170 protein-coding genes and 2 pseudogenes are annotated in these 183496 nt (G+C 68.2%); 95 read left to right on the top strand and 77 right to left on the bottom strand.

Features of this window, described 5'->3' with window-relative positions; translation table 11 throughout:
• Nucleotides 1-277: 277 nt before the first annotated feature.
• The 7 genes from QTI17_RS27010 to QTI17_RS26980 all read right to left on the bottom strand — a co-directional run bounded on the left by QTI17_RS27010 (nt 278) and on the right by QTI17_RS26980 (nt 6554).
• On the bottom strand, nt 278-874 hold the full coding sequence (locus tag QTI17_RS27010; RefSeq protein ID WP_286369234.1) for a LuxR C-terminal-related transcriptional regulator: 597 nt from the start codon (nt 872-874) through the stop codon (nt 278-280).
• Nucleotides 875-934: 60 nt separating this feature from the next.
• On the bottom strand, nt 935-2260 hold the full coding sequence (locus tag QTI17_RS27005) for a tryptophan--tRNA ligase (protein ID WP_286536750.1): 1326 nt from the start codon (nt 2258-2260) through the stop codon (nt 935-937).
• Nucleotides 2261-2267: 7 nt separating this feature from the next.
• Nucleotides 2268-2939, bottom strand: coding sequence for a site-2 protease family protein (locus tag QTI17_RS27000; RefSeq protein ID WP_286523281.1), 672 nt, complete (start codon nt 2937-2939; stop codon nt 2268-2270).
• A 41-nt stretch (nt 2940-2980) separates the two neighbouring features.
• Entirely contained in the window at nt 2981-3616 is a 636-nt protein-coding gene (locus QTI17_RS26995) for an L-threonylcarbamoyladenylate synthase (RefSeq protein ID WP_286536749.1), read from the bottom strand.
• A gap of 88 nt (nt 3617-3704) precedes the next feature.
• Nucleotides 3705-4640 carry a DMT family transporter gene (locus QTI17_RS26990; RefSeq protein ID WP_286536748.1) on the bottom strand — a complete coding sequence of 312 codons (936 nt, stop codon included), beginning with the start codon at nt 4638-4640 and terminating at the stop codon, nt 3705-3707.
• A complete protein-coding gene (locus QTI17_RS26985; protein WP_286536747.1) occupies nt 4640-5494 on the bottom strand; it encodes a 3',5'-nucleoside bisphosphate phosphatase in 855 nt (284 codons plus the stop codon). The genes QTI17_RS26990 and QTI17_RS26985 overlap by 1 nt, the downstream gene beginning before the upstream one ends.
• Before the next feature lie 46 nt (nt 5495-5540).
• Entirely contained in the window at nt 5541-6554 is a 1014-nt protein-coding gene (locus QTI17_RS26980) for a transporter (RefSeq protein WP_286536746.1), read from the bottom strand.
• Between the two features lie 152 nt (nt 6555-6706).
• Here QTI17_RS26980 and ppk2 point away from each other — a divergent pair, with 152 nt between their 5' ends.
• The 10 genes from ppk2 to urtE all read left to right on the top strand — a co-directional run bounded on the left by ppk2 (nt 6707) and on the right by urtE (nt 16503).
• A complete protein-coding gene (gene ppk2 / locus QTI17_RS26975; RefSeq protein WP_286536745.1) occupies nt 6707-7624 on the top strand; it encodes a polyphosphate kinase 2 in 918 nt (305 codons plus the stop codon).
• 60 nt (nt 7625-7684) lie between these two features.
• Entirely contained in the window at nt 7685-8728 is a 1044-nt protein-coding gene (locus tag QTI17_RS26970; RefSeq protein ID WP_286536744.1) for an extracellular catalytic domain type 1 short-chain-length polyhydroxyalkanoate depolymerase, read from the top strand.
• 24 nt (nt 8729-8752) lie between these two features.
• The gene (locus QTI17_RS26965) at nt 8753-9604 is read left to right on the top strand and encodes a lipase family protein (RefSeq protein ID WP_286536743.1); all 852 of its coding nucleotides are present in this window, start codon (nt 8753-8755) and stop codon (nt 9602-9604) included.
• A gap of 35 nt (nt 9605-9639) precedes the next feature.
• Nucleotides 9640-10278 (top strand): MarR family transcriptional regulator, encoded by a 639-nt coding sequence (locus QTI17_RS26960; RefSeq protein WP_286536742.1) that lies wholly within the window; start codon nt 9640-9642, stop codon nt 10276-10278.
• A gap of 13 nt (nt 10279-10291) precedes the next feature.
• Nucleotides 10292-10663: a DNA-binding protein gene (locus QTI17_RS26955; protein WP_286536741.1), complete on the top strand. Its 372-nt coding sequence runs from the start codon at nt 10292-10294 to the stop codon at nt 10661-10663.
• A 92-nt stretch (nt 10664-10755) separates the two neighbouring features.
• Nucleotides 10756-12024 carry an urea ABC transporter substrate-binding protein gene (urtA, locus tag QTI17_RS26950; protein ID WP_286504981.1) on the top strand — a complete coding sequence of 423 codons (1269 nt, stop codon included), beginning with the start codon at nt 10756-10758 and terminating at the stop codon, nt 12022-12024.
• 85 nt (nt 12025-12109) lie between these two features.
• Nucleotides 12110-13693, top strand: a complete 1584-nt coding sequence (gene urtB, locus QTI17_RS26945; RefSeq protein ID WP_286536740.1) for an urea ABC transporter permease subunit UrtB — start codon at nt 12110-12112, stop codon at nt 13691-13693.
• On the top strand, nt 13690-14919 hold the full coding sequence (gene urtC, locus QTI17_RS26940; protein WP_286536739.1) for an urea ABC transporter permease subunit UrtC: 1230 nt from the start codon (nt 13690-13692) through the stop codon (nt 14917-14919). Before urtB ends, urtC begins: the two co-directional genes overlap by 4 nt.
• Complete coding sequence (gene urtD / locus QTI17_RS26935; protein ID WP_286523266.1) at nt 14916-15791, top strand: urea ABC transporter ATP-binding protein UrtD; 876 nt, start codon at nt 14916-14918, stop codon at nt 15789-15791. Before urtC ends, urtD begins: the two co-directional genes overlap by 4 nt.
• A gap of 19 nt (nt 15792-15810) precedes the next feature.
• Entirely contained in the window at nt 15811-16503 is a 693-nt protein-coding gene (urtE, locus tag QTI17_RS26930) for an urea ABC transporter ATP-binding subunit UrtE (protein WP_286536738.1), read from the top strand.
• A 9-nt stretch (nt 16504-16512) separates the two neighbouring features.
• On the opposite strand, the gene QTI17_RS26925 is transcribed toward urtE, so the two are convergent.
• Together QTI17_RS26925 and QTI17_RS26920 are read right to left on the bottom strand one after the other, a co-directional pair.
• Nucleotides 16513-17187, bottom strand: a complete 675-nt coding sequence (locus tag QTI17_RS26925; RefSeq protein ID WP_286536737.1) for an anti-sigma factor family protein — start codon at nt 17185-17187, stop codon at nt 16513-16515.
• The gene (locus tag QTI17_RS26920) at nt 17174-17728 is read right to left on the bottom strand and encodes a sigma-70 family RNA polymerase sigma factor (RefSeq protein WP_286536736.1); all 555 of its coding nucleotides are present in this window, start codon (nt 17726-17728) and stop codon (nt 17174-17176) included. The genes QTI17_RS26925 and QTI17_RS26920 overlap by 14 nt, the downstream gene beginning before the upstream one ends.
• Nucleotides 17729-17857: 129 nt before the next feature.
• Here QTI17_RS26920 and QTI17_RS26915 point away from each other — a divergent pair, with 129 nt between their 5' ends.
• Nucleotides 17858-19066, top strand: coding sequence for a YVTN family beta-propeller repeat protein (locus tag QTI17_RS26915; RefSeq protein WP_286536735.1), 1209 nt, complete (start codon nt 17858-17860; stop codon nt 19064-19066).
• Between the two features lies 1 nt (nt 19067).
• On the opposite strand, the gene QTI17_RS26910 is transcribed toward QTI17_RS26915, so the two are convergent.
• Genes QTI17_RS26910 through QTI17_RS26900 form a run of 3 tightly spaced genes read right to left on the bottom strand, consistent with a single transcriptional unit; the run spans nt 19068 to nt 24012 of the window.
• The gene (locus QTI17_RS26910) at nt 19068-19802 is read right to left on the bottom strand and encodes an amino acid ABC transporter ATP-binding protein (protein WP_286536734.1); all 735 of its coding nucleotides are present in this window, start codon (nt 19800-19802) and stop codon (nt 19068-19070) included.
• The gene (locus QTI17_RS26905; protein WP_286536733.1) at nt 19799-21061 is read right to left on the bottom strand and encodes a M20/M25/M40 family metallo-hydrolase; all 1263 of its coding nucleotides are present in this window, start codon (nt 21059-21061) and stop codon (nt 19799-19801) included. Before QTI17_RS26905 ends, QTI17_RS26910 begins: the two co-directional genes overlap by 4 nt.
• Nucleotides 21062-21066: 5 nt before the next feature.
• Nucleotides 21067-24012 carry an FAD-dependent oxidoreductase gene (locus QTI17_RS26900; protein ID WP_286536732.1) on the bottom strand — a complete coding sequence of 982 codons (2946 nt, stop codon included), beginning with the start codon at nt 24010-24012 and terminating at the stop codon, nt 21067-21069.
• A gap of 104 nt (nt 24013-24116) precedes the next feature.
• On the opposite strand from QTI17_RS26900, the gene QTI17_RS26895 reads away from it, so the two are divergent.
• The 5 genes from QTI17_RS26895 to QTI17_RS26875 all read left to right on the top strand — a co-directional run bounded on the left by QTI17_RS26895 (nt 24117) and on the right by QTI17_RS26875 (nt 29000).
• On the top strand, nt 24117-25013 hold the full coding sequence (locus QTI17_RS26895; RefSeq protein ID WP_286536731.1) for a dihydrodipicolinate synthase family protein: 897 nt from the start codon (nt 24117-24119) through the stop codon (nt 25011-25013).
• 163 nt (nt 25014-25176) lie between these two features.
• Complete coding sequence (locus QTI17_RS26890; protein WP_286536730.1) at nt 25177-26007, top strand: ABC transporter substrate-binding protein; 831 nt, start codon at nt 25177-25179, stop codon at nt 26005-26007.
• A gap of 41 nt (nt 26008-26048) precedes the next feature.
• A complete protein-coding gene (locus QTI17_RS26885; RefSeq protein WP_286536729.1) occupies nt 26049-26774 on the top strand; it encodes an amino acid ABC transporter permease in 726 nt (241 codons plus the stop codon).
• Nucleotides 26775-26787: 13 nt separating this feature from the next.
• A complete protein-coding gene (hydA, locus tag QTI17_RS26880) occupies nt 26788-28242 on the top strand; it encodes a dihydropyrimidinase (RefSeq protein WP_286536728.1) in 1455 nt (484 codons plus the stop codon).
• A gap of 71 nt (nt 28243-28313) precedes the next feature.
• Nucleotides 28314-29000: a GntR family transcriptional regulator gene (locus QTI17_RS26875; protein ID WP_286536727.1), complete on the top strand. Its 687-nt coding sequence runs from the start codon at nt 28314-28316 to the stop codon at nt 28998-29000.
• Here QTI17_RS26875 and QTI17_RS26870 read toward each other — a convergent pair.
• From QTI17_RS26870 to QTI17_RS26830, 9 genes are all read right to left on the bottom strand, one after another.
• Nucleotides 28990-30411: an MFS transporter gene (locus QTI17_RS26870; protein WP_286536726.1), complete on the bottom strand. Its 1422-nt coding sequence runs from the start codon at nt 30409-30411 to the stop codon at nt 28990-28992. The two genes, QTI17_RS26875 and QTI17_RS26870, sit on opposite strands and share 11 nt — an antisense overlap.
• A gap of 49 nt (nt 30412-30460) precedes the next feature.
• Nucleotides 30461-31291, bottom strand: a complete 831-nt coding sequence (locus QTI17_RS26865) for an urease accessory protein UreD (RefSeq protein ID WP_286536725.1) — start codon at nt 31289-31291, stop codon at nt 30461-30463.
• A gap of 19 nt (nt 31292-31310) precedes the next feature.
• A complete protein-coding gene (locus tag QTI17_RS26860) occupies nt 31311-34046 on the bottom strand; it encodes a winged helix-turn-helix domain-containing protein (RefSeq protein ID WP_286536724.1) in 2736 nt (911 codons plus the stop codon).
• A 38-nt stretch (nt 34047-34084) separates the two neighbouring features.
• Nucleotides 34085-35965, bottom strand: coding sequence for an acyl-CoA synthetase (locus QTI17_RS26855; RefSeq protein WP_286536723.1), 1881 nt, complete (start codon nt 35963-35965; stop codon nt 34085-34087).
• Nucleotides 35966-35979: 14 nt separating this feature from the next.
• A complete protein-coding gene (locus QTI17_RS26850) occupies nt 35980-37113 on the bottom strand; it encodes a DUF5938 domain-containing protein (protein WP_286536722.1) in 1134 nt (377 codons plus the stop codon).
• A gap of 32 nt (nt 37114-37145) precedes the next feature.
• Nucleotides 37146-37913: an SDR family NAD(P)-dependent oxidoreductase gene (locus QTI17_RS26845; RefSeq protein WP_286536721.1), complete on the bottom strand. Its 768-nt coding sequence runs from the start codon at nt 37911-37913 to the stop codon at nt 37146-37148.
• Nucleotides 37910-38671, bottom strand: a complete 762-nt coding sequence (locus tag QTI17_RS26840; protein ID WP_286536720.1) for an SDR family NAD(P)-dependent oxidoreductase — start codon at nt 38669-38671, stop codon at nt 37910-37912. Before QTI17_RS26840 ends, QTI17_RS26845 begins: the two co-directional genes overlap by 4 nt.
• 337 nt (nt 38672-39008) lie before the next feature.
• The gene (locus QTI17_RS26835) at nt 39009-39530 is read right to left on the bottom strand and encodes a nucleoside deaminase (protein WP_286536719.1); all 522 of its coding nucleotides are present in this window, start codon (nt 39528-39530) and stop codon (nt 39009-39011) included.
• Complete coding sequence (locus QTI17_RS26830) at nt 39527-40555, bottom strand: ABC transporter substrate-binding protein (RefSeq protein WP_286536718.1); 1029 nt, start codon at nt 40553-40555, stop codon at nt 39527-39529. The genes QTI17_RS26835 and QTI17_RS26830 overlap by 4 nt, the downstream gene beginning before the upstream one ends.
• Nucleotides 40556-40826: 271 nt before the next feature.
• Here QTI17_RS26830 and QTI17_RS26825 point away from each other — a divergent pair, with 271 nt between their 5' ends.
• The 4 genes from QTI17_RS26825 to QTI17_RS26810 are packed head-to-tail and all read left to right on the top strand — an operon-like array spanning nt 40827 to nt 43705.
• The gene (locus QTI17_RS26825) at nt 40827-41903 is read left to right on the top strand and encodes an aromatic ring-hydroxylating dioxygenase subunit alpha (protein WP_286536717.1); all 1077 of its coding nucleotides are present in this window, start codon (nt 40827-40829) and stop codon (nt 41901-41903) included.
• 38 nt (nt 41904-41941) lie between these two features.
• Nucleotides 41942-42550, top strand: coding sequence for a sulfite oxidase-like oxidoreductase (locus QTI17_RS26820; RefSeq protein ID WP_286536716.1), 609 nt, complete (start codon nt 41942-41944; stop codon nt 42548-42550).
• Nucleotides 42547-43284: an FAD-binding oxidoreductase gene (locus QTI17_RS26815; RefSeq protein WP_286536715.1), complete on the top strand. Its 738-nt coding sequence runs from the start codon at nt 42547-42549 to the stop codon at nt 43282-43284. Before QTI17_RS26820 ends, QTI17_RS26815 begins: the two co-directional genes overlap by 4 nt.
• 22 nt (nt 43285-43306) lie before the next feature.
• Nucleotides 43307-43705 (top strand): OsmC family protein, encoded by a 399-nt coding sequence (locus QTI17_RS26810; protein ID WP_286536714.1) that lies wholly within the window; start codon nt 43307-43309, stop codon nt 43703-43705.
• 6 nt (nt 43706-43711) lie between these two features.
• On the opposite strand, the gene QTI17_RS26805 is transcribed toward QTI17_RS26810, so the two are convergent.
• The 8 genes from QTI17_RS26805 to gcl all read right to left on the bottom strand — a co-directional run bounded on the left by QTI17_RS26805 (nt 43712) and on the right by gcl (nt 53169).
• Complete coding sequence (locus QTI17_RS26805; protein ID WP_286369268.1) at nt 43712-44026, bottom strand: EthD family reductase; 315 nt, start codon at nt 44024-44026, stop codon at nt 43712-43714.
• 43 nt (nt 44027-44069) lie between these two features.
• Entirely contained in the window at nt 44070-44840 is a 771-nt protein-coding gene (locus QTI17_RS26800; RefSeq protein ID WP_286369269.1) for an ABC transporter permease, read from the bottom strand.
• A gap of 7 nt (nt 44841-44847) precedes the next feature.
• Nucleotides 44848-45684, bottom strand: a complete 837-nt coding sequence (locus QTI17_RS26795) for an ABC transporter ATP-binding protein (RefSeq protein ID WP_286536713.1) — start codon at nt 45682-45684, stop codon at nt 44848-44850.
• On the bottom strand, nt 45684-46712 hold the full coding sequence (locus tag QTI17_RS26790; RefSeq protein ID WP_286536712.1) for an ABC transporter substrate-binding protein: 1029 nt from the start codon (nt 46710-46712) through the stop codon (nt 45684-45686). The genes QTI17_RS26795 and QTI17_RS26790 overlap by 1 nt, the downstream gene beginning before the upstream one ends.
• 193 nt (nt 46713-46905) lie before the next feature.
• Nucleotides 46906-49206 carry an NADP-dependent malic enzyme gene (locus QTI17_RS26785; protein WP_286536711.1) on the bottom strand — a complete coding sequence of 767 codons (2301 nt, stop codon included), beginning with the start codon at nt 49204-49206 and terminating at the stop codon, nt 46906-46908.
• A gap of 414 nt (nt 49207-49620) precedes the next feature.
• Entirely contained in the window at nt 49621-50526 is a 906-nt protein-coding gene (locus QTI17_RS26780; RefSeq protein WP_286536710.1) for a 2-hydroxy-3-oxopropionate reductase, read from the bottom strand.
• Nucleotides 50527-50557: 31 nt separating this feature from the next.
• Complete coding sequence (gene hyi, locus QTI17_RS26775) at nt 50558-51337, bottom strand: hydroxypyruvate isomerase (protein ID WP_286523232.1); 780 nt, start codon at nt 51335-51337, stop codon at nt 50558-50560.
• A 38-nt stretch (nt 51338-51375) separates the two neighbouring features.
• Entirely contained in the window at nt 51376-53169 is a 1794-nt protein-coding gene (gene gcl / locus QTI17_RS26770; RefSeq protein ID WP_286536709.1) for a glyoxylate carboligase, read from the bottom strand.
• Between the two features lie 110 nt (nt 53170-53279).
• On the opposite strand from gcl, the gene QTI17_RS26765 reads away from it, so the two are divergent.
• Nucleotides 53280-54218 (top strand): LysR family transcriptional regulator, encoded by a 939-nt coding sequence (locus tag QTI17_RS26765; RefSeq protein ID WP_286536708.1) that lies wholly within the window; start codon nt 53280-53282, stop codon nt 54216-54218.
• Here the strand turns inward: QTI17_RS26765 and QTI17_RS26760 are convergent.
• The 5 genes from QTI17_RS26760 to QTI17_RS26740 form a co-directional block, all read right to left on the bottom strand.
• Complete coding sequence (locus QTI17_RS26760; RefSeq protein WP_286536707.1) at nt 54175-55902, bottom strand: peptidoglycan D,D-transpeptidase FtsI family protein; 1728 nt, start codon at nt 55900-55902, stop codon at nt 54175-54177. The two genes, QTI17_RS26765 and QTI17_RS26760, sit on opposite strands and share 44 nt — an antisense overlap.
• A gap of 15 nt (nt 55903-55917) precedes the next feature.
• A complete protein-coding gene (locus QTI17_RS26755) occupies nt 55918-56994 on the bottom strand; it encodes an AI-2E family transporter (RefSeq protein WP_286536706.1) in 1077 nt (358 codons plus the stop codon).
• A 50-nt stretch (nt 56995-57044) separates the two neighbouring features.
• Entirely contained in the window at nt 57045-57743 is a 699-nt protein-coding gene (locus QTI17_RS26750; protein ID WP_286536705.1) for a GntR family transcriptional regulator, read from the bottom strand.
• Nucleotides 57744-57750: 7 nt separating this feature from the next.
• Entirely contained in the window at nt 57751-59073 is a 1323-nt protein-coding gene (locus QTI17_RS26745; RefSeq protein ID WP_286536704.1) for a C4-dicarboxylate transporter DctA, read from the bottom strand.
• Nucleotides 59074-59248: 175 nt separating this feature from the next.
• Nucleotides 59249-59734, bottom strand: a complete 486-nt coding sequence (locus QTI17_RS26740; protein ID WP_286536703.1) for an Lrp/AsnC family transcriptional regulator — start codon at nt 59732-59734, stop codon at nt 59249-59251.
• Nucleotides 59735-60001: 267 nt separating this feature from the next.
• Between QTI17_RS26740 and QTI17_RS26735 the strand changes: the two genes are divergently transcribed.
• From QTI17_RS26735 to QTI17_RS26720, 4 genes are all read left to right on the top strand, one after another.
• Nucleotides 60002-61207 carry a diaminopropionate ammonia-lyase gene (locus QTI17_RS26735; protein ID WP_286536702.1) on the top strand — a complete coding sequence of 402 codons (1206 nt, stop codon included), beginning with the start codon at nt 60002-60004 and terminating at the stop codon, nt 61205-61207.
• 33 nt (nt 61208-61240) lie between these two features.
• On the top strand, nt 61241-62425 hold the full coding sequence (locus QTI17_RS26730; protein ID WP_286536701.1) for a M20 aminoacylase family protein: 1185 nt from the start codon (nt 61241-61243) through the stop codon (nt 62423-62425).
• Nucleotides 62426-62432: 7 nt separating this feature from the next.
• On the top strand, nt 62433-62636 hold the full coding sequence (locus tag QTI17_RS26725) for a hypothetical protein (RefSeq protein ID WP_286536700.1): 204 nt from the start codon (nt 62433-62435) through the stop codon (nt 62634-62636).
• Between the two features lie 65 nt (nt 62637-62701).
• On the top strand, nt 62702-62980 hold the full coding sequence (locus QTI17_RS26720) for a hypothetical protein (protein ID WP_286536699.1): 279 nt from the start codon (nt 62702-62704) through the stop codon (nt 62978-62980).
• Between the two features lie 7 nt (nt 62981-62987).
• Here QTI17_RS26720 and QTI17_RS26715 read toward each other — a convergent pair whose 3' ends face one another.
• A complete protein-coding gene (locus QTI17_RS26715; RefSeq protein ID WP_286536698.1) occupies nt 62988-64478 on the bottom strand; it encodes an alpha-amylase family glycosyl hydrolase in 1491 nt (496 codons plus the stop codon).
• A 381-nt stretch (nt 64479-64859) separates the two neighbouring features.
• On the opposite strand from QTI17_RS26715, the gene QTI17_RS26710 reads away from it, so the two are divergent.
• Complete coding sequence (locus QTI17_RS26710; protein WP_286536697.1) at nt 64860-65471, top strand: YdeI/OmpD-associated family protein; 612 nt, start codon at nt 64860-64862, stop codon at nt 65469-65471.
• 289 nt (nt 65472-65760) lie between these two features.
• Here the strand turns inward: QTI17_RS26710 and QTI17_RS26705 are convergent, their stop codons facing one another.
• Nucleotides 65761-66189, bottom strand: coding sequence for a hypothetical protein (locus QTI17_RS26705; protein ID WP_286536696.1), 429 nt, complete (start codon nt 66187-66189; stop codon nt 65761-65763).
• Between the two features lie 62 nt (nt 66190-66251).
• Entirely contained in the window at nt 66252-66890 is a 639-nt protein-coding gene (locus tag QTI17_RS26700) for an eCIS core domain-containing protein (RefSeq protein WP_286536695.1), read from the bottom strand.
• A 227-nt stretch (nt 66891-67117) separates the two neighbouring features.
• On the opposite strand from QTI17_RS26700, the gene QTI17_RS26695 reads away from it, so the two are divergent.
• Nucleotides 67118-67942: an SMP-30/gluconolactonase/LRE family protein gene (locus QTI17_RS26695; RefSeq protein WP_286536694.1), complete on the top strand. Its 825-nt coding sequence runs from the start codon at nt 67118-67120 to the stop codon at nt 67940-67942.
• 221 nt (nt 67943-68163) lie between these two features.
• On the opposite strand, the gene QTI17_RS26690 is transcribed toward QTI17_RS26695, so the two are convergent.
• Nucleotides 68164-68496 carry a hypothetical protein gene (locus QTI17_RS26690; protein WP_286536693.1) on the bottom strand — a complete coding sequence of 111 codons (333 nt, stop codon included), beginning with the start codon at nt 68494-68496 and terminating at the stop codon, nt 68164-68166.
• A gap of 388 nt (nt 68497-68884) precedes the next feature.
• Between QTI17_RS26690 and QTI17_RS26685 the strand changes: the two are divergent.
• Nucleotides 68885-69046, top strand: a pseudogene (locus QTI17_RS26685) (phosphate ABC transporter substrate-binding protein PstS); the annotation flags it as partial.
• A gap of 30 nt (nt 69047-69076) precedes the next feature.
• Here QTI17_RS26685 and trhA read toward each other — a convergent pair.
• The 7 genes from trhA to QTI17_RS26650 form a co-directional block, all read right to left on the bottom strand.
• Entirely contained in the window at nt 69077-69691 is a 615-nt protein-coding gene (gene trhA, locus QTI17_RS26680) for a PAQR family membrane homeostasis protein TrhA (protein WP_286536755.1), read from the bottom strand.
• Between the two features lie 132 nt (nt 69692-69823).
• Nucleotides 69824-71299: a DUF1254 domain-containing protein gene (locus tag QTI17_RS26675; protein WP_286536692.1), complete on the bottom strand. Its 1476-nt coding sequence runs from the start codon at nt 71297-71299 to the stop codon at nt 69824-69826.
• Between the two features lie 126 nt (nt 71300-71425).
• Nucleotides 71426-72970 (bottom strand): L-piperidine-6-carboxylate dehydrogenase, encoded by a 1545-nt coding sequence (amaB, locus tag QTI17_RS26670; RefSeq protein ID WP_286536691.1) that lies wholly within the window; start codon nt 72968-72970, stop codon nt 71426-71428.
• A 103-nt stretch (nt 72971-73073) separates the two neighbouring features.
• Entirely contained in the window at nt 73074-73295 is a 222-nt protein-coding gene (locus QTI17_RS26665) for a DUF7661 family protein (protein ID WP_286536690.1), read from the bottom strand.
• The gene (locus QTI17_RS26660) at nt 73292-73960 is read right to left on the bottom strand and encodes a glutathione S-transferase family protein (protein ID WP_286536689.1); all 669 of its coding nucleotides are present in this window, start codon (nt 73958-73960) and stop codon (nt 73292-73294) included. Before QTI17_RS26660 ends, QTI17_RS26665 begins: the two co-directional genes overlap by 4 nt.
• Nucleotides 73935-74558, bottom strand: coding sequence for a GNAT family N-acetyltransferase (locus tag QTI17_RS26655; protein WP_503011110.1), 624 nt, complete (start codon nt 74556-74558; stop codon nt 73935-73937). Before QTI17_RS26655 ends, QTI17_RS26660 begins: the two co-directional genes overlap by 26 nt.
• Nucleotides 74555-75142 carry a helix-turn-helix domain-containing protein gene (locus QTI17_RS26650; RefSeq protein ID WP_286536687.1) on the bottom strand — a complete coding sequence of 196 codons (588 nt, stop codon included), beginning with the start codon at nt 75140-75142 and terminating at the stop codon, nt 74555-74557. The genes QTI17_RS26655 and QTI17_RS26650 overlap by 4 nt, the downstream gene beginning before the upstream one ends.
• A 112-nt stretch (nt 75143-75254) precedes the next feature.
• Between QTI17_RS26650 and QTI17_RS26645 the strand changes: the two genes are divergently transcribed.
• Nucleotides 75255-76103: an aldo/keto reductase gene (locus QTI17_RS26645; protein ID WP_286536686.1), complete on the top strand. Its 849-nt coding sequence runs from the start codon at nt 75255-75257 to the stop codon at nt 76101-76103.
• Between the two features lie 7 nt (nt 76104-76110).
• On the opposite strand, the gene QTI17_RS26640 is transcribed toward QTI17_RS26645, so the two are convergent.
• From QTI17_RS26640 to QTI17_RS26625, 4 genes are all read right to left on the bottom strand, one after another.
• Nucleotides 76111-77595: a nucleobase:cation symporter-2 family protein gene (locus QTI17_RS26640; protein WP_286536685.1), complete on the bottom strand. Its 1485-nt coding sequence runs from the start codon at nt 77593-77595 to the stop codon at nt 76111-76113.
• Nucleotides 77596-77761: 166 nt separating this feature from the next.
• Complete coding sequence (locus tag QTI17_RS26635; RefSeq protein ID WP_286536684.1) at nt 77762-78514, bottom strand: GntR family transcriptional regulator; 753 nt, start codon at nt 78512-78514, stop codon at nt 77762-77764.
• A 24-nt stretch (nt 78515-78538) separates the two neighbouring features.
• The gene (locus QTI17_RS26630; RefSeq protein ID WP_286536683.1) at nt 78539-79303 is read right to left on the bottom strand and encodes an aspartate/glutamate racemase family protein; all 765 of its coding nucleotides are present in this window, start codon (nt 79301-79303) and stop codon (nt 78539-78541) included.
• Nucleotides 79304-79333: 30 nt separating this feature from the next.
• Nucleotides 79334-80794, bottom strand: a complete 1461-nt coding sequence (locus QTI17_RS26625; protein ID WP_286536754.1) for an NCS1 family nucleobase:cation symporter-1 — start codon at nt 80792-80794, stop codon at nt 79334-79336.
• Between the two features lie 325 nt (nt 80795-81119).
• On the opposite strand from QTI17_RS26625, the gene QTI17_RS26620 reads away from it, so the two are divergent.
• The 4 genes from QTI17_RS26620 (at nt 81120) to QTI17_RS26605 (ending at nt 84699) form a co-directional block, all read left to right on the top strand.
• Nucleotides 81120-81368, top strand: coding sequence for a hypothetical protein (locus QTI17_RS26620; RefSeq protein WP_286536682.1), 249 nt, complete (start codon nt 81120-81122; stop codon nt 81366-81368).
• Nucleotides 81369-81402: 34 nt separating this feature from the next.
• Nucleotides 81403-81597, top strand: a complete 195-nt coding sequence (locus tag QTI17_RS26615) for a hypothetical protein (RefSeq protein ID WP_286529691.1) — start codon at nt 81403-81405, stop codon at nt 81595-81597.
• Nucleotides 81598-81792: 195 nt separating this feature from the next.
• Nucleotides 81793-82569 (top strand): response regulator transcription factor, encoded by a 777-nt coding sequence (locus QTI17_RS26610; protein ID WP_286536681.1) that lies wholly within the window; start codon nt 81793-81795, stop codon nt 82567-82569.
• Nucleotides 82570-82689: 120 nt separating this feature from the next.
• Nucleotides 82690-84699, top strand: coding sequence for a PAS domain-containing sensor histidine kinase (locus tag QTI17_RS26605; RefSeq protein ID WP_286536680.1), 2010 nt, complete (start codon nt 82690-82692; stop codon nt 84697-84699).
• Between the two features lie 5 nt (nt 84700-84704).
• Here QTI17_RS26605 and QTI17_RS26600 read toward each other — a convergent pair whose 3' ends face one another.
• The 6 genes from QTI17_RS26600 to QTI17_RS26575 form a co-directional block, all read right to left on the bottom strand.
• On the bottom strand, nt 84705-85613 hold the full coding sequence (locus tag QTI17_RS26600; RefSeq protein WP_286536679.1) for a universal stress protein: 909 nt from the start codon (nt 85611-85613) through the stop codon (nt 84705-84707).
• Nucleotides 85614-85702: 89 nt separating this feature from the next.
• Entirely contained in the window at nt 85703-86104 is a 402-nt protein-coding gene (locus QTI17_RS26595; protein ID WP_286536678.1) for a GreA/GreB family elongation factor, read from the bottom strand.
• A gap of 354 nt (nt 86105-86458) precedes the next feature.
• The gene (locus QTI17_RS26590; protein WP_286536677.1) at nt 86459-87685 is read right to left on the bottom strand and encodes a M20 family metallopeptidase; all 1227 of its coding nucleotides are present in this window, start codon (nt 87683-87685) and stop codon (nt 86459-86461) included.
• Nucleotide 87686: 1 nt separating this feature from the next.
• Nucleotides 87687-89465, bottom strand: coding sequence for a 2-oxo-4-hydroxy-4-carboxy-5-ureidoimidazoline decarboxylase (gene uraD, locus QTI17_RS26585; RefSeq protein ID WP_286536676.1), 1779 nt, complete (start codon nt 89463-89465; stop codon nt 87687-87689).
• A gap of 1 nt (nt 89466) precedes the next feature.
• Nucleotides 89467-90417, bottom strand: coding sequence for an allantoinase PuuE (gene puuE, locus QTI17_RS26580; protein ID WP_286536675.1), 951 nt, complete (start codon nt 90415-90417; stop codon nt 89467-89469).
• A gap of 4 nt (nt 90418-90421) precedes the next feature.
• The gene (locus tag QTI17_RS26575) at nt 90422-91087 is read right to left on the bottom strand and encodes a GntR family transcriptional regulator (protein WP_286536674.1); all 666 of its coding nucleotides are present in this window, start codon (nt 91085-91087) and stop codon (nt 90422-90424) included.
• Between the two features lie 83 nt (nt 91088-91170).
• On the opposite strand from QTI17_RS26575, the gene uraH reads away from it, so the two are divergent.
• A complete protein-coding gene (uraH, locus tag QTI17_RS26570; RefSeq protein ID WP_286536673.1) occupies nt 91171-91533 on the top strand; it encodes a hydroxyisourate hydrolase in 363 nt (120 codons plus the stop codon).
• A gap of 1 nt (nt 91534) precedes the next feature.
• Here uraH and QTI17_RS26565 read toward each other — a convergent pair whose 3' ends face one another.
• Entirely contained in the window at nt 91535-92035 is a 501-nt protein-coding gene (locus QTI17_RS26565) for a hypothetical protein (protein ID WP_286536672.1), read from the bottom strand.
• 53 nt (nt 92036-92088) lie between these two features.
• Between QTI17_RS26565 and xdhC the strand changes: the two genes are divergently transcribed.
• The 7 genes from xdhC to QTI17_RS26530 all read left to right on the top strand — a co-directional run bounded on the left by xdhC (nt 92089) and on the right by QTI17_RS26530 (nt 98595).
• A complete protein-coding gene (gene xdhC / locus QTI17_RS26560) occupies nt 92089-92901 on the top strand; it encodes a xanthine dehydrogenase accessory protein XdhC (protein ID WP_286536671.1) in 813 nt (270 codons plus the stop codon).
• 211 nt (nt 92902-93112) lie between these two features.
• The gene (locus QTI17_RS26555) at nt 93113-94318 is read left to right on the top strand and encodes a urate hydroxylase PuuD (protein WP_286536670.1); all 1206 of its coding nucleotides are present in this window, start codon (nt 93113-93115) and stop codon (nt 94316-94318) included.
• A gap of 27 nt (nt 94319-94345) precedes the next feature.
• The gene (locus QTI17_RS26550; RefSeq protein WP_286536669.1) at nt 94346-95680 is read left to right on the top strand and encodes a glycerate kinase type-2 family protein; all 1335 of its coding nucleotides are present in this window, start codon (nt 94346-94348) and stop codon (nt 95678-95680) included.
• A 61-nt stretch (nt 95681-95741) separates the two neighbouring features.
• Complete coding sequence (locus tag QTI17_RS26545) at nt 95742-96503, top strand: phosphatase PAP2 family protein (RefSeq protein ID WP_286536668.1); 762 nt, start codon at nt 95742-95744, stop codon at nt 96501-96503.
• Nucleotides 96504-96576: 73 nt separating this feature from the next.
• A complete protein-coding gene (locus QTI17_RS26540; RefSeq protein ID WP_286505053.1) occupies nt 96577-96816 on the top strand; it encodes an acyl carrier protein in 240 nt (79 codons plus the stop codon).
• Nucleotides 96813-98015: a beta-ketoacyl-[acyl-carrier-protein] synthase family protein gene (locus QTI17_RS26535; RefSeq protein WP_286536667.1), complete on the top strand. Its 1203-nt coding sequence runs from the start codon at nt 96813-96815 to the stop codon at nt 98013-98015. Before QTI17_RS26540 ends, QTI17_RS26535 begins: the two co-directional genes overlap by 4 nt.
• A gap of 40 nt (nt 98016-98055) precedes the next feature.
• Nucleotides 98056-98595 carry a DUF4136 domain-containing protein gene (locus QTI17_RS26530; RefSeq protein ID WP_286536666.1) on the top strand — a complete coding sequence of 180 codons (540 nt, stop codon included), beginning with the start codon at nt 98056-98058 and terminating at the stop codon, nt 98593-98595.
• Nucleotides 98596-98706: 111 nt separating this feature from the next.
• On the opposite strand, the gene QTI17_RS26525 is transcribed toward QTI17_RS26530, so the two are convergent.
• Genes QTI17_RS26525 through QTI17_RS26515 form a run of 3 tightly spaced genes read right to left on the bottom strand, consistent with a single transcriptional unit; the run spans nt 98707 to nt 102364 of the window.
• Nucleotides 98707-100530, bottom strand: coding sequence for an IlvD/Edd family dehydratase (locus QTI17_RS26525; protein WP_286536665.1), 1824 nt, complete (start codon nt 100528-100530; stop codon nt 98707-98709).
• On the bottom strand, nt 100530-101546 hold the full coding sequence (gene denD / locus QTI17_RS26520; protein WP_286536664.1) for a D-erythronate dehydrogenase: 1017 nt from the start codon (nt 101544-101546) through the stop codon (nt 100530-100532). The genes QTI17_RS26525 and denD overlap by 1 nt, the downstream gene beginning before the upstream one ends.
• A gap of 11 nt (nt 101547-101557) precedes the next feature.
• Entirely contained in the window at nt 101558-102364 is an 807-nt protein-coding gene (locus tag QTI17_RS26515) for a FadR/GntR family transcriptional regulator (RefSeq protein WP_286536663.1), read from the bottom strand.
• Nucleotides 102365-102536: 172 nt separating this feature from the next.
• Here QTI17_RS26515 and QTI17_RS26510 point away from each other — a divergent pair, with 172 nt between their 5' ends.
• The 4 genes from QTI17_RS26510 to QTI17_RS26495 are packed head-to-tail and all read left to right on the top strand — an operon-like array spanning nt 102537 to nt 106755.
• A complete protein-coding gene (locus QTI17_RS26510; protein ID WP_286536662.1) occupies nt 102537-103610 on the top strand; it encodes an ABC transporter ATP-binding protein in 1074 nt (357 codons plus the stop codon).
• Between the two features lie 36 nt (nt 103611-103646).
• Nucleotides 103647-104975: an ABC transporter substrate-binding protein gene (locus QTI17_RS26505; protein ID WP_286536661.1), complete on the top strand. Its 1329-nt coding sequence runs from the start codon at nt 103647-103649 to the stop codon at nt 104973-104975.
• 11 nt (nt 104976-104986) lie between these two features.
• The gene (locus QTI17_RS26500) at nt 104987-105883 is read left to right on the top strand and encodes a carbohydrate ABC transporter permease (RefSeq protein WP_286529669.1); all 897 of its coding nucleotides are present in this window, start codon (nt 104987-104989) and stop codon (nt 105881-105883) included.
• On the top strand, nt 105880-106755 hold the full coding sequence (locus QTI17_RS26495; protein ID WP_478142516.1) for a carbohydrate ABC transporter permease: 876 nt from the start codon (nt 105880-105882) through the stop codon (nt 106753-106755). Before QTI17_RS26500 ends, QTI17_RS26495 begins: the two co-directional genes overlap by 4 nt.
• A 310-nt stretch (nt 106756-107065) precedes the next feature.
• Here QTI17_RS26495 and QTI17_RS26490 read toward each other — a convergent pair whose 3' ends face one another.
• Together QTI17_RS26490 and QTI17_RS26485 are read right to left on the bottom strand one after the other, a co-directional pair.
• Nucleotides 107066-108400: a ComEC/Rec2 family competence protein gene (locus QTI17_RS26490; RefSeq protein ID WP_286536660.1), complete on the bottom strand. Its 1335-nt coding sequence runs from the start codon at nt 108398-108400 to the stop codon at nt 107066-107068.
• Nucleotides 108401-108413: 13 nt separating this feature from the next.
• A complete protein-coding gene (locus QTI17_RS26485; RefSeq protein ID WP_286536659.1) occupies nt 108414-111971 on the bottom strand; it encodes a S8 family serine peptidase in 3558 nt (1185 codons plus the stop codon).
• Nucleotides 111972-112123: 152 nt separating this feature from the next.
• On the opposite strand from QTI17_RS26485, the gene QTI17_RS26480 reads away from it, so the two are divergent.
• Both QTI17_RS26480 and QTI17_RS26475 read left to right on the top strand, forming a co-directional pair.
• The gene (locus QTI17_RS26480; RefSeq protein WP_286527791.1) at nt 112124-112639 is read left to right on the top strand and encodes a nucleoside deaminase; all 516 of its coding nucleotides are present in this window, start codon (nt 112124-112126) and stop codon (nt 112637-112639) included.
• A 66-nt stretch (nt 112640-112705) separates the two neighbouring features.
• Entirely contained in the window at nt 112706-113227 is a 522-nt protein-coding gene (locus tag QTI17_RS26475; RefSeq protein ID WP_286536658.1) for a DUF3016 domain-containing protein, read from the top strand.
• Between the two features lie 7 nt (nt 113228-113234).
• On the opposite strand, the gene QTI17_RS26470 is transcribed toward QTI17_RS26475, so the two are convergent.
• The gene (locus QTI17_RS26470) at nt 113235-113648 is read right to left on the bottom strand and encodes an acyl-CoA thioesterase (protein ID WP_286527789.1); all 414 of its coding nucleotides are present in this window, start codon (nt 113646-113648) and stop codon (nt 113235-113237) included.
• A 32-nt stretch (nt 113649-113680) separates the two neighbouring features.
• Nucleotides 113681-114865 (bottom strand): M20 aminoacylase family protein, encoded by a 1185-nt coding sequence (locus tag QTI17_RS26465; RefSeq protein WP_286536657.1) that lies wholly within the window; start codon nt 114863-114865, stop codon nt 113681-113683.
• 87 nt (nt 114866-114952) lie between these two features.
• Between QTI17_RS26465 and QTI17_RS26460 the strand changes: the two genes are divergently transcribed.
• The 6 genes from QTI17_RS26460 to QTI17_RS26435 are packed head-to-tail and all read left to right on the top strand — an operon-like array spanning nt 114953 to nt 120970.
• Nucleotides 114953-116557: an ABC transporter substrate-binding protein gene (locus QTI17_RS26460; RefSeq protein WP_286536656.1), complete on the top strand. Its 1605-nt coding sequence runs from the start codon at nt 114953-114955 to the stop codon at nt 116555-116557.
• 10 nt (nt 116558-116567) lie between these two features.
• Entirely contained in the window at nt 116568-117545 is a 978-nt protein-coding gene (locus tag QTI17_RS26455) for an ABC transporter permease (RefSeq protein WP_286536655.1), read from the top strand.
• Nucleotides 117542-118426 (top strand): ABC transporter permease, encoded by an 885-nt coding sequence (locus QTI17_RS26450; RefSeq protein WP_286536654.1) that lies wholly within the window; start codon nt 117542-117544, stop codon nt 118424-118426. Before QTI17_RS26455 ends, QTI17_RS26450 begins: the two co-directional genes overlap by 4 nt.
• The gene (locus QTI17_RS26445; protein ID WP_286536653.1) at nt 118423-119439 is read left to right on the top strand and encodes an ABC transporter ATP-binding protein; all 1017 of its coding nucleotides are present in this window, start codon (nt 118423-118425) and stop codon (nt 119437-119439) included. Before QTI17_RS26450 ends, QTI17_RS26445 begins: the two co-directional genes overlap by 4 nt.
• Complete coding sequence (locus QTI17_RS26440; protein WP_286536652.1) at nt 119436-120272, top strand: ATP-binding cassette domain-containing protein; 837 nt, start codon at nt 119436-119438, stop codon at nt 120270-120272. The genes QTI17_RS26445 and QTI17_RS26440 overlap by 4 nt, the downstream gene beginning before the upstream one ends.
• Nucleotides 120273-120274: 2 nt before the next feature.
• The gene (locus QTI17_RS26435) at nt 120275-120970 is read left to right on the top strand and encodes a phosphoribosyltransferase (protein ID WP_286536651.1); all 696 of its coding nucleotides are present in this window, start codon (nt 120275-120277) and stop codon (nt 120968-120970) included.
• Nucleotides 120971-120977: 7 nt separating this feature from the next.
• Here QTI17_RS26435 and QTI17_RS26430 read toward each other — a convergent pair whose 3' ends face one another.
• The 6 genes from QTI17_RS26430 to QTI17_RS26405 all read right to left on the bottom strand — a co-directional run bounded on the left by QTI17_RS26430 (nt 120978) and on the right by QTI17_RS26405 (nt 128746).
• On the bottom strand, nt 120978-121928 hold the full coding sequence (locus tag QTI17_RS26430; protein WP_286536650.1) for a nucleoside hydrolase: 951 nt from the start codon (nt 121926-121928) through the stop codon (nt 120978-120980).
• 42 nt (nt 121929-121970) lie between these two features.
• Nucleotides 121971-123272: a TRAP transporter large permease gene (locus QTI17_RS26425; protein ID WP_286536649.1), complete on the bottom strand. Its 1302-nt coding sequence runs from the start codon at nt 123270-123272 to the stop codon at nt 121971-121973.
• Entirely contained in the window at nt 123269-123811 is a 543-nt protein-coding gene (locus QTI17_RS26420) for a TRAP transporter small permease (RefSeq protein WP_286536648.1), read from the bottom strand. Before QTI17_RS26420 ends, QTI17_RS26425 begins: the two co-directional genes overlap by 4 nt.
• A gap of 16 nt (nt 123812-123827) precedes the next feature.
• A complete protein-coding gene (locus QTI17_RS26415; protein WP_286536647.1) occupies nt 123828-124874 on the bottom strand; it encodes a TRAP transporter substrate-binding protein in 1047 nt (348 codons plus the stop codon).
• Between the two features lie 96 nt (nt 124875-124970).
• A complete protein-coding gene (locus QTI17_RS26410; protein ID WP_286536646.1) occupies nt 124971-126593 on the bottom strand; it encodes an indolepyruvate oxidoreductase subunit beta family protein in 1623 nt (540 codons plus the stop codon).
• Nucleotides 126593-128746, bottom strand: a complete 2154-nt coding sequence (locus QTI17_RS26405) for a thiamine pyrophosphate-dependent enzyme (protein WP_286536645.1) — start codon at nt 128744-128746, stop codon at nt 126593-126595. Before QTI17_RS26405 ends, QTI17_RS26410 begins: the two co-directional genes overlap by 1 nt.
• A gap of 129 nt (nt 128747-128875) precedes the next feature.
• On the opposite strand from QTI17_RS26405, the gene QTI17_RS26400 reads away from it, so the two are divergent.
• The 13 genes from QTI17_RS26400 (at nt 128876) to QTI17_RS26340 (ending at nt 145889) form a co-directional block, all read left to right on the top strand.
• Nucleotides 128876-129790, top strand: coding sequence for a LysR family transcriptional regulator (locus QTI17_RS26400; RefSeq protein WP_286536644.1), 915 nt, complete (start codon nt 128876-128878; stop codon nt 129788-129790).
• A gap of 135 nt (nt 129791-129925) precedes the next feature.
• On the top strand, nt 129926-130702 hold the full coding sequence (locus QTI17_RS26395; protein ID WP_286527758.1) for a methyltransferase, TIGR04325 family: 777 nt from the start codon (nt 129926-129928) through the stop codon (nt 130700-130702).
• A gap of 166 nt (nt 130703-130868) precedes the next feature.
• A complete protein-coding gene (xdhA, locus tag QTI17_RS26390; RefSeq protein ID WP_286536752.1) occupies nt 130869-132470 on the top strand; it encodes a xanthine dehydrogenase small subunit in 1602 nt (533 codons plus the stop codon).
• A 1-nt stretch (nt 132471) separates the two neighbouring features.
• Nucleotides 132472-134895: a xanthine dehydrogenase molybdopterin binding subunit gene (gene xdhB, locus QTI17_RS26385; protein WP_286536643.1), complete on the top strand. Its 2424-nt coding sequence runs from the start codon at nt 132472-132474 to the stop codon at nt 134893-134895.
• A 65-nt stretch (nt 134896-134960) separates the two neighbouring features.
• Nucleotides 134961-135914 carry a LysR family transcriptional regulator gene (locus QTI17_RS26380; protein ID WP_286536642.1) on the top strand — a complete coding sequence of 318 codons (954 nt, stop codon included), beginning with the start codon at nt 134961-134963 and terminating at the stop codon, nt 135912-135914.
• A gap of 81 nt (nt 135915-135995) precedes the next feature.
• A complete protein-coding gene (locus QTI17_RS26375; protein WP_286527753.1) occupies nt 135996-137354 on the top strand; it encodes an NCS2 family permease in 1359 nt (452 codons plus the stop codon).
• A 39-nt stretch (nt 137355-137393) separates the two neighbouring features.
• Complete coding sequence (locus QTI17_RS26370; RefSeq protein WP_286536641.1) at nt 137394-138935, top strand: ABC transporter ATP-binding protein; 1542 nt, start codon at nt 137394-137396, stop codon at nt 138933-138935.
• Nucleotides 138928-140079 (top strand): ABC transporter permease, encoded by a 1152-nt coding sequence (locus QTI17_RS26365; RefSeq protein WP_286536640.1) that lies wholly within the window; start codon nt 138928-138930, stop codon nt 140077-140079. The genes QTI17_RS26370 and QTI17_RS26365 overlap by 8 nt, the downstream gene beginning before the upstream one ends.
• Nucleotides 140079-140999: an ABC transporter permease gene (locus tag QTI17_RS26360; protein ID WP_286536639.1), complete on the top strand. Its 921-nt coding sequence runs from the start codon at nt 140079-140081 to the stop codon at nt 140997-140999. Before QTI17_RS26365 ends, QTI17_RS26360 begins: the two co-directional genes overlap by 1 nt.
• Before the next feature lie 51 nt (nt 141000-141050).
• Nucleotides 141051-142220 carry a BMP family ABC transporter substrate-binding protein gene (locus QTI17_RS26355; protein WP_286536638.1) on the top strand — a complete coding sequence of 390 codons (1170 nt, stop codon included), beginning with the start codon at nt 141051-141053 and terminating at the stop codon, nt 142218-142220.
• A gap of 78 nt (nt 142221-142298) precedes the next feature.
• Entirely contained in the window at nt 142299-143765 is a 1467-nt protein-coding gene (locus QTI17_RS26350) for an RNA/DNA-binding domain-containing protein (RefSeq protein WP_286536637.1), read from the top strand.
• A 70-nt stretch (nt 143766-143835) separates the two neighbouring features.
• Nucleotides 143836-144834, top strand: coding sequence for an aromatic ring-hydroxylating dioxygenase subunit alpha (locus QTI17_RS26345; protein WP_286536636.1), 999 nt, complete (start codon nt 143836-143838; stop codon nt 144832-144834).
• A complete protein-coding gene (locus QTI17_RS26340) occupies nt 144834-145889 on the top strand; it encodes an adenosine deaminase (protein ID WP_286536635.1) in 1056 nt (351 codons plus the stop codon). Before QTI17_RS26345 ends, QTI17_RS26340 begins: the two co-directional genes overlap by 1 nt.
• Here QTI17_RS26340 and QTI17_RS26335 read toward each other — a convergent pair.
• Entirely contained in the window at nt 145847-147142 is a 1296-nt protein-coding gene (locus QTI17_RS26335; protein ID WP_286536634.1) for an MFS transporter, read from the bottom strand. The genes QTI17_RS26340 and QTI17_RS26335 overlap by 43 nt on opposite strands.
• Before the next feature lie 82 nt (nt 147143-147224).
• Here QTI17_RS26335 and QTI17_RS26330 point away from each other — a divergent pair, with 82 nt between their 5' ends.
• Together QTI17_RS26330 and QTI17_RS26325 are read left to right on the top strand one after the other, a co-directional pair.
• On the top strand, nt 147225-148154 hold the full coding sequence (locus QTI17_RS26330; RefSeq protein WP_286536633.1) for a LysR substrate-binding domain-containing protein: 930 nt from the start codon (nt 147225-147227) through the stop codon (nt 148152-148154).
• Between the two features lie 82 nt (nt 148155-148236).
• Nucleotides 148237-149334, top strand: coding sequence for a BMP family ABC transporter substrate-binding protein (locus QTI17_RS26325; RefSeq protein WP_286536632.1), 1098 nt, complete (start codon nt 148237-148239; stop codon nt 149332-149334).
• A 6-nt stretch (nt 149335-149340) separates the two neighbouring features.
• Here the strand turns inward: QTI17_RS26325 and QTI17_RS26320 are convergent, their stop codons facing one another.
• Nucleotides 149341-150204: a LysR family transcriptional regulator gene (locus tag QTI17_RS26320; RefSeq protein WP_286536631.1), complete on the bottom strand. Its 864-nt coding sequence runs from the start codon at nt 150202-150204 to the stop codon at nt 149341-149343.
• Between the two features lie 138 nt (nt 150205-150342).
• On the opposite strand from QTI17_RS26320, the pseudogene QTI17_RS26315 reads away from it, so the two are divergent.
• A pseudogene (locus tag QTI17_RS26315) lies at nt 150343-150774 on the top strand (short chain dehydrogenase); the annotation flags it as partial.
• The gene (locus QTI17_RS26310) at nt 150771-151760 is read left to right on the top strand and encodes an NHL repeat-containing protein (protein ID WP_286536629.1); all 990 of its coding nucleotides are present in this window, start codon (nt 150771-150773) and stop codon (nt 151758-151760) included. The pseudogene QTI17_RS26315 and the gene QTI17_RS26310, both read left to right, overlap by 4 nt.
• A 56-nt stretch (nt 151761-151816) precedes the next feature.
• Here the strand turns inward: QTI17_RS26310 and QTI17_RS26305 are convergent, their stop codons facing one another.
• Complete coding sequence (locus QTI17_RS26305) at nt 151817-152479, bottom strand: acyltransferase (RefSeq protein ID WP_286536628.1); 663 nt, start codon at nt 152477-152479, stop codon at nt 151817-151819.
• Nucleotides 152476-153621, bottom strand: coding sequence for a glycosyltransferase family 4 protein (locus QTI17_RS26300; RefSeq protein WP_286536627.1), 1146 nt, complete (start codon nt 153619-153621; stop codon nt 152476-152478). The genes QTI17_RS26305 and QTI17_RS26300 overlap by 4 nt, the downstream gene beginning before the upstream one ends.
• 133 nt (nt 153622-153754) lie before the next feature.
• Between QTI17_RS26300 and guaD the strand changes: the two genes are divergently transcribed.
• The 5 genes from guaD to QTI17_RS26275 all read left to right on the top strand — a co-directional run bounded on the left by guaD (nt 153755) and on the right by QTI17_RS26275 (nt 158595).
• Nucleotides 153755-155038, top strand: coding sequence for a guanine deaminase (gene guaD / locus QTI17_RS26295; protein WP_286536626.1), 1284 nt, complete (start codon nt 153755-153757; stop codon nt 155036-155038).
• A 45-nt stretch (nt 155039-155083) separates the two neighbouring features.
• Complete coding sequence (dcd, locus tag QTI17_RS26290) at nt 155084-155650, top strand: dCTP deaminase (RefSeq protein WP_286371529.1); 567 nt, start codon at nt 155084-155086, stop codon at nt 155648-155650.
• Nucleotides 155651-155863: 213 nt separating this feature from the next.
• Complete coding sequence (locus QTI17_RS26285; RefSeq protein WP_286536625.1) at nt 155864-156103, top strand: hypothetical protein; 240 nt, start codon at nt 155864-155866, stop codon at nt 156101-156103.
• Nucleotides 156104-156153: 50 nt separating this feature from the next.
• On the top strand, nt 156154-157026 hold the full coding sequence (gene ypfJ, locus QTI17_RS26280; RefSeq protein ID WP_286536624.1) for a KPN_02809 family neutral zinc metallopeptidase: 873 nt from the start codon (nt 156154-156156) through the stop codon (nt 157024-157026).
• Between the two features lie 99 nt (nt 157027-157125).
• Nucleotides 157126-158595, top strand: a complete 1470-nt coding sequence (locus QTI17_RS26275; protein ID WP_286526938.1) for a DEAD/DEAH box helicase — start codon at nt 157126-157128, stop codon at nt 158593-158595.
• Between the two features lie 23 nt (nt 158596-158618).
• Here QTI17_RS26275 and QTI17_RS26270 read toward each other — a convergent pair whose 3' ends face one another.
• A complete protein-coding gene (locus QTI17_RS26270; protein WP_286536623.1) occupies nt 158619-159461 on the bottom strand; it encodes a symmetrical bis(5'-nucleosyl)-tetraphosphatase in 843 nt (280 codons plus the stop codon).
• A gap of 23 nt (nt 159462-159484) precedes the next feature.
• On the opposite strand from QTI17_RS26270, the gene QTI17_RS26265 reads away from it, so the two are divergent.
• Nucleotides 159485-160798, top strand: a complete 1314-nt coding sequence (locus QTI17_RS26265; RefSeq protein ID WP_286536622.1) for a hemolysin family protein — start codon at nt 159485-159487, stop codon at nt 160796-160798.
• 56 nt (nt 160799-160854) lie between these two features.
• Nucleotides 160855-161988: a zinc-binding dehydrogenase gene (locus tag QTI17_RS26260; protein WP_286536621.1), complete on the top strand. Its 1134-nt coding sequence runs from the start codon at nt 160855-160857 to the stop codon at nt 161986-161988.
• Nucleotides 161989-162019: 31 nt separating this feature from the next.
• Here the strand turns inward: QTI17_RS26260 and QTI17_RS26255 are convergent, their stop codons facing one another.
• The 3 genes from QTI17_RS26255 to flgA all read right to left on the bottom strand — a co-directional run bounded on the left by QTI17_RS26255 (nt 162020) and on the right by flgA (nt 163587).
• Nucleotides 162020-162472 carry a flagella synthesis protein FlgN gene (locus QTI17_RS26255; RefSeq protein WP_286526942.1) on the bottom strand — a complete coding sequence of 151 codons (453 nt, stop codon included), beginning with the start codon at nt 162470-162472 and terminating at the stop codon, nt 162020-162022.
• Nucleotides 162469-162762: a flagellar biosynthesis anti-sigma factor FlgM gene (gene flgM / locus QTI17_RS26250; protein ID WP_286526943.1), complete on the bottom strand. Its 294-nt coding sequence runs from the start codon at nt 162760-162762 to the stop codon at nt 162469-162471. Before flgM ends, QTI17_RS26255 begins: the two co-directional genes overlap by 4 nt.
• A 123-nt stretch (nt 162763-162885) precedes the next feature.
• Nucleotides 162886-163587 carry a flagellar basal body P-ring formation chaperone FlgA gene (gene flgA / locus QTI17_RS26245; RefSeq protein ID WP_286536620.1) on the bottom strand — a complete coding sequence of 234 codons (702 nt, stop codon included), beginning with the start codon at nt 163585-163587 and terminating at the stop codon, nt 162886-162888.
• Between the two features lie 212 nt (nt 163588-163799).
• On the opposite strand from flgA, the gene flgB reads away from it, so the two are divergent.
• The 18 genes from flgB to QTI17_RS26155 all read left to right on the top strand — a co-directional run.
• A complete protein-coding gene (gene flgB / locus QTI17_RS26240; RefSeq protein WP_286526945.1) occupies nt 163800-164207 on the top strand; it encodes a flagellar basal body rod protein FlgB in 408 nt (135 codons plus the stop codon).
• 45 nt (nt 164208-164252) lie between these two features.
• Entirely contained in the window at nt 164253-164648 is a 396-nt protein-coding gene (flgC, locus tag QTI17_RS26235; protein ID WP_286536751.1) for a flagellar basal body rod protein FlgC, read from the top strand.
• Between the two features lie 20 nt (nt 164649-164668).
• Nucleotides 164669-165355: a flagellar hook assembly protein FlgD gene (locus tag QTI17_RS26230; RefSeq protein ID WP_286526947.1), complete on the top strand. Its 687-nt coding sequence runs from the start codon at nt 164669-164671 to the stop codon at nt 165353-165355.
• Nucleotides 165356-165404: 49 nt separating this feature from the next.
• The gene (gene flgE / locus QTI17_RS26225) at nt 165405-166631 is read left to right on the top strand and encodes a flagellar hook protein FlgE (RefSeq protein ID WP_286536619.1); all 1227 of its coding nucleotides are present in this window, start codon (nt 165405-165407) and stop codon (nt 166629-166631) included.
• A gap of 46 nt (nt 166632-166677) precedes the next feature.
• Complete coding sequence (locus tag QTI17_RS26220) at nt 166678-167421, top strand: flagellar basal body rod protein FlgF (protein ID WP_286536618.1); 744 nt, start codon at nt 166678-166680, stop codon at nt 167419-167421.
• A 28-nt stretch (nt 167422-167449) separates the two neighbouring features.
• A complete protein-coding gene (gene flgG / locus QTI17_RS26215; RefSeq protein WP_286505120.1) occupies nt 167450-168232 on the top strand; it encodes a flagellar basal-body rod protein FlgG in 783 nt (260 codons plus the stop codon).
• Nucleotides 168229-168912, top strand: coding sequence for a flagellar basal body L-ring protein FlgH (locus tag QTI17_RS26210; RefSeq protein WP_286536617.1), 684 nt, complete (start codon nt 168229-168231; stop codon nt 168910-168912). Before flgG ends, QTI17_RS26210 begins: the two co-directional genes overlap by 4 nt.
• A gap of 1 nt (nt 168913) precedes the next feature.
• Nucleotides 168914-170053, top strand: coding sequence for a flagellar basal body P-ring protein FlgI (locus QTI17_RS26205; RefSeq protein WP_286536616.1), 1140 nt, complete (start codon nt 168914-168916; stop codon nt 170051-170053).
• Between the two features lie 7 nt (nt 170054-170060).
• Nucleotides 170061-171029, top strand: a complete 969-nt coding sequence (gene flgJ / locus QTI17_RS26200) for a flagellar assembly peptidoglycan hydrolase FlgJ (protein ID WP_286536615.1) — start codon at nt 170061-170063, stop codon at nt 171027-171029.
• A gap of 49 nt (nt 171030-171078) precedes the next feature.
• Complete coding sequence (locus tag QTI17_RS26195) at nt 171079-171594, top strand: chemotaxis protein CheW (protein WP_286536614.1); 516 nt, start codon at nt 171079-171081, stop codon at nt 171592-171594.
• Between the two features lie 37 nt (nt 171595-171631).
• The gene (locus QTI17_RS26190) at nt 171632-173332 is read left to right on the top strand and encodes a methyl-accepting chemotaxis protein (protein ID WP_286536613.1); all 1701 of its coding nucleotides are present in this window, start codon (nt 171632-171634) and stop codon (nt 173330-173332) included.
• A gap of 40 nt (nt 173333-173372) precedes the next feature.
• Nucleotides 173373-174941 (top strand): methyl-accepting chemotaxis protein, encoded by a 1569-nt coding sequence (locus tag QTI17_RS26185; protein ID WP_286536612.1) that lies wholly within the window; start codon nt 173373-173375, stop codon nt 174939-174941.
• Between the two features lie 70 nt (nt 174942-175011).
• Nucleotides 175012-176565 (top strand): methyl-accepting chemotaxis protein, encoded by a 1554-nt coding sequence (locus QTI17_RS26180; RefSeq protein WP_286536611.1) that lies wholly within the window; start codon nt 175012-175014, stop codon nt 176563-176565.
• A 78-nt stretch (nt 176566-176643) separates the two neighbouring features.
• The gene (locus QTI17_RS26175; RefSeq protein WP_286536610.1) at nt 176644-178227 is read left to right on the top strand and encodes a methyl-accepting chemotaxis protein; all 1584 of its coding nucleotides are present in this window, start codon (nt 176644-176646) and stop codon (nt 178225-178227) included.
• Between the two features lie 6 nt (nt 178228-178233).
• Nucleotides 178234-179817 (top strand): methyl-accepting chemotaxis protein, encoded by a 1584-nt coding sequence (locus tag QTI17_RS26170; protein WP_286536609.1) that lies wholly within the window; start codon nt 178234-178236, stop codon nt 179815-179817.
• 15 nt (nt 179818-179832) lie between these two features.
• The gene (locus tag QTI17_RS26165) at nt 179833-180345 is read left to right on the top strand and encodes a chemotaxis protein CheW (protein ID WP_286511327.1); all 513 of its coding nucleotides are present in this window, start codon (nt 179833-179835) and stop codon (nt 180343-180345) included.
• A 30-nt stretch (nt 180346-180375) separates the two neighbouring features.
• Nucleotides 180376-182091 carry a methyl-accepting chemotaxis protein gene (locus QTI17_RS26160; protein WP_286536608.1) on the top strand — a complete coding sequence of 572 codons (1716 nt, stop codon included), beginning with the start codon at nt 180376-180378 and terminating at the stop codon, nt 182089-182091.
• A 45-nt stretch (nt 182092-182136) separates the two neighbouring features.
• A partial coding sequence (locus QTI17_RS26155; protein WP_286536607.1) for a methyl-accepting chemotaxis protein occupies nt 182137-183496 on the top strand: 1360 nt, incomplete at its 3' end.

The following is a 183496-nucleotide window of genomic DNA, read 5'->3' as shown; positions in this document are numbered from 1 at the left end:
ACACGCAGTGAGGAGCGTGGGGGCTGGGTTAGGCCGACGCCGGGCCGCCCCAAGGCGGCCTGCGCCCCCTCGGGGGGCAGCGACACACGCAGTGAGGAGCGTGGGGGCTGGTTAGGCCGACGCCGGGCCGCCCCAAGGCGGCCTGCGCCCCCTCGGGGGGCAGCGACACACGCAGTGAGGAGCGTGGGGGCTGGCTAGGCCGACGCCGGGCCGCCCCAAGGCGGCCTGCACCCCCTCGGGGGGCAGCGACACACGCAGTGAGGAGCGTGGGGGCTGGTTAACCCGACAGAAGCCCGTTGGTGCGGGCGTGGTGCAGCGCCTGGGTGCGGCTCTTCACGCCGAGGCGACGGAACAGCCGCCACAGGTGCACCTTCACCGTGTGCTCGCTGATGTCGAGCTCGGTGGCGATGTCGCGGTTGCTCATGCCCTGGTCGAGCATGGCGATCAGCTGGGTCTGGCGCTTCGACAGCTTGCTGTTGGCGGCGGCCACCGGCTCTTCGGCGTCGGTGTCGGCCATCAGCAGGCCGCGCAGCGCGGCGGTGAGTTCGGCCGAGCTGGCCGATTTCTCGATGTAGGTGTCGGCGCCGGCCTCGATGCAGGCTTCTTCCATGTCGGCCGAGGGCGAGGCGGAATAGACCGCGATCGGCACGTCCGGGTAGGCCAGCTTGACCGCCACGACGCCCGAGACGCCGGTGGTGTCCGGCAGCTTGAGGTCGAGGCAGAACAGGCCGGGTGCCCCGTGCTGCTTGACGGCCGCTGCCAGCTTGTCGAGGCGCTCGAGTTCGACGATGTTCTCGGCCGGCCGCAGGCGCCGCAGCACCATCACGATCGCGTCGCGCATCAGGGGGTGGTCGTCAATGACATAGATACTCATGATTTACTCGCAGTGTCCGCGGGTCGGGCGCTGCCCATCGCCGCGGGAAATTGACTCACTTCAACCCTCGCTCGCCGCATCGGCTGCAGCAAGCGCCTCCAGTGCGGCCGAAGCCGCACGCATACTCTCGTTGTCCAGTGGCTCAAGCTGCGCGGCGAGCTGCGCCAGGCCGTCCGCGCGCTGCTGGCGCAAGGTGCCGATGGCGCGGCCCGCCTCCTGCGGCGACGCGAACCCCCGGCTTTGTACCAGTTGGACCCCACTGGCGTCGAGCAACTTGAAATAGAAAAGGCCGTCACTGTCGCGGTATTGCTTGAAGCCAGGCCGCGCCACCTTGGCCGCCTTGCGGGCCACCGCCGGATCGTGGCTGGCCAGGTTGCGCAGGCCGACCGCGTGGCGCACGCCCTCCATGAAGGGCCGCGACAGCGCGCGCGCCTTCTCGGCGCCGGCGCGCAAGATCCGCTCGATCTGGGCCGGGTCGTTGAGCAGGGCGTCGTAGTGGGCCCGCATCGGCGCGACTTCGCGGTCGATGCGTTCGAACAGCCGCTGCTTGGCGTCGCCCCAGGCGATGCCGGCGGCGAAGGCCTGGCGCAGGCTCTCGGTCTCCTCGTCGTCGGCGAAGGCCTGGTAGATCTGGAACAGCGCCGAGCCCTCGGTGTCCTTGGGTTCGCCCGGCGCGCGCGAATCGGTCACGATGCCGTTGATCAGCTTCTGCAACTGGGCGCGCGGCGTGAAGAGCGGGATCGTGTTGTCGTAGCTCTTGCTCATCTTGCGGCCGTCGAGGCCGGGCAAGGTCGCCACCGAGTCGTCGATCTCGGCCCCGGGCAGCGTGAAGTGCTCGCCGTAGAGATGGTTGAAGTGCTGCGCCATGTCGCGCGCCATCTCGATGTGCTGGACCTGGTCGCGGCCCACCGGCACCTTGTGGGCGTTGAACATCAGGATGTCGGCGCCCATCAGCACCGGGTACATGAAGAGGCCGGCGCTGACGTCGGCGTCCGGGTCCTCGCCGCGGGCGGCGTTCTTGTCGACCTGCGCCTTGTAGGCATGGGCGCGGTTGAGCAGACCCTTGCCGGTGACGCAGGTCAGGAACCAGGTCAGCTCGGGGATTTCGGGAATGTCGGACTGGCGGTAGAAGGTGACGCGCTCCGGGTCCAGCCCGCAGGCCAGCCAGCTGGCGGCAATCTCGAGCGTCGAGCGCTGGATGCGTGCCGGCTCGTCGGTCTTGATCAGCGCGTGATAGTCGGCCAGGAAGTAGAAGCTCTGGACGTCGTCGCGCCGGCTGAAGCGCACCGAATGGCGAATCGAGCCGACGTAGTTGCCCAGGTGCGGCGTGCCGCTGGGGGTGATGCCGGTCAGGTAGCGGATGGGGGTGTCGGGAAGCAGGGCCATGGAAAGTTCAGCGGATGAGGGCGGTGAGCGGGCTCAGGAGCAGCGAGATGGCCTGGTAGCCGAAGGCCATCAGCGGGCTCAGCCACCAGGTGCTGACGACGCCGGCGATGACCAGGCCCATCACGATGAAAAAGCCGAAGGGCTCGATGCGGGCCAGGAACTCCTGGGGGCGGCCGCGCGGCAGCAGGCCGGCCAGCACGCGGCCGCCGTCGAGCGGCGGCAGCGGGAACAGGTTGAAGGCCCACATCACGAGATTGACCAGCACGCCGCCCTGGGCCATCTTGATGAAAAAGGTTTCATTGATGCCGGCGCCGACCAGGCCGACCAGGAACAGCGCCCAGAGAATCGCCTGGAAGAAGTTGGAGGCCGGCCCGGCCAGCGCGACCCAGACCATGTCTCGCTTGGGATGGCGCAGGCGGTTGAAATTGACCGGGACCGGCTTGGCGTAGCCGAACAGGAAGGCGCCCGAAGTGGCGAAATACAGCAGCAGCGGCATCAGGATGGTGCCGATGGGGTCGATGTGCTTGATCGGGTTGAGCGTGACCCGGCCCATCACGTAGGCCGTGTTGTCGCCGAAATACCTCGCCACGTAGCCATGGGCGGCTTCGTGGATGGTGATCGCGAAGACCACCGGCAAGGCGTAGATCAGGACGGTTTGGATGAGATTTGAAATATCCACCGCCGGATTGTCTCAGACGGTCCGGATGTCCCTTGCGAGACTCACAAGCCCAGCACGGCCAGCGGGCCGCGGCCCTGCCGCACCAGCAGCGGTTCGCCGCCCGCACCCATGGGCGTGAGGTCGACCACGGTGGTCGGCTCGGAAGGACAGGCGCCGGCGTCGATCACGCCGCCGATCTGTTTCTCGAAGCGCTCGCGGATCTGGGTCGGGTCGTTCATGGCCTCGGTCTCGCCGGGCGGGATCAGCGTCGTCGCCAGCAGCGGCTCGCCGTGCAAGGTCAGGAGTTCGAGCAGCACCCGATGGTCGGGCACCCGCAGGCCGATGGTCTTGCGCTGCGGATGGCTGACCCGGCGCGGCACCTCCTTGGTCGCCTCGAGCAGGAAGGTGTAGGGGCCTGGCGTGGCCGCCTTCAGCAGCCGGTACTGCTTGTTGTCGACCCGGGCGTAGTTGGACAGCTCGCTCAGGTCGCGGCAGATCAGCGTCAGGTGATGCTTGTCGTCGACCTGGCGGATCCGGCGCAGCTGGTCGACCGCGTCCTTGTCGTCGAGGTGGCAGGCCAGCGCGTAGCTGGAATCGGTGGGGACGGCGACGATCTCGCCGCGCGCCAGCAGGGCGGCGGCCTGCTTCAGCAGGCGCTGCTGGGGGTTGTCGGGGTGGACTTCGAAGAACTGGGCCATGGGGTCGATTCTGCCGCCTGGCGGCGGGGCACTGGTGAACCTTCGCGCAGCAGCGCTTCGGTATTCGCCTTGGGAGCGGCCCGGCGGCTCATGATTCGGCGGGCTCGATGGGCACCCGGCGTTCGCGGACGGTGAGCCAGGCGCCGGCCGCCCCGCAGACTGCGATCAGGCCCATGCCGATCAGCGAAATGCGGTCCGGGACATAGGAGAACATGACCCAGCCGCCCAGCATCGCGAAGGCGATCTGGGCATAGAGGTAGGGTGTCAGGGTGGAGGCGGGGGCCCGCTGGTAGGCCAGGATCAGGATGAAATGGCCGACCGTGCCCATGAAGCCCATCAGGCACAGCAGGGCCCACCAGTGCCAGGAGGGCAGCGCGGTCCAGACGAAAGGCAGTGCGAACGACGCCAGCAGCGCGCCGACCCAGCCGGTATAGAAGTGCATCGTGAGCGGGTTCTCGGTCTGCGCCAGCTTGCTGGTCAGCACCTGGAACCAGGCGTTGGTCAGCACCAGCCCGATCGGCAGGAACATGGCCCAGCTGAAGGCGTCTCCGCCCGGGCGCAGGATCACCAGCGTGCCCGCGAAGCCGCCCGCGACCAGCGTCCAGCGCAGGGGCGACACGTGCTCCTTGAGCGTGGTGGCGGCGAGCAGCGTGATCACAAGCGGCGCAATCAGCACGATCGAGGTGAACTCGGCCAGCGGCATGTAGCGCAGGCTGAAGAAGGCCAGCGTGCTCGAGGCGAGCAGCAGGGCGCCGCGCAGCAGCTGGTAGCGCGGATGGCGGGTGCGCAGCAGCGCCGTGCCGTGGCGCGGCAGCAGCACCAGCGTGGTCGCCACCGCCTGGAACATGTAGCGGACCCAGACGCCCATCAGGATCGGCACCGCCGCGGTCGACAGCTTGGTGGCGGTGTCCAGCGTGGCGAAGCAGGCGACCGCGAGCAGCACCAGCCCGATGCCGGCCAGGATCCGCTCGGACTCCAGGTCGCGCGTGCTCCTGCCGGCGGTCGCCTCGCTCGCCGACGCCATCACTGGATGCGGTGGGCCAGCAAGTCCCAGATCGGCGTCAGCTTGCCGGGCAGCGGAGGCAGCTTGCCGAGGTCGCAATGGCTTTCGTCGGGGCTGTGGAAATCGCTGCCGCGCGAGGCGGCGAAGTCGAACTCGAGCGCCTTGTCGGCGTACTCGACGTACTCGGCCGGCGTGTGGCTGCCGGTGACCACCTCGATCGCCTGGCCGCCATGAGCCTTGAACTCGACGAACAGGGCGTATTCCTCGTTGGCCGTGAACTTGTAGCGGCCGGGATGGGCGATCACGGCCATGCCCTTGGCCGCGGTGATCCACTGCACGGCATCCTTGAGCGTGGCCCAGCGGTGCGGCACGTAGCCGGGCTTGCCTTCGGTCAGGAATTTGCGGAACACCTCGGCGGTGTCGCGGCAATGGCCGGCCTCGACCAGGAAACGGGCGAAATGGGTGCGCGAGATCAGTTCGGGGTTGCCGACGAAGCGCAGCGCGCCCTCGTAGGCGCCGTGGATGCCGACCTTGGCCAGGCCTTCGGCCATTTCCTGGGCCCGCTTGCCGCGTCCGCCGCGGGTGTCGTAGAGACCCTGGCTGATGGCGGCGTCGTCGGGGTCGAAGCCCAGCCCGACGATGTGGACGGTCTCGCCGGCGAAGGTGACCGAGATCTCGGTGCCCGTGAGGTACTTCATGCCGTGTGCGCGGGCGGCGGCGGCGGCCCGGTGCTGGCCGCCGATCTCGTCGTGGTCGGTCAACGACCAGAGCTCGACCCCGTTGGCGGCGGCGCGCTCGGCCAGTGCCTCGGGCGTCAGCGTGCCGTCCGACACCACGGAGTGGCAGTGCAGGTCGGCGTTGAGGATGGAGGTCACCGCACGAGTTTATTCTTTCTCGGAATGGCTTGCGGCGAGCTCGGTTTCAGCGCTTCTTCCTGAACGCGACCCAGGCGGCGATGGCGGTGAAGGTCATCACGATGGCGACCACGATCCAGAAGCCGTGCTTGTGCTCCGCCAGCGGGATGCCGCCGACGTTCATGCCGAACAGGCCGGCCAGGATGTTGATCGGCAGGGCCAGCACGGTCACCACGGTCAGCACGAACAGGCTGCGGTTGTTGTCCTCGTTGACGTTGTCGGCGATCTCCTCCTGCAGCAGCTTGATGCGTTCCTGCAGCGCGCCCATGTCGCGCAGGACGACCGAGAACTCTTCGGTCGATCCGCGCAGCTCCTGGGCGTCGGGCTCGCTCATCCATGCGGGCGGGCTCTGCAGCAGCCGGAACAGCGCCGCCGGTTCGGGCGCCAGCAGGCGCTGCAAGCGCACCAGCACCCGCCGCAGCATCCCCAGCCGGGCCCGCTTGTGATCGAGCCGGCCGGCCAGCAGGGCGTCCTCGATGTCGTCGATGCGGGAGGTCACGCCGCGCACGATGCGCACCAGCACGTCGGCCTGCACCCGCAGCAGGTGCTCGAGCAGCTCGGTGCTGGAGCGCGGCGCGTCGCCGGCCTTCACCGCGGTGCGCAGCGCGTCGACCGAGCGCAGCGGCTGGTTGCGGGCGGTCACGACCAGCCGCGGGCCGACGCTGATCCACAGGGTCGAGATGTCCGAGGGTTCGAAGCTGAAGTCGAAGTGGACGTCGTTGATGACCGCGATCAGCGAGTCGTCGGCGCGCTCGATGCGGGTCGAGTGCAGCCCTTCCTTCAGGGTCTCGAAGAAGAGGTCGGACAGGCCGGCGTGGCGCTGCAGCCAGCGCTCGGCCTGGGCATGGCTCAGGTTGAAGTGCAGCCACATGTAGGCCTCGGGGGGCGTGCCCGCGGCCAGCCAGTCGGCGGCCTGGGCGGAATCGACCGCGCGGACCGGGGCGGCGGCGGCGGCGTCGAACAGGTAGCCGCAGATCAGGCCGGCCTCGTCGCTGCCGTAGGCGCCAGCGATCGAATTCATGGAGCGAGGGGCATGGTGGGAGTCGTGCCGATGGTGCGGACCGTGTGTGTCAGGCATGTGACGGCGCCGGATTGGCGTACTTTCTGTCACGCAATCGTCATCCGGCGGCTGCAGCATGGGGGGACTGCCCCCTGCCACCTTCAGAGAAGACCATGACCCTTCCCAGCACCCTCGGCGACCATGACGAACTGATGGCACGCATCGCCCGCGACCTGGTGGACAGCTACGACGAGGAGATCGAGCTCGAGCTCGAGGACCGCAACCTCGACGAGCTCGAGTCGGGAACCATGACCGACAAGGCGGGACGGCAGGCCTACTTCAAGGAGCTGTTCCGGCTCCAGGGCGAACTCGTCAAGCTGCAGGACTGGGTCCAGCACAGCAAGCAGAAGGTCGTGATCCTGTTCGAGGGACGCGACGCGGCCGGCAAGGGCGGCGTCATCAAGCGCATCACGCAGCGGCTCAACCCGCGGGTGGTCCGGGTGGCGGCGCTGCCGGCGCCGAACGATCGCGAGCGCACCCAGTGGTACTTCCAGCGCTACGTGGCGCACCTTCCGGCGGCCGGCGAGATGGTGCTGTTCGACCGCAGCTGGTACAACCGCGCCGGCGTCGAGCGGGTGATGGGCTTCTGCTCCGACGAAGAGTACGAGGAGTTCTTCCGCACCGTGCCCGACTTCGAGCGGATGCTGGTGCGCTCGGGCATCAAGCTGATCAAGTACTGGTTCTCGATCACCGACGAGGAGCAGCACATGCGCTTTCTAGGCCGCATCCACGACCCGCTGAAGCAGTGGAAGCTGAGCCCGATGGACCTGGAGTCGCGCCGCCGGTGGGAGGAGTACACCAAGGCCAAGGAAACGATGCTGGACCGCACCCACATTCCCGAGGCGCCGTGGTGGGTGGTGCAGGCGGTCGACAAGAAGAAGGCGCGCCTGAACTGCATCAGCCACCTGCTGGGCCAGATGCCCTACCACGATGTGCCGCATCCGCCGGTCGAGCTGCCGGCGCGGGTGCGCAACGCCGACTACCTGCGCCATCCGGTGCCAGCCAGCATGTACGTGCCGGAAAGGTACTGATCCGTTCCTTTTCGGTGGCGGTAGCTGGGCGGGGGCGAAGCTGCTACCGTGTCCGCAACGATGTCCCGCCGCTCCCTTTCCCCCCTGACGCGCGCCTACGAGCGCAACCTGAAGGCGTTGACCAAGGTTGCGCTGGGCAGCGGCAAACGCATCGCCCGGCGGGTCAGCGATGCTGCGGCGCAGCAGCTCAAGCCGCCGCCGGGGCCTGGCGACTGGATCGCGGGCGCGGCGCTGGGACCGGCCGGGGCCCGGGCATTCCACCTCTATCGGCCGCCAGCGCTCCAGCTGCAGCCCGGCGAGAAGCTGCCGCTGATGGTCATGCTGCACGGCTGCGCGCAGACCGGACGCGAATTCGCGATCGCCACCCGCATGAACCGGGTGGCGGACCGCGAGCGCTTCCTGGTCCTCTACCCGGAGCAGGATCGCCTGGCCAACGCGCAGGGCTGCTGGAACTGGTATGACCGCCGCTCGGGCAAGGCCGATGCCGAGGCCGCCACCCTGATGGCCGCGATCGACCAGGTGCTGCTGCTCTATCCGGCCGATCGCGAGCGGGTGGCGGTCGCCGGCCTGTCTGCCGGCGCGAGCATGGCGGCGCTGCTGGCCACCCGCTATCCGCTGCGATTCCGGGCGGTGGCCATGCATTCGGGCGTGGCGCCGGGTGCGGCCAAGTCGCCGGCCACGGCGCTGGGTGCCATGCGCGGGCGGCATGTGCCGCCGATGCCGGCCACCGCGGTCGGCAAGGCGATGGGTGCCGCGGCGGTGTTCGGCACGCTGCCGCCGCTCTTGATCCTGCATGGCGAGGCCGACAGCGTCGTGGCGCCCAGCAACGCCGGCAGCAGCGCCGAGGTCTGGGCCGTGGCCACCGGCGGCCGGCCCGGCGCCGTGCGGGTGCTGCAGCGAGGCAAGCGGCATCCGATGCGGGTCACCGACTTCGTGCGCGCCGGTCAGGCCGTTGTGACGCTGTGCGAGATCGCCGGGCTGGGCCATGCCTGGAGCGGCGGCGCCTCCAGCATGCGCTTCACCGACGCGGCCGGGCCCGATGCCTCGAAACTGGTGTGGGCCTTTGCGGCGCGCCAGTTCCGGCGCACCATGGCGAGCCCCTAGCGCCGATCTGCCCGGAACGTGCCGATGCCCACCATTGCCTACGACGCCAGCCGGGCCGCGCTCTACACGCCCGAGCGGCACCCGACGCTGTTCGAGACCGAGCGCGCCCACACGCCCGTTCAATGGGCGGTCGAAGCGGCGCGGCTGGCCTATTACCGCGCCGAAGAGTCGGAAGCCGAGCGGCTGCGGCTGGCCGAGGCGCTGGGAAGCGCCGGCTTCGGTGCGCCGGTCTTCTTCAGGGACCACGCCACCTTCGCCTTCGGCACCTCGAACGCAGGCGACGGCACCGCGCTGATCGCGTTCCGCGGCACGCAGCCCGACGAGATCCGTCACCTGGCGACCAACCTGCAGGCCCAGCAGACCGAATGGAACGAAAGCGGCGGCCGCGTGCATGCCGGATTCGCCAAGGCCGCGCGGTCGGTGTTGCCGCAGGTGCGCGACTGGCTGGGCGGCGAGGCGCGGCAGCACAGCCGGCTGATCCTGGCCGGCCACAGCCTGGGCGCGGCGCTCGCCACCCTGGCCGCCACCGTGCTGCAGCCGGCCCTGACCGTGACGCTCGGTTCGCCCCGGGTCGGCGATGCCGATTTCGTCGCCGCGCTGGCCGAGCTGCACGTGATGCGCATCGTCGACGGCTGCGACGTGGTCACGCAGCTGCCGCCGGCGCTGTCCTTCTATGCCCACGCCGGGGCCGTGCGCTACATCCGCTGCCTCGACGGCGTCTGCGTGGACGACCCGAGCCCGTCCGAGATCGAGGCCGACCGGCTCCAGGGCCGCGCCCGCTACGCGGCCGAACACGCCTGGCGGCCGGGGTCGGTGCTGCTGCGCGAGCTGGCGGACCACGCGCCGATCAATTACGCACGGTCGTTCTTCGTCTGACTCGTTGTTCTCAAAATCGCTTCAATTGAAGCAAAATGGAGAACATGACAGGAACCGCTGAATATCTGCTCGGCCGCACGCGCGCGCGCGTCCTGGCGACCTTGCTCTTGCATCCCGAACGGGCACTGCACGTGCGCGAACTGGCCCGCGCGGCCGGCGCTTCACCAGGTTCGTTGCATCGGGAGCTCCGCGGACTGAGCGCCGCGGGGTTGCTGCGGCGCACCGAAGTCGGGCGGCAGGTGCACTACCAGGCCAACGCCCAAAGCCCTGTGTTCCAGGAACTGGCGGGCTTGCTTCGCAAAACGGCGGGCCTGGCGGATGTTCTGAAAGGCGCGTTGGCCGCACTCGGCGATGGCGTTTCGCTGGCCTTCGTCTACGGCTCGGTCGCGTCCGGCACCGAGAGTGCTCGCAGCGACGTCGATGTGATGGTCCTCGGGCGCGCTGGCTTTGCCGATCTGGCGGTGGCGCTGGCCGATGCACAGGTCGAACTGGGAAGGGAGGTCAATCCCTCTCCGATTGGCGTGGCGGAATTTGCCGAAAAGCTGAAACAAGGGGAAGGCTTTGCCCTCAGTGTCGCCGCGGGCCCCAAGATATGGCTGAAGGGGAACGAGGATGACTTTGCACAACTTGTCGAGCATCGGAAAGCTCAAGACGCACGTAGCCACCGCGCTTGAGATCAAGCGCTTGTTGGCCGCGATCGAGCGCAATCTGTCCGATGCGGGCGTCGCGGAAATCAGTGACGAAACCCGATTCGATGCCGCCTACAAGGCGGTCATGCAATGCGCGCTGGCCGCGATGATGGCCAGTGGCTACCGCCCCTCGACCAGCGAGCCGGGCCACCATGCAACCCTGATCCAGACCTTGCCCCTGACCTTGGGCATCCCCACTGAGGCGTGGATCGTGCTCGACGCGTTGCGTCGCAAGAGAAATTCGAACGACTACACCGGCGACGTCGTCACCGGCGACATGGTGGCCGAATGTTCGGCCCAGGGCCGGAACCTGTTCTTCATTCTGCAACGTCACCTCGCGCAGAGCCATCCCCAACTCCTGCGCGCCTAAGTCCCTGTACGCCACCCGGCGTATTTCCGCCCCGGCCACCGGTGCGCAGACTCTCTCCATCGTTCCAACCAAACCAGGAGAAGGTAGCCACCATGCAACGTCGATTCACACTCAAGGCGATGACCGCCGCCGTCGCTCTCGCGAGCCTGTCCGCCGTGCCTGCCTTCGCGCAGGACACCATCAAGGTCGGCATCCTGCACTCGCTGTCGGGCACGATGGCGATCTCCGAGACCGTGCTGAAGGACACGGTGCTGATGGCCATCGACGACATCAACGCCAAGGGCGGCGTGCTGGGCAAGAAGCTCGAGCCCGTGGTGGTCGACCCGGCTTCCAACTGGCCGCTGTTCGCCGAGAAGACCAAGCAGCTGCTGGGCCAGGACAAGGTGTCGGTGATCTTCGGCTGCTGGACCTCGGTCTCGCGCAAGTCGGTGCTGCCGGTGCTGGAGGAAATGAACGGCCTGCTGTTCTACCCCGTGCAGTACGAAGGCGAAGAGCTCAGCAAGAACGTGTTCTACACCGGCGCCGCGCCCAACCAGCAGGCGATCCCCGCGGTCGACTACCTGATGAGCAAGGAAGGCGGCGGCGCCAAGCGCTGGGTGCTGCTGGGCACCGACTACGTCTATCCGCGCACCACCAACAAGATCCTGCGCGCCTACCTCAAGAGCAAGGGCGTGAAGGAAAGCGACATCGACGAGAAGTACACGCCCTTCGGCCACAGCGACTACCAGACCATCGTCGCCGACATCAAGAAGTTCTCGGCCGGCGGCAAGACGGCCGTGGTGTCGACCATCAACGGCGACTCCAACGTGCCCTTCTACAAGGAACTCGGCAACGCCGGCCTGAAGGCCAAGGACGTGCCGGTGGTGGCCTTCTCGGTCGGTGAGGAAGAACTGCGCGGCGTCGACACCAAGCCGCTGGTCGGCCACCTGGCGGCCTGGAACTACTTCATGAGCCTGAAGAACCCGACCAACACGGCCTTCATCAAGCAGTGGAGCGACTACGCCAAGGCCAAGAACATCCCGGGCCACAAGGACAAGCCGCTGACCAACGACCCGATGGAAGCCACCTGGATCGGCATCCACATGTGGAAGCAGGCGGTCGAGAAGGCCAAGAGCACCGACACCGACAAGGTGATCGCCGCGATGGCCGGCCAGACCTTCAACGCACCCTCGGGCATCGTCTCGAAGATGGACGAGAAGAACCACCACCTGCACAAGAGCGTGTTCATCGGCGAGATCAAGGCCGACGGCCAGTTCAACGTGGTGTGGAAGACGCCGGGCCCGGTGCGCGCCAAGCCGTGGAGCCCGTTCATCGAAGGCAACGACAAGAAGCCCGACTACCCGTCCGGCAAGTCGATGTAAGTTGACCTGAAAGCGGCGCGCCACGGCGCGCCGCTTCATTGCGGAGCCTGTCTTCGCCCTTTCGTTCTTCCTCACCGGCCCGCCTATGCTCCGGACTCTTCTTTCATCCGCTCTCGCTGCCAGCCTGCTGGTCACCGGCATGGCCCACGCGCTGACCGCCGACGAGGCCAAGGCCATCGCCTCGGGCGAATCCGAAGCCCGCATCGCGGCGCTCAACAAGGCGGTCGCCACCGCCGACGAGAAGACCTCGGCCTTCATCCAGGCGATGTCGGACGATGCGGTCAAGTTCACGGCCGACAAGGTGTTCGTCATCAAGGACGACAAGGCCTTCGACCCGGTCACCGGCGCCGAGCAGAAACTGCCCGACGACGCCGAGGACGTGGTCAACAACAACATGATGCGCGGCGCTCTGGATGCCGCGCAGGCCGCCCTCAAGCTCACCAGCAAGGACGACGCGGTGCGCGCCGAGGCCGCGCAGGCGCTCTTCAAGGAGCCCGACGAATCGCGCCTGCCGCTGGTCGAGAAGGCGCTGGCCGCCGAGGCCAACCCGAAGATCAAGGCGCAGCTCGAACTGGTGCGCGCCGCCAGCATGCTCAGCAGCACCGACAAGGACAAGCGCCTGGCCGCCGCCAGCGACCTCGGCGCCAGCCGCAGCCCCGAGACCAAGCTGCTGCTGAACCAGCGCCTGGCCGACGAAACCGAGGCCGACGTCAAGGCCGCCATCGCGGCCTCGATCCGCAGCATCGACGGCTCGCTGGTGTGGGGCGACCGCATCAACGCGATCTTCAGCGGCATCAGCCTCGGCTCGGTGCTGCTGCTGGCGGCGCTCGGCCTGGCGATCACCTACGGCCTGATGGGCGTGATCAACATGGCGCACGGCGAGCTGATGATGATCGGCGCCTACGCCACCTACGTGATGCAGGGCATCTTCCAGCGCTACTTCCCCGAGTCGGCCTTCGGCTGGTACCTGGTGGCGGCGATCCCGGTGGCCTTCCTGGCCTCGGCGCTGGTCGGCGCGGTGCTCGAGCGCGGCGTGATCCGCTTCCTGTACGGCCGGCCGCTCGAGACGCTGCTGGCCACCTGGGGCATCTCGCTGATGCTGCAGCAGCTGGTGCGATCACTCTTCGGGGCCCAGAACGTCGGCGTCGAGAACCCGTCCTGGATGAGTGGCGGCCTGACGATGCTGAGCAACGTCGTGCTGCCCTGGAACCGCATCTGCATCATCATCTTCGCGGGCCTGGTGCTGCTGGCGATGGGCTGGCTGATCGGCCGCACGCGGCTCGGCCTGTTCGTGCGCGGCGTCACGCAGAACCGGCCGATCGCCTCCTGCATGGGCGTCAACACGGCACGCATCGACACCTACGCCTTCGCACTCGGCTCGGGCATCGCCGGGCTGGCGGGCTGCGCCCTGTCCCAGATCGGCAATGTCGGGCCCGATCTCGGCCAGAGCTACATCGTCGACTCCTTCATGGTGGTCGTGATGGGCGGCGTCGGCCAGCTCGCGGGCACCGTCTACGCCGCGATGGGCCTGGGCATCCTGAACAAGTTCATCGAAGGCTGGGCCGGCGCGGTGCTCGCGAAGATCGCGGTGCTGGTGTTCATCATCATCTTCATCCAGAAGCGTCCGCAGGGCATCTTCGCAATGAAAGGCCGGAGCGCAGAGGCATGAGCAAAGCAGCAGTACTACCTTCGAAGGGGCCGCTGTTGAGCGGCAAGGGCTGGACCGTCTTCTTCGTCGCCCTGATCGCGGTCTGCGCGCTGGCGCCGGTGCTCAACATCATGGTGCCCGCCGGCAGCGCGCTGCACATGAGCGACTACGCGGTGGCGCTGGTCGGCAAGATCATGTGCTACGCCATCTGCGCGCTGGCGATGGACCTGATCTGGGGCTACACCGGCATCCTGTCGCTCGGCCACGGCATGTTCTTCGCGCTCGGCGGCTACATGATGGGCATGTACCTGATGCGCCAGATCGGCCGCGACGGCAACTACAAGAGCGACCTGCCGGACTTCATGGTCTTCCTCGACTGGAAGACGCTGCCCTGGCACTGGACCTTCAGCGACAGCTTCATCGCCACCCTGGTGCTGATCGTCGCGGTGCCGGGCCTGATCGCCTTCGTGTTCGGCTTCTTCGCCTTCCGCTCGCGCATCAAGGGCGTGTATTTCTCGATCATCACGCAGGCCATGACCTTCGCCGCGATGCTGCTGTTCTTCCGCAACGAGACCGGCTTCGGCGGCAACAACGGCTTCACCGACTTCAAGCGCATCCTGGGCATCCCGATCCAGACGCAAGAGATGCGCATGACGCTGTTCGCGCTCACCGGGCTGACCTTGCTGGGCTTCTTCCTGTTCTCGAAGTGGCTGATAGGCAGCAAGTTCGGCCGCGTGCTGCAGGCCATTCGCGACGCCGAGACGCGGGTCATGTTCTCGGGCTACAACCCGCTCGGCTACAAGCTCACGATCTGGGTCATCTCGGCCATCATGTGCGGCGTGGCCGGTGCCTTGTACGTGCCGCAGGTCGGCATCATCAACCCGGGCGAGATGAGCGCGGCCAACTCGATCGAGATCGCGATCTGGGCCGCGGTCGGCGGCCGGGCGACCTTGATCGGACCGATCATCGGCGCCTTCATCGTCAACGGCGCGAAGAGCTGGCTCACGGTGGCCTATCCCGAATACTGGCTCTATTTCCTCGGTGCGCTGTTCATCGCCGTCACCCTGTTCCTGCCCGACGGCATCGTCGGCCTGGTCAGGAAGTGGATGGCCCGGGCCAAGGCGCCGAGCGAAGGCCGGCGCGAGGCCCGGCGATCGATGGCGGTGGAGCAAGGCGTCGAGCCGGCGGCCGTGGCGCCGACCCCGCCGCCCCTGGCTGGCGTCGAACCGAAGGGAGCCCGCGCATGACCCCCGACCTGATGGAAGCCGGCGCCGAGCGCGTGGCGCGGCATGCCCACCACATCGACCAGGCGCTGCAGACCGAATCCGGCGGCCGCGCGGCGGGCTACGGCCGGCATGCGACCGGCGAGGTCGATGTCACGCATGGCCGCATCCTCTACCTGGAAGACGTCAGCGTGAGCTTCGACGGCTTCAAGGCGATCAACAAGCTGTCGCTCGACATCGCGCCCGGCGAGCTGCGCTGCATCATCGGCCCCAACGGCGCGGGCAAGACCACGATGATGGACATCATCACCGGCAAGACGCGGCCCGACGAAGGCACCGTGTTCTTCGGCAGCACCATCGACCTGCTGCGCCACAAGGAGGCCGAGATCGCGCAGCTCGGCATCGGCCGCAAGTTCCAGAAGCCGACCGTGTTCGAGCACCTGACGGTGTTCGAGAACCTCGAACTGGCGCTCAAGACCGACAAGGGCGTCAAGGCCTCGATGATGTTCAGGCTCGACTCGGCGCAGGCCGACCGGCTGGCCGAGGTGCTGCACACCATCCACCTCGAAGACAGCGTGCTGCGCCTGGCCGGCAACCTGAGCCACGGCCAGAAGCAGTGGCTGGAGATCGGCATGCTGCTGATGCAGGATCCGAAGCTGCTGCTGCTCGACGAGCCGGTGGCGGGCATGACCGACGAGGAGACGGCCCGCACGGCCGAGCTGTTCCTGAGCTTGAAGGGCAAGCACTCGCTGATGGTGGTGGAGCACGACATGAGCTTCATCCGGACCATCTCGGAGATCGTCACCGTGCTGTGCGACGGCGCGGTGCTGGCGCAGGGCACGTTGGACGAAGTGCAGGCGGACGAGCGGGTGATCGAGGTCTACCTCGGCCGCTGACCAGGAAGGAAAGAAGACCATGCTCAGCGTCAAGAACATCCACCAGTACTACGGCGGCTCGCACATCCTGCGCGACGTCAGCTTCGAAGCCCGGCTCGGCAAGGTCACGGTGCTGCTGGGCCGCAACGGCGTCGGCAAGACCACGCTGCTCAAGTCGCTGATGGGCCTGGTGCCGATCAAGAGCGGCAGCATCGAGTTCGACGGCGCGCCGATCCAGAAGAAGACGCCCTACGAGCGGGCCCGCGCCGGCATGGGCTTCGTGCCGCAGGGCCGCGAGATCTTCGCCCGCCTGACGGTCGAGGAGAACCTGCGCATGGGCCTGGCCTACAAGTCGGGCGGCACGCCGATCCCGCCCGAACTCTACGAGCTGTTCCCGGTGCTCAAGCAGATGCTGAACCGGCGCGGCGGCGACCTCTCGGGCGGCCAGCAGCAGCAGCTGGCGATCGCGCGTGCGCTGGCGCCCAAGCCGAAGCTGCTGATCCTCGACGAGCCCACCGAAGGAATCCAGCCGAGCATCATCAAGGACATCGGCCGCGTGATCCGCATGCTGGCCGACCGCGGCGACATGGCGATCGTGCTGTGCGAGCAGTACTACGACTTCGCACAGGAGCTGGCGGACGACTATCTCGTGATGGAGCGCGGCGAGGTGATCGCGCGCGGCCTCGGCAAGGACATGGAAGCCCAGGGCGTGCGCCAGCTGGTGGCGATCTGATCGATCTGATCAGCGGGTCGCGGTGCCCTGCGCCATCCGCTCGCGGGCCAGCGCCGCGAAGGCCTGCAGCTCGGCCGCATTGAGGTCCGACACCGCCCAGGCCTGCATCCCGGCCTCGGTCCAGTGCACCAGGTTGTAGCCGCGCTTCACCACCGACTGCGGAGCGCGGGCCCTGGCGTCGGCCGCGGGCCAGACGAACAGGTTGATCACGTGCGGGCCCGAACGGTAGACCAGCGCGGCGACCGGATGCCCGTCGACATAGTCCAGCCGGCCGCCGGTGAGCGGCAGGCCGTCGGACGCCATGTCGATCACCGGCGGCGAGAAGTCCAGCTTGCCGGCGAACCAGGGCTTGACGGTGTGGTGGTCGGAGGAGGCCACGTCGGCCAGGTGCGTGCCCATCAGCGAGCGCACATGGCTGTCGGTGAGCGCGTCACTGGTCGCGTCCGCTACCGGCGCCACGAGCAGCGCCAGCGCCAGGCCCCAGGCCGTGGCGGCGCCGGCGCCGAACAGGGCCAGGGCCTGCAGCCAGCGGGCCGGGAACGATCGGCCGGCGCCCGGCGCAGGCGCCTCCCGACCCCGCAGGTCGGCCCGGATCCGATCGGCCAGCGCCGCGGACGGCGCGTGGCGGGTGCCCTCGCGCCGGATCAGCGCCCCCAGTTCGTCGTCGTCGTCAACTGCTTGCATCACGCCTTCCTTGCTTCGATTCATGCGGCACTTCCGCCTGCAGCGCGGTGCGCAGCAGGGCCCGGGCCCGCGACAGCCGCGACATCACGGTGCCGATCGGAATGCCGGCGACGCGCGCGATGTCCTCGTACGACATCTCCTCCAGTTCGCGCAGCACGATGACCTCGCGGAACGGCGGCGCCAGGGCTTCGATGGCGGCATCGACGCGCTGGCCGCGGGCCTGCCGTTCCCAGGCCAGCGCGGGGTCGCCGAACGCCGCTGCAGCGTCGCCGCTGTCGCGCAGCTCGTCGAACTCGACCTGGTCGGCCAGGTGGCGGTGCTGGCGCATCCAGTCGTAGCAGGCGTTGCGCACGATGCCCAGCAGCCAGGGGCGGGCCGCATCGCCGCGCAGGTCGTCGAAGAAGCGGAAGGCGCGCAGATAGGCCTCCTGCACGGCGTCCTCGGCCTGCCGGTCGTCGCGCAGCAGCCAGCGCGCGAGGTTGTACGCGGCAGGCAGGTGCGGCAGGGCCGCGGCTTCGAATCGACGAGTGCGGTCGTTCAACGGGTTCCTTCCCTTGCTTGACGGACCGGGGCCGCTGCTTATTCCCGCGAATTCCGGGAATAGCCGGGACGCCGGCTGCGTCATGCCCATTGCGATTCTGATCCTTTCCCCGTTTTCAAGGAGCCCCCCATGAAGCGTCATCCGATCCTCGCCACCGCACTGGCCGCCCTGATGCTGGCCAATCCCGCCTTCGCCGCAGGTCCCAAGGCCTATGTCGGCAACTTCAAGGACAACACGGTCAGCGTGATCGACACCGGTTCGCAGCGCCTGATCGCGACCGTGCCGGTGGCCGCCGGGCCCGACGGCATCGCGGTCGGCCGCAACGATCGCCAGGTGTTCGTGAGTGGCGCCAGTGCCTCCAGCCTGAGCGTGATCGACACCGCCACCGACCGCATCGTCGACACCGTGGAAGTGGGCAAGGGGCCGCAGGGCCTGGCCCTGACGCCCGACGGCCGCTGGCTGCTGGTGGCCGTCAACGGCGAGGACCGGGTCGCGTTCGTCGACGCCGCCACCCATGCGGTCGCGGCGACCGTGCCGGTCGCCAAGCCGCACACGCTCACCGTGTCTCCGGACGGCAAGAGGGCCTACGTGTCGTCGCAGGCGCCCGGCAGCTTTGCGCTGGTGGTGATCGACCTGCCGACGCGCGCGGTGGCGGCGAGCGTGCCGCTCGAGAAGACGCCGCGCGACCTCGAACTCAGTCCCGACGGAAAGGTGCTCTATGTGACGATGGCCGGCCTCAGCGCGGTGCAGGTTTTCGACACGGCATCGAGCAAGCCGCTGATGCAGATTCCGACCGGCGTCTCCCCGCACGTGGCGCACCTCTTCGCCGGCGCGCGCTCCGGCGTGGTGGTGGTGCAGGGGCCGGGCGAGCTGATGCTGTTCGACCCGGCGACCCAGGCGCCGACCGGCAGCATCGCGGTCGGCAAGCAGCCGCACTGGGTCGACATGCTGCCGGGCGGCAAGAAGGTGCTGGTCACCAACGAGGGATCGAACGACGTCAGCCTGGTCGACCTCGCGGGCGGCCCGGTGGTCACGATCCCGGCGGGCAATGCGCCGCGCAAGGTGGCGGTGCAGCACCGCGCCGTTGGCGGCAGCGCGAAGGTCTCGATCAACAACTTCGCCTTCGGTCCGGCGCAACTCGCCATCAACGCCGGCGACAGCGTGACCTGGACCAACGACGACGGCGCCCCGCACGGCCTGGCCTTCAACGACGGCGCGCCGGGCACCACGGAAATGCTGCCGTGGCAGAGCTTCAGCCGCGTGTTCGCCCAGGCCGGCGTGTTCGACTACGTTTGCTCGGTGCACCCGTACATGATGGCGCGGGTGACGGTGCAGTAGCTCAGTGCTGGAGGATCTTCGACAGGAACTGCTGTGCCCGGTCCGAGCGCGCGGCCGGGTTGCCGAAGAACTCCTCCTTGGCGCAGTCTTCGACGATGCTGCCGCGGTCCATGAAGATCACGCGGTGGGCCACCTTGCGCGCGAAGCCCATCTCGTGGGTGACGCACATCATGGTCATGCCCTCGCGGGCGAGTTGCACCATGACATCGAGCACTTCGTTGACCATCTCGGGGTCGAGCGCCGAGGTGGGCTCGTCGAACAGCATCGCGATCGGGTCCATCGCCAGGGCGCGCGCGATCGCCACGCGCTGCTGCTGCCCACCCGAGAGCTGCGACGGATACTTGTGCGAATGGGCCTTCATGCCGACCCGTTCGAGCAGCGCCATCGAGCGGGTGCGGGCTTCGCTGGCCGAGCGCTTGAGCACCTTGACCTGGGCGATCGACAGGTTCTGCTCGATCGACAGGTGGGGGAACAGCTCGAAGTGCTGGAACACCATGCCGACGCGCGAGCGCAGCCGGTTGAGGTTGATCTTCGGGTCGCCGACCGACACGCCATCGACCTCGATCTTGCCCTGCTGGAACGGCTCCAGTGCGTTCACGCACTTGATCAGCGTCGACTTGCCGGAGCCCGAGGGGCCGCAGACCACCACCACCTCGCCCTTCTGGATGCGGGTCGTGCAGTCGGTCAGCACCTGGAAGGCGCCGTACCACTTGCTCACCTGGTTGATTTCGATCATCGGGTTTCCTCTGGCTGGGTCAGGAGTTGCAGGAGCGTGTTGGCGACCACGACCGTTGCGCGCCGCAGTTCGTCGAGCGGTACGCGCTCGTCGGCGCGATGGCCGTTGGCCTCGAGCAGCGACTCGGGCCCGGCGCCGTACATGACGGTCGGGATGCCGGCTTCGCTGTAGAGGCGGGCATCGGTGTAGAGCGGCACGCCGATCGGCGTCACGGGCTTGCCCATCACGGCGCTCGCTTCGCGGCACATCAGATCGGCGAATTCTTTGGCGCCGGGCGCGGGCGCGAACGGGCGTGCCAGCAGGATCTGCCGGATCTCGACCGCGATCCCCGGCAACGCACGGCAGGTGTCTTCGATCACCTGGCGCAGCTCGGCTTCGACCGCTTCGGGCACTTCCTCCGGCACGATGCGGCGGTCGATTCGCAACGTCAGGGTGTCGGCCACCACGTTGGTGTTGATGCCGCCCTCGATCAGGCCGACGACCAGCGTCGGGTGCGTGATGCCGGGGATCTGCGAAGGCCGCTCGGCCAGCCGGTCGCGATGGCGGTACAGCGCGGGCAGCAAGGTGGCCGCGGCCTCGATCGCGTCGGTGCCGGTGTCGGGCCGCGCCGCGTGCGCCGACTTGCCGCGCAGCGTCACTTCCAGATGCAGGCAGCCGTTGTGGGCCACCACCACGTGGTGCGAGAAGGCGGCCGAGATCACGTAGTCCGGCCGGCTCAGGCCCTGCGACAGGATCCATCCGGGGCCGGTCATGCCGCCGGTCTCCTCGTCGTAGGTCAGGTGCAGCTCGACCGTGCCGGCGAGCGCGGTGCCCGACGCGCGCAGCGCCTTGAGCGCTCGCAGGGCGAAGGCGTAGGTGGTGAAGTCCGACTTCGACACCGCCGCGCCCCGGCCATACAGCCAGCCGTCGCGCACCTCGCCGCCGTAGGGTGAGCCGGTCCAGCCCGCGCCGGGCGGCACCACGTCGCCGTGGGCGTTGAGCGCCACCACCGGCCCGTCGCCGAAGCGCTGGCGGACGATCAGGTTGGTCACGCTGCGCATGCCGTGCTGCTGCGCGAATCCGGCCGGCACCGGGTGGCGCTCGACCTCGAAATCCATGGCTTCGAGCAGCCGCGCCGTGAGTTCGGCGTGCGGCGCGCAGTCGCCGGGCGGGTTGTCGGAGGGGCATTGCACCAGCCGCGCCAGGGTCTCGACCTGCTGGTCGAAATGGGTGTCGATGTATTGGCGCAGCACGGCGCGCGCGGATGAACGGTCGGTCATGGGGGTCAAAGGAAGCGGTCGATGCAAAAAGGGGTGATGTCGATGTCGGTGCGCCCGTGCACGATCAGGTCGGCGACCAGGCGGGCGGTGACCGGCGCCAGCGTGTAGCCGTTCGAGGTCACCGCGTTGTAGAAGCCGGGCAGGCCAGGCACGCCGCCGATGATCGGCGCGCCGTCGATGTTGACGTTCATGCCAGCCCAGCAGCGCACCATGTGCAGGCCGCTGACGGCCGGCAGAACCTGCCGGGCCACCCACAGGCCGCCCTCGATGCTGGCGCGCTCGGCGCGGTTCAATCGCATTCCTTCGTGGAAGGCGGCGGTCCAGCCGCCGCCGATGATCAGGCCGCCGGTGGCCGCCTGCTTGAGGCTCAGGTGGCGGTCGGCGTGGGCGATCAGGTGGTTGACCAGCGGCGGGGCCGGCTCGGTCACGATCATCTGCAGCGGCGCGCCCTTGACCGGAATCTTCACGCCGAGCATGTCGCCGACCGTGCTCGACCATGCGCCGCTGGCGTTCACCACGCGGCCCGCGTGGATCGTGCCGCGCGAGGTGTGGACCACGAAGCCGGCGCCGTCGCCGGGCAGCCGCTCGATGTCGCGCACGTCGCAGCCGCGCAGGAAGCGAGCGCCTTGCGCTTGGGCGCGTGTCGCCACGGCGTAGGTCGCGCGCAGCGGATTGATCTTGCCCTCCATGGGGCACAGTTCGGCGCCCAGCAGCTGGTCCGACAGGGCGGGCGAGAGCCGGCGCAGTTCGCTGCCGTCGATCACCTGGGCATCGATGCCGTGGCTGCGTTCGAGCGCGGCCTTGGCCTCGATGAAGCGCATGCCGGCCTCGCTGTCGGCCACCATCAGGCCACCGGTGATCTTGATCTCGAGGTCTTCGCCGCAGTCGGCCTCGATGGCCTGCCACAGCCGCACCGACATCGGCCCGAGCGGCAGGGTGGCCGCGGCCGGGCCGCCGCCTTGCTGCGCCTTGGCACCGAAGTCGAAGGACAGCAGCTGCACGTGCAGACTGCCCGCGTTGGCGCCCGAGGCCTGCAGGTTGACGTCGTCGCGATCGACCACGGTGACGTCCTGGCCGGCCTTCGACAGGTAGTAGCCCAGGCAGGAGCCGAGCACGCCGGCGCCGATCACGAGCACGTCGGTGCGGACCGTGCCGAAGGGGGCGTGCTCGACCGGCCGAGCGAGGTTCGGCGTGATCGCGGGCTTGTGTCCGCCCCATTCGGGCTTCTCGAAGCCGAGCGCGCCGGCCGGCACCGGCTTGGCCGGCGGCCGGGGCGCGAAGTACTGCTCGACCTCGAGCGGCCGGCCCGTCATCTCGCTGACCAGCTTCGCCGCCGTGACCGCGCAATAGCGGCCCTGGCAGCGTCCCATGCCGAGCCGCGTGTTGCGCTTCAGCGCGGCGAGCGTGTCGCGGCCGGCGCGGATCTGTTCGCGCACCGAGCCGAAGCTGATCTCCTCGCAGCGGCACAGCAGCGTGTCGTCGCTGACCGCGGCCAGCGCGACGGGCGGCGCTTCGTAGAGCGACCACAGCGCCTGCTGGAAGCATTCGGCCTGGCGCAGCCGGCCCTGCGCCTTCAACGGGTCGGACGCCCGCAGGCCGAGGTTGCGCGCCGCCGCCACGCCGGCCAGCGTGCCGCGCGCCAGGGCCACGCGCGAGCCGCCCATGTCGGCACCGTCGCCGACCACGAACACACCCGGCAGGCTGGTCGCCCCGTCGTCGCCTGTGACTGTCGCGAGGTAGCCGAGGTGCCGCTCGGCAACGCGGTGCTCGCAGCCCAGCATGCGCGCCAGTTCGGTCGAGGGGATGAAGCCGTAGCCCAGGCACAGCGTGTCGGCCTCGAAACGCAGCGCCGGGGAGGGCGTGGCTGCGCCGTAGGCGTCGAGCCGAGCGGCCTGCACGGCCTGCAGTTCATCCGTGCCTTCGGCTGCGACCACCGCATGGCCCCACAGCAGCGGCACGTTGCGGGCGCGCAGCTGGCGCATATAGCTCCAGCCCCGGCGCAACAGATCGGGCGCGGTGCGCGCGGCAGCGAGCAGCTGCCGCCAGTCGCGCATGCTCGGGCGGCTGGCCGATTCGAGCACCGCCACGACCTCGGCGCCGCCGGCCAGCAGTTCGGCTGCGAGCTGCAGGTTCAGCGGTCCGTTGCCGGCGATCACCACGCGGCGGCCTGGCGCGACCCGGTAGGCGCGTGCCAGGGTCTGGGCGGCGCCCGTCGTCATCACGCCCGGCAAGGTCCAGCCGGGGAAGGGCACCGGCCGCTCGTAGGCGCCGGGCGCGATCACCAGTTGCCGGCAGCGGATGTGGGTGGCCCGGCCGTCGATCAGGGCGCTGACTTCGTTCGGCGAGAAAGCCGCCCAGACCTGGGCGCCCTGATGGATTGCCACGCCGGAGGCGAGCACCTCGCGCTCGAGCGCGAGGCCGTCCGCGAACTGCCGGTCGGGCGGGCTGGCGGCCCGGTGCGACGGCGCCAGCGGCTTGTAGAACTGGCCGCCGGACTGCAGCCGTTCGTCGAGCACCAGCACGCGGGCCCCGGCGCGCCGGGCCGCGAGGGCCGCCGACAGGCCAGCCGGGCCGGCCCCGACCACCAGCACGTCGACCTCGCGCTGCGCCGGCTCGGCCCCCGCATCGGGTGCCAGGGGCATCAGCGGATCTTCCGGCATCCCGGCCGGCATCGTCGAGCGGATCTGCTGGCCGTGCGCCACTTTGGTCAGGCAGGCACGCTGGCTGGCCTGGCCGTCGATCGTCACCAGGCAGTCGAAGCAGGCGCCCATGCCGCAGTAGAGGCCGCGCCTACCGCCGTCGCGCGTGGGCCGCAGCTGCCGCAGGTGGCTGGCCGCAAGCGCGGCGGCGACGGTCTCTCCTTCGAGTCCGTCGACGGGCTGGCCGTCGTACCAGAAGCGGATCGGGCGTCCGCCGGTTGCGATGGAGGAATGGGTCAGTCTGGCGCTCATGAATTCGGTGCGAAGCAAAAAAACCACTTTGACATGGTTCAATGTATACGTATACTAACCGTATACAAATACTTCGTCACCCGATTTTTCACCGAGGACTGGCAATGACAGCGTTCCGAGGCACCTATACGGTGCTGATCACCCCCATGACCGCCGACGGAAAGCACGTGGACGTGCCGGCCCTGAAGAAGCTGGTCGACTGGCAGATCGAGGAGGGCATCCACGGGCTGATCCCCCTGGGAAGCACCGGCGAATTCCTGTCGTTGACGCCGGACGAGCGGCAGCTGGTGATCGAAACCTGTGTGCAGACCGCTGCAAAACGCGTGCCCGTGCTGATCGGCACCGGCGCCGAATGGACCGACGAGTGCGTGCGGCTGAGCCGCGAGGCCGAGACCATGGGCGCCGACGGCGTCATGATCATTCCGCCGTTCTACAGCACCCCCACCGACGACGAGCTGTTCGAGCACTACCGCAAGGTGGGCGAGGCGATCAGCGTGCCGATCATGGTCTACAACAATCCGGCCACGGCCAATGTCGACCTCAAGCCCGAGCTGGTGGCGCGCCTCTCGCGCATCGAAAACTGCAAGTACATCAAGGAGTCGACGCTCGAGGTCACCCGGGTGCGCGACATCATCGAGTTGTGCGGCGACCGCATGACGGTGTTCGCCGGCATCCTGGGCTACGAGTCGTTCTGGCTCGGCGCCCAGGGCTGGGTCGCGGTCTGCTCGAACCTGATCCCGAAGATGTCGGCCCGCCTGTTCGAACTCGTGGCCGACGAGCAGGACATGCCCGCGGCGCTGGCGCTCTACAAGGAGATGCTGCCGATCGTGCGCTGGGTCGGCGGCCACCGCTACGTCGCCGCGTCGAAGGACGGCCTCACGATGATGGGCCTGCAGGTCGGCAAGCCGCGGGCGCCGCGCCTGCCGCTGCCAGAGGCCGATGCGGTCGACCTGCGGCGTGAACTCGACCGGCTGGGGCTGCTGGGCTCCATCAAAGCCTGAGACCTTGCGGGACAGACCAAGAAACTGCGCAGCAGTTCTTGCTCTGTCCTCGACCTATTGAAACCTTGCGGGACAGACCAAGAAACTGCGCAGCGGTTTTTGCTCTGTCCTCACTGACTAGATCCCGCTTCCCGCTTCGTTCCATCTCCACCAGGAAACCACCATGAAACTGCTTCCCGCTCTCACATCGGCCACGGCTCTTTTCATCCTCGGCACGGGGCTGGCGAACGCCCAGGCTTGCAAACCGGCGGTGCCCGACTCGGCCCTGGTCAAGAAGGGCACCCTGACCATGTCGGTCAACCCGACCCTGCCGCCGATGCAGTTCGTCGACCAGACCGGCGCCCTCAAGGGCATGCGCGTGGAGCTCGGCGAGGCGATCGCCAAGCGCCTGTGCCTGACGCCCGAGTACGTGCGCATCGAGTTCTCGGCCATGATCCCGGGCCTGCAGGCCGGGCGCTGGGACGTCATCAATACGGGCATCTTCTACACCGACGAGCGCGCCAAGCTGATGCAGATGCTGCCCTACGAAGACCAGGCGATCAGCATCAGCACCGCCAAGGGCAACCCGCTCAAGATCACCAAGCCCGAGGACCTGTCGGGCAAGAGCATCGGCGTCGAGATCGGCGGCTTCGAAGAGCGCAAGGCGCGCGAGCTCGACAAGCAGCTGACCGACAAGGGCATGAAGGGCATGACCATCCGCACCTTCGAGAACTTCGCGATGGCCTTCCAGGCCCTGCGCGCAGGCCAGGTCGAGGTGGCGCTGTCGATCGACTCGACCGGCGCCGAATACCAGAAGCGCGGCGACTTCGACCGCGTGCTGAACGGCCTGTTCCCGACCCCGGTCGCGCTGGCCGCCAAGAACAAGGAACTGTCGGTCGCCATGGCCAAGGCCCTCAACGACATGAAGGCCGACGGCAGCTTCCAGAAGCTGTTCGACCAGTACGGCGTGAAGGCCATCGACGGCGCCGTGGTCGTCAAGGGCCCGGCGAGCTGATCGGTCCGCACCCACACCATCGAGTCAGAAAAGGGAAGTCCATGGGACAAGGCTGGAGCTGGTCGGGGTTTGCCGACTATCTGTTCAATCCGTACATCCTGAGCGGCGCGCTGACCACGCTCTGGCTCACCCTCGCGTCGATCGCGGGCGGCCTGGTCGTGGGGTGTGCGCTGGCCTTGGCCCGACTGTCGCGCCACCCGTGGCTGGCGGCGCCGGCCCACTTCTACATCTGGGTCTTCCGCGGCACGCCGCTGCTGGTGCAGCTGATCATCATCTACACCGGGCTGCCGCAGCTCGGGCTCAAGCTGTCGGTGGTCGAGTCGGCGCTGCTGGGCCTGATCCTGAACGAAGCCGCCTACCTGGCGGAGGTGGTGCGCGGCGGCATCCAGTCGGTGCCCGCCGGCCAGACCAACGCCGCGCGGGCGGTCGGCTTCAGCAGCGCCCAGGCGATGCGCTACATCGTGATGCCGCAGGCGATGCGGCTGATCATCCCGACCTTGGGCAACAGCATCAACGGCCTGCTCAAGACCACCTCGATCACCTCGGTGATATCGATGGAAGAACTGCTGCGCCGCACCCAGGTGCTGATCCAGGAGAAGTTCATGGTGCTGGAGCTGTTCGTGGTGGCCGCCATCTACTACTTGCTGATGACCACGGTGTGGGACTTCATCCAGCGCCGGATCGAGCGCCACTACGGACGCGCCTACGGCAACGCCAGCACCGGCGCGCCGGTGGTGCCAGACGCCGCGGTGCTCGAACAACGCTAGCCGGAACCGCGCCATGAACACCTACGACCTGATCCTTCGAAACGCCGACATCGCGACCGTGGGCGACCGCTACCGCGCCGACATCGGCGTGCGCGACGGCCGCATCTGCGCCATCGCGCAGCAGCTCGACGGCAGCGCCGCGCGCGAGATCGATGCCGCGGGCCGGCTGGTCACGCCCGGCGGCGTCGACGGCCACTGCCATTTCGACCAGCCGACCAGCGACGGCTCGCGCTTTGCCGACGACTTCTTCACCGGCACCCGCTCGGCGGCCTGCGGCGGCACCACCACGGTGCTGCCGTTCGCGGCGCAGCAGAAGGGCCACAGCATCCAGGAGGCGGTCGACGACTACCACCGCCGCGCCGAAGGCAAGGCGGTGATCGACTACGCCTTCCACCTGATCGTCGCCGATGCCACCAAGGACGTGACGCAGCGCGAGCTGCCGGCCCTGATCGAGAAGGGCTACACCTCCTTCAAGATCTACATGACCTACGACGACCTGAAGCTGGCCGACCGGCAGATCATCGAGGTGCTGGCGGTGGCGCGCAAACATGGCGCGATGACCATGATCCACGCCGAGAACAGCGACTGCATCGCCTGGCTGACCGAGCAGCTGCTCGATGCCGGCCTGACGGCGCCGCGCTACCACTCGAGTTCGCGGCCGATGGCGGTCGAGCGCGAGGCCACCCACCGCGCGATCGCGCTGGCCGAGCTGATCGACACCCCGATCCTGATCGTCCATGTCTCGGGCCGGGAGGCGGTCGAGCAGATCCACTGGGCGCGCGGGCGCGGGCTGCCGATCCATGCCGAGACCTGCCCGCAGTACCTGTTCCTGAGCGCGGAAGACCTGGGGATCGATCCCGACGACCCGATGCATGGCGCGCGCTGCATCTGCAGCCCGCCGCCGCGCGACAAGGGCAACCAGCAGTTCATCTGGAACGGCCTGTCGAGCGGGCTGTTCACGATCTTCTCGTCCGACCACGCGCCGTTCAACATGCAAGGCAGCGACGGCAAGCGGGTGGCCGGCGACGACGCCTCGTTCGACCGCATCCCGAACGGCATTCCGGGCGTCGAGACCCGGCTGCCGCTCTTGATGAGCGAAGGCGTGATGGCCGGGCGCATCGACATCCACCGCTTCGTCGAGCTCACGGCCACCAACCCGGCGCGGCTCTACGGGCTCTATCCGAAAAAGGGCACGATCGCGGTCGGCGGCGATGCCGACTTCGTGGTCTGGGACGTCTTCGCCGAAGGCAACGAGAAAGTCATCGCCAACGACATGCTCCACCATGCGGCCGACTACACGCCCTACGAAGGCATGAAGCTGCGGGCCTGGCCCGGCGTCACGGTGTCGCGCGGCCGGGTGGTCTGGCAGGACGGCGTGTTCTCGGCGGCGGCCGGCTCGGGCCAGTTCCAGCCCTGCCTGCGGCCGCGCGCGCCCAATGCGACCAACCCGCTCGACAAGTGGCTTTGAAGTTTTCGCGTCGCACCGCATCGGCCTGCTAAGCTTTTCCCCGTCCCTTCGTGGAAACCGTCCATCTCCGCATGCCAAGCCTCCCCAGCCCCGCGCAACCCGCCACCATCACGATCGCACCGCTCGAGGTGCGCTCCGCCAGCCTGGCCGAGCAGGCCTATGCGAGCCTGCGCACGCTGATCCTCGACCGCAAGATATCGCCCGGCAGTCCGCTGCAGGAGGGGCGTCTGGCGGAAGACCTGCGCATCTCGCGCACGCCGATGCGCGAGGCGCTGGTGCGGCTGGCCGGCGAGGGCCTGCTGGTGCGGCGCGACGCGCGCTCCTATGCGGTGCGGGCCCTGGGCACCAAGGAGTACTTCGACTGCATGCGCGCGCGCGAGGTGATCGAGTGCGAGGCGATCGTGCTGGCGGTCGGCAAGATCACCGATGCCGAGATCGACGCGCTCGAAGCCGACCTCAAGGCGCTCGACAGCGGCGACCACGACGAGACCGACCATTGGCATTTCGACGACCGCTTCCACCAGCTCATCTCGACGGCCAGCGGCAACGTGGTGTTTCCGCGGCTGGTCGAGGAGCTGCGGGTCAATGCGCGGCTGTTCCGCCTGCACAGTCCGCTGCATCGCCAACGCGAGAACCACGACGAGCACGGCGAGATCATCCAGGCCTTGCGTGCGCGCGACCCCGAGCGCGCACGGGCCGCGATGCGCGAACACCTGCGCAGCCTTCAGGAAGACGTCAAGCGCGCGATCATCGAGTGAGGTCCGAGCCGAGCGGCGGCGCCACCTCCTCCAGCGGCTTGCGCTCGGCATCGACGGCGTAGCGCAAGGCCAGCAGGCCCGCGAAGATCACCAGCGCAGCGCCGATCGCGTAGCCGACGGCGACCGCGCCCCGGCTGCCGGTGTCGATCAGCGCGCCGAACAGCACCGGCGCGACGAAGCCGCCGGCGCCGGTGCCCACCGCATAGAAGATCGAGATCGCGACCGCGCGCATCTCGAGCGGAAACACCTCGCTGACCGTGAGGTAGGCCGAACTGGCGGCCGCCGATGCGAGAAAGAACACGGCCGACCAGCACAGCGCCTGGCTGCGGGCGTCGAGCCATCCCTGCATGAAGGCCCAGCCGGTCAGCGCCAGGCCGACCCCCGACAGCACATAGGTCAGCGCGATCATCCGGCGCCGGCCGACGCGGTCGAACAGCGGGCCCAGCAGCAGCGGGCCGAGCACGTTGCCGAGCGCGAAGGGGAAGATATAGAGCGCGACCCTTTCGGCCGGCACGCCGTGGAAGCGGGTCAGCACCAGCGCGTAGGTGAAGAAAATCGCGTTGTAGAAGAAGGCCTGCGAAATCATCAATGCCAGCGCCACCGCGCTGCGCCGCGGGTAGCGCCGCAGCAGCACCTGGGCCACCTCGCGCCAGGCGGGGCTGGCGCGGCCGCCCAAGCTCAGGTGGCCGACCGCCGGCGCGAGCGGCCCGTGCTGCGCGCTCACCTGCGCCTCGATCCGCTGCACGATGCGCTCGGCTTCCTCGGCGCGGCCGTGCGCGATCAGCCAGCGCGGGCTCTCGGGCACGTCGCGCCGCACCAGCAGGATGGCCACGGCCAGCAGCGCGCCGAGCCCGAAGGCGGCGCGCCAGCCCCACACCGGGCCGAGCACCTGCGGATCGAGCAGCCACAGGCTCAGCCCGGCGCCGAGCGCGGCGCCGATCCAGAAGCTGCCGTTGATCGCCAGGTTGACGCGGCCGCGCACCCGCGCCGGGATCAGCTCGTCGATGGCCGAATTGATGGCCGCGTACTCGCCGCCGATGCCCAGGCCGGTGGCGAAACGGCACAGCGCGAAGAAGACGAAGTTGGGCGAGAAGGCGGTGGCCAGCGTGGCCGCGGCATAGACCGCCAAGGTGATGAGGAACAGCTTCTTGCGACCCAGACGATCGGCCAGGCGACCGAACACCAGTGCACCGATCACGGCGCCGCCGATGTAGAGCGAGCCGGTCCAGCCGATCTGCGCCCCGCTCAAGCCCAAGGTGTCGGGCCGTTCGAGTACGCCGCCGATCGATCCGACCAGGGTCACCTCCAACCCGTCGAGCACCCAGGCCACGCCGAGCGCGACCACCACGCGCCAGTGCCAGCGCGACCAGGGCAGGCGGTCGAGACGGGCCGGGATGTCGGTGCGGGTCATCGCGGCCAGTCTAGAGAGTGTCGCTGCGCGCCCCCGTCGGACGGGAACCCTACATCGACCAGATGCGCGGCGGCTCGCCGGTCATGTGCCAGAGCTCGGCCCGCCACGCCTTCCAGACCTGGCGCAGCAGCTGCATCGCCGGCTCGACCACCGGGGCCAGCACGCGCAGCACGATGATCTCCGGATGCGGGCTGGTGGCGCCGGCACGCGCGTTCAGCTCATGTGCTTCGATCAGTGCGCGGGCGGCGTCGAGCGCCGCATCGCGCCGCGTGCGCGACAGGGGCGTGCCGGCAACGAAGAAGATCGACGCCAGGCAGCGCTGGCCCGCCAGCCCGAGCGGGCTCTGCAGCAGGCGTCCGTCGGCGGCGTCGAGGCGCCCGCGCTCCAGCCATCGGCCCGGCGCCTCGATGTGCTGCTGCAGCGTGCCGCGTTCGAAGGGCTTGCCCGCGTTCGGCAGCCCGAGCGCCGTGACGTCCCAGCCGATCAGCTCGGCGCCTTCGGCGACGCGCAGGGTCAGCCGGTTCTCGGCCCGGCAGCCGCTGAAGCAGATCGCCTCCAGCGGCAGCCATTCGAGTCGGGCACCAGTCTCGAGGTGCAGGTCGGTGCGCTGCAGCGCCAGCTCGCCGTCCGAGCGGTAGAAGCGCGAGGCGCCGGGCGTGGTGATCAGCCCGTGGCTGCCGGCCGCGGCCCGCACCCGGATGTCCAGCGTGTCGCCGCCGACCAGCCCGCCCGGCGGGTGCACCAGCACGTTGTGGCAGACCGCATCGCCCTCGGGGTAGAGGCTCTGCAGGATGCGCAGCGGGCCTTCGTGGCGAAAGCGGGCCACGCTGCGGGCGTGTTCAAGTTGGTAGTCGAGGTCGAGTCGCGCGTGCCAGGGCATGGGCACCGAGTGTAGGGACTCAGAGCAGCGACTTCTCTTGCGCCCGGGCCAGCGCGCCGATCCGGTTCTTGACGCCCAGCTTGGCGAAGATGTTGTGGAGGTGCCATTTCACGGTGGCCTCCGAGAGGAACAGGCTCTGTGCCAGCTCGCGGTTGCCGAGGCCGGCCTTGAGAAGCCGCAGGATCTTGATCTCGCGCTCGGTCAGTTCCTCGGCCTCGCTGCGCTCGTGCGGCGGCTCCGGCGCCGCGGCGGCGACCGGCGTGCGGCCCGCCGCTGCGAGCAGGCGGCGCAGGTAGTCGTCGGCGCCGGGCGGCGCCAGCGGCCGCCGGGCGGCGATCGACTCGACCAGGTCGAGCAGCTGCGGCTCGGCATCGACCAGGCTGCGCAGCAGGCCGCAGCGGGCCGCCAGGGCCAGCGCATCGTCGAGCGTGCGCAGGGCCAGGGCCTGGTCGTGCGAGCGCTGCTGGTGCAGGGCCCGCAGCAGCAGCAGGCGCGCCTGCTGCGCCTGGTGGCCATCGCGCTGGGCGCGCCGCAGCGCATCGTTGAGGGCGCCGGCCACGGGCGCGCCGCCGCCTTGGGCCAGCCGCAGCCGCAGGATGGCCAGGCCGACGCTGTCTTCCTCGGCCGCCACGGCACCGGCCGGGGCCGCGCCGCCGTGGCCGATGAAGCCGTAGGACTGCGCGAGTTTGAGCGCATCGTCGAGCGAGGCCACCGAAAGGCGCAGCACGCAGCGCTCGGCGGCCAGGATGCGCGCCAGCCGCGGCAGCCTGAGCCGGTGGCCGAGCGATTCGCCTTCGAGCAGGCAGCTGTCGGCGCCCGCCAGGTCGCCGCGCTGGCGCAGCAGCCGGGCCCGCGTGAGGTAGCCGGCGGCGCTCATCTCGACCAGCCCGTGCTCGTCGATGAAAGGCAGGCCGAGGTCCAGGTAGCGCTGGGCCTGCGCGAGCTCGCCCTGCTCGTAGCAGACCTCGGCCGCGAGCAAGGTCAGCATCGACCCCGCGTAGGAAGCGACGCCCAGGCTGGGCTCGACAGTCGCCAGGCCGAGGCGGGCCTGGGCCATTGCCTCGGCAAAGTCGCCGCGCCGCATCGCGATCACCATCGCCAGCGCGCTGGCCCAGGCCAGGCCGTAGTGGGCGCCGCATTCCTCGAAGGCGCGGCGCGCGATCGCGAGCGCCTGCAGGCCCTGCTCGAAGGCGTCGGTGGCCGAGCAGCCGGCCGCCAGCACGTTCGCCACCACGCCGGTGCGGAAGGCTTCGGCCCGGGGCCAGGACTTGAGCCAGGCCTCGCTCGCGGATTTGGCCAGCAGCGGCTGGTCGGACAGTGCGAAGTACACGCACCGGATCATCTCGACCACGCAGCGCACGCCGTCGTCGCCATCGTCGGCGCAGGCGCTTTCGAGCGCGCGCAGTTCCTGGTCGGCCTCGGCATGGCGTCGGGTCAGCACCAGCGACCAGGCATGGCCGGTGCGGATCTTGGGCCGCGCATGAACCAGCGCCTGCGGCAGCCGCGTGAGCCAGCCGAGCAGCGTCGCGTGCTCGCCGCGGTACTGCACCAGCTCGCCCGAGAATTCCGCCACCAGGTCGGCGGCGCGTTCGATGTCCTGGCCGTCGAAGGCATAGCGCACCGCCTCGTGCGGCAGCCGATGCCGGTTGAACCAGTCGCTGGCGCGAAGGCAGATCGCCCGCGCCGCCTCGCCCGGGCGCTCCTTGCCGCGCCCGCGCAGGTAGTCGGCGAACAGGTGGTGGTAGCGGAACCAGGTGCGCGAGCGGTCGAGCCCCGAGAGAAACAGGTTGCGGGCCTGGATCTCGGCCAGCATCGCATGGCTGTCGTCGCGCCGCAGCACTTCGTCGCAGAGCTCGGCGCAGAAGCGGTCGAGCCCCGCCGTGTCGAGCAGGAAATCGCGCAGCGCGGGCCGCAGGCTGTCGAGCACCTGCTCGCCGAGGTAGTCCGTGATGTCGCGGTCGGTGCCCGAGAACGCCGCCAGGAACGCGCCCCGGTCGCCGCTCTCGCGCAAGGCCAGCGAGGCCAGCTGAAGGCCGGCGATCCAGCCTTCGGTGCGCTCGTGCAGCGTCTGGAGCTGGCTGCGCTCCAGCGGCGCGCCGCTGACGCGGCCGACGAAGTCGGCGGCCTCGTCGAGACCGAGCCCGAAATGCGAGGCGTCCAGCTCGAGCAACTCGCCGCGCAGCCGCAGCTGGCTCAGCGACAGCGGCAGCCGGGTGCGGCTGGCGATGACCAGGCCGATGGTCGGGGGCAGGTGGCCGATCAGCCATTCCAGCTTGCGGTGCACACCGTCGTCGTGCACCAGGTGGAAGTCGTCGAGCACCAGCAGCAGCCGATGGTCGTGGCCCATGAGGTCGTGCAGCAGCGAGGCGACCACCGCATCGGGCGAGGCCATCGTGCCGCCGTCGGTCTGTGCGAGCGCGCTGCGGCCGAGCCGGGCATCCGCGTGGTGCAGGGCGGCGGCGACATAGCGCACGAAATGCAGCGGATCGTTGTCCTCGGCGTCGAGGCTGAGCCAGGCGCAGGTGATGCCGTGCGGCTCCAGCTGTGCGACGAACTGGGCCAGTGCCGTGGTCTTGCCGTAGCCGGCCGGCGCGGTCGCGCTGATCACGCGCTGCATCAGGCCCGCGTGCAGCCGCGTCGAGAGCGCGGAACGCGCGAGCAGGCGCAGCGACAGCTGCGGCGGCGCGAGCTTCGATTCGACCAGCACGGCCGCCGATGCGGGTCTGTCTCCGGACTTGCCTGTCGCCCGCGCCATGGGGGTTCCTTGCTGCAACGAGGGGCGATAAGTGTGCCTCATCCGGCGCGCCAGGCAATCGTCCAGTGCACCGGCAGGGCGGCCAGCCCGGCCTCCGCCGCCCGCATGCGCGCTTCGGCTCCCGGCCCGGCGGGCCGTACGGCGGTGACGCGGGCTTCCAGCCCGTGCTTCGGATGCGGCTCGACCGCGGCCTGCACCTCGACCTCGCCGCAGGCGGCGCGCACCGCCTCGGCCAGCGCCCGCGCGATCGCCTGCTGGCGCAGCGCGGGCTTGAAGATCTTGTTGACCGCGGTCAGCGGCATCGCGTCGAGCACCACCACCTCGACCGGCACCGCCGCCCGCTCGGTGATCGTGCTGCGCGAATGCGCGAGCAACTCGGCCGGATCGCACCGGGCGCCCTTGCGCAGGGTCACGTAGGCCATCGGCAGTTCGCCGGCGTGCCCATCGGGCTTGCCCACGGCGGCCGCGATATCGACCGCCGGATGGCGCATCAGGCCTTCCTCGATCATGGCCGGGTCGATGTTGTGGCCGCCGCGGATGATCAGGTCCTTGGCCCGGCCGGTCAGCCAGAAGTAGCCCTTGGCATCCTGCCGGCCGAGGTCGCCGGTGTTGAGCCAGCCGTCGGCCAGGCAGACGCCGCGGTTGTCGCTGTCCTTCACGTAGCCCGCGAAGACGAAGGGGCCGCGCAGCAGGATCGTGCCGATCTCGTCGACCGCGGCCTCGCGCTCGACCTCGCCGTCGGCGCCCAGTTGCGCCACTTTCATCTGCTGGTAGGGCAGGCGCAGGCCGATGGAGCCGATCGCGCGTTCGCCGTCGCGCGGGTTGATCGAGCTGACGCAGGTCGCCTCGGTCATGCCGTAGCCCTCGAGCAGCTTGAGGCCCGTGGCCTGTTCGAAGCGCTGGAACAACTCGGGCGCGAGCGGCGCGGCGCCGCAGATCGCGAAGCGCAGCGAGCCGATGTCGGCGCCGTCGCGCGGCACGTTGAGCAGGGCGGACAGCACCGTCGGCACCGCACTGAAGAAGGTCGCCCGATAGCGCTCGACCGACCGCCAGAAGGCCGCGAAGGTGCGCGGGTCGCGATAGCCCGAGGGCGACAGCAGCACCACGTGCGCGCCGACGCCGAAGGGCGCGAGCCCGGTGATCAACATCGCGTTCGAGTGGAACAGCGGCAGGCCGCACAGCAGCGTGTCGCCGCTGCCGATGTCGGCGACGGTGGTCAGCGACCAGGCATTGGCGGCTTCGTTGAAATGCGTGCGGCGCGCCAGCTTGGGCGTGCCGGTGGTGCCGCCGGTGTGGAAGTACGAGGCCACGTCCTCGCCCCCGGGCGGCGTGCCCAGCAGCCTGTCGCCCGGCTGCTGGGCCAGCAGGGCGTCGAAGTCCAGCGCCCAGGGCGGGCACAGGCCGAGACCGCCGATGCGCAGGACGGCGCGCAGCGTCGGCACGCGCTCGCGCAGGGCCTCGACCTTCTCCCAGATGCCGGGCTGCGCCTGCCGCCCCAGCGCCACCAGAACCACGGTGCCCGCGGCGTTGAGGATGCCGGCCATGTGCTCGACTTCGAGGAACGGGTTGACCGGGTTCACGATGCCCGCGGCCTCCGCGCCCCAGAGCGTGAAGTGCGTCTCGGGCAGGTTCGGCAGCAAGTACGAAACGACGTCGCCGCGCCCCACGCCCAGGCCCGCGAAGACGTTGGCCGCCTGCGTGATGCGCTGCAGCAGCGTGGCGTAGTCGAAGCGTGTTTCGCCGTCCGCCGGATCGCCGGTCGGCACGAAGGTCAGGGCCGGTGCGCCGGGCGTGGCCGCGGCCTGCCGCGCGATGGCGGCGTAGCTCGACACCGGCCGCTCGAGGCGGGCCTCGATCGGCACTGCCTCCAGCGCCTCGACGTCGGCCAGATTGCGCAGGGGCGTCCGAAGGCTCGTCATCTGCGGCGGCCGCTTCAGCTCTGGACCGTGAGTTCGGGCTTGGCCACCAGTCCGAAGCTGCGCAGCACCCCAAGCAGTTCATGGTGTCCGAAGGCCTGGCAGCCCGATGCGAAGCCGACCCGCTTCGGCGGCTGCTGCAGCAGCGAGTAGGCGGCGTGGGCCTGCAGCAGGCCGGTCTGCTTGTAGTTGCAGTTGCCGAAGATGACGCAATGCGCGCGGCCCAGAGGCCCGGTGGCGTGCACCGAGTCGACCGACTTGTTCAGGCGCGGGTTCTCGCGCGGGGGCATGCTGTTCATCACGCCGGTGGCAGTCTGCGCCAGTGCGGCGTAGCGCTCGTCCGGCTTCATGCCTTCGGTGGCTTTCAGCGCGGCCGCGACGATCTGCGGCACGCCCAGCATCAACGGCTTGTTGAACACGCCGCCCAGCACCTTGACGTTGGCCACCCGCGGGTCCTTGCGGAACCACACCGGATGCGAGGTTCCGCCCCAGGGCAGCGCCAGCGCCATTTCGTGCTGGCCGGGAATGGCCAGGCTGTAGAGGCCGGCGTCGGGCTGCCACTCGACCATCTTGTTCTGGTGCAGGAAGAAGGCCTTCGACGTCGCGGCATTGACCAGGATGGTCTGCGTCGACGCGATCGTCGGGCTGCCGCCCCAGAACACCGCGATGTCCAGGGTGTCCAGGCCCGGTGTCTCCAGGCAGAGCTGCGCCGCGATTTCGCCGGTGGTGTACATCTGCGCCAGCCCGGGCGACAGCAGCAGCCCGGCCTGCGCGAACCTGGCGCCGAACTCTTCCTCGAGCGTGATCAGCCAGTCCTGCTCGCCGGTGGTGTCGGTGTAGTGGCACTTGGCGGCCAGGCAGGCCTTGACCACTTCGGGGCCGAAGCGGGCGAACGGGCCGACGGTGTTCAGCACCACCGAGGCGCCGGTGAAGAGCTTTGTCAGCGCCTCGGTGGTGTGCGCCACCTCGACGACTTCATAGTCCGCGGTCTCGATGCCGGCCACATTCGCCTTCATGGCCGCGTCCAGCTTCTCCGCACTGCGGCCGGCCGCAATGAAGGGCACGCCGTACTCGCGCAGGTATTCGCAGATCAGCCGGCCGGTGTAGCCGCTGGCGCCGTAGACGACGACGGGCTTCTTGTTGCTGCTCATGGTGTGGGTTCCCCGGGGTCCGTTGGATGGGTTCAGAGAAGGGACGAGCTCACGCCGCCGTCCAGCACGAAGGGGCTGCCGTTCGAGAAGCTGGCCCGCTCCGAGGCCAGGAAGACGGCCAGGTTGGCCACCTCCTGCGGCGCGCCGTAGCGCCCCTGGCGCTGTGCAATGACCGCGTCGAAGTCCGGGATGCCGAGCATCTGCTCGAACTCCTTCTTGCGCGGCTTGACCATGTCGGTCTCGATGAAGGCCGGCAGGATCGCGTTGACCCGGATGTTGTGCGCGCGCAGCTCGGTGGCGGCGGTCTGGGTGAGCGACACGACGCCGGCCTTGGCCGCCGCATAGCTGCCGATCAGCGGGCAAGCCGCCTTCGCCGTGACCGAGGCCATCGTGACGATCGCGCCGCCGCCCGCCGCGATCAGCGCCGGCGCTGCATAGCGGATGCAGAGGAACACGCCGTCGAGGTTGACCGATGTCACCTCGCGCCATTGCTCGTAGCTCGTGGCGACCAGCGGCGAGAGCATGGCGACGCCGGCGTTGGCGACCATGATGTCGAGCCGGCCGTGTTGCCGGGTGGCCGCGGCGACCAGCGCCTCGACCTGCGCCGGCACCCGCACGTCGCAGGCCACCGCGCTGGCGCCCCGCAGCGATGCCGCGACCTTCCGCGCCGCCTCGGCGTCGATGTCCGACACGATGACCTTGGCGCCCTCCGCGGCGTAGGCGCGCGCGATGGCCTCGCCGAGCCCGCGCCCGGCGCCGGTGACGATCGCGACCTTGTCTTGAAGCAGCAACTTGCTCATAGCAATCCGGCAGACAGGCCGCCGTCCAGGATGTAGTGGGAGCCGGTGGTCCAGCTGGCGGCGTCGGAGGCGAGGAAGGCGGTCATCTCGGCCACTTCGAGCGGCGTGCCGAGCCGCAGCTGCTTGGCCGCGACCAGCGCGCTGAACGGCACGCCGACGATGGCTTCGACGGTGGGGATCAGCCGGTCGACCATCGCCGTCCCGACGAAGCCCGGGCACACCGCGTTGACCCGGATGCCGGTCGGCTTCAGTTCGGCCGCGGCGGTGCGCGTGAGCTGGATCACCGCCGACTTCGACGCCGCATAGGAGCCGAACAGCGGCACGCCGTTGGTGCCCGCCAGCGACGAGATGTTGACCACCGAGCCCTTGCCCGACGCGACCAACGGCCCCAGCGCGCTCTTCATGCCGAGGAAGACGCCCATCACGTTGATGTTCATGAGCCGGCCGACTTCTTCCTCGGTCTGCTCGAACAGCGGCTTGACGATCTCGATGCCGGCATTGTTGACCAGCGTGTCGAGGCCGCCGAAAGCGGCGGTGGCGGCTTCGACGGCGCGGGCCCAGTCGGCCGCCTTCGTGACGTCGCACCGCACCGACCGGGCCATCGGCCCGAGTTCGTCGGCGGCTTTGGCGGCACCCGCCTCGTCGATGTCGGCGAGCATCACCTGCGCGCCGCGTTCGACGAAGAGCCCGGCGATGGCGCGCCCGAGCCCCTGCGCCGCCCCTGAGATGAGGGCCTTTCGGCCCTGCAGTTCGATCATGCGTTTGTCTCCTGGGTTCAAAAGTCCGGCCCGCCGGCCGCGCTCGTGCGGCGCGGCGTCTGGGGCTGGCGCTATTCGAAACCTCGGAGCGCGGCCTGCCGCCCACCTAAAGGTTGGTTTTTCGTGCTGCGGCGCAGCACTCGCGCGTCAGGGCGTGCTCAGGGTCAGGCCGGCGCCGGGCCGCCCCAAGGCGGCCTGCGGCCCCCTCGGGGGGCAGCGACCCACACGCAGTGGGGGAGCGTGGGGGCGATTCAGGCCGGCGCCGGGCCGCCCCAAGGCGGCCTGCGGCCCCCTCGGGGGGCAGCGACCCACACGCAGTGGGGGAGCGTGGGGGCCTTCAAGCCTTCCAGGCGCCGACGTGGGCGGCGCCGGCTTCGTCGACCAGCGCCGGGCCGATGCATTCGATCGGATGCGGCGAGGCCCGGAACACGTCGCGGCAGGACAGCTCGGCATCGCGCTGGTCGCCGCGCTCGCCGCGAAAAACGCGCAGCCGCTCGGCGTCGATGCCGAACACCACGCGGCCGATGTTGGCCCAGAAGATCGCGCCCGCGCACATCACGCAGGGCTCGCCCGACGAATAGATCGTGGCCCCGGCGAGCTCCTCGCGCGACAGCTTGCGCTCGCCGAGCATGCGCACCGCGTTGACCTCGGCATGGCCCGTGACGTCGCCGGTCTCGGCGGTGTTGCAGTAGGCCTCGGCCAGCACTTCGCCGGCGGCCGAGACCACCACCGCGCCGAAGGGCCGGTTGCCGCGCCGGCGGCCGGCGTGCGACCAGACGATGGCCTTGCGCAGGTAGCGGCCGTCGCGCTCGTCGAGCTGCCGCTCGGCCGGAAAGTTATCTGAAAGAAGTGAGCTCATGCCTGAATGCTACGTTCATTGCGCGCCGGCAGCATCGAGCTGTTGAAGATGGCGTCGGCCGACGGCCTGGTCTTGAGCCCGAACACCTCCGCCACTTCGTCGACCTGCTGCTCGAGCAGCAGCTTGCGGATGTCGCCGAGGCCGTGGCCGCGCGTGTCCGGCGCGCCGACGTACTGTGCCGTGATGGCCCAGCGATCGAGCTCGATCTTCGGGTCGAGGATCGGCTCGCGCTGTCGCATCGCCGCGATGCTGGGCGCCGGCTGGGCGAAGGTCTCGACGATCGCGCGGTTGGTGGCGCGCAGGAAGGCCGCCACCGCCTTCGGGTTCTGGGCGATCAGGTTGCTGCTGGCGAGGATCGCGTTGCCGTACAGGTTGACGCCGGCGTCCGCGTACTTGAGCACCGAGAGCTCATCGGCCTTCATGCGCGCGAACAGCGAGATCGCGGAGTCGTGGAAGTAGGTGGCGGCATCGACGTCGCCGCGCACCATCACGTTGTCGCGGGCGCTGAAGTCGGTGGTCTGCCACTGGAAGGCGTCGGGCTTCATGCCCTGCTTGCGCGCCACCATCGGCCAGGCGCGGCGCGTCGATTCGACCGCCGCGGCGGCGACCTTCTTGCCCTGCAGGCTCCTGAAGTCGCCGCTGATGCCGCGGTCCTTGCGCCCGATGATCACGAACGGTGCGCGGTTGTAGTACTGGTAGACCGCCTGCACCATCGGGGTGCCCGGGTTCTGCGCATTGAATTCGACCAGCGAGCTGATGTCGCCGAGCCCGAGCTGGTAGACGCCGCTCGCGATCCGGGTGATGGAGGCCACCGAGCCGGCCCCGGTGTCGATCGTGACGTCGAGTCCTTCGTCCTTGTAGTAGCCCTTGCTCTCGGCCAGGAAGAAGGGCGCGGTCTGGCCATTGATGCGGAAGTCGAGCGTGAACTTGAGCGGCGTCGGCTTGCCGCCCTGCGCGAGGACGGCAGGGGCGGCGAGGGCAGCGGCGCAGGCGGCGCCCGAGGTAAGGAAGTGGCGGCGTTGCATGAAGTGATCTCCGGATTTCGTGGGTCTTGAACACCCCGCCGGGCCGGCGAGGCACTTCAAGAGCAATTTCCGGGCGGCGCACGGTGGGTGCGTGCGCTGCTGAACGCTTCTACTCTTGGTCGCAGACATGCAGGACGCATGCCAGCGCCGCGGGCCCGCAATTTGCATGAGAATCGGCGCAGAGTAGAAGCGTTCAGCTTTGGTGCGCAAGCGCCCATGGCGGGAAATTGCTCTTTCAAGTTGGTCCTTACGCAACCGAAGGAGTCTCTTCATGCTCGTCACGCAGCAACCCGTTTTCCGCAAGTTCTGGCATGCCGTCATGCCCCTGGCCGATCTGCAGCAGGGCCCGAAGCCCTTCACGCTGCTCGGCGAGAACATCGTCCTGTTCCTCGATGCCGACGGCCAGCCGGCCGCCTTGCGCGACCGCTGCTGCCACCGCACCGCGAAGCTGTCCAAGGGCTGGTGCGTCGATGGCGAAGGCAAGGCCTGCGGGCAGGGCGCGATCCAGTGCGGCTACCACGGCTGGACCTACGACCGCAGCGGCCAGGTGATCCGCATCCCCCAGTACGAGGCCGACCGCAAGATCTCGCCCGAGTACAAGACCACCGCCTACCACTGCAGCGCGCGCTACGGCTATGCCTGGGTCGCGCTCGAGGAGCCGATCGCGGAGATCCCGGCGATCCCGGAGTTCGACGATCCCGGCTTTCGCACCATTCACCAGTTCTACGAGGAATGGCAGACCAGCCCGATGCGCGCGCTCGAGAACTCCTTCGACAACTCGCACTTCAGCTTCGTGCACCGGGCGACCTTCGGCGTCGCCGCGAGTCCGAAGCCGAGCAAGTACGAACTGGTCGAGAACGAATCGGGCTTCTACGCCGAGACCGTGATCCAGGCGGTCAACCCGGTCAAGTTCCATGCGATCAGCGGCGTGACCGACCCGATCACGACCCGCCACATGCGCAACGCCTACTTCCTGCCGTTCTCGCGCCGGCTCGACATCGAGTACCCCTCGGGCATCCGCCACATCATCATCAACTGCTTCACGCCGATCGACGACGGTCGCATGCAGCTGTGCCAATGGCTGTTCCGCAACGACACCGAGGCCGACTGCGCGGCGCAGATGCTGATCGACTTCGACGAGGAGATCACGCGCGAGGACAAGGACATCCTCGAGTCGACCGACCCCGATGCGCTGGTCGACACGCGCCGGCGCGGCGTCGAGTATTCGATGGAGTCGGACCGCCCGGGCATGCTGATCCGCAAGCACCTGATGCAGCTGCTGGCGAAACACGGCGAGGTCGAGGTGCATCGCGGCATGCGCGTCGTGCCGCTGCAGCAAGCCGCCTGAAGCGGCGCTACCATGGCGCTCCAATCGAAGGAGTGCCGATGGTCACGCGTGGATTCACAGGACGACGTCCGACCGCTGCCTTTGCCCGCCGCCTGCCGCCCGGCCAGTTCGAGACCGACGACTTTCCGGTGCTGGCCAAGGGGCCGACGCCGGAGATCGATCTCGCGGCCTGGCGCTTCACGCTGAGCCAGGGTCCGCGTCCGCTCGCGAGCTGGAACTGGGCCGAGTTCGCAGCGCTGCCGCGCACGCAGTGGCAGGGCGACATCCACTGCGTCACGACCTGGTCCAAGTTCGACACCCGGTGGGAGGGCGTGAGCATCGACGATTTGCTGGCCGCCGCGGGCGTCGCGCCGCCCAGTGCTTTCTTGCTGGCGCTCTCGCACGACGACTACGACACCAACGTGCCGGTGGCCGACCTGGTCGGCGGGCGCGCGATGGTGGCGACCCATTTCGACGGCCAGCCGCTGACGGCCGAGCACGGCGGGCCGGCCCGGCTGCTGGTGCCGCACCTGTACTTCTGGAAGAGCGCCAAGTGGCTCAAGGGCCTGCGCTTCACGGCGCGCGACGAGGCCGGCTTCTGGGAGCTGCGCGGCTACCACATGTACGGCGATCCGTGGAAGCAGCAGCGCTACTCGGACGATCCGTGAGCGCGCAGGGGCCCACGCGCTGGCAGGAGGCAGTGATCGAGCGCATCGCGCCGCTGACGCCGCGCATCGTCAGCGTGGTGCTGAAGGCGGACCTGGCGCGGCATGTGGCGGGTCAGCATCTCGATGTGCGCCTGACCGCGCCCGACGGCTACGCGGCCCAGCGCAGCTATTCGATCGCCTCGGCGCCCGGACGGCCGTTCGAGCTCATCATCGAGAAGCTCGACGATGGCGAGGTCTCGCCGTATTTCCACGACATCGCCCAAGCCGGCGACGCCATCGAGGTGCGCGGTCCGCTGGGCGGCCATTTCATCTGGCGCGCCGGGGACGGCGGGCCCGTGCTGCTGGTGGCGGGCGGCTCGGGCATCGCGCCGCTGATGGCGATGGTGCGCGACTGGGCGCGCACTGCGGCCGCCCTGCCATTGATGCTGGTCTGTTCGGCTCGCACCTGGGACGAACTGCCCTTCGGCGAAGAGCTGGAGCGACTCGAAGCGAGCCGCGCTGATTTCCGCTTCGTCGCCGCGATCACGCGCAGTCCCGGCCACCGCCCCTCCGATCGGACGCAGCGGCTCGATGCACCCGCGCTGAGGGAACTGATCGCGCGTTGGGGCCATGTGCCGCGCCACGTCTTCGTGTGCGGCTCGAACCGCTTCGTCGAGGGCGTGACCCGGGGGCTGGCCGATGCCGCGCTCGCAGCGGGCATGATCCGCACCGAGCGCTATGGTGGCGCTGAATGAATTTCAATCAGGAGCAATTCGAATGACCCTCACGGTCCGGCGCGACGGCGTCACAGGCACCCGCCACATCCTCAAGATCCGCGCCCACGAGATCCCGGTCGACGCCTCGCCCGACGGCGGCGGCGCCGATGCCGGCCCGTCGCCGCACGACCTCTACGATGCCTCGCTGGCGGCCTGCAAGGCCTTGACCGTGCTGATCTATGCGCGGCGCAAGGGCATGCCGATCGAGGAGATCGAGGTCGCGGTCGACCGCGACGACAGCGAGGAGCGCCACGGCGTCTATCGCCTCGACAGCACGCTGCGGGTCACGGGTGAACTGACCGAGGCGCAACGCGCCGAACTGCTGCGGGTGGCGGGCAAGTGCCCGGTGCACCGCCTGATGACCGAGGTCAAGACCGAGATCGAGACCCGGCTGGTGTGAACGGGCCTAACCCACCACCACTTCGCTGATCTGCATCACCGGCTGGATGTCGGTGTAGTTGGCGATGTCCGCCAGGATCTCCTTCGCATGCGGCCCGAAGGCGGCCTGGAAAGACTCCACCGAGTCGGCGAAGACATGGCACATGCCGACGTAGGTGGGCGGCTGGCCGGGCGCACCGCCGGCCAGCCCCTTGTCGATCGTGTAGGACTTGCAGGCGTCGCCCATCCGGTTCGCGAGCAGCGGCATGTGCTTGTCGCGGTAGTAGGCGTGGTCGAACCGGGCGCCGGGGGAGAAGGGATACATCACGCTGACCTTGATCATGGGTTCGTCTCTCCTGAAAAAGAACCCGCAAGGTTACGGGATTTCACTCCCCCTGCGAACCCCGATGCGCCCAGCCCGTCGTGTGCTTCTCGACCGCGCTGAACAGTTCGTACATGCCCATCGCCATCGCGCCCACCACCATCAGGCCGGCGAAGGCCAGGCCCATCTGCATCGACGAGCCGGCCGAAATCAGCAGGTAGCCGATGCCTTCGTTGGCGGCGGTCATCTCCGACACCGTGGTGCCGACGAAGGCCAGCGTGATCGCCACCTTGAGCGAGGCGAAGAAGTAGGGCATCGAGCGCGGAAAGCCGATCTTCATGAGCACGTCCCAGCGCTTGGCGCCCAGCACCCGCAGCACGTCCTCGAGTTCGGGCTCCAAGGTCGCCAGGCCGGTCGCGATGTTGACCATGATCGGGAAGAAGCTGATCAGGAAGGCCGTGAGGATCGCCGGTCCGACGCCGATGCCGAACCAGACCACCAGGATCGGCACGAAGGCCGCCTTCGGCAGTGCGTTGAAGGCGGTCATCAGCGGGTACATCGCCGCGTAGGCCAGCCGCGAACTGCCGATCACGAAGCCCAGCAGCACGCCCACCACGATCGCCAGGCCGAAGCCCGCCATCGTGACCCAGAAGGTGCGCCAGGCGTGCCCGGCGATGATTTCCTTGAACTCCCAGAACTGGGTCCAGATTCGCCAGGGGCTCGGGAAGATGAACTCCGAGACGCCGAAGCCCGAGCAGATGATCTGCCACAGCACGATGACCGCGACCAGCAGCAGCCAGGGCGACCAGCGTTCGATTTGCTTGTTGTTCTTCATGAATGGCTCATTGCGGGATCGCGGCGGTGGCGATGGCCTGGCTGCGAATGGCGCCGATGTGGCCGCGCAGTTCGTGCACGATGTCGGTGAACTCCTTGGTGTAGGTCAGTTCCAGCTCGCGCGGGCGCGGCAGGTCGATCTCGCGCTTGACTACGAAGCGGCCCGGGCTCTTGCTCATGACGTAGACCGTGTCGGCCAGGAACACCGACTCGCGCAGGTCGTGCGTCACCAGGATCACGTTGAACTGCTGCTCGGTCCAGAGGTCGCGCAGGATGCACCAGAGCTCTTCGCGCGTGAAGGCGTCGAGCGCGCCGAATGGCTCGTCGAGCAGCAGCATCTTGGGCTCGTGGATCAGCGCCCGGCAGATGCTCGCGCGCTGCTGCATGCCGCCCGAGAGCTGCCACGGGAACTTGTCCTCGTAGCCGCCCAGGCCGACCTTCTGCAGCAGCCTGCGGGCCCGCTCGACGTATTCCCTGCGCTTCGCCTTGAAGGTCGAGCGGTAGGGCTCGACGATCTCCAGCGGCAGCAGCACGTTGTCGACCGTGGTGCGCCAGGGCAGCAGCGACGGCGCCTGGAAGGCCATGCCCGAGATCTTCAGCGGCCCCGTCACCGGTTGGCCATCGATCCGGATCTTGCCCATCGAGGGCATCCGAAGCCCGGTCGTGAGCTTCATGAAGGTCGACTTGCCGCAGCCCGAGGGCCCGACGATGGCGATGAACTCGCCGCGCTGGACCTTCAGGTCGATCGCCTCGACCGCGAAGTGGTTGGCCCGCAGCAGTTCCTCGTTGTAGGCGAGCCAGACGTCCTGGAAATCGACGAAGGGCGCGTTGGCGTTCTCCGCCATCACTTGCGGAGAATGTTCAGTTCTGCGGCGGGCGGCAGCAGCGAACCATTCCACACCGCATCTGGGTTCACGCGGGTCTTGGTCCCGAAAGCGTCCGACACCTGCGACGCCATCAGCGACAGCCGGCCGGCGTTGACCTGGCCGAAGCCCTCGGCGCGGGCGTCGGGCGTGTTGACCACTGTGTCGATCGCGAGCTTGAGGCGGCGCGTCTCGAGTTCGCTGTTGACGATGCCGTCGCGCGCCTTGATCGATTCGATCGCGACCGCCGGGTTGGCGATCACGTCCTTGGCGCCCTTGGTGAAGGCCGAGAGGAAGGCCTTGACGGCCGCCGGGTTCTCCTTGATGAGCTTGGGCGAGGCGATGATCGCGTTGCCGTAGAGCTTCACGCCGAAGTCGGGGTAGGGCAGGATCACGATGTCGGCCGCCTTGGCGCCGCGCGCCTCGAGGTTGAGCAGCGACGTGAAGGTGAAGCCCGTGATGGCGTCGATGTCGCCGCGCAGCAGCATGGTCTCGCGCAGGGTCGGGTCCATCGCGGTCCAGTTCACCGCGCCGATGTTGTTGGCCTTGGCGAAGATCGGGAAGGCGCGGCGGCCGGCATCGAACACCGGGGCGCCGAGCTTCTTGCCCGTCAGGTCGGTGGGCTTCGCGATGCCGCTCTTCTTGAGCGCCATGACCGAGGCCGGCGTGTTGTTGTAGACCATCATCACCGCCACCGGCTTGTTCGGGCTGTCGGGGTTGTTGGCGTGGAACTCCATCAGCGCCGCGAGGTCGGCGAAGCCCATGTCGTAGGCGCCCGAGGCCACCCGCGTGACCGCGCCGCCCGAGCCGTTGCCGGCGTCGACCGTGACATCGAGCCCGCTGGCCTTGAAGTAGCCCTTGGCGGCCGGGTGCGTGAAGAAGGCCCCGGGTCCCTCGAAGCGCCAGTCCAGCTGGAACTTGATCGGCGTCGTCTGCGCATGCGCAGTGCCCAGCCCGAAGCTGAGGGCGGAGGCGGCGAGGAAGGTCTGGAGCAGATGGCGCTTGTTCATTCAGGAATTCCATGAAAGGGTGGATGCACGGGATTCAAGCAAAAACGGTGCCGGCACGCACTTGGTGCGAACCCTCTCGATGTCTCCATGCGGGTGCATGCGGTAACTGCGGGTTTCCACCCGCCAGAGGAGAACGCACGAAAAAACGCCCCGCCGCGTGCACCGCGGCGGGGCGTCCAAATTGGTGTGGAGATCAGCGCGTCGAGTTGGCGTCGGCCACCGCCAGCGCGGTCATGTTGACCACCCGGCGCACCGTCGACGACGGCGTCAGGATATGGGCCGAGCCCTGCGCGCCCATCAGGATCGGGCCGACGGTCACGCCGTTGCCGCCAGTCATCTTGAGCACGTTGAACAGGATGTTCGCGGCGTCGAGGTTCGGGCAGATCAGCAGGTTGGCCTCGCCCGTGAGCTGGGTCTCGGGCAGCGCCTTGCGCCGCACGTCTTCGGACAGGGCGGCGTCGCCGTGCATCTCGCCGTCGCATTCGATGTCGGGCGCCATCTTGGCGAACAGGTCGCGGGCCAGTCGCATCTTGCGCGCCGAGGCGCGTTCCGAAGAGCCGAAGTTGGAATGCGACAGGAACGCGACCTTGGGCGGCAGGCCGAAGCGGCGCACCTCGTCGGCGGCCATCATGGCGATGTTGGCCAGGGTCTCTGCGCTCGGGTCTTCATGGACGTTGGTGTCGGCGATGAAGAGGGTGTACTTCTCGAGCGTGAGCGCATTGAGCGTCGCGAAGCCCGGCGCGCCGCGCTTCAGGCCCAGCACCTGGTTCAGGATCTTCAGGTGGCTGTCGAAGCGCCCCACCAGGCCGCACAGCATCGCGTCGGCGTCGCCCAGGTGCAGCATCAGCGAGGCGATGGTGGTGTTGGAGCGCCTCACCATGGCCTTCGAGGCCTCGGGCGTGATGCCGCGCCGGCCCATGATCTGGTGGTAGGTCTCCCAGTAGGTGCGAAAGCGCGGATCGTCCTCGGGATCGACGCACTCGACCTCCTTGCCCAGGGTGATGTGCAGGCCGGCCTTCTTGATGCGGGCCTCGATGACCGCCGGGCGCCCGATCAGGATCGGCTTGGCCAGCCCCTCGTCGACCGCCAGCTGGGCGGCGCGCAGCACGCGGTCGTCCTCGCCTTCGGCGTAGGCCACGCGCTTGTGGCTCGCCACCTTGGCGGCACTGAACACCGGCCGCATGAACATGCCGGTCTGGTAGACGAAGCGGGTCAGGTGCTGGCGGTAGGTGTCGAGGTCTTCGATGGGCCGCGTCGCCACGCCCGAGGCCTGCGCCGCCTTGGCGACCGCGGGCGCGATGCGCAGGATCAGCCGCGAGTCGAAGGGCTTGGGGATGATGTAGTCGGGCCCGAACGCGAGTTCCTGGCCGGCGTAGGCGGTGGCCACTTCCTCGCTGATGTCGGCCTTGGTGAGATCGGCGATCTCGCGCACGCAGGCCAGCTTCATTTCCTCGGTGATCTTGCTGGCGCCGCAATCGAGCGCGCCGCGGAAGATGTAGGGGAAGCACAGCACGTTGTTGACCTGGTTCGGATAGTCCGAGCGGCCGGTGGCGATGATGCAGTCGGGGCGCACGGCCTTGGCCAGTTCAGGCCGGATCTCGGGCTCGGGGTTGGCCAGCGCCAGGATGATCGGCTGGCTGCCCATGCTCTTGACCATGTCCTGGTCGACCACGCCGGGCGCCGAGCAGCCGAGGAAGACGTCGGCGTTCTTCATGACATCGGCCAGGGTGCGGTCGCCGGTGTCCTTCTGGGCGTAGCGTGTCTTGGAGTCGTCGAAACCGCCGGGCCGGCCGATGTAGATCAGGCCCTTGGAGTCGACCGCGAAGATGTTGGCCGGCTTGGCGCCCAGGCCGACCATGACGTCGAGGCAGGCGATGGCGGCGGCGCCGGCACCCGAGACGGCGATCTTGACGTCCTCGATCTTCTTGCCGACGAGTTCCAGGCCGTTGAGCAGCGCGGCCGCCGAGATGATCGCGGTGCCGTGCTGGTCGTCGTGGAACACCGGGATGTTCATGCGCTCGCGCAGCTTCTTCTCGATGTAGAAGCACTCGGGTGCCTTGATGTCCTCGAGGTTGATGCCGCCCAGCGTCGGCTCGAGCGCCGCGATGATCTCGACCAGCTTGTCGGGGTCGTTCTCGGCCAGTTCGATGTCGAAGACATCGATGCCGGCGAACTTCTTGAACAGGCAGCCCTTGCCCTCCATCACCGGCTTGCTGGCCAGCGGGCCGATGTTGCCCAGGCCGAGCACGGCGGTGCCGTTGGTGACCACGCCCACCAGGTTGCCGCGCGAGGTGTACTCCGCCGCCAGCGAGGGGTCGGCCTCGATGTCCAGGCAAGGATAGGCCACGCCGGGCGAATAGGCCAACGACAGGTCGCGCTGGTTCAGCAGCGGCTTGGTCGGCGAGATCGATATCTTGCCCTTGACGGGCGATCGGTGATATTCCCGCGCGGCATCTCGCAATGCTTCTTCGGCGGGGGAGAGGGTGTTTGCCATCGGTGTCTCCTTGCTGTCTTGGCTCAGGGTAGAGGCTACCCCAAAGTTCGCTCTCGGAGGTGGTTTGGTGGGTGGGTTCGGGAAAGCGTGGGGGGTGTTGGAGGCGTGTGCGCTGGGGGAGGCCCGGCAAGCGGTGCGGGCCGGGCTTGGGGGTGTTCAAAGCACAGCGGCGTCTCCAACGCCGATGCAACCCCGACGTCTCAGCGGTGGTGGGCGGTATGCGCCGGGTCGGCCGTTGAGGCACCGCCGAGCAGCGGAGTGGCAGGCGGATCAGGGCCGCGCGTGTTTGAGCGCAACGCAGTGGAGCGAGTCTGCGCGGACCCCGCCTGTCGCGAGCAGCGCAGGGCAGCCGCGAAGCGGCCGGTGACGTCGGCCGGCCCGGCGCATACCGCCCACCACCGCCGCCCCTGTCCGTCAACCAGCGTCAGGCGCCACAGGATGCTGCGCCATCGCCTCCAGCGCCCGCACCAGTGCCGAGTGGTCCTCCTGCCCGTACCCCAGCGCAGAGCATGCGTTCATCAACTGCGCCGCACTCGCAGTCTGCGGCAGCGCCACCCCCAGCGCACGCGCCCCTTGCAGCGCCAGGTTCAGATCCTTCTGGTGCAAGGCGATGCGGAACCCCGGTGCGAAGGTGCGCTTGATCATGCGCTCGCCGTGCACCTCGAGGATGCGCGACGACGCGAAGCCGCCCATCAATGCCTGCCGCACCTTCGCCGGATCGGCGCCGGCCTTGGAGGCGAACACCAGCGCCTCGCCAACCGCCGCGATGTTGAGCGCCACGATGATCTGGTTGGCCACCTTGCAGACCTGCCCGTCGCCGACGTTGCCGACCAGCGTGATGTTCTTGCCCATCTTTTCGAGCAAGGGCCGCACGCGCCCGAACGTGCCTTCGTCGCCGCCGCACATGATCGTGAGGCTTGCTGCCTTCGCGCCCACCTCGCCGCCAGAGACCGGCGCATCGACGTAGCCGCAGCCCAGACCGATGATCCGCTGCGCGAAGTCCTTGGTCGCGATCGGATCGATCGAGCTGCAATCGACCACCACCTTGCCCTTGGACAAGCCTGCGGCCACGCCGCCTTCGCCGAACAGCACCTTCTCGACGTCCGGCGTGTCCGGCACCATGATGAAGACGATGTCCGCCTGCCGCGCCACCTCGGTGGCCGACGCGCAGACCTTGGCCCGCGAAGCGAACGGCTGCGGCACATCGCCGCGCGTGTTCACGAAGAGCGCATGGCCGGCGTCGAGCAGGTGGCCCGCCATCGGCGCACCCATGATGCCGAGGCCGATGAAGCCGATTTTTTGTGCGTTCGTTTGCGTCATGTCGCGAGATGTCCTTGTCTTCGGTCTTTGGTTATTGGGTCAGCGCCGTGCGCCATCCGAGGCCGTCGAGCGTCGTGCCGCGCGGCTTGTATTCGCAGCCGATCCACCCGGCATAGCCCAGCGAATCGATGTGCCTGAAGAGCCACGGGTAGTTGATCTCGCCCGTGCCCGGTTCGCCGCGCCCCGGGTTGTCGGCCAGCTGGATGTGGCCGATCCGGGCGATGTTCCGGGCCAGCGTGTTGCCGAGTTCGCCCTCCATGCGCTGCGCGTGGTAGATGTCGTACTGCACCCGCAGGTTGGGCGAGCCGACCTCGTCGATCAGTGCCAGCGCCTGGTCGGTGCGGTTCAGGTAGAAGCCCGGGATGTCGAAGGTGTTGATCGGCTCGATCAGCAGCCGGATGCCGGCGCCCAGCAACTCCTTCGATGCGAAGCGCAGGTTGTCGACCACCACCTTGCGCGCATCCGCATGCGTCACCCCTTCGGGCAGCTTGCCGAGCAGGCAGTTGACCTGCGGGCAGCCGAGTGCCGTGGCGTAGTCGATCGCGCGCGCCACGCCTTCGCGGAACTCGCCCACGCGGTCCGGATGGCAGCCGATGCCGCGCTCGCCCGCATCCCAGTTGCCGGCCGGCAGGTTGTGCAGCACCTGCGCCAGGCCGTTGTCGCGCAGGGCGGCGGCCAGCTCCTTCTTTTCGTAGGCGTAGGGGAACAGGTATTCGACGGCCTTGAAGCCGGCCTTGGCGGCGGCCTCGAAGCGCTGCATGAAGGGCAGCTCGGTGAACAGCATCGTGAGGTTGGCTGCGAACTTGGGCATGTGTTTGTCTCCTCTTCAGTCGTCTCTAGTGAGTCGTCTCAGTCCAACATCGCGGCCGCGATCGCCGTCGGTGCGTCCTCGGCGCTTTCGGCCAGCGCCTCGAATTCGTTGATGGCATCGATCTCGGTGCCCATCGCGATGTTGGTCACGCGCTCGAGCATCACCTCGATCACCACCGGCACGCCGAACTCGGCCATCAGCTGCTCGGCGCGCTGGATCGCCGGCGTCATCTCTTCCTGCTTGTAGACCCGGATCGCCTTGCAGCCCAGGCCCTCGACCACCTTCATGTGGTCGACGCCATAACTGCGCTCGACGCCGGCATCCTCGGCCGCGTTGATGTTGTCAAAGCCGAGCTGCACGCAGTAGTCCATCTCGAAGCCGCGCTGCGCCTGGCGGATCAGCCCGAGGTAGGAGTTGTTGACCACGATGTGGATGTAGGGCAGCTTGAACTGCGCGCCCACGGCCAGCTCCTCGATCATGAACTGGAAGTCGTAGTCGCCCGAGAGCGCGACGATCTTGCGGGTCGGGTCGGCCGCGCGAACGCCCAGCGCCGCCGGAATGGTCCAGCCCAATGGGCCGGCCTGGCCGCAATTGATCCAGTGGCGCGGGTTGTACACGTGCAGGAACTGCGCCGCCGCAATCTGCGACAGGCCGATGGTGCTCACATAGCAGGTGTCGTGGCTGAAGTTGTTGTTCATGCACTGGTACACGCGCTGCGGCTTCATCGGCACGTCGGCGAAGTTGGTCTTGCGCAGCATCGTCTTCTTGCGTCCGCGGCACTCGCCGGCCCATTCGCCGCGGTCGGGCAGCTGGCCCTTCGCCTTCATCTCCTCGGCCACCTGCACGAAGAGTTCGAGCGCCGCCCTGGCGTCCGACACGATGCCGAAGTCGGGCGTGAAGACGCGGCCGATCTGGGTCGGCTCGATGTCGACGTGCACGAAGGTGCGGCCCTTGGTGTAGACCTCGACCGAGCCGGTATGGCGGTTGGCCCAGCGGTTGCCGATGCCGAGCACGAAGTCCGACGCCAGCATGGTCGCGTTGCCGTAGCGGTGGCTGGTCTGCAGGCCGCACATGCCGGCCATCAGCGGATGGTCATCGGGGATCGCGCCCCAGGCCATCAGGGTCGGGATCACCGGCACGCCGGTGGCTTCGGCGAAGCGAACCAGCAGGTCGCTGGCGTCGGCGTTGATGACGCCGCCGCCGGCGACGATCAAGGGCCGTTCGGCGGCATTCAGCATCGCCAGCGCCTTCTCGACCTGGGCCCGCGTGGCGGCCGGCTTGTAGGGTGTAAGCGGCTCGTAGCTGTCGATGTCGAACTCGATCTGCGCCATCTGGACGTCGAAGGGCAGGTCGATCAACACCGGGCCGGGGCGGCCCGAGCGCATCAGGTGGAAGGCCTGCTGGAACACCTGCGGCACCTGGCCCGGCTCGCGCACCGTGACCGACCACTTGGTGACCGGCTTGGAGATCGACTCGATGTCGACCGCCTGGAAATCTTCCTTGTAGAGCCGGGCGCGCGGCGCCTGGCCGGTGATGCACAGGATCGGGATCGAATCGGCCCAGGCCGAGTAGAGGCCCGTGATCATGTCGGTGCCGGCCGGCCCCGAGGTGCCGATGCACACGCCGATGTTGCCGGCCACCGCGCGGGTGTAGCCCTCGGCCATGTGCGAGGCGCCCTCGACGTGGCGCGCGAGGATGTGGGCGATGCTGCCCTGCTTGCGCAAGGCGGAATACAGCGGATTGATGGCGGCGCCGGGAACGCCGAAGGCCTGGGTCACGCCTTCCTTTTCCATCACGAGCACGGCGGCCTGGGCCGCGGTCATCTTTGCCATGCGAGTCTCCTTGGGTTGGACTCGACTGTAGGAATTCGGGCCGGTTTGCAGAAGACGGCCCGCGGCCATAAAGCCTATTCCTGGGTGGAATAACTGGCTACCATCCGGGGATGGACCGATTGCTGGCGATGGAGATGTTCGTGCGCGTGGTGGAGACCGGCAGCTTCTCCAAGGCGGCGCGCGAGTTCAACACCACCCAGCCCACCGTCACCAAGCAGGTCGCGGCCACCGAGGCCCGTCTCGGGGCCCGGCTCCTGAACCGCAACACCCGCGGCGTCAGCCTCACCGAAGCGGGCGCGCTCTATTACGAGAAGTGCAAGTCGATCGTGCGCGAGGCCGAGGAGGCCGAGAGCATCGTCAAGCTGCGCCAGTCGCAGGCGCAGGGCCTGCTGCGGATCGGCACCTCGACCGCCTTCGGTCGCCGGGTGGTGGTGCCGCTGGCGCTCGAATTCATGGCCCGGCACCCGCAGGTGCAGGTCGACCTGAGCTTCGAGGATCGCTATGTCGACCTGGTGGCGCAGGGCATCGACGTGGCGATCCGCATGGGCAAGCTGGCCGATTCCTCGCTGGGCGCGCGTTTCCTCGGCATGAATCCATGGGTGATGGTGGCGGCGCCGGCCTATCTCCGGGCCCACGGAACGCCGAAGAAGGCCCAGGACCTGAGCGCCCACGTGGCGCTGATCTACAGCAGCGTGGTGGGCGACGACGTCTGGCACCTGCACACGCCCAAGGGCGAGCCGGTCACGGTGCCGGTGTCGGGCCGACTGCGCTCGAACAACGTGTCGGCCGTGCTGGCCGCCGCGCGGGCCGGCCTCGGCATCGCGCTGATGCCGCGCTACGTGGCGAGCGATTCGCTGGCGTCGGGGCAGGTGAGCGAAGTGCTGGCCGACCATGGGCTGGCCGAGCAGGAGATCCACGCCGTGTTCCCCTCGCCCAAGCTGGTGCCGGGCAAGGTGTCGAGCTTCGTCGCCTTCCTGCAGGGCCGCTTCGGCGAGCAGTGGTGGCTCAATGCGCCTGCGACGCCACCGGAAGATCGGGCAGCACGTTGAGGATCCGCAGCGTCTGCTGCACCACGGCGCTGAACACCGGCGCCGCCACCAGGCCGCCGAAGTACTTGCCGGCGCTCGGCTCGTCGATCATCACCGCGACGATGATGCGCGGCTTGTCGATCGGCGACATGCCGGTGTACCAGGCGCGATACTTGTTGCTCGCATAGCCCTTGCCGACCTGCTTGTGGGCGGTGCCGGTCTTGCCGCCGACCGAATAGCCTTCGGTCTGCGCCAGCGGCGCGGTGCCGCCGGGCGCGGCCGCCATGTGCATCATCTTGCGGACCTGGGCCGCGACCAGCTCCGAGAACACCGGCACGCCGACCGGTGGCTCATGGGTCTTGAGCATGGTGATCGGGATCACCTTGCCGCCGTTGGCGAACGCGGTGTAGGCATGGGCGATCTGGAACAGCGAGGCCGACAGGCCGTAGCCGTACGACATCGTGGCCTGCTCGATCGGGCGCCAGGACTTCCAGGGCCGCAGCCGGCCGGTCACGGCGCCCGGGAACTGGGTCTGCGGCTTCTGCCCGAAGCCGAGCGAGGTGTAGGAATCCCACATCTCCTTGGGCGTCATGCGCTGCGAGATCTTGGTGGCGCCCACGTTGCTCGACTTCTGGATCACCGTCTCGGTGGTCAGGACGCCGAAGTTCTCGTCGTCGTGGATGGTGGCGCCGGCCACCGTGATGCGGCCCGGATTGGTGTCGATCACGGTCTGCGGCGTGATCCGGCCCAACTGCAGCGCGGTCGCCACGGTGATCGGCTTCATCGTCGAGCCGGGTTCGAAGACGTCGGTCATGGCCCGGTTGCGCAGCTGCTCGCCGGTCATCTTGCGGCGGTCGTTGGGGTCGAAGCTCGGGTAGTTGGCCATCGCCAGCAGCTCGCCGGTGGCGGCATCGACCACCACCGCGCTGCCGGCCCTGGCCTTGTTGGCGACCACGGCGTCGCGCAGGGTCTCGTAGGCCACGGCCTGCACCCGGTCGTCCAGGCTCAGCTGGACATCGTGGCCGTCGACCGGCGGCACCTGCTCGCCCAGGTCCTCGACGACCGCGCCGAGCCGGTTCTTGATCACCCGGCGCGAGCCGGCCTTGCCCGACAGTTCCTTGTCGAAGGCCAGCTCGATGCCCTCCTGGCCGACGTCCTCGACGTTGGTGAAGCCGGCCACGTGCGCCGCCGCCTCGCCCTCGGGGTACTGGCGCTTGTACTCGCGGCGCTGGTAGATGCCCTTGATGTCGAGCGCCGCGATCTGCTTGGCGACGCCGTCGTCGACCTGGCGTTTGAGCCAGACGAAGCTCTTGTCCTCGCCGAGCTTGCGCGAGACCTCGGCGACCGGCATGCCGAGCAGTTCGGCGAGCTTCCGGAGCCTCGGCGCCAGCGCCGGGTCGTCCTGGTCGACGTCTTCCGGAATCGCCCAGATGCTGGGCGCCGGCACGTCGGAGGCCAGGATCAGTCCATTGCGGTCGAGGATGTGGCCGCGGCTGGCCGGCAGCTCGAGCGTGCGGGCGTAGCGCGCCTCGCCCTGGTGCTGGAAGAAGTCGTTGTCGATCACCTGCACGTCGATCGCGCGGCCGGCCAGCACGACGAAGCCCAGCGCGATGCCGGCAACGATGAACTTGCTGCGCCAGGCCGGCGTCTTGCTCGCCAGCAAGGGGCTGGTGGCGTAGCGCAGGCTGGGCCCGCTGCGATTCATGGTTCGGGTTCCCTGTCAGGACAATGGGGGCGGCGCGTTGTCGTCGGCTTCGTTCGAGGAGGCGAACAGATCCCAGGCCGCCATGAAGAGCGCCGCGATCACCGGGCCGATCACGAAGCCGTTGATGCCGAACAGCGCGATCCCGCCGATGGTCGACATCAGCACCACGTAGTCGGGCATCTGGGTGTCCTTGCCGACCAGCAGGGGCCGCAGGATGTTGTCGACCAGGCCGATCACGAACACACCGACGAAGATCAGGCCGAGGCCTTTGCCGATGGCGCCGACGGCCAGGAAGTAGATCGCCACCGGACCCCAGATCAGCGCCGCGCCGACCGCCGGCAGCAGCGACAGGAAGGCCATCAGCGCCCCCCAGAGCAGCGAGCCCTGCAGCCCCATCAGCGAGAAGGTCACGCCGCCGATGATCCCCTGCGCCGCTGCCACCGCGACGTTGCCCTTGATGGTGGCGCGGATCACGGTGGTGAACTTGTTCAGCAGGTAGTGGGTGTGCGGCTTGGCCAGCGGCAGCGAGGCGCGGATCGTCTTCGACAGCTCGGCGCCATCGCGCAGCAGGAAGAACAGCAGGTACAGCATGATGCCGAAGCTGATGAGGAATTCGAAAGTGTTCTGGCCGATCGCCACGGCGTGGGTGGCGATCGCCTGGCTGCCCCGGGCGGCCGCCTGCGAGACCTGCTTGATCAGGCCTTCGACGTTGCCGAGGCCGAAGCGGTCGAGCAGGCTCAGCGCCCATTTCGGGATCGCGTTGACCACCTGCTGGAAGTAGCTGGAGAAGCTGATGTCGCCGGAGCGGATCTTCTGCGACAGCAGCGACACTTCCTCGACCAGCGACAGGCTGACCGCGACCAGGGGGATGATCACCACCACCATCGCCATCAGCAGCGTCGTGATGGCGGCCAGGTTGCGCCGGCCGCCCATCTTCTTGAGCAGCCGCCGGTAGATCGGAGTGAACAGGATCGCGAGGGCGAGGCCCCACATCACGGCACCGAAGAAGGGGAAGAGGATCCATCCGAAGGCGATCGTGACGACCGCCAGCAGGAAGAGAAAGGTGCCGCGCTGCAGCGCTGGTGAATTCATAGCCGGATCGACTTTAGCCGAAACCGCCTTCGTTTCAGGGTCGACGCGTGTCAGCGGATGCCGCGAGGCAGTGCGACCGGCGCCAGCGTGCTGCGCAGGCGTTCGTCGGCGTCGGGCTGCGGCGGGGCCTCGACCTGCAGCGCCTGCTCGACGTTGCCGATGTGGTCGAGCATCAGCTGCCGGGCGTGGGGCGTGTCGCCGGCTTCCAGCGCGGCCACGATCGCGGCGTGCTCGGCGCAGGACTCGACCGCTTCGTGCCGCGACTGGAAGAGGGTGGCCGCCAGGGTGGTGCGTGCGGTCAGGTCGCGCAGCACGTCGCACAGCAGGCGGTGGCCCATCTGGTCGGCCAGGCAGACGTGGAAGTCAGCCAGCAGAAAGGCGCGGGTGGCGGCGTCGGCGCCGGCGATGGCGCGCTGCTCGTCGGCGATGTGCTCGCGCAGCTTGCGGATCACCTTGGCGAGCGGCCGGCCGGCTTCGGCCAGGATGCCGGCTTCGACGATGCGGCGGGCGGCGAAGGCGTCGCGTGCCTCGTCGGCCGAGGGTTCGACCACGTACCAGCCGCGCCGCGACTGGACCTCGACAAAGCCGCGCGCCTGCAATTGCATCAGCGCCTCGCGCACCATGGTCCGGCTGACGCCGAAGTTCTCGGCCAGGGCCTGCTCGCCGAGCCGCTCCCCGGGTGCCAGCTTTTGCGCCAGGATGGCTTCGACCACGCGCTCGGCGATGTGGGTGGGCGTGACGTCGGTCATCGGCGGGTCAATGGGTGGCCGGGATGGCGGCCGGCGAGCCCGGATCGGCCAAGGGCTCGTCTTCGGGCGAGTGCGTGCCGTTGAGCACCGCATGGGCCCGTTCGCGGTCGATGTCGCCCTCCCAGGCGGCGATCGCCACGGTGGCCACGCAGTTGCCGATCAGGTTGCCGAGCGCGCGGGCGATGCCCATGAACCAGTCGACCGACAGCACCAGCACCAGCCCGATGGCGGGGATCGCGGGGATCGCGTGCAAGGTGGCGGCCAGCACCACGATGGCCGAGCCCGGCACGCCGTGCGCGCCCTTGGAGGTGACCAGCGCGATCGCGAGGATGGTCAGCAGGTCGGCCATCGAGATCGGCGTATTGGTGGCCTGGGCGATGAACACCGCGGCCAGCGTGATGTAGATCGAGAAGGCGTCGAGGTTGAACGAGTAGCCGGTCGGAATCACCAGGCCCACGGTCGAGTCGCGGATGCCCATGTGGCGCAGCTTGGCCATGATCTGCGGCAGCACGCTGTCGGAGGAGGTGGTGGCGAAGACGATGGTGAGCTCTTCGCGCAGGTAGCGCAGCAGCTTGACCAGGCTGAAGCCCGACAGGCGCATCACGAGCCCGAGCACCACGAAGACGAACAGCAGCACCGCGACATAGAACAGCGCCACCAGCATGCCCAGCTGCTTGAGCGAGCCGATGCCGTACTGCCCGACCGTGAACGCGATGGCGCCCAGCACGCCCAGCGGCGCCAGCTTGATGATGATGCCCATGATCTTGAACAGCACCAGCGAGAGCGCATCGACCACCTGCGCCACCGGGCGGCCGCGTTCGCCGAGCAAGGTCAGCGCGCAGCCGAACAGCACCGCGAACAGCAGCACCTGCAGCACGTCGCCGGTTGCGAAGGCGTTGACCACCGTGGTCGGGATCAGCTTCATCAGGAACTCGACCGTGCCGCCGCTGGTGAGCTTGTCGGCGGTCGAGGCATAGGCGCTCATGGCCGCCGGGTCGAGCTTGGACGGGTCGACGTTCATGCCGACGCCGGGCTTGAAGACGAAGGCCAGCACCAGCCCGAGCGCCAGGGCGACGGTGGTCAGCACCTCGAAGTAGACCAGCGCCTTGACCCCGACGCGGCCGACGCGCCGGAGGTCGCCGGCGCCCGAGATGCCGTGCACCACGACGCAGAACACCAGCACCGGGATGATCATCTTGATCAGCTTGATGAAGCCATCGCCCAGAGGCTTGAGCTTGACGGCGAAGTCCGGGAAGAACAGGCCCGCCACGACGCCGAGCACCAGCGCGATGACCACCTGACCGAAAAGCGATTTGGCGAAACGTGGCATGAAGATTCCCCATGAAGGTTTGCATGCAAGCTGCACGTTGTCTTGCATACAAGCAATGTAGGCAAGATTCGAAGGGGAGTGTTTGAGGGTATTCCCGGGGCCTGCAGGCGGCAATGCCCTCCGTGCGAGCAGCCCGACGCCGACTTCCAGGGCGCTCCTTTCGCCCGTTATGGATTCAGAAACCAGCCTGGCTCACATCAACTGCCACCGCAGCACCGGTTTTGGCCCGATTCATGACCACCAGCGAATTGAACAACTTCACGTTGCCGGCCTTGAAGAACAGTTCGCGCGTGAGGGCCACGTATTGATCCATCGAGCGGACGAGGAAGACAAGGATGAAGTCCCATTCGCCAGCCACGTAGTAGCACTGCTGTACTTGCGGGCAAGCGACGAATCGCCGCTGCATCTCGTCGAGCAGGTCGACGCGTTCATTCTCGACCTTCACCTCAACCACGACGGTGATGTCATAGCCGAGTGCCTTGGGGCTCAGGCAAGCCGAGCACCGCTCGATCACTCCCTGGGCGCTCAACAGCTTGAGGCGGCGGTTGACCGCTGCGGTCGAGAGGTTTACCAGCTCTCCCAACTCGCTTTGGGAAATTCGCCCGTTGTCCTGAAGCGCGGCCAACAGCAGGAGGTCGTACTTGTCGAGTTTTGCGCTCATGCAGCCACCATTTGCGTCTTCGAGCAGCAGTTGAAGTTGAACATTTTTCAACGTCTATGCGGGATTTTCGAACAAATTCGCAGGCGCGGTGAATACTATTTCGTAGACGACGTAGACGACGTAGACGACGTAGACGACGTAGACGACGTAGACGACGTAGACGACGTAGACGACGTAGACGACGTAGGCGGCCCCAAGGCCGCGGCCCGCTTCAACGTTCTTTGGCTTTGTACCCGGGCGACGACTTCCCCCAACATCACCATCACCATGCTGACCTCCAACCCCCTCGCTGTCCGCGCCCCCTATCCCTCTGCCCTGCGCGCCATCATGAACATCGAATGTGCGGACGAGAGCAGGCGCTGGCTCGCAAGCTGGGACGGGCTCAACGCCGGCGCGACGCCCTTGTACGAACTTTCCGAACTCGCTGCGAGGGCCGGCGTCGCCACGTTGCACGTCAAGGATGAGTCGGTGCGCTCGCCTTTGGGCAGCTTCAAGGCGCTGGGAGCACCCATTGCGCTTGTTCGGCAGGTACTGCGTTTGCACCCGGAGATGCAGGCCAGTGATCTGTTCAACGGCCGACACGGCCATGAACTCCAGGACTACACCGTCATCTCTGCCACGGACGGCAATCACGGCCGTAGCCTGGCCGCTGCGGCGCGCAGCATCGGCTGCCGTTGTGTCATCGTTCTCCATGCGCAGGTGAGCGTCGAGCGCGAGGCCGCCATCGCAGGCTACGGTGCAGACATCGTGCGCATCGCGGGCAACTATGATGAGTCCGTTCAGGAGGCGGCGCGCCTGGCGGCGGCCCGCGGTTGGCAAGTCATCTCTGATACCTCCTACGACGGCTACGAGGAGGTTCCTCGAGATGTGATGCAGGGGTACGGCACTATTGCCGCCGAATTGGCCGAACAGACCCGGGGGAAACCTGCCTTCACCCATGTGTTCCTCCAAGGTGGCGTGGGCGGCCTGGCGGCCGGCATCGCTAGCCACTATTGGGAACGGCATGCAGGTGGTCGCCCCTTCTTTGTGGTCGTCGAGCCTGAACAGGCCGATTGCCTGTTTCAGAGTGCAGTCGCGGGGCGGCCCTCGCGCGCGACCGGCTCGGTGGATTCGGTGATGGCTGGTCTGGCCTGTGGCGAGACCTCTCCGTTGGCCTGGCGTTTTCTCGAGTCAAGCGTCGACGTCTTCATGACCATCGAGGACGCACAGGCCGTCGACGCCATGCGGGTTCTGGCCCAGGGCAGCAAGACAGACATCCCCGTGGTCGCGGGTGAGTCCGGCGCTGCCGGTTTGGCCGCACTGCTGGCCACCCGTACTGATCCCCGGCTGGCCAGTGCGTTGCGGCTGAACCCTGGTTCACACGTCCTCGTGATCAACACAGAAGGGGCGACTGCCCCGTCCGTGTACGAGGAACTCGTCGGTGAATCCGATGCAGGCGTGCTGCAGCGCCAGGCGGCTTGGCTCGATGCGTGAGCTTCCCCTCTCCTTCACATGGAGGTGCAACCGATGAGCAATCCAGAACCCAGCATCCACGAAGCCGAACTGGAGTCCGGATGGGTGCGGTGGCGACACGAATTCCACCGTTTTCCGGAGACCGGATTCAACGAGCGTCGAACGTCCGACAGGGTCGCCCAACTGCTGGAGGCCCTCGGCCTTCAAGTGCACCGAGGCATCGGGGGAACCGGCGTGGTGGCAAGCCTGACCGTCGGCACGGGCCAACGGGTGATCGGCATTCGCGCAGACATGGATGCCCTGGCCATGGGGGAGAACGCACCGGATCGCGCGTACGCATCGGCCAATCAGGGCTGCATGCATGGTTGCGGGCACGATGGTCACATGGCGATGGTGTTGGGCGCCGCGCAATTGCTGACGCACCGGCGTGATTTCGACGGCACCGTGCGCTTCATCTTCCAACCTGCCGAGGAACACGGTCGTGGCGCGGCGGCCATGCTGGCCGATGGCCTGCTCGAGCGCTTCCCTATGAACGAGATCTACGGCGCCCACAACATCCCCGGCATGCCTGCGGGCCAGATCGCGACCCGGTCGGGCGGAATCATGGCCAGCGAAGACAACTTCGTCATCCGCATCACCGGCCGAGGCGGGCATGCAGCCCGACCGCACATGGCCATAGACCCCCTCGTGATCGGCGCAGAAATCGTTCTGATGCTGCAAACCATCGTCGCGCGCACCATCGATCCTCAGCACCCCGCCGTGGTCTCTTGCACCGAGTTCCACACCGACGGCATCCGCAATGCGATTCCCACTGAGGTGGTCATCAAGGGAGACACCAGAAGCTACTCCGCCGAGGTTCAGGCCTTGCTGGAGAAGCAGATGCGGCAGCTTTGCGAGGGCATTGCTGCTGCCCATGGTGCCAATTGCACCGTCGAGTACACCCACGAGTTCGCGCCCACGGTGAACTGGCCGGAGTGCGTCGAGGTCGCGGTGCGGGCGGCTCAGGCCGTCGTAGGAGCGGATCGGGTGACGGCAAGCGTGCCACCCATGATGATCTCCGAGGACTTTGGCGGGTTCCTGCGCGTCATCCCCGGCGCCTTCGTTTTCATTGGCAATGGCGACGGCGATGGTCCTGGTGCGGTCCCGCTTCACAATGCCAAGTACGACTTCAACGACGCCATCCTGCCCGTTGGGGCACGCTACTTCGCGGAACTGGCGCGCCAGCGGCTGGCCGCCTGATTTCCCTTTGACCAACTCCGTTTCTGCAGCCGCGCTCGGCGGCGACAGCAGTCAGTCGATGGTCAAGAGCCGTGTGACCACAACCGCTGTAGCACCCATGGAAGCGGACTTCCGATTGGGCGCGGTGCGCCAATTGAATCGAAGATTGCCCGCACTGATAAAGAGGAAAAATTTCTCATTGGACGTTCCGCGTGCCGACGCGGATCATTGAAAGGCATGCGAGGGCATGGCAATGCATCCTGCTGGTATGCCCGCGCTGATTGCGGAGGCATTGAAATGAGCGAAGCCATCTACTGTTTCGACACGGCGACGGTGCGGTTCGCGATCTACCCCGAAGGCCCTGTCGGCGAGCGAGTCATCGCCGAGATCGCGGAAGACCCACTGCGCGACCTGTTCGGCGCCAGCGGCGGCGGCGACACCCTGGTGGAGGCCTACAAGGCGAACGCCGCGGTCATCGACGCCTGCGCCCTGGAACACCATCACGCGGCGCCGCATCATCCCGTGCTGCTGGAAACGCGGGATTTCGAAGCGATGGAGCACACGGCCGGCGCCTGAGTCGCGATCAGGCCACCCATTGCAGGTCGAACGCGTGTTGGCCCCAAGGCGGCATGTCCAGGAACAGGCCACGGGCCAGCAAATCGTCACCCGGCCGGTCGTAGACGGCCGGGCCAAGCAGATCCCGTAGCCGCAAGCAGCGGCCCGCCATCTGCGGGAAGGGCAAGTGCACGAAGCACTGGGATTGCTGCGGCGAACAGTTCACGGCCACGAGCACCGGTTGCTGCGCGGCGTCTGACCAACGGAAAGCAATGAAGTTGTCCGCCGTCGGGTTGCCGGCCCATGCCGGAACGCAGTCCAGGAGGGACCAGCTGCCCTCGCGCACGATCGGCAGGCGCAGCACGGCGAGCAGCCGCTCGTAAAACTGCTGGAGCGCGGCGTCCGTGGCTTCATCCGGCGCGCGAACCAGGTGCGGCGAGATCCGGATTCGGCGTCCTTCGAACTGCCCCTGGTGGAAGAAGCGCAGGCCGGGTGAGAGAAACGTCAGCACCGCGGCGGTGGCATGGACTTCCGGCGCGAAGGTCGATGCCGCGCGCGGCTCGTCATGGTTTTCCAGAAAGCGGGCCAGCCTGTCCTGATAGGCCATGTCCGCCCGGAAATGCTCGCGCACGGGGCGGGCGTGCTGCTCGCGCAGGCGGTCGTACAGGCGCTTGTCGTAGGTGTAGTCGAAGCCTTGCTGCTGCAGCGTCCATTCCATGTCCCAGTAGACCTCGGCCATGAACAGGAACGCCGGATGCGTGCGCCGCACCGCGTCGATCGCCTTCGGCCAGAAGGCTTCGGCCCCGATGCCCCAGGTGCGCTCGAACACCTCAGGCAGCACGAGCATGGCCATGTCGCAGCGCACGCCGTCGCACTGGCCGGCGATGCGTTCCAGCTCGCCGATCATCGCCGCCTGCAGCGCCGGGTTGCCGTAGTCGAGCTGCAGCGTGTCGGGCCAGCCGTCGAAGTAGGGATCCCGGCCGTAGGCGAGCAGCAGCGATCCATTTTTCGTCTCCACCCGGGCGAAGTTCTGGGGCGAACGCGCCAGGTCGTCTTCCGTGCCGTGGACGAAATAGTCAGGGTGCGCGTCCGTCCACGGATGGTCGGGCGCCATGTGGTTCGGCACGAAGTCGAGCATCAGGCGCAACCCTCGTTCGCGCATGCGCGCGCGCAGCCGCGCCAGTGCCGCGTCGCCGCCCAGGCCGTCGTGCACGCGGTAGCTGGTGATCGCGAAGCCCGAGCCCGCGATGTCCGCTTCGCGCAGGTCGGGCAGCGTTTGCTCGAACTCACGGCGCCACGCCGGATGGCTGCGCGAGATGCGTTGCGCAGCCTCCCCGGTCTGCCAGACGCTCAGCAGCCAGATCCAGTCGAAACCTGCGTCCGCCAGACGATCCAGTTCGCCGTCGACGATGTCGTCCAACGTGGCTCGACGCCCGAGCGAATGCGACAACGCGGTCAGCCAGACCCGCGTGTTGATCTGGTAGAGCGCCGGATAGCGTGGCCCGGGCACGGCAATCACCGCCGGGTCTCGAATCCGGGCCCTTGCGTGCGGTGCAACGCCCAGGCCGCCCGGTTCACCTGCGCTTCGTCGAGGCGTTGCTTCTCTGCGGCGTCGATGCACATGGGAGGGTCTCCTCGAGCCCCGTGACGGCGGGGGGATTCGACGCATCTTCGTCACTTGCTCCAGGCTTCGCAAGGGGGTCCGGCAGCTCCTTTCGCGCCGTCAGTCCGGACGGCTCACCCTGCAACTGGCCATCGCTGCGCCGATGGCCTCGTCACGCAAACGGCTCTTGGCGGCGGCCGGGACCTCACCAAGGCCGAGCTGCCCGGGCCTTCGATTCCGCGCTCGATCTGGCCGGCGCCGACGGAAAATGCGAGACCGAACCCTCGAAGCGATGACATGCCCGGCACGAAATCCGACACCGCTGCGACCCTCTTCAAGTCCGCGAAGGCCTTCGACGCATGGCTGAAAAAGCACCACGCCACGTCGGACGGGCTGTGGTTGAAGATCGCGAAGAAAGGCGCCGGCGAGCCCAGTGTTACCTACCCCGAGGCGGTCGAGATCGCGCTTTGCTGGGGCTGGATAGACGGCCAGAAGAAAGGGCTCGACGACCAGCACTTCCTGCAACGCTTCACACCGCGGCGCGCACGCAGCATCTGGTCCAAGATCAATGTGGACAAGGTCGCCGTGCTGACCGAGGCCGGACGCATCCAGCCCGCGGGGCAGGCCCAGATCGACGCCGCGAAGAATGACGGCCGCTGGGGCAAGGCCTACGACAGCGCGCGCACATCCAGCGTGCCGGGCGACCTCCAGGCCGCGCTGGAGGCAAGCCCGAAGGCGAAGGCCTTCTTCGCAACGATCAGTGCGTCCAACCGCTACGCCGTGCTTTGGCGCGTGCAGACGGCGGTCAAGCCGGAGACCCGTGCCAGGCGCATCGCCAAGCTGGTGGAGATGCTCGGGCATGGTGAGGTCGTGCACATCTTCAAGCCCAAGGGCAAGGCCTCAGACTGAAGATCGCGCGCAGTCCTGCTTGCCGTCGCACATCGGTGTGGCGCCCTGCCAGGTCATTTCAGATTTTCGCTTCGGGCCGTATACGGATGCGACGACGCGCAGCGCGTGCACACCCACCCGCAGTGAAGGAGGATTCGGCCACAAGCGGGTGTTCCCGACTGTTGACTGATCCACAAGTGAACTTCGTGCCAAGCGATGATCCGAACAGCCGAAACCAAGGACTCGGGATGGGTCCACGATTGCGGTGCCAGCCGCGTTGCCACCTGGCTGCGGGTCGATGTGCAACACCTTACTTGAAGAGGTGTTGAACTTCATACTTGAGCTTGGTCGGTGCGGGATTTGCATTCGTCGGTGCCGTGGTGCTCTGATTGGATTGAACCGCCTGCGCGTCCATCTTGTCGAAAAGCTTCTTGACAGCGTCCTTCATCGGCTTGGTCAAGCTATCGAAGCCAGGACCCTTCTTGTCGTTTCCGAGTCGAATCGCCACCACGGTGGTGTACTGCCGCGCAATGAAATCGTTGGGGTATGTCTTTCCGAACGCCTTTGCTTCTGCGTCAGAATCGTATTTCTCGTGAACCAGGAACTCCAGGTTCGAGTCCTGCGCCTTCGAGATCTCGTCCGGCGTGGACAGTCGCCCACCGCTCCCTGCAAGTCCCGCGATTTGTGACCTGACATCGTTTCGCTCCTGGTCCAATGCCTTCGAGTTCGCGATAGTCATGACATCCGTGTACCCCTGGAAGATGCTCGTATGCGAATTCGTCCAGTGCGAATTCGACTCCATCATGATCTGCGCGTGGCCAGAGTCAGAGGAGTGACCAGCTTCGCAAGGTCCGGATTCTTCGCCTTGATCAGGTCGTAGACAGATGCGATCGTCACGGTGTCCTGCTTCGTGGGCGTCTTGGGTTTCAGCTGAACAGCCTGGGGCACGAACGACTGTTGGATCACGTGCGTGAGCTCGTGCGCCTGCAGTCGTCGCTCCGCGTCGCTCCCGGTGCCTTTGTATTGGTGACGGCCGAAGACGATGTCGCTGCCCGTGGTGTAGGCGGAGGCGTCCAGCCGCTCGGCCAACACGGCGGCTTCCGAATCCGCGTGAACGCGCACTTTGCTGAAGTCATAGCCGAAACGCCGCTCCATGAAGGCGCGATCCTCCACCGGCAACGGCTGGCCTGTCGAGCGCAGCGGCGCCGCCCCTTCGGAGTCGACTTGGCGCAGCACCTTGCCCCGGACAGGCGTCTCCCCACGAACTGCAAGAAGTGATGACGGGCCCATGATCCTCGCGGCGACCGCATCCGCCTCCTGCTCATGAACCGTCGCCGCCGTTTCCACTTGCGGTCGGCCGCCAGCGCCGGTGTCGCGTCTACCCGTAAGCAAGAGACTCGTGGGCGTGGTGGCGAGCGTTCTTCTGGTGGGCTTCAGCATGAACGAACGCATAAAGCGACTCCTTTGACGCAGGACCCAACCAGGATTTTACGGAGCGGGCTGGTACCAGCTCACCGACGCGCGACTTCAACTTCAAGCTCGATGAGGCTCGACAGCTCTCCCTCACAGCCCGCCTGGCGGATGCCTTGGAGATCGCCTTTCGGTTGGTGCTTTTCCGCAGGAACGCAGCATGAGGAAGACAATGGAACGATCCGTGAGAGGCCAACATGACGCAAGCACCTTCCGAGCTCATGCATCTCGCTGGCGATCGAGGTCTGGTGGAGTCGCCCCGGTGGCACGACGGACGATGGTGGTTCGCCGACTGGACTGTCGGCGAGATCATGTCACTTGGCAATGACGACGGCGTGCCCAAAACCGTCGTATCAGCACCCGCGCCGCCACTCTCGTTCGACTTCCTGCCTGACGGGAGCTTGCTGTTCGTCTCGTCGCGCGCCGGCAAACTCGTCCGCCAGACCTCGGACGGCGCGCTGGCAACCTATGCCGACCTGGCGTCCTTCTCGAAGGGCTTGTGGAATGAGATCGTCGTGGACGGCCGTGGCAATACCTACGTGAACGGTGAGTGCCTGGTGGTCGTGACGCCCGATGGCAAGGCGCGGCCCCTCGCGGGGGGATTTGCTTTCCCGAACGGAATGGCGGTTACCCCGGACAACAGGACCTTGATCCTTGCGGAGTCGCACGGCCGACGCCTGACTGCCTTCGACATTGCGGCCGACGGCGTGTTGTCAGGACGCCGCGTTTGGGCGGACCTTGGTGAGGGAACGCCAGACGGCATTTGCGTCGATGCGCAAGGCTGTGTCTGGTACGCCGACGTGCCTCACAAATGCTGTGCGCGGGTCCGTGAAGGCGGAGCGGTCCAGCAACGCATCGAACTCGATCGCGGCGCATTCGCTTGCATGCTCGGCGGTCCTGATCGCAAGACCCTCTTGATCGCCGCCGCTCGCTGGTTCGGTATGGATTGCATGGATGACATGGCCGGTACCGGCCAGTTGCTCGCGGCGACGGTGGACATCCCAGGTGTCGGTTGGCCCTGACTGAAGCGCCATTTTCGCGCCACAGGCAATTGAAAGAATCGTTGAACCGTTGAGCCGGGCGGTCTGGTGTTGCCGCAATAGGTGGCAGCTCTGGGGCGAGAGCGGCGTCGCGACCCAGGGCACCGGCCCAGACCGCCCTCGACTCGAAACCCCAGGCAAGAGGTCGTGACAAAGGTGTGTCAAGTCGCGTGCGAGGCGCCGCGGGCAGGCCCGCGCGACGCTCAGCGCGGATTGCCGGCGAGACGCAGCCAGATCGGAAACTGACGATCGAAATCCTGCGGAGTGATTTCAGCGAGGTGCTCGCAGGCGGTATCGGGGAGCGCCACGGTCATTTCCTCGTGCCACAGCACGATGCCGAGCAGACGATGGACCTGGATGCGTTCCTCGCGCGGAACTGGAAATTCCGACACATGCGGCGGCAGCCGAAGCATCGAAACGCGTCGCCGCACCTCGATGACGATCCATCCCGAACGCTTCGCCCTGATACGCACGGCTTTGGCCAACCAGATCTGGAGGCGCAGCTCCCACGCCAGCAGGAGCAGGAGGATCAGCATCGCAGCCAACATGCAAAGTCCGATGTAAGCGGTTCGTGCGTAAAGAGATTTCGTCAACGGGCTCAGTCGCGAGACTAGGCTTCAGGACGGCGCTGCGCAATACTTCAAAGGGTCTATCGCGTCAACTTGTTCACGAAATTGAACGCTCTGTGGCTCAAGAGCAACTTCGTTCCGCCCCATGCAGATCCTTGCGACCTGAAGGGGAGTGCTCATGATCACGCTACCCAGATACGCGGCCCTTGGCCTGATCGCCGCAGCGAATCTGCTGAGTCCGGCCTTCGCCCAGGAGGCCACCGGCGACAAGATCAACTACCAGTCGGTCGGCTCGGGTGCCAGATCCCGGTGGTCAACATCCAGGGCATCAAGCCGGTTGACCTCCAGCTCAGCGGCCACCACCACGCTCAAGTTCTTCGACTGGGCCTGCAAGAACGGCGACAAGACCGCCGGCGACCTGGACTACGTGCCGATGCCCGACAAGGTGAAGGGCGCGATCGCCACCGCCTGGGGTGACATCAAGGACGCGTCGGGCAAGCCCGTACCTTGCAAGTGAAGGAATGTGGACTGCGACGTGCCTTTGTCTTCACTGCACGGCCCAGACGATCGCGCCGTAGTGACAGGCGGAGCCTGCGAGCACGAAGAGATGCCAGGTGCCGTGCGCGTGACGCCAATTCCTGCGGTTGCGGTAGAAGATGGTGCCGAAGGAATAGCAGCCCGCGCCGGCGAGGAGCCCCGCAAGGACCAGACCATCCAAGGCGGCTGCCAGAGGAAAGGTGGCCAGGACCGTCAGCCAGCCCAGGCCGAGGTAGAACAGCAGCGAGGGCGGCGCGCCGGGTCCGGCGCGCAGTTCGCGGACGATCCCCACGGCGGCGAGGCCCCAGATGGCACCTATGGCGACTGCGGCGCGTGGACCGTTCCAGGTCAGGAGACCGAACGGGGTGTAGGTCCCGGCGATCATGAGATAGATGGCGCAGTGATCGGCGCGACGCCAGATCGCCTTGGCGGCTCCCTGGGTGAAGTGGTAGAGCGTCGACGCCGCATAGAGCAGCACCGACGCCAGCGAAAAAACCGCGGCGCCCACGCTTGCTGCCGCGTCGCCCTTCATCACCGCCTCATCGACCAGGAGCGCGCCAGCGGCAAGCGACAACAGCAGGCCCAGCAGGTGACTGAACCCGTTGAATCGCTCGCCTCTGACGATGCGAAGACCGGACCGCGCGATCGTGTTGGGGGTGAGCACGCCAGGATCAGACCCGCTTGCGATGACCGACAGATGACGCTCGCGCTATCCCTGGTTGGTCGATAAGGCACAAGATGATCCGGCAATGCGGAGTCACCTGGATGCCACGATCCCGGGCGGCTTCCACGTTCCTTCACCAGCCGGCAGGATCGATGGCGGTGTGTCCTTCGGCCAATAGAGCCGCATAGCCAGGTAGATCGGGCCATCTGGCGCAGGAAGCCAGTTCGCTTCGAGCGCCTTGCCCGGTGAATCCTTCTGGATGTAGAGCGTCAGCGAGCCGTCGCGGTTTTTCTTCATCGCCGGGACCATCGGCGAGTTGATCAGATAGCGGTTGATCGGGTTCTTGATCAGGAGCTGGGTCTTGCCGTCGTACATCGTCACAGACCAGAACGCATTCACCGGCGGCGTCTGGCCGGCGGGGAAGGTGAGCGTGTAGTTGTGCTTGCTGCCGTCGAGCGGCTGGCCCTTCTCGTCGACACGCGTCAGCGGATAGGCCGCTTCGATCGCATCGTTGCCGTAGATGCCGCCCTTGGCCGCAGCGGCGCGCATCAGCCAGTCCTGCTTGTAGAAGTTGCGATCGCCGAAGAAGGAGCCGATGTTCCAGCCGTTGACGTTCTTGGTGCCGGTCGCCAGCCATTTGTCGATCTTCTCGTCGCCGGCCTTCATGCCCAGCAGCACGGCCCCCTTGTGCTCGAGCGAGAGATCCTTGAATTCGAAGGTCTTGCCGGCGCCGATGCCGATGCGGGCGATGCGGGCCCGCACGTCACGGTCTTCGGCGGAAGGTGGAACGAACTGAAGCGCAGCGTCCAGGTACTCGTAGAAGTTCTCCTTGATGCCTGCGGTGGTCGCCGGCACGAACTTGATGGCAGCCGCTGCGGGCGGCGCGGTGCGGCCCAGGAAGGCGGACAGCGGCTGGACCTTGTAGCCAGACTGCACCTTCACCACGTTCGGCATGTCCTTGGGACTGAAGAGCTGGGTCCGGTAGATGGCCAGCGCGAACGGCGTGGTCGAGGTGAAGACCTTGCGCACGCCGGGCGGTGTCTCGCCCCTCCAGTCCGGCCCGACGACCATGTAGCTGCCCGGGCCGTTGCCGGTCGCGCGGCTGCCGATGTAGCCGAAGTTGTAGGTGTTGCCGTCGTTGAGCATCACCGCGTAGTAGCGCTTGCCGTCCACCGCGGGTACCGTCAGCACCATCGGCTCGGCGCGCAGGTCCATCCATGCCAGCGAGTAAGGCGTGTCGCTGTTCGGCGTGATGACCGCCGTGTCCTGGTAGGTGTAGACGCGCGCCTCGTTCTTGATCTGGTTGAACGGCGCCTTGAACTGGGCGCCCCCCTTGTCGACAGCGTATTCGTTCATCACCGCGTAGTTCATCACGATGGGCAGGCCGTAGATGAAGGCCTCCTCTGCAATCGCCTTGGTCTCTGCGAGGCTCGGCGCCGGGACGCCTGCGGCCTGGTCCGCCTTGGCGGCCTGCGCGATCGGATCGCTTCGGCTGGCGCAGCCGGCGAGTGCGGCCATGGCGAGCGCGAGCGTGGCGCATTTCATGAGCGGTGTCGAATGCGGTGTCACGGAAATAGGCTCCTCGAACGGTTTGGGCGCAACGGGGAAGGGCGCGAGCGGGAGGCTACAGGGCTCTGGCGGCCGCCACCATTGGACCAAAGGTGGGGGGTGGGATGGCTTCGGTGGCGCTTACGCTCAGTCCCCGATGTCGAAAGTCACGCCCTGCGCCAGCGGCAGCGCGGTCGAGTAGTTGATGGTGTTGGTCGCGCGGCGCATGTAGGCCTTCCATGCGTCGGAGCCGGCTTCACGGCCGCCGCCGGTTTCCTTCTCGCCACCGAAGGCGCCGCCGATCTCCGCGCCGCTCGGGCCGATGTTGACGTTGGCGATGCCGCAGTCGGATCCGGCGCACGACATGAAGCGCTCGGCTTCGCGCATGTCGAGCGTGAAGATCGAGGACGACAGGCCGGCGCCGACCGCGTTGTGCCACTCGATGGCCTGGTCGAAGCTGCTGTAGCGCACCACGTAGAGGATCGGTGCGAAGGTCTCGCGCAAGGCCGGGCCGGCGTGCGCCGGCAGCTCGACCAGCGCGGGGCGGGCGTAGTACGCGTCATCGCCCCCGATGCCGGCCACCCGTTCGCCGCCATGGACGGTCGCGCCGGCCGCGCGGCTTTCCGCCAGCGCCTTCTGCATGCCGTCGAATGCGGCGCCATCGATCAGCGGCCCGACCAGCGTTCCGGAGGCGCGCGGGTCGCCGACCTTCACCTGGCCATAGACCTTCGCGAGCCTGGGCACCAGCGTGTCGTAGATGCTGTCATGCACGAACAGCCGGCGCAGCGTGGTGCAGCGCTGGCCGGCCGTGCCCATGGCGGCGAAGGCGATGCCGCGCAAGGCGAGGTCGAGGTCCGCCGAGGGCGTGACGATGGCCGCGTTGTTGCCGCCGAGTTCGAGGATGGCGCGCGCGAAACGGGCGGCCAGCCGGGGGCCGACCTGGCGTCCCATCGCCGTCGAGCCGGTGGCCGACAGCACCGGCACGCGCGGGTCGTCGACCAGCACTTCGCCGATATCGCGCTGCCCGACCAGCAACTCGAGCAGGCCCTCGGGCGCATCGCCGAAGCGGGCGAGCGCGCGCTGCGCGATGGCGTGCGTGGCGAGCGCGGTCAGCGGCGTCTTTTCGGAGGGCTTCCAGACCACTGAATTGCCGCACACCAGCGCCAGCGCCGCATTCCACGACCAGACCGCCACCGGGAAGTTGAAGGCGGAGATCACGCCGACCACGCCCAACGGATGCCAGGTTTCCATCATCCGGTGCTCGGGGCGCTCGGTCGCGATCGTCAGCCCGTAGAGCTGGCGCGACAGGCCGACCGCGAAGTCGCAGATGTCGATCATCTCCTGCACTTCGCCCGCGCCTTCCGACGGCACCTTGCCAACCTCGAGCGTCACGAGCAGGCCGAGGTCGGCCTTGGCCGCGCGCAGCTCTTCGCCCAGCAGGCGCACCAGTTCGCCGCGACGCGGTGCGGGCACCAGGCGCCACGCCAGGTGCGCGGCATGGGCGCGGCCGATCGCGGCCTTGGCTTCTTCGCTCGAGGTCCGTCGCGCCAGGGCGATCGTCTCGCCGCTGATCGGCGAGCGAACAGCGAGCTCGCCATCGGCGTACGCCGACTTCGGCACGCCCAGGCGTTGCAGCAGTTGATCGACCTGGGCGGCGATGGGGGCGGCGGTGGAGGCAGGCGCGTCTGGCATGAGGGGTTCTCGGGGCAATGGGTTGCTGGATGCAATGTCGGCGAATCCGCAACGTTTGCATAGCAAAAAAGCGGAAAAAGGCCCGCCGGGCGCTCGGGGTGCCTTAGCCGGGCACGATCTCGAAAACGTCGCCATTGGTTGGCGTCGCTTCCTCGTGGTAGACGTCGTAGAGATACTGCGCCAGCTCGGCGTGCGGCATGTCGGAAGGAATCGCGAGTTCCGCGGGACGACGCTTGCCGTCGTTTCCAGCCAGGTGGGCGACCCAATCGCCGCCGACGCGTTCGATGGAAATGATTCGTCCGAAGACGTTGAAGCGGTATCTCATGTGTTGTTCGTTTCGCGCGGTGGCTGGCTGCCCCTGAACACCGCCAATTGGTCGGCGAACGCGCGCTGGTAGGCCGGCCGCGCTTCACCGCGGGCGACATAGGCCGCGAGGTTCGGGTAGTCGTCCAGCAGGGTCGAGCCGCTCAGTCTGCGCAGCACTGTCACCATCAGCAGGTCGCCGGCGCTGAACGCATCGTCGAGCCAATCGGCGGCGCCGAGCCGGTGCGACAGCTCGCCAAGGCGGACCCGGACGCGGTCTTCGAGGAGGAGCAGGCGCTCATCGAACCAGGCCTTGTCGTGCTCCAGGAGTATCGCGATGCCGCGATCGAGGATCGGCGGTTCGACGGTGTTGAGGGCGGCAAACATCCATGCGATCGCGCGCGCCCGTGCGTTGGCGTCGTCCGGCAGCAGGCCTGGATGCCGCTCTGCGATATGGAACACGATGGCCCCCGACTCGAACAGGGCGAGATCGCCTTCTTCGAAAGTCGGAATCTGGCCGAAGGGATGCAGCGCGCGATGCGCCGGTTCCTTCATCTCCTTGAACGAAACCAGACGCACGGCATAGGGCTGGCCCGCTTCTTCGAGCGCCCAGCGAACGCGCATGTCGCGCGCCAGTCCTCGGCCGCGATCGGGAGATTGTTCAAAGGCGGTGATGGTGGGGGTCATCGGCATGCTCCGAGGAGTGGCAGGACGCCAGTGTCGCCGAGCAGGCGCCCTGCAGGGGCCTCAGTTCGCGATAGAAGATGGTCGTGGCGCAGAGGCCGCCTTGCGGCAGCAGCGCATAGCCGGGGATCACGCCGACGCGCTGCCAGCCCAGCCGGGCATAGAGCCGTTCGGCGCCCTCGCTGGCGGTGTCGAGCACCAGCAGCGATTTGCCGCAGTCGCGCGCCATCTGTTCGGCCGCCTGCATCAGGGCCTCGCCCCAGCCCTGGCAGCGCGCGCGCCGGAGCACGAGCATCTTCGACAGGTCGGCGCGGTGCGGCTGGTTGTCGGGCTGGGCCAGCACCAGTTGAACGGTGCCCACGATGCCGGCGTCATCCTCGGCAATCAGCAGGGCGCGCTCGCCCCGCGCGACCCCTTCGGCCACCTCGCGCCAGAACGCCGTGGCGCGGGCGGGCGGCAAGGGGTCCATGAAGCTCACCGAGGCGCCGCCTTCCACGCAATCGATCAGCAGTTCGGACAGCGCGCGCAACTGTGCTTCGGAGAGCGTCTGCAGCCGGCGGATACGCTCGGCGCAAGGTGTTCGGGTCTGCTGCATGTTCATCTCCAGGGCGAGGGCAGGGTGGCGATCACGACCGCGTAGCGCGTGAGGCGTCGCGTGGGGTTGTGGTAGCTCACCGGGCGGTCCAGCGCGTGGGCCAGGCAGTCGCCGGCGTCGAGCCGATGGCAGGCCTCGCCGACCGTCACTTCGATGGTGTTGTCGAGCACCCAGACCTGCTGGTGGATGCGCGGCTCGCGGGCGCCGGTCTCGTAGGCCACGCGCGCCTTCGGCGGAAAGGCCACCTCGACGATCTGGATCGGCGAGGCTCCGCCCGCGGGCGAGACGTTGCGCCGCACATAGCCCGAATGCGGATCGCGCCACAGGGGCTGGTCGGCCAGCCGCGCCACCGGGTCGTCGCCAGCGCGCGGCGGCTCGAACAGCGAGGCCAGCGCGACGCCGAGCCCGGTGGCGAGCTTTTCCAGCACGACAGCGGTCGGGCTGCTCTCGCCGCGCTCGATCAAAGAGATCATCGAACGACTGACGCCGCAGTGCGCCGCCAGCGCATCGAGCGACAGGCCGCGCGCGGCGCGCAGCTCGCGCACCCGCTGGGCGATGCGGTCGTTCAGGTCGCTTGCTTCATCCGTCATGCTGGAATAAGTATCCGATATATTGGATGAGACGTCCAGCCGCGGCTTGGTTAGCATCGTTGGCTGACGCGGCCGCCGCCGCGACGGCCGTTGTCGACGAGAAGGAATACCCATGCGAACCCTGGAACTGCCTGGCGGCGGAACGATCCCCGCGTTGGGACTCGGCACCTGGAAGATCGGCGAATCCGCTGGTCGCCGCGGGGCCGAAGTCGCTGCGCTGCGCGCCGCCATCGCGATGGGCTACCGGCTCATCGACAGCGCCGAGATGTACGGCGAAGGCGGCGCCGAGGAGGTGCTCGGCCAGGCCATCGCCGAGGCCTTGCGCGCGGGCGACGTGCGGCGCGAGGAGCTGTTCATCGTCAGCAAGGTCTATCCGCACAACGCCAGCCTGCGCGGGACGGCCAAGGCCTGCGCCCGCAGCCTCGCCCGCCTGGGGCTCGACCACCTCGATCTCTACCTGCTGCACTGGCGCGGCGAGCATCCGCTCGGAGACACCTGCGAAGCGATGCAGGCGCTGGTCGCCGAAGGCAAGGTACGCCACTGGGGCGTCAGCAACTTCGACACCGACGACATGGAGGAACTCGCCGCCCTGGCCGGCAGCTGCGCCGTCAACCAGGTCTACTACTCGGTCGCCGAGCGCGGCCCCGAGTTCAGCCTGCTGCCCTGGCAGCGCGAACGCGCCATTCCGCTGATGGCCTACAGCCCGATCGACCAGGGGGCGCTGGCCGCCGACGCCGGACTGCAGATGATCGCCGAGCGGCTCGACGTCAGCGCGGCGCAGCTGGCGCTGGCGTGGGTGCTGGCGCAGCCCGGCGTGGCCGCGATCCCCAAGGCGGCACGCGAGAGCCATCTGCGCGAGAACCTCGCGGCCGCCGAGCTGACGCTGGGCCCGGAGGTGCTGGCCGAGATCGATCGCCTGCACCCGGCGCCGCGGCGCAAGCGGCCGCTGGCGATGATCTGAGCCGGGGTCAGTGCGCCTCGGCCTGCTTGGCGGCGGCCACGATCGCCGCCTCGTCGTGCTTGGCGCCATTCAGGAACAGGTTGAGCAGCACGGCGCAGACCGAGGCCAGCAGAATGCCCGACTCCACCAGCGAATGGATCGCATGCGGCATCCACTGCTTGAAATTGGGTGCCAGCAGCGGGATCATGCCGACCCCGATCGACACCGCGACGATCATCGCGTTGTGCCGGTTGGTCTTGAAGTCGACGCCCGAAAGAATGCGGATGCCGGTCGCCGCGACCATTCCGAACATCACCAGGCCGGCGCCACCGAGCACCACGGTCGGCAGCGACTCGACCAGCGCCGCCATCTTCGGCAGCAGGCCCAGCACGATCAGGATCGCACCGCCGGCCACGCAGACGTAGCGGCTCTTGATGCCGGTCACGGCCACCAGGCCCACGTTCTGCGAGAAGCTGGTGTACGGGAAGGTGTTGAAGATGCCGCCGATCAGGGTGCCCAGGCCGTCGGTGCGCAGGCCGCGCGCCAGGTCCTGCTGGCTGATCTTGCGGTCGGTCATCTCGCCGAGCGCGAGGAACATGCCGGTCGACTCGATCATCACCACGACCATGATCAGCGACATCGTGAGGATCAGCACCGGGTCGAACTTTGGCATGCCGAAGTGGAACGGCAGCACGATGTCGAACCAGGCCGCGCTGCCGACCTTCTCGAAGGTCATGAAGCCGAAGATGGTCGCCACCACGGCGCCGATCACGATGCCCAGCAGCACCGAGATGTTGGCGATGAAGCCGCGGGCATACTTCACGATCAGCAGAATCGACACCAGCACCAGCGCCGCGATGGCCAGCCCGCCGAGGTCGGCGTACTTGGGGTTCGGCACCGACGGCACGATCGACAGGCCCTTCGGGACCGGCGGCACGGCCGAGCCGGGCGAGGTGACGTCGGCCAGCCACTTGGCGTACACCGGGTCGACCAGCGCCGGCGCGGTCGGACCCACCGGGTTGCCGAAGATCCAGTTGATGCCCACGCGCATCAGGCTGATGCCGATCACCGCGATGATGGTGCCGGTGACCACCGGCGGAAAGAAGCGCAGCATGCGCGAGACCATCGGCGCGATCAGTATCGAGATGATGCCGGCGCCGATGATCGCGCCGAACAGAAGTTGCGCGCCGGCCTGGCCCGGGTTGGCGTTGGCGATCGCGACCATCGGTGCGACCGACGCGAAGGTCACGCCCATCATCACCGGCAGCTTGATGCCGAACCACTGGGTGGCGCCGAGTGCCTGGATCAGCGTCGCGACACCGCAGCAGAAGAGGTCGGCCGAGATCAGCAGCGCGACCTCCTGCGGCGTGAGCTTGAGCGCGCGGCCGACGATCAGCGGCACCGCGACGGCGCCGGCATACATCACGAGCACATGCTGCAGGCCGAGGGCGGCGAGCTTGCCGGCCGGCAGGCGCTGGTCGACCGGGTGGATGGGAGGCGAGGCAGCCGTCATTTGCGAGTTTCTCCTGGGCAACGTGGAGGAAAAGGGACGAGCGAACGGCGCGGGGCCCCGGATCGTCCACTATTCTGTACGCGAAACTGTATACAGATCAGGCGACGGGCTGTATGGCGGAAAACCCGCGCCCTGCGCGCCCAAGCAAGTCGCGGGCCCGTGCTTTTCAGGCCAGCAGGGCCTTGACCAGGTCGAGCTGTCGATCCGGCACGCCGGCCGAAAGCTGAAGGTTGGCCTCGATGCGCAGCAGGTGGTCGGTCATGCATGCCACGGCGGCCTCGGCATCGCCGCTGCGGCAGACGCGCAGGAATTCGGCGTGCTCGTCGGACGAGCAATGCGGATCGTTCGACGAGTGGTACAGCATGGCGATCAGCGAGCTGCGCGCCACCAGCTCGCGGATCAGTTCGGCCAGGGTCTGATTGCCGGCCGCTTCCGCCAGCGCGACGTGGAAGTCGCCGAGCAGCTTCTCCCGGACCGTGCCGGTGGTCGTGGTGGCGCGCAGGGTGGTGCGCTCGAACTGGATGTGCTGCTCGAGCGCCTGGTAGTCGGCGGGACGTGACTTGGCGACGAACAGCCGTACCACCTCGCTTTCGAGCAGCCGCCGGACCCCGAAGACTTCACGCGCTTCCTGCACGCTGGGCTTGCTGACGAAAGCACCCTTGTCCGGGATCATCTCGATCAGCTTTTCCTTCGACAGCGTCAGCAGCGCCGCCCGGATCTTGGTGCGGCTGACCGAATAGAGCCGCCCCAGTGCTTCCTCGCGCAGCCAGGTGCCGGGCGGCAGCCGCTTCTCGACGATCGCGGTGGAGATGTCCTGCGCGATGCCTTCGATGGTGGCGGTCTTGTCGACCGCGGCCTCGGTCCCGGAGCTTGCGGGCGACGGCTGGGGGTGAGCGGAAGCTTTGGGGGCGCGTGGCATGGCGCCATTGTGAATGAGGCCGAATCAGGCCGCGCGCTTCAGCGCCGGCGGTACCGCCGGCAACGCGAAGTCGCCGAGCAGGCCGCTGATCGGCTTGGGCAGAGGGCGTGCCAGTTCGCCGCGCTTGCTGGTGGCCAGGCGCAGGCTCACCAGCGATTCGATCAGCTGCGTCCCGGCCGCCACGCCGTCGACCACCGGCACGCCGAGCACCTGTCCGATGTGCTCGCACAGGTCGGCCATGCCGGCGCAGCCGAGCACGATCGTGTCCGAGTCGTCCTCGTCGAGCGCGCGGCGGCATTCGTCGACGATGCGCTCGCGCGCGCGCGAGCCGGGCGCCTCGAGATCGAGCACAGCGATCTCGCAGGCCCGCACGTTGGCGCAGAAGCGCTTCATGCCGTAGGTCTCGGCGAGGTGCCAGGCCTGTCCCATCGTGCGGCCCAGGGTGGTCACGACGCTGAAGCGACTGCCCACCAGGCTCGCCAGATGCATCGCCGCCTCGGCGATGCCGACCACCGGGCCGCGCGCCAGTTCCCTGGCGGCCTTGAGCCCGGGGTCGCCGAAGCAGGCGATCACGTAGCCGTCGATGCCGTCGCGCTCGCCGGCAGCGATCTCCTGAAGCAGGCCGGGCACTGCCAGCGCCTCGTCGTAGTGGCTCTCGATCGAGGCCGGCCCCATGGCGGGGCTGACCGCCACGATCTCGGTGCCGGGCCGAGCGACCGAGCGCGCGCAGGCACCGATCTTCTCGGTCATGCTCCAGGTGGTGTTGGGATTGATGATCTTGATTCGCATGATGGGTCGGGGAAGGGAAATGAGCGCTCTTCAGCGCTTGCGGTTCTGCAGCATGTAGAAAACGAAGCCCAGCCCGGTGCCGATGAACCAGGCGTAATTGGCGGCGCCGCGCAGGGTCGGCACCAGCACGCACAGCACCGGCACCAGCGCGGCCGGGACCAGCGCCCAGATGGCGCGCCGGTTGTAGCCGTTGTCGTACCAGTAGGCGCCCGCCGGGCTCAGGGTGTAGAGCGCATCGACGTCGACCCGCTGCTTCTGCACCAGGTAGTAGTCGGCGATCAGGATCCCGAACAGCGGCCCGATGAAGGAGCCCAGGATGTCCAGCGTGTAGTGGATGACCTCCGGGTTGTTGTAGAGGTTCCACGGCGTGATGAAGACCGAGCCCACCGCGGCGATCATGCCGCCGGTGCGCCAGCTGATCTTCTGCGGTGCGACGTTCGAGAAGTCGAAGGCCGGCGAGACGAAGTTGGCGACGATGTTGATGCCGACGGTGGCGATCATGAAGGTCAGCGCGCCGATCACCACCGCGGTGGTGCTGTCGATCTTGGCCACCGTGTGGACCGGATCGGTGATGAGTTCGCCGAACACCGGCAAGGTCGCGGCAGAGGTGATCACGGCCAGCAGCGAGAAGAAGAGGAAGTTGACCGGCAGGCCCCAGAAGTTGCCCTTCTTGACGGCGTCGAAGCTCTTGCCATAGCGCGAGAAGTCGCCGAAGTTGAGCATCGGCCCGCTGAAGTAGCTGACCACCAGCGCGGTCGCGCTGAGCATCACCGGCAATGCGTCCCAGCCCGTGAACTTGACGCCGCCCAGGCGCATGTCGATGTTGCTCCAGCCGGCCTTCCAGACCAGCCAGCCGCACAGCGCCGCCATCACCACGTACACCGCCGGACCGGCCCAGTCGATGAAGCGCCGGATCGCTTCCATGCCGTGCCAGAACACGAAGGCCTGCAGCACCCACATGACCATGAAGGCGACCCAGCCGAGGGTCGAGAGGCCGACGAAGCCGTGCTGCGCCACATCCGCGTAGGGCGCGAGGCCGGGATGGAAGTGCAGTGCCAGCAGCATGAAGGCGCCCGAGGCCAGGTAGGTCTGGATGCCGTACCAGGCGACCGCGATCAGGCCGCGGATCACGGCCGGGATGTTGGCGCCCAGCACCCCGAACGAGGCGCGGCAGATCACCGGATAGGGCGTGCCGGTCACCTGGCTGGGCTTGGCCACCAGGTTGCAGAAGAACTGCACGATGCATATGCCCACCAGCAGCGACACCAGCACCTGCCAGCTCGACAGGCCGAGCGCGAACAGGCTGCCGGCCGTGATGTAGCCGCCGACGCTGTGGACGTCGGACATCCAGAAGGCAAAGATGTTGTACTGGCCCCAGGTCTGCCGCTTCAGCGGCGCCAGGTCCTCGTTGGTCAGGCGCGGGTCGTAGCCCGGCTTGATGCGCGCGTTCGATTCGCTCGGGTGCAGGGCGCCTGGGATCGGCAGCTCGATGCTGGCTTGGCTGGCGGTTGCGTTCACGGGTGTCTCCTCGTGGCGGATGGTCGAAGGTCCGAATGGAATGTTCGGTCTGTGGATTGCACCCTATATTTGTATACAAAAAATGGGTGCAATCAAGATCGAAGTGGGACGGACGACACCGTGATTACCCTGATTGCGCTGCGAAGGACCCGCAGGGGGTCTGCAAAAGGACGAAAAAAGTACTCACGATTCAATGAATCATCTTGTTACTTAAGAAGTAAATAGGCACAATGTATTACATCGATTCAGTGCCAACGCAGGTGCTGCCAAAGATCAACCATCTCTTTGCGAGGTCCCGATGAAGACTCAGAAACAGGCAATCAGCGAGGGCTACGACGTCGATCTGTCGGGCCCCGGACGACCGATGGGCGCCAAGGGCAAGTACCCGGACTTCGACGTGATCCCCCTGCTCACGGAAATGGAGGCAGAGCTCATCAACACGCTGGGCCTGGTTCGCCAGCTGCTGCTCGAAGGCGTGCCGTCGAAAGACGCCCGGGAGGGCGTGGTGCTCGCCATCGACGGGCTGCTGGCCGCCGCGCGCTCGTGATCATTTGCCGACCCAACGCACAAGGAGACAGGACATGAACAGCTACAAGACGGCGAGCCAGGCGACCGGCGTGGCGCGCACATTGAGCCGGAGCGCCGGCTGCACCATCCTGGTCTATCAGGCCGCCGACAACCGGTTCGTCACCGCTCGACCGTCCGACGCGGTCAGCGGGCTGGTGATCGGCATCTACCAGAACGGGTACAAGCTGCAGAGTGCCCAGCGCGCCTGATAGCGCAGGGCCAGGCCGGCGGGGGCTGCAGAAAATATCAGTAACAAATATAATTAATAAATTGATATTAAATAACTCTGAATTGCTTCTGCGATCCCCATAGGACAATTCGAAATAATCAATAAGAAAAATCTGAATATTGGAAAAAGCTGATCCAGTAATATTGTGTGATGTTTTGCGCGATCTGCTGCAGTATTGAATCTTGAGTGCCTGATTATTCCGTCATCAATTCTGAAACGCCCTAAAATCGCGTTGAATTGTGAGTGGAGTGACACTGGAAGATTAAAGCCTCCCTCGCGAGCGGCCGCCGGCCACCGAAATCAACGCAAGGGAATCAATATGCATACAGTCATCGTCGTCGACGATCATCCCGCCATTCGTCTGGCGGTCCGTTCCGCCCTCGAATCCGGAGGCGAGTTCCAGGTCGTGGGCGAGGCGGGCGATGGCCCCACCGCCCTGGCTGCGATCCGCGACCAGCGTCCCGACCTGGTCATCCTCGACCTCGACCTGCCGCGGCTCAGCGGCCTCGACCTGATCGAGAGGGTCCGAAAATCTCTGCCTTCGACCAAACTGCTGGTGCTGTCGGCCCAGCCGGAATCCATCTTTGCCGCCCGCACGGTGCAGGCGGGCGCCAATGGCTTCATGAGCAAGAGCGAAGACATGTCCGCCGTCGCGCAGGCCGCCAGGACAGTGCTCGCGGGCTACAGCATGTTCCCGTCGTCGGCGCTGTCTTCGCACGGACACGCCCATTCCGGCGCATCGCCCGATGCCCTGATGAAGTCGCTGTCCGACCGCGAATTGACGGTGCTGCAATACCTGGCCCGCGGCATGAGCAACAAGGAAATCGCCGAAACCCTGTTGATCAGCAACAAGACGATCAGCAGCTACAAGACGCGGATATTCGAGAAGCTCGGCATTTCCACGCTGGTCGAACTGGTCGATTTCACCCGCGCCCATCACCTCGTCTCTTGAAAGGGGCGAATGATGTGGGGGGAATTGTGGGGGATCGCACCCTGGGGCTATGAAGTCGCCGCCGGATTTGCGCTGTGCTTCGTCATCAGCGTGGTCTGGAACCGAAAACTGCGAAAAGAGATGCGTCGGCGACTCGCCGTCAAAGCCGAATTGCGCGATCAGCTCGCCTTCCAGCGCGCCATGCTCGAGGCCATTCCGCAGGCCATCTGCGTGCGCGACAACGAGGCCAGGCTGGTTTTCTGCAATGCCGCATTCGAAAAGATGTACGGCACCCATCGTGCCGCCCTGGAGGGTAAGACCCTCAGAGAAAGCGGACTCCAGTACCTCGAGCCGGAAAAGGCGGCGCTCCTTCACGCCCGCTACCTCGACATGCTGGCGAGCGGCCAGTCGCTGAACGAAGATGTCGACGTGGTCCTCGATGGCGAGTTGCGCCGGATGGTGCACTGGGCGGTCCCGATCGCACTGTCGGAGGGAGGGCCGGCGCGCGCCCTGGTGGCTGGCGCGATCGACGTCACCGAGCGCCACCATCTGATCGACCTCAGCCAGGTGGCGCGGGCCAAGGCCGAAGAGGCCAGCCGCGCCAAGTCCAACTTCCTCGCGACCATGAGTCACGAGATCCGCACGCCCATGAACGCCGTGCTGGGCATGCTCGAGCTGCTGACGCGCGAAGGCCGCCTGTCGGCCAAGGATCGCGAATCGGTGGACCTGGCCCGGACTTCGGCGGTTGCCCTGCTCGGGCTCATCGACGACGTCCTCGACATGTCGAAGATCGAAGCCGGCGGCCTCGAGATCGCCTTGGCGCCGGCGCGGCTGCCGGCGATCGTCGACGAAGTGGCCCGGATGTTCGGCGGCCTGGCCCGCCAGCACGGGCTGTCGATGGTGCTCGACATCGACCCCGCGGTCGGCGAATGGCACAGCGTCGACGCGGTGCGTTTCAGGCAGATTGTCAACAACCTGGTGAGCAACGCCATCAAGTACACCGATGCGGGCAGCGTCACCGTCCGGCTGCGCCGTGCGGGCCGGGAGGCCGACGTCGAGACGATCGCTCTCGAGGTCGAGGACACGGGCATCGGGATTGCCCCGGAGGATGTGGAGAACCTGTTCCGGCCGTTCTTCCAGGCAGAGGCGGCTGGCCCGCGCGCCATCGGCGGCACCGGCCTGGGCCTGCCGATCGTCCAGCGCCTGTGCCGGATGCTGGGCGGGACCATCGACGTCCGCAGCCAGCGCGGCCAGGGCACCTGCGTCCGGGTCGAAATCGCACTGCGGACCGCTTCGCCGCCAGTCGCCGCGCCGGCCGCGGCCGCAGCGCCGGAGCCTGGCGCCTTTCTGCCGCAGCGCGGCCGCAGGATCCTGGCGGTCGACGACCATCCGGCCAATCGGCTGTTGCTGCAGCGCCAGCTCGAGCACCTGGGCCTCGAGTGCGAACTGGCGGAGGACGGCGAGACAGCCCTGGCGCTCTGGCGCGACGGCGGCTTCGACCTGGTCATCACCGACTGTTCGATGCCGGTCATGGATGGCTATGCCCTGGCGGTGGCCATCAGGGAGCTGGAACGCGAGCGCGGCCTGCCGCGCTGCCCGGTGCTCGGCTGCACGGCGCACGTCCAGGAGGCCGACCGGCGCCACGCCCTCGAGGCCGGAATGGACGAGTGCCTCATGAAGCCGTTCAGCCTCGATGCCCTGTCGGCGGCGCTTCATCGCCATCTGCCCGGGGATGCGGCCGAGCCGCTGCCTGCGACACCGGTCGAACCGCCGCCGCACGAGCCGTTCGAGGCGGCCTTCGACCCGCTCGCGCTGCGCCGGCTGTCCGACGACGACGCTGGGGTCGAGTCGCGCTTTCTCGAGGCGCTGTGGCGGACCAATCGAAGCGACGTCCGGGAGCTCGCCGCCCACGTCGGGTCGGGTGAATTGTCCGAAGCGTCGTCGATGGCGCACAAGATCCTGGGCCCGGCCCGGATGGTCCGGGCCCATCGCGTGGTGCGGGCATGCGAGATGCTCCAGCGGGCCTGCCAGGGCGAGGCGGCGCTGACCCCCGGCGCCGCCCTGGCCCAGCTCGAAGCGGCCGTCGACGAACTCGACCGGGCGATCGAAGCGCAGCTGAAGGGGCTGGGGCAGCCGGCAGCCTCGGACTGAACCGGTCAGCCGCTCAAGGCGCCCTCGAGATCACCGCGTTCGGCCTCGATCCGTTGCCGGGCCGCTGCGCGGGTCGAGGCCTGGAAATCGTCCGGCACGACCAGCACGTCACTGGTGGCCCAGCACAGCACCCGTTGGGCCACGCTGCCGAACACGAAGTCCGCGATCGGCGAGTTGCGCCGCTTTCCGACCACCAGCAGATCGGCGCCCACGTGGTCCTGCTGGACCACCGCCTGACGGGCGGGATCTCCGTAGCCGATGGCGCTCAGGACGCGATTGCGGCGGGTGTCGAACGAATCGGTCAGCCAGAAGATGCGGTCGCGGGCGTGGCGCATGCATTCGTGCCGGTAGGCCTGGATCGCGCGCCGGGACGCCTCGGCCGAGCGGAGCTTGGCCTCGTTCAAGGTGCTGATGGCATGGAACAGCTCGACCTCGGCGTTGCTGTCCAGCGTCCAGGCCAACTGGACCAGCCGCTTCGATGCGGACGTGAAGTCGACGGCGACCAGGATTCGCTCGTAGTCGCGGTGCGGCGTGGTCTTGGTCACGAGCACCGGGCAGCGGCACAGGCGCGCCAGCCGCTCCGCGGGCTGCCCCTGCAGCAGCGAGGCCATCGTGCGCTCGCGCCAATGACCGAGCACCAGCAGGTCCGCGCAGCTGGCTTCCTCGGCGACGTGTGCCAGCGTGTTGGCGGTCTGGGCGACGGGCCGCACCGTGATGGCGAAACGATGGCCCAGTTTCCTGGCGGCAGTCGCGAGCCGGCTGGCGCCGTTCGCGGGCGGCACATTGCCGCTCGCCGGCAGCACCATCAGCTTGAGGACGGCGCTGTGTTCGGCCGCGAGCCGGGCCGCGCGTTCGATGGCGAGGCCGGCTGGCTGCGAGAAGTCGGTCACGGCCAGGATGGATCGGATGGTCATGGAGGTCTCCTCTTCGCGCTGGGCGCGCGCTGGCGCCGCGGTCGAGGGGCGACCGCGCGCTGCGTGGGCTGGAAAGGGCGGCGCGCCGGCTAGCGCGCGTAGTCGCCGCTGGCTTCGGGCTGGAATGCGATGGCGACGATTTCGGCCGCGCCTTCTTCGCCGCCGGGCATCTGCCAGCGCGCGACCGCGCCGACCTTCAGTCCGAGCAGGCCGCTGCCGACCGGCGACAGCACCGAGATGAAGCCGGCACTGGGCTCGGCGTCGCCGGGAAAGCAGACGGTCAGCGTCTGCCTGCGCCGCGTGTGGAGGTCGACCAGTTCGACCTGCGAATACATCGTGACGACGTCCGCGGGAACTTCGCGCGAGCGCGTCACCTCGGCCGCGCCGAGGACGTTGGCGAGTGCGGGCGGCAGATGCCCGTCGAGCAGCTTGCTCAGGCGCGAGAAGTCATGTTCGGTGAGCGTGCGCTCGCCGAGGATGGTTGCATGCATGGGGACGCACTCCAGTCGAATGCGGGCCGCCCGAAGCAACGGGCAGGCACCGCGACGCGCGAGGGGGGTGCCCGGCGGTCGATGGTTGCGCTAAATGGGGGAGGGAAGCGGCCGCCGGGCTTAGGAATGTGCGGGCGTCTGCTGCAGACCTGCCGCGCGCGCAGAAAACGACGGCCGCGCGAGCGCGGCGTGGTTCTGGAAGCGGGCGGGGGCGTGCATGGGTCGAGTGTATCGGGCAGGGACGCGAGGCTCAACCAATGGCCTCACGGTCCTTGCCAGATAGGGGACATCTGATCAGTTGAGGACAGAGCAAAAAACCGCTGACGCGGTTTTCTTGGTCTGTCCCGCAAGGTCTCATGAAAGCAGATCGCTCAGCGTGCGTGCGATGACCTTGGTGGCGCGCCGCAGGTCTTCGAGCACCACGCGTTCGTCGTTGCGCTTGGCATGCGACTCGAGCACGGTGCGCGGACCGGCGCCGTAGATCACGCCCGGGATGCCGGCTTCGCCGTACAGACGCACGTCGGTGTAGAGCGGGGTGCCCATCGCCTTGATCGGCTCGCCGAAGAGTTCCTGGCCGTGCTTCTGGATCGCGTCGACCAGCGGCTTGTTGCCGGCCAGCGGCTTCATAGAGTTGGCGAGCAGCATGCGCTTGATGTCGACCGTGATGCCGGGCATCTGCGCGGCGGCATCGGCGATGACCTTGCGGATCGTGGCCTCGACCTCGACCGGGTTCTCCTCGGGGATCATCCGGCGGTCGAGCTTGAAGACCACCTTGCCGGGAACGACGTTGGTGTTGGTGCCGCCCTCGATGCGGCCGACGTTGAGATAGGGGTGCGTGATGCCCTCGACCTTCGACGTCACCTGCTGGTAGAGCGTGTTCTGCGCATAGAGCGCGTTGAGGATGTGGACCGCGCCCTGCAGCGCATCGACACCGGTGGTCGGGATCGCCGCATGCGCCATCTTGCCGTGCACCGTGACTTCCATCTGCAGGCAGCCGTTGTGGGCCGTGACCACTTCGTAGCTGAAGCCGGCCGCGATCATCAGGTCCGGCTTGGTGAGGCCTTGTGCGAGCAGCCAGCCCGGGCCCAGGATGCCGCCGAATTCCTCGTCGTAGGTGAAGTGCAGCTCGACGCTGCCCTTGGCTGGCTTGGCGACGGCTTCGAGCGCACGCACGGCGAAGGTGAAGCTCGCGAAGTCGCTCTTGCTCACCGCCGCGGCGCGGCCGTAGAGGCTGCCGCCGTCGATCTCGCCGCCGTAGGGGTCGTGGGTCCAGCCTTCGCCGGGCGGCACGACGTCGCCGTGGGCGTTGAGGGCCACCGTCCGGCCCCCGTTGCCGTACTTGCGCCGCACGATCAGGTTGGTGATCGATTCGAGGCCGTAGTCCTTCACTTCCTGGGCGGGCACGGCGTGTTTCTCGGCCTCGAAGCCGAAGGCCTGGATCAGCTCGGCGGTGCGCTCGGCATGCGGCGCGTTATTGCCGGGCGGGGTGTCGGTCGGCACGCGCACCAGCTCCTGCAGGAAGCGCACTTCCTCGTCGAAATGGGCATCGATCCAGGCGTCGAGTTTGGTGTAGTCGGTCATGTCAGAGGGCCGGTTCGGCGGCGAGGTTGTCGAGCAGCAGCTGGAAAGCCTGCACAGCCAGCTGCATGTCGTCGTTGGTGCTCGATTCGAGCGGGTTGTGGCTGATGCCGGAGTTGATGCCACGCACGAAGAGCATGGCCTGCGGCATCACCTCGTGCAGCTTCATCGCGTCGTGGCCGGCGCCGCTGGGCATGCGAAAGAGCGGCACGCCGAGCGTGTCGACCGCCTGCTCCCAGCGCCGCTGCCATTCGGGTGCGCTGGGCGCGGCCGCGGCGCGCATGGTTTCCTCGAGCGTGTGGCGCACGCTGCGGCGCTCGCAGATGTCCTTCAGTGCCGCCACCACGTCGTTGGCCAGTGCATCGCGCTGTTCGTTGTTAGGCGCCCGCAGGTCGAGGCTGAACTTGCAGCGTCCGGGCACCACGTTGATCGAGCCGTTCGGCACTTCGAGCATGCCGACCGTGGCGACCGAGTCGCCGTCCTTGGCGGCGCGCTGCTCTGCGAACAGGATCAGCTCGGCCACGGCGGCCGCGGCGTCGCGGCGACGGTCCATCGGCGTGGTGCCGGCGTGGCTGGCCATGCCGATGACTTCGCCGACATAGCGCACGCTGCCGTTGATCGAGGTCACGATCCCGAGCGGAAGATCGAGCTCGGTCAGCACCGGCCCCTGCTCGATGTGGACTTCGACGAAGCCCAGGTACTTCGAAGGATCGCGCTGCAGCGCGGGGATGTCTTCGTCCTTCAGGCCCGCGTGGCGGCGGGCCTCGCGCATCGTGATGCCGTCGGCGTCCTTCTGGTCGAGCCAGCGGTCGTCGAAGTGGCCGATCAGCGCGCCGGAGCCCAGGAAGGTGGCCTTGTAGCGCTGGCCTTCCTCTTCGGCGAAGCCCACCACCTCGAAGGCAAAAGGCAGGCGGCGGTTCTGCCGCTTGAGCTCGCGCACGCAGGCCATCGGCACGAAGATGCCGAGCCGGCCGTCGTACTTGCCGCCATTGCGCACCGTGTCGTAGTGCGAGCCCGTGAGCAGTGCGCGGGCGCCGGGCGTGGCGCCCTCGTAGCGGCCGACCACGTTGCCGACCGCATCGATCTGCACGCTGTCGAAGCCGGCCTCGCGCATGTCGGCCGCGATCTGCGCAGCGCAGGCGCGGTGCGCGTCGGTGAGGTAGGTGACGGTGAGCTGGCCTTTCTCGGCATAGCCCGGGTCGGTGTGGACCGAGAGCTTCTCGTGCCAATCCCAGACCTCGTTGCCGAGCGAGGGCGCGGCGTCGAACTTGTCGTCCAGCCGGATCTCGGCGATGCGGTGGATGTTGCGCAGCGCCTCGCCGAGTTCGAAGTCGGGATGGTGATGCAGCCGGCGCTCGAAGGTGTCGATGATCTCGCGCTTGGCAAGACCGGTGCCGCGCGGGCCGCGCACCGCGAGGATGAACGGAAAGCCGAACTTGGCGTTGTAGTCGGCGTTGAGCTGCTGGATCTTCGCGAACTCTTCCGGCGTGCAGTCGGTCAGGCCGGCCTTGTTCTGCTCGTTGGTCGATTCCGCCGTGAGGCTCTTGCTGACCATCGCCTTGCCGGCGAGTTCCGGGTGGGCACGGATCAGGCCGAGCTGCTCTGCGCGCGAGGCATGGGTCACGGCCTGCACCAGCGCGTGCTTCAGGTGCGGCAGCGACCGGAACGGCCGCGACACCAGCGATCGCGCCGCGATCCATGGCGAATGCTCGTAGACGCCGTCGAGCAGCGCGACGGCTTCGTCGGCCGATGCCGTGTTGAGTTGGTCGATGGTGAGCGCCATGTCAGTCTCCTTGGCGAGTGGCGTAGGGATGCGTCGCCTTCCAGTGCCGCGCGATGTCGAGCCGACTACAGACCCAGACCCGGTCGTGGGTGGCGATGTGATCGAGGAAGCGCTGCAGCGCGGTGATGCGCCCGGGCCGGCCGAGCAGCCGGCAGTGCATGCCGATGCTCATCATCTTCGGCGCCTCGTCGCCTTCGGCGTAGAGGGCGTCGAAGCTGTCCTTCATGTACTGGAAGAAGGGGTCGGCGTGCGAGTAGCCCTGCGGCAGCGCGAAGCGCATGTCGTTGCAGTCGAGCGTGTAGGGCACGATGAGCTGCGGCACCACCGCGCCGTCGGTCTTCTGCACTTTCATCCAGAAGGGCAGGTCGTCGCCGTAGTAGTCGCTGTCGTATTCGAAGCCGCCGTAGTCGGCCACCAGGCGGCGCGTGCGCGGGCTGTCGCGGCCGGTGTACCAGCCGAGCGCGCGTTCGCCGGTGAGCTTCTCGATGGCTTCCATGCCGAGGCGCATGTGTTCGCGCTCGGTGGCTTCGTCGAGGTTCTGGTAGTGGATCCAGCGCCAGCCGTGGCAGGCGATCTCGTGGCCCAGTTCCTTGAAGGCCGAGGCCAGCTCGGGGTAGCGCGCGAGCGCCATGCCGACGCCGAACACGGTCAGCGGCAGGCCGCGCTTCTCGAACTCGCGCAGGATGCGCCAGACGCCGGCGCGCGAGCCGTATTCGTAGATCCCCTCCATGCTGATGTGGCGCTCGGGATAGCTCGCGGGATTGAACATCTCGGAGAGGAACTGCTCGCTGCCGGCGTCGCCGTGCAGCACGCAGTTCTCGCCGCCTTCCTCGTAGTTGAGGACGAACTGGACCGCGATGCGGGCCCGGCCGGGCCATTGGGCGTGCGGTGGATTGCGGCCGTAGCCGACCAGATCGCGGGGATAGGGCAGGGTGGTGTCGTAGACGCTCATGGTGTCATGCCAGTGCGAGTGTGATGTCGTGTGTCGGAACCTTGCGGTCGAAGGTGAGGTTGGCCTCGACGTGCTCGAGGTGCTCGGTCATGAGGCGCACGGCGCGCTCCTCGTCCTTGGCGGCCAGGGCCTTGACGATGTCGGCGTGCTCGTCGTTCGAATGCTCGGCCGCGGTGGCGCTCTGGTACATCAGCGTGATCAGCGCGCAGCGCGAGATCAGCTCGCCGAGGATCTGCGCCAGCACGGTGTTGCCCATCAGCTCGGCCATGCGCACGTGGAAGTCGCCGAGCAGCTCGGTGCGGCCCGAGATGTCCTCGCCCGACACCGCGGCCTTCTCGAGCGCCACATGCTCCTTGAGCGCCTTGATCTTGGCCGGCGTGACGCTGCGCACGAAGGCGCGCGTCATCTCGGCCTCGAGCATGCGCCGCACCGCGAACACCTGCCTGGCCTCGTCGACCGCGGGCGCCGCCACGAAGGCCCCGCGCGCGGGTTCGAGGCGGATCAGCTTGTTCTGCGACAGCTGGAACAGCGCCTGCCGCACCAGCGTGCGCGAGACGCCGAAGTGGTCGGCCAGCTTCTGTTCGGCCAGCTTGCTGCCGGGCTGCAGCCGGTGCTCCACAATGGCCTTGGTGAGTGCGTCGACGATCGCGCGGGTGGTGGTCGAGTCCATGTTTTTGATGATAGACCCAAAGCCAAGAACTGTATACACTTTTGTCGACCGTAATTTCCCCAATGCATTGAAGGAGCAGATCGATGGGCCTGAGCACTCACGTACTGGACACCATGCACGGCAGCCCCGCCGCCGGCATGGAGGTGGCGCTGTTCACGACCGACGGCACAGGCGAGGGCGCCCGCGCCACGCTGGTGCGGCGTTTCACGCTGAACGCCGACGGCCGCAGCGACGGCCCGCTGTACGACAACAGCACGCTGAAGGTCGGGACCTACCGGCTGGTGTTCGATGTCGCTGGCTACTTCAAGGCCCGCGGCGTGACCTTGCCCGAGCCGAATTTTCTCAATCGCGTGGCCCTGGACTTCGGTGTCGCGCACACCGACCAGCACTACCACGTGCCGCTCCTGGTGAGCCCGTGGAGCTACTCCACTTACCGGGGCTCGTGACCTACTGCTGGCCTTCGCTCAGGGTATCGAGTTGGAAATGACCGCCTTCGTCCCACAGCCAGGTGTCGGTCCAGGTCACCTTGCCGAGCCGCGTCGCTGCCGGGTAGGGCGCGTCCATGAGCACCGTGCGCTCGATCTCGGCGATCACCTCGGGCGCATGCGTCGGTGCCCGCATCCAGTGCATCGACAGCACCCTGCCGTCGGCATCGAGGTTGACCTGCAGCGTGCCGACCGCGTAGAGCAGCGGCGGCAGCTTGCCGCCGTAGATCCGGTCCTTGTTGATCTCGTAGACGTGGCGGGCGGCATCCTTGCGGTAGTCGCGCGCCGTGGCGGCGTTCGATGCGCGCGGCTTGCCGCGGCTGTGGTCGCCGGGCTCGGGGCGGGCGCTGCTGAGCTGGCCCGGCACGGCGCCGGTCGGCGCGGTGCTGCAGCCGGCCAGCCAGAGGCTGGCGAGGAGGGCGGCCGCCAGGGCGAGACGGCGCGAGGTGGTCTGAAATTGCATCGGCGGGTTTATACCGTGCCCGGCCGGGCGCCGCGCAACCGGAGGTATCGCACATGACCGGCGCCGTCGACGACTTGCTGCTTCGCCTGCAGCGCCAGCGCGGCGTGCTGGTGCGCGTCGCCTCGACCCAGGGCTCCGCCCCCCGCGAGGCCGGCACCTGGATGGCGGTCTGGCCCGATGGGCTGACGGCCACCATCGGCGGCGGGCAGCTCGAATTCCAGGCCACCGACGAGGCCCGCGCCTGGCTGGCCGGCGGCCCGCCGATCGAGGGTGTGCGGCGCTATCCGCTGGGCCCGAGCCTGGGCCAGTGCTGCGGCGGCGTGGTGTTCCTGTCCTACCAGCTGATCGATGCCGCCGACGCGGCTTCGCTGCAGTCCGAACTGCTGGCGCAGTTGGCGCCGGTCGCGCTGTTCGGCGGCGGCCACGTGGGCGCGGCGCTGGCGCGGCTGCTGGCGACGCTGCCGTTCGCGGTGCGCTGGATCGACAGCCGGGACGGTGTCTTCCCGGCCGAACTGCCGGCGCAGATCGAGACCGAGCATTCCGATCCGGTGCAGCAGGCGGTGGCGCAGCTGGCGCCAGGCTCGCGCGTGCTGATCATGAGCTTCAGCCATGCCGAAGACCTGGACATCGTGATCGCCTGCCTCAAGCGGCTGCGCGAGCGCGATGACCTGCCCTACATCGGCCTGATCGGCAGCAAGACCAAATGGGCGACCTTCAGGCACCGGCTCGAGGCGCGGGGCTTCACGGCCGGCGAGATGGACCGCGTGACCTGCCCGATCGGCGTGCCCGGCATCACCGGGAAGGAGCCCGAGGTGATCGCGGTGGCGGTGGCGGCACAATTGTTGCAATCGCTCCCGGCTGCATGAGGGGCGCTCAGGGTTTTCCAGCACGCCAAGCGATGCAAAATCCACGAGCCAGCCCCTAAAAGTGTATACACTTCAGTCCACAACAAGCCGCAGCGGAGCGAGATTCCACCCCGGGTCTGCGTTCGCGGCACTTTCTCTGCTTACAGCGCCCGCAGTGGTGAGCAGGTCGGAACACCTCGGTGCCCCCATGCGCCGACAAGGTTGAGAGCAAATGGAAAGCTACTACCTCGACTGGGCCAACCTGCTCCTGCGCTGGGTCCATGTCATCACGGCCGTCGCCTGGATCGGCGCGTCCTTCTACTTCGTGATGCTGGACAACAGCCTCGAGAAGCCCGAAGACCAGGAATCGCTCGACAAGGGCGTCGGCGGCGAGCAGTGGGCGGTGCACGGCGGCGGCTTCTACAACATGCAGAAGTACGCGCTGGCGCCCAAGCGCCTGCCCGATCACCTGCACTGGTCGTACTGGGAGAGCTATTCGACCTGGCTCACCGGCTTTGCGCTGTTCACGATGTCCTATCTGTGGAACGCCAGCACCTACCTGATCGACAAGTCCAGGATGGACTGGCAGCCCGGGGCCGCGATCGGCGTCGCGCTGGCCTTCTTCGTGGTCTTCTGGATGGTCTACGACAGCATCTGCCAGCTGTTCGGCCGGCGCAAGAACGGCGACACCATCGTCGGCGTGCTGGTCGCGGTCTTCATCGCCTTCGCGGCCTGGCTCGCCTGCCAGTGGTTCGCCGGCCGGGCGGCCTTCCTGCTGGTCGGCGCAATGATGGCCACCACCATGAGCGGCAACGTGTTCTTCTGGATCATCCCCGGCCAGCGCAAGAACGTGCAGGCGCTGCGCGAAGGCAAGCCGGTGGATCCGGTGCACGGCCAGCGCGGCAAGCAGCGCAGCGTGCACAACACCTACTTCACGCTGCCGGTGCTGTTCGCGATGCTGAGCAACCACTACAGCTTCACCTACACCCACAAATACAACTGGATCGTGCTGCTGCTGATCATGCTCGGCGGCGCGGCGATCCGGCAGTTCTTCGTGGTGCGGCACCGCTTCAAGCTCGGCAACGCGCGCAACCCGATCCCCTACGCGCTGTTCGGCATTGCGGTGCTGGGCCTGACCATCATCTGGATGAAGCCCGAGCCGGCGGCGGCACCGGCGCCCGGCGCGGCGGTGCAGAAGGTCAGCTTCGGCGAAGTGCAGAAGGTGCTCGAGCAACGCTGCTACATGTGCCACGGCGCGCAGGTGCAGATGAAGAACGTGCGCCTCGACACGGCCGACCAGGTCGCGGCGCATGCGCAGGCGGTGTACCAGCAGGTGGTGGTCACCAAGATCATGCCGATGAACAACGCGACCGGCATCACCGACGCCGAGCGGGCCCTGATAGGCAAGTGGTTCGAAGGCGGTGCGAACACGAAGTAGCATCTTGCGCAGGAGACAAGCAAGACCATGACCCCGACGACTCCCCGGCCGATCCCCGACGCGCATTCGGCCCCGCGTGAATTTCTCGAGCACCTCTACCGCGTGGCGGTCGAGCGGGCGCTGCCGTTGGCCAGCATGGGCGCCTACCTGCCCGCACCGCCCAAGGGGCGCACGCTGGTGCTCGGCGCCGGCAAGGCCGGTGGCTCGATGGCCCAGGCGCTCGAGGCGCTCTGGCCGGCGGACGCTCCGCTTTCCGGCCTGGTGGTCACGCGTTATGGCCACATCCCGCCGCGTCCCGCGGGGCTGGCATCGCGCATCGAACTGGTCGAGGCCGCGCACCCGGTGCCCGACCAGGCGGGGCTCGACGCCGCCCAGCGCATCCTCGCGCTGACCCAGGGGCTGACGGCCGATGACCTGGTGCTGTGCCTGATCTCGGGCGGCGGCTCCTCGCTGCTGACCCTGCCGGCCGAAGGCCTCACGCTGGCCGACAAGCAGCGCATCAACACCCAGCTGCTCGAGTCGGGCGCCCACATCGGCGAGATGAACTGCGTGCGCAAGCACCTCTCGCGCATCAAGGGCGGCCGGCTCGCGGCCGCCTGCGCACCGGCGAGGGTCGTGACCCTGACCATCAGCGACGTCCCGGGCGACGACCCGGCCGTGATCGCCAGCGGCCCCACCGTGCCCGATGCGAGCCGCTGCGCCGATGCGCTGGCGATCCTCGACCGCTACCGGATCGAGGTGCCCGCGGCGGTGCGGGCCCGGCTCGAAAGCGGTGCGCTCGAGACCCCGAAGCCGGGCGATGCCGTGTTCGACGGCCACCTGACCCACGTGATCGCGGCCCCGCAGCAATCGCTCGAGGCGGCCGCGGCGGCAGCGCGCGCGGCCGGCATCGAGGCCCATGTCCTGAGCGACGAGATCGAAGGCGAATCGCGCGAGGTCGGCAAGGTGCACGGCGCCCTGGCGCGCTCGGTGTCGCTGCGTGGCGCGCCCTTCGCCAAGCCCTGCGTGATCCTGTCGGGCGGCGAGACCACGGTCACGATCCGGCCGCGGCAACCCGGGAAGGCCAAGGGCCGCGGCGGCCGGGCGGGCGAATTCTGCATGGGTCTGGCGGGCGCGCTGGCCGGCCGCGAGGGCGTCTGGGCGCTGGCCGCCGACACCGACGGCATCGACGGCGTCGAGGACAACGCCGGCGCCGTCGTCACGCCCGACACGCTGCGCCGGGCCGAGGCGGCGGGCGTCAAGCTGGCCGACCATCTCGACCGCAACGACGCCTACGGCTACTTCGACGCCATCGGCGACCTGCTGGTGACGGGGCCGACCCATACCAACGTCAACGATTTCCGGGCCCTGCTGATCCTGTAGCGCCCGGCTGACACGCTCGGCGCGTTGGCTGATGAGAGAATCAGCGACAACGCCGAGCCTCATGAATCCACCCCACGACCTGCGCCCGGCGCCCCGCCCCTTCGAGAGCTGGAAAGTCGAGATCTGGTTGCGCATCCGCCGCCACTTCGCCTTGAAGGTGGTCGGCACCACGGCCTTCACCTGGCTGTTCTTCATCGGCTACTTCCATCTGCTGCGCCAGCCCGCCGGTCCGGTCACGGTGATGCCGCTGACCGCACTCGACCACCTGATCCCGTTCCAGCCGCAGGCGCTGGTCGCCTATTTCTCGCTCTGGCTGTACGTGGGCGTCGCGCCCGGCCTGCAGCTCACGTTCAGGGAGCTGGTGGTGTATGGGCTCTGGGTCGGAGCCCTGTGCCTGACCGGCCTTGCGGCCTTCTTCTTCTGGCCGACGCAGATCCCGCCAATGACGCTGCCGCCGACCGATTTCCCCGGCTTCGCGATCCTGCAGGGGGTCGACGCCGCCGGCAACGCCTGCCCGTCGATGCACGTGGCCATCGCGATCTACACCGCCATCTGGATCGAGCACATCCTGCGCCAGGCGGGTGCGCCGATGCTCCTGCGATTGGCCAACGGACTGTGGTTCGCCGCCATCGCCTGGTCGACCGTGGCGATCAAGCAGCATGTGGTGCTTGACGTGGTCGCGGGGGCGGTGCTCGGCATCGTGTTCGTGCTGCCGTCGCTGCGCTGGCGGCCGCGCCCGGCCGCGATTCCGGCCGTTTGGAGCGGATATCATGAGGCGACATTGCCCGCGGGCCGGTTCGGCGGACGAGCCAGGAGGAGCTGAGACTCGTGGGCCGACATCCACAACATCGCCGTCTGCCAGGGAGACGGCCAGAAATGACGACGGACACCGCACGATGAGTTCGCTGAAGGAATTGCAGGACCTGATCCACGAGAAGTACGGCATCGAGGCGTCCGCGCTGGACCCGGAGGCCTCGATGCGCGAGAAGGGTTTCGATTCGCTGGCGCTGGTCGAGTTCGTGTTCGCGATCGAGGACCATTTCGGCATCACGATGCCCGACGATGACCCGAACATCGACACGCTGGCCCAGCTCGCCGCGGTGGTCGACAAGGTCAGGGCGAAGCAGACCGCGTGAACGCAGTCGCCGTCACCGGCCTGGGGGTCGTGGCTCCCCACGGCGATGATCCCGGCCACCTTTTCGATGCCCTGCTGCGCGGCGATTCGGCGCTCGAACCGGTCTTTCCCGAACTGCCCAAGCCGGCGGTCGCGGCCCGGGCCGCCTTCGACGAATCGCGCTGGTTCACCAAGCTGCAGCTCGCCGGCGTCGACCGTGTGAGCCAGCTCGCCGTGGCCGCGGCCGACCTGGCCATGCGGGATGCCGGCGCCGTCGGCGCGCTCGATCCCGAGCGCATCGGCGTGTTCGCCGGCTGCGGCATGGGCGGTGCCGCGGCGCTCGAGGCCGCCTACCGCGGCGGCGGGCGCGTGCCGCCCTTGACCATCCCGGCCTTCATGCCCAACGCGCCGGCCTCGCACGTGGCGATGCGCCAGGGCGTGCAGGGCCCGGTGCTGACCTACTCGGTGGCTTGCGCCTCGTCCTCGGTGGCGATCGCCGAGGCGGCCAAGGCGGTGCAGCGCGGCGATGTCGACGTCGCGATCGCCGGCGGCAGCGAGGCGCTGATCGTGCCCGGCGTCGTGCTCGCCTGGCAGGCGATGCAGACCCTGGCCAGCGTCAAGCCCGGCGAAGAGGCGCGCTCGGTGCGGCCCTTCGCCAGCGATCGCAGCGGCTTCGCGCTCGGCGAGGGCGCCGCCTTCCTGGTGCTCGAATCGGCCGAGCGGGCGCGGCGGCGCGGCGCGCGGACCTATGCCCGGCTGGCGGGCTGGGGCCTCAGCTGCGACGCCACGCACCTGACCAAGCCGGACGCCCCCGGCCAGGCGCGCGCGCTGCGCCAGGCACTGCGCCTGGCCGGCCTGCAGCCCCGCGACGTCGGCTACTGCAATGCCCATGGAACCGCCACCCGCATCGGCGACGTGGTCGAGCGCGAAGCCCTGGCCGAAGTCTGGGGCGACGACCTCGACCGCCTGCGCGTGAGTTCCACCAAGGCGCTGCATGGGCACCTGCTCGGTGCCGCCGGCGCGCTGGAGGCCGCGGCCACGGTGCTGGCGCTGCATCGGCGCGCGCTGCCGCCGAACATGCACGGCGCCGCGGTCGATCCGGCCTGCGCCCTGAACCTGGTGGCGCCCGACGACACGGCGGCGCCCGACCTGCACGCCGCCATCAGCAATTCATTCGCCTTCGGCGGCACGAATTCGGTGCTCCTGTTCTGCCGCGGCTGATGGCTAAACTGCTTTTTCACATCGCTTGGGATTGGACGACATGAACAGACGCTTCGCTGCCCTGGCCGCACTGGCCCTTCCGCTGCTGATCTCGGCCTGCGCGAGCGTCGGCGGTCCGACGGTCAGGATCGACGTCGATCCGGGCGCCGATCTATCGCGCGTGCGCACCTACAGCTGGGTGGCCCGGCCCGACGGCGGAACGCCGCTGATGCAGCAGCGCATCGTCGACGGCATCGATTCGAGGCTGCAGGCCAAGGGCTGGAAGCTGGCGCCGAATGGCGACATCCATGTGTCGGCGCACGTGTCGTCGTCCGAGAAGGAAAGCCAGGGCGCCTACTACAACCGCGTGGGCTACGTGGGCTGGGGCGGCTTCGGGCCGCCGGCACCCAACACGGCAGCACCCACCGACACCTACGAAGTCGGCACGCTGGTGGTCGAGATGGTCAATGCGCAGAGCAAGCGCTCGGCGTGGCGCGGCACCGCGAGCGGCACCTTGCACGACGACCCGGCGAAGATGAATGCGCTCTTGCAGGCGGCGCTGGACAAGATGTTCACCGGATTCCCGTCCGCCTCGAAGTAAGCGGCGGGTTCCCTTCCAGGAATACCGCGGAACCGGCTTTGCCGGGCCGCTGGTATTGCCCCCGGCGAGGGGGTGGGCGCCCGACACGAAGTGCGGGCAACCTGGGGGAGGTCAATGATTGTCTCTAGGGATGCCGAACGTGGCGTGGATCTTCTGATACTTCACGGCCGGCTTCAGCACCATGCCCTGCGACAGTTCGTCGACGATGCCGCGCTGGATCTCCTGCCAGGGCGTCTGGCTCGGCGGGAAGGGGTAGCCGCCGGCGGCGGCCAGTTCGGCGCGCCGCTTGTCGAGTTCCTCGTCGGACACCAGCATGTTGGCGGTGCGCTTCTTGAGGTCGATGCGCACGCGGTCGCCGGTGCGCACCAGCGCCAGTCCGCCGCCGGTCGCGGCCTCGGGCGAGGCGTTGAGGATCGACGGCGAGCCGGAGGTGCCGGACTGCCGGCCGTCGCCGATGCAGGGCAGGGCGGTGATGCCCTTCTTGATCAGGTAGGACGGCGCCCGCATGTTGACCACCTCGGCCGCGCCCGGGTAGCCGACCGGGCCGACGCCGCGCATGAACAGCACGCTGTGCGGGCCGATCTTCATTTTCGGATCGTCGATGCGGTGGTGGTAGTCCTCCGGGCCGTCGAAGACCACGGCCGTGCCCTCGAAGGCCATCGGGTCCTTCGGGTCCTCGAGGTAGCGGTCGTGGAATTCGGGCGTGATCACGCTGGTCTTCATGATCGCCGAGTCGAACAGGTTGCCCTTGAGGTTCAGGAAGCCGGCGTTCTTCTTCATCGGCTTGGCATAGGGCCAGATCACGGCGCGGTCGCTGGTGAACTTGCCCTCGCAGTTCTCGATCAGCGTCTTGCCGTTGGCCGTGAGGGCCGGCTTGATCTTGCCCTTGGCGATCAGCTCGGCGACCACCGCGGGCACGCCGCCGGCGCGGTAGTAGTCCTCGCCGAGGTACTCGCCGGCGGGCTGCAGGTTGACGATCAGCGGGATCTTGTAGCCGATCTTCTCCCAGTCGTCGGGCGTGAGTTCAACGCCGATGTGGCGCGCGATCGCGACCAGGTGCACCGGCGCGTTGGTCGAGCCGCCGAGCGCGGAGTTGACCACGATCGCGTTCTCGAAGGCCTCGCGGGTCATGATGTCGGAGGGCTTCAGGTTCTCGCGCACCATCTCGACGATGCGCTTGCCGGTCATGTAGGCCATCTCCTGGCGGTCGCGGTAGGGCGCGGGAATCGCGGCGCTGCCGGGCAGCGTCATGCCGAGCGCCTCGGCCAGCGAGTTCATGGTCGACGCCGTGCCCATCGTGTTGCAGTGCCCGGTCGAGGGCGCCGATGACGCGACCAGCTTGAGGAACTCCTGGTAGCCGATCTCGCCGGCCGCCATCATCTCGCGCGCGCGCCAGACGATGGTGCCCGAACCGGTGCGGTCGCCCTTGTACCAGCCGTTGAGCATCGGCCCCGAGTTGAGCGCGATCGCAGGGATGTCGACCGTGGCGGCCGCCATCAGCTGGGCCGGGGTGGTCTTGTCGCAGCCGGTGGTGAGCACCACGCCATCGATCGGATAGCCGTAGAGCACCTCGACCAGCGACAGGTATTGCAGGTTGCGGTCGAGCGCCGCGGTCGGCCGTTTGCAGGTCTCCTGGATCGGGTGGATCGGGAACTCGAAGGCGATGCCGCCGGCGTCGCGGATGCCTTCGCGCGTGCGTTCGGCCAGCACGAGGTGGTGGCGGTTGCAAGGCGCGATGTCGGAGCCGGTCTGGGCGATGCCGATGATCGGCCGGCCCGACTGCAGCTCGTCGAAGCCGAGCCCGAAGTTCATGGTGCGCTCGAGATAGAGCGCCGTCATGTCGGCGTTGGCCGGGTTGTCGAACCAGGCCTGCGAGCGCAGCGCGAGGGGCTTCGGCTTGGTGGCCGGGGTCTTTTTCTTCGTGGGGCTTTTCATCAGGACATTCCCTTCAAGGTCTGGTCTGCGTTCGGCAGCGCCGCGCAGTCGTCGATGTATTGCCGGACGATATCGGCAAAGTTCTCGTGCGGCAGCAGGCCCAGGCGCGCGGCCCGTGCGGCGCTGGCGCCGCCCGGCCAGTTGGCCACGATGCCGGCGATGCGCTCGTCGCGCTCGAAGCGCACCAGCGCGCGGACCTTCGGGCCGGCCACCGCCTCGAGGGCGTCGAGCATGTCGGCCACGCGCACGTTGAGTGCCGGCAGGTTGAGCGCCGTACGGCCGCAGAAAGCCTCGCGCGTGGCTTCGTAGACCGCGATCAGGCCGTCGACGGTGCGGGTCGGCGAGGACATGGGATGCGACACCTCGGGCGAGACCGGGCAGATGGCTTCGACCCCCGCCAGCGGCTCGCGGATGATGCCGCTGAAGAACGAGGAGGCGGCGCCGTTGGGCCGGCCGGGCCGCACGGTGACGGTCATGAGGCGCGCCGCGCGGCCGTCGACGTAGCCCTTGCGGGTGTAGTCGGCCACGAGGTGCTCGCAGATCAGCTTCTGGGTGCCGTAGGAGGTCTGCGGCGCCGGCAGCGTGTCGTCGGCCACGAGCTTGGGCAGGGGCACCGCCGGGTCGGGCCCGAACACCGCCACCGAACTCGAGAACACCAGCCGCGCGACCTTGCCCCCGCCGTTGACGTGGGCCCGCAGCGCATCGAGCAGGGCCCGGGTGCTGTCCAGATTGGAGCGCAGGCCGAGGTCGAAGTCGAGCTCGCATTCGCCCGACACGGCCGAGGCCAGGTGGAAGATGCCGTCGAAGGGCTCCTCGCGCAGCGCCTCGGTGTGGGTCAGCAGCGGGCCGGTGCGGGCCTCGACCCGGGCGTCGGCGAGCAGGTCGGCAGGCGGGGGCGCGATGTCGGTCAGGACCATGCGCTCGATGCGCTGGCCGTCCAGGGTGCCGCGGGCGAGCAGGGCGCGGGCGAGCCGGGCCCCCACGAAGCCCCCGCCGCCGGTGATCATCAGTTTCATTTCGGTCTCCTTCAGTGCTTTGCTTGTCGATCGGGTGCGGGTGCGGGGCGCGCGGCGCGTGCGACCCGGGCGGCGGCCTGGCGGCGCCGGCCATCGATGATGCCGCCTTCGACCAGCCGCTGCTCGCCGCGGATCAGGTGTTCGTTGGCATGCTGCCGGGCAGCCACCGGATCGTGGGCCGCGATAGCGTCGAAGATGGCGCGGTGCTCGCTCTGGACCGCAGTCATGAAATCGGCCCGCCGGGCCTCGTTGCCGCGCGTGATGCGCATGCCTTCGCGCAGGTACTGTTCGAGGAAGCCGAGCAGCAGCCGGAATTGCGGATTGCCGGTCGATTCGCCGATCACGCGGTGGAAGGCCAGGTCTTCGGCCACGCCGTCGCGGCCCTCGGCCACCGCGGTGTCGATGGCCCCGAGGGCGCGGCGCAGCGCCGCGATCTGGCTGCGCGTGGCGCGCTCGGCGGCCAGCGCGGCGATCTCGCCTTCGAGGACGCGGCGCACCTCGACCACGTGCACCACGGCCTGCACCGAGGTCAGCACGGCCGGGTCGAAGGCCAGCGCCTGGTTCACCGGCGGCGGCGCGACGAACACGCCGGAGCCCTGGCGCGACTGCACCAGCGCCCTGGACTTGAGCTGGTGGACCGCCTCACGCACCACGGTGCGAGAGACGCCGTGGGCGGTGGCCAGCTGCTGCTCGGTCGGCAGCCGGTCGCCGGCCTTCAGCGCGCCGCTGTCGATCTGCGCGCCCAGCAGCGCCGCCAACCGGTCCGACAGCCGGTCGACGACCAGCGGCTGGGGTTGGGGAGAGGCGGAAACCCGCACGGCGGAGGATGAGGAAAAGGCGGTTATCAGGTCATCATACAAATATTGCGCGGGTTAATGCCTAACGGTTTGCCCTGATGCGCGGCCGGTTCGCGATGCCAATACTGCGCGCTTGCGGCGTGGAGTCCTCCATGGCCCGATGTCGACTCGCGACCTTTCAGGACTTCAGTGCATGGCCAGTGTCACGATCCAGTCAGTCAAGAAGAACTTCGGTGATGTCGCCATCCTGCATGGCGTGGACATCGACATCCAGGACGGCTCGTTCACCGTGCTGGTCGGCCCGTCCGGCTGCGGCAAGTCGACCTTGCTGCGCATGATCGCCGGGCTCGAGGAGATCAACGGCGGCGAGATCCGCATCGGGGACAAGCGGGTCAACGACCTGCCGCCCAAGGAGCGCGACATCGCGATGGTGTTCCAGAACTACGCGCTCTATCCGCACATGACGGTGCGCGAGAACATGGCCTTCGCGCTGGCGCTCGCCAAGATGGACAAGCCGACCATCGAGGCCAAGGTCAAGCGCGCGGCCGAGATCCTGGCGCTGGCGCCGCTGCTGGAGCGCTATCCGCGCCAGCTCTCGGGCGGGCAGCGGCAGCGGGTCGCGATGGGACGGGCCATCGTGCGCGATCCGCAGGTGTTCCTGTTCGACGAGCCGCTGTCCAACCTCGACGCCAAGCTGCGGGTGGCGATGCGCAGCGAGATCAAGGAATTGCACCAACGCCTGAAGACCACCTCGATCTACGTCACGCATGACCAGATCGAGGCCATGACCATGGGCGACAAGATCGTCGTGATGCGCGACGGCCGGATCGAACAGACCGGCAGCCCGCTCGAGCTCTACGACCATCCGGCGAACCAGTTCGTGGCCGGCTTCATCGGCTCGCCGTCGATGAACTTCCTGCCCGGCACCCTGCGCCGCGGCGCCGGCGCGGCCCGGGTCGAGCTGACCGACGGCACCCAGCTCGACGCGCCGCTGGCCGCCGGCGGCGTCGACGGCCAGCCCGTGATCTACGGCACCCGGCCCGAGCACCTGAGCTTGGCCGACGGCGGCGGCATCCCGGCGCGCGTCGCGGTGATGGAGCCGACCGGCATGGACACCTTCGTGGCCTGCCGCCATGAAGGCGTGGAACTGTCGGCGGTGTTTCGCGAGCGCCACGATTTCGCGCCGGGCACCACCATCCACCTGCAGCCCGATCTTCAGCGGGCCCATCTTTTCGATGCAGCTACCGGCCAGAGGCTGGTGGCCTGACTTCCCTTTTCGGCCGTTCAACAACAGGAGACATGAATGAGTGATTTCAATCGCCGCAAGATTCTGAAGAGTTCGGCCGGCCTCGCGGCCGCAGCCTCGCTCGGCGTCGGCACCGCGATCTTCTCGCCGCTCGCGAATGCGCAGACCCTGGCCTTCAAGCCCGAGAAGGGCGCCAAGCTGCGGGTGCTGCGCTGGAGCCGCTTCGTGCAGGGAGACATCGACGCCTACATGGCCAACGTCAAGCGCTTCAGCGAGGCCACCGGCATCGAGGTGCGGGTCGACAACGAGGGCTGGGAAGACGTGCGGCCCAAGGCTGCGGTGGCGGCCAACACCGGCGCCGGGCCGGACATCATCCTGTCGACCAACGACGACGCCAACCTCTATCCGGACAAGCTGCTCGACGTCACCGACCTGGCGGAATACCTGGGCAAGAAATACGGCGGCTGGTACCCCGCGGGCGAGCTCTTCATGCGGCCCGACGGCAAGAAGTGGATCGGGCTGCCGCTCGGGGCCTCGGGCTCGCTCATCGTCTACCGCGAGAGCATGGTCAAGGCGGCCGGCTTCGACAAGTTCCCGACCAACAACGAGGACTTCCTCAAGCTCTACAAAGCGCTGAAGGAGAAGGGCACACCGGGCGGCATGGCGCTCGGCAACGCGACCGGCGACAGCACCTGGACCAACTGGCTGATCTGGTCCTTCGGCGGCAAGCTGGTCGACAAGAACAACAAGGTGGTCCTCGACAGCCCCGAGACGCTGAAGGCGCTGGAGTACGCCAAGGAGCTCTACGCCAACTTCATTCCCGGCACTTTGTCGTGGCTCGATCCGAACAACAACAAGGCCTTTCTCGACGGCCAGATCAGCGTCACGAACAACGGCATCTCGATCTACTACGCGGCCAAGAACTCACCCGATCCGAAGGTCAAGGAGATGGCGTCGGACATCAACCACGCGGTGTTCCCGGTCGGGCCGGTGGGGGTGCCGACCGAGTCGCACCTGTTCTTCAACCAGATGATCATGAAGTACACCAAGTACCCGCAGGCCTCGAAGGAGTTCCTGCGCTTCATGATGGAGCGGCCGCAGTTCGACGACTGGCTGCAGGGCGCCGGCGGCTACGTGGCGCAGCCGCTGAAGGCCTACGAGGCCAATCCGATCTGGACCTCCGATCCGAAGAACACGCCCTACCGCGATTCGGTCAAGAACCTGCGGCCGGCCGGCTACGAGGGCAAGCTGGGCTACGCATCGGCCGGCGCGGCGGCCGACTTCATCATCCCGAACATGGTGGCCGAGGCGGCCAGCGGGTCGAAGTCGCCCAAAGAAGCGGCAGAGCGCGCCCAGAAACGCGCCGAGCGCTACTACAAGGTCTGAAGACGCTGCCCATGACCACGCGACTGGCCAGGTTCCAGAACAGCCGCAACGCCCTCGGCTTCATGTTCATGTTGCCGGCGGCGGTGCTGCTGCTGCTGTTCCTGACCTATCCGCTCGGCCTGGGCACCTGGCTCGGCTTCACCGACGCCAAGGTGGGCCGGCCGGGCGAGTGGATCGGGCTCGAGAACTACATCTTCCTGTGGGGCGATGCGGTCACCCGGCTGGCGCTCTTCAACACGCTCTTCTACACGGTGGTGGCGAGCGTGTTCAAGTTCCTGCTGGGCCTGTGGCTGGCGGTGCTGCTGAACAAGAACATCCGCTTCAAGACCTTTTTCCGGGCCGTGATCCTGCTGCCCTACATCGTGCCGACCGCGCTGTCGGCGATCGCCTTCTGGTGGATCTACGACTCGCAGTTCTCGATCATCAGCTGGGGGCTCATGAAGCTGGGGCTGATCGATCACTACATCGACTTTCTCGGCGATCCGTGGAATGCGCGCTTCGCGGTGATCGCGGCCAACGTCTGGCGCGGCGTGCCCTTCGTGGCGATCACGCTGCTGGCCGGACTGCAGACGATCTCGCCCTCGTACTACGAGGCCTCGGCGATCGACGGCGCAACACCGTGGCAGCAGTTCCGCCACGTCACGCTGCCGCTGCTGACCCCGATCATTGCGGTGGTGATGACCTTCTCGGTGCTGTTCACCTTCACCGATTTCCAGCTGATCTACGTGATCACGCGCGGCGGCCCCCTGAACGCCACGCACCTGATGGCGACGCTGTCGTTCCAGCGCGCGATCTCGGGCGGCGCGCTGGGCGAGGGCGCGGCGATCGCGATCGCGATGGTGCCCTTCCTGCTGGGCTGCATCATGTTCAGCTACTTCGGCCTTCAAAGACGGGCCTGGCAAAAATGAGCAAATCCGGCCAGATCGATGTCGTCGGCATGAGCTATCTCGATACCGTGCCGCGCAAGGCGGTCACGGTGTACCTGCCGCTGGTGGTGTTCCTGATCGTGCTGCTGTTTCCGTTCTACTGGATGGCGATCACGGCGGTGAAGCCCGAGGTCGAGCTGCTGTCGCGCGAGGGCAATCCGTTCTGGGTCATCGCGCCGACGCTCGCGCATTTCCACAAGCTGCTGTTCGAGACCGCCTATCCGCAATGGCTGTGGAACACGGTGCTGGTGTCGGTGGTGTCGACCTTCGGCTCTCTCGTGGTGTCGGTGCTGGCGGCCTACGCGATCGAGCGGCTGCGCTTCAAGGGCGCGCGCCAGACCGGGCTGGCGATCTTCCTGGCCTACCTGGTGCCGCCGTCGATCCTGTTCATTCCGCTGGCCAACGTGGTCTTCAACCTCGGGCTGTTCGACACCCGCTGGGCGCTGGTCCTGACCTACCCGACTTTCCTGATCCCGTTCTGCACATGGCTCCTGATGGGCTACTTCCGGTCGATCCCGGCCGAACTCGAGGAGTGCGCGCTGATCGACGGTGCCAATCGTTGGCAGATCCTGGTCAAGATCGTGCTGCCGCTCGCGGTGCCGGGGCTGATCTCGGCCGGCATCTTCGCCTTCACGCTGTCATGGAACGAGTTCATCTACGCGTTGACGTTCGTATCGTCGTCGGAGATCAAGACGCTGCCGGTGGGTGTCGTCACGGAACTGGTGCAGGGCGACGTCTACCAGTGGGGGCCGCTGATGGCCGGCGCGCTGCTGGGCTCGCTGCCGGTGGCCTTCATCTACTCGTTCTTCGTCGAGTACTACGTGTCGGGGTTGACCGGGTCGGTCAAGGAGTGAGGTCGGCTGCGGGGCTGAGGCGTGCGCGTCGGCGGTGGGCGGTATGCCCTGGGCCGGCCGACGTCACCGGCCGCTTCGCGGCTGCCCTGCGCTGCTCGCGGTACGCGGGGTCCGCGCAAACTCGCTTCGCTCAAACACGCGCGGCCCTTTTTCCGCGCACCGCTGCGCTGCTCGGCGGTGCCTCAACGGCCGGCCCAGGGCATACCGCCCACCACCGCTGACACGCTGGGGTTGCATCGGCGTTGGAGACGCCGAGATCGCTTGCACACCCGCACCGCTTGCCGGGCGCCCTTCGAAGCGCCGAGCCATCTCAAAAAACATCCACCTCCACATACAACCGCGTCATCCGCGCCCCGCGCCGTTTCGCAGTCGCCGAAAGCTCTTCGTCCGTGCGCACCACGTAGCCCCGCTCGGTGGTCGCCTTGCCGAGCGCCGTGACCAGCGCGTCGAGCGGGATGTCGCCCCACTTCTTCTTCAGCGCCATGGCGTGGTCGACCGGGATCACCGCGACGTCGAGGGCCGTCATGCGCTCGAGCCCGCCGGCCTTCAGGGTCGCGTTGTGGCTGCCGTGGTGGCCGACCTTGTAGTAGACGGTGCGCGCGAGCAGGTCCGGGCCGGTGACCGGCTTGCCGCCGACACGCCACTTGCAGTCGCTCCACGTGAGCCAGTTGCCGACCTGGGCGTCGGCGGCGAACAGCAGCACGCCGACATCGTCGAGGTCGATCGCCAGCACGAGGCTGGTGTTGTTGGTCATGCTGTCCAGCGCCAGCGCGAGTTCGGAAGCGTCGTCCATCCAGGCGACATCGATGCGGCGCCAGGCCTCGTCGTTCCAGTAGCGCTGCTGGAAGAAAGACGTGCTCTGCGCCACCCGGTTCGGGATCCGGAACGCATTCGAGAACGGCTGTTGCTCGGGGTTCGCCAACGCCTGGCCGATGCTCCGCTCGGCCGCCGCGAGCGCCATGCCGTAGGTCTCGGGCGCCGTGGCGCTCGGCAGCGTCTTCTTGAGCATCTTCATGTCGCGCGGCGGACCCAGCGTGTAGATGCGGCCGCGGAAACCGTCGAGCTCGACCGGCAGGTCCTTCGGGTCGCAATAGCGCGGCCGGGCCACCTTGGCGCGCACCAGTTCGAGCGCCGAGGCGGTGGTGGTCCGTGCGGCGGCGCCGAAGAAGTCGAGCAGCGACGTCAGCAGGGTCGGCTCGCCATCGCCGCCGCCAGCGAGCTGCATCCGGACGGCCGCGGCCCGCAGCAGCGCGAGGGCGTTGTCGCGCTCGCCGCGCAGCTGCTTCGCGTCGGCGTCCTTCGGGTCCTCGGTCCAGCCCAGCCAGACCGCGCCGACCTTGAGTTTGGCGAACGACTCGGCGGCCTGGGCGAAACCCGAGACATGGTCCCAGTGCTCGTGGGTCGCGACCAGCAGGTCGATGCTGCCGCCGGTGGCGGCCAGGATGTCGTCCATCACCTCGGTCATCACCGCGCCGGCGTTCGCCGTGCCGAGGATCACGCCGCAGTCGATCATGATCTGGTACTTGGCCTTCCGGGCACCGTAGAGCGTCACCAGGTGGCAGTCGCCGAGGCCGTGGCGGTAGGTCCGCACCGTGGCGCGCGGCGGCTTCTTGCTCGGCGTCGGGGTCTTCTTGGCGGCGGCCATGGTGTGTCCCGTCTCAGTGGGCGCGGTGCAGCAGCGCGAAAGGCTCGGCGTCGTGCGTGGCCAGCCCCGAATAGCTGTTGGGCTGGGCCGCCCGGCGGTCCGCCCACAGCGCCTGCTGCGCCGAGACCCGTGCCTGCTGGTCGACCCGCTTGCGCACCAGGTAGGTGATGGCGCCCTTGCCGATGTCGAACAGCAGGGTGGCGCCGGCGCGGAACACCATGCCGGTGCCGTCGTCGGCATGCAGCGACTGGGTCAGTTCGATCACCAGCTGCGACAGCAGCTGGCCGTCGGGGCCGACCCGGTGCAGCGGGCGGATCGAGTGCACCTCGATGCCGTGCAGCGTGCAGGGCACGGCGGTGCCGTCCGTGCCGGCGAGCGAGACGGGGGCCGGCGCGCTGCGGCGCAGGCCGAGCACCGCGAGCTCGTCGTCGTCGACGACCTCCGGGTCGACCAGCCATCCATGCAGCAGCGCGGCGTTGGCGCGCGCGTCCGTCCAGGCCGCTTCGCGGTCGACCTGCAGGTCCCAGTTCAGCTGCAGCCCGGCGAGCTGGCGTTCCAGGCGCGGGAAGGGCGCCGGCGGCGGCTCCCAGGCGATGGTGTCGACCGACAGCGTGCGCACGTTCTCGGGGTAGATGCCGCGCGCCGCGAAGGCCGAGACGAAGGCGACCCGGTAGCCGAGCGGATCGTGATGCACCAGGTCGCGGTCGGCCGTGACCAGCGCCCGCAGGTAGTCGCCGAAAGTGATGTCGACCGGCGGGCAGTAGTCGAGCGCGCGGATGCACATGCCGAGGATCTGGCTCGCCACCTTGCTCGCGACCTCGGTCAGCGCATCCACCAGCTGTGCCGGCAGGGCACCCTCGGGCAGCACTTCCGAGCCATGGGTGGCGAGCCGGATCGGCACCTGCGCACGCCGCGTGTAGATCTTCAGGAAGGCGTCGAAGACCGCCGACACCAGCACCGCGCCGCGCGCGTGGGCCTCGGTCGAGCGCTGGTAGTCGCCCTTGTCGGGCGGGGCCGCGGGCTGCCAGACGTTCTGGCCGGTGGCCTCGTCCCGGACCTCCTTGCCGATCGCCTGGCGCAGCGCGCCATAGTGGCCGGTGGCATTGCCGAACTGCACCGCCAGCTTGGCCAGCAGGGTCGGCTGGAACAGGTCGCCACGGGCCCGGGCGACCGCTTCGCGCAGCGAGTCGCCCATCGAGAAATGCTGGAACAGCGCGACGATGTCGGCAAAGGCTTCGTGGAAGGCCAGCACGTCGGGGTTGGTCGCCTCCCGGAAGCGCCGGTGCAGGCCGTCGAGCAGCGCATGGGTGGTCTCGTGGGCCACGATGTCGTGCGACAGGGCGGTAAAGACGTATTCCGACGGCGCCCCGCTGGTCGCCGCGCTCGACGCGAAGTAGCCGAGCAGCAAGGCCTTGCGCTCGGGGCTGTAGTAGGCGTTCTCGGCCCGCAGGGCATGCGGATGGATGCGCAACCGGCGCACGAAGCGCTCGGACTGCGGGCCGGCCCGCGGTGCCCACAGCGCCACCCGGCCCAGCGCTTTCTCGAAATGGTCGATGGTGCGCATGGCGACCGCGTAGACCATCTGCTGGTGGAACTGCGGGTTGGCCTCCGAGGGGCGCAGGCCGTCGGTCGCCAGGAGGCGCGGATCGTCGAGATCGACCGGGGCGTAGCAGCAGCCGCTGGCCGGATCGACGTCGACCACCTCGAGGTATTCGCCGACCGGGCCGGGCTGCAGCTTCGCCTCCCAGCGCACCTCGGCCACGGTCTCGTTGAGGCCGACCGTGTCGAGGTCGCGGCCCAGCGAAGGGTCGTAGGCGTAGATGCGCAGCCGCCGCGCGGCCGGTGTCGGCGGCTGCGGCGCCAGGGCGTGCTGCAGGTGCAGGGCCTCGATGCGGCTCAGCCGCTGCGGCGGGATCGGCAGGCCCGGGTCGGGCGCGGGATGCGACTGCAGGGCCGCCCGCAGCGCCTGCGAGGCCCGCGGATGGTTGCGCAGGGCTTCCAGCACGGCCATCCGTTCGGGCCCGGTGAGCGACAGCGGGTCGACCGCGGGCTCGGGCAGGATGCGCTCGATCGCCGAGCACTGGGACAGCTGCAGGGCCTCCAGCTCCAGCATCGCCTGCGCCGGTGTGGCCTGGGCCTGCAGGCCGAGCCCGGTGAGCACCTTGAACAGCGGGAAGGAGGCGTTGTCGGGCGCCTCCGCCTTCAGTGCGGCTTCGGCCTCGGGCTCGACGGCGAGCGCCTTCACGACCTGCAGGCAGCCGCGCCCGAACCTGACCGGGTCGCCGTCGCCGGCGCTGTCGAACAGCGCCCGGCGCACGGCCTCGACCCGCATCCAGGGCTGCGTGTAGCGGCCGCACGCGGCCTTGTTCTTTTGCAGCCAAGTCGCGGCGGCGGCTGCGATCTGCGGCGTGGCCGCGGAGGTGCCGGCCCCGTCGAGGTCGACCACCGTGCCGCAGCCGAGCTTGGCCCACGGCACGTTCGGCGTGTAGGCCGCCATGGCGGTGCGCATCTTGCTCGCCGGCCCGTAGTTGCCGGCCATCTTCGAGGCCGGCAGGTCGGCGTAGGGCTGGTGGTCGGCCATCACGCCGCAGGCCGCGATGACGCGGTTGAACCGCGCCGGGTAGACGACATGGTGCGTCGGCAGGTTGCCGAAGTTGTTGCCGGCCGCGGCCACCACCACCACCCCGGCCTCGTAGAGCGCGTTGACCGCATCGGCCCAGGCGCTGCTCGCGAGGCCGCCCATGCTCAGCGTCACGACATCGACGGCGGTCGCCGGTGTCGCGCACAGCGCGTGCACATGGTCGAGCGCCTGCGCGATCGCGCTGTTGCGGAACAGCACCACGCGGTCGGCGACGCGCAGCGGCACCACCCGGGCGAATGGAGCCGCGCCGAGGCGGGGCAGGCCGCCGGCCGGTGACCCGGCCAGCAGGCTCAGCGTGCCGGTGCCGTGGCCGCGGTTGTTGAACACGCCCGAGGCCGTGTCGGTGGCGTCCGTGGGCGCCTGGTCGTCGACGAAGTTGCGCTGCAGCTCGGTCTCGAGCAGGGCCGGGCGGCTCTGGTGCGCGGGATCGAAGCCGGTGTCCAGGTGGGCGATGCGCACGCGCTGGTCGGCGGGCGGCAGCGTCAGGTCCGCGAGCGCGCGGGCGAACTCCGAATGGCCGTCGTCCTGGTGCCAGAGGGGGTCGTCCGCGCCGGGATAGCCGCTGCTTCCGGTCTTCTGGGCGACGGGCTCGCACGAAGCGGTCAGCGCCAGGGCTTCGGCCTCGGGCGAGCCGGTGATCCAGGATTGGGGGAAGTCCGGCTCGGCGAACTCGGGCAGGGCGGCGCCCGCCAGGCCGAGGCCCTGGGTGACCATCGCGTGGCAGACGTCCCAGGGGTTGCCGGCGTCGAGCGCCAGCGCCGGCTCGACGATGTGCCAGCTGGCGCCGGCCGCCAGTCCCAGCCCGGTCGGGGCGCCGATGCTCTGGAACAGCGGCCGGATGTGCAGCGGCACGGCGGCGCCGGACAGCTGCACCGAGGCCTGGCCTGCGGGGGCTCGCATCTTGACGAGAAATCGCTGCGGCTGGGCCATCGGTTTTCCCGCTGGAATGAAGCGATGGTTGTACTCCCTGGCGGGCGCTGCGCCCCTCTGCCAAATGGTCGAGTGAGTCGCCGCGCCGCAACGGCGCTGCCCGTGCAAAAGTAATAGCCTCTGCCTGTCGTCATCCAGGAGTATTCAAAGCCATGTCCGGAACAACCCCGCTGCCGCCCCAAGGCCTGCGCCCGACGCACGCGCAGATGCTGCGCCACCTGCGTCGCTCCAACGAGGTGGCGCTGCGCGCCGTCGCACTCGGGCACCATCCCTTCGGTGCCGTGCTGGTCGGCCCCGACCAGGAGACCGTGCTGCTGGAGCAATGCAACATCGACACGGTCAACCACGCCGAGTCCACGCTGGCGCGGGTGGCGGCGACCAACTTCACGCCCGAATTCCTGTGGGGCTGCACGCTCTACACGGCGGTCGAGCCCTGCTGCATGTGTGCCGGAACGGCCTACTGGGCCAACATCGGGCGCGTGGTGTTCGCGATGACCGAGGCCGAGTTGCTGGCGGAGACCGGCAGCCATGCCGAGAACCCGACCATGAGCCTGTCGTCGCGCCATGTCTTCGACCACGGCCAGAAGCCGGTGGAGCTGATCGGCCCGGTCACCGAGATCGCGCAGGAGACGATCGCGATGCAGCGCGCGTTCTGGGCCAGCCGCTGACGCAGCGGCCGGGAACCGGGGGACCGCCGCGGTGTCCAACCAGGCCTGTTGTCGACAGGAGACGCCATGCCTCGACTGCTCGTTCCCACGCTCGCCGCGCTGCTCGTGGCCGGCGCCTCCGCGCAGGCCACCGCGCCAGCGTTGTCGGTCGTCTTCGTGCATCCGGAGCGCTTCACCGATGCCGCCTACTCGCATCCCAACGGCAGCGAGCCCGAGCGGCTCGAAGTCATGCGCGACGTCCAGCGCCACCTGGTGCAGCTGGCCGAGCGCGGCCTGCCGCCCGGCGACAGCCTGCGCATCGAGGTGCTGAACATCGATTTGGCCGGCTGGTTCGAGCCCTGGCGCTTCCGCCTCCAGACCGGCACCTACATCCGCATCCTGCGCGACATCACCTGGCCGCGGATGCGGCTGCACTACACGCTGACCCGCGGCGACCGCTTGCTGGCGGACGCCGACGACGAGCTGTCCAACCTCAACTACCTCATGACGGTCAATCGCTATTCGCCCACCGATCGGCTGCGTTACGAGAAGGCGATGATGGACGACTGGTTCGACCGGCGCATCGTCGCCCGGGCGTCCCAGGACTGACACCGCCCTATTCGCAGAGCCGGCGGATCTCCGGCGGGATCGGCACCGCCCGGATGCCGCCGCCTTCGCGGGCGGCGGCGAAGATGCGAACCTCCTCGCATTCGAGGATCAGGTCCTCGCCGCGCGTCACGCGGTAGGTCTGCACGAAGCTCTTCTCGCGCCACTCGCGGATCGCGGCCGCGATCTGCAGCGTGTCGCCGTAGCTGGCGCTCTTGACGAAGCGGGTGTGGGTGTCGACCAGCGGCGTGCCGATCACGCCCAGCGTGCGCGCCGTTTCCTCCCAGCGCGGCACGCCGCGCTCGGCGAAGAAGTGGCGCGATGCGGCGTCGATCCAGCGGAAGAAGTTGGGGAACCAGACGATGCCGGCGGGGTCGCAGTCGCCGAATTCGACGCGGACGGTGTAGGTGACTTCAGGGTTCATGGTGGTGAGAGTCTATGCATCCTGGACGGCGTTCAACGCAGGTAGGCCTGCACCAGTGACACCCAGTAGCTCGCGGTGCTCGGCAGGATCTCGTCGTTGAAGTCGTAGCCGGTGTTGTGCACCATGCAGCCCGGACCGCCGCCGGGCTTGCCGTCGCCGTTGCCGACGATGAAGTAGCTGCCCGGCACCGCGTCCAGCATGAAGGCGAAATCGTCGCTGGCCTGCAGCGGCGCCATGTCCGGGATCAACGCCTTCTCGCCCATCGAGGCCAGCGCCACCTGGCGCGCGAAGTCGGTGGCCGCCGTATCGTTCACGCAGGGCGGCATCTTCCATTGGTAGTCCACCACCGCGCTGGCGCCATGCACGGCCGCCTGGCCCTGGGCCATGGCGGTGATGCGCTCGCGCAGGAAGGCGCGCACCTCGGGCCTGCGCGCGCGCACCGACAGCTTGAGTTCGGCGCTGGTCGGAATCACGTTCGGCGCCTTGCCGGCGTTCATCGCGCCCACCGTGACGACCGCCATGTCGTTCGGATCGACCTCGCGCGACACCAGCGTCTGCAGCGCCAGGATCAGGTGCGCCGCGACCATGATCGGGTCGACGGTGGTGTGCGGCATCGCGCCATGGCCGCCCTTGCCCTCGATGGTGATGACGACCGTGTCCGACGAGCTGTAGATGACGCCCGGCAGGAAGCCGAACTGCCCGGCCGGAAAGCCGGGCTCGTTGTGATAGGCATAGACCGCATCGCAGGGGAAGCGTTCGAAGAGACCGTCTTCGACCATCTTCTTCGCGCCCATCAGGCCTTCCTCGGCCGGCTGGAAGATCAGGTTGAGCGTGCCGTCGAAGCCCTGCGCGGCCGCCAGCACCTGGGCCGCCGCGAGCAGGGTGGCGGTGTGGCCGTCGTGGCCGCAGGCGTGCATGGCACCCGGTTTCCGGCTGGCCCAGGACAGGCCGGTGGTCTCGGTCATCGGCAGCGCATCCATGTCGGCGCGCAGGCCCAGCCGCTTGCCGCCCTGGCCGAGCTTCAGGGTGCCGACCACGCCGGTGCCGCCCAGGCCGCGGTGCACCGCATAGCCCCAGCGCGCCAGCCGCTGGGCCACCAGGTCGCTGGTCTGGAACTCTTCGTAGCCCAGCTCGGGATTGGCATGGATCTGCCGGCGCAGGCCGACCATTTCCTCGGTCGACGCCCGGATGCCTGGGTGGATGGGAACGGAAATCATCGGAGCCGCCTTGATGCTGCAGTGGACTCGCATTTTCCACGCCAATAATGGCGGGCCCATTGGCCTCGAAATTGCTGTGCCAGAACGATGACCGATTCCACCCACGATTCCTCGCCCCTCCCGCTGACCCGCCGCCAGCTGAGCCTGGGCGCGCTGGCCCTGGCCGGCAGCCTCGCCACCTCGCGCTACGGCCGTGCGGCCACCGGCAAGGGCACGGCGGTGCTGGCCATCGACGCCGACCCGCCGACCCTGAACCTCGGCACCACCACCGACTTCGCGGCCGGAGACGTCTCGGCCAAGATCCTCGAAGGCCTGGTGTGGCTGGACCCGCAATACAACCCCAAGCCCTCGCTGGCCACCGCCTGGACGGTCTCGCCCGACGGCAAGACCTACCGCTTCACCTTGCGCCCCGGCGTCAAGTGGCATGACGGCAAGGACTTCACGAGCGCCGACGTCAAGTTCACGCTGCTCGAGGTGGTGGGCAAGCTGCATCCGCGGGCGGCGCCGGTGTTCAAGGGCCTCGGCGTCGAGGTCGACACGCCCGATGCCCTGACCGTGGTGGTGCGGCTGCAGAAGCCGTACGCGCCGCTGCTGTCGCAGATGACGGTGTTCGATGCGCCGATGCTGCCGCGCCACATCTACGAGGGCAGCAACATCGGCACCAACCCTGCGAACCAGAAGCCGGTCGGCACCGGCCCCTTCAAGTTCGGCGAATGGAAGCGCGGCGCCAGCATCAAGCTGGTGCGCAACGACCAGTACTGGGATGGCGGCAAGCCCTTCCTCGAATCGATCATCTTCCAGGTGATTCCGCAGGCGGCCAACCGGGTGCCGGCCCTGCAGACCGGCGAGATCGACGAACTGCTCGACTTCTACACGCCCAAGCCCGAAGTCCCGCGCATCCTGGCCGACAAAAACCTGGCACCGCGCCGCGGCGTGAACATTCCTGCGATCTATTTCCTGATGTTCAACACCCAGTCGCCGCTGTTCTCGAAGATCGAGGCGCGCCATGCGGCGGCGCTGGCGATCGACCGCCAGCGGCTGGTGAAGCAGGCCATGAACGGCATCGCCCGGCCGGGCGCCGGCGCCTTCGGCGACGGCTTCAAGTGGCTCTTCAACGACGAGGTGAGCTACGCGAAGAAGTACCCGCTCGACCCGGCGCGGGCCAAGGCGCTGTTCGAGAAGGCCGGCGCCAAGCCCGGCGGCACGACCTTGCGCATGCCCTTCGACGTCAGCCGCGCGCAGATGCGCGCGCAGTCGCAGATCATCCAGGACAACCTGCGCCAGATCGGCATCGAGGTGAAGCTCGAACCGCTCGAGCGTTCGGTGTACTACGACCGCGTGTTCGCCAAGCGCGACTACGACATGATGCTCGGCTCGTACTTCTCGGCCGGCGACCCGGCCATCGGCTACACCCGCCTGTACAACAGCTACACCGGGACCGCGCCCAACACCAACGCCAGCGGCTATTCGAATCCGAAGGTCGACGACCTGCTCGCCCGGGCCGCGACCGCCACCGACCGCGAGGCCCGCGCCAAGCTCTACAAGGAGCTGCAGGCGATCCTCAACGAGGACCTGCCGACCCTGGTGCTGTTCGACGAGGAGACGGTCGACACGGCGAGCAAGAAGCTCACAGGGGTCTTCCCTGCGCTCGATGCGCGCGACCAGTGGGCCGGCGTCAAGCGTCTGGACTAGTCGTCTCTCGATGTCTTCCTTCATCCTGCGGCGCCTGCTGCATGCGATCCCGCTGCTGCTCGCGGTGGTGGTGCTCAACTTCCTGCTGATCGCCTTCACGCCGGGCGACCCGATCACGCTGTTGGTGGGCGATTTCCCGGCGCCGCCCGAGTACCTCGACCAGATGCGCCGCGAGTTCGGCCTCGACCAGCCGGTGTGGGTCCAGCTGCTGCGCTACCTGGCCAAGGTGGCGCAGGGCGATTTCGGCTATTCGTTCGCCAACCAGCAGCCGGTGGCGACGCTGATCCTCGAACGCCTGGGCGCGACGCTCGAACTCACCCTGACCGCGCTCGCCTTCGCCAGCGTCATGGGCATCGTGTTCGGCGTCGTCGCGGCCCGCGCCGCCACCCGTCCTGGCCGCGGCCTGGTCGACTCGGCGATCCAGGGCGCCTCGTCTGCGGGCTACGCGATTCCCGACTTCTGGCTCGGCCAGCTGCTGATCCTGGTGTTCGCGATCTGGCTGGGATGGCTGCCGTCGCAAGGCAACAACCCGGTGCGCGGCACGCTGCCCGGCTTCGACGGCTTCGTGCAGCACCTGTCCTACCTGGTGCTGCCGGCCTTCGCGCTGTCGCTGCGCTACCTGACGCTGATCACGCGCATCACGCGGGCCGCGATGCTGGAGGTCATGAACGCCGACTTCATCCTGGCTTCGCGCTCGCGCGGCGCCTCGGAGTGGACGGTGGTGGTGGTGCACGCGCTGCGCAATGCCGCGGCGCCGGTGCTCACGGTCATCGGCTACAACGTCGGCTTCGTGCTCGCCGGCTCGGCCCTGATCGAGGCCGTGTTCGCCTGGCCCGGCATCGGGCGGCTGCTCTACGAATCGATCTCCAAGCGCGACTATCCGGTGATGCTGGCGATCCTGTTGATGGTGTCGGTCACGGTGGTGATCGCCAACCTGGTCACCGACATCGTCCACCGATGGATCGATCCCCGGATCGAACGCGCATGAGCGACCCGACCCAACTGACGATGACGCCCCCCGCGGTGGGCACGCCCTTCCAGAAGGCCGGCTTCCGGCGGCGCCTGCTGCGGCGGCCGACGACGCTGCTCGCGCTGGCCTTCCTCGCGCTGCTGTTCGGGCTGGCCGTGTTCGCGCCGCTGGCCACCGGCCACGACCCGCTCGGCGGCGGCGACAGCGCGCTGCTCGAACCGCTGTCGCCGGGCCACTGGCTCGGCACCGACGACCTGGGCCGCGACATCTGGGCCCGGGTGGTCTTCGGCAGCCGCATCTCGCTGACCGTCGGCGTTCTGAGCGCGCTGATCGCGGTGGTCGTCGGCGTCGTGGTTGGCGCGCTGGCGGGCTACTTCGGCGGCTGGCTCGACACCTTGCTGATGCGCATCGCCGAGTTCTTCCAGACGCTGCCGCGCTTCGTGGTGGCGCTGATCGTCATCGCGCTGTTCGGCACCAGCGTGCTGAAGATGATCGTGGTGATTGCGGCGCTGTCATGGCCGCAGCTGGCGCGGGTGGTGCGGGCCTCGGTGGCCGCGCTGGCGCAATCGCAGTTCGTCGACGCGGCGCGGGTGGCGGGCATGGGCCACGGCGCGATCATCGTGCGCGAGATCCTGCCCAACGTGGCGGCGCCGATCATCGTGCTGGGCTCGCTCGACATCGCGATGGCCATCCTGATCGAGGCCAGCCTGAGCTTCTTCGGCCTCGGCGATCCGAACCACGTGTCCTGGGGCGCGATGCTCAACGACGCCCAGCAGTACCTGCGCAGCGCCTGGTGGATGTCGGCCTTCCCGGGCCTCGCGATCGCGCTCACCGTGCTGTCGTTCAATGTCTTCGGCGACGCGCTCAACGACGCCCTGAATCCGCGAGGCCCGAAATGAGCGATTCGGAACTGCTGCTCGACGTGCGCGGGCTGTCGGTCGACATCGGGCAGGGCGCGGCCGCGCTGCGGGTGGTCAACGACCTGTCGGTCACGGTGCGCCGCGGCGAGGCCGTGGGCCTGGTCGGCGAATCGGGCTCGGGCAAGTCGATGACGGCCTTCGCGCTGATGAACCTCTTTCCGTCGCCGCTGGCGCGGGTGGCCGCCGGGCAGGTCCTGCTCGAAGGCCGCGACCTGGCCCGGCTGCCGGCCGCCGAACTGCGGGCGGTGCGCGGCGCCCGCGTGGGCATGGTGTTCCAGGACCCCACCAGCTACCTCGATCCGCTGATGCCGGTCGGCCGCCAGATCGCCGAGCCGCTGCGCGCGCACGGACGCACCGACGGGTTGGAGGCGCGCGTCCTCGAATTGCTCGACATGATGGAATTGCCGCACGCCGCACGGGTCGCGCGCCAGTACCCGCACGAACTCTCGGGCGGCATGCGCCAGCGGATCCTGATCGCGAGCGCGCTGGCGATGCGGCCCGCGCTGCTGATCGCCGACGAGCCGACCACGGCGCTCGACGTCACGGTCCAGGCTGAAATCCTGAAGCTGCTGATGCGGCTGCGCAAGGAACTCGACCTCGGCATCCTCCTGATCACGCACGACCTGGCGGTGGTGGCCGAAACCTGCCAGCGGGTCAACGTCATGTACGCCGGCCAGGTGGTCGAGGCCAACGAGGTCGGGTCGCTGTTCGCGGCGCCGCGCCATCCCTACACGCAGGGCCTGCTGGCCAGCATCCTGAGTCCGCAGTCGCGCGCCCATTCGCTGTTCTCGATCCCGGGCAGCGTGCCGATCGCCGGCCACTGGCCCGCAGGCTGCCGCTTTCATCCGCGCTGTCCGATCGCCCGTGCCGGCCTTTGCGACAGCGGCACGCCGGCGCTGCGAACCCGGGGCGCCGGTGCCGACCGCTGCCTGCGCAGCGACGAAGCGCTGGCCGCCGATGCCTGGCAACGCAACGAGGCCGCGGCATCATGAACGAAGCGACTCCGGTACTGCTCGAAGCCCGTGAGCTCAGCCGCCTGTTCCCGGTGCGCGCGAGCGGCGGGCTGTTCCGCGCCCGGCAGATGCAGCGCGCGGTCGACCGCGTCTCGCTGTCGATCCGCGCCGGCGAGGTGCTGGCCCTGGTCGGCGAAAGCGGCAGCGGCAAGACCACGCTCGGGCGCATGCTGCTGGGCCTCACGGCGCCGAGCGAAGGCACCATCCTCTACAAGGGCATGGACGTCGCGACCCGCTCCGGCGAGGCGGCGCGCAGCTTTCGCCGCGAGGTGCAGGTGGTGTTCCAGGACACTGGCGGTTCGCTCAATCCGCGCCGCACCATCGGCCAGAGCGTCGCCCTGCCGCTGACCTGGCACCGCGGGCTAGACGCCCGCGCGGCGGCGGTCGAGGTCGATGCGCTGCTGGAGCAGGTCGGCCTCGCGGCCGCGCACTTCCGCCACCGCCTGCCGCACGAGCTCTCGGGCGGCCAGCGCCAGCGGGTCGGCATCGCCCGCGCACTGGCATCGAATCCGGCGCTGATCGTGGCCGACGAGCCGGTCTCGGCGCTCGACGTCTCGGTGCGGGCGCAGATCCTCAAGCTGATGTTCGACCTGCAGCGGGAGCGCCAGCTGGCCTATCTCTTCATCACCCATGACCTCGGCGTGGTGCGTGCCATGGCCGACCGCGTGATGGTGATGCACCAGGGCCGGGTGGTGGAGAGCGGCGACGCCGACGCGGTGCTGAATGCGCCGCGCGACCCCTACACCCAGCGCCTGCTGGCCGCCACGCCGGTGCCCGATCCGTCGCGTCAGCTCGCGCCACAGCGGACTTGAAGATGACCGGGCATTTCACCGAAGCCACCACCGACCACTGGCAGCGCATCGTCGCGGCCGATGACGTCGAGCGGCCCGAGGCGCCCTGGCGCTTCGGCTACCCGGCCCGCCTGCCCGACGGCCGCGTGCTGATGCTGCCGATCCGGCAACTCGCGGCCGAGCCGGCGCATGCCGTGGCATCGCTGCTGGTCAACCACGCCTCGCTCGAAGTGGTCGACACGCTGGGCGCCATGCTGGCGCAGCGCCTGGCCCCGCAGGCGCCCGAACTGGTGATCGGCCTGCCCACGCTGGGGCTCACGCTGGCGCCGGTGGTCGCGCGTGCGCTGGGCCATGCACGCTACCTGCCGATGGGCTACTCGCGCAAGTTCTGGTACGACGAGGCGCTGTCCGCGCCGGTGCACTCGATCACCTCGCCGACGCCGGGCAAGCGCATCTATCTCGACCCCCACCTGCGTCCGCTGATCGAGGGCCGGCGGCTGGTACTGGTCGACGACGCGGTCAGCACCGGCACCACGCTGCTCGCGGCCTGGGAGCTGATCGAGTCGCTGGGCGGCGATGTGGTTGCCTGCGGGGTCGCGATGCTGCAGGGTCGCCGCTGGGTCGACAAGCTCGGGGCCGAGCGCGCCGCGCGGGTGGTCGGCGTGTTTGAAAGTCCGCTGCTGAAGGCGGTGCCCGACGGCTGGGTGCTGCGGGACTAGCGCGAGTTCATCGCGCGGCGCGCGCGAGGGCGTCCAGCACCACGCGCCGCAGCAAGGCCTCGTCGGCCACGCTGGCCACCTCCGCATTGGACGCCGCGCGCCTCGGCACCCGCCACTCGACGACGGTCATGCCGCGGGTGTGCTCGCCCTTGCATTCGGCCACCAGGTGCGCCGGCCTGAAGCTCATTCCGTGGGGCGCCACCAGCGCCGCGGCGGCCGTCGGGTCGTAGAGCGACATCGGCAAGGTGCCCGCCGGGCTCGCGATGCGCACATAGCCGAGCAGCAGGTCGGCCAGCAGCTCGGCCTTGTCGGTGCCGACGGCACGCAGGGCCTCGGCGTCGGCCGCATGCACGCGCACCTGCCGGCAGGCATCGAGGCCGACCATATGCAGCGCCACGCCGGCGTCGAGCACCGCATTGATCGACTCGGGGTCGACGGCCGCATTGAATTCGGCCGCCGCCGTGTGGTTGCCCGGCCCGGCGCTGCCGCCCATCCACATCAGCTGGCCGATGCGCGGCGCCAGTTCGGGGCGGCGCTGCAGCAGCCGCGCGATGTTGGTGAGCGGCCCCAGCGCGAGCAGCGTGACCGGCTGGTCCGCGGCCGAGAGATGGTCGATCAGGGCGGCCACCGCGTCGCTCGATGCCAGCGCGGTGCGCACCAGCGGCAGGCTGCGGCCGGCCGAGGCCATGGCGTCCGCGCCGAGGATGTTCTGCGCCGTGACCAGTTCGCCAACCAGCGGCCCGTCGCTGCCGGCGTGGATCGGAAAGCCCCAGCCGAAGCAGGCGGCCGCGCGCAAGGCGTTGTCGACCACCACCTCGAGCGGCGCGTTGCCCGCCACCAGCGACATGCCGTCGACCCGCCAGGGCGGCGTCTGCGTGACCGTGAGCACGGCCGCCAGATCGTCGAAGCCCATGTCGGTGTCGATCCAGGCGGAAGTCGGTGCGTTTGAAGGATGCATGCGAGATTGTGTCGCCTGCCCGGCGTTGGCCGGCTGGCGTCGTCAACCCATCTTGGTCGGCAGCCAGAGCGCGATGATCGGGAACGCGATCAAAATCACCAGCCGCAGGATGTCGGTCAGGATGAAGGGCAGCACGCCCTTGAAGATGGTCGTGAAGCTGACGTCCTTGACCACGCTCTTGATGACGAAGACGTTCATGCCCACCGGCGGATGGATCAGCCCGAGCTCCACCGTCATCACGATGATGACGCCGAACCAGATCGGATCGAAGCCCAGGTGGACGATCACCGGGAAGATGATCGGCACGGTGAGGATGATCATCGCCATGGCGTCCATCAGGCAGCCGAGCACCAGGTACATCAGCATGATCAGCGCCAGCACGCCGTAGCGGCCGATGCCCAGGCTGGTGAGGAACTCGGTGAGCTTCTGCGGGCTCTGCGTGATGGTGAGGAAATAGCCGAACAGCAGGGCGCCGATCAGCACCGTGAAGACCGCCGCCGCGGTGCGGGTGGCCGACAGCAGCGCCTCGCGGATCTTCGGGCCGTCGAGCTTGCGGCGCAGCAGGCCGAGGATGAAGGCGCCGCTGGCGCCGACGCCGCCGGCCTCGGTCGGCGTGAAGAAGCCGCCGTACAGGCCGCCGATCACGAAGATGAAGAGCACCAGCGGCGCCCAGACGTTCTTCAGGTCGGCCAGCCGCTCGGCCCAGGGCCGGAGCTGGCCGCCGGGCAGCCAGTCGGGCCGCACCCGCACGATGATCGCGATGGTCATCACGTACATCGCCATCGCCAGGATGCCCGGCACGATGCCGGCCATGAAGAGCTTGCCGATGTCCTGCTGCGTGAGGATGGCGTAGACCGCGAGCACGGTCGACGGCGGCAGGATGGCACCCAGCGTGCCGCCGGCCGCGATCACGCCGGTCGAGAACGACTGCGGGTAGTTGAAGCGCCGCATCTCCGGATAGGCCACGGCCGAGAAGGTGGCGGCGGTGGCCACCGACGAGCCGCAGATCGCCGCGAAGCCGCCGCAGGCCAGCACGGTGGCCACGCCGAGCCCGCCGCGCAGATGGCCGATCATTGAGTTCGCGGCCTTGAACAGCTCGCGGCTGACCCCCGACACCGACACCAGCGCGCCCATCAGCATGAACATCGGGATGACGCCGAAGGTGTAGTCGGTCACCGTGCGCATCGAGGTCTGGCCGACCAGCTTGAGCGCCGGGCCGGGGCCGACGATCCAGGCGTAGCCGGTGACGCCGACCAGGCCCATCGCCATGCCGACCGGCACCCGCAGCAGCATCAATGCGAAAAGAACCACGAAACCCAATACTGCTATCGCATCAGTGCTCATTCATCGGCTTTCATTTCCGGCTTCTCGTCATGGAGCAATTCAGGATGGAAGATCAATCGATAGGTGCGGATCGCGATCAGCACCACGGCCGAGACGTCGCCGAGCCAGGCCACCGCGTAGAAGGGCCAGGTCGGGATGTTCATGTCGTAGGTCAGCACGTTGTCGACATAGGTGCCGCGCACCTTGTCGAACAGCATGGCGGTCTGCACCGCGACCACGAACAGCAGCACCAGCGTCGCGAAGACGTCGATCCAGCGCTTCATGCGCGGCCCGGCGGCGGTCCAGACCAGGTCGACCGTGATGTGGCCACCGCGGTAGCTGGTGGCCGCGATGCCCCAGAAGATCAGGATGCCCAGCAGCATCCGGCCGAAGTCGTAGGAGTCGGGGATCGAGGTGTTGAAGAACTTGCGCAGCACCACCGCCAGGAAGATGTTGAGCGCGACGATCCCCACGAACATGGCGGCCAGCCACTCGATGGAATTGATCATCCGGTCCATGACCCCCACGCGGGGTCGGGTCGGCGCTGCTGCGTCGTTCATTCGAACCCCGCCCGGCTCAGAGCGCCGACTTGTTCTTGGCCAGGCTGGCCTTGAGCGCGTCCATCACGGCCTTCGGGTCCTGGCTCACCTTTTTCACGCCCTCGGCCCATTGGGCCTCGCCGGGCGCCGTGGCCTTGCGCCAGGCGTCGAGCTGCTCGGGCGTGAGCTTGTAGATCTCGTGGCCCGGCTGGCCGGCGATCTTGGCGCGGCCCGCGAACTCGAAGTCGGCCCACGGCGTGGCGACCTTCTCGGCCCATTCGCTGGTGCAGTGGTCGTCGATGACCTTCTTCTGCGCCGGCGACATGCTGTCGTACTTGCTCTGGTTCATGGCCCAGACGAAAGGCGTGACGTAGAGCGGCACGTCCATGTGGTAGCTGACCACCTTGTCGATGCCGAACAGGCCGATCGAGCCCCACGGGAAAGTGATCGCGTCGGCCACGCCGCGCTCCAGCATGTCGCGCGACTCGGGCGCCGACGCCTGCACGTTGGTGCCGCCCAGCGAGGTGACCATCTGGCCGATGGTGCTCGTGGCGGGGCGGATCTTCATGCCCTTGATGTCGGTCGGGAGCGTGATCTTCTTGCGCGCGTGGAAGGTGCCCGGGTCGTGCACGAAGGCGAAGCAGAACTTCACGTCCTTCATCTCCTTCGCCGCGTAGGAGCGGTACCACTCGTCGATGGCGGCCGAGCCGCCCTTGCCGTTGGCGAACAGGAAGGGCAGCGACGCGCCGGCCATGATCGGGAAGCGGCCCGGCTGGTAGCCCGGGTTGATGTAGGCGAAGTCGGCAATGCCGTCGCGCGCCATGTCGTAGTGGTCGAAGGCCTTGCCGAGCTGCTCCGACGGGAACAGCGTCGCGGTGATGGTGCCGTTCGAGGCCTTCTTGATGTCGTCGGCCCAGGCCTGCAGCGACGGATTGAGCGGATGCTGCGCCGGCACCCAGCTCGACATCTTGAGGTTGACCGGCTTGTCCTGTGCATGAACGGCACCGGCTGCCAGTGCCAGCGTGGCCGAAAGTGCCAGCACGGCGCGGCCGGTGGCCGAAGTCATGAAGCGGATAGGGGTCATGGGATGTGTCTCCTTGCGGGTGTTGTCGGATCGGGAAGCTCGGCGCGGTGCGAATCGGTTATTTTTTATAAGAATCGACGCACCGTGAATCGGCATTTACCTTGATTGGGCGGGCGTGGCGCCGGCCTGCGGCTTGCGCTTCATCCATCGAATCGGCTGCGCGACCACCGGCCGCGGCGGCGCGCCGTGGCGCACCAGCGCCGCGTCGAGCGCCTTGCCGGCCTCGTCCGCCAGCGCGGCTTCGCGCGCTGCCGCGATCGCCGTGGCGCGCGCGGCCGGCGAGCCGTCTGGCAGCGGCGCCGTCGCCAGGTGATCGATCACGTGCAGCAGGTTGGCCTTGCCGCGCTCGTTGGTGCTGCCGTAGCCCTTGATGAGGCGGCCGCAGAGCGCCACCTCGTGGCCCAGGCGCCAGTCGGCGCGCGTGCCTGCGACGACGGCGTCGAGCCAGCGCACGATCAGCGCTTGTTCGTCGGCGAATCGGCTGCCGCGCTTGCGCAGCCAGCGCAGCGACGCCAGCAGCCGCAGCGAGGCCATGCCGATCACCGAATGGCTGCCGACCTTCAGCGGCATCGCCCAGGGCGTCGAACGGCGCCGGTCCCAGGCGGTCACGCGATGCGCCAGCGGGGCCGGCAACAGCGCCGCGAACTCGGGTGCGCCGGGCTTGAAGTGGTCGTACACCTTGACGATGTCGTCGTCGCCGGCCTTGACCTCGCCGCGCACGCGCTGTGTCCGGCTGGCCCGGCTCTTGAGTTCGGCCACCCGAACGATGTCGTCGAAAGCCATCCACAAGGCCAGCCAGCGCGCCATTTCGCGCGTGGTCGAGTAGCCGTGGGCGGCTGCCGGATCGGCCGCGCGCTCGGCGGCCAGCACCTGGGCCAGGCGCTCGACATAGAGCGTGGCGTAGGCGGCGTCCTGGTAGTCGAGCACCCGCGCATGGCCGAGCGCGAGCAGGTCGTGCATCGGCGCCGGAAACCGGGCGGCCACGGCCGGCGGCAGCGGCGTCGGCAGCGCGCGTTCGCCGCTCGCGCTGTCCAGCAGGCGGGTCACCATGGCGGCCTGTTCCCGCGGCGCGTTGACTGCATCGAAGGCGGCGGCGAAGCCGCGCAGGCTGGCGGCGGCCATCTTGCCCGGCTTGTCGCTGCCGCCGTCGCCGCCCCGTACCGCTCGCTCGTAGGCCGCGCGCGGAAACGGGAACAGTCCGCTGCCGGCGATCGCGCCGAGCATCACGGCACTGACCACCGTGCCGGCCTCGCGCGCCGCGGCCCCCATGTCGAACACGTGGTGCTCGCGGCTGAAGGCCTTGACCACCTCGAGCAGCCGGCCGGCATCGGCGCGGCCATCGCCGGGCTGCATGCGCTCGGCGGTGGTCAGGGTGCGGGCCGAGGAGGTGATGACGAGGGTGCGCTCGGGTGCGCTCATGCCGTTGCCGATCTGGCGCGTGGTCTCGAGCAGTTCGGACGAGACGATGGCGTCCAGCGCGCCCGGCACCGGACTCAGGCTGAACACCGGCCGGCGGCCGCCGAGCTCGGCCAGCGGCACCGGGAAGACCTCGACGTAGTAGGTGGTGGCACCGGTGCGCTGCGCCACGCCGGGGATCGAGGTGCTCTGCGCCGCGTAGCCCGCATGGCGCGCGGTATCGACCAGCCATTCGGTCAGCACGCCGCCGCCTTCGCCGCCGAGGGCGCAGATGAGCAGGGTGGTGGGTTGGGTGCGGTTCATCATGCGGGCTGGAGAAGTCGGACGAATGCGCCGCGCAGTCCGTGCAGCAGGCGTTCGTGCCATTTCGGGTTCTGCACCACCTCGGCGCGGTAGAAGCTCGGGCACAGCGTGGCGGCATGGGCATTGGCGCCGCACAGGCCGCAGCCCACGCAGCCGTCGATCACGACCGCCACCGGATCGACCTTGAGCGGGTCCGGGTTGTCCTTGATCGTCAACGTCGGGCAGCCCGACAGGCGGATGCAGGCATGGTCGCCGTTGCAGACGTCCTCGTCGACGCCGTACTTCACGCGCACCACCCGCTCGCCTCTCTTGAGCAGGCTGGCGATCCACGGCTTGATGCGGCGCTGGCGCTCGAGCTGGCATTCGCCCTCGGCGACGATCACCTTCAGCCCGTTGAAGTCGCTGGTGAAGGCGTCGTTGAGCGTCTTGCGCATCTTGTCGACGTCGTAGGTGTGGACCGTGTGCAGCCACTGCACGCCGAGGCCCCTGAGCGTGGCCTCGATGGTCTGGTTCTTGTCGACCAGGCTCTGCTGCTTGTCGACCGCGCGCTCCTTGACCTCGTCGTCGGGCGTGGAGATGATGTCCTGCGTGCCGGTGGCCGAGGTGTAGCCGTTCTTGAAGATCAGCAGCACCGCATCGTCGCCGTTGAAGAGTGCACTCTGCACGCCCGTGAGAAGGCCGTTGTGCCAGAAGCCGCCGTCGCCCATGATCGACAGCGCCCGCCGCTGCATCATCGGCGACACGCCGGCGCGGCTCGCCAGGCTCATGCCGTAGCCGAGGATCGAATGCCCCATCGAGAACGGCTCGAAGGTGCCGAAGGCATGGCAGCCGATGTCGGCCGCGATGTGGACCGGGCCGCTGTCCTGCTGGGCCAGCTTGAGCGCCGCGAACACCGGCCGCTCGGGGCAACCGATGCAGAAGCTCGGCGGCCGAATGGGCAGCGGGGCGTCGAGCCGGGTCGCGACCGCGGCGCGGCGGTCGATGTTGCCCGCCAGCCAGGCGCGGCCCGAGCCGTGCGCATGGTCCGGCAGGTAGCGCTCGGCGAAGCGGCCGACGCCGGTGGCCAGCACCTCGACGCCGTATTCGCCGGCGGCCGGCAGCATGTCGCAGCCGTGCAGCGGCGTCTGGATGTCGCGCCGGCGCAGCAAGGTCGCGATCTCCTGCTCGATGTATTCGGGCTGCCCCTCTTCGACCACCAGCACCGCGCGCTTGCCGACGCAGAAATCCGCCACTTCCTCGGGCACCAGCGGATAGGCGACATTGAGCACCAGCAACGGGACATCGGTGGCGCCGAAGGCATCCGCCAGGCCGAGTTGCTGCAGGCTGCGGATGAGCGCGTTGTAGAGCCCGCCCTGCACCACGATGCCGAGGTCGGCGTGCGTGCCCGGGATCAGTTCGTTGAGCTTGTGCTCGGCGATGTAGCGGCGCGCTGCCGGCAGCCGTTCTTCGCCCTTGAGCTTCTCGTGGCGGAAGGTGACGGGCGGATGCGCGAGCCGCATGTAGTCGAAGCCGGCGGGCTCCGCCATGAGTGCACGGGTCGAGATGGCGGGCGGCAGGTTGTCCCTGCATTCGAAGCTGCCGCGCACGTGGCAGGTGCGGATGCGCAACTCCATCATGCAGGGCATGTTGGAGAACTCCGACAAGCGGAAGCCGTGCTCGACCATGTCCACCATCACGGCCAGGTCGGGCCGCGGGTCGAGCAGGCACATGCTGGACTTGAGCGCATAGGCATGCGTGCGCTCCTGGATCACCGAGGCGCCTTCGCCGTAGTCCTCGCCGACCACGATCAGCACGCCGCCCTTGACACCCGGCGACGACAGGTTGGACAGCGCGTCGGCCGCCACGTTGGTGCCGACGATGGATTTCCAGGTGACGGCGCCGCGCAGCGGATAGTGGATCGAGGCGCCGAGCATGGCCGCCGCCGAGGCTTCGTTGGAACAGGCCTCGACGTGCACGCCGAGTTCGTCCATGTAGGGCTTGGCCTGCACCATGACGTCGAGCAGGTGGGACACCGGCGCGCCCTGGTAGCCGCCGACGTAGGCCACGCCGGACTGCAGGAGTGCCTTGGTGATCGCGAGGATGCCCTCGCCGTGAAAGGTGTCGCCGGCACCGAGGCGCAGGGCCTCGATTTCCTTGCTGAATGAAACTTCCAAGAGACGGATTCCTGTTTGCCGGAGGGCTGGGGTGGCGGGGGCAGAGCGGCGCCGGGGTCGGCTCACCGGCCGGTCGCCAGTGTCGTGGGGCGGTCAGCAGTCATCAATAAAATAATCAAACTAAGCAATATGAACGCCATGCATATCGATTCGATCGACTTGAACCTGCTGCGGCTGTTCGACGCCGTCTACCGGGCCCGCAGCGTGAGCCGGGCGGCGGAGTCGCTGGGCCTGACCCAGCCGGCCGCCAGCCACGGGCTGGGCCGGCTGCGCCTGCTGCTCAAGGACGCGCTCTTCATGCGGGCGCCGGGCGGCGTCGCGCCGACGCCGCGCGCCGACCGGCTGGCGGTGGCGGTGCAGGCGGCGCTGGGCACCCTCGAGGAGGCGCTCAACGAGCCCGATCGCTTCGAGCCCTCGGCCTCGCGCAAGACCTTCCGCATCCACATGAGCGACATCGGCGAGGGCCGCTTCCTGCCGGTCCTGATGGCCCGCCTGGGCGCGCTGGCGCCCGGGGTGCGGCTGGAGACGCTGCCGCTGCCACCGGCCGAGATCGCCCCGGCGCTGGACAACGGCCGGATCGACTTCGCCTTCGGTTTCCTGCCGAAGGTGCGCGACACCCAGCGCGCGCACCTGCTGAAGGACCGCTACATCGTGCTGCTGCGCGCGGGCCATCCGTTCACGCGCGGCCGGCGCAACAGCGGGGCGCTGCTCGACGCGCTGCAGACACTCGAGTACGTGGCCGTGCGCACCCACGCCGAAACCCTGCGGATCCTGCAGCTGCTCAACCTCGAGGACCGGGTGCGGCTGACCACCGAACACTTCATGGTGCTGCCGGCGATCGTGCGGGCCACCGACCTGGCGGTGGTGATGCCGCGCAACATCGCCCGCGGCTTCGCGCAGGAGGGCGGCTACGCGATCGTCGAGCCGGCCTTTCCGCTGCGCGACTTCAGCGTCTCGCTCCACTGGAGCAAGCGCTTCGAGGGCGATGCGGCCAACCGCTGGCTGCAGCAGGTGATCCGGGAACTGTTCAGCGAGGGAGCCTGACCATCACCTGACTTGAAGTCGACAATGGTTTACGATTTCGAACATATTTTTGTAGGATGAAGGCATGCGACATCCATCAGTCATCGACGCGTCGACCCAGCCCGCACCCCTGGCGGGCGCGGGCGCCTGAACCGCATGGCCCAGAACCTTCTGCCACGGGCGTTTCGCGAGGCCGCCTATCGCCGCAAGTTCATCGACAACGTCGACGAGCACCTGTTCATGGGCTCCTACGAGAGCTTCGAAGCGGCTGCCGCGGCGGCACCGACGTCCAAGCCCATGGGGTTCGACAACGCCGCGGAGGCCCGCCGGCTGTTCAGCCAGAAGATCTTCTTCTACGACTACCCGGGGCTGTTCTGGATCGCCCGCTCGTTCGAGGACGGCTTGCGTTCCGTGTTCGACCTCGGCGGCCATGCCGGCATCAAGTACTACGCGTTCCGTCGCGTGCTCAACTACCCGTCGGGCATGCGCTGGAGGACCTGCGATGTCGCGGGCGTCATCCAGGCCGGCCGCGAGATCGCCGCCGAGCGCGGCATCGGCGAGGAACTGAGCTTCACCAGCGACTACAAGGAAGCCAGCGGCTTCGACGTGCTGTTCATTTCGGGTTGCCTGCAGTTCCTGCCCGAACGCATGCCCCAGATCCTGGCCGCGCTGCCAGTCAAGCCGAAGCGCATCATCCTGAACACCACGACGGTGCATCCCGAGCGAACGATCTTCACCGTGCACAGCCTCGGGTTCGGCTTCTGCCCCTACCGCATCCAGAAATACGACGAGCTGATGGCCGACCTGGTCGAGGCGGGCTACGTGCGGCGCGATGCCTGGCGCAATGAGGGCAAGCTGATCGAGGTGCCCTTCGTCGAAGGCGGAGACGCCGCCTACTACGCCGGTTGCTGCTTCGACCTCCGGCCGGGTTAGGGCGCCTCCCGCGCCCGGCGACTTCAAGGGTTTTCCCTATCGTCACATACCGGGCGCCACATAGGCGCTATGGGTGGGACCGTATGCATGGCATGCGGCAAAGTACTAACTTCGACATGGCCCGATTTTTGATCGTTCCAGAGCGTTGACAGAACCCACCCACGAGATGCGCATGACCCCGAGCACCCAACCGATCCGCTTTTTCCATCGCGGCCGAATCGTCGACGTCAGCGGCGTCCATCCGACCCGTTCGGTGCTCGACTGGCTGCGCGAGGACGTGCGCTGCACCGGCACCAAAGAGGGTTGCAACGAGGGCGACTGCGGTGCATGCACCGTGGTCGTCGGCGAACTGGCCGAGCCGGGCGAGAAGGGCGCGGTCGGCGGCTTGCGCCTGTCGACCGTCAATGCCTGCATCCAGTTCCTGCCCACCCTGCACGGCAAGGCCTTGTTCACGGTCGAGGACCTGAAGGCGCAGTGCGGCCACGGGCACGATGCGACGCGGCACGAGAAGCACCCGGTGCAGCGGCTGCACCCGGTCCAGCAGGCGATGGTCGACTGCCATGGCTCGCAGTGCGGCTTCTGCACCCCCGGCTTCGTGATGTCGCTGTGGTCGACCTACGAGCACCACCAGGAGGGCGGCACCCAGCCGACCCGGCAGCAGCTGGCCGACGACCTGTCGGGCAACCTGTGCCGCTGCACCGGCTACCGGCCGATCCTCGACGCCGGCCAGCGCATGTTCGACCTGCCGGGCGTGCGGCTGGACACCGCGCCGGTGGTCGAGGCGCTCGCCAGCCTGAAGCACGACGCCACCTTCGACTACGCCGCGCCCCTGGGGCAGCGGCTGGACCATTTCCATGCGCCGACCACGCTGGCCGAACTCGCCGCGCTGCGCGAAGCCAAGCCGGCCGCCCAGCTGCTCGCCGGATCGACCGACGTCGGGCTCTGGGTCAACAAGCAGTTCCGCGACCTCGGCGACATCATCTCGGTCGGCGACGTGGCCGAGCTGAAGCTGATCGAGGAGCGCGGCAGCGGCGCGGCGGCCGAGCTCTACATCGGCGCCGGTGCCTCGCTCGAGAACGCCTTCGCTGCCCTGGTGCAGCGGGCGCCGAGCCTGACCGATGTCTGGCTGCGCTTCGCCTCGCCGCCGATCCGCCACGCGGGCACCATGGGCGGCAATGTCGCCAATGGCTCGCCGATCGGCGATTCGCCGCCGGTGCTGATGGCGCTCGACGCCGAGATCGAACTGCGCCGCGGCGAGCGCGTGCGGCGGATGCCGCTGCCCGAGTTCTATGTCGACTACATGAAGAACAAGCTCGAGCCGGGCGAATTCGTGCAGGGGCTGGCGGTGCCGCTGTCGGCGCTCGGGCGCCAGCTGCGCGCCTACAAGATCAGCAAGCGCTTCGACTGCGACATCTCGGCCTTGTGCGCCGGCTTCGCGATCGCGATCGACGGCGAGGTGGTGAAAGAGATCCGCCTGGCCTTTGGCGGCATGGCAGCCACCGTCAAGCGCGCCGCCCAGGCCGAAGCCGCATTGGCCGGGAAGCCCTGGACCCAGGCCAGCGTGAACGCCGCCAAGCTGGCGCTGGCGCAGGATTTCAAGCCGCTGACCGACATGCGCGCGAGCGCCGACTACCGGCTGCAGGTGGCGCAGAACCTGCTGCAGCGGCTGTGGCTGGAAACGCGCACCAACGACCCGCTGCCGGTTGAAGCCACCAGCGTCTGGAGCGTGATGCCCCACGCCGCCCTCGAGGCCGTGCAAGGAGCCTGACATGAACAAACCCCTCGATCCCAGCCTGTTCCAGTCGGCCGAGGCCTTCGCCGACTACCTGACCAACACCTCCGCGCGCATCGACGCCAAGGCCGAGGCCCGCGCGCATGACGATGGCGCCCGCGTGGGCATCAGCCGTCCGCACGAGTCGGCCCAGCTCCATGTCGCCGGCGAGGCCACCTACATCGACGACATCCCCGAACTCGCCGGCACGCTGCACTGCGCCCTGGGCCTGTCGCCGGTGGCCAACGGCCGGCTCAAGGACGTCCGGCTCGACGCCATCCGCGCGATGCCGGGCGTGGTGGCGGTGCTCACCGCCGCCGACATTCCGGGCAGCAACGACTGCGGCTCGATCGTCCATGACGACCCGATCCTGTGCAGCGGCGACATCCGCTACCTTGGCCAGCCGGTGTTCGCGGTGATCGCCGAGACCCGCGACGCCGCCCGCCGCGCCGCGGCCCGCGCCAAGGACGCGCTCGACATCGAGGCGCAGCCGCCGGTGCTGACGCCGCAGGACGCGCATGCCAGGGGCGAGTACGTGGTGCCGCCGATGCACCTGGTGCGCAGCACGAACGATGGCGGCGCGCAGGCCGCGATCGCCAGGGCGCCGCATCGCCTCAAGGCCGAGCTCGACGTCGGCGGCCAGGAGCAGTTCTACCTCGAAGGGCAGATCAGCTACGCGATCCCCAAGGAGGGCGGCGCGATGCACGTCTACTGCTCGACCCAGCATCCGAGCGAGATGCAGCACCTGGTGGCGCATGCGCTGCACCTGCAGGCCAACGAGGTGCATGTCGAGTGCCGGCGCATGGGCGGCGGCTTCGGCGGCAAGGAGTCGCAGTCGGCCCTGTTCGCCTGCGTGGCCTCGGTCGCCGCCAGCAAGCTGCAGCGCCCGGTCAAGCTGCGGCTGGACCGCGACGACGACTTCATGATCACCGGCCGGCGCCACTGCTTCTGGTACGAGTACGAGGTCGGCTACGACGACGAGGGCCGCATCCTCGGCGCCGAGATCTCGATGGTCTCGCGCGCCGGCCATTCGGCCGACCTGTCGGGCCCGGTGATGACCCGCGCCCTGTGCCATTTCGACAATGCCTACTGGCTGCCCGACGTCGCCATGCACGGCTACTCGGGCAAGACCAACACCCAGAGCAACACCGCCTTCCGCGGCTTCGGCGGGCCGCAGGGCGCGATCGCGATCGAGAACATCCTCGACAGCGTGGCGCGCGAACTGGGCCGCGATCCGCTTGACGTGCGGCGCGTCAATTTCTATGGCAAGGGCGAGAACAACGTCACGCCCTACGGCCAGCTGGTGAGCGACAACATCATCCACGAGCTGGTGGCCGAACTCGAGACCACCAGCAGCTACCGCACGCGGCGCGAGGAGATCGCGGCCTTCAACGCCAAGAGCCCGGTGCTCAAGCGCGGCATCGCGCTGGCGCCGCTCAAGTTCGGCATCTCGTTCAACGTCAAGCACTTCAACCAGGCCGGCGCGCTGGTCCATGTCTACACCGACGGCTCGATCCTGGTGAACCACGGCGGCACCGAGATGGGGCAGGGCCTGAACACCAAGGTGGCGCAGGTGGTGGCGCACGAACTCGGCGTCAGCTTCGAGAGCGTGCGGGTGACAGCGACCGACACGCAGAAGGTGGCCAACACCTCGGCCACCGCGGCGTCGACCGGTGCCGACCTGAACGGCAAGGCGGCGCAGGACGCCGCCCGCCAGATCCGCGAACGGCTGGCCGCCTGCGCCGCGGCGCGCCATGGCGGCGAGGCGTCGCAGGTGCGCTTCGCCAACGACAAGGTCGAGGTCAACGGCCGCACCTTGCCCTTCGGCACCGTGGTCGGCGAGGCCTACCTCGACCGGGTGCAACTGTGGTCCGACGGCTTCTACGCCACCCCGGGCCTCAGCTGGGACAAGGACAAGATGTTCGGCCGGCCGTTCTTCTACTTCGCCTACGGCGCGGCGGTGAGCGAGGTCGTGGTCGACACGCTGACCGGCGAGTGGAAGCTTCTGCGCGCCGACATCCTGCACGATGCCGGCAAGTCGCTGAACCCGGCGGTCGACATCGGCCAGGTCGAGGGTGCCTTCATCCAGGGCATGGGCTGGCTCACGACCGAAGAGCTGGTCTGGCATCCCAAGACCGGCCTGCTGACCACCCACGCGCCGAGCACCTACAAGATCCCGACCGCCAACGACTGCCCGCCGGTGTTCAACGTGCGGCTGTTCGAGGGCCAGAACTTCGAGGACTCGATCCACCGCAGCAAGGCGGTCGGCGAGCCGCCGCTCTTGCTGCCGTTCTCGGTCTTCTTCGCGATCCGCGATGCGGTGTCGGCGGCCGGCGAGCACAAGGTCGACCCGCCGCTGCGCGCGCCCGCCACCAGCGAGGCGATCCTGAACGCGATCACCGCGGTCCAGGCCGGCGCCTGAGGGCCTTTCCATGTGATTGCCGCGCTGTATAACTGCCCGCACATTCCAGACCACGGCGGGCAGTCATGAGAGACCAGGCGCTTCTCGACAAGATCGATCTTCACCTCATCCGGGTTCTACACACCGTGCTGACCGACCGCAGCGTCTCGCGAGCCGCCATCCGATTGGGGATGTACCAGCCCGCCGTTTCCGCCGCCCTCAAGCGGCTGCGGGAGCTGTCCGGCGACCCGCTGCTGGTGCGCTCGGGCTCGGGCATGGTGCCGACCGATGCCGGCCTGCGCATGATCGAGCCGGCGGCCGCCATCCTGCGCTCGGCCGAGGTGCTGTTCAGCGACGCCCGCGGCTTCGATCCGCAGACCGCCGCCACCACCTTCCGGATCGCCGCCAGCGACTACATGGACCCGCATTTCCTGCCGCTGCTGGTGGCGCAGATCAAGAGCCAGGCGCCCCTGTGCCACATCGAGATCCATCCGCTGTCGTCCGATTCGGACTACCACGCGCACCTCTCGCTGGGCCAGGTCGACGTGGTGGTCGGCAACTGGCTCAAGCCGCCGGAAGACCTCCACATGGCGCGGCTGTTCGGCGACGAGATCGTCTCGATGGTCAACAAGGACCATCCGGCGGTGCGGCGCGGCTGGGACCTGGAGAGCTGGCTGGCGGCCGAGCACATCGCGCCGACGCCGACGCATCCGGGTGCCCGCGGGATCATCGACCAGATGCTCGACGAGATGGGCCGGCAGCGCAACATCATGGCCCGCTGCGCCCACTTCGGGCTGATTCCCGACATGGTGGCCTCGAGCCTGCTGGTGCTGACCACCGGCCGCCAGTACTGCGAGCGCTTCGTCGACCGGCTGCCGGTCGCGATCCTCGATTGCCCGGTGCCGCTGCCGCGCCTCATGTACTACCAGCTGTGGCACGAGCGCACCCATTCCTCGAGTTCGGCGCGCTGGCTGCGCGAGCGCACCAAGGCGGTGGCGGCGTCGCTGCGGCCGCCGCCCGCCGCGGCCGGTCCCGACTAGACCGCACAAGAATTTCGCGCCGGCGTCGCGATACGGACAGGAACGCCACGAGCCCAAAGAAACGAGACGGAGACAAATGCGATGAACCGGACAGACACGGTGCCCACCGGGCACGCCACCACGCCACGCCCCGCCGCCAGCGGCTGGGCCGAAAGGCTCTTCAAGCTCAGGGAGCACAACACCACGGTGCGCACCGAACTGGTGGCGGGCCTCACGACTTTCCTGACGATGGCCTACATCATCTTCGTGAACCCGTCGATCCTCGGCGACGCGGGCATGCCGAAGGACGCGGTCTTCGTCGCCACCTGCCTGATCGCGGCGCTCGGCACCGCCATCATGGCGCTCTACGCCAACTACCCGATCGCGCTGGCGCCCGGCATGGGCCTGAACGCCTATTTCGCCTACGTGGTGGTCGGCCAGATGGGCTTCACCTGGCAGGCGGCGCTGGGCGCGGTGTTCGTCTCGGGCTGCCTGTTCCTGCTGGTCACGGTGTTCAAGCTGCGCGAGCTGATCATCCGCGGCATCCCGCATTCGATCCGGGTCGCCATCACGGTCGGCATCGGGCTGTTCCTGGCGATCATCGCGCTCAAGAGCGCCGGCATCGTGGCGCCCTCCAAGGCGACCTACGTCACGCTCGGCGACCTGCACACGCCCGAAGTGGTGCTGGCCACGCTGGGCTTCTTCCTGATCGTGGTGCTCGACCGGCTCAAGGTGCCGGGCGCGATCCTGATCGGCATCATCGCGGTGACGGTGCTGTCCTTCTTCTTCGGCGGCAACGTCTTCCACGGCATCTTCGCGCCGCCGCCGTCGATCGCGCCGACCTTCCTGCAGCTGGACATCAAGGCGGCGCTCACGGGCGGCATCCTCAACGTGATCCTGGTGTTCTTCCTGGTCGAGCTGTTCGACGCCACCGGCACCCTGATGGGCGTCGCCCGCCGCGCCGGCCTGCTGGTGCCGGGCAAGATGGACCGGCTCAACAAGGCGCTGCTGGCCGACAGCGGCGCGATCTTCGCCGGTTCGCTCCTGGGCACGTCCAGCACCACCGCCTACGTGGAGAGCGCGGCCGGCGTCCAGGCCGGCGGCCGCACCGGGCTCACGGCGCTGACGGTGTCGGTGCTGTTCCTGGCGGCGCTGGTGATTTCGCCGCTGGCCGGCGCGGTGCCGGCCTATGCCACGGCACCGGCCTTGTTCTTCGTGGCCTGTTTGATGCTTAGGGAACTGACCGAACTCGACTGGGAAGACACCACCGAAGTGATTCCAGCGGCGGTCACCGCGCTGGTCATGCCCTTCACCTATTCGATCGCCAACGGCCTGGCGTTCGGCTTCATCACCTACGCGGTGCTGAAGCTGTTCACTGGCCAGGCCCGCAAGGTCCACTGGATGGTGTGGCTGATCGGCGGCGTTTTCCTGTTCAAGTTCATCTATATCGGCGGACACTGACGACAATGCGTCCCTGAAACCCAACGGCCAGGCACAGGCATGACAATCCACAGACTCCAGCTCGCGCACATCACCAAGCGCTACCCCGCGGTGGTCGCCAACAGCGACGTTTCGCTGACGGTGGCGCCCGGCGAAACCCACGCGGTCCTCGGCGAGAACGGCGCCGGCAAATCCACGCTGATGAAGATCATCTACGGCTCGGTCAAGCCCGATGAAGGCAGCGTGATGTTCAACGGCCAGCCGGTCAACGTGCGCAACCCGCAGGAGGCGCGGGCGCTGGGCATCAGCATGGTGTTCCAGCATTTCTCCCTGTTCGATACCCTGACCGTGGCCGAGAACGTCTGGCTCGGGCTGGACAAGAGCCTGGCGCTGGCCGAGGTGGCGCGCCGGGTCCAGGCCAAGGCGGCCGAATACGGGCTGGACATCGACCCGGCGCGGCCGGTCCACACGCTGTCGGTCGGCGAGATGCAGCGGGTCGAGATCATTCGCGCGCTGCTGACCGACCCCAAGCTGCTGATCCTCGACGAGCCGACCTCGGTCCTGACGCCGCAGGCGGTGCAGAAGCTCTTCGTGGTGCTCAAGAAGCTGGCCTCCGAAGGCTGCAGCATCCTCTACATCAGCCACAAGCTGCACGAGATCCGCGAGCTGTGCACGGCCTGCACCGTGCTGCGCGGCGGCAAGGTCACGGGGGTGTGCAATCCGCAGAACGAATCGAACGAATCGCTGTCGAGGCTGATGATCGGCGCCGAGCCGCCGCCGCTGCAACACCGGCCGATCCATGCGGGCGCGGTGGCGATGCAGGTCAAGGGCCTCACCTTGGCGCGCGAGGACCAGTTCGGCGTCGACCTGGACGGCATCTCCCTGGACGTCCGCGCCGGCGAGGTGGTGGGCATCGCCGGCGTCTCGGGCAACGGCCAGAAGGAACTGCTCTACGCCCTGTCGGGCGAGGACACTCGGGCCGAGGCCCGCATGATCGAGGTTTTCGGCCAGCCGGCGGCCCACTTCAGGCCGCGCCGGCGCCGCGCGCTGGGGCTGCACTTCGTGCCCGAGGAGCGGCTGGGCCGCGGCGCCGTGCCGACCCTGGGGCTGGCGCAGAACATGCTGCTGACCCGCAGCAACGCGGTCGGCAAGGGCGGCTGGATCCGGACCGGCGCGCTGCAGCAGCACGCCGCCAAGATCATCCAGCGCTTCAACGTCAAGGCCGGCGGGCCGAACGCGGCGGCACGCTCGCTGTCGGGCGGCAACCTGCAGAAATTCATCGTCGGGCGCGAGATCGACGCCGACCCGAAGATCTTCATCGTCTCGCAGCCGACCTGGGGCGTGGACGTCGGCGCAGCGGCGCTGATCCGCGGCGAGATCCTGGCGCTGCGCGATGCCGGCTGCGCGGTGCTGGTGGTCAGCGAGGAGCTCGACGAGCTGTTCGAGATCTGCGACCGCCTGCATGTCATCGCCAAGGGCCGCCTCTCGCCCTCGATCGATCGCGCCGCCGCCACGGTGCCGCAGATCGGCGAATGGATGAGCGGCCTCTGGGACGCTTCGCCACATGCTGCCAAGGCAGCCACGGAGGTGGCCCATGCTTAAGCTCGAACCCCGCCCGCAGCTCTCGCGTTTCTGGAGCTATGGCTCGCCGATCCTGGCGCTGCTGATCACCGTGCTGATCGGCATGGTGCTGTTCGCCCTGCTCGGCAAGGACCCGGTCAAGGGCCTCGCGGTCTTTTTCTGGGAGCCGATCAAGAGCGGCTATGCGCTGGGCGAGCTGATGGTCAAGGCGACGCCGCTCCTCATCATCGCGCTCGGCCTGGCCGTGTGCTTCCGCTCCAATGTCTGGAACATCGGCGCCGAAGGGCAGTTCGTGTTCGGCGCCATCTGCGCCGGCGGCGTCGCGCTGCTGGCCGACAAGTCGACCGGGTCGTGGATCGTGGCCGCGATCCTGGTCGCCGGGATCCTGGGCGGCATGGTCTGGGCGGGCATCGTCGCCTTCCTGCGCGACAGGTTCAACGCCAACGAGATCCTGGTGAGCCTGATGCTGGTCTACGTCGCGGTGCTGCTGCTGGGCTACATGGTCTACGGCCCGTGGAAGGACCCGCAGGGCTACAACTTCCCGCAGACCAAGACCTTCGAGGCCGTGACCCAGATCCCGCGGCTGCTGAAGGGCTCGCGCGTCAGCATCGGACTGCTGATCGCGCTGGCCGGCTCGGCGGCGCTGTGGGTGTTCCTGTTCCGCACCCGGGCCGGCTTCGCCCAGCAGGTCGGCGGGCTGGCGCCGGCGGCCGCGCGCTACGCGGGCTTCTCGGCCCGGCGCGCGGTCTGGATCGCGCTGCTGACCTCGGGCGGCGCGGCCGGCCTGGCGGGTGCGCTCGAAGTGGCGGGCCCGATCGGCCAGCTCACGCCCTACGTTCCCGCCGGCTACGGCTTCGCCGCGATCATCGTGGCCTTCGTCGGCCGGCTGCACCCGGTCGGCATGATCTTCTCGGCGATCCTCATGAGCATGTTCTACATCGGTGGCGAGCTGGCCCAGTCGCGGCTCGGCCTGCCCAAGTCGCTGACCGGCGTGTTCCAGGGCCTGCTGCTGTTCACGCTGCTGGCCTGCGACACGCTGATCGCCTACCGGATCCGGCGCAAGGCAGCGGTCAAGGTGATCGCCTCGACCTCCGGGACCGGTTCGCTGCAGGCCAGCACGCCGCTCACGGCACCGGTCGCCCGTCCCACCGAAGGAGCCGCATGATGGAATCCTACGCACTGCTGCTGGGCTCCACGCTCAGCGCCGGCACGGTCCTGGCTATCGCCGCCCTGGGCCTGCTGATCAACGAAAAGGCCGGCATCGTCAACCTCGGCGCCGAGGGCATGATGCTGTGCGCCGCGATCGCCGGCTTCGCCACCGTGGTGGTCACGCACAACACCTGGCTCGGCTTCCTGGCCGGCATGGCGGCCGGGGCGCTGCTGGCCGCCTTCTTCGGCGTGCTGGTGATCTGGCTCAACACCAACCAGTACGCCACCGGGCTGGCGCTGAGCCTGTTCGGCGTCGGTTTCTCGGCCTTCGCGGGCATCAACTTCGTCCAGGCCAAGCTGCCCGAGAGCGTGTCCTACGCGCTGCCCGTGCTGGGCGACATTCCGCTGGTGGGGCCGGCGCTGTTCCGCCATCACCCGATGGTCTATTTCGCGGTGCTGCTGACCATCGGCCTGATCTGGTTCCTGTACCGCACGCGCGCCGGCCTGGTGCTGCGCTCGGTCGGCGAATCGCCCGAGTCCTCGCACGCGCTGGGCTATCCGGTGCGGCGCATCCGCTTCCTGGCGGTGATCGCCGGCGGCGCGCTGTGCGGGCTGGCGGGCGCCTACCTGTCGACCGTCTACACGCCGCTGTGGGTCGAGGGCATGGTGGCCGGACGCGGCTGGATCGCGCTCGCGCTCACCACCTTCGCGACCTGGCGCCCGGTGCGGGTGCTGCTCGGCGCCTACCTGTTCGGCGGGGTGTCGATGCTGGGCTTCCACCTGCAGAGCACCGGGGTCAACATCCCGAGCCAGTTCCTCAGCATGCTGACCTATATCGCACCGATCGTGGTGCTGGCACTGATCTCGCGCAACCCGGCGTTTATCCGGGTCAACATGCCGGCTTCGATTGGGAAACCCTTCTACCCCGGCTCATAATCACGTTTCCTTTTGTTTCTCCGCCAACCCGTCCTTCGAGGATTTCGAACAATGAATGATCTGAACAAGCGTTCCCTGCTCAAGCTGGCTGCCCTGACCGCGGTCGCTTCGGCCGCCCTCATCGGCTGCGGCAAGAAGGAAGAGGCAGCAGCTCCCGCCGCGGCGCCTGCCGCCCCGGCGCCCAGCGCTGCGGCACCGGCACCGAAGGCGCCGCTGAACATCGCCTTCGCCTATGTCGGCCCGGTCGGCGACGGCGGCTGGTCATTCGCGCACGACAACGCCCGCAAGGCGATCGAGAAGGAATTCGGCGACAAGATCAAGACCACCTTCGTCGAGAGCGTGCCCGAGAGCGCCGATGCCGAGCGCGTGTTCCGCGACATGGTGAGCCAGGGCAACAAGCTGATCTTCGGCACCACCTTCGGCTACATGGAGCCGATGCTCAAGGTCGCGGCCGACAACAAGGAAGTCAAGTTCGAGCATGCCACCGGCTACAAGACGGCCGAGAACATGCGCACCTACGACAGCCGCACCTACGAAGGCGCCTACATGGCCGGCGTGATCGCCGGCTCGATGACCAAGAGCAACACGCTGGGCGTGGTCGGCTCGGTGCCGATCCCCGAGGTGCTGCGCAACATCAACAGCTTCACGCTGGGCGCCCAGTCGGTCAACCCGAAGATCTCGACCAAGGTGGTGTGGGTCAACGAATGGTTCAGCCCGCCCAAGGAAACCGAGGCCGCCACCGCGCTGATCAACGGCGGCGCCGACGTGCTGTTCCAGAACACCGACTCGCCGGCCGTGCTCAAGACCGCGCAAGAAAAGGGCAAGCGCGCCTTCGGCTGGGACTCCGACATGACCGCCTACGGCCCGAAGGCCCACCTGGCCTCGGCCGTCATCAACTGGACGCCTTACTACACCAAGGCCACCCAGGACATGCTGGACGGCAAGTGGACCACCGGCCAGACCTGGTGGGGCGTCAAGGAAGGCGCGATCGACCTGGTGTCGATCGCCGAGGACGTTCCGGCCGAGGCCAAGGCCAAGATCGAGGAAGTCAAGAAGGGCCTGAAGGACGGCAGCTTCTCGATCTGGAAGGGCCCGATCGTCGACCAGGACGGCAAGGAAGTGGTGGCGGCCGGTGCCGTGGCCGACGACAAGTTCCTGAGCGGCGTCAACTTCTACGTCAAGGGCGTCGAAGGCAAGGTGCCGGGCGGGGACAAGAAGTAAGACGACGAAAAACCGGATCTCCGGTGCAAAGGGTTGTCCTCGGGCAACCCTTTTTCGTTTTGGGTCTGGGGAGGAACCATGAACGAGTCCGAACTGCAGCAAGTGCTGGTGCGTGGCGAAGACAGCCGACACCAGTTCAAGCGCGATGCGAGCAACGTCGACGGCTTGGCCGCCGAGTTGGCGGCCTTTGCCAACAGCGGTGGCGGATGGTTGTTTCTCGGCGTGGCCGACGATGGGGCGGTCAGCGGGCTGGACCCGGCCGCGGTGCGGCGGCTGAACCAGTTGCTCGGCAATGCCGCTACCCAGCACATGCGCCCGCCTGTACATCCGACGACCGAGAACGTGCAGACTTCTCAAGGCATCGTGATGGTGGTCAGCGTGCCCGATGGCCTCGCCAAGCCCTATGTGGACCATCAGGGACGGATCTGGGTCAAGCAGGGTGCGGACAAGCGACACGTGACGGCGCGCGAGGAAATGCAGCGGATGTTCCAGCGTGCCGGTCTGGTCTATGCCGATGTGGTGCCGGTGGCTGGAACGTCTGCGGCGGATGTCGACGAGAAGGCCTTTCAAGCCTATTTCAACCGTCGCTATGGCCAAGGCAGCGAGTTTGCGGGCCAGACACAGGAGCAACTCCTGCAAAACCTGGGCCTGGGCGATGGGCGTGAACTGAACCTGGCGGGGTTGATGCTGTTCGGCCGCCACCCGCAGCGCTGGCGGCCGGCGTTCGAGGTCAAGGCTGTGGCCTTCCCCGGCGTCAGTCTGGCCGATACCCGCTACTTGGATAGCGAGGATATTGCTGGCACCTTGCAGGAACAGTACCAACGCAGCTTTGCCTTCGTCCGCCGCAACCTGCACCACGTACAGCGCAAGCGCGGCTTCAATACGTTGGGCGAACTGGAGATTCCCGAGGCCGCATTGGAAGAACTGCTGGTGAATGCGCTGATCCACCGCGACTACTTCACCAGTGCCTCGATCCGCCTGATGGTGTTCGCCGACCGGATTGAGATCGTCAGCCCGGGCCACCTGCCCGACAGCCTGAGCGTGGCGGCCATCCGCGAAGGGCGCACCAACCGCCGCAACCCGACGCTGACCGAACATGCCTCCCACATCTTGCCGTATCGCGGCATGGGCAGCGGCATTCCGCGTGCATTGAAAGAGTGGCCGAGTATCGATCTGGCCGACCAGGTAGCGGGCAACCAGTTCAGCGCCGTGATCCGGCGACCGGCTGCGGAGTGGGAGGGGGGCACCCCACCAGTCACCCCACCAGTCACCCCACCAGTCACCCCACCAGTCACCCCACCAGTCCTCGCCCTGTTGAAGCTGCTCGCCGAAGCCGGAGACTTGGCAAACGCCGAGATTCGCGAGCGGCTGCAGCTCAAGGACCGCACCCATGTGCGAGAGCGCTATATCGAGCCCGCGTTGACGCAAGGCCTGATCGAATACACCCTGCCTGACAAGCCCAACAGTCGCTTGCAGAAATACCGGCTGACCATCACTGGCCGCGCATTGCTGCAATCACTGGACCGCGATACGCCCGCGCCATGAATTCGAGTGTGCGAGCCACAATTGAACGAGCTGCCGTCAGGGCGCGAAACCTGAGTCGAATGGAGTTACGTTGATAGAAAAAAGTCTTTGGCATCCGGTGGCTCTTGCCGACGAGCTGGCGACGGCGCCGCTCGCGGTGCGACTGCTCGGCGACAAGCTGGTGCTGTGGCGCGATGGCGCCGGTACCGTCCACGCCTGGGCCGACCGCTGTCCGCATCGCGGCGCGCAGCTCTCGCTCGGCCGGGTGGTCGCCTGCGAGCGCGGCGCGGTCCTCGAGTGCCCCTACCACGGCTGGCGCTTCGAGCCCGGCGGCCGTTGCATCCACGTACCGGCGCTGCCGGATTTCGTGCCGCCGGCCACGCACCGCGCCGTGGCGCATGCCGCGGTCGAGGCCCAGGGCCTGGTGTGGGTCCGGCTCGAAAGTGATGGCCAGGGCGATGCCGCGCTGCCCGCCTTCGAGGCCGAGGACGACGCGGGCATGCGCAAGATCAGCTGCGGCCCCTACGACGTCGAGACGAGCGCCCCGCGGCTGGTCGAGAACTTCCTCGACATGGCGCACTTCGGCTTCGTGCACGAAGGCTGGCTCGGCGCGCGCGAGATGGCCGTGATCGACGACTACCGGGTCGAAGCCACGCCCGACGGCCTGCGCGCGACCGGCTGCAAGGCCTGGCAGCCGCAGTCGACGGTCAACTCGACCGCGCCGGCGCAGGTCGAATACACCTATGAGGTCACAGCGCCCTATGCGGCGGTGCTGACCAAGGTGCCCGAGGCTTCGAGCGTCGGCATCGACGGCTACCGCGAATCGATCGCGCTCCAGATCTGCCCGGTCGATGCCGAGCGCAGCCGGGTCTGGTTCCGCTTCGCCACCTCCGATTTCGAGCGCGACGCGGCCTCGGTGCGCGCCTTCCAGGACACCATCTTCCTGCAGGACAAGCCGGTGCTCGAATCGCAAAGCCCCAAGCGGCTGCCGCTCGACCTGCGCGCCGAGCTCCACACCGTGGCCGACAAGGCCTCGTCCCTCTACCGCCGCCACCTCAAAATGCGTGGCATCACCTTCGGAGTCTGCTGATGACCATTGCCCAAAAACGCACCGTCCGCGACATCGCCGCCGACCGCCTGCCCGCGCTGCTGCGCGCCATGCCGAAGGCCGAGCTGCACATCCACATCGAGGGCTCGCTCGAGCCCGAATTGATCTTCGGGCTGGCGCAGCGCAACGGCGTCGCCATTCCCTACGCCAGCGTGGAGGACCTGCGCGCCGCCTACGCCTTCACCAACCTGCAGACCTTCCTGGACATCTACTACGCCGGCGCCAGCGTGCTTCTGAAGGAGCAGGACTTCTACGACATGGCCTGGGCCTACCTGGAGCGGGCGGCGGCCGACAACGTGGTGCGCACCGAGATGTTCTTCGATCCGCAGACCCACACCGAGCGCGGCGTCGCGATGCAGACCGTGATCGACGGCCTGCACCGGGCCTGCGTCGATGCCAAGGCCAGGCTCGGCGTCGATGCCGAGCTGATCCTGTGCTTCCTGCGCCACCTCAGCGAGGAGGATGCCTTCGCCACGCTGGAGCAGGCGCTGCCGTTTCGCGACCGCTTCATCGGCGTCGGCCTCGATTCGAGCGAGCTCGGCCATCCGCCCGAGAAGTTCGCCCGCGTGTTCGCCCGCTGCCGCGAACTCGGCTTCCACTTGGTCGCCCATGCGGGCGAGGAGGGGCCGCCGGCCTATGTCTGGAGCGCGCTCGACGTGCTCAAGGTCGAGCGCATCGACCATGGCGTGCAGAGCACCAAGGACGCCGCGCTCATGAAGCGGCTGGCCGCGGACCGCATTCCGCTGACCGTCTGCCCGCTGTCGAACCTCAAGCTGTGCGTGTTCCCCGACCTCGGGCAGCACAACCTGCGCGCGCTGCTCGATGGCGGCCTGGTGGCGACGGTGAATTCCGACGACCCGGCCTACTTCGGCGGCTACATGAACCAGAACTTCACCGAGACCTTCGCCGCCACCGGGCTCACGGCGCAGCACGCCTGGCAGCTGGCGGCCAACAGCTTCGAGGGCAGCTTCGTCGATGCCGCGGCCAAGCGCGCCTATGTCGACCGGCTCAATGCGGCCTTCGACGCCTTCGCCTGAACCGCATCCGCAGGCGCCGAGAGCAGCGGCAGGGCGGCGGCCGCGCAGGCCGCGGCCGCCAGCCACACCAGCGGCCAGCCCTGCAGGGCCAACAGGTGAGGAATGCCGAGCGGCGTCGCGAAGCACACCATGAACACGCTGGTGTTCGCCATGCCCAGTGCGGTGCCGGCCCGGGCCGCGCCCGCGCGGGTGGCCAGTTCGGTGTAGGCGACGCCGTGCCAGGCCGATACGCAGAGGCCGCTCACGGCCAGCAGCCCGATCAGCAGCGCGCGCAGCGGAGCCGAAGCACCGGTCGCCGCGTCGCCCGCCAGGGCCAGCGCCGCCAGTGCCGCGAACAGCAGCATGCTGAGCAGGCTGCAGGCGCGCAGGTAGGCCGGCCGGTTCCGGCGGCGATCGGTCCAGCGCCCGCTCCAGACCCGCATCGCCATCGCCCCGACCTGCATCGCCGTCATCGCGGCGGCGATGACGCCCAGCCCGGCGTGGCCGAAGTCGTGCAGGAAGACGGTGCCGAAGGACAGCACCGCGAACTGCGGCGCGCACAGGATGCCGATGCCCGCCGCGAGGCGCCAGACGCGGGCGTCGCGCAACGGGCCGTCCCGGCGCTGCGCGGCCCGCGCCGCGGCCGGAAAGGGCGCGAGCGGCGCCGCGCGTTCGTGCACCCAGGCCCAGGCCAGCAGGGCGCTGAGCGCGCACAGTGCGGCCAGTACGCCGTACATCGCCGCAAAGCCGAAGCGCGATGCGACCGCCGGCAGCAGCATGGCGCCGACCGCGCCGCCGAGCGGCACGGCGGTCTGCCGGATGCTCATCGCCAGGCCGCGCTCGCCGTCGGCGAACCAGCCCATCACGGCCCGGCCGCTGGCGCCGTTGACGCTGCCACCCAGCAGGCCGACTCCGAGCAGGCCGGCACCGAGCCAGCCCAGGCCGGGCACGTGCTGCGGCGTCGGCGCTGCCAGCAGCGCCATTGCGAGCAGCGCCAGGGCGGTGGCGCCGAGGCCGGTCAGCAGCACCGGCCGGTCGCCCCAGCGGTCGGTCATCAGGCCCCACGGCAGTTCGCTCACGGCGATGCCGAGGCCCATCAGCCCGAGCACCAGGCCCAGGGTGGCGTTGTCGAGCCGATAGCCCGATCGCATCAGCACGGCGGTCATCGGGATGCCGCTGAAAGCGACCGAGAACGCCGCGTTGGCGGCGACGCCTGCGGCGAGCACCTTCCAGCGGTGCGACGAGGTGGCGGGGAGCGAGGGGCCTTGCATCATGCGGCGCAGTGTCCGCTTGTGCCAAGCTTTTGAAAATCAGAAAATAATCAACCATCCGTCCACAAAAACGGGATGATTGACCATGACCCACGTGTTGTTCGACCTCGACGTTCTTCGCAGCTTCTCGACCGGCGTGGCCCTCGGCAGCTACGCCCGGGCGGCCGACAAGCTCGGGCGCTCGACCTCGGCGGTGAGTGCCCAGCTCAAGAAGCTCGAAAGCCAGGCCGGCACGCCGCTGCTGCGCAAGGCCGGGCGCGGCCTCGAGCTCACCGACGCCGGCCAGACCCTGCTGGCCTATGCCCATCGCCTGCTCGAGATCAACGACGAGGCGGCGGCCGCGATGCGCGGCGCCGACCTCGAAGGCTGGGTCCGGCTCGGCCTGCAGGAAGACCTGGGCGAAAGCCTGCTGCCCGGCGTGCTCGGCCGCTTCGCGCGCGCGCATCCCAGGGTTCGCGTCGAGGCCTGCGTGGCGCGCAGCGCCGAACTGCGCGAGCGGCTGGCGCTGGGCCAGCTCGACCTGGCCCTGACCTGGGAAGTCGCGGGCAGCGCACCACTGGACCATGCCGAGCACCTCGTGCGCCTGCCGCTGCAATGGATCGCACCCGCCGCGCCCGCGGCACTGGACACTGCGTGGTGGTCCGAGCTGCAGCGCGCCGGGCCGCGCAAGTCGCGCGAGCCGCTGCCGCTGGTGATGGTCGACGCCCCATGCCCGCTGCGCGAGATCGTCACCACGGTGCTCGACCGCGCGGACATTCCCTGGCGCCATGTCTTCACCAGTGCCAGCCTGGCGGCGCTGTGGGCCGCGACCTCGGCCGGGCTTGGCCTGTCGGCACGCCCCGCCTTCGGGCTGCCGCCGCACGTGCGCGTGCTCGACCGCACCGGCACCGGCCTGCCGGCGCTGCCGCAGATCGCGCTCTCGATGGCCCGCGCGCAGGCCGAGCCCGAAGCGCCGGTGGCCCGGCTGGCCGATTTGATGCGCGAGGCGGTGCGCGACAGCGCGACCGGTCGTTGAGCGACGGCGGTCCGTTAAAATGGGCACCGGCGCCGCTGCCCCGCGGCGCCTTTTCCATTCCGGGGCCATGTAGAGGACTACCATGTATAAAAACCTCGCAGCCGCGCTCGCGGCCGCTTGTTTCTTTCTTCCAGCTTTTTCCCAACCCGCGCCGAAGGCCGATCCGCTGAAGATCGGCTTCGTCTATGTCGCCCCGGTCACCGATGCCGGCTGGGTGCGCCAGCACGAAAACGGACGCAAGGCCGTCGAGGCCGCGCTGGCCGGCAAGGTCAAGACCACCTACGTCGAGAACGTGGCCGAGGGCGCCGATGCCGAGCGCGTGATCCGCGACCTCGCCCAGCAGGGCAACAAGCTGATCTTCACGTCGAGCTTCGGCTACATGGAGCCGACGCTGAAGGTGGCGCGCGACTTTCCGGACGTGAAGTTCGAATCGATCACCGGCTACAAGACGGCACCCAACGTCGCGACCGCCAATGCGCGCTACTACGAGGGCCGCTATCTCGCCGGTGTCGCGGCCGGCCGCATGACGAAGACCAACGTCGCGGGCTACGTGGCGGGCTTCCCGATCCCCGAGGTGCTGCAGGGCATCAACGCCTTCACGCTGGGCATGCGTTCGGTCAACCCGCAGGCGCGGGTCAAGGTGGTGTGGCTGGACGTCTGGTTCGACCCGCCGAAGGAGCGCGAGGCGGCGATGGCCCTGTTCAACCAGGACGTCGACGTGATCGCCTTCCACACCGGCTCGACCGCCGTGATGACCGCGGCGCAGGAGCGCGGCAAGCTGGCCGTCGCCTACCACTCCGACATGCGCAAGGTCGCGCCCGACGCCCAGGTCGTCGCGGTCACGCACCAGTGGGGCGACTACTACACGCAGCGCGCCCGTGCCGTGCTCGACGGCAGCTGGAAAAGCGGCAACGTCTGGGGTGGCGTCAAGGAGGGCATGATCCGGGTCGGCGATTTCGGCTCCAAGGTGCCGAAGGCCGTGCAGGACGAAGTGTTGGCGCGCCAGCAGGACATTGCCGCCGGCAAGCTGAAGCCCTTCCAGGCCGTGGCCGCCGATGTGCGCGACAACGAGGGCCGGGTCGTCATCGCCAAGGGGCAGGGCCTGGACGACGAGCAGATCCTCCACATGAACTGGCTGGTCGAGGGCGTGCAGGGGCGGGTCGCGCGCAAGGCGCCCTGAGCGCGATCAGCCCAGCCGCTCGACCACGAAATCCACGAAGCTGCGCAGCTTGGCGCTGGGGCGGGCCTCCGGCAGCCTCACGATGTGGACATCGCGCGCCGGCAGGTCCCAGTCCGCCAGCAGGCGCACCACCTGGCCGGCGTCGAGCGCGGGAGTGAGCAGGGGGTCCGCCTGCACGATGACGCCCACACCGGCGAGGGCGGCCGTGAGCAGGGCCTGGCCATTGTTGGTCACCAGAGGGCCGCGCACCGGGACACGGACGGTCTCCGCGCCGCGCGTGAAACGCCATGAGTGGTTCGGCCCCCATGCTGCGAAGGCCAGCAGCGGCAACGCTTCGAGGTCCGAGGGATGCGCCGGCATGCCGTGGCGGGTGACGAAGGCCGGGCTGGCGACCGCGAACATGGGCGAGCGCGCCAGGGGTCGCGCGATCAGCCGGTCTTCGACCGCAGCCCCGGAGCGGATCCCGCAGTCGAAGCCTTCCTCGGCCAGGTCGACCACGCGGTCGTTGAGGTTCAGCTCGACCTGGACCTGCGGATGGGCGGCCATGTACCGGGCGATCACCGGCATCAGCCGGTGCGCGCCGTAGGCGACCGGTGCGGTCACGCGCAACGTGCCTTGCGGCAGCGCCCGCAACGACTCCGCCACGCCATCCGCCGTGCGCACGCTGGCGAGCACGTCACGGCAGCGTTCCAGGTAGGCGGCACCGATTTCCGTGAGCGCGTGGCGGCGCGTGGTGCGTTCGAGCAGGCGCGCGCCCAAAGCCTTTTCGAGCCCGCGGATGTGCTTGCCGACCATCACGGCCGACAGCTCCAGGGCCTCCGCCGCCTTGGCGAAGCTGCCGGCGTCGATGGCGGCGACGAAGACTTCCATGGCGCGAAGCTTGTCCATATTGCTAACTATTTATTCTGAATCCAAGAAGAGATTGTGTATTTATTGAATGAAAGGTTCGCAAAAGAATAGCGCCTCTTTTTCAACCGCATGGATCCCCTCATGAAAATTCTTCTCGTCGGCGCCAGCGGCGTGCTCGGCCGTGCCGTGGCCGCCGTGCTGGCCGACATGCAGTCCTCGGATTTCGACGTCGGCCTGCAGGACAAGCTGCTCGGCCAGGTGCGCCTCGCGCTGCGCGGCCAGCATGTGCTGCGCGACCACGGCTCGATCACGCTCACCAGCGGCATCGTGGCCGAGGAGCCGATCCGGCTGGGCGCCAATGCCACCCCCGTCAACGCGGCGGTCGAAGGCTTCGTCCGTGCGGCGGCGGTTGAATTGCCGCGCAGGCTGCGCATCAATGCCATCAGCCCCACGCTGCTCACCGAGTCGTTGCCGGACTACGAGCCCTTCTTTCCCGGCTTCGAGCCGGTACCGGCCGCGCGCGTGGCGCAGGCCTATGTGCGAAGCGTCGAAGGCGTGCAAACGGGGCGGGTGTACCGCGTCTGGCAATGAGCCCGAAGCAGCTCGCAGCAGCCGGCCTCCTGGCCCTCCAGGCCGCGGCGATGGCCGCGCCGCCGACCACGCGACCCTTGCCTGCCGACTGGTATCCGGAGAGCGTCGCGACCGGGCCGGACGGTTCGTTCTACGTGGGCAGCTGGCGCCAGGGGGCGGTGGTCCGGCTTCGGCCCGGCGCCGGCGCCCGGCCGGAAATGCTCGTGAAGCCCGGCGCCAACGGGCTCGCGAATGGGCAGGGGGTGCTGGTGGATGCGGCCCGCCATCTGCTGTGGGTGTGTTCTGGTGCGACCGGCTTCACCACGGTCCCGCAGACGCCCAGCGCGCTCAAGAGCTACGACCTGGTGACCGGAACGCCGCGCGGCAGCTACGCCATGCCCGCTTCCGGCTATTGCAACGACCTGGCGCAGGATGCGCGCGGCAACCTCTACGTGACGGACTCGTTCCACCCGCGCGTGCTGCGCCTCGCGCCGGGCGCGGCGGCCCTCGAGGTCTGGAAGGAAGACCCGTTGCTGGCCGGCGGCACGGCGCCTTACCGGGGGCTGAACGGCATCGCGCTCGACGGCGACCGTGACGTCTACGTGAGCCTGGTCGAGGCGGCTTCGCACGTGCTGCACATTCCGCTTGGCGCGGACGGGCATGCGGGCGAGGTCCGGCGCATCGAGGCACCGCGCGTCCTGAAGAACGTCGACGCGATCCGGGCCTGGAAACCCGGCCATCTGGTGCTGTTCGAAAGCAACGCCTTCGGAAGCGGTCCCTATGGTGGCCAAGTCACGGCGGCGAGGCTCGAAGGCGAGCGCATGACGCTCCAGACCCTGGCGGCGGGACTCAACGATCCGTCGTCGGGCACGGTGGCCAACGGCAGGGTCTATTTCATCGAATCGAAGTACGGCCTGCTGTTCGGGCACAAGGACGACGAAGCCGGCATTCCGCGCGACGTGCCTTTCGATCTTCAGTCGGTGCCGTTGCCGGACGACCGGCCCTGATCCCCGGGCCTGCGCTCGAGCGCCCGTTTCGCGGCCGGCCAAGCGCCTCCGCGCCTTCAGTCCACGAAGCCCCGGGGCCGGTGAAAGTACGCGGCCTCGGGGGCGATGCCCTTGACCCGCACCGCGGGCTGGCCCGCATAGACCGCGAATTCCTCGCCGTGCGCCTTGTTGAGCACCGAGCCCGCGGCCAGTACCGAGCGATCGGGCAACGCGGCGCCGCCGAGCACGATCACGCGCGTGCCGACCAGGCAGTAGGCGCCGATCCGGATCGGCTTGCAGTCCTGGCGGCCGTCCACCACGTCGATGCCGTGGGTGATGATCTGCGAGTGGTAGCCGGCGAGGGTCGTGAAGGCGCCGATCTCGACCTTGTCGGTGCAGTCGATGATGTGCTGCTTGGTGATCGCGGCGTGCGCGCCGAGCACCAGCGCCGAGTCGCGTCCGGCACGGTGGCCGAAGTGCCCGCCACCGTGCCGATGGCCGGTGATCCAGTTGGAGCGCTCGATGATCGAATGGGCGCCGCATTCCATCCGCTCCAGGTGGATCGCGACGTTCAGGTGGCCGATGCGGGCACCTTGCGCCATCACCAGGTGGCCCGGAAAGACATAGGACAGCCCGATCCGCGCACCATCCGCGATTTGGTAGCCCCAGAAGCGGCGCAGCAACCAGCGCTTGAGCGACCAGGGCAGGAAGACAACCGCCAGCGCCGCCAGCCGCTTCATCGCTTCGCCTCGTGCTTCTCGATCGCCATCCGGTAGACCGCCACATTGGCGGCGGCCATCTGGCCCGGCGTGTAGAGGGCGGCGTTGGCGAGCCCCTTCTGGCGCAACTCGGCGAGGCGCGGCGTCGCCTGCTCGATGGCCTCGGCCATGGCCACCGGGTCGTCGGGGTCGACGTACACCGCGCCCTCGCCGCCGATTTCGTTCATCGGCGCAAGGTCGGACGTGAACACCGGGCAGCCGCAGGCCTGCGCCTCGATCACGGGCCAGCCGAAGCCTTCCTGCAACGAGGGGAAGAGCAGGGCGGTGGCGCCCGCATAGGCGGCGCGGATCTCGGCGTGCGACAGACCCTGCAGCGTGGTGATCCGGTCGGCGACGCCGTGCCGTTGCGCCAACTGCGCCAGTTCGGGACCGAGCTCCGGGCCGACGAACACCAGCCGCTGCACCAGGGCCGGCCGGGAGGCGGCGGCGGCCCGCTCGTGCAGTGCGATGAAGGTCTCCAGCACCCGCCGGCGGTTCTTTCGCGGCAGGTCGAGGCCGACGTGGAGCAGGTAGGGCTCCTGCGGCCGCAGGCCCAGCCCCGCCAGCAGGGCCTGTGCCTCGGCCGGCGGCAGCGGCGCGAATTCGTCGTTCAGGCCGTGCCGCGCCAGCGCCACCTTCGACGGCTGCGCCACGTCGAGGGACAGCAGGTCGCGCCGGGTCAGGTCCGAGGCGCAGGCGATCACGTCGGCGCGCGCCAGCCCGCGCGCGATCAGGCGCTGGAACAGCCGGCCGCTGCGGCCCACGTCCCAGCCCGCGACCATGCCGCGCGCCGCCTGGATCGCGATCACGTCGTGGCAGGCAATGACAGTGGGCCGGCTCTCGACCCAGGGGACGTACATGCCGTTCGAATGGTCGGTGACGTGCACCACGTCGGCCCAGCGCGCCTGCCGCACCAGCGAGGGGATGAACAGCACGAACTTGTCGACGTAGGCGAACCACTTGCGCCAGCGCTCGGAGGGCGCGAAGCGCAGCACCCGTTGCGACGGGGCTGCCACCCGCACCTCGCAGCCCAGCCGGGGCAACTCGCGTTCCAGCACGCGCCGGAAGGCGAGCATGCTGTTCTGGCCATCGGGTTCGTAGTTTGCGACGAGAAGCACTTTCATGGGTGCCGGATTATGTTCGACCGTGCATGGCGGCCGGGCCGGCGCCCGGCGGGCCGGCGCGCCGTTCGTGACATATAGCCTTCATATGCGCATGCACATTGCGTACCGCCGCGTCTGCCTTACCCTCGCAGCCATGCACGCCTACCGAGCCTCCCTCCTGCGATTCGACGCCGCCGGCCGACCGCTGTTCGACACCGACGGCCTGCTGGTGGTCGGCCCCGATGCCCAGGGCCGGCAGCGGGTGCAGGACGCCGGCGCCCATGCCGAGGTGGCGGCGCGCCACCCTGGCGTCGCGGTCACCCACTGGCCGGGACGCATCCTGGCGCCGGGCTTCGTCGACATGCACATCCACTTTCCGCAGACCGACATCATCGGGGCGCCGGCCGACGGCCTGCTGCCCTGGCTGGAGAACTACACCTTCCCGGCTGAAAGCCGCTTCGCCGACCCGGCCCACTCGGCCGAGGTGGCCGAGGTCTTCTTCGACGAACTGCTGCGCAACGGCGTCACCACCTCCCTGACCTTCGCGACCTCGCACCCGCAGTCGGTGCAGGCCTTCTTCGAGGCCGCCGAGCGGCGGCAGCTGCGCATGATCACCGGCAAGGTGCTGCAGGACCGCCATTCGCCCGATGGCGTGCGTGACCGGACCGAGCAGAGCCTGGTCGACACCGAGGCGCTGATCCGCCGCTGGCACAACCAGGGCCGCCTGGGCTACGCCATCACGCCGCGCTTCGCCCCCACCAGCACCGATGCGCAGCTGCGCGGCGCCGGCGAACTGGCGGCGAAGTACCCCGACACCTGGGTCCATTCGCACGTGGCCGAGAACAAGGACGAGGTCAAGTGGGCGCGCGAACTGTTCCCGCAGGCCCGCTCCTACCTGGACGTCTACGCCGGCTTCGGCCTGATGCGCGAACGCGCCGTGTACGCCCACTGCATCCATTTCGACGACGACGACCGCCGCCTGATGCGCGACACCGGCACCGCCTCGGCCGTCAGCCCGACCAGCAACCTGTTCCTCGGCAGCGGTTTCTTCGACTTCGAGGGCGCCGACCGCATCGGCTATCGCTACGGCCTGGCGAGCGATGTAGGCGGCGGCACCAGCTTCAGCCCCTTCGCGACCATGCTGGCGGCCTACTACGTGGGCCGCGAGGGACAGACCAAGCCCGGCGTGAGCATCGCGCCGTCGCAGCTGTGGTGGCGCCATACGGGCGGCGCGGCACGGGCGCTCGGTCTCGATGGTGTCATCGGCAACCTGCAGCCCGGGTGCGAGGCTGACTTCCTGGTGATCGACCCCAAGGCCACCCCCTTGCTGGCGCGCAAGACGGCGCTGGCGAACAATCTCGAAGAGTTGCTGTTTTCCCTGATCGTGCTTGGCGACGACCGCCTGATCGAGCGCACCGTCATCTCGCAAGCCGGGTAGCGCGTCCGGGCTGCCTAGAATAGCGGCCCCAGGAAGGACCCCGACATGAGCATCAAGAGCGACAAGTGGATCCGGCGCATGGCCGAGAAGAACGGCATGATCGAGCCCTTCGAGCCGGGCCAGATCCGCGAGCAGGACGGCCACAAGATCATCAGCTACGGCACCTCGAGCTATGGCTACGACATCCGCTGCGCGCCCGAGTTCAAGGTCTTCACCAACATCCACAGCACCGTGGTCGACCCGAAGAACTTCGACGAGAAGAGCTTCGTCGACTTCCACGGCGACAGCTGCATCATCCCGCCCAACAGCTTCGCGCTGGCGCGCACGGTCGAATACTTCCGAATTCCGCGCAACGTGCTGACCATCTGCCTGGGCAAGAGCACCTATGCGCGCTGCGGGATCATCGTCAACGTCACGCCTTTCGAGCCCGAATGGGAAGGCTACGTGACGCTGGAGTTCAGCAACACCACCCCCCTGCCGGCCAAGATCTACGCCGGCGAAGGCTGCGCCCAGGTGCTGTTCTTCGAGAGCGACGAGGTCTGCGAAGTCAGCTACAAGGACCGCGGCGGCAAGTACCAGGGCCAGCGCGGCGTGACGCTGCCGAAGGCGTGAGACCTGGCGGGACAGACCAAGAAAACTGCGCAGCAGTTTTTTGCTCTGTCCTCCACTGAATAGTCCTTCACTGAATAGTCTTCCACTGAATAGTCTGCTTCCGGCGCGGTCCTACAGCGTCTCGGGCGCTGCGGCGCCTGTGCCGCAGGCCCCGCCCCGGCATTCTCTGCTTCCATCCCACGCGGCGTCCGCGGGGCCACGAGGAACGAGTACATGCCGATTTTCCAGCGCCTTCGCGAGACCCATCCCTACCGCCTGCTGCTGATCGCGACCCTGGCCGCGGTTGCGCTGGTCCAGGTGGTCGCCATGGCCGTGGTCACGCAGTCGCAGGTGCGAAAGGCGGAAGCCCACTACGCCGCCTCAGCCGCGGCGGCCGCGGTCGCGCCGGCCGCGCCCACCCGGCAGAAACCATCCCGCGAGGTGATGAAGGTCGGTTACGCGGCGGCTCGCTGAGCGCGTAACATCCTGCGACGGCCGTCCCGGAGACGGCAGAGGAGCGAGTCATGCGGTGGGAAGGCAACGAACAATCGGACAACGTCGAGGATCGACGCGACGGCGGCGGCGGCGGGTTTCCCATCGGCGGCCGCAGCATCGGCATCGGCACGGTGGCGGTGGCGCTGATCGCCGGCTGGGTCTTCGGCATCAACCCCCTGACCGTGCTGGGCCTGCTGAGCGGCGGCGAGCCGGCGCCCCAGGTGCAGCAGCAGGGTCCGGCCCACAAGCCGCCGCCCGATGACCGCGAGGCCGCCTTCGTCTCGACCGTGCTCAAGAACACCGAGGTCGTCTGGAGCGACATCTTCCGCCAGAACGGCGGCAGCTACACGCCCTCGCGGCTGGTGCTGTTCCGCGGCGCCACGCCTACCGCCTGCGGCACCGGCCAGTCGGCGATGGGGCCCTTCTACTGCCCCGGCGACCAGAAGGTCTACATCGACCTGGGCTTCTTCGACACCCTCAAGAACCAGCTCGGCGCGCCTGGCGTTTTCGCGCAGGCCTACGTGATCGCGCACGAGATCGGCCACCACGTGCAGGACGAGCTCGGCATCACGGCCAAGGTCGACCAGATGCGCGGCCGGGTCAGCCCGGCGCAGGCCAACGCCCTGAGCGTGCGGGTCGAGCTCCAGGCCGACTGCCTGGCGGGCGTCTGGGCCCACCATTCGCAGCAGTCCAAGCAGTGGCTGGACCCGGGCGACATCGAGGCGGCCATGAACGCGGCCCAGAAGATCGGCGATGACGCCCTGCAGCGCTCGGCCGGCCGCGCCATCGTGCCCGACAGCTTCACCCACGGCACCAGCGCCCAGCGGCAGCGCTGGTTCGGCGCCGGTTTCAAGTCGGGGAACATGCAGGATTGCGACACTTTCGCGGCCAAATCGCTCTAGTTATCGGGGCCTGTTTGGGGGCCTGTTTCGGGCCCTGAAACGGCCGGTCACCGCGCTGTCACTGCCGTTTTTCACCAAAGTGCGACAATAGAAGGCTTAATGACAAGCTCCTTCTCCAATCTTTCCCTGGCCGAACCCCTCGCGCGTGCCGTCGCCGAAATGGGCTACGAGACCATGACGCCGATCCAGGAACAGGCCATTCCGGTGGTTCTGTCGGGTCAGGACGTGATGGGCGCGGCGCAGACCGGCACCGGCAAGACGGCGGCCTTTTCGCTCCCGTTGCTGCAGCGGATGCTCAAGCACGAGAACAGCTCGACCTCGCCGGCGCGCCATCCGGTGCGGGCGCTGGTGCTGCTGCCCACGCGCGAACTGGCCGACCAGGTGGCGCAGCAGGTCGCGCTCTATGCCAAGTACACCAACCTGCGCAGCGCGGTGGTTTTCGGCGGCATCGACATGAAGCCCCAGACGCTCGAGCTCAAGAAGGGGGTCGAGGTGCTGGTCGCCACGCCGGGCCGGCTGCTGGACCACATCGAGGCCAAGAACGCGGTGCTGAACCAGGTCGAGTACGTGGTGCTCGACGAAGCCGACCGGATGCTCGACATCGGCTTCCTGCCCGACCTGCAGCGGATCCTGTCGTACCTGCCCAAGCAGCGCACCACGCTGCTGTTCTCGGCCACCTTCTCGCCCGAGATCAAGCGGCTGGCCGGCAGCTACCTGCAGAATCCGGTCACGATCGAAGTGGCGCGGCCCAACGAGACCGCCTCCACCGTCGAGCAGCGCTTCTATAGCGTCAGCGACGACGACAAGCGCCGCGCGCTCAAGCAGATCATCCGCCAGCGTGGCCTCACGCAGGCCTTCGTCTTCGTCAACAGCAAGCTGGGCTGCGCCCGGCTGGCCCGTTCGCTCGAGCGCGAAGGCCTCAAGACCACCGCGCTGCACGGCGACAAGAGCCAGGACGAGCGCCTGAAGGCGCTGGCCGCCTTCAAGGCCGGCGAGGTCGACCTGCTGGTGGCGACCGACGTCGCCGCCCGCGGCCTGGACATCAAGGACGTGCCGGCGGTGTTCAACTTCGACATCCCGTTCAACGCCGAGGACTACGTGCACCGCATCGGCCGCACCGGCCGCGCCGGTGCCTCGGGCCTGGCCGTGAGCTTCGCCAGCGGCGGCAACGACGTCCGCCTGGTGGCCGACATCGAGAAGCTGATCAAGAAGAAGATCGAGCTCGAGCCGGTCGAATTTGAAGAAGACCGCCCGCGCGGCCGCATCAACGACGGCCGCCGCCATTGGCGCGAAGAGGGCGAGGCGGGCGATGCCCGCGACGTGCTCGACACCCTCGACCGGCCGCGCGAGCGCGCCGAAGGCCGCCCGGTGCGCAGCACCCGACCGCACCGCGCGCCGTCGGCGCCGCGCGATCCTTTCTTCGAGCAGCCCTACGAGGCACCGGTCGAGCGCGAGGGCGCGCCGGCCTGGGAGGCCGCCGCCAAGGCCGCGCCGTCGCGCGGCATCTCGGCCAACATCAAGACCAAGCGCAAGGTGCCGGCGCTTTTCAAGGCCGCCGAACCCAGCTGATCCTGCGGATGCCCGGCGGCGGCTCAGCCGGGTTTCTGGGCCTGCGGGCAATCGACCTGGATCAATTCGCGGTCCTGCAGCGTGGGCCCGATGCGCACCGCGCTGAGGCAGCCGCCCCAGACGCAGCCGGTGTCGGTCGACAGCAGGTCGGGCCGTGACTTCCAGCCCAAGGTCGACCAGTGGCCGAAAGCCACCGTCGCGACCGCAGTGGCGCGGCCGGGCACGTCGAACCAGGGCATGAAGCCCGCCGGCGGCGCCGCCGCGCCGTCCTTGCTGTCGAACTCCATCACGCCTTCGGCGCTGCAGAAGCGCAGCCGCGTCAGCGCGTTGACGATCACCCGCAGCCGGGCGCTGCCCGAGAGGGCGTCGTTCCATTGGGCCGGCGCATTGCCGTACATGGTCTGCAGGAAATCGGCCAGCGACGGCCCGCGCAGCACCGATTCGAGCTCGCCCGCCGCCGCCAGCGTGTCGGCGACGCTCCATTGCGGCAGCACGCCGGCATGCACCATCAGCAGGTCGCCGCCGCCGAGGCGCCGGTGCAGCGCCATCGGCTGGTGGCGCAGCCAGTCGAGCAGCGCGCTGCGATCGGGCGCATCGAGCACCTCCCGCAGCGTGTCCTTGCGGCCCGCCTTGCGCGCACCGTGGGCCACCCCCAGCAGGTGCAGGTCGTGGTTGCCCAGCAGGCTTTGCGCGGCAGCGCCGTAGCCCTGCACCCGCCGCAGCACCGCGAGCGATGCCGGTCCGCGATTGACCAGGTCACCGAGCATGACCAGCGTGTCGCGGCTGGGGGAGAAGGCGATGTCGTCCAGCAGGCGCCGCAGGGGATCGTCGCAGCCCTGCACGTCACCGATCAAGTAAAGTGCCATGATCCCCATTCTCACCCGCCTTCATGGATGTTTTTCTCCTGGCCTTGCTGACCACGCTCAACGCGTTGTTCGCAATGTCCGAAATGGCCCTGTCCACCAGCCGCCGCGCCCGCCTCGCGGCACTGGCCGAGACCGGCGATGCGGGCGCCGCTGCGGCGCTCAAGCTGATGGAGGATCCGACGCAGTTCCTGTCCAGCGTGCAGATCGGCATCACCTCGATCGGCATGCTGAGCGGCATCGTGGGCGAGGCGGCCTTCGCGGAGCCGCTGTCGGGGCAGATGCAGGCCTGGGGCCTGGGCGCCGGCACGGCCAGCGTCGCGTCGACCGCGGTGGTCGTGACCTGCATCACCTTCTTCACGATCATCTTCGGCGAACTGGTGCCCAAGCGCATCGGCCAGCTCTACCCCGAGCCGGTGGCGCGCTTCGTGGCCCGGCCGATGCGCGGACTGGCCACCGGCGCCAAGCCCTTCGTGCTGTTGCTGTCGGGCGCCACCGCCGCCACGCTGAAGCTGCTTCGCATCGACTCGAACGCCGCCCGGGTGGTCACCGAGGAAGAGATCTCCGCCAGCCTCGAGGAGGGCGTCGACGCCGGCGTGATCGAGATGCACGAGCACCAGATGGTGCGCAACGTGTTCCACCTCGACGACCGGCGGCTGGCCTCGCTGATGATCCCGCGGGCCGACATCGAATGGCTGGATGCCTCCTGGAGCGTCGCCCGGAGCCTGCAGGAGGTGTCGGCCGCCGGGGCGCTGAACCTGGTCCATTCCTGGTATCCGGTGTGCCGCAACTCGCTCGACGACGTGGTCGGCGTGATCAGCGTGGCCCACCTGCTGCGGCTCGGCCCGGACCACGAGGGATCGATCGAGCAGGCGGCCCAGCCCGCCGTGTTCGTGCCCGAGACGCTGACCGGCATGGAACTGCTCGAACAGTTCCGCTCGCACGCCGGCCGGCTGGTGTTCGTGGTCGACGAATACGGCGTGGTGCAGGGGTTGATGACGCCGCGCGACCTGCTGGAGGCGATCACCGGCGAACTGCAGGTCGCCACCCATGACGAAGCCTGGGCCCGCGAGCGGCCCGACGGTGTCTGGGAACTCGACGGCCTGATGCCGGTGTCGGAGCTGCGCGCCCGCCTGGGCATCCGCGAGCTGCCCGAGGAGGATCGCGGGCGCTACAACACGGTCGCCGGGCTGCTGATGTTCGTCTCGGGCCAGCTGCCCGAGGTGGGCGAGCGCATCGACTGCGCCGGCTGGTGCTTCGAGGTGGCGGCGCTCGAGGGCAAGCGGATCGATCGCGTGCTGGCCTATCCGGACGCCGGCGCCGCCGACCTGGCGCCCTGAACCTGGGCGCCGGCCGGCCGCGGCTCCTATACTGGCCGCCCAGCCCGGAGACCCCCATGACACTGCCCGCCACCACCCTGCAGATCCGCTCGCTCGTCAGCCGCGACGGCCAACTCACCCTGTCGCTGGCCGAGGAGGCGATCGCCCAGCCGGCCGCCCACGAAGTGATCGTCCGCGTCGAGGCCGCGCCGATGAACCCGTCGGACCTCGGCCTGCTGTTCGGGGCCGCCGACCTGCGCACCGCCAAGGCGTCGGGCACGGCGTCCCGGCCGGTCGTCACCGCCGACATCCCCGAAGCCGCGCTGAAGAGCATGGCCGGTCGCCTGGACCAGTCGATGCAGGTCGGCAACGAAGGCGCCGGCGTGGTCGTCGCCGCGGGTGCCTCGCCCGAGGCCCAGGCCCTGCTGGGCAAGACCGTGGCGGCCCTCGGCGGCGCGATGTACACGCAGTACCGCACGATCGCCGCCGCCCAGTGCATGCCGCTGGCCGACGGCCAGACGCCGGCCGAGGGCGCGTCCGCCTTCGTCAACCCGCTGACCGCGCTCGGCATGGTCGAGACCATGCGGCGGGAGGGCCACAAGGCCCTGGTCCACACCGCCGCCGCGTCCAACCTGGGGCAGATGCTGAACCGGATCTGCCTGCAGGACGGCATCCCGCTCGTCAACATCGTGCGAAAGAAGGAGCAGGAAGACATCCTGCGCGGCCTCGGCGCGAAGTACGTCTGCAACGCCACTTCGCCGACCTTCATGCAGGACCTGACCGATGCGCTGGTCGCCACCGGCGCCACCCTGGCCTTCGACGCCATCGGCGGCGGCAAGCTGGCCGGGCAAATCCTGACCTGCATGGAAGCGGCACTGAACAAGACCGCCACCGAATACAGCCGCTACGGCTCCAGCACCCACAAGCAGGTCTACATCTACGGCGGCCTCGACCGTGGCCCGACCGAGTTCACGCGCGGTTTCGGCATGAGCTGGGGCATGGGGGGCTGGCTGCTGTTCCCGTTCCTGCAGAAGATCGGGCCCGAGGGCGCCGCGAAGCTCAAGGCGCGGGTGGCGGCCGAGCTCAAGACCACCTTCGCCAGCCACTACACGGCGGAACTCTCGCTGGTCGAGGCGCTGGACCTGGCGCAGATCGCCGTCTATTCGCGCCACGCGACCGGCGAGAAGGCCCTGCTCAACCCCAACAAGTGAATCGGCGCCCGCGGAGGGCGCCGAGAAGGCTTCAGCCGAGGGCGAGGCGGTTGCCGCCGCCGGCGGTCTTGCGCACCCCATCGGGGCCGTAGAACAACTGCACGCTCGATTGCAGGAAATGCAGCGCGCGCTGGGTGAAGTCGAGGTGCGTGTGGACCATCGAGCCATTGCGCATGTTGCGCGCCTTGGCGTCCTCGGCCAGTGCCAGCAGGGCGGTCCAGGCCTGGCGCGTGGCTTCGCCGGCGGCCGCCGCTGCGGCTTCGGCGCCGGCGGGGCCGGGTTCGAAGCCCAGTGCGACCTGCGCGGTTTCGCGCTGGCGGTCCAGCGTGGCCATCCGGTCCAGCAGGGCGATCTTCTCGTCGGTGATCGCCGTCAGCTCGCTGAAGCGGGCGTTGGCCATGGCTTGTTCTTCCTGGTCCAGCACGGCGAGGAATTCCTCGACGCAGGTCTTCTCGGCATGCAGGTAGAGCAGCATCGTGTTCATGGCTTGGCTTCCGGATCGAGCAGGTCGCGCACGCTGGCCAGCAGGCCGTCGGCGATGCGGTCGGGGTGGATTTGATAGCGGCCGGCGCGGATGTCCTCGCGGATCGCCGCGACCCGGGCGGCGTCGAAGTCGCCGCCGGGCGTGCCGGGCAGGGTGCGGACCTGGCCCATGGGCTGGGCACCGTCCGTGGCGGGCGCCGCAGCGCCATCGACGCCGCTCGCGGCGGCGGCTTGCGCCTTGGTCGGGCGGCTCTGGGGCGTGGCCGGGAGGCCGGATGGATCGATTTTCAAGATGGTTCCTCAAAGGGCTGACCCGTATATCGGCGGACGCAGCCAGAACTTTAGGTCGGAGTTTGCACAATTCGCGAGCGGGCGCGCAGATGGAAAACCATGGGGGGCGGCAGCCCGGTGGCCCTATTGGGCGAGCCGGATCTGGCCGTCCTCGGTCGCAACGCCGGTCAGCAGGCGGCCGTCGCGGGTCTTGGCCTGGACGGTGGCGCCGACCTCGGCCCGGGTCAGGGCCTTGCCCTCGGTGCTGATCGTGAATCCGGGGCCCTGGGCCACCAGTTGCACGGTCTGGCCCTGCTGGATCGCGACCACGCCGCGCATCGACTCCTTGCGCAGCGGCGCGCCGGCGGCGATCCGGTTGGTGGCCACCACGCCCTGCAGCGCCGAAGCCTCCGTGACCACCGAGCGCGGCAGGTCGCCGAGGTCGCCGCTGCGCTCGGTGACGTCGGCCTCGCCCAGGGTCTGGCCGGCCTCGATCGCGCGCGCCGCGACGTAGTAGCGGCCCTCGATGGCCACCTGGACCGGCACGAAGCGGGTCCAGGGCTTGTCACCGCGGCAGCGCAGGCCGATGGAGATCCGGCCGCGGGGCGTCGCTCCATTGGGCAGGAAAGCCTCGTAGTCGTCGCAGGGCGGCAGTGCGGCGGTGGCCTTGGTGCTGAAGCTGGGCTTGCCGGGCAGTCCGTTGGACTGCCTCTGCAGCAGGCCTTCGATCGCGGCCCGGGCCGCTTCCGGCAGCTGCTGCGCCGCGGCGCCGTTGGCGCCCGCCATGGCCACCAGGGCGGGGATTGCGATGCGCAGCAAGCGGGTGCTGCAGAAGCGGTGTTGCATGGGGAAGCCTCGGCAAGCGCGGGTGGAAGACAGAAGGGGGACGGACACCGGCGCCAGGAGATTCTAGGAATCGAGCCCACACCGCGAAGTCGCGAAGTGCTGGCGAAAACCCCCTTTGTTCAGCCCATTGCGAACGCGATGCATGCATAGACTCGCTTTCCATCTGTCGCCATCCCGTCTTGTGCGGACGCGACGTCAACCGATGGAACCCCATGATCGACAAGCTCGATGCGGCGCTCGCCTTCAACCGCGAAGCCCTCAATCTCCGGGCCCAGCGCCAGGAAGTGCTGGCGGCCAATATCGCCCACGCCGACACGCCGAACTACAAGGCGCGTGACTTCGACTTCGCCAGCCGGCTGACGCAGGCGGTGGAGCAGGGCCGGCAGTCGCAGTCCTTCGCGCTCGCCACGACCTCGTCGCGCCACCTGGCCGGCGAGTCGAAATCGATGCCCGACCAGGACCTGCTCTACCGCGTGCCCAGCCAGTCGAGCATCGACGGCAACACGGTCGAGATGGATGCCGAGCGCATCAACTTCGCCGACAACGCGCTGCGCTACGAGTCGAACCTGACGGTGATCAACGCCAAGATCAAGTCGCTGCTGTCGGCTGTGCAGCAGTAAGCGGCAGCCAGAAGAAAGAACGAAATGCCGCTTCCCAGCGCTTCCATGAACATCTTCAACGTGGCGGGTTCCGCCATGGCCGCGCAATCGCAGCGCATGAACGTGACCGCCAGCAACCTCGCCAATGCCGAGAGCGTGGCCGGCCCCGACGGCCAGCCTTACCGCGCCAAGCAGGTGGTGTTCGAGGTCGCGGGCTCGGGCGGGCAGGACATCGGCGGCGTCAAGGTCGCCGGCGTGATCGAGGACACCTCGCCCGCCAAGATGCTCTTCGACCCCAAGAACCCGCATGCCAACGCCGACGGCTATGTCGCGATGCCGAACGTCAACGTGGTCGAGGAGATGACCAACATGATCTCGGCCTCGCGCAGCTACCAGGCCAATGTCGAGGTCCTCAACACCGCCAAGACGCTGATGGTCAAGACACTGACCATCGGCCAGTAACAACACAGCAGAAAGATTCCATGGCCATCACCGACACCTCCTCGATCTCCGGCGCCAACGCGGCCAGCGCAGCGGCCAGCACCGCCAGCGTCTCCAATTCCGACAGCGAGCAGCGCTTCCTGAAGCTGCTGGTGACGCAGCTCAACAACCAGGACCCGCTCAATCCGATGGAGAACGCCGAGCTGACCTCGCAGCTGGCGCAGATGAGCACGGTGAGCGGCATCGAGAAGCTCAACAGCACGCTGTCGGGCCTGGTGAGCCAGACCGGCTCCAACCAGGTGCTGCAGGCGGCCTCGCTGATTGGCTACAACGTGCTGTCGCCGGGCAACACGCTCGCGACCAAGGCGGCGGAAGAGGGCAAGGACCCGGCCGTCCAGGCGTTCGCGGTCCAGCTGCCGGGAACGGCCGCCGATGTCGAGATCAAGATCGTCGACGCCTCGGGCAAGACCGTGCGCACGATCGAGGCCGGCGGCATGACCGAAGGCGTCAACGCCGTCACCTGGGACGGCAAGGACGACGCCGGAAACGTGGTGCCCGCGGGCAGCTACAAGTTCACCGTGGCCGCCAGCAACGGCGGCACGGCCGTGGAAGCCACGGCACTGACCTTCGCGCAGGTCGCGGCGGTCAAGCAGGGTGCGACCGGCGTCACGCTCGAACTGGCGTCGGGCCAGAGCATCGCGCTGTCCGACGTGCGCATGTTCCTCTGAGGCGCAGCGTGCTTCTCTTTTCTTCATTGCTTCGAAACAAGGATTCATCATGAGCTTTTCCCAGGGCGTCAGCGGGCTCGGCGTGGCCGCCGCGAACCTCGATGTGATCGGCAACAACATCGCCAACTCCGGCACCATCGGCTTCAAGTCCGCGGCCGCGACTTTTCAGGACATCTATGCCGGTTCGCGGATCGGGCTCGGCGCCTCGGTGTCGGGCGTGGTGCAGAACTTCACGCAGGGCGTGACCCAGAGCAGCAGCCGTCCGCTGGACGTCGCGATCCTGAGCGGCGACGGCTTCTTCCGCATGGCCAGCACCAGCGGCGAGATCATGTACACCCGCAACGGCCAGTTCACCAAGGACAAGGACGGCTACATCGTCAACGCCAACGGGCTGCGCCTGACCGGCTACGGCGTCAATGCCAGCGGCGGCATCAACGGCGGCACGCCGGCGGCGATCCAGATCCCCACGCAGGCCATGACGCCGAATGCGACCACCGGCGTCGACGCCGAGTTCAACCTCGACGCCCGCAGCACGGTGCCGACCAAGACGCCGTTCAACCCGACCGATTCGGCCACCTTCAACTACTCCAACGCCGTCGGCCCGGTCTACGACTCGCTCGGCAACGCGCACGACCTGTCGGTCTACTTCGTGAAGAACGCTGCCAACGCATGGGACGTCTACGCCACGGCCGACGGCGTGGCGCTCAACGCCGGCGCCCCGATCTCCGGTGCCGCGCCCGGCATGACCTTCGACACCAACGGCAACCTCACGGCGCCCGCGAGCGGCGCGATCACCCTGCCGGCCATGAACTTCGCGAACGGATCGTCGCCGGTCAACATCAAGCTAGACCTCTCGGGCACCACGCAGTTCGGCACCGCCAACGGCATGAGCAAGCTGAGCCAGGACGGCTACACCTCCGGCGTGCTGACGTCCTTCTCGGTCAATCCGGACGGCACGATCACCGGCAAGTTCTCCAACGAGCAGTCCAAGCTCCTGGGCCAGGTGGTGCTTTCCTCCTTTGCGAACCCGAACGGCCTCGAGCCCAAGGGCGACAACATGTACGCCGAGACCCAGGCCTCGGGCGCGGCCCTCACCAGCACGCCGGGCGAAGGCACCAAGCAGGGCTCGCTGGCCGCGGGTGCGCTGGAGTCCTCCAACGTCGACCTGACCGCCGAGCTGGTCAACCTGATCGTCGCGCAGCGCAACTACCAGGCCAACGCACAGACCGTGAAGACGCAGGACCAGGTCATGCAGACGCTGATGAACATCCGCTGACGCGGGGTTCCGAGCAGACGCAGCCTCTCAATACCAGGAGCACACAGTGGATCGAATGTTGTATGTCGCGATGAGCGGCGCCAAGCAGGCCATGGAGCAGCAGGCCTCGGTCGCCAACAACATGGCGAACGTCTCGACCCCGGGTTTCCGGGCGCAGATCAACACCTTCCGCGCGGTGCCGGTGGTGGGCGAGGAGGCGCCGACGCGGGCTTTCGTCACCGCGACGACGCCCGGCGCCGACTTCTCGCACGGGCCCCTGACCGAGACCGGCCGCGACCTCGACGTCGCGGTGCGCGGCGAGGGCTGGCTGGTGGTCCAGGCGCCCGGCGGCGGCGAGGCCTACACCCGCGTCGGCAACCTGCAGGTCGGTCCCGATGGCCAGGTGACGACGATGGGCGCGCGGCCGGTGGTCGGCGACGGCGGCGCACTGGTGATCCCGCCCGGCTCGATCGTGACGATCGCCTCCGATGGAACGATCGCCGCGCGCGGCGCGGGCGACGCCAACGTCGGCGTGGCCAACGTCGGCAAGCTGAAGCTGGTCAATCCGGACAGCCGCGACCTGGTGCGCGGAGACGACGGCCTGTTCCGCATGCGCGACGGCGTGCGCCCGCCCGAGGCCGATGCCAACGTGGTGGTCGCCGCCGGCATGGTCGAGGGGAGCAACGTCAATCCGGTCGAGGCCATGGTGGCCATGATCGCCAACGGCCGCAGCTTCGAGATGCAGATGAAGTCGATCCAGACCGCCGACACCAACGCCCAGTCGGCCAACAAGCTGCTGGCCTACGGCTGAGCCGCAAACCCTTCGCAGGAGTAATTCAATGATTCGTTCCCTCTACGTGGCCAAGACCGGCCTCGAAGCCCAGCAGACGCAGCTCGACGTCGTGTCCAACAACCTGGCCAACGTCGGTACCACCGGCTTCAAGCGCAGCCGCGCCGTGTTCGAGGACCTGATGTACCAGAACCTGCGCCAGGTCGGCGGCCAGACCTCCGACCAGACCCGCCTGCCTTCGGGCCTGCAGGTCGGCACCGGCGTGCACGTGGTCGCGACCGAACGCATCCATGCCCAGGGCAACATGACCAAGACCGACAACCCGAAGGATGTCGCGATCAACGGCTCGGGCTTCTTCCAGGTGCTGATGCCCGACGGCACCACCTCCTATACCCGCGACGGTTCGTTCCAGACCGACCGCGACGGCCAGCTGGTGACCGCCAGCGGCTTCACGATCCAGCCGCCGATCACGATCCCGCAGAACGCCACCAGCATGACGGTCGGCCGCGATGGCATCGTCTCGGTGACCCAGGCCGGCAGCACGGCCACGGTGCAGGTCGGCCAGCTGCAACTGGCCACCTTCCTGAATCCGGCCGGCCTCGAGAGCAAGGGCGAGAACCTCTACACCGAGACCGACTCGTCCGGCGCGCCGAACCTGCTGAACCCGGGCCTCGACGGCGCCGGCATCCTGAGCCAGGGCTACACCGAGGCCTCGAACGTCAACGTGGTCGAGGAGCTGGTCAACATGATCGCGACGCAGCGCGCCTACGAGATCAACAGCAAGGCGATCCAGAGCTCCGACCAGATGCTGCAAAGGCTGGCCCAGCTGTGATCGCGTTCACGCGTCTTCTTCTGGCGGGGCTCGGCATCGCGCTGACCACGGGCTGTGCGCTGGTGCCGCGCGAGCCGCTGGTGCACCAGCCGATGACGGCGCGCGCCGATGCGATGATCCCGGTGCAGCCGCGCGTGCCCACCGGCGCGATCTGGCAGGACAGCGCGCGCGGCGTCGCGCTGTTCGAGGACCGTCGCCCGCGCAACGTCGGCGACATCCTGACCATCGTCATCAGCGAGAAGGTCAACGCCAGCAAGAACTCCGGCGCCAACGCGAGCCGCGACGGCAGCGCCTCGGCCGCCTTCGCGACCATTCCGAAGTTCCTCGGCGGCCTTCTCAACGACCAGGACGCCAAGCTCTCGGGCAAGAACGCGCTCACCGCCAAGGGCGGCGCCAACGCCGCCAACACCTTCAGCGGCGTGATCACGGTCACGGTGGTGGACGTGCTCGGCAACGGCAACCTGCTGGTCAGCGGCGAGAAGCAGATGGGCATCAACCAGGGCACCGAGTTCATTCGCTTCTCGGGCGTGGTGAACCCGCGCACGGTGACCGGCAACAACACCGTGCTCTCGACCCAGGTGGCCGATGCGCGCATCGAGTACACGGCCAAGGGCTACATCGACGAGGCCCAGCAGATGGGCTGGATGCAGCGAATCTTCCTGAACGTGATGCCGTTCTAGCATGAAAAACACCCCCTCTTCGCGCGCTTCGACGCGCTTCGCCAAGCCTCTTGCAGCGTTCGCCGCGGCTTGCGCGTTCCTGCTGGCCGTGCCTGCGCATGCCGAGCGGCTCAAGGAGCTCGCCAGCATCCAGGGCGTGCGCGACAACCCGCTGATCGGCTATGGCCTGATGGTGGGCCTCGACGGCACCGGCGACCAGACGATGCAGACGCCGTTCACGACGCAGAGCCTGAACAACATGCTGCAGCAGCTCGGCATCACGGTGCCGCAAGTGGGCATCATGCAGCTCAAGAACGTGGCGGCCGTGATGGTGACGGCGCAGCTGCCCGCCTTCGCGCGGCCCGGCCAGACCATCGACGTGACGGTGTCCTCGATGGGCAATGCCAAGAGCCTGCGCGGCGGCACCCTGCTGATGACGCCGCTCAAGGGCTCCGACGGCGCGGTGTATGCCATCGCGCAGGGCAACATGGTGGTCGGCGGCGCAGGTGCATCGGCCAACGGCAGCAAGGTCCAGATCAACCAGTTGAGTTCGGGCCGCATCCCGGCCGGCGGCACGGTCGAGCGCGCGGTCGAGGCCGCGGTCGGAGGCGAGGGCGCCGTCACGCTCGAACTCATGCGCTCCGATTTCGGCACCGCCCAGCGGGCGGTCGAGGCGATCAACCGGCAGTTCGGCGGCGGCCTGGCGGAGGCGGTCGACGGCCGCGTGATCCGCGTGCGGGCGCCCGAATCGGCGCAGGAGCGGGTCGGCTTCCTGGCCCGGCTCGAAGGCCTGGAGATCACGCCGACACAGGCGGTGGCCAAGGTGGTCATCAATGCCCGCACCGGTTCGGTGGTGATGAACCAGGCGGTCCGCGTGAACGACTGCGCGGTGGCGCACGGCAGCCTGTCGGTGGTCATCAACACCGACCCGCTGGTGAGCCAGCCCGGTCCGTTCGCGAACGGCCGGACCGTGACCTCTGCGACTTCCGAGATCTCGATCAACCAGCCGGGCGGCGCGCTCCAGATGATCCGCGGCGGCGCCTCGCTGGCCGACGTGGTCAAGGGCCTCAACACGCTGGGCGCCAACCCGACGGACCTGGTGTCCATCCTCCAGGCCATGAAGACGGCCGGCGCCCTGCGCGCCGAGCTCGAGATCATCTGAGGCCGGCATGGCGATTTCCGCAGCCAACACAGGGGTCGATCGCGCCGGTGCGCTCGACCAGCGCTTCGCACTCGACGTCCAGGGCGTCGACGCCCTGCGGCGCACCGTGCGCGCCTCGCCCGAAGAAGGCCTCAAGCAGGTCTCGCGGCAGTTCGAGGCCATGTTCATGAACATGGTGCTGAAGAGCATGCGGGAGGCGACGCCTTCCAGCGGCCTGCTCGACGGCCAGAACGAGAAGATCTACACCTCGATGCTGGACCAGCAGCTGGCGCAGAACCTCTCCGGCTGGGGCCTGGGGCTGGCCGAGGCCATGCTGGCGCAGTTGCAGCGCTCGGCGGCTGCCGGCACCGACGAACGCGAGCCGAACCCGGCAGGCATGTCGCTGGCGCCGCGCGGCGGCCTTCCGCTGTCGCCGCAGGCGGGCATCCCGCTCGGCTCGGCGCCTTCCAGCCGCGTCGACCTGAGCGCCTACAAGGTCAACAACGACCGATCGGGCGGCACGGCGGGCGCCGTGGCCAACCTGCAGGGCCATGTCGACAGTTTCGTCAACCGCATGGGTGCCTCGGCGCAGGCCGCGAGCGCCGCCAGCGGCGTGCCGGCGCCGCTGATCCTGGCCCAGGCGGCACTCGAATCGGGCTGGGGCAAGCGCGAGATCCGCGCCGACGACGGCACCCAGAGCTTCAACCTGTTCGGCATCAAGGCCGACCGCGGCTGGCAGGGGCCGGTGGTCGAGACCACCACCACCGAGTACGTGGACGGCGAGCCGCAGCGCATCCGCGCCAAGTTCAGGGCCTACGGCTCCTATGAAGAGGCCTTCACCGACTACGCACGCTTCATGACGCGCAACCCGCGCTACGCCAACGTGCTGGCGACCGACGACCCGACCGAAGCCGCGCACGGCCTGCAGCGCGCGGGCTACGCCACCGATCCGCAATACGGACAAAAACTGGTTCGCATCATGCAGAAATTCGGCTGACTGCCGATATCCATCCGAACAACCTTCCCATCCGACTCCAAGGAACCCCATGGCAGAGATCTCGAGCCCTCCATCCCATGCGGCCGGCACTGCCGCCGCGAATGCGACCGCGAACCGCCTGGAGGTCGTCACCTTCACGCTGGGCGCGGAGGAATACGGCATCGACATCCAGAAGGTGCAGGAGCTGCGCGGCTACGACGCGGTGACGCGGATCGCGAACGCGCCGGACTACATCAAGGGCGTGGTGAACCTGCGCGGGATCATCGTTCCGATCATCGACATGCGGATCAAGTTCGCGCTCGGCACGCCGAGCTACGACCAGTTCACGGTGGTGATCGTGCTGAACATCGGCGGCCGGGTGGTCGGGATGGTGGTCGACAGCGTGTCGGATGTGATCACCTTGACGCCGGAGCAGATCAAGCCGGCGCCGGCGATGGGCTCGGTGCTGGACACCGACTACCTGATCGGGCTGGGCACGCTCGAAGAACGAATGCTGATCCTGGTCGACATCGACCGCCTGATGTCCAGCGACGACATGGGGCTGATCGAGAAGTTGGCGGCCTGACGCAGTCACCTGGAACAACTTGGCAATCGGAGACGCAATGAAAGACTGGAAGATCGGCACCCGTTTGGGTGGCGGGTTCGCCGTGATCCTGGCCCTGGTGGCCGCCATCGCCGGCATCGGCGTGCTGCGGCTGCAGGCGGTCGGCGATGCGACCCACGAGATGGCGAAGCGTTCGCTCGCCAAGGAGCGCCTGGCGGCGGGCTGGCTGCTTGGCACCAGCACCAACAGCGTGCGGACCTATGCGCTGTTGAACACCGATGACCCGCAGGTGCAGGACTACCTGCAGAAGGGCATGAGCAAGATCAGCGTCACGATCTCCGAGACCCAGAAGCAGCTCGAGGAAATGCTGGACTCGCCGGAAGAAATCGCGCTGGTCGCCGACATCAAGAAGAAGCGCGCCGACTACATCGAGCTGCGCAGCATGCTTCTCAAGCTCAAGGCCGGGGGCCAGCACGACGAGGCGATGCGCATCGCCAGGGACAAGCTGGTGCCGACGCTCGACAGCTACGACGCCAGCATCCGCGCCATCCTGGCGCATGAACAGGCACAGATCGACAAGTCGGCCGATGCGATCGATGCACTCTACCGCTCGGGGCGCGTCAACCTGTTGGTGCTGGCGGCGATCGCGCTGGCGCTCGGATCGATCCTGGCCTGGCTGCTGACGCGCAGCATCGTTCAGCCGATCGACGAGGCGCTGCTGATCGCCGACACCGTGGCCTCGGGCGACCTCAGCCAGGAGTTCGAGACCGATCGCGGCGGCGACTTCGGCCGGCTGCTGCGCGGCATGGGCGAGATGGAAGACACCTTGACCGACCTGGTCGGGCGCATCAAGACCGCGACCGATTCGATCGTGACCGCCTCGGGGCAGATCGCCGTGGGCAACCAGGATCTGTCCTCGCGCACCGAGCAGCAGGCCAGCTCGCTGGAGGAAACGGCCGCTTCGATGGAAGAACTCACCAGCACCGTCAAGCAGAACGCGGACAACGCACGCCAGGCGAATCAACTCGCGGCCTCGGCCTCCGAGGTGGCGGTGAAGGGCGGCGAGGTCGTGAGCCAGGTGGTGGACACGATGGCGTCGATCAACGCATCGTCGAAGAAGATCGTGGACATCATCGGCGTGATCGACGGCATCGCGTTCCAGACCAACATCCTGGCGTTGAACGCGGCGGTGGAAGCCGCACGCGCCGGCGAGCAGGGCCGCGGCTTCGCGGTGGTGGCGTCGGAAGTGCGCAGCCTGGCGCAGCGCTCGGCGGCGGCGGCCAAGGAGATCAAGGGCCTGATCGACGATTCGGTGGGCAAGGTGGGCGCTGGCAGCGCGCTGGTGGCCGAGGCGGGTCACACGATGGAAGAGATCGTGGGCAGCGTGAAGCGGGTGACCGACATCATGGGCGAGATCACGGCGGCCAGCCAGGAGCAGACCTCGGGGATCGAGCAGATCAACCAGGCGATCACGCAGATGGACCAGGTGACGCAGCAGAACGCGGCACTGGTCGAAGAGGCCGCGGCGGCCGCCGCATCGCTGCAGGAGCAGGCCGGCAACCTGTCGCAGATCGTCGGCACCTTCAAGCTCGACGACGGGCCGGCAGCGGTTGCTCCGCCGGCCCGTACGCCTGTCGCGGCAGCTGCGCCGAGCCGGGCGCCATCCAGGCCATCGCCGGCTCCGGCCCCCGCCCGTTCGAAGCCGGCGCCTGCGCCGGCGACGGCCAGCGCGGCCGCGGGCGACTGGACCGAATTCTGAAACCCTCACATCTACTCCAGGACACCTTGTTGCCACCACCATGAACGCGCTTTCCAATCTGAAAATCGGCACCCGCCTGGGCATGGGCTTCGCCGTCGTTCTGCTGTTCCTGGCGGCGATCGTCGCACTCGGCCTGAACTCCCTCGGCGGCATCCAGGCGCGCCTCGACAGCATGGTCCATGACAACAATGTCAAGGTGGCGCTGGCCAACAAGATGCTCGATTCGATTCGCGACATCGCCGGCTACGGAACTGAACTGGTGCTGCTGACCGACGAGGCGGCGATGCGCGAACAGATGAAAAAGATCGGATCGGCGCGCGAGCTGTTCACCGAGACCAAGACCGCGCTCGCCAAGATCGTCGTGACGCCGGAAGGCAAGGCCTTCCTGGCCAGGATCGACGAGACGCTGGCGGTGGCGGCGCCCCTGAGCGCCCAGCTGATCGAACTGGCGCAGCAGAACAAGAACGTCGAAGCGACCGAACTCCTGATGAAGAAGTTCGCTCCCGCCGTGCGCGCCACGCTGGCCTCGGTGGACGCGATGATCGACTACCAGACCCGGCGGGCCGAACAGGCGAATGCCGCCGCAGCCGCCGAGTACCAGCGTGTGCGCGGCCTGATGCTGGGACTCGGCCTGATGGCCGTGCTGCTGGGCGCTGCGATTGCCTGGTTCATCACGCGATCGATCACGCGGCCGATCGGTGAAGCCGTGAAGGTGGCCGAGACCGTCGCCGCAGGCGACATCAGCTCGCGCATCCACGTGGCCTCGAAGGACGAAACCGGCCAGCTCATGCAGGCGCTCAAGGAGATGAACGACAGCCTGGTGAAGATCGTGGGCGAGGTCCGCACCGGCACCGACACGATCGCGACGGCCTCGGGCCAGATCGCCACGGGCAACCAGGACCTGTCGTCGCGCACCGAAGAGCAGGCGAGCTCGCTGGAGGAAACGGCTGCCTCGATGGAGGAACTGACCTCGACGGTGAAGCAGAACGCCGACAACGCACGCCAGGCCAACCAGCTCGCGGTCTCCGCTTCCGAAGTGGCCGTCAAGGGCGGCAGCGTGGTCAGCCAGGTGGTCGACACCATGGGCTCGATCAATGCCTCGTCGCGCAAGATCGTCGACATCATCGGCGTGATCGACGGCATCGCCTTCCAGACCAACATCCTGGCGTTGAACGCGGCGGTGGAAGCCGCTCGCGCCGGCGAGCAGGGCCGTGGCTTCGCGGTGGTGGCCTCCGAAGTGCGCAGCCTGGCGCAGCGCTCGGCGGCGGCGGCCAAGGAGATCAAGACCTTGATCGGCGACTCGGTGGAGAAGGTCGAGGAGGGCAGCAAGCAGGTGGCGGAAGCCGGCAAGACGATGGAAGAGATCGTCGACAGCGTCAAGCGGGTGACCGACATCATGGGCGAGATCACGGCGGCCAGCCAGGAGCAGACCTCGGGGATCGAGCAGATCAACCAGGCGATCACGCAGATGGACCAGGTGACCCAGCAGAACGCGGCACTGGTCGAAGAGGCCTCGGCCGCGGCGCAGTCGCTTCAGGAGCAGGCCGGCAACCTGTCGCAGGTGGTGAGCGTCTTCAAGATGAATCCGTCCGACGGGCGGGCCAGCTGAGCCGGCATACGACAAGACCCGCGGCGTTTCGACGCCGATCCAATCGTTCGATGAAGTGAGGAAGTGTGTGATGAGTATGAAGAATCTGAAGATCGGCACCCGCCTGGGCATCGGCTTCGCCGCCATGCTGGTGCTGATGGCCCTTCTTTCGGCCACCGGCATGCTGCGGCTGGCCAACGTGGGCAACGCCACCGAAGAGATGGTCGAGAAGACCTTGGTCAAGGAGCGCATGGTCGGTGAATGGTCGACCTTGCTGGCGGCCAACATCGTGCGGACTTTTGCGATCGTGAAGGCCAGCGATCCCGCCACTGAAGCTTATTTCAAGAAGGAACTCGGCGGCGGCCAGGCACTCATCAATCCGCTGCAGAAGAAGCTCGAGGCGCTGCTGGTCTCGCCCGAGGAAAAGAAGCTCTACGGCGACGTGGCCGAGGCACGCCGCGTGGTGCTCGAACTGCTCGCAGCGCTCAACAAGCTCAAGGCGGCGAACGACGCGGACGGTGCCAACAAACTGGCCGACAACCAGTTCACGACGGCGCTGGCGAACTATGGAAAGGCCGTCGATGCGCTGTCGGTGCATGAACGCGGGCTGATCGACGCGTCGGCCCAGGCGATCGCGAAGGAGCACGACACCGGCCGGATGTCGCTGATCGTGCTGTCGATCGTGGCGTTGGCGGTCGGCGGGCTGTTCGCCTGGCGGCTGACGGTCGGCATCGTCCACCCGTTGGGCGAGGCCGTGAAAGTGGCGGAGACCGTGGCGGACGGCAATCTCGCCAGCCACATCGAGATCGGCAGCCGCGACGAAACCGGCCAGCTGATGCAGGCGCTGAAGAACATGAACGACAGCCTCGCGAAGGTGGTGGGCGAAGTCCGCACCGGCACCGACACGATCGCGACGGCTTCGAGCCAGATCGCCACGGGCAACCAGGACCTGTCGTCGCGCACCGAGGAGCAGGCGAGCTCGCTGGAGGAAACGGCTGCCTCGATGGAGGAACTGACCTCGACGGTGAAGCAGAACGCCGACAACGCACGCCAGGCCAACCAACTCGCCGTCTCGGCTTCCGAAGTGGCCGTCAAGGGCGGCAGCGTGGTCAGCCAGGTGGTCGACACCATGGGCTCGATCAATGCCTCATCCCGCAAGATCGTGGACATCATCGGCGTGATCGACGGCATCGCGTTCCAGACCAACATCCTGGCGTTGAATGCGGCGGTCGAAGCCGCACGCGCCGGTGAACAGGGCCGCGGCTTCGCGGTGGTGGCGTCGGAAGTGCGCAGCCTGGCGCAGCGCTCGGCGGCGGCGGCCAAGGAGATCAAGACCTTGATCGGCGACTCCGTGGAGAAGGTCGAGGAGGGCAGCAAGCAGGTGGCGGAGGCGGGTCGCACGATGGAAGAGATCGTCGACAGCGTCAAGCGGGTGACCGACATCATGGGCGAGATCACGGCGGCCAGCCAGGAACAGACCTCCGGCATCGAGCAGATCAACCAGGCGATCACGCAGATGGACCAGGTGACGCAGCAGAACGCGGCGCTGGTGGAAGAGGCCGCGGCCGCTGCCGGGTCGCTGCAGGAGCAGGCGTCGAGCCTGGTGAACTCGGTGAGCGTCTTCAGGCTCGGCGCCGGCCGCTGAGCGGAATTTCTCGCCAACCCTTCAGGATCCGCCTCTCGCTGCCGATAGCAGGGGGTCCATTCAACCCGCAGGCCCCGCATGTCCCAGCTCCTGAACTTCCGCTCCATGACCATCGCGAGACGGCTCGGCATGCTCGTCTGCGCAGCGGTCCTCGGCGTATTCGCGTTGACCGGCCTTTTCCTGTATTCCGAGCAGAAGCTCATCATGGAGGAGCGCCAGGCCAGCGTGCGGCAGGCCGTCGAGACCGCGCACGGCATCCTGGTGTACTACCACGGCCTGGCGCAGAAGGGCGTGTTGGGCGAGCCGCAAGCCAAGGAACAGGCTATGCAGGCGCTGCGCGGCCTGCGCTACAGCGGGAACGAATATTTCTGGCTGAACGACATGACGCCGCAGATGCTGATGCATCCGATCAGCGCGGCGCTCGAGGGCAAGGACCTGTCGGACAACAAGGACAGCACCGGCAAGGCGATCTTCACCGAGTTCGTGAAGACCGTGCAGGCCAGCGGTGCCGGCTTCGTTTCCTACGAGTGGGCCAAGCCGGGCAGCGAGACGCCGGTGCCCAAGGTGTCCTACGTCAAGGGGTTCAAGCCCTGGGGATGGATCGTCGGCTCCGGTGTCTACGTGGACACGGTGCATGCCAGGATCGCGGAGCGGCTGGTCGGATTCTCGGCCTGCGCCCTGGTCCTGGCGGCCGCGCTCTTTGCAATCGGCTGGACCATCTCGCGCGGCCTGCTGAAGCAGCTCGGCGGCGAGCCGGCTGCCGCGACGGCCGTAGCCCGTCGCATTGCGCAGGGCGACCTGGCAGCGAGCGTGACCTTGAAGGCCGGCGACGCATCGAGCCTGATGCATGCGATCGAGCACATGCGCGGCAGCCTCTCCAAAGTGGTGGATGAAGTGCGCACGGGCACCGACACGATCGCGACGGCTTCGAGCCAGATCGCCACGGGCAACCAGGACCTGTCGTCGCGCACCGAAGAGCAGGCGAGCTCGCTGGAAGAAACCGCCGCGTCGATGGAGGAACTGACCTCGACGGTGAAGCAGAACGCCGACAACGCACGCCAGGCCAATCAACTCGCCGTCTCGGCTTCCGAAGTCGCCGTCAAGGGCGGCAGCGTGGTGAGCCAGGTGGTCGACACCATGGGCTCGATCAATGCCTCGTCGCGCAAGATCGTCGACATCATCGGCGTGATCGACGGCATCGCCTTCCAGACCAACATCCTGGCGTTGAACGCGGCGGTGGAAGCCGCTCGCGCCGGCGAGCAGGGCCGTGGCTTCGCGGTGGTGGCCTCCGAAGTGCGCAGCCTGGCGCAGCGCTCGGCGGCGGCGGCCAAGGAGATCAAGACCTTGATCGGCGACTCGGTGGAGAAGGTCGAGGAGGGCAGCAAGCAGGTGGCGGAAGCCGGCAAGACGATGGAAGAGATCGTCGACAGCGTCAAGCGGGTGACCGACATCATGGGCGAGATCACGGCGGCCAGCCAGGAGCAGACCTCGGGGATCGAGCAGATCAACCAGGCGATCACGCAGATGGACCAGGTGACCCAGCAGAACGCGGCACTGGTCGAAGAGGCCTCGGCCGCGGCGCAGTCGCTTCAGGAGCAGGCCGGGAGCCTGTCGCAAGTCGTGAGCATGTTCAGGCTTGAATCCGAATCCGAAAAGCACTGAGAGAGCATGCGAGTCAATCTACCCATCACCGACCAGGAATACCCGTTGCGGCAAGACGCGGCGCTGGTGTCGCGCACCGATCTGAAGGGGCGCATCACCTACGTCAACCCGACCTTCGTGGAGGTCAGCGGCTACACGCTCGAAGAGCTGATGGGCAAGGCCCACAACATCGTCCGGCATCCGGACATGCCGCCCGAGGCCTTCGCCGACATGTGGGACACGTTGGGACGCGGCCTGCCCTGGACCGGATTCGTCAAGAACCGCCGCAAGAACGGCGATTTCTACTGGGTGCAGGCGAACGTGACGCCGATCCGCCGCAACGGAGTCGCCGAAGGCTACATGTCGGTTCGCAGCAAGCCCGAACGGTCGGATGTCGATGAAGCCGACGCGCTCTATCGAAGCATGCGCGAGGGCCTGGCCCGGGGCGTGTCGATCCGCCAGGGCGAGGTGGTCCGCAAGGGATGGTCGGACCCGATGGGCGGCCTGCGTCGCCTGCCGATCCGCAGCCGCGTGATCGCAGCGACGTCGACCGCGGCCGTGCTCTCGGTGGGCATCGGCGCCGTCGGCTGGGTCGAGGCCACGCGTCTCGCGTCCGCCTCCGCCGCCGGCTGGCTCCCCGGCCTGCTGGCCGCCGCGACCGTCGGCAGCGCACTCGCATGGATCGGCTTCGGGTGGTTCATGAGCCGCACCATCTTCCGGCCGCTGGAGCAGGCGGTGGGCGTGGCGCAGGCGATCGCGGGCGGCGCATTGGCCAAGTTCGAGATCCGGCCGCAGGACGAGACCAAGAGCCTGCTGCGCGCGTTGAACCAGATGAGCGCCAACTTTCTCGCGATCGTCGCCGACGTAGGCAGCAACGTCACCGGCGTGATGACGACGTCCGGCCAGATCGCCAGCGGCAACCAGGATCTGTCGTCGCGCACCGAGCAGCAGGCCAGCTCGCTGGAGCAGACCGCGGCGTCCATGGAGCAGCTCACCAGCACCGTCAAGCAAAACGCGGACAACGCGCGCCAGGCCAACCAACTGGCGGTGTCGGCCTCCGAGGTCGCGGTGAAGGGCGGAGAAGTCGTCGGCCAGGTCGTCGACACCATGGCCTCCATCAACGCTTCTTCCCGCAAGATCGTCGACATCATCGGCGTGATCGACGGTATTGCCTTCCAGACCAACATCCTGGCGCTGAACGCGGCGGTGGAAGCCGCACGCGCCGGAGAACAGGGCAAGGGCTTCGCCGTCGTCGCCGCCGAGGTGCGCGGCCTCGCGCAGCGCTCGGCCTCGGCCGCCAAGGAGATCAAGGGCCTCATCGACGACTCGGTGGGCAAGGTCGATGCCGGCAGCGCGCTGGTCGGTGAAGCCGGGAAGACCATGGAGGAGATCGTCGGCAGCGTCAAGCGGGTGACCGACATCATGGGCGAGATCACGACCGCCAGCCAGGAGCAGACCTCGGGCATCGAGCAGATCAACCAGGCCATCACGCAGATGGACCAGGTCACCCAGCAAAACGCGGCGCTGGTGGAGGAAGCCTCCGCCGCGGCGCAGTCGCTGCAGGAGCAGGCCGAAAGCCTGGTTCATGCAGTGAGTGTTTTCAAGTCTTAAACAGGAGTCGACAAGATGAGCACAGTTCAATCGAAGCCCGCCGCCGATGGCGTGGCGAACCCGGCACGCGCGGACAAGCCGCTCGAGTTCCTCTCCTTCACGCTGGGCGCGGAGGAATACGGCATCGACATCCAGAAGGTGCAGGAGCTGCGCGGCTACGACGCGGTGACCCGGATCGCGAACGCGCCGGACTACATCAAGGGGGTGGTGAACCTGCGCGGGATCATCGTTCCGATCATCGACATGCGGATCAAGTTCGCGCTCGGCACGCCGAGCTACGACCAGTTCACGGTGGTGATCGTGCTGAGCATCGGCGGCCGGGTGGTCGGGATGGTGGTCGACAGCGTGTCGGACGTGATCACCTTGACGCCGGAGCAGATCAAGCCGGCGCCGGCGATGGGCTCGGTGCTGGACACCGACTACCTGATCGGGCTGGGCACGCTCGAAGAGCGGATGCTGATCCTGGTCGACATCGACCGCCTGATGTCCAGCGACGAGATGGGCCTGATCGAAGCCGTCGCGGCCTGATACCAACCTCTTTTTGCGTCGAGTACCACCATGACCCTCCTGCCCAACATCCGTATCGGAACACGCCTCGCCATCGGCTTCGCCATCGTTCTGGGCCTGACGATCGTCTCGACCGCCGCGGCCCTGGTCAGCGCGCGGAACAACGCCGAAGCCACCCGCCGCATGATGCAGAGTCCGCTGGCCAAGGAGCGGTTGATCTCCGACTGGTACGTGCTGACCTATTCGGCCATCGCGCGGACGTCGATGATCGCCAAGACCACCGACGAGACGCTGCCCGTGACCTTCGCCGAAGTGATCGCCGACAGCGTCAAGCGGGGCAGCGAGACCATGGCGAAGGTCGAGGCGCTGCTGGTCACCGACGGCGAGAAGCAGACCTACAAGTCGATCGTCGAGCTGCGTGCGAAGTACCAGGCGGCGAAGGACGTGGTGGGCAAGGCGAAAGCCGGCGGCAATGCGGCGGAGACCGAGCGCGTGTTCAAGGACGCTTTCCTGCCGGCCGCGAAGGCCTATGAAAGCCGGGTGCTCGACCTGCTGTCGATGGAGCGCCAGGCGATCGACGACATGAGCCGCGCCATCGATGCCGCCAACGCCCGCAGCTTCTCGCTGACGCTGGCCCTTGGCGTGCTGACGGTGCTCATCGGCAGTCTCTTCGCGTGGCTGATCTCGCGCAGCATCACGAGGCCGATCGACAAGGCGGTCAAGGTGGCGCAGACGGTGGCCTCCGGCGACCTCAGCGCGCGCATCGAGATCGAGAGCCGCGACGAGACCGGCCAGCTGATGCGGGCGCTCAAGGAGATGAACGACAGCCTGGTGAAGATCGTCGGCGAAGTCCGCACCGGCACCGACACGATCGCGACGGCCTCGGGCCAGATCGCCACGGGCAACCAGGACCTGTCGTCGCGCACCGAAGAGCAGGCGAGCTCGCTGGAAGAAACCGCCGCGTCGATGGAGGAACTGACCTCGACGGTGAAGCAGAACGCCGACAACGCACGCCAGGCCAATCAACTCGCGGTCTCGGCTTCCGAAGTCGCCGTCAAGGGCGGCAGCGTGGTGAGCCAGGTGGTCGACACCATGGGATCGATCAATGCCTCGTCGCGCAAGATCGTGGACATCATCGGCGTCATCGACGGCATCGCCTTCCAGACCAACATCCTGGCGTTGAACGCGGCGGTGGAAGCCGCACGCGCCGGCGAGCAGGGCCGCGGCTTCGCGGTGGTGGCGTCGGAAGTGCGCAGCCTGGCGCAGCGCTCGGCGGCGGCGGCCAAGGAGATCAAGACCTTGATCGGCGACTCGGTGGAAAAGGTCGAAGAGGGCAGCAAGCAGGTGGCGGAAGCCGGCAAGACGATGGAAGAGATCGTCGACAGCGTCAAGCGGGTGACCGACATCATGGGCGAGATCACGGCGGCCAGCCAGGAGCAGACCTCCGGCATCGAGCAGATCAACCAGGCGATCACGCAGATGGACCAGGTGACGCAGCAGAACGCGGCGCTGGTGGAAGAGGCCGCGGCCGCTGCCGGGTCGCTGCAGGAGCAGGCATCGAGCCTGGTGAAGGCCGTCGGTGTCTTCAAGCTGGATGCGGCCACCGGCGGACGCAGCGAACCGGCCTTCGGCCGACCCGCTGCCGTCGCGGCGGCGGCGCCGAAGGCCGCCCGAAGGACCTCTGCGCCGGCCATCGAAAAGAAGGGCGCCAGCGCGCCGCAGCTCGCCTCGGCCGCCAGTGCCGCGGGCGACTGGACCGAATTCTGAACTGAAAACACATGACTGGCCTCAAGGCCTCAACAGGGAATCCACATGAATGCGTTCTACAACCTCAGGATCGCGAGCAAGCTCCTGATCTCCTTCGTCATCGTTCTGGCGCTGACCGTGTTCGTCGGCGTCTTTTCGGTGATGCAGCTGGCGAAGGTCAACCAGATGTCGACCGACATCACGACCAACTGGATGCCCGCCACGCGCTCGTTGCTCGAAATGAAGGGCCTGATGGCGCGCTATCGCTCGATGGAGCTGCAGCACATCCTGTCGAGCACCGAGGCCGACATGGCCGGCTACGAGAAGTCGATGACCGATGCCTGGGCCAGCCTGCAGAAGAGCCGCGGCGCCTACGAGAAGCTGATCTCCGAGCCGGAAGAAAAGAAGGTCTACCCGGAATTCGTCAAGGCGATGGGCCAGTACGCGCTGGAGCATGACAAGGTCATCGCCCTGTCCCGCGCCCAGAAGAACGAAGAGGCGGTCGCCATGGTCCGCGGCGAATCGCTGCGCCTGAATCTCGAACTGAGCAAGATGCTCGACACCCTGGCCGAAGTCAACGAGGTGGGTGCCAGGAAGGCGGACGAGACCGGCAACGCGGTCTATCAGGATGCCCGGCTCTGGGTCATCGGCAGCCTGCTGGGCAGCGTGGTGCTGGGCCTGTTGCTCGCACTCTGGATCGCCCGCATCGTCGCCAAGCCGCTGGCCGAAGCCGTGAAGGTGGCGCAATCCGTGGCCGCCGGCGACCTGACCAGCCGCGTCGAGGCTCGCACGACGGACGAGACCGGCCAGCTGATGCGGGCGCTCAAGGAGATGAACGACAGCCTGGTGAAGATCGTCGGCGAAGTCCGCACCGGCACCGACACGATCGCGACGGCCTCGGGCCAGATCGCCACGGGCAACCAGGACCTGTCGTCGCGCACCGAAGAGCAGGCGAGCTCGCTGGAGGAAACGGCCGCGTCGATGGAAGAACTGACTTCGACGGTGAAGCAGAACGCCGACAACGCCCGCCAGGCCAACCAACTCGCGGTCTCGGCTTCCGAAGTGGCCGTCAAGGGCGGCAGCGTGGTGAGCCAGGTGGTCGACACGATGGGCTCGATCAACGCCTCGTCGCGCAAGATCGTGGACATCATCGGCGTGATCGACGGCATCGCCTTCCAGACCAACATCCTGGCGTTGAACGCGGCGGTGGAAGCCGCACGCGCCGGTGAACAGGGCCGCGGCTTCGCGGTGGTGGCGTCGGAAGTGCGCAGCCTGGCGCAGCGCTCGGCGGCGGCGGCCAAGGAAATCAAGACCCTGATCGGCGACTCGGTGGAGAAGGTCGAGGAAGGCAGCAAGCAGGTGGCGGAAGCCGGCAAGACGATGGAAGAGATCGTCGACAGCGTCAAGCGGGTGACCGACATCATGG

Origin of the sequence: Variovorax sp. J31P179 (assembly GCF_030316985.1) — a bacterium.
GTDB classification, from domain to species: domain Bacteria; phylum Pseudomonadota; class Gammaproteobacteria; order Burkholderiales; family Burkholderiaceae_C; genus Variovorax; species Variovorax ginsengisoli_B.
Note: the sequence above shows the minus strand (reverse complement) of the source record. Positions and strands in the feature narration are given on the sequence as shown.

What these genes read in the sequence shown, in the direction of transcription:
- QTI17_RS27010 (WP_286369234.1), bottom strand. Translation starts at nt 874, where the DNA reads ATGAGTATCTATGTCATTGACGACCACCCCCTGATGCGCGACGCGATC.
- QTI17_RS27005 (WP_286536750.1), bottom strand. Translation starts at nt 2,260, where the DNA reads ATGGCCCTGCTTCCCGACACCCCCATCCGCTACCTGACCGGCATCACC.
- QTI17_RS26995 (WP_286536749.1), bottom strand. Translation starts at nt 3,616, where the DNA reads ATGGCCCAGTTCTTCGAAGTCCACCCCGACAACCCCCAGCAGCGCCTG.
- QTI17_RS26990 (WP_286536748.1), bottom strand. Translation starts at nt 4,640, where the DNA reads ATGGCGTCGGCGAGCGAGGCGACCGCCGGCAGGAGCACGCGCGACCTG.
- QTI17_RS26980 (WP_286536746.1), bottom strand. Translation starts at nt 6,554, where the DNA reads ATGAATTCGATCGCTGGCGCCTACGGCAGCGACGAGGCCGGCCTGATC.
- ppk2 (WP_286536745.1), top strand. Translation starts at nt 6,707, where the DNA reads ATGACCCTTCCCAGCACCCTCGGCGACCATGACGAACTGATGGCACGC.
- QTI17_RS26970 (WP_286536744.1), top strand. Translation starts at nt 7,685, where the DNA reads ATGTCCCGCCGCTCCCTTTCCCCCCTGACGCGCGCCTACGAGCGCAAC.
- QTI17_RS26965 (WP_286536743.1), top strand. Translation starts at nt 8,753, where the DNA reads ATGCCCACCATTGCCTACGACGCCAGCCGGGCCGCGCTCTACACGCCC.
- QTI17_RS26960 (WP_286536742.1), top strand. Translation starts at nt 9,640, where the DNA reads ATGGAGAACATGACAGGAACCGCTGAATATCTGCTCGGCCGCACGCGC.
- urtA (WP_286504981.1), top strand. Translation starts at nt 10,756, where the DNA reads ATGCAACGTCGATTCACACTCAAGGCGATGACCGCCGCCGTCGCTCTC.
- urtB (WP_286536740.1), top strand. Translation starts at nt 12,110, where the DNA reads ATGCTCCGGACTCTTCTTTCATCCGCTCTCGCTGCCAGCCTGCTGGTC.
- urtC (WP_286536739.1), top strand. Translation starts at nt 13,690, where the DNA reads ATGAGCAAAGCAGCAGTACTACCTTCGAAGGGGCCGCTGTTGAGCGGC.
- urtD (WP_286523266.1), top strand. Translation starts at nt 14,916, where the DNA reads ATGACCCCCGACCTGATGGAAGCCGGCGCCGAGCGCGTGGCGCGGCAT.
- urtE (WP_286536738.1), top strand. Translation starts at nt 15,811, where the DNA reads ATGCTCAGCGTCAAGAACATCCACCAGTACTACGGCGGCTCGCACATC.
- QTI17_RS26925 (WP_286536737.1), bottom strand. Translation starts at nt 17,187, where the DNA reads ATGCAAGCAGTTGACGACGACGACGAACTGGGGGCGCTGATCCGGCGC.
- QTI17_RS26915 (WP_286536735.1), top strand. Translation starts at nt 17,858, where the DNA reads ATGAAGCGTCATCCGATCCTCGCCACCGCACTGGCCGCCCTGATGCTG.
- QTI17_RS26910 (WP_286536734.1), bottom strand. Translation starts at nt 19,802, where the DNA reads ATGATCGAAATCAACCAGGTGAGCAAGTGGTACGGCGCCTTCCAGGTG.
- QTI17_RS26905 (WP_286536733.1), bottom strand. Translation starts at nt 21,061, where the DNA reads ATGACCGACCGTTCATCCGCGCGCGCCGTGCTGCGCCAATACATCGAC.
- QTI17_RS26900 (WP_286536732.1), bottom strand. Translation starts at nt 24,012, where the DNA reads ATGAGCGCCAGACTGACCCATTCCTCCATCGCAACCGGCGGACGCCCG.
- QTI17_RS26895 (WP_286536731.1), top strand. Translation starts at nt 24,117, where the DNA reads ATGACAGCGTTCCGAGGCACCTATACGGTGCTGATCACCCCCATGACC.
- QTI17_RS26890 (WP_286536730.1), top strand. Translation starts at nt 25,177, where the DNA reads ATGAAACTGCTTCCCGCTCTCACATCGGCCACGGCTCTTTTCATCCTC.
- QTI17_RS26885 (WP_286536729.1), top strand. Translation starts at nt 26,049, where the DNA reads ATGGGACAAGGCTGGAGCTGGTCGGGGTTTGCCGACTATCTGTTCAAT.
- hydA (WP_286536728.1), top strand. Translation starts at nt 26,788, where the DNA reads ATGAACACCTACGACCTGATCCTTCGAAACGCCGACATCGCGACCGTG.
- QTI17_RS26875 (WP_286536727.1), top strand. Translation starts at nt 28,314, where the DNA reads ATGCCAAGCCTCCCCAGCCCCGCGCAACCCGCCACCATCACGATCGCA.
- QTI17_RS26870 (WP_286536726.1), bottom strand. Translation starts at nt 30,411, where the DNA reads ATGACCCGCACCGACATCCCGGCCCGTCTCGACCGCCTGCCCTGGTCG.
- QTI17_RS26865 (WP_286536725.1), bottom strand. Translation starts at nt 31,291, where the DNA reads ATGCCCTGGCACGCGCGACTCGACCTCGACTACCAACTTGAACACGCC.
- QTI17_RS26860 (WP_286536724.1), bottom strand. Translation starts at nt 34,046, where the DNA reads ATGGCGCGGGCGACAGGCAAGTCCGGAGACAGACCCGCATCGGCGGCC.
- QTI17_RS26855 (WP_286536723.1), bottom strand. Translation starts at nt 35,965, where the DNA reads ATGACGAGCCTTCGGACGCCCCTGCGCAATCTGGCCGACGTCGAGGCG.
- QTI17_RS26850 (WP_286536722.1), bottom strand. Translation starts at nt 37,113, where the DNA reads ATGAGCAGCAACAAGAAGCCCGTCGTCGTCTACGGCGCCAGCGGCTAC.
- QTI17_RS26845 (WP_286536721.1), bottom strand. Translation starts at nt 37,913, where the DNA reads ATGAGCAAGTTGCTGCTTCAAGACAAGGTCGCGATCGTCACCGGCGCC.
- QTI17_RS26840 (WP_286536720.1), bottom strand. Translation starts at nt 38,671, where the DNA reads ATGATCGAACTGCAGGGCCGAAAGGCCCTCATCTCAGGGGCGGCGCAG.
- QTI17_RS26835 (WP_286536719.1), bottom strand. Translation starts at nt 39,530, where the DNA reads ATGAGCTCACTTCTTTCAGATAACTTTCCGGCCGAGCGGCAGCTCGAC.
- QTI17_RS26830 (WP_286536718.1), bottom strand. Translation starts at nt 40,555, where the DNA reads ATGCAACGCCGCCACTTCCTTACCTCGGGCGCCGCCTGCGCCGCTGCC.
- QTI17_RS26825 (WP_286536717.1), top strand. Translation starts at nt 40,827, where the DNA reads ATGCTCGTCACGCAGCAACCCGTTTTCCGCAAGTTCTGGCATGCCGTC.
- QTI17_RS26820 (WP_286536716.1), top strand. Translation starts at nt 41,942, where the DNA reads ATGGTCACGCGTGGATTCACAGGACGACGTCCGACCGCTGCCTTTGCC.
- QTI17_RS26810 (WP_286536714.1), top strand. Translation starts at nt 43,307, where the DNA reads ATGACCCTCACGGTCCGGCGCGACGGCGTCACAGGCACCCGCCACATC.
- QTI17_RS26805 (WP_286369268.1), bottom strand. Translation starts at nt 44,026, where the DNA reads ATGATCAAGGTCAGCGTGATGTATCCCTTCTCCCCCGGCGCCCGGTTC.
- QTI17_RS26800 (WP_286369269.1), bottom strand. Translation starts at nt 44,840, where the DNA reads ATGAAGAACAACAAGCAAATCGAACGCTGGTCGCCCTGGCTGCTGCTG.
- QTI17_RS26795 (WP_286536713.1), bottom strand. Translation starts at nt 45,684, where the DNA reads ATGGCGGAGAACGCCAACGCGCCCTTCGTCGATTTCCAGGACGTCTGG.
- QTI17_RS26790 (WP_286536712.1), bottom strand. Translation starts at nt 46,712, where the DNA reads ATGAACAAGCGCCATCTGCTCCAGACCTTCCTCGCCGCCTCCGCCCTC.
- QTI17_RS26785 (WP_286536711.1), bottom strand. Translation starts at nt 49,206, where the DNA reads ATGGCAAACACCCTCTCCCCCGCCGAAGAAGCATTGCGAGATGCCGCG.
- QTI17_RS26780 (WP_286536710.1), bottom strand. Translation starts at nt 50,526, where the DNA reads ATGACGCAAACGAACGCACAAAAAATCGGCTTCATCGGCCTCGGCATC.
- hyi (WP_286523232.1), bottom strand. Translation starts at nt 51,337, where the DNA reads ATGCCCAAGTTCGCAGCCAACCTCACGATGCTGTTCACCGAGCTGCCC.
- gcl (WP_286536709.1), bottom strand. Translation starts at nt 53,169, where the DNA reads ATGGCAAAGATGACCGCGGCCCAGGCCGCCGTGCTCGTGATGGAAAAG.
- QTI17_RS26765 (WP_286536708.1), top strand. Translation starts at nt 53,280, where the DNA reads ATGGACCGATTGCTGGCGATGGAGATGTTCGTGCGCGTGGTGGAGACC.
- QTI17_RS26760 (WP_286536707.1), bottom strand. Translation starts at nt 55,902, where the DNA reads ATGAATCGCAGCGGGCCCAGCCTGCGCTACGCCACCAGCCCCTTGCTG.
- QTI17_RS26755 (WP_286536706.1), bottom strand. Translation starts at nt 56,994, where the DNA reads ATGAATTCACCAGCGCTGCAGCGCGGCACCTTTCTCTTCCTGCTGGCG.
- QTI17_RS26750 (WP_286536705.1), bottom strand. Translation starts at nt 57,743, where the DNA reads ATGACCGACGTCACGCCCACCCACATCGCCGAGCGCGTGGTCGAAGCC.
- QTI17_RS26745 (WP_286536704.1), bottom strand. Translation starts at nt 59,073, where the DNA reads ATGCCACGTTTCGCCAAATCGCTTTTCGGTCAGGTGGTCATCGCGCTG.
- QTI17_RS26740 (WP_286536703.1), bottom strand. Translation starts at nt 59,734, where the DNA reads ATGAGCGCAAAACTCGACAAGTACGACCTCCTGCTGTTGGCCGCGCTT.
- QTI17_RS26735 (WP_286536702.1), top strand. Translation starts at nt 60,002, where the DNA reads ATGCTGACCTCCAACCCCCTCGCTGTCCGCGCCCCCTATCCCTCTGCC.
- QTI17_RS26730 (WP_286536701.1), top strand. Translation starts at nt 61,241, where the DNA reads ATGAGCAATCCAGAACCCAGCATCCACGAAGCCGAACTGGAGTCCGGA.
- QTI17_RS26720 (WP_286536699.1), top strand. Translation starts at nt 62,702, where the DNA reads ATGAGCGAAGCCATCTACTGTTTCGACACGGCGACGGTGCGGTTCGCG.
- QTI17_RS26710 (WP_286536697.1), top strand. Translation starts at nt 64,860, where the DNA reads ATGCCCGGCACGAAATCCGACACCGCTGCGACCCTCTTCAAGTCCGCG.
- QTI17_RS26705 (WP_286536696.1), bottom strand. Translation starts at nt 66,189, where the DNA reads ATGACTATCGCGAACTCGAAGGCATTGGACCAGGAGCGAAACGATGTC.
- QTI17_RS26700 (WP_286536695.1), bottom strand. Translation starts at nt 66,890, where the DNA reads ATGCTGAAGCCCACCAGAAGAACGCTCGCCACCACGCCCACGAGTCTC.
- QTI17_RS26695 (WP_286536694.1), top strand. Translation starts at nt 67,118, where the DNA reads ATGACGCAAGCACCTTCCGAGCTCATGCATCTCGCTGGCGATCGAGGT.
- QTI17_RS26690 (WP_286536693.1), bottom strand. Translation starts at nt 68,496, where the DNA reads ATGCTGATCCTCCTGCTCCTGCTGGCGTGGGAGCTGCGCCTCCAGATC.
- amaB (WP_286536691.1), bottom strand. Translation starts at nt 72,970, where the DNA reads ATGCCAGACGCGCCTGCCTCCACCGCCGCCCCCATCGCCGCCCAGGTC.
- QTI17_RS26665 (WP_286536690.1), bottom strand. Translation starts at nt 73,295, where the DNA reads ATGAGATACCGCTTCAACGTCTTCGGACGAATCATTTCCATCGAACGC.
- QTI17_RS26660 (WP_286536689.1), bottom strand. Translation starts at nt 73,960, where the DNA reads ATGACCCCCACCATCACCGCCTTTGAACAATCTCCCGATCGCGGCCGA.
- QTI17_RS26655 (WP_503011110.1), bottom strand. Translation starts at nt 74,558, where the DNA reads ATGAACATGCAGCAGACCCGAACACCTTGCGCCGAGCGTATCCGCCGG.
- QTI17_RS26650 (WP_286536687.1), bottom strand. Translation starts at nt 75,142, where the DNA reads ATGACGGATGAAGCAAGCGACCTGAACGACCGCATCGCCCAGCGGGTG.
- QTI17_RS26645 (WP_286536686.1), top strand. Translation starts at nt 75,255, where the DNA reads ATGCGAACCCTGGAACTGCCTGGCGGCGGAACGATCCCCGCGTTGGGA.
- QTI17_RS26640 (WP_286536685.1), bottom strand. Translation starts at nt 77,595, where the DNA reads ATGACGGCTGCCTCGCCTCCCATCCACCCGGTCGACCAGCGCCTGCCG.
- QTI17_RS26635 (WP_286536684.1), bottom strand. Translation starts at nt 78,514, where the DNA reads ATGCCACGCGCCCCCAAAGCTTCCGCTCACCCCCAGCCGTCGCCCGCA.
- QTI17_RS26630 (WP_286536683.1), bottom strand. Translation starts at nt 79,303, where the DNA reads ATGCGAATCAAGATCATCAATCCCAACACCACCTGGAGCATGACCGAG.
- QTI17_RS26620 (WP_286536682.1), top strand. Translation starts at nt 81,120, where the DNA reads ATGAAGACTCAGAAACAGGCAATCAGCGAGGGCTACGACGTCGATCTG.
- QTI17_RS26615 (WP_286529691.1), top strand. Translation starts at nt 81,403, where the DNA reads ATGAACAGCTACAAGACGGCGAGCCAGGCGACCGGCGTGGCGCGCACA.
- QTI17_RS26605 (WP_286536680.1), top strand. Translation starts at nt 82,690, where the DNA reads ATGCGTCGGCGACTCGCCGTCAAAGCCGAATTGCGCGATCAGCTCGCC.
- QTI17_RS26600 (WP_286536679.1), bottom strand. Translation starts at nt 85,613, where the DNA reads ATGACCATCCGATCCATCCTGGCCGTGACCGACTTCTCGCAGCCAGCC.
- QTI17_RS26595 (WP_286536678.1), bottom strand. Translation starts at nt 86,104, where the DNA reads ATGCATGCAACCATCCTCGGCGAGCGCACGCTCACCGAACATGACTTC.
- QTI17_RS26590 (WP_286536677.1), bottom strand. Translation starts at nt 87,685, where the DNA reads ATGACCGACTACACCAAACTCGACGCCTGGATCGATGCCCATTTCGAC.
- uraD (WP_286536676.1), bottom strand. Translation starts at nt 89,465, where the DNA reads ATGGCGCTCACCATCGACCAACTCAACACGGCATCGGCCGACGAAGCC.
- puuE (WP_286536675.1), bottom strand. Translation starts at nt 90,417, where the DNA reads ATGAGCGTCTACGACACCACCCTGCCCTATCCCCGCGATCTGGTCGGC.
- QTI17_RS26575 (WP_286536674.1), bottom strand. Translation starts at nt 91,087, where the DNA reads ATGGACTCGACCACCACCCGCGCGATCGTCGACGCACTCACCAAGGCC.
- uraH (WP_286536673.1), top strand. Translation starts at nt 91,171, where the DNA reads ATGGGCCTGAGCACTCACGTACTGGACACCATGCACGGCAGCCCCGCC.
- QTI17_RS26565 (WP_286536672.1), bottom strand. Translation starts at nt 92,035, where the DNA reads ATGCAATTTCAGACCACCTCGCGCCGTCTCGCCCTGGCGGCCGCCCTC.
- xdhC (WP_286536671.1), top strand. Translation starts at nt 92,089, where the DNA reads ATGACCGGCGCCGTCGACGACTTGCTGCTTCGCCTGCAGCGCCAGCGC.
- QTI17_RS26555 (WP_286536670.1), top strand. Translation starts at nt 93,113, where the DNA reads ATGGAAAGCTACTACCTCGACTGGGCCAACCTGCTCCTGCGCTGGGTC.
- QTI17_RS26550 (WP_286536669.1), top strand. Translation starts at nt 94,346, where the DNA reads ATGACCCCGACGACTCCCCGGCCGATCCCCGACGCGCATTCGGCCCCG.
- QTI17_RS26545 (WP_286536668.1), top strand. Translation starts at nt 95,742, where the DNA reads ATGAATCCACCCCACGACCTGCGCCCGGCGCCCCGCCCCTTCGAGAGC.
- QTI17_RS26540 (WP_286505053.1), top strand. Translation starts at nt 96,577, where the DNA reads ATGAGTTCGCTGAAGGAATTGCAGGACCTGATCCACGAGAAGTACGGC.
- QTI17_RS26530 (WP_286536666.1), top strand. Translation starts at nt 98,056, where the DNA reads ATGAACAGACGCTTCGCTGCCCTGGCCGCACTGGCCCTTCCGCTGCTG.
- QTI17_RS26525 (WP_286536665.1), bottom strand. Translation starts at nt 100,530, where the DNA reads ATGAAAAGCCCCACGAAGAAAAAGACCCCGGCCACCAAGCCGAAGCCC.
- denD (WP_286536664.1), bottom strand. Translation starts at nt 101,546, where the DNA reads ATGAAACTGATGATCACCGGCGGCGGGGGCTTCGTGGGGGCCCGGCTC.
- QTI17_RS26510 (WP_286536662.1), top strand. Translation starts at nt 102,537, where the DNA reads ATGGCCAGTGTCACGATCCAGTCAGTCAAGAAGAACTTCGGTGATGTC.
- QTI17_RS26505 (WP_286536661.1), top strand. Translation starts at nt 103,647, where the DNA reads ATGAGTGATTTCAATCGCCGCAAGATTCTGAAGAGTTCGGCCGGCCTC.
- QTI17_RS26500 (WP_286529669.1), top strand. Translation starts at nt 104,987, where the DNA reads ATGACCACGCGACTGGCCAGGTTCCAGAACAGCCGCAACGCCCTCGGC.
- QTI17_RS26495 (WP_478142516.1), top strand. Translation starts at nt 105,880, where the DNA reads ATGAGCAAATCCGGCCAGATCGATGTCGTCGGCATGAGCTATCTCGAT.
- QTI17_RS26490 (WP_286536660.1), bottom strand. Translation starts at nt 108,400, where the DNA reads ATGGCCGCCGCCAAGAAGACCCCGACGCCGAGCAAGAAGCCGCCGCGC.
- QTI17_RS26485 (WP_286536659.1), bottom strand. Translation starts at nt 111,971, where the DNA reads ATGGCCCAGCCGCAGCGATTTCTCGTCAAGATGCGAGCCCCCGCAGGC.
- QTI17_RS26480 (WP_286527791.1), top strand. Translation starts at nt 112,124, where the DNA reads ATGTCCGGAACAACCCCGCTGCCGCCCCAAGGCCTGCGCCCGACGCAC.
- QTI17_RS26475 (WP_286536658.1), top strand. Translation starts at nt 112,706, where the DNA reads ATGCCTCGACTGCTCGTTCCCACGCTCGCCGCGCTGCTCGTGGCCGGC.
- QTI17_RS26470 (WP_286527789.1), bottom strand. Translation starts at nt 113,648, where the DNA reads ATGAACCCTGAAGTCACCTACACCGTCCGCGTCGAATTCGGCGACTGC.
- QTI17_RS26465 (WP_286536657.1), bottom strand. Translation starts at nt 114,865, where the DNA reads ATGATTTCCGTTCCCATCCACCCAGGCATCCGGGCGTCGACCGAGGAA.
- QTI17_RS26460 (WP_286536656.1), top strand. Translation starts at nt 114,953, where the DNA reads ATGACCGATTCCACCCACGATTCCTCGCCCCTCCCGCTGACCCGCCGC.
- QTI17_RS26455 (WP_286536655.1), top strand. Translation starts at nt 116,568, where the DNA reads ATGTCTTCCTTCATCCTGCGGCGCCTGCTGCATGCGATCCCGCTGCTG.
- QTI17_RS26450 (WP_286536654.1), top strand. Translation starts at nt 117,542, where the DNA reads ATGAGCGACCCGACCCAACTGACGATGACGCCCCCCGCGGTGGGCACG.
- QTI17_RS26445 (WP_286536653.1), top strand. Translation starts at nt 118,423, where the DNA reads ATGAGCGATTCGGAACTGCTGCTCGACGTGCGCGGGCTGTCGGTCGAC.
- QTI17_RS26440 (WP_286536652.1), top strand. Translation starts at nt 119,436, where the DNA reads ATGAACGAAGCGACTCCGGTACTGCTCGAAGCCCGTGAGCTCAGCCGC.
- QTI17_RS26435 (WP_286536651.1), top strand. Translation starts at nt 120,275, where the DNA reads ATGACCGGGCATTTCACCGAAGCCACCACCGACCACTGGCAGCGCATC.
- QTI17_RS26430 (WP_286536650.1), bottom strand. Translation starts at nt 121,928, where the DNA reads ATGCATCCTTCAAACGCACCGACTTCCGCCTGGATCGACACCGACATG.
- QTI17_RS26425 (WP_286536649.1), bottom strand. Translation starts at nt 123,272, where the DNA reads ATGAGCACTGATGCGATAGCAGTATTGGGTTTCGTGGTTCTTTTCGCA.
- QTI17_RS26420 (WP_286536648.1), bottom strand. Translation starts at nt 123,811, where the DNA reads ATGAACGACGCAGCAGCGCCGACCCGACCCCGCGTGGGGGTCATGGAC.
- QTI17_RS26415 (WP_286536647.1), bottom strand. Translation starts at nt 124,874, where the DNA reads ATGACCCCTATCCGCTTCATGACTTCGGCCACCGGCCGCGCCGTGCTG.
- QTI17_RS26410 (WP_286536646.1), bottom strand. Translation starts at nt 126,593, where the DNA reads ATGAACCGCACCCAACCCACCACCCTGCTCATCTGCGCCCTCGGCGGC.
- QTI17_RS26400 (WP_286536644.1), top strand. Translation starts at nt 128,876, where the DNA reads ATGAACGCCATGCATATCGATTCGATCGACTTGAACCTGCTGCGGCTG.
- QTI17_RS26395 (WP_286527758.1), top strand. Translation starts at nt 129,926, where the DNA reads ATGGCCCAGAACCTTCTGCCACGGGCGTTTCGCGAGGCCGCCTATCGC.
- xdhA (WP_286536752.1), top strand. Translation starts at nt 130,869, where the DNA reads ATGCGCATGACCCCGAGCACCCAACCGATCCGCTTTTTCCATCGCGGC.
- xdhB (WP_286536643.1), top strand. Translation starts at nt 132,472, where the DNA reads ATGAACAAACCCCTCGATCCCAGCCTGTTCCAGTCGGCCGAGGCCTTC.
- QTI17_RS26380 (WP_286536642.1), top strand. Translation starts at nt 134,961, where the DNA reads ATGAGAGACCAGGCGCTTCTCGACAAGATCGATCTTCACCTCATCCGG.
- QTI17_RS26375 (WP_286527753.1), top strand. Translation starts at nt 135,996, where the DNA reads ATGAACCGGACAGACACGGTGCCCACCGGGCACGCCACCACGCCACGC.
- QTI17_RS26370 (WP_286536641.1), top strand. Translation starts at nt 137,394, where the DNA reads ATGACAATCCACAGACTCCAGCTCGCGCACATCACCAAGCGCTACCCC.
- QTI17_RS26365 (WP_286536640.1), top strand. Translation starts at nt 138,928, where the DNA reads ATGCTTAAGCTCGAACCCCGCCCGCAGCTCTCGCGTTTCTGGAGCTAT.
- QTI17_RS26360 (WP_286536639.1), top strand. Translation starts at nt 140,079, where the DNA reads ATGGAATCCTACGCACTGCTGCTGGGCTCCACGCTCAGCGCCGGCACG.
- QTI17_RS26355 (WP_286536638.1), top strand. Translation starts at nt 141,051, where the DNA reads ATGAATGATCTGAACAAGCGTTCCCTGCTCAAGCTGGCTGCCCTGACC.
- QTI17_RS26350 (WP_286536637.1), top strand. Translation starts at nt 142,299, where the DNA reads ATGAACGAGTCCGAACTGCAGCAAGTGCTGGTGCGTGGCGAAGACAGC.
- QTI17_RS26340 (WP_286536635.1), top strand. Translation starts at nt 144,834, where the DNA reads ATGACCATTGCCCAAAAACGCACCGTCCGCGACATCGCCGCCGACCGC.
- QTI17_RS26335 (WP_286536634.1), bottom strand. Translation starts at nt 147,142, where the DNA reads ATGATGCAAGGCCCCTCGCTCCCCGCCACCTCGTCGCACCGCTGGAAG.
- QTI17_RS26330 (WP_286536633.1), top strand. Translation starts at nt 147,225, where the DNA reads ATGACCCACGTGTTGTTCGACCTCGACGTTCTTCGCAGCTTCTCGACC.
- QTI17_RS26325 (WP_286536632.1), top strand. Translation starts at nt 148,237, where the DNA reads ATGTATAAAAACCTCGCAGCCGCGCTCGCGGCCGCTTGTTTCTTTCTT.
- QTI17_RS26320 (WP_286536631.1), bottom strand. Translation starts at nt 150,204, where the DNA reads ATGGAAGTCTTCGTCGCCGCCATCGACGCCGGCAGCTTCGCCAAGGCG.
- QTI17_RS26310 (WP_286536629.1), top strand. Translation starts at nt 150,771, where the DNA reads ATGAGCCCGAAGCAGCTCGCAGCAGCCGGCCTCCTGGCCCTCCAGGCC.
- QTI17_RS26305 (WP_286536628.1), bottom strand. Translation starts at nt 152,479, where the DNA reads ATGAAGCGGCTGGCGGCGCTGGCGGTTGTCTTCCTGCCCTGGTCGCTC.
- QTI17_RS26300 (WP_286536627.1), bottom strand. Translation starts at nt 153,621, where the DNA reads ATGAAAGTGCTTCTCGTCGCAAACTACGAACCCGATGGCCAGAACAGC.
- guaD (WP_286536626.1), top strand. Translation starts at nt 153,755, where the DNA reads ATGCACGCCTACCGAGCCTCCCTCCTGCGATTCGACGCCGCCGGCCGA.
- dcd (WP_286371529.1), top strand. Translation starts at nt 155,084, where the DNA reads ATGAGCATCAAGAGCGACAAGTGGATCCGGCGCATGGCCGAGAAGAAC.
- QTI17_RS26285 (WP_286536625.1), top strand. Translation starts at nt 155,864, where the DNA reads ATGCCGATTTTCCAGCGCCTTCGCGAGACCCATCCCTACCGCCTGCTG.
- ypfJ (WP_286536624.1), top strand. Translation starts at nt 156,154, where the DNA reads ATGCGGTGGGAAGGCAACGAACAATCGGACAACGTCGAGGATCGACGC.
- QTI17_RS26275 (WP_286526938.1), top strand. Translation starts at nt 157,126, where the DNA reads ATGACAAGCTCCTTCTCCAATCTTTCCCTGGCCGAACCCCTCGCGCGT.
- QTI17_RS26270 (WP_286536623.1), bottom strand. Translation starts at nt 159,461, where the DNA reads ATGGCACTTTACTTGATCGGTGACGTGCAGGGCTGCGACGATCCCCTG.
- QTI17_RS26265 (WP_286536622.1), top strand. Translation starts at nt 159,485, where the DNA reads ATGGATGTTTTTCTCCTGGCCTTGCTGACCACGCTCAACGCGTTGTTC.
- QTI17_RS26260 (WP_286536621.1), top strand. Translation starts at nt 160,855, where the DNA reads ATGACACTGCCCGCCACCACCCTGCAGATCCGCTCGCTCGTCAGCCGC.
- QTI17_RS26255 (WP_286526942.1), bottom strand. Translation starts at nt 162,472, where the DNA reads ATGAACACGATGCTGCTCTACCTGCATGCCGAGAAGACCTGCGTCGAG.
- flgA (WP_286536620.1), bottom strand. Translation starts at nt 163,587, where the DNA reads ATGCAACACCGCTTCTGCAGCACCCGCTTGCTGCGCATCGCAATCCCC.
- flgB (WP_286526945.1), top strand. Translation starts at nt 163,800, where the DNA reads ATGATCGACAAGCTCGATGCGGCGCTCGCCTTCAACCGCGAAGCCCTC.
- flgC (WP_286536751.1), top strand. Translation starts at nt 164,253, where the DNA reads ATGAACATCTTCAACGTGGCGGGTTCCGCCATGGCCGCGCAATCGCAG.
- QTI17_RS26230 (WP_286526947.1), top strand. Translation starts at nt 164,669, where the DNA reads ATGGCCATCACCGACACCTCCTCGATCTCCGGCGCCAACGCGGCCAGC.
- flgE (WP_286536619.1), top strand. Translation starts at nt 165,405, where the DNA reads ATGAGCTTTTCCCAGGGCGTCAGCGGGCTCGGCGTGGCCGCCGCGAAC.
- flgG (WP_286505120.1), top strand. Translation starts at nt 167,450, where the DNA reads ATGATTCGTTCCCTCTACGTGGCCAAGACCGGCCTCGAAGCCCAGCAG.
- QTI17_RS26205 (WP_286536616.1), top strand. Translation starts at nt 168,914, where the DNA reads ATGAAAAACACCCCCTCTTCGCGCGCTTCGACGCGCTTCGCCAAGCCT.
- flgJ (WP_286536615.1), top strand. Translation starts at nt 170,061, where the DNA reads ATGGCGATTTCCGCAGCCAACACAGGGGTCGATCGCGCCGGTGCGCTC.
- QTI17_RS26195 (WP_286536614.1), top strand. Translation starts at nt 171,079, where the DNA reads ATGGCAGAGATCTCGAGCCCTCCATCCCATGCGGCCGGCACTGCCGCC.
- QTI17_RS26190 (WP_286536613.1), top strand. Translation starts at nt 171,632, where the DNA reads ATGAAAGACTGGAAGATCGGCACCCGTTTGGGTGGCGGGTTCGCCGTG.
- QTI17_RS26185 (WP_286536612.1), top strand. Translation starts at nt 173,373, where the DNA reads ATGAACGCGCTTTCCAATCTGAAAATCGGCACCCGCCTGGGCATGGGC.
- QTI17_RS26180 (WP_286536611.1), top strand. Translation starts at nt 175,012, where the DNA reads ATGAGTATGAAGAATCTGAAGATCGGCACCCGCCTGGGCATCGGCTTC.
- QTI17_RS26175 (WP_286536610.1), top strand. Translation starts at nt 176,644, where the DNA reads ATGTCCCAGCTCCTGAACTTCCGCTCCATGACCATCGCGAGACGGCTC.
- QTI17_RS26170 (WP_286536609.1), top strand. Translation starts at nt 178,234, where the DNA reads ATGCGAGTCAATCTACCCATCACCGACCAGGAATACCCGTTGCGGCAA.
- QTI17_RS26165 (WP_286511327.1), top strand. Translation starts at nt 179,833, where the DNA reads ATGAGCACAGTTCAATCGAAGCCCGCCGCCGATGGCGTGGCGAACCCG.
- QTI17_RS26160 (WP_286536608.1), top strand. Translation starts at nt 180,376, where the DNA reads ATGACCCTCCTGCCCAACATCCGTATCGGAACACGCCTCGCCATCGGC.